Below are 192,292 nucleotides of genomic sequence, written 5' to 3'. Positions count from 1 at the left end.
GCGATCTCGCGCACGGTGGGCGCCACGCAGGTGGTGGACGAGATGCTGTTCTGCTTCACCCACACCACCGAAATCCCGTGGATGCTCCCGGGCGTCGCGCCCACGGGCAAGCGCGTCGAAGTGCCACTGCTCGCGGTCATCAAGTTCCGCGGCGACAAGCTCTATCACGAGCATATCTACTGGGACCAGGCCAGCGTGCTGGTGCAGGTGGGCCTGCTCGATGCGAAGCTGCTGCCCGTGGCGGGTGTCGAGACGGCGCGCAAGCTGCTGGACGAGACGCTGCCGTCGAACACCCTGATGTACTTGGGTAACAGAGGTGGGCAAGCGAGCCTGGAAATCTAAGCACAGACCACGTAAGCCCAGGTCGGGCATTCGAACACCGTCTTTGCGAACGCAGAGAGGCAACACCGCCTCATCGGCAGAAATGATGAATTAGATCAATAACTCCTCGATGCATATAAAAGTGCAACGGCTCCACCTGGGCGCTGGAACAGGAGAACTTGTGCGACTGTATGTTTCCCCGCTTCCTTTTGAAACCGCACTGAGCGGCTCGTTTCTCGGCACCAGCCATGCACGCAGCGCAGAACTCGACGAGGACATGGACCCCATGCGGGTCTTGCTCATCGACCATCAATCGACCCAGTGCAAGACCTTCAACGAAGGATTGGAGAGAAACGGTTTCACCGTGGACATCGTGAACAGCGAAAACGCAACCGCGAACCCGGTCATCGCACAGGACTACGCGCTCATCCTCCTGAACTCGATGCGACCTGGCCAGGACGGAGCCCATGCCGTTCGAACGATCCGGCGCAAGACGGATGCACCTCTCCTGGTTCTGACCGAACGCGACAGCGTTGCCGCTCGCATAGCGGGCCTGGAGCTTGGAGCAAACGACTATCTGGTCAAGCCGTTCCAGTTTTCCGAACTGCTTGCCCGCGTCAAGGCGCTGGCCCGCAGCACCGGTGCACGCCATCAACCAGTGCTTCGCCTGGCCGATCTGGAGCTCGACGAGCGGCGCGCAAAGTTCTCCCGCGATGGGACCGAACTCGAACTGACCAGGATGGAGTTCACGTTGCTGGTGGTGTTGCTTCGCAACCAGGGCAAGGTACTTTCACGGTCCCAACTCGCCAGGCGCGTCTGGGATATGGAATTCAATGCCAAGACCAACGTGGTCGACGTAGCCATCCTTCGCCTGCGCAGCAAGCTTGACGCCCCGTTCGAGTCGAAGTTGCTGCATACGGTGCGAGGCGAGGGGTACGTCCTCGAGGAACGTACCGAACCCTTGTAGAGCAAGTGGACAGGCGGGTTGAAGAGAGGGGCGAAAACGCACACTGCGTGTCGCGGTTTGCCTCAAGTCACAGGACGATTTGGAGAGGTTTGGGACTGGAAATTGGCCTGCCCGGAGGGGATCGAACCCCCGACAACCTGCTTAGAAGGCAGGTGCTCTATCCAACTGAGCTACGGGCAGATTTCAGGCTGGAGAGAAGCCAAGAAAATCAATGACTTAGGAGCTTTTTCTCTTAAGCAGCAGCGGCGGATTCTACCGAGTTCCGCGCCTTGACTCGCTGTGCTTGCTCGCGCTCTACGATCCAAAACGAAAAATGCACACAGCCCGCTGGTGACTGTGTGCATTTCATTTTTATGGTCGGGGCGAAAGGATTCGAACCTTCGACCCTCTGGTCCCAAACCAGATGCGCTACCAGGCTGCGCTACACCCCGACAAGCCTTCTATTCTAGCCCGGATATTGGCCGATCCCCAAAGTTTCTCAGTCAGCGTTTCTCGTACTGCGTTTTGCCGAAAAGAATCTCGCGTTCTTTATCGCCGGTGATCGGCTTGCGCAGGTCAGCCAGCACCTTCACGCCGCGCTGCACGGCTGGACGCGCTGCGATGCCATCGAACCATTCCTTCAGGTGCGGGAAGTCGGTGAGGGTGATGCCCTGGTTTTCCCAACTGCGCAGCCACGGGAAGATGGCAATGTCGGCAATCGAATAGCTCTTGCCCGCGATGAACTTGTTCTTCGACAACTGCTTGTCGATCACGCCGTAGAGGCGCTTGGCCTCGTTGCTGTAGCGGTCGATCGCATAGGCGACCTTCTCGGGCGCGTACAGCCGGAAGTGGTGCGCCTGGCCGAGCATCGGGCCGACGCCCCCCATCTGGAACATGAGCCACTGCAGCACGTCGTAGCGTTCACGGTCGCCGGTAGGCAGAAACTTGCCGGTCTTGCCCGCGAGGTAGACGAGGATGGCGCCTGATTCGAAGAGCGAGATCGGCTTGCCGTCCGGACCGTCGGGGTCGGTGATGGCGGGGATCTTGTTGTTGGGGCTGATCTGCAGGAAGTCGGGCGCGAACTGGTCGCCCTTGCCGATATTCACGGGGTGCGCGTGGTAGGGCAGGCCGCACTCCTCCAGCATGATGTGAATCTTGTGGCCGTTCGGCGTGGGCCACGAATAGACCTCGATGGGCGATGCAGGCATGTTGTCTGGCACTCCGGTGGATTTGATGCGAGCCCGGCAGCTTATACGTGCGAGTTCAAACGCGTGCAGGCGCGGGAATTCATTCGCAATCTGCCCGACGGGATCTCAGCCGACCTGTTTCTCGTGTGCGTTGCACCACATCCAGTCTTCGCCGGGCTCGAGCGACTGGATGACGGGGTGGCCTTCGGCGTGCGAATGCCTAGTTGCGTGGCGGTTCTTCGACGAATCGCAGCAACCCACGTGGCCGCAGTGCACGCACAGGCGAAGGTGGACCCAGGTGTCGCCGGTCTTCAGGCAGTCTTCGCAGCCGCGTTGGCCGTGCTGGTCATGGGGCTGCGCGATCTCGGCGGGCACGTGGTCACAGGGTTTGATGGGCAACGTCGGGCTCCTTTGTCTTGACGATGGATCGATTGGGGGCGCGCTTCAGGCGACGGCCGAGGCCTGCGACAGGTGCTGATGAATCAGCGCGACCGCGGCCGCGCCCTCACCGATGGCGCCGCCCACACGCTTGACCGAGCCCGAGCGCACGTCGCCCACGGCGAACACGCCCGATACGCTCGATTCGAGCGCCGTGGACGGCCGCGCCGGAAAGCCGCTGCTGGCGGCGGCACCTGTCAGCACGAAGCCGTGCTTGTCAACCGCCACCCCGCAGCCGTCGAGCCACGAAGTCTCAGGCTCTGCGCCGACGAACAGGAAGATGTTGCGCGCCGCGCAGTCATGTTCGTTGCCCGAGGTGTGACAACGCCATGTCGCGCCGGTGAGGCCTTCGTCGGAGCCGCCATGCAGGCGTACGAGCTCGGTGTGAGGCTGCAACGAGATGTTCGGCGTGGCCTCGATGCGGTCGATCAGGTAGCGCGACATGCTGGCCGCCAGCGACGGCCCGCGCACCAGCACGTTGACCTTGGCTGCGTGGCGCGACAGGAACACGGCGGCCTGGCCGGCCGAGTTGCCGCCGCCGACCAGCGCCACTTCTTGCTGCGAGCAGATCTTTGCCTCGATGGCCGAGGCCCAGTACCAGACGCCGCGGCCTTCGAATTCGGCGAGGCGTGGAACATCGGGGCGGCGGTAGCGTGCGCCGCTGGCGATGACCACCGTGCGCGCGTGGATCGTACGGCCGTCGGTCAGCGCAATGGCAAGGCTTTCAAGTGGGTTGTCGCGCGAGCAGTCGAGCGACACGACCTTGGCCGGAATCAGCATCTCGACACCGAACTTTTGCGCCTGCACGAACGCGCGCCCCGCCAGCGCCTGCCCCGAGATGCCGGTCGGAAAGCCCAGGTAGTTCTCAATGCGCGCGCTGGCGCCGGCCTGGCCGCCGAAGGCGCGGCAGTCGAGCACGATCACGCGCAGGCCTTCCGAGGCCGCGTAAACAGCGGTCGCCAGGCCGGCCGGCCCGGCGCCGACAACGGCCACGTCGAACAACTCGTTGCGCTCGGCGGTGTCGACCATGCCGAGGCAGCGCGCCAGCGCCTCGTCGGCCGGGTTGACCAGCACCGAGCCGTCAGGGCACACGGCCAGCAGTTTGCTGGCGCCGTACTGCGCGAGCAGCGCGGCCGCGTCGGGGTCTTCGGCGGCGTCGACCAGGTGATATGGATAGCCGTTGCGGCGAAGGAAGTTTTCCAGCCGTGCCATGTCGGGTGACTGGGGCTGGCCGATCAGCACCGGGCCGCTGGCGCCGGACTCGATCAGCGCCACGCGCCGCAGGATCAGCGCGCGGGTGATGCGCTCGCCCAAGTCGGCTTCGGCCACCAGCAGCGCACGCAGTTGCGCGGGCGATACGAGCAGCGCCTCGACGTCTTCGTCGGCATGGCCGTCGACCAGGGCAGGGCGGCCGCTCAGCTGGCCGACTTCGGCCAGGAATTCACCTGGCCCTTGCCGCACGATCGGCACCACATGACCAAGGCCGTCGCGTTGCGTGACGGCGACAACGCCTTTCAGCAGCACGAACATGCCGGGGCCGGTTTCGCCTGCTGTAAATAGTCTGGTGCCGCGTGCGAATTGCTGAACACTGCCAAAGCGCGCAATGCGCGCAATCTCAGTGTCACTGAGGACGGGGAAAGTCTGGTGAAGGCGGCTGCTGTCGGTGCCGGTTGCGTTGGTGGTGGCCATAGGTGGAGCTCCATTTCGCGAATCCACCGCATTAGACGACGAAGCGGCGCCAAGCGGTTTGCAGGCGTTTCACAGGCGGCTTTGGGCTGTAACAACGTCACGTGCCTGCAATGTTCCTGACATGCCCGCTTCATCGCAGGTGCGGAGACTCCCTCGGCAGAAAGGGTTCCCCATGAAAGAACTGCCCAACCCGACGTTTCCGCTTTCGCAGATCGGGCTGCGCGCGGCCTTGTGGCCCGCTCCTGCAACCGGTGTGTCTACCGCTGTTGCTGCTGCCCGCACATCGGTGCCTCAGGCGCCCGCTGTCATCCTGCCGCCGGCCGTCGAGTCCAAGCAGGGCATCACCGTGGGCTGGGCCCGCCACCTTGACGACGTGCGCGCTGCCCAACGCCTTCGCTACGACGTGTTCGTCGGCGAAATGGGCGCCCGGGTTTCGTCGCCGCTGGCCGGCCACGACATCGACCTGTTCGACGACTTCTGCGAACACCTGCTGGTGCGCGACGAACTGACCGGGCAGGTCATCGGCACCTATCGCGTGCTCACACCCGCCCAGGCCCGCCGCGTGGGCAGCACCTACAGCGATACTGAATTCGACCTCACCCGCCTGCGCGACCTGCGCGAGCGTATGGTCGAGTTGGGCCGCAGCTGCGTGCATCCCGACCACCGCCAGGGCGGCGTGATCCTCGCACTCTGGGGTGCGCTGGCTGGCTTCATGCACCGCAACAAACTGGACACGATGATCGGTTGCGCGAGCATTCCGATGTCACACAACGGTGTCACGAACGGTGACGCCGCGGCCAGCATCTGGCGCCAGGTGTCGGCCAAGCACATGGCACCGATCCAGTATCAGGTGCAGCCCCGCCTGCCGTTGCCGGTCGAGCGACTCGACAGCACGCTTGACGTGGAGCCGCCAGCGCTCATCAAGGGCTACCTGCGCCTGGGTGCGAAGGTGCTCGGCGCGCCCGCCTGGGATCCGGATTTCAACGCCGCCGACCTGCCGATGCTGATGCGCATCGACGATCTGCCGGCGCGCTACCGCAAGCACTTCCTGGGCGCATGAAGCCGGCGGCCGACCGGCCCGAAACCGGGCCGCCCGCTTCTACGCTTGGCGCTGCCAGCCAGCACGCGGCTGGCTCAGAGGCGTCACGGGATAGTCATGGAACTGTCACAAGAGGGGCTGACACTGTCATATTTCAGCCTACGTGTTCTCCTGTGCCGCTTGCTCCAGAATCAGTGCCCATGTCACCCGCCTCCGCAGATCCGTCGCTTGACGTTGCGGCACCCACGTTCACATTGCTGGACCGCGACCACAGCATTCTTTCGTTCAACGAGCGTGTGCTCGACTGGGCGCATCGCAAAGAGGTGCCGCTGATCGAGCGGCTGCGCTACCTGTGCATTGTTTCGTCGAATCTCGATGAATTCTTCGAGGTCCGCGCCGCGCCGCACCTGATCGCGGGCAGCGCTGGGGACCACAAGGGCACTTACACGGTCGAGTCGTTCGAACGGCTGGCCGAGGCGGCTCACAAGCTCGTGGCGCGCCAGTACGCGCTGTACAACGACGAGCTGATGCCGACGTTCGCGACGCACGGCATCCACATCATTTCGCATGGCGAGCGCAACCCGGCACAGCGCAAGTGGGTCAGCGAGTATTTCGAGCGCGAAGTACGCCCGTTGCTGATTCCAGTCGGTCTCGACCCGGCGCACCCGTTCCCGCAGGTGGCCAACAAGTCGCTCAACTTCATCGTGAGGCTGGGTGGCAAGGATGCTTTCGGGCGCGAAAACCCGATCCAGATCGTCAAGCTGCCGCGAGTTCTGCCACGTCTGATCAAGATGCCGGCCAAGGTGTCGGATGGCAAGACGCTGTTCGTGGCACTGTCTAGCGTGGTGCGCGCGCATCTCGCGAGCATGTTTCCGGGGCGCGAGGTGGGCGATTTCTCGCAGTTCCGCGTTACCCGGCATTCCGACCTTGCCGTGGACGAGGAAGACGTCAAGAACCTGCGCACCGCGTTGCGCCAGGGGCTGCAGCACAGGCACTATGGCCAGGCCGTGCGGCTGGAAGTGTCGGCGAGCTGCGCCGAGTCTCTCGCGAGTTTCCTGCTGGCGCAGTTCAACCTGCCGCCCGAGGCGCTGTACCGCGTGCATGGCCCGGTCAACCTGGCCCGGTTCACGCAACTGGCCGACCTGCTCGATGAGCCGCAACTGCGCTTTCCGCCGTATCCGGCTTCCTACCCCGTTGCTCTGTCGCCCGGGCAGTCATTCTTCGAGCAGCTGCAGCGCGGCGATGTGCTGATTCACCAGCCCTTCGAAAGCTTCGAGGGCGTGCTGGCCTTCCTGCGCGAAGCGGTGCTCGACCCGCAGGTGCTGGCGATCAAGCAGACCATCTACCGCACAGGCGCCGATTCAGAAATGATGGATCTGCTGCGCGAAGCCGTGCGCCGCGGCAAGGAAGTCACGGTAGTGGTGGAGCTGAAGGCGCGCTTCGACGAAGAGGCCAACATCAACTGGGCTGAAATGCTCGAATCGATCGGCGCGCAGGTGGTGTACGGCGTGGTCGGCCTGAAGACCCACGCCAAGATGCTGCTGGTGACGCGGCGCGAGGGCAAGCAATTGCGCCGCTACGGCCATCTGTCCACGGGCAACTACAACCCGCGCACTGCCAGGCTCTACACCGACATCAGCCACCTCACGGCCGATCCGATGCTGACGGCCGACATGGAAGCCGTGTTCGTGCATCTGGCGAGCCAGAGCCGCTTGCCCAAGCTCAACCGCATGTGGCTGGCGCCGTTCGACCTGCACAAGAACATCGTGGCGCAGATCGATGCGCTGGGCCTGGCCGCAGCGGCCGGCCAGTCGACGCGCATCGTCGCCAAGATGAACGCGCTGACCGACGACGAGATCATCGCCTCGCTCGTCCGCGCGGGGCAGAAGGGCGTGAAGATCGATCTGATCGTGCGCGGCGCATGCACGCTGCCCGCGCAGGTGCCGGGGCTCACCGACAACATCCGCGTGCGCTCGGTGATTGGCCGCTTCCTGGAGCATTCGCGGGTCTTCTATTTCCGCAATGGCGAGGATGAATCGCTGTACCTGTCGAGCGCCGACTGGATGAACCGGAACATGATGCGGCGCATCGAGCTTGCGTGGCCTGTAACGGACCCGGGACTGCGCCAGCGGCTGATCGACGAATGTCTGGTGGCTTACCTGCACGACGGGCGCGACGCCTGGGATCTGGGCGCGGACGGCATCTACACGCGCGTCGATGACGATACGCATTCGGGCGAGGCAGGCGCATCGCCCGTCGTCGAGGCCCACGGTGCGCAGGCCGCACTCATGAACCGCTACGCATCCAGAGGGCATCTCAGAGATGCATCCAGCAACTGAAGATCGAAAGACGATGACCATGGACTTGATCTTCTGGCGTCACGCCGAAGCCGAGGACTGGACCGAGGGTTGCGACGACATGCAGCGCTCCCTCACCGCGCGCGGCGAAAAGCAGGCCAAGCGGATGGCCACTTGGCTGGATCGTCAGTTGCCGGACGGCACGCGCATCATCTGCAGCCCCGCGCGGCGCTGCGAACAGACTGCGCTGGCGCTGGGTCGCAAGTACAAGCTGCGCTCAGAGCTCGCGCCCGACACGACGGCAGAGGCGCTGCTTGGCGCGGCCGGTTGGCCCAACGGCAAGTCGGTGGTGCTGATGATCGGCCACCAGCCATCGGTGGGGCAGGCTATCTCCCTGCTGCTGGGCCTCAAGCAGGACAGCTGCCCGGTTCGCAAGGGAGCGCTGTGGTGGATTCGCACGCGTGAGCGCGACGGCGACGTGCAGACCGTCGTTGTGACGGTGCAGTCGCCGGAACTGCTCTAACTAACTAATGGGGCGGCTGGCTCAGCAGCCGCTGAGCTCGACGCGCCAACTGCTGATCTTCTGCCAGGCCAGCACTTCTTCGCGCAGGAGGTGCGCCGATTGCGGAAACGCCTCGGCCCAGTCCGGGGCACAAACAATGGTGAAGGCCCGTGCGCCCAGCGCTGCGAGGTGCAGCGCTTGCGGATCAGGGTCGCGGCGCGCGTGGCACAGGATCACCGCGAGCCGAAGTGACAGCAACTGCATCACGAAGGTCTCATCGTCCAGCGATGCTTCGAGCTTGCGCAGCTTGCCGCGCTGGCCCAGCACCAACTGGCCGAGCGCGTGCATCTCGTTCACCGCAAAGCCGGGCGCGTCGGTGTTGTCGAGGATGTAGGCGCCGTGCTTGTGATAGTCGCTGTGTGAGATCAGCGTGCCGATCTCGTGCAACTGCGCCGCCCAGCCCAGCTTGCGCAGGGCCCGGCCAGCCCGGCTTGATGTACTGCCGCCGCGCGCGGCGGGGGAGAGCTGCACGAACAGCGCAGCGGCCGTTTCGCCCACGCGCTTGGCCTGTGCCGTGTCGACGGTGAAGCGATTGGCCAGCCGCGCCACCGTGGCGGTGCGCATGTCGGCCACGCTTTCGTCGCGTTCCAGCAATTCATAGAGCACGCCGTGGCGCAGGGCGCCCTGGGCGACTTTCATTTCCTGGATGCCGAGCAGGTCGAACACCGCGCGTAGCACGCTCACACCGCCGCCGATGACGGCCTTGCGGTCTTCCCGCATGCCGTCGATGCGCAGCTTGTCGGCGCTGCCGGCCTTGAGCAGGCGGTCGAGCAGCCAGTCGAGGCCTTCGCGCGTGACGAGGCCGGGCTCGCCACCCGCCGCGGCCAACACATCGCCGACGGCGCCGATGGTGCCGGACGCGCCGTAGGCCACGTCCCACTGGTCGCGGGTGTAAGTGGCGAGGGCGTCGTCGAGCACGGCCTTGGCAGCCACTTCGGCCGCGCGAAAGGCGCTGGCGGTAAACAGGCCTTCGCCGAAGTGTTTCATCGACCAGGCGACGCTGCCGACCCGGTACGACTCCATGCGGTCGGCCTCGAGGGCGTGGCCGATGATCATTTCGGTTGAGCGCCCGCCGATGTCGACCACCAGCCGGCGCTCGCTGTCGGAGGCGTCGGTGTGCGGCAGCATGTGCGCCACGCCCTGATATATGAGGCGGGCCTCCTCCCGGCCCGGGATCACGTCGATGCCGAAGCCCAGAATGGTGCGTGCGCGCAACAGGAATTCTTCGCGGTTGCGCGCTTCGCGCAGCGTTTGCGTGGCCACAGCCCGAACCTGCGAGCGTTTGAAGCCGGCCAGGCGTTCGCCGAAACGCGCGAGCGCGTCCCAGCCGCGCTGCATGGCCTCGGCCGTGAGGTTGCGTGCGCTGTCCAGGCCGTTGCCCTGGCGAACCGTCTCCTTGAGATATTCGGTGCGGTGGATCTGGCCGTGGTCGACCTGTCCGATTTCGAGCCTGAAGCTGTTCGAGCCCAGGTCGACTGCTGCGAGGCGGGTGCCGTTTTGCATGTGGTTCTGAAGAAGAAGGCGGTGTCTTTGTGTTTGATCGTAGCGCCGTGACAGGGCGCGCCACCTCTCGGATCGCGCAATGGCGAGGTTTGGAAGGCTAGGCGCGGCGCATGACGGTTATGTGACAGCGTCACACGAACCACCGGAGGAATAAAGGCATTTTCCCTCGACAGAGGGGTGTCACACCGATGTCACACAAGCTTTCTAGAGTCCGTCCAAGCCCGAAAAAGGGACTACTTCTTACTTCTAAAGGAAGCTTCATGAAAACGACGTTCAAATTTGCAACAGCCGGCCTGGTGGCCGCGGTGTTCTCCATTCCCGCCTTTGCACAAGACGTGACCGGCGCTGGTGCCAGCTTCCCGGCACCGCTGTACGCCAAGTGGGCCTCTGACTTCAACAAGGCCACCGGCGTCAAGATCAACTACCAGTCGGTTGGCTCGGGCGCCGGCATCAAGCAGATCGAAGCCAAGACCGTCGACTTCGGCGCTTCGGACGCTCCCCTGAAGGACGACGAACTGCAGGCCAAGGGCCTGATGCAGTTCCCCACCGTCATCGGTGGCGTGATTCCCGTGGTCAACATTCAGGGCATCAAGCCCGGCGAGCTGAAGCTCAACGGCCAGGTTCTGGGCGACATCTACCTCGGCAAGATCACCAAGTGGAACGACCCCGCCATCAAGGCACTGAACGGTTCGCTGGCCCTGCCTGACGCCGCCATCGCCCCGGTTCGCCGCGCCGACGGTTCGGGCACCAGCTTCCTGTTCACCAACTACCTGAGCAAGGTCAACGCCGAGTGGAAGACCAAGGTCGGCGAAGGCACGGCCGTGAACTGGCCCACCGGCGCGGGTGGCAAGGGCAATGAAGGCGTCGCCGCTTTCGTGAACCGCCTGCCCAACTCGATCGGCTACGTCGAGTACGCCTACGTGAAGCAGAACAAGATGACGTACGCCCAGCTGCAGAACGCCGCCGGCACCTTCGTGTCGCCCGACGACTCGGCATTCAAGGCCGCCGCCGCTGGTGCTGAATGGAGCAAGAGCTTCTACCAGGTGCTGACCAACCAGGCCGGCAAGGACGCATGGCCCATCACCGGCGCCACCTTCATCCTGATGCACAAGGTGCAGGACAAGCCCGCCAACGCGACTACCGTGCTCAAGTTCTTCGACTGGGCCTACAAGAGCGGCGACAAGACGGCCGACGATCTCGACTATGTGCCGATGCCTGACGCCGTCAAGGCCACCATCGCCAAGGCATGGGGTGATGTGAAGGATGCGTCGGGCAAGGCCGTCGCGTTCAAGTAAATCTACCTATCAGTCCAGGACGGCGCGCCCATGAGCAATTCCTCGCTCCAGGACGCGCCGCTTTCGTCTTTGCCGGAGCGACCAGTGTCATCCACCTTTCCCGCTGCCACAACCTCTCTCGACCTCGCGGCCGAGCGCGGTCGTGCTACTGCACCCCCGCCGCCCGTGAAGGCTCCGCGCTCCGGCCCGATGGCTGACCGGCTGTTCGGCTGGGCCGCCAAGGGCGCCGCGCTGCTGACGCTCGCGATGCTCATCGGCATCCTGTTGTCGCTGGTTGTCGGCGCCTGGCCCGCCATTTCGAAGTACGGCCTCGGCTTTCTCACGAGCAGCGTGTGGGATCCGGTCAAGGAGGAGTACGGCGGCCTGGTCATGATCTACGGCACGCTGGCCACTTCGATCATCGCGCTGGTGATCGCGGTGCCGGTGAGCTTCGGTATTGCGCTCTTCCTGACGGAACTCTCGCCCAACTGGCTCAAGCGCCCGCTGGGCACGGCCATTGAACTGCTGGCGGCGGTGCCTTCCATCGTGTACGGCATGTGGGGCCTGCTGGTGTTCGGCCCGATCCTTTCCACCTGGGTGCAGCAGCCGCTGCAGAAGCTGCTCAGCGGCGTGCCGTACCTCGGTGCGCTGGTGTCCGGCCCACCAGTGGGTATCGGTATCCTGTCGGCCGGCATCATCCTCGCGATCATGATCATTCCGTTCATCGCTTCGGTGATGCGCGACGTGTTCGAAGTGACGCCGCCGCTGCTGAAGGAGTCGGCCTACGGCCTCGGCTCCACCACCTGGGAAGTCGTTTCCAAGGTCGTGCTGCCTTACACCAAGGCCGGCGTGATCGGCGGCATCATGCTCGGCCTCGGCCGGGCGCTGGGTGAGACGATGGCGGTCACGTTCGTGATCGGCAACATGAACCAGCTCAACTCCCTTTCCGTGTTCGAGGCTGCCAACAGCATCACCTCGGCACTCGCCAACGAATTCGCCGAAGCCGGCGCGGGCCTGCATCAGGCCGCGCTGATGTACCTCGGCCTCGTGCTGTTCTTCATCACCTTCGTCGTGCTGTCGCTCTCCAAGATGCTGCTGGCCAAGATGAAGAAGAGCGAAGGAACCAAATCGTGAGCACCGCCCAGAATCTTCTCGCGGCCAAGGCATTGGCCGAAACGCGCCAGGCCAAGTTTGCCTCGCGCAACCGCGTCAACAAGATCGCGCTCACGCTGTCGCTCGCCGCGATGGCCTTCGGCGTGTTCTGGCTGGTCTGGATCCTTTGGGAAACGTTGCGTCAGGGCGTGGGCGGCCTCGCCCTCGCCACCTTCACCGAAATGACGCCGCCGCCAAACGAGGCGGGCGGTATCGCGAATGCGATCTTCGGCTCGTTCGTGATGGTGATGCTGGCCACCTGCGTGGGTACGCCCATCGGCATCATGGCCGGCATCTATCTGGCCGAATACAACCCCAAGGGCTGGCTCGCCTCGGTCACGCGCTTCGTCAACGACATCCTGTTGTCGGCGCCGTCGATCGTGATCGGCCTGTTCGTGTATGCCGTGGTGGTGGCCTATTTCAAGACCTTCTCGGGTCTGGCCGGTGCGATTGCACTGGCGCTGATCGTGATTCCGGTCGTGATCCGCACCACCGAGAACATGCTGCAGCTGGTGCCGCCTGGCCTGCGCGAAGCGGCCTACGCGCTCGGCACGCCGAAGTGGAAGGTCATCCTCAGCATCACGCTGCGCGCTGCCCGCGCCGGCGTGGTCACCGGTGTGCTGCTGGCCGTGGCTCGCATCGCCGGCGAAACCGCACCGCTGCTCTTCACCGCACTGAACAATCAGTTCTGGACCGCTGACGTGAGCCAGCCAATGGCCAGCCTGCCGGTCACGATCTTCAAGTTCGCGATGAGCCCGTACGAGAACTGGCAACAGCTGGCATGGGCCGGCGTGTTCCTGATCACCGTCGCCGTGCTCGCCCTCAACATCCTGGCGCGGGTCCTGACGCGCAACAAACACTGAACCCAGCAGAAGAAGACAACATGCCAAATACCGTTGCACAACCGTCGCGCTCGAAGATCTCGGTCAAGGACCTGAATTTCTACTACGGCAAGTTCCACGCGCTCAAGGGCATCAACCTCGAGATTCCCGAGAACAAGGTCACGGCCTTCATCGGCCCGTCGGGCTGCGGCAAGTCGACCCTGCTGCGCACCTTCAACCGCATGTTCGAGCTTTATCCGGAGCAGCGCGCCGAAGGCACCATCGCCCTCGATGGCGAGAACCTGCTCACCTCGAAGCAAGACGTGGCACTGATTCGCGCCAAGGTCGGCATGGTGTTCCAGAAGCCCACGCCGTTCCCGATGTCGATCTACGACAACATCGCCTTTGGCGTGAAGCTGTTCGAGAACCTCTCGGCCAGTGAAATGGACGACCGCGTTGAATGGGCCCTGAAGAAGGCCGCGCTGTGGACCGAAGTGCGCGACAAGCTGCAGCAAAGCGGCTCGGGCCTCTCCGGCGGCCAGCAGCAGCGCCTGTGCATTGCGCGCGGCATCGCGATCAAGCCCGAAGTGCTGCTGCTCGACGAACCCTGCTCGGCGCTCGACCCGATCTCGACCGCGAAGATCGAGGAGCTGATCGCCGAACTCAAGAATGAGTACACGGTGGTCATCGTGACGCATAACATGCAGCAGGCCGCCCGCTGCAGCGACTACACCGCCTACATGTACCTCGGCGATCTGATCGAGTTCGGCGCCACCGAGCAGATGTTCTTCAAGCCGCAGCGCAAGGAGACCGAGGACTACATCACCGGCCGCTTCGGTTGAAGTCAAAGGAGACAACATGACCGAGAAACACCTTTCCAGCCAGTTCGACAGCGAACTCAACGGCGTCTCGTCGCGCGTGATGGAGCTCGGCGGTATGGTCGAGTCGCAGATTCACCAGGCCGTGTACGCGCTGCTGCAGTTCGACGTCGAAGCGGCCGACCGCGTGATGGAGACCGAGCAGCGCGTCAACGCGATGGAAATCGACATCGACCGCGAGCTGTCTTCGATCATTGCGCGCCGCCAGCCCACGGCACGCGACCTGCGCCTGCTGATCGCCATCAGCAAGACCACCGCCAACCTCGAGCGCGTGGGTGACGAGGCCAACAAGATTGCGCGCATGGTCAAGTCGATCATCGAGAGCGGTTCGGCCCGGCAATTGCCCACGACCGAGCTGCGTATCGCGGCCGACCTGGCCTCGGGCCTGCTGCGCAAGGCGCTCGACGCATTCGCGCGGCTCGACACCTCCGCAGCGTTGTCCATCCTCAAGGACGACGACCTGATCGACAAGGAGTTCGACGGTTTCGTGCGCAAGCTGGTCACCTACATGATGGAAGACCCGCGCACGATCTCCGCCAGCCTGGACCTGCTGTTCCTGGCAAAGGCCATTGAACGCATTGGCGACCACGCCAAGAACATCGCCGAATTCATCATCTACATCGTCAAGGGCGCCGATGTGCGGCACACTTCGATGCAGGAAATCGAGTCCGCGCTGCAGTAACAACAGCGGCAAGACTCCCAAGAAAGCATGAAGAAACCCCGTGTCCTTATCGTCGAAGACGAGTCCTCGATCGCCGAGCTGATCGCCGTCAACCTGCGCCACAACGGCTTCGAGCCGATCTGGTCGGAAGATGGTGCTGCGGCCCAGCGTGAGATCGACGCCTTCCTGCCGGATCTGATCCTGCTCGACTGGATGCTGCCCGGCCAAAGCGGCCTGCAGCTCGCGCGCCAGTGGCGCAAGGACCCGCGCACCAAGGCCATCCCGATCCTGATGCTGACCGCGCGCGGCGACGAACCCGACAAGGTCGCCGGCCTCGATGCTGGTGCCGACGACTACATCACCAAGCCGTTCTCGACCCAGGAAATGCTGGCCCGCATCCGTGCGGTGCTGCGCCGCCGGGCACCGGAAGTGGTCACGGAGCGCGTCGAAATTGGCGAACTGGCGCTCGACACCTCCACGCACCGCGTGACCTGGCAGGGCGGTGCCCTGAAGGTCGGGCCGACTGAGTTCAAGCTGCTGGCCTATCTGATGCAGCATGCCGAGCGTGTGCACAGCCGTGCTCAGCTGCTCGACAAGGTATGGGGCGACCACGTCTACATCGAAGAGCGCACGGTCGACGTGCACGTCAAGCGCCTGCGCGAATCGCTGGGTGCGGCTGCGCCGATGGTCGAAACCGTCCGCGGAGCGGGCTACCGCCTGACCGCCCAAGTCACGGTTTGACCGCCGTGGCACCCTTTGGCCGCGGGCGCGGATAATCGCCCGCCATGCCTTTCCGAATTGCTACATTTTTAATAGCGTCCCTCTTAATAGGAGCGGGCGCTATCGTCATTTTTGGATGGAAGTTCGGGTGGCTGGGCGCCTGGCTGGGTGCGGTACTCTGGCTGGGGCTTGACGCCTGGCGCGCCGAGCGGCTGATGCGGGTGTTGCGCAACGATGCCGCCGGCCTGCCGTCGCGCGGGTCCGGCGTGTGGGGTGAGTTGTCCGAGCGCATCCGCAAGCTGCTGCGCGACCGCGAGCAGCAGACCCGGCAGGCCGAAGACCGGCTGCAGGAATTCCTGGCCGCCATCCAGGCGTCGCCCAATGGCGTGGTGTTGCTCGACGAGCAGGGCCGCATCGAATGGTGCAACCAGACGGCGGCCAGCCAGTTCGGTATCGACGCCGAACGCGATCTGGCACAGCACCTCGCCAACCTCGTGCGCGATCCGGCTTTCGTTGCCTACCTCGCGTCCTGGAACTACAGCCGCGACGTGGTCATCGACGCCTCCGGACTCGGCCATGGGCATCAGCGCGGTCACCCGGTGCGGTTGTCGGTGCAGGTGCATCCCTATGCCGGCAATCGCCGCATGCTGCTGACGCGTGACATCACGGCGCTGGAGCAGGCCGAGGCGATGCGGCGCGATTTCGTGGCCAACGTGTCGCATGAAATCCGCACGCCGCTTACGGTGCTGGCGGGCTTCGTCGAGACACTGCAGAACTTGCCGCTCGATGCGGAAGAGCGCACGCGCTATCTGTCGCTGATGGGGCAGCAATCGCACCGCATGGAGACGCTGGTGAACGACCTGCTGACGCTGTCGCGGCTGGAGGGCAGCGCGGCACCTTCGGGCAACCAGTGGATCCGCACTCGTGCGTTGCTCGCACAGTGCGAAGACGAGGGGCGAGGGCTGTCGGGGCGTCTGACGCCGCAGGGGCATCGACTGTCGTTCACGGTCGACGCGGAGTCCGAGCTGTCGGGCGCGCCGACCGAACTGCAGAGCGCGATGTCGAACCTGCTGAGCAACGCCATCCGCTACACGCCCGGCGGCGGCGAGGTGGCCGTGAGCTGGCGGACGCTGCCCGACGGGCGCGGCGAATACGCCGTGAAGGACACCGGCCCCGGCATCGCCGCCGAGCACATTCCGCGGCTGACCGAGCGCTTCTACCGCATCGACCGCAGCCGCTCGCGCGAGACTGGCGGCACGGGACTGGGACTGGCGATCGTCAAGCACATCGCCCAGCGGCACGGTGCCGAACTGCGTATCGAAAGCACGGTGGGCAAGGGCTCCCGCTTTGCTCTGTTGTTTCCGGCAGCGCGCGTGCGGGAAGCGCGAGTGCTGGCCAAGTAGGCGTGGCTTATCTCGCGCGCTGGCGCATCGTCCAGCGCAGCAGTGCACCGAACAGCAGGGCCGTCAGGGCCAGCGCGGCGGCGCTCATGATCCAGAACGCCAGCGGTGACTGCATGGCCGCCCAGGGGCCCAGACCGTGGTACGCCAGCAGATAGCTCCCGCCCAAACCCAGTCCCCACAGCATCGCGCAATAGATCACCAGCGGCGCCAGCGTGACCCGGTAGCACCGCAGCACGAACACGCAGAAGGTCTGCACCGCATCCGCGAAGTGATACAGGGCCACGGCCAGCAACAGCGCGCCCGCCATCGCGATCACGGCCGGGTTGTCGGAATACACGTTGGCGAGCTCGTAGCGCAGCACGGCCATGGCGGTGGCATAGAACAGTGCACACAGCGCCGTCAGTTCGAAGCCCAGGCGGCAAGCGTGGCGAGCCTTGGCTGCGTCCCCGGCGCCGAGCCAGAAGCTCACGCGCGCGCTGGTCGCGATGGCCAGCGACAGTGGGGTCATGTAGGCCACGGCCAGCAGGTTCGACGCGATCTGGTGCGCCGCCGCGGCTGCGGTGCCGAGGCGTGCGATGAACAAGGCCATCAGCGTGAACGAGGTCACTTCGACCAGCACCGCCAAGCCGCCTGGCACGCCGAGCCGCGCGAACTTGCGGATCTGCTGCCAGTCGGGCGCCTCGAGGCGCTTCCAGAGCCCGTAGTCGCGGTAGAACGGACGGTTGCGCAGCAGCCAGATGGCGCAGCCGAGCATCGCCCAGTTCACGCACAGCGTGGCCCAGCCGCAGCCCACGAGGCCCATGGCCGGCAGGCCCGCGCCGCCGAAAGTGAACCAGATCGACAAGGGCAGCTTCACGACCAGCGAACCGAGCTGCAGCCAGGTCACGAGTTGGGGCCTGCCCAGGCTCTGGTTGAGCGTGCTGAACAGGCGGAAGAGCAGAGCCGGCGCCAGCGCAAAGGCCAGCACCGCGAGATAGGCTTCGACTTCGCCGCGCATTTCCGGCGGCACCTGGGTCCATCGCAGGGCTGCGCCCGGCAGCAGCAGGATCGTCATGCCGACCACAACGGCAATCGCGGCGAGGTATAGCGATTGCCGCACCGAGCGGCCCACTTCACTGCCGCGGCCGCCGCCATGTAGTTCGGCCCAGACCGGCAGCAGAGCTTGCAGCACGCCCATCAGCGAGACGTATACGCTGACGAAGATGGCGGCGCCGACCGAGAGGGCGGCCAGCGCGTGCTCGGAGTAGCGGCCCGCGATGATGGTGTCGGTCACGCCGAAAGCCATCACGGCCAGCTGGCCCACGAGCACCGTGCCCGCGTGCCGCGCGATCAGAGCCCGTTCGCTCCTCACTGCGGCGTGATCTTCTGGTAGAGCAAGAGGTCGTCGGCCGCGCTGCTGGGGCGGCGCAGCGTGCCGGCAAAGCGCCACTGGTCAAAGGGAATGATGGTGTGCAGGCGTTCGATGGTTTCGGGGCTTGCGAGCAGCCACGGGCAGTCGGTGCCAAGCAGCAGCGGCTGCACGTTGAAGTTGCCGTGGTGGCGCAGCGCCGCAATGTGCGGACGGCTCAGCGCGAGCTCGGCGATGCAGCGCGGCTGGCCGACGCGTTCAGCCACGGCGCGCACTTGCGGCGCGAAGCTGCGTGCGTAGTCGATGGGCGGAAGCCACAGCGTCATCAGCAGCATCCAGCACAGTGCCGTGCCGCCGGCTGGCAGCACCAGAGTCTTCCAGAGCGCAGCGCGGTGCCGCCCCGTGCGCCAGCGCACCAGCCAGCACCAGGCGATGGTCGCAGCCACGGCGAGCGCCACGGCAATGGGAGAGAACTCGGGCACGAAGCCGGGCACCAGTCGCGTGACGCTGGCGGCTGGCTTGGGTGGAACGCCGGTCTGCATGGCGATCCAGTAGATCCAGCCCAGCACGGCGAGGCCGCTGAAGAACAGCACGTTGAACCAGTCGATCAGAGCTGCAGCGCTGCGCCGGAAGGTGGGCAGGGCGAACGCGGCGAGCGTGGCGAAGGCGGGCAGCGCCAGCAGCAGCGAACGGTCGGAGTAGTCGGTGGTCCAGGTGGCGGCCAGCGGCACCAGCGCGAACCAGAAGGGCAGTGCGACGTGGCGCGACGTGAGCTGGCGCCGCCAGCGCCACAGCGTCCAGATGGCGAGTGGCCAGACCGGCCAGGTGAACCACAGCAGCAGCTTTGCCTGGCTGCGCACGTCGCCGATCAGCGAACCGCCGACCACGGTGATCTTCCATGTCGGCAGCTTCAGGCTGAACACGAGCACCGCCGCCAGCACCGTGATGCCGATCATCGTGAGGAGTGCACCTCGTGTGTAGCCGGGGCCGTTGTCTTCGTTGTTGTCGGCGTTTTCGCGTTTGGACTGCGCGGCGAGCCGGCGTTCATACGCGATGTACAGCGCGCTGCCGATGGCCAGCGCGAGCCCGACGGTGGGCGCGCCGCTCAGCGTAATGCCGATGGTGCCCACGGTCAGCGCGATCACCGGGCCGGTGCGGCGGTAGGGCAGTGCGGCCACGCCATAGAACAGGTGCGAGGCGAAGAACAACTGCGCCAGTGCGGGGGTGGTCTCGTGGCCGAGCTGGGCCAGGCCGAGGCAGGCGATCAGCGCCAGCAGGCCGCCGTCGGCGATGGCGCGTGCGTAGTCGGTCGGCCGGGCCTCGCCGCCGAAGGCAAAAGCCACGGGCTGGGCGCGCGCCGTGCGGGCCAGGTAGTACACGGCGTACCAGGTGGCGGTGAAGGCGCCCCAGAGCAGGAACGCGAACGCAACGCGCACGGCCAGGTCGGGGTTCAGCCACGACGGGGCGATCTTGATGGCCAGGGCGCCGATCCAGTACGGGATCAAGGCGGGGGTTTCGGGGCGCAGGCCCAGCAGCATGGGATCAAACCAGCGTGCGATGCCTTCGGTGCTGCGAGCCAGTTCGGACATGTAGCCGAAGGCCGTGATGTCGGCGCTCTTCCAGGGACCTCGGCCAACCAGGCCCGGCAGCAGGTAGGCCGCGCACAGCAGAAGCAATGCGATGCGCGGCAGCCGGCGCACGGCGCTCTGGGCAACGATCGCGGGAGTGGGCAGGTTCAAGTGGCGGAAAAAGGCAGGATTCAGAAAGAAAAAGGGCAGCGCGGTAAACCGGGCTGCCCTCGACGCAAAAGCGCGTGCCTTACTTCGAAGCAGCGCCGGTGGTCTTGCCGAAGCGGTTGCGGAACTTCTCGACGCGGCCGCCCATGTTGTCGACCGACTTCTGAGTGCCGGTGTAGAACGGGTGCGATTCGCTCGTGGTGTCGAGCTTGAACAGCGGCAGTTCGCGACCGTCGTCGGTCTTGCCCATTTCCTTGGTGTTCGCGCACGAACGGGTCACGAACTTGAAGCCGTTCGACATGTCGACGAACAGAACTTCGCGGTAATTCGGGTGGATGCCTTCTTTTGCCATGGTCTTTCCTTTTGCGCTGTTGGAATCAATGCGCGGTCGATGCGAGAGCCACGTGCCGGACGAAGCTGCCCAGCCGCACTTTTCGCGGAGCCCATGATTATCGCATACTGCCCCATTTCCGAGCAAACCGGGCCTCCCCCATGACCTCTGCGCTTCTTCGTGTCGGCCTCGTTGGCTATGGTTTTGCCGGCCAGACCTTCCACGCGCCCGTGCTTTCGGCCGTTCCGGGGCTCGAATTGGCGGCTGTGGCTAGTTCGCAGCCGCACAGGGTGCACGCCGACTGGCCCGGTGTTGCCGTGGTGCCGGACGTAGCGGCGCTCGTGGCCCGCTCCGACATCGATCTGGTTGTGGTGGCCACGCCCAACGCCCAGCACTATCCGGTCGCCAGAGCGGCGCTGGAGGCCGGCAAGCACGTGGTAGTGGACAAGCCTTTCACGCTCGATGTGGCCGAAGCGAGGGGGCTTGAATTGTTGTCTAAGCGCAACAATCGTGTCCTGGCGGTCTACCAGAACCGGCGTTTCGATGCCGATTTCCTGACCCTCAAGGATGTTCTGGCGTCCGGTGAGCTGGGCCGCCCCGTGTACCTGGAGTCGCATTTCGACCGCTTCCGGCCCGAGGTAAAGGAGCGCTGGCGCGAGCAGGCCGTGCCGGGTTCGGGCCTTTGGGTGGACCTGGGTGCTCATCTGGTCGACCAGGCGGTGCAACTGTTCGGCCGGCCTGACACGGTTCAACTCGACACTGCGGTCCTGCGCGATCGCGCTGTAGTCGAGGACTACTTTCACGCCGTGCTGCGGTACGACAGTGGGCCGCACGCGCCGCTGCGCGTGGTGCTGCATTCGACGACGTTGGCAGCGCATGCGGCACCGCGCTACATCGTCCACGGCACGCGCGGCAGCTACGTCAAGTACGGCGTCGATACGCAGGAAGATGCGCTGCGCGCCGGGCAGCGGCCGCCGGCCGAAGGGTGGGGCGCAGATCTGCTCGATGGCGAGCTCACGCTGATTGGCAGTGATGGAGCATCCAGCAAGCGCAACATTCCCACCCGCGCCGGCAACTATGTCGACTACTACGTCGCAGTGCGCGATGCCATCCTCGGCCGCGGCTCGAACCCCGTGCCGCCCGAGCAGGCTGTCGCTCTGATGGAACTGCTTGACCTCGGCCGCCAGAGCGCCCTCGAAGGCCGCGCCCTGCATGCAGGGCGCCCATGAAAAAAGCGCGTTGACCCGTGAGGGCCAACGCGCTTTTGCGGGAGAGCGTGGTGCTCAGCCGCCGCGACGCATCATGTCGAAGAACTCGACATTGGTCTTGGTCGCCTTCATGTTCTTGAGCATCAGCTCCATCGACTCGATCTCGTCCATGTTGTACATGAGCTGACGCAGGATGCGGGTCTTCTGCAGGATCTCGGGTGCCAGCAGCAGTTCTTCGCGGCGGGTGCCGCTGCGATTGAGCTGGATCGAGGGGAACACGCGCTTTTCGTACAAGCGGCGGTCGAGGTGGATTTCGGAGTTGCCGGTGCCCTTGAACTCTTCGAAGATCACTTCGTCCATGCGGCTGCCGGTATCGATCAGCGCGGTGCCGATGATGGTCAGCGAGCCGCCTTCTTCCACGTTCCGCGCGGCGCCCAGGAAGCGCTTGGGGCGCTGCAGGGCGTTGGAATCGACACCGCCCGTCAGCACCTTGCCCGACGAGGGCACGACGTTGTTGTAGGCGCGGGCCAGGCGGGTGATCGAGTCGAGCAGGATCACCACGTCCTTCTTGAGTTCGACCAGGCGCTTGGCGCGCTCGATCACCATTTCGGCGACGTGCACATGGCGCGCAGCGGGCTCGTCGAAGGTCGAAGCAATGACTTCACCCTTCACCGTGCGCTGCATTTCGGTCACTTCTTCAGGGCGCTCGTCGACGAGCAGCACCATCATGTGAACGTCGGGGTAGTTGGCACTGATCGCGTGGGCGATGTGCTGCATCATCACCGTCTTGCCGCTCTTGGGCGGCGCCACGAGCAGGGCGCGCTGGCCTTTGCCGATGGGGGCGATGATGTCGATGATGCGGCCCGTGATGTTCTCTTCGCCCTTGACGCCGTCGCGCTCCAGCTTCATCTGCTCCTTGGGGAACAGCGGCGTCAGGTTTTCGAACATCACCTTGTGCTTGTTCTGCTCCGGCGGACCGTCGTTGACCTTGTCGAGCTTGGTCAGTGCGAAGTAGCGCTCGCCGTCCTTGGGCGTGCGCACTTCGCCTTCGATCATGTCGCCGGTGTGCAGGTTGAAGCGACGCACCTGGCTGGGCGAGATGTAGATGTCGTCCGTGCTGGCCGTGAAGCTGGTGTCGGGGCTGCGCAGGAAGCCGAAGCCGTCGGGCAGTATTTCGAGCACACCGTCGGCGAAGACCTGCTCGCCGGCTTTTGCGCGCTTCTTGATGATCGCGAACATCAGCTCCTGCTTGCGCATGCGGCCGACGTTTTCGATTTCAAGCGCTTCAGCCTGCTTGAGGACTTCAGACACGTGGAGTGCCTTGAGTTCGTTTAAGTGCATGGAATGACCCCTCGCGGGGTAATCGAACGGAAAACGGGGGGAGGTTGGGTGTGAAGCGAGAACTGCCTCACCAACCGGGGAACTCGAACCGGTTGCCTGAATGAAAGGGCCGGTGATCTGTGGGAGATTATGACAGGAAAAACGCGCCGGCCAACGCATTGCGCGCTGGCCGGTTGAAATGTCGCTTAAGCGAGTTGCTGGTCGATGAAGGCCGTGAGTTGCGCCTTGCTCATGGCGCCGACCTTGGTGGCGGCCAGCTGGCCGTCCTTGAACAGCATCAGCGTGGGGATGCCGCGAATGCCGAACTTGGCGGGGATGTCGCGGTTCTCGTCCACGTTCAGCTTGGCGATCTGCAGCTTGCCTTCGTAGGTGGCCGACACTTCGTCCAGGATGGGGGCGATCATCTTGCAGGGGCCGCACCATTCGGCCCAGTAGTCGACCAGCACGGGCTGGCTGGACTTGAGCACGTCGGCCTCGAAGGAGGAATCGGAGATGTGTTTGATGAGTTCGCTGGCCATGTGATGGATCCTTGTGCGCAGAGAGTTTCGGTGCAGCTAAAGTGCTGGTCATTGTGACAGAAACCAAGGGGTGGCGTGCCTTGCAGGGCCGCTATGGCGGCGATAGCCAAAGCCCTTGCGTGTCACGTCCACGCGCTCTCCAACCCCTCGATAGAACATGAACGAAGGCCACCCCGTCCAGGCCCTGTGGTGCGATCCCGCCGACGGCGTCGTCGCGCGGATCGTCCGCGCGCTCGCCGAGCGCCAGCTGCATGCCGCCCGTACCGTGGTGCTGGTGCCCTATGCGCAGCTGATGGGCGTGGCGCGCGCCATGTGGGCGCGATGTGGCAGCCCCGGCTTCGTGCCGCGCTTCGAAACCACCCACAACTGGGCCCGCAGCGCGGGCGGTTTCGTGCCGACCGGCTACGACATCGCGCACGACATGGCGCGCGATCTCGTCACGGCGCAGGCACTGCTGTCGCAGGCCGGTTTCAACGCCGAGCGTTTCGCCCTGGCCGGCCGCGTCGTCGAGCTGGCGTATCAACTGGCGCCCCTTGCCGCTGCCGTGACGCCTGAAGAGCGGGGCGGTGATTGGGCGCAGCGCGCGGCAGTCGTGGCCGAGGCGGGCAGCGAATCGGAGTGGTTCCGCATAGAAAGCGCGCTGATCCGCATCGCCGTCGCGTGGACCTCGACCTCGGGCTACGCAACCGACGTGCTCCAGCGCGACAGCACCCGCGCGCAGGTCGATGCGCTGATCGTGCTCGAGGGCTTCCAGACCGATCCGCTCACGCAATCTCTCTGCAAGCTGTGGGGCGACCATGCCCTTCATCTCTCGCTCGTGCCCTCCGGTGTGCTGGCGCAACCCTGTGCCTCGCACATCGCCCTCGACCCCGAAGACGAGGCCGAACTCGCCGCCGCCTGCGTGCTGCGCCACCTCGCCGAAGACCGCGCACCGGTCGCCCTGGTCGCGACCGACCGTGCCCTCACGCGCCGTATCAGCGCCCAGTTGAGCGCGCAAGGCGTCGTCACGCACGACGAAACCGGCTGGAAGCTCTCGACCACGCGCGCCGCCGCCACGCTGATGAGCGCGCTGCGCGCCTGCGCCCACGACGCCGCCAGCGACCAGGTGCTCGAATGGCTCAAGAGCGGCGTCGACGGTGACGCACCGACCGTACAGTTGCTCGAAGCACGTCTGCGCCGTGAAGGCCAGCGCGACTGGTCGGCGTGGTGTGCATTCATGGCACGCAGCGAGAAACCACAAGACGCCACGCTGCTGTCCTTCACCGAGGCCATCGAAGAACGCCGAGCGCCCATGACCCGCTCGCGCCCCTTGGCCGAATGGCTGCATGCGCTGCGCGAACTGCTGGAGGCCAGCGGCCAATGGGCGTTGCTCGACGAAGACCTCGCCGGCGGCAAAGTGATCGGCGCCCTGTGGCTCGATGCCGGCGCGCACGGCGACGACGACGAATTCCCCGGTGGCCGCCACACGCTGGCCGAATTCACCGCCTGGGTCCGCGACGTGCTGGAAGACGCGAGCTTTGTGCCCCCTGCCGGCGACCAGGCGCCTAAGGTCGTGGTGCTGCCGCTATACCAACTGCTGGGCCGCGCGTTCGGCGCGGTGGTCATTCCCGGCTGCGACGACCGCCGCCTGCCCGCATCGCCCGAGCCGCCCGGCAACTGGAGCGCGGCGCAGCGCCTCGAGCTGGGCCTGCCGTCGCGCGAAACGCTCGAAGCTGCACAGCGTGCGGCCTGGGCTGCGGCCTTGCACAACCCGTCGTGCGAGTTGATCTGGCGCCAATCTGATGCCAGCGGCGAGCCGGTGCGGCCCAGCCCGCTCGTACAGGCGCTGCAGCTCGACCACGCGCTGCAGCCCTCGGCCGACCCGCGCACACCGCGCGAGGTGGCAGTGCAGCCAACAAAGTATCCGACCCCCTCGGGCGCGCTCCTGCCGCTGGAGAACATCTCCACCAGCGTGTACGAAGACCTGCGGCGCTGCCCCTACCGTTTTTTCGCGCTGCGGCAACTGGGCCTGCGCAGCGCAGACGAACTCGACGCCGAGATCGACAAGCGCGACTTCGGCAACTGGTTGCATGCCGTGCTCGGCCACTTCCACGAGGCGCTGGCCGCAACCCCGACGCAGGATGCGCAGGAACGCACCGCCCTCATCGAAGAGGCGGCCCGGCGGTCGATGCACGAGCTCAGCCTCTCCGAGGCGGAGTTCCTGCCTTTCGCTGCGGCATGGCCCGCGGTGCGCGACGGCTATCTCGGCTGGCTCACCGGGCACGAGGCGGCCGGAGCCGTCTTCGCCGAAGCCGAGCCGTGGAAAGACCAGCCGCTGGGCAACCTGCGGTTGATCGGCCGGCTCGACCGCATCGACCGCATGCCCGACGGCCAAGCCTTCGTGATCGACTACAAGACCGAGTCGGCAGCCGTCAGCAAGGAGCGCGTGAAAGACCCGACCGAAGACACGCAGCTGGCCTTCTACGCCGCGCTGGTGGCCGACGACACCTTGCGCGCGGCCTACGTCAACGTGGGCGAAAAATCCTCCGGCACGCAGACCGTCGAGCAGCCTGCCGTCGTGGAAGCCAGGGACGCACTGGTGGCCGGCATCATCCATGACTTCACGCGCATCGCGCAGGGTGCAGCGCTACCGCCACTGGGGGAGGGCGCCGTCTGCGATTACTGCGCCGCAAGAGGCCTCTGCCGCAAGGACTTCTGGGAGGCGTCGAAATGAACGGCGCAGCCTACGAGCACAACGGCCAGCATGTCACGCGCGAGGCCTTCTACACCGTCGCATGCGACCCGCGCCGCTCGGTTGCCGTCGAGGCCTGTGCTGGCGCCGGCAAGACCTGGATGCTGGTGTCGCGCATCCTGCGTGCGTTGCTCGAAGAGGGCGAATCCGCCTGCGAGCCACACGAGATCCTGGCCATCACCTTCACGAAGAAGGCGGCCGGCGAAATGCGCGAGCGGCTCGACCAGTGGCTCGAAGACTTCGCCGAACGAACACCGGAAGAGCTGGTCGGCCAACTCCTGATGCGCGGCGTCGAGCCTGCAGCCGCGCTGGCTGCCGTGCCGCGCCTGAAAGGCCTCTACCGACGCCTGCTCGAAGGCGGCCGGCCGGTGCAGTTCCGCACCTTCCACGCCTGGTTCGCGGGCTTGCTGCGCAATGCGCCGCTGGCGGTGCTGCGCGAATTGGGCCTGCCTTCGAACTACGAACTGCTCGAAGACGACGCCGAGGCGCGCGGGCACACATGGCGGCCATTCTTCGAGGCCGTGACCGCCGACAGGAACGCGCTGGCCGACTACTACGCCGTCGTCGCCACGCACGGCCGCTCGCAGACGGCCAAGGCCTTGAGCGAGGCGCTGTCGAAGCGTGTCGAGTTCTCTCTGGCCGACGCGGAGAACGCCGTGCTGCATTTCAGCGTGTTCTATCCATCGCTCGAGGGCCTGGCTGACCCGACCGAGGCCTTGCGGGGCGAGCAGGTTCGCCAGCGTTGGCTCGACCGCGCCGCGGCGCTCGGCCGCGAGAGCAACAAGACGCCGCAGAAGGCGGCCGAAGCCATCATCGACGTGTTCGGCACGGGCGAACCCTCCGGCGATTCGCTGGCTGCCGCGCTCGCGCACCTGCGCAAGAACTTCTTCGTGGCGACCGAGGACCGCCTCAACAAGAATCTGCAGAAATTCCCTGCCGCGCAAGAGGCCGAGGCCGAGCTGCAGGTGCTGTGCGGCGCACAGGCCCAACACGCCGCATGGCTCTACCAGCAGCGCATGACGCGGCTCACGCGCATCCTGATCGCGGCTTTTGCCGATGTGAAGCGCGCCCACGGCTGGGTCGACATGAACGACGTCGAGCAGGCTGCGCAGTTGCTGCTCGGCCAGTCGGCCCTGTCGGGATGGGTCCAGGAGCGGCTCGATGCGCGCATCGCGCACCTGCTGATCGACGAGTTCCAGGACACCAACCCGCTGCAATGGCAGGCGCTCTACGGCTGGCTCAGCGCGTACACGGGCGCTCAGGGCCGCGCGCCGCGCGTGTTCATCGTGGGCGACCCGAAGCAGAGCATCTACCGCTTCCGTCGGGCCGAGCCGCAGGTTTTCATCGCTGCCAAGAAGTTCGTGCGCGAAGGGCTCGACGGCGAGCTGTTGAACTGCGACCACACCCACCGCAATGCGCGTTCCGTGGTCGGACTGGTCAACGCAGCGATGCTGGCCGCACAGGAGGCCGGCGAGTTCGACGGCTACCGCGCCCACACCACCGAGCGCGGCGACGAAGGCGAACTGCTCAAGCTGCCGGCCATCGACCGTGATGCGCTCGGCGATATGGCCGAAGCAGCGCCGGCCGACGACGGCATGCTGCACTGGCGCGACAGCCTCGTCACGCCGCGCGTGCTGCCCGAAGAGCAACTGCTGCAGAAAGAATGCGAACAGGCCGCGCAATGGGTCGCGCAGCGCATCGCCGACGGCACGCCCCCGCGGCAGATCATGGTGCTGGCGCGCAGGCGCAGCCGGCTCTCGGCCATGCAGGACGCGCTGCGCCAGCGCCACATCCCCGTGCAGCAGCCCGAGAAAAACGACCTGCACGACGCGCCCGAAGTGCAGGACGTGGTTGCGCTGATCGACGCGCTGGTGTCGCCCGCGCACGATCTTTCGCTGGCGCGGGCGCTGAAGTCGCCGGTGTTCGGCATCGACGACGAGGCGCTGGTGCAACTCGCGCTGCGCCAGCGCGAGCGCGGGGCGGTGAGCTGGTTCGCGTTGATCCAGAAGGACGAGAGCCTGCCGCCAACGTTGATCGAAGTGGGCCCGAAGCTCAAGAAATGGCAGCGCTGGCTGATGACTCTGCCGCCCCACGACGCGCTCGACGCGATCTTTCACGACGGCGACCTGCTCGCGAAATTCGGCGCCGCGGTTCCGGCCGCGATGCGCCAGAGCGCGCTGGCCAATCTGCGCGGCGTGTTGTCCGCGTCGCTCGACATCGATGGCGCGCGTTTCGCCACGCCGTATGCACTGGTGCGCGCGCTGCGTGCGGGCGGCGTTCGCGCCCCGACAGTAGCAGCGCCCGATGCGGTGCAATTGCTGACCGTGCACGGCGCGAAGGGGCTGGAAGCCGACACCGTGCTCATGCTCGATTGCGACGCGCCGCCACCGCGCGCCCAGACCATGGGCGTGCTCGTCGAATGGAAGGGCAGCGACAGCGCACCGACGCGCTTCGTGTTCCTCGCAAGCGAGAAGACGCCGCCGGCCTGCGCCGCAACGCTGCTCGAAGAAGAGCAACGCGCGCGCCACCGCGAAGAACTCAATGGCCTTTATGTGGCCACCACGCGGGCGCGCGAGCGGCTGGTGCTGTCGTCGGTGCGTCCGGCGCGTGCCAACGAAGGCAGCTGGTGGACGCGCCTGGAGCCCCTGTGCGAGCCCACCGAGGCCGACGAGCCGCTGGTCGCGCTTCCAACCGAGACCGGCGCGGCCAGCTTCTCGATGAAGCACATGCCGGTAGCGCCTGCACCCACCGAACAACCGTCTGCAAAGAAGGCTGCCAACACCACGATCGATGCGCGAGCCGCCGCTTTCGGCCAGGCCATGCACCGGCTGCTCGAATGGGCGGTGCCGGGCGAGCCGCTACCGGCCGCCCACGTGCGCGCCGCAGCCCGCGAATTCATGCTCGATGCCCAGCAGGCACGCGGTGCCGCCGCGCTGGCCCAGCGCATCCGCGCGGGCGAAGGGGCGTGGGTGTGGGACGATCGCAGGGTCGACTGGCATGGCAACGAAGTCACGCTGGTGCATGAAGGCGAAACCTTGCGCATCGACCGTCTGGTGCGCGAGCGCGACGGCGGCGCCTGGTGGATCCTCGATTACAAATCCGCGGCGCGCCCCGAACGGGACGCCGCGCTGATCGCACAGATGCAGCGCTACCGCGCGGCAGTGCAACATGCCTATCCCGGTGCCACGGTGCGCGTCGCGTTCCTCACCGGGCAGGGCGAACTGGTAAATCTCGAATGACTGTTTCCCCTACCGTCGCCGTCATCGGCGGCGGACCTGCTGGCCTGATGGCGGCTGAAGTCTTGAGCGCCTCCGGTGCGCAAGTGCACGTCTATGACGCGATGCCTTCGGTGGGCCGCAAGTTTTTGCTGGCCGGCCGCGGCGGGTTGAATCTCACGCACTCGGAGCCCTTCGATGTGTTCATGAGCCGCTTCGGCGAGCGCCGCGCGCAGCTGGAGCCGATGCTTGCGCAGTTCGGGCCGCAGCAGGTGCGCGAATGGGCGACCGGCCTTGGAATCGAGACCTTTGTCGGCACGTCGGGGCGTGTGTTTCCGACCGACATGAAAGCCGCGCCGTTGCTGCGTGCGTGGCTGCATCGGCTGCGTGCGGCGGGTGTGCAGTTTCATATGCGGCATCGCTGGGTGGGCGATGGGCCGTTCGATGCGGCGGCGTTGCGATTCGTCACTCCGGTTGGCGAGGTCACGGCGAAGGCCGACGCCGTGGTGCTGGCATTGGGCGGCGCAAGCTGGGCGCGCCTCGGCTCCGACGGCGCGTGGGCGCCATGGCTGCAGGCGCAGGGCGTGGAGGTGGCGCCGCTGCTGCCCGCTAACTCCGGCTTCGACGGTGCGGGCTGGAGCGAGCATTTCTCCAGCCGCTTCGCGGGGCAGCCCTTCAAGTCGGTCGCGACTTCCTTCACTGACAGTCAGGGACGGCACTTTGCACGCAAGGGCGAGTTCGTTGCGACGGCCACGGGTATCGAAGGCAGCCTGATCTATGCGGCATCGGCGCTGCTGCGCGACGAGATCGCTGCAAAAGGAAGTGCGACGCTGCTGCTGGACCTGCTGCCCGACCGCAGCGCCGAGCAGGTGCTGGCCGCAGTGACGCATCCGCGCGGCGCTCGCTCGCTCAGCAGCCACCTCAAGAGCCGGCTCGGGCTTGAAGGCATCAAGGCCGGCGTGCTGCACGAGGCATTGAGCCGCGAAGCGATGCAGGATGCGGCGCAACTGGCGGCGACGATCAAGGCCGTGCCTTTGAAGCTCGTCGCGACGCGGCCGGTCGACGAGGCAATCAGCACGGCAGGCGGCGTGCGCTTTGATGCGCTGGATGCGCAGTTGATGGCGAACGCACTGCCCGGCGTGTTCGCGGCAGGGGAGATGCTCGATTGGGAAGCGCCGACTGGTGGCTACCTGCTGACGGCGTCGATGGCCAGTGGCGCTGCGGCAGCACGCGGCGCGATCCAGCGGCTGGGCCTGTGAAGGCCTCGCGCCGTTGGAATTTCTGTCGCTGAGAGTTTTTGCAAGCCTCGTTTCATTTCGCACGGAATGAAACGAAGCCGCTGAAGAGGTTGACGAGCCTTACCCCTGGCACTGACTACGCAGTTAGGGCTGCTTGGTTCCCCACCTGACCCGGTTGGCCACTTCACCATGCAGGGAGGCCCGTCAGCACGCATTGTAACCCCCCAGGATGCGCGCACTTCGTGTCGCTTCTCCTTCCCCCTGCCGGGGGGCGATACCTGAGGCCCCGGTGAAGCCGGTTCCTCGGTGTCCCACGAAAAGGCAGGCCTTTTTGATTGCGGGGTAGGGCTGAGGGCCGGCGCCGTGCCTTTTAGAATGCCCGCAATGTCTTATCTCGTGCTCGCTCGCAAGTTCCGTCCGAAAACCTTCGGTGAGATGGTCGGTCAGGGGCATGTGGTTCAGGCGCTCGAGAACGCGTTGACCACGCAGCGCCTGCATCACGCCTATCTTTTCACCGGCACCCGGGGTGTCGGCAAGACCACGGTCTCGCGGATTCTGGCGAAGTCGCTCAACTGCCAGGGGCCGGACGGGCAGGGCGGCATCACGGCCACGCCGTGTGGCGTGTGCCAGGCCTGCCGCGACATCGACTCGGGCCGCTTCGTGGACTACACCGAGCTCGACGCGGCCTCGAACCGCGGTGTGGACGAGGTGCAGTCGTTGCTCGAACAGGCCGTCTACAAGCCGGTGCAGGGGCGCTTCAAGGTCTTCATGATCGACGAAGTGCACATGCTCACGAACACCGCGTTCAACGCGATGCTGAAGACGCTCGAGGAGCCGCCCGAGTACCTCAAGTTCGTGCTGGCCACGACCGATCCGCAGAAGGTGCCGGTCACGGTGCTGTCGCGCTGCCTGCAGTTCAACCTGCGGCCGATGGCGCCCGAGACGGTGCTCGAGCACCTCACCAGCGTGCTGCAGACCGAGAATGTCCCGGCCGAGCCGCAGGCGCTGCGCCTGCTGGCGCGCGCGGCGCGCGGCTCGATGCGCGACGCGCTCTCGCTCACCGACCAGGCCATCGCATTCGGCAACGGCGAGCTGGTCGAGGCCGGCGTGCGCCAGATGCTCGGCAGCGTCGATCGCGGCCATGTGTTCCGCCTGATCGAGGCGCTGGCGCAGGGCGATGGCAGGACGGTGGTCGAGACATCGGAGGCGCTGCGCGTCGACGGCATGTCCGCCGCTTCCACGCTCGAGGAAATGACGGCGGTGCTGCAGGCCATGGCCGTGCTGCAGGCCGTGCCCTCGCGGGCGGAGTCGGCCGATTCCGCCACCGACCCCGACGCGGCCGACACCGCTCGCCTCGCCGCGCTGATGCCGGCCGACGAGACGCAACTGCTGTACAGCCTGTGCCTGCATGGCCGCGGCGAGCTGGGCCTGGCCCCCGACGAGTACGCCGCCCTGACCATGGTGCTGTTGCGGCTATTGGCCTTCAAACCTTCCAGCGCGGCTGCTTCGACGGCCTCCCCGGAAAAAAAAACTCTGAATGAAGCTGCGGCCGTGGCGCCGGTAGCTCCGGCGCGCGCCGTGCCACCCGCTCCGGCCCCCGCGCCGGTGGTTCGCCCCCCGGTCGAATCGCCTGCTGCACCCGCGCCAGCGCCTGCCTACGCTGCCTCGGTTCCCGCCGGCCATCGCCTCGCCGTGGTCGACGAACCCCGGCAGGCCGAACCCCGCCCCGGCGCTGCCGCCGAAGCACCCGCCCGGGTTGTCGGCGTGCCCATCCGCGTGCAGCCTCCGCCCAGTGCCCGCGACACGCCACGCGCCGACGAGCCGCGCAGCACCTTCACCCCCATTCCGACCAGCGAAGACGGCGATTTCTGGTACGCCACGGTCTCCCAACTGATCGCGGCCGAGGCCATCGCCGCCTTGGCGCGTGAACTGGCGCTGCAGTCGCAGCTGGTGGGCCGCGACACTGACCAGTGGCTGCTGCGCATCGAGCGCGAAACGCTCAACCAGCCGTCCAGCCGCGAAAAGCTGACGGCTGCGCTGGGCAGCCTGGGCCACGACGTCAAGCTCGCCATCGAGATCGGCAGCGTGGTCGACAGCCCCGCGCGCCGCAACAAGCAGGCCGCCGACGAGCGGCAGCGCGTGGCCGAAGAGGCCATCCTCAGCGACCCCGAAGTGCAGGCGCTGATGCGCGACTTCGATGCGAAGATCGTCCCTGGCACGCTGAAACCAGCCTGAGCTTCCGTCTCTCTTATCCTTCACCCACTTTCCAACCAGACACAGGACCAACGATGTTCAACAAAGGACAACTGGCCGGCCTCATGAAGCAGGCGCAGGCAATGCAGGACAACCTCAAGAAGGCCCAGGAAGAGCTGGCCCACATCGAGGTCGAAGGCGAATCCGGCGCCGGCCTCGTCAAGGTCGTCATGACTTGCAAGCACGACGTCAAGCGCATCACCATCGACCCCAGCCTGCTGGCGGACGACAAGGACATGCTCGAAGACCTCGTGGCAGCCGCCTTCAACGCCGCCGTGCGCAAGGCCGAGGAAACCAGCGAGCAGAAGATGGGCAAGCTGACGGCCGGCATGCCAGGTCTGCCGCCCGGCATGAAGCTGCCGTTCTGAGCGAGCGATCGCAATAAATGGCAGACGCCAGTTCGCTCGACGCCTTGGTCGATGCGCTGCGCCGCCTGCCCGGTGTCGGCGTCAAGTCGGCCTCGCGCATGGCATTCCACCTGCTGCAGCACGACCGCGAGGGCGCACAGCTGCTCGCACGCGCACTGCAGCAGGCCGCAGGCCACGTGCGGCATTGCGAACGCTGCAACACCTTTACCGAGGCGCCGGTCTGCAACGTCTGCCTCGACACGCGGCGCGATGCGAGCAAGCTCTGCGTGGTCGAGACGCCGGCCGACCAGGCCGCGCTCGAACGCACCGGCGCGTTCCGCGGCTATTACTTCGTGCTGATGGGCAAGCTGAGTCCGCTCGACGGCATCGGGCCGAAGGACATCGGCCTGCAGAAGCTCTTCGACCGCGCGCGCGACGGCACGGTGAGCGAGGTCATCCTCGCCACGAACTTCACCGCTGAGGGCGAGGCCACCGCGCACGTGATCGGCGAAGCTCTGAAGCAGCATGGCCTGACCGTGACGCGCCTTGCACGCGGCGTGCCGGCAGGCAGCGAGCTCGAGTACGTCGATCTCGGCACCATCGCCCATGCCCTGGTAGACCGCAGGTAACACGAGCAACGCTGTCCGGGCACTCGCGTTTCCGCTCGATATCGCAATACTTTTTCCGGCGCGATGAAGCCTTGGCGAAGGCTTCTCGGAGAGGCCTTCGTGCTTACGTGAAAACCCGCACGGGATCACCCCGATGCAGCCGTGTGGTGCGGCCCCTAAGCTCGATTCAGTTCTTACGAGTCACAGAGCCAACGGGCAACGTTTCATGCTTCATCGCCGCACTCTCATTTCAGCTACTGCCGCCATTGCCGCTGCAACCATCGCGTTGCCGCGTGTCTTTGCACAGCAGGCGAAGCTGGAGAAGACGAAGATCTCCATCGCGGTCGGCGGCAAGGCGGCGTTCTACTACCTGCCGCTCACCATCTCGGAGCAGCTCGGCTACTTCAAGGCCGAAGGGCTCGATGTGGAGATTTCCGATTTCGCCGGCGGCGCACGTGCGCTGCAGGCGGTGGTCGGCGGTTCGGCCGATGTCTGCTCGGGCGCCTACGAACACACCATCAACCTGCAGGCCAAGAACCAGTTCTTCCAGGCCTTCGTGTTGCAGGGCCGTGCACCGCAGATCGCGGTGGGCGTGTCGACCAAGAACATGGCCGGCTACACCGGCATCCAGGATCTCAAGGGGAAGAAGATCGGCGTCTCCGCGCCGGGCTCGTCGACCAACATGGTGGCTAACCTCGTGCTCTCGCGCGGCGGGCTCAAGGCCAGTGACGTGAGCTTCATCGGCGTGGGCGTGGCGGCCGGTGCGCTCACCGCGCTGCGCTCGGGCCAGATCGACGCCATCAGCAACACCGACCCGGTGATGACGATGCTGGAGCAGAAGGGTGACGTGAAGATCATCAGCGACACGCGCACGCTCAAGGGCACGCTGCAGGTGTTCGGCGGCACGATGCCGGCGGCCTGCCTGTATGCGTCGAGCGAGTTCATCCAGAAGAATCCCAACACCTGCCAGGCGCTGGCGAATGCCATCGTGCACGGCCTGAAGTGGCTGCAGACGGCGGGGCCCGGCGACATCATCAAGACGGTGCCCGAGACTTATCTGCTCGGCGATCGCGCGCTGTATCTCGCGTCGTTCGACAAGGTGCGCGAATCGATCGCCACCGACGGCCTCGTGCCGGTCGACGGCCCCAAGACGGCGCTCACTGCGATCGCAAGCTTCGATACCACCGTGAAGGCCGACAAGATCGACCTTGCGAAAACCTACACCAACGATTTTGCTAGGCGCGCGAAAGACAGGTTCAAAGCCTGATTCCGAACGCCCCCGCGACCCGGCCTCGGCCGGGTTTTTTACGCCATGTCCGACTACGCACTCGAACTTCTCTCCATCAGCTGCACCTTCCATTCGAAGGACGATCCGGGCCAGCGCTACACGGCGGTGTCCGACACCACGCTGCGCATCAGGGCAGGGGAGTTCGTCTCGGTGGTCGGACCCACGGGCTGCGGCAAGTCGACACTGCTGAACGTGGGCGCGGGCCTGCTCGAGCCTTCTTCGGGCATCGTGAAGGTCTTCGGCCAGACGCTCGAGGGCATCAACACGCGCGCCGGCTACATGTTCCAGACCGAGGCGCTGATGCCCTGGCGCAGCGCCGTCGACAACGTGATGGTGGGCCTGCAATACCGCGGCGTGCCCGATGCCGAGGCGCGCGAGCAGGCCGAGGCCTGGCTCTCGCGCGTGGGCCTTACGGGTTTCGGCGACCGCTATCCGCACCAGCTTTCCGGCGGCATGCGCAAGCGCGTGGCGCTGGCGCAGACGCTGGTGCTCGACCCCGACATCATCCTCATGGACGAACCCTTCAGTGCGCTCGACGTCCAGACGCGCCAGTTGATGGAGAACGAGGTGCTCGACCTCTGGAGCGCAAAGAAGAAGGCCGTGCTGTTCATCACGCACGACCTCGACGAGGCCATTGCCATGAGCGACCGCGTGGTGGTGCTGTCGGCCGGCCCGGCGACGCACCCCATCGGCGAGTTCCCCATCGACCTTGCAAGGCCGCGCGACGTGGCCGAGGTGCGCACGCAGCCGCGCTTCGTCGAACTGCACACCCAGATCTGGGAGGTGCTACGCGACGAGGTGCTCAAGGGCTATGCGCAGCAACTGAGGAAGGCCGCCTGATGCCTCGCCTCGGACTCAATGAACGCAACGCGCGCTTCTGGCAGCTGGCACTGCTGGTGGTGATCCTGGTGGCGTGGCACATCGCCTCGCGCAACCAGCAGTTCGCCTTCTTCCTCGGCGAGCCGATCCAGGTGGCGGGCCGCATCTGGAGCTGGTTCCTGCCTTTTGAACTGCCGGCCAATGGGCTCTTTCCCGAAGGGCTGAAGGGCAACGCCGACATCTACCAGCACCTGGGCACCACGCTGCTGGAGACAGTGCTGGCCTTCGTCATCGGCACAGTGCTGGGCCTGGCCTGCGGGCTGTGGCTGGCGCTCGCGCCCACGGCGAGCCTGATCCTCGACCCCTACATCAAGGCCGCCAATTCGATGCCGCGCGTGATCCTCGCGCCCATCTTCGCGCTGTGGTTCGGGCTGGGCATCTGGAGCAAGGTGGCGCTGGCGGTCACGCTGGTGTTCTTCATCGTGTTCTTCAACGTCTACCAGGGCGTGCGCGAGGTGAGCCCGGTGGTGCTGGCCAACGCGAAGATGCTGGGCGCCAACCAGCGGCAGCTGCTGCGCACGGTGTACCTGCCGAGCGCGACCAGCTGGGTGTTTTCCAGCCTGCACACTTCGGTCGGCCTGGCCTTCGTGGGTGCGGTGGTGGGCGAGTACCTGGGCTCGGCGCGGGGCGTGGGTTATCTGATCCTGCAGGCGGAGGGCACCTTCGACGTCAACACGGTGTTCGCCGGCATTGTGGTGCTCACGGCCTTTGCGCTGGCGCTCGACGGGATCGTAGGGCTCATCGAAAAGCGCCTGATGAAGTGGCAGCCGAAGACCGGCGAGACCGAAAAGCTGTAGAGCCCTCATGCGATGATCCTGCGCGGCGCTGAGGAGTGCCGCAACGATCCACGGGGGTAAACGAACAATGAGCCACGACCACAAGCGGGCCACGACCTTGCGCTCGCGCGACCAGGCCGCCAAGGTTTCGAACGAAGAGCTGTTCTTCGACCTGGTCTACGCGTTTTCAGTCACGCAGCTTTCCCACTACCTGCTGGACCACCTCACGCTATTGGGTGCGCTGCAGACGCTGGTCATGTGGTTCGCCGTCTGGCTGGGCTGGCAGTACACGGCCTGGACCACCAACTGGTTCAACCCCAGCGCGCTGCGCATCCGCGGCGTACTGTTCGCAATCATGCTGCTGGCGATGGTGATGGCCTCGGCGCTGCCAGGGGCCTTTGCCGAGCGGGGACTGGCGTTCGCGCTGTGCTTTGTGGGCATCCAGGCGGGGCGCACGCTCTGCATGCTGATCGCCATCGGCCCGAACGATCCGCTCACGCCCAACTTCCGCCGTCTGCTGGCCTGGAACTGCGTGGCCGGGGTGTTCTGGATTGCCGGTGGCCTGGCCGATGGGCCGGCGCGCCTCGCACTCTGGTTCGGCGGCGTTTTGTGCGAGTACATCGCACCGATGATCGGCTTGCGCTTTCCGGGCCTGGGCCGTTCGCTGACCAGCGACTGGACCATCGACGGCGGCCACCTCGCCGAGCGCTGCCAGCTGTTCGTGATTGTTGCGCTGGGCGAGTCGGTGCTGGCCACCGGCATCGCCTTCGGGCACCACCCCGAATGGCATGGGAGCGATCTGTTCGCGCTGCTCGTGGGCTTCGCGGGCAGCCTGGCGATGTGGTGGATGTACTTCGACACCAGCGCCAAGGAGGCGACCCACGTCATCGAGCATGCGGCGGACCCGGGCGGCGTCGGCGCCAAGTTCCACTACACGCACGTCATTCTGGTGGCGGGCATCATCGTCTGCGCGGTGGCGGACGAGCTGACCATCGGAGAGGGCTCGCACCATGCCGAACTCAAGTACCTCGGTGCGCTGATCGGCGGACCGGCGCTCTATCTGTTCGGCAATGCGCTCTTCAAGCGCGTGGTGCGCGGCTTCCTGCCGCAATCGCATCTCTATGGGCTGGGCCTGCTGGCGGTGCTTGCGGTCTTCGCGTCGCACATGACGGTGATGGTGGTGGGCACGCTCACCACGGTCATCATGATCGCCGTGGCCGCGCTGGAGGCCGTGGTACGCCGCAGGGCGTGGGCCGCCAAGGCCCACTGAAGCGCGGCCAGCCTTAGCGCTTCTTCTTTGCCGGCGTGCCGCCGCGCTTCTCGCGCACGACCTGCTGCTTGCTGCTGGCAGGCACCTTGGCCACATTGGAGCCCCGCGGCGCGGCAGCCTTCGAGGACGCACCGCCACGGCGTGCGGGAGCGGCCGCGACGTGCGACGTCTGCACGGGCCGGATGCCGGTGCCCGCGCGGGTCGCAACCGTCGCGCGAACGGGCAGATACACCACCACGCTGTAGCCGCGCTTGAACGCGTGATTGGGCTTCACGTCGTTCCACTCGGCCACGTTGGCCGGCTTGAGGTTGTAGCGACGCGCGATGCTGGCAACGCTGTCGGCGCGCCCGGCCTTGACGGTCGTGCGGCGCGTGACGATCTCGGGCTGGAAGCTCAGGTGGCCGCCGTCGGCCACCACGGCCGCCACGTCTTCCTTCACGCGGGCGCCGCGCGGCACGATCAGCGTCGAGCCGGCCTTGATGAGCATGCGCGGCGGCACGTTGTTCATGGCGCGCAGGTCGGCTTCGCTCATGCCCGAGCGCTGGGCTGCGTCGGCCACCGTCATGGTGTTGGGCACGACCCAGGCGGTCCAGCTGGCGTACTGGCCCTGTGAATAGGCGTCGAAGTTGCGCTGGAACACGGCCGCGTTGTCCCACGGCAGCAGGATCTGCGGCGTGCCGGCGGCGATCAGCACCGGCTTGTGCGCTGCGGGGTTGAGCGCGCGGAAGTCGTCGAGCCGCACGTCGGCCAGCTTGGCGGCGAGCTCCACGTCGAGGTCGCGCGTGAGCGTGACCGTCTGGAAGTACGGGTGGTTGGCGATCAGCGGCAGTTCGGTGTTGAAGGCCTGCGGGTTCGCCACGATGTTCTTCACGGCCTGCAGCTTGGGCACGTACATGCGCGTTTCGGCGGGCATGGTGAGGTCGCTGTAGGTGGTGGGCAGGCCCAGGCGCTGGTTCTTGGCGATGGCGCGGCTCACGCTGCCTTCACCCCAGTTGTAGGCGGCCAGGGCCAGTTGCCAGTCGCCGAACATGCCGTAGAGCTTCTGCAGGTAGTCGAGCGCGGCGCGGGTGGAGGCCACCACGTCGCGGCGGTCGTCGCGGAAGATGTTCTGCTTCAGGTCGAAATCGGTACCGGTGGCCGGCATGAACTGCCACATGCCCGCGGCGCGCGCGCTGGAGATAGCCTGAGGGTTGAATGCACTCTCGATGTAGGGCAGCAGCGCGAGTTCGGTCGGCATGTTGCGCCGCTCGAGTTCCTCGACGATGTGGAAGATGTACTTGTTCGAGCGCTCCGTCATGCGCTGGATGTAGTCGGGCCGGCTGGCGTACCACTGCTCGCGGTCGCGCACCAGGTCGCTGTCGAGGTTGGGCATCTTGAAGCCGCGGCGGATGCGGTCCCACATGTCGACCGGCGGCGCGAGCGTGACCACGCTCTGCGAATGGGCCTGGCCGCTGGGGAGGGGGGAGAGCGAGTCGCGTGGGTAGATGGGGGCCGCGCTGCCGGCGACCTTGGAGCCGGTGCCGCCGGCCTGGGGTGACGATGAAGAAGAGGGGGAAGAGCTGTTGTTGTTCGTGCCCGCGCAGCCCGCGAGCACCAGTGAACCTGCAAGGCAGGTGGCAGCGATAAATTTCATCGGAAGTCGTTTTTCCATTGGCGCAGTGCGGCAAACACGTCGGCTTCGGCTGCATCGGCAGCAAGCTCGGCGTGGGCACGCACCGCTCTAAGGACAGTGGCTTCGCGGCTGCGAAGAAAGGGGTTGACCTGGCGTTCGATCGCCAGTTGTGACGGCAGCGTGGGCTGCCCCTTCGCGCGCAGGCTTTCGCAGCGCGCGTTGTAGTGACTCAGTTCGGCGTTGGCCGGTTCCACCGCCTGGGCGAAACGCAGGTTAGAAAGTGTGTACTCGTGAGCGCAGCAGACGCGCGTGTCGCCGGGCAAAGCGGCGAGCGCATCGAGCGAGGCCAGCATTTGCGCAGGCGTGCCCTCGAACAGCCGTCCGCAGCCACCGGAGAACAGCGTGTCGCCGCAGAACAGCAGCGGTGCGTCGTTGAGCGCGGTTTGCGCGGCGGGGAGGAAGTAGGCGATATGGCCGGCGGTATGGCCCGGCACGTCGATGACCTCGAAGCGCAGGCCGAGCACTTCCGCGATGTCGCCCTGCGCCAGCGGCGTGTACGGTTCGGGAATGCTCTCGCGTGCGGGCCCCCAGACCGGGGCGCCGGTGGCTGTATGCAGCGCAGCCACGCCCCCCGTGTGATCGGGGTGGTGGTGCGTGACTAGAATCGCGGCCAGCTGCAGCTTGTGGCGCGCCAGCGCGTCGAACACCGGTTGGGCATCGCCCGGATCCACCACGATGGCGTGGGACCCGTCGTGCAGCATCCAGATGTAGTTGTCAGCGAAGGCGGGCAGCGGAACAAGGGTCATGAGCGGTCAAATTATAGGTTTGCAGGATTGGTTCGCGACCCCCCCGGGGCGCTACCTTCTGGCTTGGGAGCAGGCCCAGTTCGATCAGGCGGTGGCCGATGTGTTCGGCTATCACGCGCTGCAGCTGGGCGCGGCAGAGGTCGACGGGCTGCGCGCCAACCGCATGCCGCACCGCTGGCTGGCGCTGGACGACCCCGCCCGCGCCAGCAAGGCAACGCTCCTGACCGACTTCGCGGCGCTGCCTTTTGCAGCCAACAGCCTCGACCTGGTGGTGATGCCGCACGCGCTCGAACTGAGTCCCGACCCGCACGCCACCCTGCGCGAGGTCGAGCGGGTGCTGGTGCCCGAAGGCCGCGTGGTGATCTGCGGGCTCAACCCGGCCAGCCTCTGGGGCATGCGGCAGCGCCGCGCGCACATCTACCGCCGGCTGGGCATCGGCGATCTTTACCTGCCCGAAGGCGGGGAGTTCATCGGCTATTGGCGTATGCGCGACTGGCTGCGCCTGCTGAGCTTCGAGGTGGAGTCGGGCCGCTTCGGCATCTACCGGCCGGCAGTGCGCAGCGAGGCCTGGCTGGAGCGCTCGCGCTGGATGGACGCCGCCGGCGAGCGCTGGTGGCCGATCTTTGGCGCAGCCTATTTTTTGGTCGCTGTGAAGCGGGTGCGCGGCATGCGCCTGCTGAGCGCCGACTGGCGGCGCGCAGGCGCCCGCGCCACCGCGCCCGTGCCCATTGCCGGCAAGGTGCATCGCAGCGAGCCGAACAAGAATTGAAATGATCGAAATCGAATGAAGAGGATCGAATGAAAGAGAAGGAAAAGTCAGTTTGAACGAAGTCGTGATCTACACCGATGGTGCGTGCAAGGGCAATCCCGGCCCCGGTGGCTGGGGCGCGTGGCTCAAGTCGGGCGCCACCGAAAAAGACCTGTTCGGCGGTGAACTCAACACCACCAACAACCGCATGGAGCTGACCGCCGTCATCGAGGGCCTGGCCGCGCTCAAGCGGCCCTGCAAGGTGCTGCTGTATCTCGACAGCCAGTACGTGCGCAAGGGCATCACCGAATGGATCCGCGGCTGGAAGGCCAAGGGCTGGCTCACCGCGAGCAAGCAGCCGGTAAAGAACGTCGAGCTCTGGCAGCGGCTCGACAAGCTGGTGAGCGAAGGCGGCCACCAGATCGAATGGCGCTGGGTCAAGGGCCACTCGGGCGATCCGGGCAACGAGCGCGCCGACATGCTGGCCAACAAGGGCGTGGACAAGGCGCTGGGGCGCCTCTGAGCCGGGCGGCCGCGGGCCGCTCTTTCTTTTACTGGCGGCTAGATCGCGCCGTCGAACATCATCACGTCGACTTCGTCGCCCGCCGCCACGCTGCCTTGATCGTGGTGCAGCACCACGAGCCCGTTGGCCTCGACCATCGAGCTGAGCACCCCGGAGCCCTGGTGGCTCGCGACGCACACTTCGGGCAACGCGCCCCGCACGTTCTTCACGAAGCCGCGCTGGTATTCGGTGCGGCCCGGCTTCTTGCGGATCGGGCTCGTGCTGCGCGCGCGCAGCAGCGGTGGCGGCGCGGCGGCTGCTTCATGGCAGCCCATCATGCGCAGCAGCGCCGGCCGCACGAAGGCCAGGAAGGTGACCATCACCGCCACCGGATTGCCCGGCAGGCCGAACAGCACGGCCGGCTGCGGTGACGCCTCGCGCGGAATCAACCCCACAGCGAGTGGACGGCCCGGGCGCATGGCCACGCGCCAGAACGCCATGTCGCCCAACTGCTGCATCACGTCGCGTGTGTGGTCAGCCGCGCCCGCGCTGACGCCGCCGCTGGTGACGATGGCATCGGCCTCGCGCGCGGCGCGCTGCAGCGTGGCGGCGAGCGTGGCCGGGTCGTCGCGCACCAGGCCGAGGTCGATCACCTCGCAGCCCAACCGCGTGAGCAGGCCGATCACGGTGTAGCGGTTGCTGTCGTACACGGCGCCTTCGCGCGGCGCGTCGCCGAGGCTCAGGATCTCGTCGCCGGTCGAAAAACAGGCCACCCGCAGCCGCCGCAGCGCGGGCACGCCCGGCAGGCCGAGGCTCGCGACCATGCCGAGCGCGGCGGGCGAGAGGCGTTCGCCCTTGTGCAGCGCGGGCTGGCCCTTCATCAGGTCTTCGCCCGCGAAGCGGCGGTTGTCGCCGCGGCGCAGCACCTTGGCCGGGAAGCACACGCGGTCGCCGTCGACCTTGCAGAACTCCTGCGGAATGACGGTGTCGAGGCCCGCCGGCATCATCGCGCCGGTCATGATGCGCACCGCATCGCCCGGGCCCAGCGCGCCGCGCCAGGCCGCGCCGGCCAGTGCCGTGCCCGCCACGCGCAGCGTGATGGAGGCGTCGATGGGTGCGTCCTTGGGCAGCACCGAGCCGTCGAAGGCGTAGCCGTCCATGGCGGAGTTGTCGTGCGGCGGCACGCTGATGGGCGAGACGATGTCTTCGGCCAGCACGCGGCCGAGGGCGTCGAGCAACGAAACGCTTTCGCGCTGCGTGACGACGGCCGTGGCCGTCAGTTGCGAAAGGAAGGCGTGGACGGCCTCGACGCTCAGGTCGGCGGCGTCGTCATAGCCCGTGAGGGTGGAAGCGATGTCTGCGATGCGGCTCATCGGTTTTCGAGTGCGTGCAGTTCGGCCAGGGTGTTGGCGTTGAAAAAGGCGTCGGGCGCGTCGCCGGGGCGGTCGAAGGGCACGTGCACCGTGCGGTGCTGCGCGGTCCATGCGTGGACCCTGCGGCCGCCGGCTTCGGTGTAGCGCTGCAGGCTGCCGCGCAGGTCGGCGCGCAGCAGGCAGAAGACGGGTTGGGGGCGCAGCACCACGTCGCCCTCGGCGGCTTCGGGCGCGGTGGCGATGGCGATTTCCGCATTGCCGGCAACGACCGCTTCGGCGAGCCGGGCGGCCAGGTCGGTCGGGAACAGGGGGGTGTCGCAAGGCACGGTCAGCAGCCAGGGCGTGGTGCAGTGCTCCAGCCCGGTCAGAAAGCCCGCGAGCGGCCCCGCATAGTCCGCGAGGCTGTCGGGCCACACTGGTACGCCGAAGGCTTCGTAGTCGGCGAGGTTGCGATTGGCATTGACCATCAGCCGGCCGACCTGCGGCCCCAGCCGCCGTATTGCATGCAGCGCCAGCGGTTCGCCGTTGAAAGGCTGCAGCCCCTTGTCGACACCGCCCATGCGCGAGCCGCGTCCGCCGGCCAGCAGCAGCCCCGTGATGTCGGCGGTTGCGATGGTGGCGTGCTCGGGCATGGCGGCCGCCTGCGTCATCCGCCGATGTAGCTCATCTCGACGCGGCGCGGGGCCTTGTCGCCGGCATCGCCGCTGTCGTCGTCCGGACCGTGCAGGGCGCGCAGCTCCGAGTAGCGGTCGGCGCGGCCCTGCCAGATGTGGCCGATGGCCGAGGAGATGTCGTCGTCGCTGGCGGTGCCGCGCAGCAGTGGGCGCAGGTCGTGGCCGGCGCTGGCGAAGAGGCAGAGGTAGAGCTTGCCTTCGGTCGACAGGCGCGCGCGGCTGCAGTCGTGGCAGAAGGCCTGGGTGACGCTGCTGATCACGCCGATTTCTCCGCCGCCGTCGGCATAGGCCCAGCGCTGGGCGGTTTCGCCGGGCGTGGCGGCTTCGAGCGGCACCAGCGGAAATTCGGCATGGATGCGCGCGATGACGTCGGCCGAGGGCAGCACTTCGTCCATGCGCCAGCCGTTGGTGGCGCCCACGTCCATGTACTCGATGAAGCGCAGCACCACCTTGCCGCCGTGGTGCGTGCGGAAGTAGCGGGCCATCGGCAAGATTTCTTGATCGTTGGCGCCGCGCTTGACCACCATGTTGACCTTGATGGGGCCGAGGCCAGCGGCGATTGCCGCGTCGATGCCGGCGAGCACGTCGGCCACAGGAAAGTCGACGTCGTTCATGTGGCGGAACACGGCGTCGTCGAGGCTGTCGAGGCTCACCGTCACGCGCTGCAGGCCGGCAGCCTTGAGCGCGCCGGCCTTGCGCGCGAGCAGCGAGCCGTTGGTGGTGAGCGTCAGCGCCAGCGGCTCGCCGGCGGGTGTGCGGATTTCGGCGAGCTGTTCGATGAGCCCTTCGATGTTCTTGCGCAGCAGCGGCTCGCCGCCGGTCAGCCGGATCTTGCGCACGCCGTGGGCGGCGAACAGGCGGGCCAGCCGCGTCATTTCCTCGAAGCTCAGCAGCGCGCTGTGCGGCAGGTACTTGTAGTCCTTGTCGAACACATCCTTCGGCATGCAGTAGCTGCAGCGGAAGTTGCAGCGGTCGGTCACGCTGATGCGCAGGTCGGTCATGGGCCGGCCCAGGCGGTCGAGCAGCAACCCCGTGGCGGGCACGGCAATCTCCGGTACGGCCACGGCGGGGCGTGCGCGGCCGATCGTGGAGATCGGGATGACGGTACTGCTGCTGTTCTTCATGGCTTCGTGGAAGGGGACTCCGATTTTGCGCCAGGCCCCAAGGGCCTGTGAATCGGAGGCTACTTGATCACCGCCGCATAAATCATGTCCCGGGTCAATGTTCTGTAATGTGTTCTGTACTTTGGCGACTGCAGCATGAGCAAGACGAACATCTCGTTCTTCGGGTCGACCCACATGTAGGTGCCGCCCGCGCCGCCCCAGTTGTATTCACCGCCGGCCGACGGGTAGGGCGCCTCGCCGTCGTTGCGGCGCACGGCAAAGCCCAGGCCGAAGCCGTAGCCCGGGCCCGGCAGGTAGAGCGGGCCGGGCACGATGCCGGCGCCCGCATTGGAATGGTCGGCGGTCATCAGCGCGATGGTGCGCGGGCCGAGGTAGCGCTTGCCGTCGAGCGAGCCGCCATTGAGCAGCATCTGCAGGAAGCGCGCGTAGTCGTTCGCTGTCGACACCAGCCCGCCGCCGCCCGACTCGTACTTGCGCACGACGCGCGGGTCGTTGAACTCGGCGCCCACGCCGAAGCTGCGGTCGCTGGCCAGCGGCTCGGCAATGCGCGGCTGGCGCGCCGGCTCTGGCACGTAGTAGCTGGTGTCCTTCATGCCCAGCGGGTCGAGCAGCCGGGTTTTCTCGAACTGGTAGAGCGACTGGCCCGACACCACCTCGATCACGCGGCCGAGGATGTCGGTCGACTGGCTGTACTCCCAGGTCGTGCCGGGCTGGTAGGCCAGCGGCAGCTTGGCAAGGCGCTGGGAGAACTCGGCCAGCGTCGGGTCGCCGGCGCCCAGGTCGGCGGCGTTGTAGGCCTGCTTCACGAGGCCCGGGCCGAAGAAGCCGTAGGTCAGGCCCGATGTGTGGCGCATCAGGTCCTGCACGGTGATCGGGCGGCGCGCGGGCACGGTGTCGAGCACCGGCTTGCCGTCGGCGTCGGGCTTCTCGACGCCCACCGTCATGGTGGCGAACTCGGGCAGGTACGTCGAGATCGGGTCGTCGAGCTTCAGGCGGCCGTCTTCCACCAGCATCATCGCGGCCACCGTGGTGATGGGCTTGCTCATCGAGTAGATGCGGAAGATGCCGTCGCGTGGCATTGGAGTGCTGGCCACAGGGGCGAGCTTGCCGACCGGTTCGAACCACGCGACCTTGCCCTGGCGCGCCACCAGCAGCACCGCGCCCGGGATCTTGCCGGCGGCCACGTCGGCCTTGAGCACGTCGGTGAGCATCTGCAGGCGCCTGGTCGAGAGACCGACCTGTTCGGGCCTGGCTGTCGGCAGCGATTGCGCCGCCGCCAGCAGGGGAAGGGCCAAGCCGAGCACGGCCGCGCGCAGGCTGCGCTTCAGGAATCTCATGGTGTTGTCTCCGTCTTGTTGTGAATGGAAAACCTGTGCCGCCTCTCGTGGGCGGCTGCGGGCTATCCGCGGCAGAGCTTCAGGTTCGTGCGGGTGGCGCGGACCACGGGCAGGAAGATCTCGGCGTCGGCCGGCGGGTAGTTGTCCTTGATGCCGTCATCGGTGCGATCGGCATCCTCGGCCAGCGGCTGCAGGGTCTTGAGGCAGGCGGCGCGGTCGTTGAGCTTGAACTGCGTGAGCGCGAGGTCGTTGCGCAGCCAGGCCTTGGTGATCCAGTCGAGGGTCTTGTCGCAGTCCGACAGTACGGGAGCGAGGGTGGTCTGCGCGGCAGCGTAGTCCTTCGCGTCGTACTGGCGCTTGAAGGTCTTGCGCGAGTTGGCGACGGCCTTGTCGGTGCAGGCGGGGGTGGGGCGGGTGTAGGTGCCTTCGAAGCCGGCGCGTGCGCCGCAGTTGTCGCGGCATTGATCCGCGCCGTTGGTCGTGACCTGCACCTTGTCGGCGTTGACCGCGAAGTTCACCACGCACGCCGAGTCGTCGAGCTTGGCCTTGCCGCGCACGATGGTGCCGTCGAGTGCGCAGGTGTGTGCGTTGGCGCCGATGGTGGTGATGTCGAAGTGCCCGTCGGGCTTGACGCGTAGCGAGCCGCTGCCCCGTTCGTAGATGTAGTCGCCGGCCGGCGGCGTGGCGGTTTGCGCAGCGGCGAGGCCGGCGCAGGCGAGCAGGGCGAAGGGAAGGATGCTCTTGAGCTTCATCGTTGGAAATCTCCCGGGAAACGTGCCGCAGCGCAGTGTATCTATCGTTGCCGAAAGCTTCCTGAAATGGCCGGTTTGCGTCATCTCTGCCGCAGATGTCTTGACGTGGACAATGAGAATTCCTACCATTTAGGTGCCTGAATACGCAACACGTCGACAACGCAAAGGGCTCTTCCAACCAAGGAGCTTTTCGACCGTGCCGTACACCCTGCCAGCCTTGCCCTATGCCTTCGATGCGCTCGAACCGCACATCGACGCGCAGACGATGGAAATCCACCACGGCAAGCACCACCAGACCTATGTGAACAACCTCAATGCGGCCCTGAAAGACACGCCGCACGAGGGAACGCCGGTCGAAGAACTGATCGCCAACGTCGAGCAGCTGCCCGAGGCGCTGCGCGCGCCGGTGCGCAACAACGGCGGCGGGCACGCCAACCACAGCCTGTTCTGGACCGTGATGGCGCCAGTCGGGCAGGGCGGTGGCGGCACGCCTACTGGGGCGCTCGCGGAAGCCATCGACACCGACCTGGGCGGTTTCGACGCCTTCAAGGAGGCCTTCACCAAGGCCGCCCTCACGCGCTTCGGCAGCGGCTGGGCGTGGCTGTCGGCAGGCCCCGGCGGCAAGCTCGCCGTGGAGAGCAGCGGCAACCAGGACAGCCCGCTGATGCGCGGTATCGGCTCTGGCAACACGCCGATCCTCGGGCTCGACGTATGGGAGCACGCCTACTACCTCAAGTACCAGAACCGCCGCCCCGAATACATCGCGGCCTTCTACAACGTCGTGAACTGGGCCGAGGTGGCCCGGCGTCACGCCGCCGCGACCGGCGGCTGAGGAGCAGGCCCATGAACGAGCCGCAGCAGCGCGCGATGGCAGGACGGCAACCCAGGCAGGCCCGCCCGATCCGCGAGTGGGTCGGCTTCGCCATCGTCGCGGCCGGCGTGCTGGTGGGCGTGTTGCAGTTCTGGCAGTTCGTGCGCGGCGATCCGCTGGTATGGAATGCCTTGCTAGGCGGCTCGGTAGCCGCGCTGGCGACCGCGCTCGGCACGCTGCCGGTGCTGTTCTCGCAGAAGCTCCCGGAGCGGCTGCAGGACACGCTGTTCGGCTTCGGCGCCGGCGTGATGCTGGCGGCCAGCGCCTTCTCGCTGATCATCCCGGGCCTGGAGGCCGCAAAGAATGTGGGCGTGTTCGGCGGCGGCAACTGGGCGGCGGGCGGGGTGATCGGCTCCGCCATCCTGCTCGGCGGCATCGTGCTGATGCTGATGGACCGCGTGCTGCCGCACGAACACTTCATCAAGGGCCGCGAAGGCCAGGCCGCCAGGCAGCTGCGCCGCACCTGGCTCTTCGTGTTTGCGATCGCGCTGCACAACGTGCCCGAAGGCCTGGCCATCGGCGTGGGCTATGCGGCCAACAACGGGCTGCGCGCCGACGCGCTGGCCACCGGCATCGCAATCCAGGACGTGCCCGAGGGCCTGGTGGTCGCGGTGGCGCTGCTGGCCGCCGGCTACAGCCGCATGTTCGCGGTGCTGATCGGCATGGCCTCGGGGCTGGTGGAGCCGCTGGGTGCGGTGCTGGGCGCGGCCGTGGTCGGCCATTCGGCGATGCTGCTGCCCTGGGGACTTGGCTTTGCGGCAGGCGCGATGCTGTTCGTGATCAGCCACGAGATCATTCCCGAGTCGCACCGCAAGGGGCACGAAGCCTTTGCCACGAGCGGGCTGATGATCGGCTTCGTGCTGATGATGCTGCTGGACACCGCGCTGGCCTGACCAGCCCCGCGCGGTCAGCCGTGCTTGACGGCGACGGTTTTCAGCGTGGTGAAACCGTACAGCGCCTCGAAGCCCTTCTCGCGCCCGTAGCCTGAAGACTTCACGCCGCCGAAGGGCAATTCGACGCCTCCACCCGCGCCGTAGTTGTTGATGAACACCTGGCCGCTGCGCACGCGCTTGGCCATGCGGAACTGGCGCGAACCGTCGGCGGTCCACACGCCCGCCACCAGGCCGAACTGCGTTGCATTGGCGAGCGCGACCGCTTCGTCTTCGTCGGTGAAGGACATCGCGGCCAGCACCGGGCCGAACACTTCTTCCTGCGCCAGTCGATGCCCGACCGGCACGTCGCGCAGCAGAGTGGGCGCCTGGTAGAAGCCGGTCTCGGGTGCTTCCTCGACCACGATGCCCTGCGCCACCATCGGGATGCCGGCATGCTGCGCGTCGCTCAGGAAGTCCCACACGCGCTGCTGCTGCGTCTGGCGGATCAGAGGGCCAACGTCGAGGTCCATGGCCGCGGGGCCGACGCGCAGGGCTTCGAAGGCATGGCCCAGGCGCTCGAGCAGCGGCTCGTAGATGCCGCGCTGGATCAGCACCCGCGAGCCGGCCGAGCAGGTCTGGCCGGCGTTCTGCACGATCGCGTTGATGACCACGGGAATGGCCGCGTCGAGGTCGGCGTCCGCAAAGATGATCTGCGGGCTCTTGCCGCCCAGCTCCAGCGTGACAGGGCAATGCCGCTCGGCTGCCACCTGCTGGATCAGCGTGCCGATCTTCGGGCTGCCGGTGAAGCTGATGTGGTCGATGCCTTCGTGCCGCGCGAGCGCGTCGCCCACTTCATGGCCGTAGCCCGTCACGATGTTGAGCGAGCCGGCCGGAAAGCCGACCTCGGCTGCCAGCTGCGCCACGCGGATCAGCGAGAGGCAGGCGTCTTCGGCCGGCTTCACCACGCACACGTTGCCCGCCGCCAGGGCGCCGCCCACGCTGCGCCCGAAGATCTGCATCGGGTAGTTCCACGGAATGATGTGGCCGGTAACGCCGTGCGGCTCGCGCCAGGTGAAGACGCTGTAGCCGTCCTGGTAGGGGATGGTCTCGCCGTGCAGCTTGTCGCAGGCGCCGGCGTAGAACTCGAAATAGCGCACCAGCGCCACCGCGTCGGCACGCGCCTGCTTGACGGGCTTGCCGCAGTCGCGCTGCTCGATCAGCGCCAGTTCGTCGACGTGCTCGGCGATCTTTTGCGAGAGCTTGTAGAGCAGGCGGCTGCGGTCGGCGGCGCTGACCTTGTGCCACACACCCTCGAAGCAGTCGCGCGCGGCGCGCACGGCGGAGTCGATGTCGGCGGCATTGCTGCGCTGGATTTCGTCGAAGGCCTGGCCGTCGGAAGGATCGATGACCGGCAGGGTGCGGCCGGATGAGGACGGGACGTCCGCGTTGGCGATGTAGTTGAGCTGCATGGGGCTGGATTTTGCGCGAAGCACGCGCAATCCGTGGCCGGGCGGCCCGGCGTCCCTCTGCTCGTGTCTACTTGGCGGCGGTGGCCTTCGGCAGCGCCTTCACGGCATTCAACATGCGCTCCACGTGCTTGTCCGGATTCAGGTTCTGGTAGTAGTAGGCGACCTTGCCGTCTGGTGAGATCACGTACGACAGGCGGTTGGCAAAGTCCGGCCGCGTCTGCATCAGCGCGTCGAAACCCTGGATCACGGTCTTGTTCTCGTCCGACGCCACCGGAAATCGGCTCTGGCACGACTTGACCGAGAACTTCGACAGGGTACCTATGTCGTCCGCCGAGACGCCGATCACGGTGGCGCCCAGCGCGGCGAACTGGTCGACGGCTTCGGCGAAGGCGTGGGCCTCGATCGAGCAGTCGTTGGAATCTGCCGCAGGAAAGAAGTACAACACCACCGGTCCCTTGGCGAGCGCATCAGCCAGCGAGTAGCGGAAGGTCTTGCCGCCCAGGGCGGCGTTGGCGGTGAACTTGGGCACGGGGTCGCCGATGTCCAGGGCGGCCCAGGCAGGGTGGGCAAGGGCTGCAAAAATCGTCATCCATGCGATGCGATGGAGGTGCGAACGAGCCATGATGTAACTCCGAGCGATGTGGAGCGAATTCTAGGCTTGAGCATCCCCTGAATGGGCCTTTGAAACCGGCGCGGGCTGGCCGGCGTATTGAACACAACAACCGAAAAACGGCGGGAAGCACCAAGCAATGGGCGAACCATCATGAACACCTGGCTCTCGTTTCTGCGCATCGCGCTCGCGGGCGTCCTGATAGCGGCACTCGGCGCCTGCGGCTCGCTGCCGCCGGCGCGGGAGCGGCCCGCCGAGTTCGCCGCCTCGGCCGACCCATCGACCACGCTGGCGAAGATCGTCGCCGCCTCCACGCCGCCCGACGAGCACTCGGGGTTCCGGCTGATGCCGCTGGGCGTGTACTCGCTCGATGCGCGAATCCAGCTGGCTCAGCGGGCCCAGCGCTCGCTGGTGGTGCAGTACTACCAGCTCGAGAACGACGCCGTTGGCCGCCTGCTGCTGCGCACGCTGCGCGAGGCCGCAGGCCGAGGCGTGAAGGTGAGGGTGCTGGTGGACGACCTGTACACAGTGAAGAGCCAGCAGTTGCTGCTGGCGCTGTCCGAGACGCCCAATGTCGACGTGCGCCTGTTCAACCCGTTCTGCTGCGGGCGCAACGGTTTCCTCTCGCGCTTTGCGGCGTCGCCGTGGGAGATTCCGCGACTCAACCACCGCATGCACAACAAGCTCTTCATTGCCGACGGCGTGATGGCGGTGGTGGGCGGGCGCAACATCGCCGACGAGTATTTCGTGCTGAGCGAGGCGCAGAACTTCATCGACATGGACGCGCTGGTGGTCGGCAAGGTGGTGCCGCAGCTCGAGTCGATCTTCGACGCCTACTGGAACAGCGAACAGGTCTGGCCCATTGCCGACATCGTGACGGGCGAGGGCGGCCGCAAGCCGACCGGCACCGACTTCGACGACTGGGTGGGCATGGCCGCGCCGCCGCCGAAGATCGTGCTGCCGCCGTCCGACATCCTCGGCTACGGCCCCATTGCCGAAGAGCTCGACGGCGGCCGCATGGGCCTGCTGTGGGGCGAGGCCCGTGCCATCGCCGACCCGCCCACCAAGCCCGCGACCATGACAGCCGACGAGGCGATCTCCACCAGCGTGACGATGAAGGTCTGGGCGCTGCTGCTCGACGCCAAGACCGAGGTCGACATGACCTCGCCGTACCTGGTGCCGGGCGAGCGCGGCATGGAGGCCTTCGAGGACCTGACCCGGCGCAAAGTCAAGCTCACGTTGCTGACCAATTCGCTGGCCGCCAACGACGAGCCGCTGGTGCACACCGGCTACGCGCGCTATCGCGAGCGGCTGTTGCAAGGCGGGGCCGACCTGTACGAGCTGAGCCCGCAGCGCACCAGCGCAGGCGAGCGCTTCGGCATGTTCGGCAAGTCGCTCGGGCGGCTGCATGCCAAGACCGCGGCCATCGACAAGACACGCATCTTCATCGGCTCGATGAACCTCGACCCGCGCTCGGCCAGCCAGAACACCGAGATGGGGCTGGTGGTCGACAGCCCGCAGCTGGCGCGCGAGATGATGCGCGTCATCAACATCAGCAAGCTGCAGAACTCCTACCGGCTGCGGCTGGCCAAGGACACCGGCACGCTGCAATGGCTGACGAACGACGGCGAGAAAGAAGTGATCCTGACCTCGGAGCCGGAGTCGAGCTTCTTCCAGCGCTTCTACAACATGCTCATAGCGCCGATCGTTCCCGAGATGCTGTTGTAGCCTCGGGGGATGGCGCAGACCTTCACTTCGTTGTCCGCCCCGCAGGTCATGCTGTGGGGCGTGCTTTTTTTCGGCGGTATCTATCTCGGCTTCGGCGGCATCACGTGGCTGCTGACGAAACGCGTGCTGCCGGCGCTGGGCATCGGGCGCGAACTCGATCCGCGGCCGCTGCAGCCGGGGCAACTGCGGCGCGAGCTGGGGCAGTCGGGCGTGTCGGTGCTGATCTTCGGGCTGGGCATGGTGTTTCCGTGGGGGCTGCTTCAGCTCGGCTGGGCGCGGCTCGACGGCGATGCGGGGTGGCGGCAGATCGCGGTCGAGATCCTCGGGCTCGCGTTCTGGAACGACGTGCATTTCTGGATCAACCACCGATTGCTGCACACGCGCTGGCTGCGGCGCTTTCACGGGCCGCATCACCGTTCGTTCGTGACCACGCCGTGGGCGACCTACAGCTTTCATCCCGTCGAGGCGCTGATGCTCGGCAACGTGATCCTGCTGCCGATGGTGGTGCACGACTTCAGCTTCTGGTCGCTGGCGGCGGTGCCGGTGTTCAGCCTGTTCTTCAACTGCATCGGGCATTCGAACTACGACTTCTTCACGGGCGTGTCGTACAGCCACTGGTTCGCGGCAAGCCGCCGCCACCATCTGCACCATGCCGTGCACAACGGCAATTACGGTTTCCAGTTCACGTTCATGGACCGGCTCTTCAGGACGCGCATTGCGGCCGATGCAGCCGAGCCGGTGCTTCAGGCTTTCCGAAAGAAGCATGGCGCGACCGCGGCCTGACGCGAGCCGTCGCCTGCCGGGGCTGCGCCACTGGCGCGACTGGCAGAGCCTTGCCTACCTCGCCGCCTTGCCTGCGCTGGCGGCGTGGCAATGGCTCCACGGTTTCAACGCGCTGCTGTATGGGCTGATGCTGTTCCTGACGCTCGGCGTCGGCGTGATCCATCACAACCACGTGCACCTGCGCATGTGGCGCGGGCGGCGCATGAACCGGCTGACGGATTTCTGGATCACGCTGCTGCAGGGCCACCCGACCTTCGTGTTCTGGCCCGCGCACGTGGCCAACCATCATCGCCACCGGCACGGGCCGAGGGACGTGGCGCGCACCTACCGCTTCGGTGGCGACACCAATCATCTGCGGGGCTATCTGCTGCATCCGTTCCAGGCCGTGTGGGTGCTGATTCCGGTGTTCTTCGCGTGGCTGGCGCGGCTGCAGAAGCATCGGCGCGGCGCATGGCGCTACTGCATGGCGCAGTACGTGCTGTGGCTGGTCAGCTGGACGGTGCTGCTGGCGCTCGATTGGCGCAAGGCTCTGCTGTTTGTGATCGTGCCGCAGCTGCATGGCCTGCACTGGCTGCTGGCGACCAACTACCTGCAGCACGCGCACGCCGACGGCCGAAAACCCGTGCGCAAGGAGGCGCCGAGCGATACCTCGGGTAGCCAGCTGAACTACGCCCGCAATTTCGAGGGGCTGGTGAACCCCTTGCTGTTCAACATCGGCCTGCACACCGCACACCACGAGAACCCGCATGCCCATTGGTCCGAGCTCACGCATCTGCATCGCACGCGTTACCGCGCGCGGGTGGATCCTGTGCTCAACGAGGGCGGGCTGGTGCCGTACATGGTGCGCGTGTTCGTGCTGGGGACCGTGTGGCCGCGTTTTCGCAGCCGCCCGCTGATGCCTCCCGATTCATCCATCACCTGAACCATGCCTGTCTCATTCCAACGCGTCTATCTCGAAAGCGCCGGTTACTTCATGCCGGGCGAGCCCATTCCCAACGACCGCATGGACGCGTACATCGCGCCGCTGAACCGCATGTCGGAGCGCATCAAGCGGCGCATCCTGGCGGAGAACGGCATCCTCACGCGGCACTACGCCATCGATGCGGAAGGCGTGACGCAACACACCAACGCGCAGCTGGCGGCCGGCGCGATCCGCGATTGCCTGCGGCGGGGCGGGGCGGAGCTGTCGCGCGTGTCGCTGCTGGCCAGCGGCTCCTCGGGTGGCGACACGCTGATGCCGGGATTCGCCAACATGATCCAGGGCGAACTGGCGGCGCAGCCGATGGAAACGCATTCGGTGCACGGCATCTGCGCGGCGGGCGTGTCGGCGATCCAGGCTGCCGCGCAGGGCATCGAGCTGGGCGCGCACCGCTCGGCGATGGCGGTGGCGAGCGAGATGCCGTCGCGCCTCTTCAAGCGTTCGCGCTTCGCGGCGCGCGGCTATGAAACCGACTTCGACTCGCACTTTCTACGCTGGATGCTGTCGGATGGCGCGGGCGCCTTGCTGCTGTCCGACGGCACGCCCGCACTGGCCGGCGCGCCTGGGTTGCGCCTGAAGCTGAAGTGGGTGCATCAACGTGCGTTCTCGGGCGACTACCCGGTCTGCATGCAGCTGGGCCTGACCGAAGACCGCGCGCGCGGCCACCTCGACTTCGGCTCCTGGGCCGAGGCCGAGGCGGCGGGCGCCTTGTCGCTGCGGCAGGACATACGCCTGCTGCCGCATCTGTTCGACATCGGCATCCACGAGTACGCGGGGCTGGTGCGCGACGGCTGGGTCGATCCGAAGCGGGTCGATCACTTCCTGTGCCATTACTCCTCGGAGAAATTCATTCCGGTGGTCGAGGACCTGATGGCGAAGGCCGACCTGTCGATTCCGCGCGAGCGCTGGTGGAGCAACCTCGCATGGCGCGGCAACACCGGGGCAGCGTCGATCCTCGTGATGCTGGCTGAGTTCCTGCACACCAAGACGCTGAAGCCCGGCGAGCAGATCTTCTGCTACGTGCCGGAATCGGGGCGCTTCATGGCGGCGTACATGCTGCTCGAAGTCGAGGCAGCCGATGCGGCGCCCGTGGTGGTGGCGCCCCGAGCGGCAGCGGTGCCCGACGACGACCTAGTGATCGCCCCGCCGCACGATCCGACCGCCGCACCCGAAGGACTCGGCGTCTTGCTCACCGAGCTGGCCGCCATCTGGCACGACTACCGCTCGCGCGTCTGGCGCACGCCGCTGGTCCGCCAGATCCGCGAGCGCCGTTTTGCCGTGCCCGACTACCTGAACTGGATGGAGCAATGGGTGCCGCAGGTGCGCGAGGGCAGCCTGTGGATGCGCGAAGGCGCCGCCTCGCTGAGCGAGCCGTACCAGGTGCTGGCCTCGCTGATCGGCGTGCACGCGGGCGAGGAGCAGAACGACTTCAACATCCTCTTCAGCGATTACCGCAAGGCGGGCGGCACGGTCGAGCGCATCGAGGACCTGCGCCGCAACCCGGGCGGCGAGGCGCTCAACGCCTATCTGCACGGCCTGGCCGCCACGCGCGACCCGATCGGCCTGCTGGGCGCGATCTACATCATCGAGGGCACGGGCCAGCGCATCGTGCCGGCGCTGTTGCCGCTGCTGAAGGCCAGCCTGAAGCTGCCGCCCGATGCCTTCCGTTTTCTCGAATACCACGGCCACAACGACGAGCACCACCTGAGCCGCTGGCTCACGGCGGTCGAAATGGTGATGGCCGTGGAAGGGCAGGCGCGCGCCGCCCGCCAGATCACAGACACCGCGCGCCACACGGCCGCGCTGTACCTGATGCAGTTCCAGCACATCACGGAGCGTATGCCCCATGGATCGAACACCTGATTTCCTGACGCAGGCGCACGACGAGCGCGACCCCAGCCCCTGGCTCGCGCTGTACCTCGACCAGAGCACGCCGCTGCCCGACAACGTCAAGGCGGCGTGGCTGGCCGATTCGAGTTCGGGCTCGCGGCAGTATCTGCTGCCGTTCCTGCGGCCGATCGCGCGGCTGACGATCATCCTGATCCAGATCGTGAAGGTGTTCGTGCCGCGCAACTGGTCGCATTCGATGCTGCTGCACCGGTTTCTGGCCTGGGGGCTGAAGCGCTTCGTGTCGCCGGAGGCCAACTGGCTCATCCTGCGGCACTTTCACCTGGGCTCGCAGGTGCTGGCCTTCATCGGGCGGAATTCGCCGGCTCCGGTGGCCACCAATCCGCTGGAGCCGGCCGACATAGACGCGCTGAAGGACGAGATGTTCCTGAAGCACGACCTGAACCTCTTCAACTTCGTGATCCGGCTGAACAAGGCGCTGCGCGACAAGGGCGTGGCGCTGTGCAAGGCGGAGAAGGTCGATTTCTCGATGATCAGGGAGCCAGGGCTGCGGCTGGAGGACATGCCCCAGGGCAAGCTCAATTTTCTCGACCTGCAGAGCGCCATCGAGCTGTTCACGCCGCTCTACCAGCTGATGCTCACGGACAACGATTTTTGGCGCGCGGCCAATTCCTTGCAGCTGGACGAAACCATCGGCATCTACACGGCGACGCTCCTGAACGCGCCCGAACACCTGATCCTGGTCAACAACAAGCATCCGCTGGTGCCCCTGTCGACCCTGCGGGCGGGGCACCGGCTGGTGATCCACGGGCTCTCGACCGAGATGCTGCACAGCCTGCTCCAGCGGATGCAGGCGGCGCAAAAGGCGGGGGAGCCGGAGACATCCCTATACGAGCAGCCACTTGCATAGGCGTATGCTGCCCCCAGATGGAAACCATGAACACGACCGATAATCCGTCTCCCAAGACCGATCTGGCAGTGACCCACGTGCTGGCGCAACTGCTGGAAAAGCTTGAGCACAGCCCTGTGCCCGTAGGCGCAGAGCAGTACCGCTCCGTGGTCGAGCACCTCGTGCATGAGTTCGAGGACGTCGAGCAGGGCGCCGAACTAGGCCGCCTGCTCGATGCCTATCCGGCCGCGGCCGAGGTGTACGAGAACCTCAATTACAAGCACGCCGGGCTTTGCCGCTCGGCGTTGGACGCTTCCCTGGCCGCTGAAATCAGCGCACGGGAAGCCATTGCACGCGCAATGCGCAGTGCATAACTGAACAGCAAGGACAAGACGCATGGCGAAGGGTGAAGTGAAGACGGCAGTGGTGGCGGATGGGCTGCGTTACAAGTCCAAGACGCCGGGTTCGCCGTTCCGCGCCTCGGCGTCGTTCAGCGGCGCGACCATGTCGTGCTTCATGTGCGGCAAGCACCGCGTGCGCTCGCAGCTGCGTACGCGCCAAGTGCTGGGCAAGTCCCAGACCGTGTGCGCGCCTTCCTGCAAGGCGCTCGACGAATCCCTCGAATAGGGGATTGACCCCGGCTGCTGGCAGTGCGCCTGCTAGCACATTGGGGAGGCATTTTGGAGACATTTCCTCGTGCATAAGTCACGGAATGGCCTTCCGCATTGCCGGCAATCGTTATACAGTTGGACACAAATGATGCATGTAATTGCATGTAATCTAAAGTTCTACTAGTAGCCGATTTCCAATGAATTGCAGCCACACCGTCGACGCCCCTCGCGGGACATGGAATTCAACGCTTGCAAAGGGGCCCTGCCATGGCTAAGTCGCGCCACGTGGTCATGCAGGTGGTCAAGCGCTCGTCCGGCAGCGCCACGCACCACGTCGAATTCCTGATGGACGACAACTTCGCCGAGCGCCTGCGGCAGTTGCGTTCGCTGGTGCCACCCCTGGGCAGCCTCAACAAGCAGCGCGACCTCGTGATCGACAAGGTGCGCGTGCGCCTGCCCAATGCCATCTGGCGCTCGGGCAACGAGATCGAGATGGACGGCGGGGTAGACGGCTCCTGCATCGTCATCGCCGCCGAAGGCTCGTTCAACTGCGGTGGCAAGGACCGCAAGACGCGCGAGAAGCTCGTGACGTACAACTTCTCGATCGCGCGCCTGATCGAGTTGCATGCCGAGCGCCCGGAGGGCGAGACCTTCTACATTCGCGACGGTGTGTTCGCCAACGACGAGCCGGCCGAATCGCCCGCAGGCCGCTGGGTTGCGTCGATGCACGAGCTCGAAGTGGTGATGCGCGTGCCGGATGCTCCGTCCGATTTCGACACCCTGCACGACCTGACGCTGCGCCCCGAGCAGCAACAGCAGGCCGGCAGCGGCGCGCCGCACCGCGCCAATTTCTACTGAATTTCTTGCCCGTCAGCCGGCAGCGGCCGCCTCAGGCGCCGAGCCCACTGGCGTGTACTGCGCACGGTTGTCCGCCAGCCAGCGCTCCGACAGGCTGCTGTCCTGCTGCATCGGATGGAAGTCCGCGCGCAGGTAGCTGCGCCAGCCGGCCAGGTTGCCGCGCAGCAGGCCGTCGCGGCTCAGCAGGATGCGCGCGGCGCTCTTCCAGGTCGACCATTTCCACAGTTGCTTTTCGTGGCGCAGGTTGTCGATGGTCTGGTGCATCAGGTCGCCCAGGAACATCATCGTCACGCGGCGGAACCAGCGCGTGCGCCATTCGTCGGAGCCACCCGCGGCCTGGTAGACGTCGAAGGCCACGCTCTTGTGCTCCAGCTCTTCCGCGCTGTGCCACAGCCACATGGTGCGCAGCCGGGGCTCGGCGCCGTCGAGGACCTGCGGGTGCGCCAGCAGCCACTCAGCGAACATCGCCGTGAAATGCTCGGTGGCCGCCGTCACCGCCAGCGCGTGGCGTGGGTCGGCTTCTTCCATCAGGGCCATGCGCTTGCTGGCGCGCGCCGTCCAGCCGTCGACCAGGCCCTGGCTTTCCAGATGGTTGTTGAAGAGCGAATGAATGCGCCGGTGCGTGGCTTCCTGCCCGATGAAGCCGCGCACGTCGGCCTTGTGTTTTTCCTGTATTTCGGCCGGCAGCGTGGCTACGGCGTCGCGCACCGCGTCGATGAAGAACTGCTCGCCGAAAGGGAAACTCATCGACAGGGCGTTGAAGAAAGCGGTCGAGAATGCATCGCCGCCGCACCAGTTGCGGGCAAAGGGCGGTTGCAGGTCGATCAGAAGGCGGCGGACAACGAGATCGGTCATGAAGCAAGCCTCGGGAAAAGCAGAGCTGCGTGGATGGATGGTTGGTACAAATCAGTACCGCATGCCGCCATGTTGCAATTGTGAATTGGTACTGTCAAGTACCGAGACGTAGGAAAATGTGCCGTTCATGAGCGAAACCATCGAAAAAGCAGCCCCTTCCAAGTCCGCCGAGGGCCCAGGGAGCGAGCACTACAAGCGTCTGCTGCAGGGCATGGCGCACGCCGTGGCAGCCAAGGGCTACGCCGAGACAACCATTGCCGACATCGTGCGCGAGGCCGCCGTGTCGCGCCGCACTTTCTACGAACACTTCAGCACCAAGACCGAGTGCCTGATCGCACTCTACGAAACCGCCAGCCGGCTCGCGCTGCAGGCGGTGAGCGAGGCCTTCGACCCGGTGCAGCCCTGGCATGCGCAGGTCGAGCAGGCCATGACCGCGTACTTCGATTACCTCGCGCAAGACCCGGTGCTGCTGCGCACGCTCTTCGTCGAGATCCTGGGGCTCGGCATGCCGGGCCTGGTGGTGCGGCGCCGGGTGAACGACGAGATCGCCAACTTCATCCAGGTGGCGATCAACAGCAGCGACAGCGCGGATGGCCCCGCCGTGCACCTGACGAGCGAGATGGCAATGACCGTGGTCGGCGGCATCAACGAACTGGTGTTGCAGGCCATCGAGCAGGACCGCGCGGGCGACCTGCGCGAACTGGTGGCGCCCGCCACGCGGCTGGTGCGCGCCGTGGCGGCCGAGAGCCAGCGCTAGACGCGCTTCGACCCGGCGGTGCGCTGGGTGGCCGCGAGCCACAGCGCCAGCAGCCCCGCAAGAGTCAGCGACAGCAGCATGCCGAGGTAGGGCAGCACGTCATGCAGCGGCGCGCCCATCTGGTTGAGCCGCAGCGAGGCCTGTATGCCCGCCGTGCTCGGGAAGAGCCAGCGCAGTGCCTGCAGCGGCCCCGGCAAGGCCTCCACTGGCCACGAGAAGCCCGAGAGAAAGGCCATCGGCAGGGCGGTGAACAGCAGCACCTGCAAGGCCCGCTCGCGGTCTCGGAACCAGCAGCCGAGCACCAAGCCCAGCGTGCAGATCGCCGGCACGTAGAACGCGAGCAACACCAGCGCGCCGAGCGGATTGCCACCGCGCGGGTAGTCCTGCAAGAAGAACACCCAGCCGAAATAAAAAAGCCCGCTCAGAAAGCCGAACGCCGAGAGCGCCCCCAGCCGGCCCAGCCAGGCTCCCATCGACGCCCGCAGCCGCCCCGCCTCGGCCCAGGTGCCAGCCAGCATCGCCACGCCCATCAGCAGCGTCTGCTGCAGGATCAGCAGTGCCACTGCCGGCACCACGTAGCTGCCATAGCCTTCGGTCGGGTTGAACAGCGCGACCAGCTGCGTGTTGAGCGGACTGCGGCTGCGCGCCGCCTGGATCGCGCTCTGGCCGCCAGCCTGCAGCTTGCGGATCTCGACCCCGGCCGACACCGTACCCACGGCCTCCGAGAAGCCATACAGCACCGCTTTGTTCAACAGCGCATAGGCGCCGTTGCCTTCGATGGTGACGACGGCCGAGGTGCCGCGCAGCACATCGCGCTTGAGGTCGGCCGGCAGCAGCGCATAGCCTTCGATGTCGCCGCGCCACAGCGCCTGCTGCGCCTCGTGCACATCTCCCGTGACCATGCGCACGTCGAGCCGCGGATTGGCCAGCGCGAAGCGCGCGATCTGCCGCGACAGCGCTGTGTGGTCCTGGTCGACCACTGCCACCGGCACGCGCGCCACGGCCTGCGTGCCATAGGGCCACGGGTAGAAGAAGCCGTAGATGATGGGCGCGAGCAGCATGATCAGCAGCACGCCCTTGTCGCGCAGCACGGCGAGCGCGGTGTCGCGCCATGCGGCGCCGAGGTGGAGCTGTTCGTCAGTCATCACCGTCCACCCCAACTGTCGGGCGCTCCGGCCGCGCGCACCAGCGCACCGGCGGACGCGGCAAGCAGCACGCCCGTGCCCAGCACCATCCACAGCGGCGTGGCGACCGAATACACCACCGGCGCGCCCATCTGCAACTGCTCCATCTGCACGCGGATGTAGTGCGTGTAGGGCAGCAGGCCGGCCCATATCTGCGCTAAGAAGGGCATCGCGACCAGCGGAAAACCCACGCCACCGAACGCGAAGGCCGGCGCCGTGATGAAGCCCGTAGCCGAAAGCGCAGTGCGCAGCGAACGCGTGAATGCCGCCGCGAAAGCCCCGAGCGCAATCGACAGCGCCAGGAACACAACCAGCGCAAACAGCGTCCACCCGAGCGAACCGACCGGATGCCACCCGCGACCCGCGGTGATCCACAGCATCGCCGCGATGGCCACCGCCGAAAGGCTCGCGAACGGCAGCGCCAGCTTGCCCGCCAGCGCTGCCAGCGCCTCGTGCCATCGTGGCGCGGCGCCCAGCCACTCGCCGATGCTGCGGTCGCGCAGCTCGCGCCCCACGGCCCAGGCGCCGGCCGTCATCGCAAGAATGTGCAGCAGCGCCGGAATCAGCGCCGCGCCGAGAAACTGCTCGTAGTCGGTCGAGGTGTTGAACAGCGCCACCATGCTCGCCTTGATCGGCTCCATGCTCACGCGCGCCGCCGTCATCGACTCGCCGCGCTTGTTGCGCACCGTGAGCTCGACCCCGCCCGAAACCGTGGCCACGGCAGTGCGCACGTCGCGCTGGATCAGGCTCGAATGCGTGCCGAGCTGCGCGTTGTGCAGCAGCACGACCTGCCCGACGCGGCCCTGCTTGACGTCACGGCTCAGGTCGCGCGGCAACTGCACCGCCGCGTCGACCGCGCCGCTGGTCAGGGCGCGCGCCATCTCGCCTTCGTCGCCGTACCGCTGCACCACGCGCAAGCCGGGCGTGGCGTCCAGAAAGCGCACCAGCTGGCGCGAGAGCGACGAGTGGTCCTGGTCGAGCACGCCGATTGGCAATCGCTCGGGCAGGCCGGCAGAGAAGATCCACCAGATCAGGAACACCGCCAGCAACGGCACCCACGAGACCATCGCCAGGTCCCAGGGGCGCGTGCGCAGCAGCGCGAACTCGCGCCGTGCGCTGGCTGCGGAAAAGCCGCGCAGGCTCATCGCGAACTCAGTCGACCAGCACGCTCATGCCGGGCCGAGCGCCGTCGATGGGCTTGAGCGGCCGCGCACGGACCTCGAAGGTGCGCACGTCGAAGCCGGTGCCGCCGCGCGTGGCGCGCCACGTCGCGAAGTCGGGCAGCACTGCGCTGTAGTAGACCTTGAAGCGGGCCGTGCGCCTGTCTTCCGGCAGCGCGGGCAGGCGCGCATCGAATTCGTTGCCGAGCGCGAAGCGGGCGAGCCGGTCTTCGCGCACGTTGAGCACCACCCACTGGTCGCTCAGGTCGACCACCGTGACCACGGCCACGCCCTGCGGCGACAGCTCGCCGACCTTGGCCAGCACCTTGGCCACCTCGCCCCCGACGGGGCTGCGTAGCTCGGTCTCGGCCTTGGCGGCTTCGGCCTCGGCTACCACGCCGGCGACCTGGCGCACCTGCGCGCTGGCGGCTGTCTTGTCTTCGGGGCGGGCGCCGATGCGTGCCATGTCGTACTGCGCCTTGGCGGCAATGGCGGCGTCGCGCGAGGCCTTCCAGTTGGCTTCGGCCTCGTCGCGTTTCTGGTCGGCCACCAGGCCTTCGCGCGCAAGTCCGTCGACACGGCGGTACGAGGTCTGCGCCAGCTGGGCCGCGGTTTCGGCGCGCTGCCACTGCATGCGCGCCATCTCGACCTCCTGCGGGCGCGCGCCGTTCTGCGCCTTGTCGGCGACGGCCTGCGCGGCCTGTTCGGCGGCAGTGGCCTGTGCGAGCTTGGCGCGCACTTCGGGGCTGTCCATGCGCACCAGCACCGCGCCGGCCTGTATGCGGTCGCCTTCCTTCACCGGCACTTCGGCGATACGCGCCGTCACCTTGCCGGCAACATCGGTCTCGCGCGCCTCCATCTGGCCCTGGAACACCTCGGGGGCGGGCTGCGAGGCGCGCCAGAAACCCCAGATGAGCACCGCCAGCACGAGCAGGGCGGCGAGTATCGCGATCAGTTTTCGGGTCTTGGCACTCATCATCAATTCACCTTCACGTCGGCACGCGCGATGTAGTCGGAAAACCTTTCGGAAAGGCCCGCGCTTTCGAGCAGCTGCGCAAGCGCTTGCACGTAGTCGTTGGCGGCCTGCGCGCGTTCGGTCAGCACCTTGGCCTGGTTGGTTTCGGCGTCGATCAGGTCGAGCGTGGTGCTCGTGCCTTCGCGCAAGCCCGAGGTGCGCAGCTTCACGACCTCTTGCGCCAGCTCCACCGAGGCCTTCATCTCGAGGTATTGGCGGCGCGCGTTCTCCAGCGCGCGCCAGTTGCGTTCGACCAGCAGCGAGATGTCGCTGCGCGCCTGAGCGTCGGTGCGCTCGGCCTGCTCGACCTGCTTGAGTGAAGCAGCCGACAGGGCGTCGCGGTCGACCGAGTCGTACAGCGTCCAGCGCACGCCGAGGCCGGCCACCCAGTCGGCGTTGCCGCCCTTGAGTTCGCGCGTGCCGAAGGCAATGACCTGCGGGCGGCGCAGCGCCTCTTCGCCTTCGTGCAATTGCTCGGCCTGCGACTTCTTGGCCGCGACCTTGCCCAGGCCCGGGTGCCGCGTAAGCGCCGAGTCGATGAAATAGCCGAGCGGTTCGATCGGCGTGCTGATGAGAAAGAGCGGCGTCTGCGGCGCCACGCTGCCGTCGGCGCGCACCGTGCGGGCCAGGGCCACGGCGGCGAGCGCCGCGTCGTTCTCGGCCTTGCGCGCATTGCGCCGCGCCTCTTCGTACGCTGCGCTGGCCTGCAGCCGCTCGACGCGCGAGATCACGCCGGCCGCGAGCATCTTCTGCGCCGCTGAATCATGTTGTGCGATCGTTCGCTCGGCCTGTGCGCGCAGCGTGGCCGCGCGCTGCGCGAGCTGGGCGCCGAAGTAGCGCTGCACCAGCAGGGTGTCGACCTCGTGGCCGGCCTGCTCGGCATCGGCCTGCGCTTCGCGCGTCTGCGCCGAGACGAAGCCGCGCACAGCATCGGTCGCGCCGCCGACGTAGAGCGGCCACACGGCCGAGATCGATGTGTTGGCGCCGGTGTCGTGGCGGTTGAGCGTGTAGCTGTTGGGCAGCTGCGGAATCGGCACGCGCGCGATCACGCTCTGGATGGACGACGGCAGCGCCGAGCCGATCTGCCCGAATTTCTGGTTGAGCGGATCGAGGTCGAGGTTCAGGTTCGCGTTGTACGCGTAGGCCAGCCCCGAGACGCTCACAGTCGGGCCGCCGAGCCCCTTGAGGCCCTGGCCCTGCAGTTCCTTCGACTCGACCGCCGCGCGAGCCGCGGCCAGCTTGTCGGAGCGATCGAGCATGCGGGCGCGGGCCGCTTCGAAGCTCAGCGACAGAGTGTCGTCGTTGCGGGCCTGGGCTTGCGCGAAAGCCGCGGTGCCCAGCACCAGCAGTGCCGGCAGCAGGTAGAGAGAAGGAGAAAGGGCTTGGCGGCAGCGTGTCATCGTTTCAAGGGGCTGTTCAGATCTGCACCGTTGGCCGGTAGTCCGCCAGCAGCACTTCCTTCCATTTGCCGAACAGCGCCATCAGCCCGACGGCCACTGCGCCCGACAGCACCACCACCCAGCATGCATGCGCCCATCCGTCGTCGAAGGCACCGAACATCACCGCGCGAAAGGCCTGCACTACCCAACTGAACGGCAGCCAGCTGTGCACAGTGCGGAAGAAGCCGGCCGAAAGCTCCACCGGCAGCACCCCGCCACCGGCCGACAGCTGCAGCGTGAGCAGCAGCACCGTAAGGATGCGGCCGAAGTCGCCGAACACATGCAGGATCGCGAACAGCACCACCAGGAAGACCAGTGAGGCCAGCGCCATCGTGAGCGCCAGGGCGGCCACGTGCGGCGCCTGCACCTGCAGCACGCCCAGCAGCGTGGCCAGCACCAGCGCCACCTGCAGCAGCACGATCAGCGCCGGCATGGTGATCTTGCCGAGCGTCTTGGCGAGCTTCGGGTAGTGGGTGTGGTCCGCCAGCACGATGCGGATGTTGAACAGGTAGCCGGCCATCACCGCGCCGATCCACAGCGCCACCGACACCATGTTCGGCACGAAGGCGCTGCCGTTGTTGTCCACCGGTGCCACCACCTCGACCTTGGGCTCGACCGAGTCGGCCAGCCCCGACGCGCTGCCCTGGATGCGGGTGATCGAGGCGGGCAGGGCGGCTTCGATGGTGCGCACGCCGGTCAGCAGGCGCTGCGCGCCTTGCGCAAGCTGAGCGCCACCCTGCACGAACTCGTCGAGCTTCTTGTCCGCCGGCAGCTTGCCGGCCATGGTGCGGATGCCGCCGGACAGCGCCCCCATGCCGTCGGTGAGCTTGCCCACGCCGCCGTCGAGCGCAGTGGCGCCGGCCGCGAGCTTGTGATTGCCGTCCTGTGCCTTGGCCATGGCCCCCTGCGCCTGATCGATGCCGCCGCGCAGCTTGTCGGCGCCGGCCGCGAGCTCGCCCGCTCCCTTGGCGATGCGCTCGCCCACGAAGGGGATGTCGGCGGAATCCTTCTGCATCTTGCGCGCGCCGTCGCCGAGCTGGCCGGCACCGGCTTCGAGCTGGCCGAGTCCGTCGCCGATCTGCGCGAGCCCGCTGCCGAGTTCGCGTTGGCCTGCCGCGAGTTGCTGCGAGCCGGCCTTCAGTGCACGCAGGTCAGCGTCGGCCGGCAGCTTCGATTCGATGGTGCGGATGCCGCCGTTCACCTGCTTGAACCCGCTGCTCACTTGCTGCGCGGCGGCGCTGTATTGGGCCGCGCCGTTGGCCAGCGTCTGGCTGCCGTCGCGCAGCTCCAGCAGGGCCTGCTTGAGCTTGTCGAGCCGCTGCTGTGAGCCGGAGGCCGCATTCAGCACCAGCCCCCAGCGCTGCTCGTTGAGCATCTCGTTGACCTGGTGCCCCAGCTCACCCGCGAAACGCCGCGCCAGGCCGGCCGAGCTGTAGTTGTTGCCTTCGGAGGTGTAGACCACCAGTTGCCCGGCGCCGCGCTGCGCACCCGGTACCGCGTTGGCGCTGAAGTCGGCTGGAATCAGCAGCGCAAAGGCCAGCGTGCCGCGCCGAACCTCGGCGCGCGCGGCTTCGGCGTCGGTCATCGCGCGGAAGCCGAAGGCGCGCTTGTCGAGCAGGGTGTGCGTGAGTTCGTCGCCGACATTGACGGTGCGCGACATGTAGGTCACGCCCTGGTCCTGGTTGACGATGGCGGCGGGCAGGTCGGCCGTGTGCCCGGCCGGGTCCCACACGCTCGTGAGGTAGATCAGCGCATAGAGCGCCGGCACCACGCCGACCGCCACCACGGCCAGCAGGATGCGCGGAAAGCGCCGCACGATCGCCAGCTCGGCCCGGGCGATGGCCCAGGTACCGGCGAACAGTGCGTGAAGGTATCGCATGGGGCTAGGAGGTCTGCAGCAGCGCCATGGCGGTGGGGTTTGCGCGCAGAAGCGGTCAGCCCGGCTTTTTCTGGGCGGGGTCGTAGAAGAATTGCTCTTCCGCGATGCGCTCGCCTTCCCAGCGCTGCCAGGCGATTTCTTCCATTCGCATCTTGCTGCCGCCCTTGAACGTGAACTCGAAGATCCAGTGGATCGCTACGTGGTCGCCGTTCACCAGCACCGGCCGCACGCAGGTGGAAACCACCGACTCGGTGCGGTCGAGCACGGCGCTTTCCTGCGCCACCAGCGTGCTGCGGCCGCGCCGCGGCTCGGCCTGGTTCTCGCGCATGGTGGCATCTTCGGTGTAGTAGTCCTCGATGGCCTTGGCATGCGCGCCGCCTTCGACGGCGGCAATGAATGATTCGAGTCGTTCGGGCGTGGGCATTTCAGGACTTTACTTTGACTTCAACGCGGCGCGCCTCGGCGGGCGGCCCATCGGCCTGCGATTGCTCGGGCTTGGCCAGCTCGATCTTGTCTTCAGGCGCACCAGCGGCCTTGAGCGCATCGCTCACGGCCATCGCGCGCTGCTTGGCGAGCTCGGCATTCTTGGCCGGGTCGCCGCTGGCATCGTGGTAGCCGCTCACGAGCACCGTGCTGCCGCTCTGCACGGCTTTGATGACGTCGGCCAGGGCTTCCTTGGCGTTGGGCGCTACTTCGGAGCTGGCGCTCGCGAAGTAGAACTTCACGACGCCGTTCTCGACCTTCACCGCTGCGGCTTCTGCGGCCGACACGGCGCCCGAAGCGACCACCGCAGCAGGCGTCGACGGAGCCATCGCGGCGGGCGCGGTCGCGGCCGGCGGCATCTCGACCTTCGCTGGCACGGCCGCCGCCGCATCGCCACCATGGAACTTCACCACCAGCGGCACGATGAGCAGCGCCACGATGTTGATGATCTTGATCAGCGGGTTCACGGCCGGGCCGGCGGTGTCCTTGTAGGGGTCGCCCACGGTATCGCCGGTGACGGCTGCCTTGTGCGTCTCGCTGCCCTTGCCGCCGAAGTGGCCGTCCTCGATGTACTTCTTGGCGTTGTCCCAGGCGCCACCGCCGGTGCACATGCTGATGGCGACGAACAGGCCCGTGACGATGGTGCCCATCAGCAGCCCGCCCAGCGCCTTCGGCCCCAGCACCAGGCCGACGACGATCGGCACCAGCACCGGCAGCAGCGAGGGGATCATCATTTCCTTGATGGCCGCGCCGGTCAGCATGCTCACGGCCTTGCCGTACTCGGGCTTGCCGGTGCCTTCCATGATGCCGGGGATGTCGCGGAATTGGCGCCGCACTTCTTCCACCACCGCGCCCGCCGCGCGGCCCACGGCCTCCATGGCCATCGCGCCGAACAGGTAGGGAATCAACCCGCCGATGAAGAGGCCGACGATCACCATCGGGTCGCTCAGGTTGAAGCTGATGTTCAGCCCGAAGCTCTCCAGCTTGTGCGTGTAGTCGGCGAAGAGCACCAGCGAGGCGAGGCCCGCAGAGCCGATGGCGTAGCCCTTGGTCACGGCCTTGGTGGTGTTGCCGACCGCGTCGAGCGGGTCGGTCACGGCGCGCACGCTGGCGGGCAGGTCGCTCATCTCGGCGATGCCGCCGGCGTTGTCGGTGATGGGGCCGTAGGCGTCCAGCGCCACCACGATGCCGGCCATGCTCAGCATCGACGTGGCAGCCACCGCAATGCCGAAGAGGCCTGCCAGCGAGTACGAAGCCAGGATGGCGATGCACACGAAGATCACCGGCCACGCCGTGGAGCGCATCGACACGCCCAGGCCCGCGATGATGTTGGTGCCGTGGCCCGTGGTCGAGGCCTGCGCGATGTGCTGCACGGGCTTGTACTGCGTGCCGGTATAGTACTCGGTGATCCACACGAGCGCGGCCGTCAATGCGAGGCCGACGAAGCAGGCGCCGAACAGCTTCAGCTGGCTGCCGCTCGGGGCGATCGCGTTGTCGGGAATCAGCCAGCTGGTGACGAACCAGAACGCGATCAGCGACAGGATGCCCGCCACCGCCAGGCCCTTGTAGAGCGCCGGCATCACGTTGACCATGCCCGGCGAGGCCTTCACGAAGAAGCAGCCGATGATCGACGCGATGATCGACACGCCGCCCAGCGCGAGCGGGTACAGCACCGCGTTGGTGGGCGCCGCGGTAACCATCAGCGCGCCCAGCACCATGGTGGCGATCAGCGTCACGGCGTAGGTTTCGAACAGGTCGGCGGCCATGCCGGCGCAGTCGCCGACGTTGTCGCCCACGTTGTCGGCAATCACGGCCGGATTGCGCGGGTCGTCTTCGGGGATGCCGGCCTCGACCTTGCCCACCAGGTCGGCGCCGACGTCGGCGCCCTTGGTGAAGATGCCGCCGCCCAGCCGCGCGAAGATCGAGATCAGCGAGGAGCCGAAGGCAAAGCCGATCAGCGGATTGAGGGTGGCCGCGAGGCTGTGGCCCGCCGCCGGCGTGCTGCTGCCGATCAAGACCCAGTAGAAGGCCGACACGCCCAGCAGGCCCAGGCCCACCACCAGCATGCCGGTGATGGCTCCGCCGCGGAACGCGACGTCGAGTGCCGGGCCGATGCCTTGAGTGGCCGCCTGCGCGGTGCGCACATTGGCGCGCACCGACACGTTCATGCCGATGAAGCCGCAGGCACCCGAGAGCACCGCGCCCACGATGAAGCCGACTGCCGTGGTCAGGTCCAGGAAGATGGCGATGAGGATGGCGAGCACCACGCCGACGATGGCGATGGTGCTGTACTGCTTGGCGAGGTAGGCGGAGGCGCCGGCCTGGATGGCCGCTGCAATTTCCTGCATGCGGGCATTGCCTGCGTCCTTCGCGAGAATCCAACTTCGAGCCCAGAAACCGTAGGCCACGGCCACCAGGCCGCAGACGATAGCCAGTATCAGGGGGGTGTTGCCGATCATGCTTTGCTTCTCCATTCGTTCGTTGCGACTTGTGGAGACGGACAGCATGGGCCCTGCGTGCAACGCGTACGGGACCATGTTTTCCGCCGCGTTGCTTCCTCGAAGCTCACTGCACCAAGGGTGAGGAGCCGATTGGCCAACGGTTGCAATTTACAGGCAAATACGAGTGCGCGTGCGACCGGTCGGTGACACGGAAAGTAAACTCCGGGTTTGTCCCCATCTCTCTCATACTTTTCCACTACTCGAAAAACGTCATGTCCTTCGACAAAGTTTCCCCCGGCAAGAACGTCCCCGATTCCTTCAATGTCGTGATCGAAATCCCGATGAACGCCGACCCGATCAAGTACGAAGTCGACAAGGAATCGGGCGCGATTTTTGTCGACCGCTTCATGACGACGGCCATGTACTACCCGGCCAACTACGGCTACGTGCCACAGACCCTGTCGGGCGACGGCGACCCGGTCGACGTGCTGGTGATCGCTCCGTATCCGCTGCTGCCGGGCGTGGTGGTGCCGTGCCGCCCCCTGGGCATCCTGATGATGGAAGACGAAGCCGGCGTCGACGGCAAGGTGCTGGCCGTGCCCACCGACAAGGTGCTGCCCATCTACAGCCACTGGAAGTCGGTCGACGACGTGAACCCGATGCGCCTGAAGGCCATCAGCCACTTCTTCGAGCACTACAAGGACCTGGAAGAAGGCAAGTGGGTCAAGGTGCTGGGCTGGGAAGGCATCGACGCGGCCAAGAAGGAAATCCTGGACGGCATCGCCAGCTACAAGAAGTAATTTATTCGTTCTCGAAGGGCGAGCGGCGCGGGTCGCGCGTGAAGCTGCCGGCCAGCGATGGCGCGCAGCCCGGCGTGTCCGAGACGGTGACGCGGTCGGTGTCGAACTGGAGTGTGCGGGTGCAACGCCCGCCTTCCTGCACCACGAGGCGCCGCTGCCCGTCGAGCACGTTCTTGCCCTGCAGCAGCATGTTGCCGCGCGGGTCGGGGCAAACGTAGATCTGGATGTCCAGCGTGCCGCCCAGTTCGGGCGTCACGTCGAGGAAGCGCCCGTCCTTCGGGCATTGGCCTTCCACATAGCGTCCCATCCAATGCAGCAGCGGGTGACTCAGGTAGGTGATGCGCCGCTCGTAGTCCTGCTTGAGGCATTCGGTCTTGCCGCGGCATTCGCGGTTGCGCACAGCTATCCAGTCACGCTGGTCGCGTTTCAGGAACGTCGCCCACTGGCCCGTGCCGGGCATTTCGACTTGCCGCTTGTAGAGGGCGGCCATGGCTTCGTCCTGCCGTGACAGGCCGGGGTCGGCGCAGATGGCTTTCTCGGTGGCGTTGCCGGCCTTGGCGCAGTCGAAGCTGGCGGCCGTGGCCAACTGGCTGGCCGCCATGAAGCAGAGTGCCACGAGGGCAGGGCGTGTGAAGGGCGGCATGCGGTTCTCTCTCCTCGATGCGGATGCTAGGAGAGGCGCCGCGCGCCGTCGATGTGCCGAATGGTCAAGGGCACTATGCCCTTGGACAGAGGAGACGCTTCAGGCGCGGACCGCGTCGCTGGCCAGCCGCATCCATTCGCGATTGACCGAACGCGCATGCGGTTCTCTCTCCTCGATGCGGATGCTAGGAGAGGCGCCGCGCGCCGTCGATGTGCCGAATGGTCAAGGGCACTATGCCCTTGGACAGAGGAGACGCTTCAGGCGCGGACCGCGTCGCTGGCCAGCCGCATCCATTCGCGATTGACCGAACGCGCATGCGAGTTCCAGTGGCGAGCGGCCTGCTGGAGTTCGTCCCACTGGCGCTGTGCACCGGTGGCATCGCCTTGCTGGGCAAGCCATGCGATGTAACGGGCGCGGGCCTCGACGGTGTTGTACTGGCTCAGCGCGGCCTCGAAGGCTTCGCGCGCTTCCGGCTGGCGTCCGTCGGCGGCGAGGGCGCGGGCGGTGAGCACGGCGACTTCGTCCTTGCGGTAGTCGTCGCGCGTGGCGCGCAGGGCCTGGAGCGCCTGCAATGCCTCGCGGCCGGCAGTCGCTCCACCCGCAGCCAACAGGGCGCTGGCCAGGCCGAACTGCAGTTCGGGATCGGAGGCCAGCGGGCCCTTCAGTGCGTCGCGGTAATGGCCGACGGCATCGGCGGCCTGCCCCTTGTCGAGCGCTGCCTTGGCAAGGCGCAGCTTGTTCTGGGCCGTGGGGGCGAGGTCGTAGGCCTCGGTGGCCGCGCGGTATTCGCGCTCGGGGTCGATGAAACCGATGGCCGCGCTGGCCACCTTGCCGGCGGTGCGCTGCATGCGCGAGGCGGGCAGGTACTCGACCACGAAGTACACGATGCTTCCCAGCAGCGGGAAGCTGAAAAGAATGAGGAGCCAGTACATCTGCTTGCCGTGGCGCATTGCGTGCACGGCGAAGAACAGCGCGATGAGGACGTGCAGCCCCAGTCCGACGAATGGCATCGAGTTCTCTCTGAGTTGTTGTGGATATCGGGCGCTTTTATAGCAGCCCCGCATGGCAAGAAAGGCTGGTCAAGCGGCCTTGAACGGGCTGCGCTCGCCCAGGTGGTCCATGTAGTTCTCGATGTCCGCGCCCTCGCGCTCCAGGAAGCGCTCGACCGCATCGGCAAACGCCGGATGCGCCAGCCAGTGGGCGCTGGTGGTTTTCACTGGCATCAGCGCGCGCGCCATCTTGTGCTCGCCCTGGGCGCCGCCCTCGAAGCGCTGGGCGCCGTGTTCGATGCACCAGGCCAGCGGCTGGTAGTAGCAAGCCTCGAAGTGCAGGCAGTCGACGCGCTCCAGCGCGCCCCAGTAGCGGCCGTAGGCAACGAGCGGTGCATCGCGCTGCGTCGAAAGGGCGATCAGGCTGGTGGCCATCGGTTTGCCATTGCGCTCGGCGACGAACAGCAGCCAGGCTTCGGGCATCGTGTCGGCCATGCGCCGGAAGAAGTCGCGCGTGAGGTAGGGCGGGTTGCCGTGCTCGCGGTAGGTGCGCTCGTAGCAGCGGTAGAAAAAGTCCCAGTCGGCCTTCGAGATGTCGGTGCCGCGCGACCAGCGGAAGCTAACGCCGGCGTCGGCCACCTTGCGGCGCTCCTGGCGGATCTTCTTGCGCTTGTCGTGCGAGAGGCTGGCGAGGAAGGAGTCGAAGTCGGGGTACTGGGCGTTGGTCCAGTGGAACTGCACCGTGTTGCGCAGCATCAGGCCTGCTTCGGTGCAGGCGGCGATGTCGGCATCGGCGCCGAACAGCAGGTGCAGCGACGACAGCTCCTCCTGTTTGCACAGCGCGACGAGTCCTTGCACCAGCAACGTGCGGCTTTGAGCGTCGCGCGCCAGCAGCCGCGTGCCGGGTACGGGCGTGAAGGGTACCGCGACCACGGCCTTCGGGTAGTACGCGAGCCCGTGCTGCTCGTAGGCATTGGCCCAGGCCCAGTCGAAGACGTACTCGCCGTAGGAATGGTCCTTGATGTAGAACGGGCACGCGGCCTGCAACTGCTCGCCTTGCCACAGTGTGACGAACTGCGGCATCCATCCGCTCTCCGGCGTGGCGCTGCGGCTGTCGTTCAGCGCCGCGAGGTATTCATGGCGCATGAAGGGCGATGGCTCGGCCTCGGCGGCCAGCAGCGCGTTCCATGCGTCCGGGCTCACGTCAGCCGGCGACGACAGAACCCGAATGACATAATCGTTCAAGCCTTTTTCTTCCTTCTGTATGACGCTCAAGCTCGCCATCGCGCAACTCAATTTTGTGGTGGGCGACCTCGCCGGCAACGCGAAAAAGATCGTCGACGCCGCGCGCGATGCCCATGCGCAGGGCGCGCGCCTCTTGTTGACGCCCGAACTCTCGATTGCCGGCTATGCGGCGGAGGACCTGTTCCTCCGTCCCGCCTTCACCGAAGCCTGTGATGATGCCGTGAAAGGCATTGCCGCTGCTCTGGCCGATCTCAAAGACATGGTGGTGGTGGTGGGGCATCCGACCGGCGGCAGCCTGCGCAGCCGCTCGGTGGCCGTACAGATGCGCCACAACGCGGCAAGCGTCATCAAGGAAGGCCGCATCCTCGAAACGTATGCCAAGCGCGAACTGCCCAACTACCAGGTGTTCGACGAGCGCCGCTACTTCACGCCGGGGCAGGGCACCTGCGTGTTCGAGGCGGGCGGTGTCTCGGTCGGCCTGCTGATCTGCGAGGACGCCTGGTTCGACCAGCCGGCCGAACTGGCACGCGAAGGCGGTGCTGAGGTGCTGGCGGTGATCAATGCGTCGCCGTACCACGTGGGCAAGGAAGGCGAGCGCGTCGCGCGCATGGCCGACCGGGCGCGCGCGGTCGGCCTGCCGCTGGTGTACGCGCACCTGGTCGGCGGGCAGGACGAGGTGGTGTTTGACGGCGCTTCGTTCGCGTTGCAGGCCGATGGCGCTGCGGCCATGCAGGCCGAGAGCTTCCGGGAAAAACTGGTCTTCGCGCAGTTGGAGCGCACGCCTCAAGGCGGCGTTGGCTTCGTAGCCGAGCCGGCGGCCATCGCACCGCCACGCGACGCTGAAGCCCAACTCTGGGACGCCCTGGTGCTCGGCGTGCGCGACTACGTCGGCAAGAACGGTTTTCCGGGCGCCATCCTGGGGCTTTCGGGCGGTATCGACTCCGCATTGGTGCTCGCCATCGCGGTCGATGCACTGGGCAAGGACAAAGTCCGTGCGGTGATGATGCCTTCGCCTTACACCGCCGACATCAGCTGGATCGATGCGCGCGACATGGCCGCCCGCCTGGGCGTGCGCTATGACGAGATTTCCATCAAGCACACCTTCGAGTCCTTCAAGGGCGCTCTGGCCGAGGAATTCAAGGGCCGGCCCGAGGACACGGCCGAGGAAAACATCCAGGCCCGCATTCGCGGCACGCTGCTGATGGGGCTTTCGAACAAGTTCGGCGCCATCGTGCTCACCACGGGCAACAAGAGCGAAATGGCCACCGGCTACTGCACGCTGTACGGCGACATGGCGGGCGGCTTCGCGGTCATCAAGGACCTGCTCAAGACAACCGTGTTCGCGCTGGCGCGCTGGCGAAATGCCCATGATCCGTACGGCACGGGCACCGAGCCGATTCCCGAGCGGATCATCACGCGGCCTCCCAGCGCCGAACTTCGGCCCGATCAGACCGATCAAGACAGCCTCCCGCCCTACGACATCCTCGACGGAATCCTGGCACGCTACATGCAGGACGACGAGGGCATCGACGAGATCATTGCCGCGGGTTACGACCGTGCGGTGGTCGAGCGGGTTGCGCGGCTCATCAGGATCAACGAATACAAGCGGCGCCAGGCGCCGGTAGGCATCCGGGTCACCCATCGAAGCTTCGGCAAGGATTGGCGTTACCCTATCACCAGCAAATTCAACGAAACCGCCGGAGCACGAAAACCATGAAGCAGATCACCGCCATCGTCAAACCCTTCAAGCTCGAGGACGTGCGCGAGGCCTTGGCCGAAGTGGGCGTCACCGGCCTGACCGTCACCGAAGTCAAGGGCTTCGGCCGCCAGAAGGGGCACACAGAGCTCTACCGCGGCGCCGAATACGTGGTCGACTTCCTGCCCAAGATGAAGGTCGAAGTGGTCGTCAACGAGGCCGATGTGGAGCGCTGCATCGAAGCCATCGTCAGTTCCGCGCGCACCGGGAAGATCGGCGACGGGAAGATTTTTGTCACCGGCGTGGAGCGCATCGTGCGTATCCGTACGGGTGAGGAAAACGAAAACGCTGTTTGAAGCAAGAAAGCCCCGGCGACGGGGCTTTCGACATGGTCGTCAGAGGTTTTCCGACAGCCTGTCTTCGCGTGGATGGAGCGGCACTTCGGCGCGCAATGCCGTGAGCAACTCGGGCACATCGGTGCCGGTGCGGATCAGGCTCATCTGCCATTCGCCCATGAAGCCCTCGCGCACGCTGTGCGCCAGGAAGCCAAGCAGGCCGTCGTAGTAGCCGGCGGTGTTGAGGATGCCGGTGGGCTTGTCGTGGTAGCCGAGTTGGCGCCAGGTCCAGATCTCGAACAGTTCCTCGAAGGTGCCGATGCCGCCCGCCAGGGCGACGAAGGCATCGGCGCGCTCACCCATCATGGCCTTGCGTTCGTGCATGGTGTCGACCACGTGCAGTTCGTCGCACAGCGGGTTGGCCAGTTCCTTGTCGACCAATGCCTTGGGGATGATGCCGACCACTCGGCCGCCGGCAAGGCGGGTGGCCTCGGCCACCGTGCCCATCAGGCCGGTGCGACCTCCGCCGTAGACAAGCTGGCCGCCGTGCTGGCCGATCCATTGGCCGACGGCTTGCGCGGCCTGGGAAAACTCGGGGCGCTCGCCGGGGCGCGAGCCGCAATACACACAGATCGAAAATTCAGGATTCATCCTGCCATCATGCCGCAGCCCGTGGGCCTTCTCATGACACGAAGCGTTGCCACAACGCTGCCGCCCAGATGCCGCCGCACAGCGTGAGTGACAGCAGCACGGCGGCGCTACCCATGTCCTTGGCGCGCTTGGAGAGGTCGTGCCACTCAGGGCCGATGCGGTCGATGGCGGCTTCCACCGCGGTGTTGAGCAGCTCGACGATCATCACCAGGATGGCGCTGCCCGCGAGCAGCGCCACCTCGACCCAGCTGCGCCCGAGCCAGAAGGAGGCCGGAATCATCACGATCGACATGATGGCTTCCTGGCGGAAGGCGGGCTCGCTCCAGCCGGCGTGCAGGCCGTGTAGCGAGATCAGCGTGGCGTGCCAGACGCGTTCGAAGCCCTTGCGGGCTTTTTGCGGATTGACGGCGGGATCGGGAAGCTTGGGCAAGGCACTCATTGGCGACTCATCGGTTTGGAGGTGATGAGCCGTGTACCGGCCCAGGCGTCGTGCCAGAACTGGCGCTCGGGGTGAAAACGCGCCAGCAGGGCCCAGACAGCGACCCAGCCGAAGATCAGGACGGTCGATTCGCCGCCCGACAGCTTGAAGGGCGCGATGGCGGCCAGCGGCGGCAGGAACCAGACCCAGCTCAGCAGGTAGCGCGCCAGCGCGCGGCGTTGGCTGATGGGCTGGCCGTGCACGTCGACGATGCGGATGTTCCAGGTTTTCATGGCGAGGGTCTGGCCTTTGGTCCAGAACCAGACGAAGTACACGCCGAACACCACGAAAAGAAAAGCCTGAAATAGATGGCGGCGCGAATCCATGGCGTCGCGCATCTGGCCCAACGTGCTGAAGAGCCAGCCCGAAACGAACACCACCGCAAACAGCAGCATGCCCTCGTAGAGCCAGCAGGCCATGCGGCGCCAGAGGCCGGGCACTATCGAAACAGGAGCGCTGGCTGCAGGAGAGATCGGCGAGGCGGGCTGATCGGAGCCCGAAGCCTCGGGAGAGCTGGAAACCATCGAAGCCTTGGGATCAGGGGGCGGGGGAGGATGGCTCGGCTGCCGACGACGGCGCGGGCACCTGGGCTTCGGCCGGAACCGGTGGAGAAGCGATGCTGGACGGGGCTGGCGCGGCGGGGAGGATGGAAACCGCCGGCGTCGTCGCTGCGGGCACGCGCTCCGGCGGCGATGCCACCATGATCGTGGCCGGCGTGGCAGCGGGGGCGGGCGGCGGGGCCAGCAAAATCCTGGGCGTGTGCTGTACGCCGGGGGTGACGGCCGGCACCGGCACGAGCTTCTGGGACGAGACCGGCCGCACGGGAATGGCGGCACCGCGTGGCTTGGGTGGGGCGCGTTCCGCGAGCTTGCGTTTTTCTTCCTCGCTCAAGGCCTGGTACTGCTCCCATTTGACCTTGCGCTCGTCAGGCGGAATGCGCTTGACCTCGGCGAAGTTCAGGCGGGCCTGGGCGCGCTGCTGATTGCTCAGGGCGGTCCATTCGATCATGCGGCTGTGAAGGGTGGCCTGTTCGTCCGCCGACATGCTCGCGAAGTTGCGCGACAGCGCCAGCCACTTTTTCTTTTGCCCGACGTTCAGCGTGTTCCAGTGAGCGTTCAGCGGCTTCAGGGCTTGCTGCTGCTCGGCCGTGAGTTCGCTCCAGAGCGGCTTGGTTGTTGAGATGGCCTTGGGGCTGGTGGCTGACGCGGAGCTCGCCGAAGCCGGGCCCGCTGCAGCCTTGGCGGCTGCTTCGGAGGGCGGCTGGGCGCAGGCGAGCGTCAGGCTGAAGGCTGCGACTGCAAGCGCACCTGCCCAAACGACTGCGCCCGCCGGGAGCGGGCGCAACGGGCGGGGGGTGTTTGCGCTGGGGGTGGAGCGGCGTCGCATTCGGTCGATGAAAAATCAGTCGGAGGCGCTGTCGGCCTTCAGGAATTGGGCAAAGCCGGGGTCGGTGTAGGCGGCGGGCGGCAGGTCGCCCGTCAGCAGCGCGGAATCCACTTCGGCCAGCTCGCTGGCGCGGTCGTCGTCCTGCATCACGCTGATGGTGATCAGGCCGGCCACGAGCGCAATCAACGGCACCACGGAGCCGATGCGGGTCCACCAGCTTCCACCCAGTGTGAGCGTGTGGCCCGACTGCACCACCACAGGCGCAGTCCGCAACTGCGGAGGCTGCTTGCGCGCGGAAACGGCCTGCGCTCGCGCCACGCGCAACCGCTCGCCGATGTCGTGCGGCAGCTCTCGATTGCCGGCCGAAAGGCGGGCAACCAGACGCTGGCCGAACTGGTCTTCGGCGGTGGTGGATGTTGAGGTTGGAACCTTAGTGTTCATAGCGATATTCCCTTGGCCTTGAGCGCCTTGCTCAGAGCGTGAACGGCTCGCGAGCAATGGGTTTTGACGCTGCCCTCGGAGCAGCCCATCGCAGCGGCCGTCTCTGCGACGTCCATTTCCTCCCAGTAACGCATCAGGAAAGCCTCGCGTTGACGGCCCGGCAGTGCTGCGATCTGTTCCTCGATCTCGTGGAAGACCTGGGCGCGGCGGGTCGTGTCTTCGGCGCTCTCCGATTCCCTAGAGTCGGTCGGTGAGACGAAGTTCTCCAGCAGGTCGAAATCTCCGTCGTCGTCGACCGAGTCGAAATCGCTGAGGTTGGAGAAAAGGGCGCGCCGGGTTTTCTGGCGGCGGAACCAGTCGAGCGTGCAGTTCGACAGGATGCGCTGGAACAGCATCGGCAGTTCGGCCGCGGGCTTGTCGCCATAGTGCTGCGCCAGCTTCATCATGCTGTCCTGCACGATATCGAGGGCCGCTTCTTCATCCCGCACGTGGTAGACCGAGCGCTTGAAAGCGCGTCGTTCAACGCTTTTCAGGAAGTCGGAGAGTTCTTGTTCAGTGGCCAAGCGAGAGGGGGCGCGCAGGGCGCGCCGCGTGGGGAAGAGGGTCTAGCGATCGCGTATGTTTACCGCCGCGGATTATGCCTTTGTAGCTTTACAAGGCAGCTGAAGCGAATCTGAACGCCCGGAAATGTCATAATCCCCTTTGCAAGTCAAAAGGCAAACGGGTCACGGTCCGGCGGAACATCAGTCCGCTCATGGCTTTGGCCTCAAGTCCTGGCGCGACCTCACAAGGGTTGGCAAGGGGCACCCAAGGTATTTCGTTCCCGAAATAAACAAAGGTTGATCATGGAAATCTCCAAGGCGGAAATCGTTTCCGCAGCAGCCGCGTCCTCAGGCGCCGGCAACCCGACGCAAGAACTCATGGGCGCTGAAGTGCTGGTCAAGGCACTGCAGGCCGAAGGCGTCCAGTACGTCTGGGGCTACCCCGGCGGCGCGGTTCTCTACATCTACGACGCGTTCTACAAGCAGGACACCATCCAGCACGTGCTGGTGCGCCACGAGCAGGCCGCCGTTCACGCGGCCGACGGCTATGCACGCGCCACCGGCGAAGTCGGCGTGGCACTGGTCACTTCCGGTCCCGGCCTGACCAATGCGGTCACCGGCATCGCGACGGCGTACATGGACTCCATCCCGATGGTGATCATCTCGGGCCAGGTGCCAACGGCTGCCATCGGCCTTGACGCCTTCCAGGAATGCGACACGGTCGGCATCACCCGCCCCATCGTCAAGCACAACTTCCTCGTCAAGGATCCGAAGGATCTGGCCATGACGATGAAGAAGGCCTTCCACATCGCACGCAGCGGCCGTCCGGGCCCCGTGGTGGTGGACGTGCCCAAGGACGTTTCGTTCAAGAAAGTCCCTTACACGGGCTATCCCGACAAGGTCGAGATGCGCTCGTACAACCCGGTGCGCAAGGGCCACGGCGGCCAGATCCGCAAGGCGCTGCAACTGCTGCTGGCGGCCAAGCGCCCCTACATCTACACCGGCGGCGGCGTGTTGCTGGGCAACGCCTGCAACGAACTGCGCACGCTGGTCGACATGCTCGGTTACCCGGTCACCAACACGCTGATGGGCCTGGGCGCCTATCCGGCGAGCGACCGCAAGTTCCTGGGCATGCTTGGCATGCACGGCACCATCGAAGCCAACAATGCGATGCAGAACTGCGACGTGCTGCTGGCCGTGGGGGCGCGCTTCGACGACCGCGTGATCGGCAATCCCAAGCACTTCGCGCAGAACGAACGCAAGATCATCCACATCGACATCGACCCGTCGAGCATCTCCAAGCGCGTGAAAGTCGACATCCCGATCGTCGGCGACGTGAAGGACGTGCTCACCGAGCTGATCTCGATGATCCGCGAGAGCCCCACCAAGCCCGATGCCGGCGCCCTGTCCGACTGGTGGAAGACCATCGAGGCCTGGCGCTCGCGCGACTGCCTGAAGTACGACCGCGGCAACAAGGACGTGATCAAGCCGCAGTACGTGGTCGAGACCCTCTGGAACATGACCAAGGACGCCGACGCATACATCACGTCGGACGTGGGTCAGCACCAGATGTGGGCTGCCCAGTACTACCGCTTCGACGAGCCACGCCGCTGGATCAATTCGGGCGGCCTGGGCACCATGGGCGTGGGCATTCCCTACGCCATGGGCATCAAGCTCGCGAAGCCCGATTCGGAAGTGTTCACCATCACCGGCGAAGGCTCGGTGCAGATGTGCATCCAGGAACTCTCCACCTGCCTGCAATACAACACGCCGATCAAGATCTGCTCGCTCAACAACCGCTACCTGGGCATGGTGCGCCAGTGGCAGGAGATCGAATACTCCGGCCGCTACAGCCACAGCTACATGGATGCACTGCCCAACTTCGTGAAGCTCGCCGAGGCCTATGGCCACGTCGGCATGCTGATCGAGCGTCCACAAGACGTGGAGCCCGCGCTGCGCGAAGCACGCAAGCTCAAGGACCGCACGGTGTTCATGGACTTCCGCACCGACCCCACCGAAAACGTGTTCCCGATGGTGAAGGCCGGCATGGGCATCACCGAAATGCTGTTGGGTTCCGAAGATCTCTGATCCGCGGAACATTCGCTCAACTCTTTACTGACGAATCTATTGCTCGCCGAGCCCGCGCATTACCGTGCGCGGGGGAGGGCGGCGAAAAGAGGAGTCACGCAAACATGAAACACATCATTGCAGTGCTGCTGGAAAACGAGCCGGGTGCTCTTTCCCGCGTGGTGGGCCTTTTCTCGGCCCGTGGCTACAACATCGAATCGCTCACGGTGGCGCCCACGGAGGACGCAAGCCTCTCGCGCATGACCATCGTCACCACCGGTTCCGACGACGTGATCGAGCAGATCACCAAGCACCTGAACCGCTTGATCGAAGTGGTGAAGGTCGTCGACCTGACCGAAGGCGCCTACACCGAACGCGAACTCATGATGGTGAAGGTGCGCGCGGTCGGCAAGGAGCGCGAGGAAATGATGCGCATGGCGGAAATCTTCCGCGGCCGCATCATCGACGTGACCGACAAGAGCTACACCATCGAACTCACCGGCGACCACGGCAAGAACGACGCTTTTCTTGAAGCGATCGAACGTAGCGCTATCCTCGAGACAGTCCGTACCGGTGCCAGCGGCATCGGGCGCGGCGAGCGCATCCTGCGCGTGTAGGAGGGTGAAAGCGCCCTCAGTTCATACGTTCATCCACACATGAGGCAAGAGTGATGCGAGGTCTGCTCGGTTTCGACAAGATGGTGACCCCGGCGATCGTCCGGGGGCTCTACTTTCTCGGCCTGCTGGGTGTGATCGTCCTGGCGGTGGCAGCGCTGTACCAGCGCCAGTACCTGCCGGCTTTCACGGTCCTGATCTTCGGCACCATCGGCGTTCGCATCTACAGTGAATTGCTCATCGTGCTGTTCCGCATCCACGACAGCCTCGTGTCCATCAACCAGCAAATGAAGGACCGGAATTCCTCCGGCCTCTGAGTGAAATGCATCCCGCTACGGATGCTCGAGATTTTTTAGGAGAGATACACATGAAGGTTTACTACGACAAAGACGCGGACCTGAGCCTCATCAAGGGCAAGACGGTGGCAATCATCGGTTATGGCTCGCAAGGCCATGCGCACGCGCAGAACCTGAACGACAGCGGCGTCAAGGTCGTGGTCGGCTTGCGCAAGGGTGGTGCTTCGTGGCCCAAGGTCGAGAAGGCCGGCCTGAAGGTTGCTGAAGTCGCCGACGCCGTGAAGGCCGCCGACGTCGTGATGATCCTGCTGCCCGACGAGCAGATCGCCAACGTCTACAAGAACGACGTCGCACCGAACATCAAGGAAGGCGCTTCGCTGGTCTTCGCACACGGCTTCAACGTGCACTACGGCTTCGTCCAGCCCCGCGCCGACCTCGACGTGTGGATGGTTGCTCCCAAGGCCCCTGGCCACACCGTGCGCAGCACGTACACCCAAGGCGGCGGCGTGCCCCACCTCGTGGCCGTGCACCAGGACAAGACCGGCAAGGCGCGTGACCTCGCGCTGAGCTACGCCACCGCCAACGGCGGCGGCAAGGCCGGCATCATCGAGACCAACTTCCGCGAAGAAACCGAGACCGACCTGTTCGGCGAACAAGCGGTTCTGTGCGGCGGCACGGTCGAGCTGATCAAGGCTGGTTTCGAAACGCTGGTGGAAGCCGGCTACGCGCCCGAAATGGCGTACTTCGAATGCCTGCACGAACTGAAGCTGATCGTCGACCTGATCTATGAAGGTGGCATCGCCAACATGAACTACTCGATCTCGAACAACGCCGAATACGGCGAGTACGTCACCGGCCCGCGCGTCGTGACCGAAGAGACCAAGAAGGTCATGAAGCAAGTGCTGAAGGACATCCAGACCGGCGAATACGCCAAGAGCTTCGTGCTGGAAAACGCTGCCGGCGCTCCGACGCTGATCAGCCGCCGCCGCCTGAACTCCGAGCACCAGATCGAAGTCGTCGGCGAAAAGCTGCGCGCGATGATGCCCTGGATCAAGAAGAACAAGCTGGTCGACCAGACCCGCAACTGATCTGCGGACCACGAGGGTGCTTCGGCACCCGTTTCCCAAGGGCCACCCGTTGCGGTGGCCCTTTTGTTTGACGGGGGCGACGCAGCCCCTGAACTACACTGCGAGCCATGCGATTCAAAGATCAAGATGCTATCGAATGGATAGCTGCTCGCGCAGTGCCCATGAGGGACGGAGGCAAATTCAATGCATGACGACACGCTCCCCGACGATGTGCAGCCGCGCAAACGCCGCAAAGGCATCTACATCCTGCCGAACCTGTTCACGCTGGCGGCGTTGTTCGGCGGCTTCTATTCGGTTGTGATGGCCATGAATGCGCGCTTCGACCTCGCGGCGCTCGGTGTGTTCGCCGCGATGGTGCTCGACAGCCTGGATGGGCGCGTGGCCCGCATGACGAATACACAGAGCGCGTTCGGCGAGCAGATGGATTCGCTGTCCGACATGGTGTCGTTCGGTGCGGCGCCCGCGCTCATCGCCTACGAATGGTCGCTCAAGGGCCTGGGCCGTTGGGGCTGGATTGCGGCCTTCGTGTACTGCGCCTGCGCGGCGCTGCGGCTCGCGCGCTTCAACGTCAACACCGGCGTGGTCGACAAGCGCTGGTTCCAGGGCCTGCCGTCGCCCGCGGCCGCTGCGCTCGTGGCTGGCTTCATCTGGCTCGTGAACGAATGGGGCAAGCGCGGCGGCGAGGTGCTGTATCTCTCGTGGACGCAGATCACCTGGGTGACTTTCGGGTTCACGCTGTACGCGGGCCTCACGATGGTCACCAACGCGCCGTTCTACAGCTTCAAGGATATCCAGATGAAGAAGAGCGTGCCTTTCGCGGTGATCGTGCTGATCGCGCTGGGCATTGCCGTCATCAACATCCATCCGCCGACTGTGCTGTTCAGCCTGTTCGTCATCTACGGCCTGAGCGGCTACGTGGTCTATGCGTGGCGCAAGGCCAAGGGTCAGCCGGTCAGTGTGATCAGCACCTCGACGGAAGAGCCCGACGAACGGGGTCTGCACAACTGACCCGGTGGCTTGTGCTACATTCGCAACCCTCATGACCAAGATTTCGCTGCTGGCCCTACTAGCCCTCCCTCACGGGCGGAGACGGTAGCGCACGCGCAAATCCCTCACCACGGCCCGTTCGCACCAGCAACGGGCCGTTTGTTTTTGGGGTTGCTGGTTGATCACCAACCATCTCAGAGAAATCGACATGCTCAAGCAACCTCAAAGCAAATACCGCGCATTCGCCCCGATCGGCCTCAAGGACCGCACCTGGCCCGATGCCGTGCTGACCAAGGCGCCGATCTGGCTGTCGACCGACCTGCGCGATGGCAACCAGGCGTTGGTCGAGCCCATGGACATCGCTCGCAAGATGCGCATGTTCGAGACCCTCGTGGCCATCGGCTTCAAGGAAATCGAAGTCGGCTTTCCCTCGGCTTCGCAGGTCGAATTCGACTTCGTGCGCAAGCTCATCGAGGAAGACCGCATTCCCGACGACGTGACGATCCAGGTGCTGACGCAGGCGCGCGACCACCTCATCGCCCGCACCTTCGAATCGCTGCAGGGTGCCCCGCGCGCCATCGTGCACCTCTACAACGCCGTCGCGCCCGTGATGCGCCGCGTGGTGCTCAACATGGACGAAGACCAGATCGTCGAACTCGCGAGCAGCCACGCGCGCATGTTCAATGAGTTCGCCGCCAAGCAGCCGAACACGCAGTGGACCTTCCAGTACTCGCCCGAAATGTTCTCGGGCACCGACGTCGTGTTCTCGAAGCGCGTGGTCGATGCGGTGACAGAAGTCTGGGCGCCTACGCCGCAGCGCAAGTGCATCGTCAACCTGCCAACCACGGTCGAGCATTCCACGCCGAACATCTTCGCGGACATGATCGAGTGGATGCACCGTAACCTCGCGCGCCGCGACTCCATCGTGCTTTGCGTGCATCCGCACAACGACCGCGGCACCGGCACCGCCGCCGGTGAACTGGCCTTGATGGCCGGCGCCGAGCGCATCGAAGGCTGCCTGTTCGGCAATGGCGAGCGCACCGGCAACCTCGATCTCGTGAATGTTGCGCTCAACCTCTACACGCAGGGCGTTTCGCCCGAGCTCGATTTTTCGAACATCGACGAGATCCGCGCCACGGTCGAGCATTGCAACCAGATCCCGGTACATCCGCGCCATCCGTATGTAGGTGACCTCGTCTACACCTCGTTCTCGGGCTCACACCAGGACGCGATCAAGAAGGCCTTCGCCGCGCGCAAGGAAGGCGACATCTGGGACATGCCCTACCTCCCCATCGACCCGAAGGACGTGGGCCGCAGCTATGAAGCCGTGATCCGCGTGAACAGCCAGTCCGGCAAGGGCGGCATGGCTTATCTGCTCGAGAGCGAATACGGCATCGAGATGCCGCGCCGCCTGCAGATGGAGTTCATGCAGACCGTGCAACGCGTGATGGACGTCGCCGGCAAGGAGCTTACGGCCGCTGACCTCTGGCAGCTGTTCGTGCGCGAGTACGGCATCGAAACCGCGCAGTCTTTGCAGAATCGCGTGATCGAGGAAGAAGGCGAGGGCGCCAACGCTTCCGTGGTTCTGCGCGGCGATCTGCCGTGGGATGCTGAAGTCCACGCCATCGAAGGCCGCGGCAATGGCCCCATCGACGCCTTCACGCAGGCCCTGAGCAAGGCCACCGGCCACACGGTGCGCGTGATGGACTACCACCAGCACGCCATCGGCGCAGGTGCCGACGCCAAGGCGGTGGCCTATCTGGAACTGCGCGTCGATGAAAGCCAGACGCTGTTCGGCGTGGGCATCGATGCGAACGTGATCACGGCGTCGCTGAAAGCGATTGTTTCGGGCGTGCAGCGTGCACGGACCCGGGGCGCGCACGGAGCACAATCAGCGGTTGAAGTCGCCTGACGCTGCCGCGCCGACCTTGGTCGGGTGCGCGTGGGGGGATGAACAACGGAGACCCACGATGACCGACCAACTTATTATTTTCGACACCACCCTGCGCGACGGCGAGCAATCGCCCGGCGCCTCGATGACGCGCGACGAGAAACTGCGTATTGCCAAGCTGCTGGAGCGGCTGAAGGTCGACGTCATCGAGGCTGGCTTTCCCGCCAGCTCGAACGGCGACTTCGAGGCCGTGAAGGCGATTGCCAACGCCATCAAGGACTCGACGGTGTGCGGCCTCTCGCGTGCCAACGACCGCGACATCGCGCGCGCGGCCGAAGCCCTGAAGGGCGCGGCCCGCGGGCGCATCCACACCTTCATCGCAACGTCGCCGCTTCACATGGAAAAGAAGCTGCGCATGTCGCCCGACGAGGTGCATGAACAGGCCAAGCTGGCCGTGCGCTTCGCGCGCAACCAGATGGCCGACGTGGAGTTCAGCCCAGAAGACGGCTATCGCAGCGATCCGGACTTCCTGTGCCGCGTGCTCGAAACCGTGATCAACGAGGGTGCCACCACCATCAACGTGCCCGACACCGTCGGCTACGCCATTCCCGAGCTCTACGGCAACTTCATCAAGATGCTGCGCGAGCGCATTCCCAACAGCGACAAGGCGATCTGGTCGGTGCATTGCCACAACGACCTCGGCATGGCCGTGGCCAACTCGCTGGCCGGCGTGAAGATCGGCGGCGCGCGCCAGGTCGAATGCACCATCAACGGCCTGGGCGAGCGTGCGGGCAACTGCTCTCTCGAAGAAGTCGTCATGGCGGTGAAGACCCGCAAGGACTACTTCGGGCTGGACCTCAGGATCGACACGCAGCACATCGTGGCCGCGAGCCGCATGGTCAGCCAGACCACCGGCTTCGTGGTGCAGCCCAACAAGGCGGTGGTGGGCGCCAATGCCTTCGCGCACGCCTCGGGCATTCACCAGGATGGCGTGCTCAAGGCGCGCGACACCTACGAGATCATGCGTGCCGAAGATGTGGGCTGGACGGCCAACAAGATCGTGCTGGGCAAGCTCAGCGGCCGCAATGCCTTCAAGCAGCGCCTGCAGGAACTGGGCGTGACCATGGCCAGCGAAGGCGACATCAACGCCGCGTTCCTGCGCTTCAAGGAGTTGGCCGACCGCAAGTCCGAAATTTTCGACGAGGACATCCTCGCGCTCGTCAGCGCGGAAGAGGTGTCGAACGTTGGTGAGCAGTTTGCTTTCGTCTCTCTCTCCCAGCACAGCGAAACCGGCGAGCGCCCCCAGGCGAAGGTCGTGTTCACCGTCCAGGGCAAGGAAGTCACCGGCGAATCCGACGGGAATGGCCCGGTTGATGCTTCCCTGAAGGCCATCGAGTCGCATGTCAAGAGCGGCGCCGAGATGGTTCTTTACTCTGTAAATGCCATCAGCGGCTCGACGGAAAGCCAAGGGGAAGTTACAGTCCGGTTACAAAACGCAGGGCGGGTGGTCAACGGTGTGGGTGCAGACCCGGACATCGTGGTTGCTTCGGCAAAGGCTTATTTGAGTGCGCTCAATAAGTTACAGAGCCAAGCTGAGAGAGTTGCGGCACAAGGTTAGGTTTTCAGGCGATCCTTGGTATTCGATTGAAGAAGAGGATGCAAGTAACTGATATTGCGTGCTTTTTTTGATTTGGATACACTGCGGTCCTCGTTTGTCGCCGCTGGAGATTTATTAATGCCCGAAGCCCGTCTACGCCGAGTTTCCAGCCAGCGGTTTCTACCCGCGTTCAAATTCATCGCCGTCGCGCTGTGCGCCACGGCGTTTTTGCTGCCTGGCGCCCAGGCAGCCAAGAAAGAAAAGCCCGCTGCCGCCAAGACCACAGTCGCCAAGAAGGCGAAGGGTCCGGTGCCGGTCGAGGTAAAGCGCAACGCCGCTTCGTCCAAAACCGCGCGCGGTCCTGTGCCCGTTGTCGTCGCCAAGCGCGGCGGCCGTGCCGAGAAGAGTGAGCGCGCCGAGAAGGTCGTTCGCGGTGGCCGCAATGTCGTAGCCACCATCCACAAGAGAAATGGCAAGACCGTGGTGGCCGTGCAGCGCCGCTCGGTGGTTCGCGTCGTCGAGGCGCCCCCGCGCCAATCCTTCGGCCAGATGGCCGGCCTGCATGGCACCGAAGACGTACTCGACCTGAAGTCGAGTGTCGCGCTGGTCATCGACCAGGACACGCACGAGGTGCTGTTCAGCAAGAACGACCACGCCGTGCTGCCGATCGCGTCGCTCACCAAGCTCATGACCGGCCTGCTCATCAGCGAAGCCCATCTGCCGAACGACGAGCTCATCACCATCACGCAGGACGACGTCGACACCGAAAAGCGCAGCAGCTCGCGCCTGACGGTCGGCACTACGCTGTCGCGCGGCGAACTGCTGCACCTTGCGCTGATGTCGAGCGAAAACCGCGCCGCGCATGCGCTGGGCCGCACCTACCCGGGTGGCCTGACGACCTTCGTGAGCATCATGAACGCCAAGGCCAAGATGCTCGGCATGAAGGACACGCGCTACGTCGAGCCCACCGGCCTGTCGAGCAGCAACCAGTCGAGTGCGCAAGACCTGGCGCTGCTGGTCAATGCCGCCTATTCCGATGCCACGGTACGTTCGCTGTCCACCTCGCCGGAATACCAGGTCGAAGTCGGCAACCGCGTGCTGCAGTTCAACACCACCAATCGCCTCGTGAAGAGCCCCGATTGGGAAATCGGCGTGCAGAAGACGGGCTACATCTCTGAGGCCGGCCAATGCCTTGTGATGCAGGCGAAGGTCGCCGGGCGCAAGCTGATCATGGTGTTCCTGGATTCGGCCGGCAAGTTCAGCCGCATTGCAGATGCCGAGCGGGTTCGCCGCTGGGTTGAGGCTACGCATTCCGTCGGTTCGCCGGCAGCTTCGTCGCGCAATGCTGCGTATCAGGTCGCGGGCTGATCGGTCAACCGCAGGCTGTAACGAAAACAGGCCCTTCACAGGGCCTGTTCGCTTTTGGGGATAGGCCCGGGTCAGGCGTCTGCTGGCGGCGTGCTGCCCGAAGGCGAAGGCGACGGCGTCGCAGCCGTGCCGTCCTTGAATCCCAGCGCGCCCGAGATTTCATTGGCGGTGGCCTGCAGCTTGGGTAGCCAGCCTTCGTCCAGCCGGTCAGCCGGTGCGGAGATCGACAGGCCCGCCACCAGCTTGCCCTGGTCGTCGTAGATGCCGGCGGCCATGCAGCGCACGCCCAGCTCCAGCTCCTCGTTATCGCGGGCAATGCCGTACTGGCGCGCCTTCGACAGTTCGCGCTCCAGTGCCGGCAACTGGGTGATGCTGTTGCGCGTATGGCCGGCCAGACCTGTGCGCGTGGCGTAGCTGCGCACGCGCTGCGGATCGTCCGCAGCCAGGAAGAGCTTGCCTGTCGAGGTGAGGTGCAGGGCGGCGCGGCCGCCGATGGCGCGCACCACCTGCATGCCCGAGCGCTCGCTGTAGGAGCGCTCGATGTACACGATCTCGTCGCCCTGGCGCATGCTCAGGTTGACGGGCTGCTGCGTCAGCTTGTGCAGCTCGCGCATCGGGCCCAGGGCGGCGTCGCGCACGTTGAGCCGGCCCTTGACCAGGTTGCCCAGTTCTAGCAGGCGCATGCCCAGCCGGTAGCTGCCGGCTTCGGGCCGATCGACAAAGCGACCAACCGCCAGGTCGTTCAGGATGCGGTGCGTGGTCGACGGATGGAGCCCGGTTTTTTCGCTGATCTCCTTCAGCGAAATGGCCTCCTCGCGGGATGCCAGGACATCGATCAGCGCGAACATGCGCTCGATCACCTGGATCACGGGGACGGCGGGAATGTCGGATTGGTTTTTTCTCATGGCGCTTTGCGGTGATGACCGGGCGCCATTTTACCTTGTGAAATTGCCCGGCGCCTGCCAATGTCCGTCTACCAACACTTCGTGCGGGGAGAAGCGCGCCTTGTAGTTCATCTTCGGGCTGTGCTCGATCCAGTACCCGAGGTAGACGTGCGGCAGGCCCAGCTTGCGGGCCTGTTCGATCTGCCACAGCACGCTGTAGGTGCCGTAGCCCGCGCTGGTCTCGGGTTCGTAGAAGGTGTAGACGGCCGAGATGCCGTCGTTCAGCACGTCGAGGATCGACACCATCTTGAGCGCGCCTGCGCTGCCGTCGGGCAGCGTTTCGCGGAACTCCACCAGCCGCGAGTTGACCCGGCTCTGCAGCAGGAACTGCGTGTACTGGTCGATGCTGTCGTGGTCCATGCCACCGCCTGCGTGGCGGCCGTTCTGGTAGCGCAGGTAGAGCTGGTAGTGCTCGGGCATGAAGCACAGCTTGAGCACGCGCGCCTGCAGGTCGGCATGCTGCTTCACCGCACGCCGCTGGCTTCGCGTGGGACGGAAGTCGTTGGCCAGCACGCGCAGCGGGATGCACGCGCGGCAGCCGTCGCAATAGGGACGGTAGGTGAACATGCCGCTGCGCCGGAACCCACTGAGCACCAGGTCGGAATAAGCGTCGTTGTGGATCAGGTGGCTGGGCGTGGCCACTTGCGAGCGGGCCTGCCGGTCCGGCAGATAGCTGCAGGGGTAGGGCGCCGTCGCGTAGAACTGCAGCGTGTGAAGCGGGAGGTCCTTGAGGTGCGTCACGTCGGGGAAAGAGGTCGCGCGGAAAGGAGTTCGGACCAGTATACGGGGTCGAATCGCCACCGTGGGCCCTCTTGTTGTCGCGCCCTGGCCACGTGCGCGACGAAGCGTTTGCGCGCCATCTCGTGGGCGCCGAGGCTTGCGAGGTGGGCGGTGTTCTGCTGGCAGTCGATCATCTGCACGCCGAAATGCCGGCACAGCGACACCAGCGCGGCCAGCGCGATCTTCGAAGCGTCCGGCCGGCGGGTGAACATCGACTCGCCGAACACCGCGCGGCCCAGCGAAACGCAGTAAAGCCCGCCCGCGAGTTCGCCGTCGATCCAGGTTTCGACACTGTGGGCATGGCCGGCGCGGTGCAAATTCGTATAGGCCTGCACCATGTCCGGCACGATCCACGTGCCTGACTGGCCCACGCGCGGAGAGCCCGAACAGGCCTTGATGACGGCCGCGAAATCGTGGTCGATGCGCACCTCGCAACCCGGCGTCTGTGCAAAGCGCGTCAGGGTCTTGCGAAGCGAGCGATGCAGCTTGAACTGCGCCACCTGCAGCACCATGCGAGGGTCCGGGCTCCACCAGAGGATCGGCTGGTCCTCGCTGAACCAAGGAAAGACGCAGTTGCCATAAGCCTGCATCAAAGTATCGACATCGAGTGCGCCACCGGCCGCCAGCAGGCCGGGTACGGGGTCGGCCATACCCCAGGCCGATGCAGGATCGGGCAGGGCATCTCCAGGTTCGAGCCAAGGCAGTTGTCGCATGGGCGTAGGTATACACGGCTTCGCAAATTCCACTCCAGTTGGGCGAAAATCGCACACAGCCGACACCGCCACAAGGGTTCGGCTCACACGCCACGGCACCACAAAACCCGCCGGAAACCCTATAGTGCGCAGCTTGCATTCGCAGACCCACGCAAATCAGGCAGGCCCGCACATACGCCGGGGATGAGCACAAGAGGACCACGTACGTTGACCACTGAACCCAATCCCACGCGCTTCGGCAGCGGCCAGGCGGTGCGCCGCCTCGAAGACGAAAGCCTGCTGTCAGGCGCCGGCCGCTACACCGACGACGTCACGCTCCCCGATCAGGCGCATCTCGTTTTCCTCCGATCCTCCTACCCGCACGCACGCATTGTCTCGATCGACACCAGTGCCGCCGCCGCCATGCCCGGCGTGCTGCGCGTGATCACGGGCGCGGAAATGGCCCAGGCCGGCGTCAAGCCCATGCCGGGCGCCGCGGGCTTCAAGCGCGCAGACGGCAGCGACAGCGCCAGCCCGCCGCGCTACGCCATCGCGCATGAGCGCACGCGCTTCGTCGGCGAGGCAGTGGCCGCCGTGGTGGCCGACACGGTGCAGCAGGCCCGCGATGCGGCCGAAGCCATCGTGGTCGACTACGAAGACCTGCCCATGGTGGTCGACCTCGCAAGCGCCACCGCCGACGGTGCCCCGCAGTTGTGCGAAGAAGCCTCCGGCAACGTAGCCGCCGAAATGCGCCACGGCAGCAGCGAGGCCGCGATCGCCGCCTTCGCCAAGGCCAGCCATGTGGTTGCGCTCGACGTGAACAACCAGCGCGTGGTCGCCCTCACGATCGAGCCGCGCTCCGTGCTCGCGGTGCGCGACGGCGAAACCGGCCGCCTCATGATCCGCATGAGCACGCAGATGCCCTCCGGCGTTCGCGATTCCGTCTGCGCCGCCATCGGCCTTGCCAAGGAAAAGGTGCGCGTGGTGGTGGGCGACGTCGGCGGAGGCTTCGGCATGAAGACCGGCGCCTATCCCGAAGACATCGCCGTCGCCTTCGCCGCGCTGCAAGTCAGCCGGCCGGTGAAGTGGGTGGCCGACCGCAGCGAGGAATTTCTCTCGAGCGCACACGGCCGCGACATCGAGGCGCGTGCCGAAATGGCACTCGACGCCAGCGGCAAGATCCTGGCCCTGCGCATCAAGACCCTTGCCAACGTGGGCGCGTACGCCACCGGCACCGGCGTCGCGATCCAGCTGCTGATCGGCCCCTGGGTGCAGACCAGCGTCTACGACATCCAGACCATCGACTTCCATTTCAAGGCGGTGCTCACCAACACCGCGCCCACCGGCGCCTACCGCGGCGCTGGCCGCCCTGAGGCCATCTTCACCATCGAGCGGCTGATGGACGAGGCCGCGCGCCAGACCGGCATCGACCGCATCGTGCTGCGCCGCCGCAACTTCATCCGCCCCGAGCAGATGCCGTACAAGAACCCGATGGCGCAGACCTACGACACCGGCAACTTCGAGTCGGTGATGGACCAGGCGCTGACGCTCGCCGACTGGCAGGGCTTCGAGACCCGCGCGGCCGAGTCGGCCAGCAAGGGAAAGCACCGCGGCCTGGGCATTGCCACGTTCCTCGAATGGACCGGCGGCAACGTGTTCGAAGAGCGCGTCACGGTCTCGGTGCAGGCAGATGGCGTGATCGAGGTGTTCTCCGCCGTCAATGCCATGGGGCAGGGCATTGCCACCTCGCTGGCCCAGTTGGCCGTCGATGCCTTCGGCGTGCCCATCGAGAAGGTGCGCGTGGTGCTTGGCGACACCGATCGAGGCGACGGCTTCGGCAGCGCCGGCTCGCGCTCGCTGTTCACCGGCGGCTCGGCCGTGCGCATCGGCGCCGAGCGCACCATCGACAAGGCGCGCGAACTGGCCGCGCAGGAGTTCGAAGCTTCCATCGACGACATCGTCTACAGCCGTGGCGTCTTCAACGTGGCTGGCACTGACCTCGAACTCGACCTCTTCGCGCTCGCCGCCAAGCAGCCCGAGCGCGAAATCTTCGTCGACTCCACCAGCACCGTGGCCGGCCCGACCTGGCCCAACGGCTGCCACATCTGCGAGATCGAGATCGATCCGCCCACCGGCGAAATCAGCGTGGTGGCCTACAGCTCGGTCAACGACGTGGGCCGCGTCATCAACCCGATGATCGTGCGCGGCCAGCTCGAAGGCGGTGCGGTACAGGGCATCGGGCAGGCGCTGTACGAGCAGGTGGTGTACGACCACGAAACCGGCCAGCCCGTCACCGGCAGCCTGATGGACTACGCGGCCCCGCGCGCCGACATCGTCGACACCATGTTCAACATGGAGATGGACGAATCGACGCCGTGCAAGAACAACCCGCTGGGCGTGAAGGGCGTGGGCGAGCTCGGCACCATCGGCGCCACACCGGCCATCGTGAATGCGGTGGCCGACGCCTTCGCGCGCAACGGCCTGGCCACGCGTGCTCCGCGCCTGCACATGCCGCTGAGCCCTGCACGCGTGTGGCAGGCCATGCAAACGGTCGATTGAGCAATCGTTTCCGTGGGACAGAAAGGCGCCGGCCATGCTCGTCACCACCGAACTGCAGACCGACCCGATCCGCGTCTCCAGCTACCGCTGCGACGCGGGCCCCGACGCGCAGCCCTTCACCGAGCTGCACGAGGGCTATTCGGTCTCGTATGTGCGCAAGGGCAGCTTCGGCTACCGCACGCGCGGCCATGCCTACGAGCTGGTCGCCGGTTCGGTGCTGGTCGGCTGTCCGGGCGATGAATATGTCTGCACGCACGATCACCATGTCTGCGGCGACGAGTGCCTGGCCTTTCACCTTTCGCCGGGTTTCGTCGACCTGATCGGCGGCGACCAGAAAACCTGGCGCACCGGCGGCCTGCCGCCCCTGGCCGAGCTCGTGGTCATCGGCGAACTCGCGCAGGCCGCGGCCGATGGGCAGAGCGACGTGGGCCTGGATGAACTGGGCATGTGGTTCGCGAGCCGTTTCGTCGAAGTCGTGTCCGATCAGACCAAGCCCAAGACCGCGCCCGTCGCTGTGGCACGCGACCGCCGCCGCGCGGTCGATGCCGCGATGTGGATCGACGCCCACTCGCAGCACGACATCGGCCTCGACGGCGCGGCTGCCGAGGCTGGCCTGAGCTCCTTCCATTTCCTGCGGTTGTTCTCGCAGGTGCTGGGCGTCACGCCGCACCAGTACCTCGTGCGCTCGCGCCTTCGGCATGCCGCGCGCCTGCTGGCCGACGACGACAGCCGGCCCGTGACCGAGGTCGCGCTCGACGTGGGCTTTGCCGACCTCAGCAATTTCGTGCGTACCTTTCACCGCGCCGCTGGTGTATCGCCGGGCAGCTTCCGCAAGGCGGCACAGGGCGACCGCAAGATTTTCCAAGACCGCATTGCCGCGCTCTTCCATGATGACCGCCTGATCCATCCATCGAGCAGGAAGCCATCATGTACGACCACATCGGACTGAAAGTCAAAGACCTCGCCGCGAGCCGCCGCTTCTACGAAGCCGCGCTCGCGCCGCTCGGCCATGTGCCGGGCCCGCATGACGACAGCTATGCGGGCATCGGCCCGGCTGACGAGCCCGCGCTGTGGCTCTACGCGGCCAAGAGCGCGAAAGGGCCCGGCACCCACATCGCCTTCCGCGCGCCGAACCACGAGGCCGTGGCCGCCTTTCACAAGGCTGGCCTGAAAGCAGGCGGCACCGACAACGGCGGCGCGGGCCCGCGGCCGGACTACAGCCCGACCTACTACGCGGCGTTTCTCATCGATCCCGACGGGAACAACGTCGAAGCTGTCTGCCCCTGAAGCGAGGTTTGCCATGGCCACGGTCTACAAGGAATTCATTGTCGAGGCGGATGCAGCCCATGTGTGGGACGCGCTGCGCGACTTCGGCGCGGTGCATACGCGGCTCGCGCCGAGTTTTCTCATCGGCTGCACGATCGACGCCGAGGGTGCCCGCATCCTCACCTTCGCCAACGGGCTTGTCGCGCGCGAGGTGCTGGTAGGCATCGACGACGCTCATCGCCGGTTGGCCTACACCGTCACCGGTGGACAGGCCGCGCATCACCACGCAACGGCGCAGGTGTTCGAGGAAGGTGCGGGTCGTTCACGCTTCGTCTGGATCACCGACGTGCTGCCCGACGCCATGGCGGCCTACATCGGGCCGATGATGGAGCAGGGCGGTGCGGCCATGAAGGCCACGCTCGAAGGGCGTACCGTTTCGGTGGCCGCCTAGAAATCTTCCAGCGGCAGGCCGACGTAGTTCTCCGCCAGCGCGGTGGAGGCAGCGGTCGAATGCACCAGGTAGTCGAGCTCGGCCTCCTGGATCTTCTGGCCGAAGGCGCCCGTTTCCGGAAATTGGTGCATCAGAGAGGTGAACCACCACGAGAAGCGCTCGGCCTTCCAGACGCGGCGCAGGCAGAGGTCGGAGTAGCGGTCCAGCGCCGAGGCTGATTTCTCGCTGTAGAAGATCTCGAAAGCGCGTGAGAGATAGCCCACGTCGGCAGTTGCCAGGTTCAGCCCCTTGGCGCCCGTCGGCGGCACGATGTGCGCTGCGTCACCCGCCAGGAACAGCGAACCGAAGCGCATCGGCTCGGCGACGAAGCTGCGCAGCGGTGCAATGCTTTTCTCGAGTGAAGGTCCCGTCACCAGCCGTTCGCGCGCTTCGGGGTCGAGGCGCGCGCGCAGTTCGTTCCAGAAGGCCTCGTCGCTCCAGTTCTCCACGCGCTCTTCGGTGGGCACCTGCACGTAGTAGCGGCTGCGCGTGGCGCTGCGCATGCTGCACAGCGCGAAGCCGCGTTCGGTATTCGCGTAGATCAGCTCGTGCGACACCGGCGGCACGTCGGCCAGCACGCCGAGCCAGCCGAAGGGGTAGACCTTCTCGTAGGTGTGGATTGCATCGGCCGGCACGCTCGCGCGGCTCACGCCGTGGTAGCCGTCGCAGCCGGCGATGAAGTCGCATTCGATCTCGTGCGTCTGGCCGTCTTTCTCGTAGCGCACGCGCGGCTTGCCCGAATCGAAGTCATGCAGGCTGACATTCGCCGCGCTGTAGATGGTGGTGAGCCCCTCGGCCGTGCGCGCTTCCATCAGGTCGCGCGTCACTTCGGTCTGGCCGTACACCGTGACCTGCTTGCCGCCCGTGAGGCCGTGCATGTCGATGCGGTGGCGTGCCCCCTTGAACAGCAGCTCGATGCCCTCGTGCGGCAACCCTTCGGCCTTGGCACGGGCGTCGACGCCGGCACGCGCCAGCAGGTCCATCGTGACCTGTTCCAGCACGCCGGCGCGGATGCGGCCCAGCACATAGTCGCCGCTCTGGCGCTCGACGATGACGTTGTCGATGCCAGCCTTGTGCAGAAGCTGCCCGAGCAGTAGGCCGGCGGGGCCGGCGCCGATGATCGCGACCTGGGTGCGCATGTTCGTGTCTCCGAGAGGGTTTCGTGGAGCGTAGGCCGCATGCGGGCGTCTGTGGCGGTGGCTCGCGAGGCTCTGTGCGATCATGCGAACGCGTGCGCGATGATCGCGCAACACTTCGACCGGACGACGAACCACCGACGCATGACCATCGCCAAAGCCGACTTCATCGAGGGCATCGCCAAGGGAATGGCGGTGCTCGAAAGCTTCGACACCGAGCGCCAGCGCCTCAATGCCACGCTGGCCGCCGAGCGCGCCGGCCTCACACGCGCCGCGGCCCGCCGGCATCTGCTGACGCTGGCCCACCTGGGCTACCTGGAAACCGACGGCAGCTATTTCTGGATGGCGCCGAAGGTGCTGCGCTTCTCGGGCAGCTATCTCGCATCGTCGCGCCTGCCGCGCGCGCTGCAGCCTACGCTGAACCGGCTCGCGGCGCAGACCGGCGAGTCGTTCTCGGCGGTGGTGCTCGACGGGGAAGAGGTGGTCATCGTCGCGCGCAGCGGCAGCTATGGCACGCCAACCCGCGTGCTGGCCTATGGCCTGCACCTCGGTGCACGGCTGCCTGCGCATGCCACCTCCACCGGCCGTGTCCTGCTGGCGGCGCTGGCGCCGACCCAGTTCACGCAATGGCTCAAGGGCCGTCATCTCGCGCGGCTCACGCCCAACACAGTGACGCAGGCGCGCGGCCTGCGGCAGCTGATTGCCCGCGCGCGCAAGGACGACTATTGTTTTGCCAGCGAGGAGCACGAGCTCGGCGTGCAGGCGCTGGCGGTGCCGCTGCGCGACATGCAGGGCCACACGGTGGCCGCGCTCAATGTGGTGCTGTCGGGCACGCGCTATCAGGAAGAGACCCTGCAGCGGGACATGCTGCCGCTGCTCTTCGAGGCCGCACGCGAAGTCCGTTCGTTGCTCTGATCTGAACTTTGGCCGTGGCCCGTGCCTCGAACCCCCGAAACGGACACAACCATGCGACTCCTCCTTCTAGAAGACGACGTGATGATCGGCGAGGCTGTACTCGACCTGCTGCGCGCCGAACAGTACGCGGTGGACTGGGTAAAAGACGGCGAAGCCGCCGAATCCGCCCTGCGCACCCAGCAATACGATCTCGTGATGCTCGACCTCGGCGTGCCGCGGCGCGACGGCCTCGAGGTGCTGCGCAACCTGCGCGCACGCAAGCAGCGGATGCCGGTGCTGATCGCCACCGCGCGCGACTCGGTGCAGCAGCGCATCGAAGGCCTCGATGCAGGCGCCGACGACTACGTGCTCAAGCCCTACGACCTCGACGAACTGCTGGCTCGCATCCGCGCCCTGTTGCGCCGCGCGGCCGGGCGCGCCGAGCCGGTGTACGAGCACATGGGCGTGAGCATCAATCCGGCCACGCGCGAGGTCACCGTGACCGGCCAGCCGGTGGTGCTGTCGGCCCGCGAATGGGCCGTGCTGGAGCCCCTGCTCGCGCGGCCCGGCATGGTGCTGTCGCGTGCCCAGCTCGAGGAAAAGCTCTACAGCTGGAAGGACGAGATCAGCAGCAACGCGGTCGAGGTCTATGTGCACGGCCTGCGCAAGAAGCTCGGCGCCGAATTGATCCGCAACGTGCGAGGCGTCGGCTACATGGTGCCGAAGGTATGAGGAGGGCGCTGACCGGATCGCTGCGTGCACGGCTGCTTTGGTTCCTGCTGGCGGCCATCGTGCTCGCCGCGGGGGCGCAGGCGCTGGTGGCCTACCGCACCGTGCTCGCCGAGGCCGACGACATCTTCGACTACCACATGCAGCAGATGGCGCTTTCGTTGCGCGCAGGCCTGCCGCCGAGTGCGGCGGTAGGCGGCATCGGCACCGGTGAACAGAATTTCGATTTCGTCGTGCAGGTGTGGACCGCCGAAGGCGTGCGCATCTTCGAATCCGCCGAAGAGGCCGCGCTGCCGCAGCTAGCGGTGCTGGGCTTTGCCGACGTGCACGCGCGCGGCACCACCTACCGCGTGTTCTCGATGCAGACGCGCGGGTTGGTGATCCAGGTGGCGCAGGACATGGCGGCGCGGCGCCACATGGCCGGCACGCTGGCCTTGCGCACCATTGCGCCGGTGGCGCTGATGGCGCCGCTGCTGATGCTGGTCGTGTGGTGGGTCGTGAGCCGGTCGCTTGCCCCCGTGGCGCGCGTGCGCAAGCAGGTAGCGTCGCGTCAGGCAGACGACCTGTCGCCGGTAAGCGAGGAGAACCTGCCCGAGGAGGTACGTCCGCTGGTGCAGGAGCTGAACCTGCTGTTCGACCGCGTGCGCCATGCCTTCGATGCGCAGAAGCACTTCGTCGCCGATGCCGCGCACGAACTGCGCTCACCGCTGGCTGCTTTGAAGCTGCAGGTGCAGGGCCTGCAGCGCGCGCCCGACGATGCGTCGCGAGACCTCGCCGTGAGCCGGCTGGTGGCGGGCATCGACCGCGCCACGCGGCTCGTCGAGCAGATGCTCGCACTGGCCCGGCACGAGGCCAGCATGGCGGCCGGTGCCAAGCCCGAGCCGGTCGACCTGTCCGAGGTTGCGCGGCTCGCGGTGTCCGATGCCGTGGCGGCAGCGCAGGCGCGTGGCATCGACATCGGCATCGCCCATGCCGATGCGGCCGTGGTCAACGGCCAGTCAGAGGCCTTGCGCATGCTGCTGCGCAACCTGCTCGAGAACGCGATCAAGTACACGCCCATCGAGGGCCGGGTCGACATCGGCATCACCCACCAGGGCGACGCGGCCGAGCTCACCGTGGACGACAGCGGGCCGGGCCTGCCGCCCGATGAACGCGAGCGCGTGCTCGACCGCTTCTATCGCTCGGGCGAAACGCAGGCGCCCGGCAGCGGCCTGGGCCTGGCCATCGTCAAGTCGATTGCCGACCTGCACGGGGCGACGGTGGCGCTCGACCAGTCGCCCAGCCTCGGCGGGCTGCGCGTGCTGGTGCGCTTTCCCGCGGGCCGGGGCGTTTAAGCGGCGCTTAAGTCAGACCGACGACATTCCTTTCATCGTTTTGGCGCCCAAGCGCCCTGAAAGGAACCGACAAATGAACTCCCGTCTGACTTCGCCCCGCGCCCTGGTGATTGCCCTGGCGAGCGCGGGCGTGATCGGTGCCGTTGGTGCCGGTGCCTACACCAGCGCCCGTGCCGTGGGCACGCCGACCACCAATGCCACCGCCGTGGCGCCCGCGGCCATGGTCACGCTGCCCGACTTCTCGACCATCACCTCGCGCGACGGCCCGGCCGTGGTCAACATCAGCGTGACCGGCACCATGAAGGCCTCCGACGACGAGGCAGCCGCCGAGATCCAGGGCATCGACCCCGATGACCCGATGTTCCAGTTCTTCCGCCGCTTCCAGGGCCAGATCAACCCGCGCGGCCAGCAACAGCAGCAGCGCGAAGTGCCGGTGCGTGCGCAGGGCTCGGGCTTCATCGTCGACCCCAGCGGCATCATCATCACCAATGCCCACGTCGTGAAGGACGCGAAGGAAGTCACCGTCAAGCTGACCGACCGCCGCGAATTCCGAGCGAAGGTGCTCGGCGCCGACGCCAAGACCGACATTGCGGTGCTGAAGATCGACGCCAAGAACCTGCCCGTGCTCGCGCTCGGCAACACCAAGGACCTGAAGGTCGGCGAATGGGTGCTGGCCATCGGCTCGCCCTTCGGCTTCGAGAACACCGTGACGGCCGGCGTGGTGAGCGCCAAGGGCCGCTCGCTGCCCGACGACAGCTACGTGCCCTTCATCCAGACCGACGTGGCCGTGAACCCCGGCAACTCCGGCGGGCCGCTGCTCAACACGCGTGGCGAAGTGGTCGGCATCAACTCGCAGATCTACAGCCGCAGCGGCGGCTACCAGGGCGTGTCGTTCGCCATTCCGATCGACGTGGCGATCCAGGTGAAAGACCAGATCGTCGCGACCGGCAAGGCCACGCACGGCCGGCTCGGCGTGGCGGTGCAGGAAGTGAACCAGGCCTTTGCCGACTCGTTCAAGCTCGACAAGCCCGAAGGCGCGCTGGTCTCGAACATCGAGAAGGGCGGCCCCGGCGACAAGGCGGGCCTGAAGGCGGGCGACGTGATCCGCAAGGTCGACGGCCAGGCCATCGTGTCCTCGGGCGACCTGCCCGCGGTGATCGGCCAGCAGGCGCCGGGCAAGAAGGTCACGCTCGAAGTGTGGCGCCAGGGCGAACGCCAGGAATTGCAGGCCAAGCTCGGCGATGCGAGCGAGAAGCCCGCCAAGGTCGCGAAGGCAGATGCCGACGTGGGGCAGGGCAAGCTGGGCCTGGCGCTGCGTCCGCTGCAGCCGCAGGAAAAGCGCGAGGCCGCTGTCGAGAACGGGCTGCTGATCGAAGACGCGGCCGGTCCCTCGGCGCAGGCCGGGGTGCAGGCGGGCGACGTGCTGCTGGCCATCAACGGCACGCCGGCACAGAGCGTGGAGCAGGTGCGCGAAGTGGTGGCCAAGGCCAGCAACAAGTCGGTGGCGCTCTTGATCCAGCGCGGCGAAGACAAGATCTTCGTGCCGGTTCGCATCGGCTGATCGAAGGGACGACGGCCCGATGAAGCCGCCAGGCAAGCTGCAGCTGGAGGTGATCCACGAACGCTCGCCGGCCGGCGGCCTCTCGGCGCACATCCTGCCCACGTCGGCCACCATGATCGGCGTGTGCATGACCGTGATGTCGATCGGGCACCTCGGGCCGCGCGACGACATGCGGCTACTGATCGATCGCCTGCTGGCCGTCGACGCGCTGGTCTTCCTGGCCAGCGCGTTGCTGTCTTTCATCTCGATGCGCGCCCGCAGATCGGGTGCGCGGCTCGAAGCCTGGGGCGAGATGGTCTTTATCGCCGGCCTTGGCCTGCTGGCGCTGGGGGCGGTGACGCTGGCGTTCGCGCTGCGCTGAAAGAAGCTCCTCAGGCCCGTGCGCAGGGCCAGTCGAGCTGCATGCGCGCCCCCCCGGTTGCGGGGTCCACCGTTTCGATCTGCAGCCGCGCGCCGATGGACTGGGCTCGCGCATGCATGTTCGCGATGCCGTGTCCCCTGTGCTCACCACCGGGGGGCGCCGTCGGCAGGCCGCGTCCGTTGTCCGTGAGCACGATGCGCACCTGCGACGGAGTCTCGTCGCCGTGCCAGCTCGCATGCATCACGATGCGCGTGGCCGCCGCGTGCTTCAGCACATTGGTGAAGGCTTCGAGCAGGATGCGCTGCAGCTGCAGGGCCGCCCGCGCGGCGAAGGGCTCCAGCGGCGGAATGACCTCCACGTCCCACACCAGTTCGATGCCGGCTGCGTCGAGCCGCGGCTGCAGGCGGTAGCGCAGGGTGGCCAGCACGGTCGGCAGGTCGTCGTGCGTGGGCTGCAGCGAATCGACGGCCATGCGCATCTCGTCGAGCGCGAGCTTCACGTGCTCCTCGATCACGGCGCGGTCCGGCTTGGCCTGTGTCACCACGTTGAGCAGGCCCACGAGCTGCGAGCCCACGCCGTCGTGGATCTCCCGCATGATGCGCTGGCGCTCCAGCAGCACGGCCTGTTCCTGATTCTGCTGGCGCACGGTTTCGAAGGCGCTGCGCAACTGATCTTCGCGCTCCGCCACGCGGGCCGCGAGGTTGGTGTTGAGCGCGCGGTAGTCGGCCACGGTGCGGCTGTAGCGCTCGACCACGAGGCCGGCCAGGATCATCACGAAGAAGAACATCGCGTGCGCCGTCAGAGTGAAGTCGGCGCCGCCGAAAAGGCCCATGCGCACCAGCAGCAGATCGTGCGCGCCGGCCAGGATGGCCAGCGTGCCCGCCGCCATCAGCACGCCCGCAATGCGCCGCCGATCCACCAGCGCGCCGTACACCACGTAGGGCAGGCAGACGATGCTGGTCAGCTGCAGGACGACCAGGCCGGCGGTCCACAACGAAGGCCGCGCAAAGGCGAAAGAGGCGCAGGCCAGCGTGACCGACAGCGCGAGTGCGGCGTGGATCGAGCGCACCAGCCACGGCGGATTGCGCTCGAGCACCAGCAGCACGAAGCGCGCGATCAGCCCGATGTGGCAGGCATAGCAGACCGCCACCACGGCACCCCACAGCGGCCAGGGAATCGGCACGTCGGGCCACACGCGGTCGAGGTTGCGCGCCACGCCCGAGAGCGCAGCCAGCGCGAAGCAGCCGTAGAGCGCATCGCGCTGGCGCAGCCACAGGCCGCCGGCGATGCCGCCCATCAGCAGCAGGCTGACGGCATACACGATGGCCGAGGTGTTGCGCCAGCTTTGCCGGTCGCGATAGAGCACCGCGAGCGAGGCCTCGGTGCCGTACTGGACGCTGGCCAGCCCCGCGCCGCGCTGGCGCTGGATGGTCGTGCGCACGACCAGCGACTGCGGCTGGCCCGTACGGTGCAGCACGGCCGGAACCGGGACCAGCAGGTTGCTCTTGGTCGCGTCGTGCTTCGGCACGCCCAGCGTGCCGAAGCTGGCCACCAGCGCGTCGTTGAACGAGATCGTCACCTGGTTGCCCGCGCCCGACATCAGCAGGGCCGCGGGTTCATCGCCCGGCACTGCGGCGGCAGGCAGGTCGATGCGGTAGGTCGCCTTGCCCCCGAGGCCGGGAAACTCGTGGTCCCAGCGAAAGGGCAACTGCACCCGGCGCTTCTGCGCCGGCAGGCCATCAGGTTCGAGCGTGGCCTCGGCCGAGCTTATGTCGATGGTGGAGCCGGGCGTCCCGGCGGCATGGGCGTGGACGCCCGCCAGCGCAAGCCACAGGCACAGCAGCGCCGCAAAGAGCTGGCGATGAATGCCGCCGGCCACACTAGGGAAGCCAACCGAGGTTGCGCGCCTCGAACACCGCTTCCGATTTGTTGTGCACATCCAGCTTGCCGTAGATATTGCGGATATGGGTTTGGACCGTCGACGCCGAGACTCCCATCTGCGTTCCGACTTCGACATAGGTGAAACCACGAGAGACCAGGTCGAGCACCTCGAACTCGCGTGGCGACAGGCGTTCGGGAGCGATCGTCGAAGCGCTCGGTGCGGTGCTGGCGGGCTTGGCGGCAGCGGGTTGCTGTTGCCGTGGCGCTCCGCCCGAATGAGCCTGCCAGCGCCGCAGCAGCTTGCGCGCGATCACCGGCGACATCGGCGAGCCGCCGGCGCGCAGGTGGCGGATGTGGGTGGCGAGGTCGGCCTCGGTGCCGTCTTTCAGCAGGTAGCCGCTGGCTCCGGCTTCGAAGGCCTGGACCATGTTGGCCTCGTCGCCGAAGATCGACAGCACCATTACCGCGCAGGCCGGCTGCATGTTGCGGCACTGGCTGATCACCTGCAGCCCGGGGCGGTCGGGCAGGCCGAGGTCGACCAGCAGCACGTCGATGGGGTTGTCGACCAGCCAGCCGAGGATGTCGGCGGCGTTGGAGGCGCTGTAGGCCAGGCTCAGCGACGGATCGGCATCGACCACGCGCGAGATGCGCTCGCGCATGCCGGTGTCGTCTTCGACGAGGGCAACCTGTGTTTCTGCGGTCATGCTCGCGCCGGCCCGGGGAGGCTGTATGCGCTCATGCAGGACGTGGGGGCGAGGCGCATGGAGAAGGCTCTGGGTTGCTGCTGGATGGCGCAAAGAGTAGAGGGCGGCCCACGTGCCGCCCATCCTATATACGGGGGAGGCGGCCCACCGCTTTCCGTGGCTTGCGCGCAGCCTTGCCGAGCCGCTCGGCCACGAGCGCCAGGTGCTCGACCAGTTCCTTCGGCGATTCGACCTCGAAGTCATGCGGCAGGCAGCCAAGCCAGACGGCCAGCGCGTCGAGCGAATTGGCGCCGGTGGCGATGCGCGTAGAGCCTTCGTCGATGGCCTGCGGCGTGCCGCTGACCCAGCCGAGGTACGGCTCGAGCGCCTTGGCAGATGCATGCACCACGACCTGCGCATGGTGCAGATAGGGCGACACCTGCAGCGCGTGTTCCATGTAGGCCGCAACGTCGCCGTGGGGCAGTCGGCGCGGCGTGAATCGCGCGCCGGTGGGCGTGGGTTCGACGATGCGGTCGAGGCGGAAGGTGCGCCAGTCCTGGCGCGTCGTGTCCCAGGCCAGCAGGTACCAGCGCTGCCCGGTCTGCACCACGCGGTGCGGCTCCACCGTGCGTTCGGTGACGGCGTCGTGGTGGTCGCGGTAGCCGAAGCGCAGTTCGAGCCGGTCGGTGCACGCCTCGGCAAGAAAGGACACGGCCTTCAGGCGCACCGGCGACTTGCCGCGCAGCACCGGCACCACCGACGCGCGCACGCTGTCGAGCCGGCGGCGCAGTCGCGGCGGCATCAACTGTTCGAGCTTGGCCAGCGCGCGCATCGAGGCGTTCTCGATGTCGCCCGCGGCGCCGACCGGGTTGCCCAGGCCGAGCGCGACGGCGATGGCTTCTTCGTCCTCCAGCAGCAGCGGGGGCAGGGCAGTGCCCGCGCCCAGCCGGTAGCCGCCTGCCACGCCGGAGGTGGAATCGACCGTGTAGCCGAGGCTGCGCAGGCGGTCCACGTCGCGGCGCAAGGTGCGCTCGGTGATTTCGAGCCGGGCGGCGAGTTCGGCGCCCGTCCAGGAGCGTTGTGCCTGGAACAACGAAAGAAGCCGGATCAGGCGTGCAGAGGCAGACAGCATGTGCGCATGATGCCCGCGATCGAGGACAGGATCTGTCCGCAATGGGTCGTAGCCTTGGCTTTCATCTCAACCCCGGGACACAGACCCATGAAGAAGACATACAACGGCAGCTGCCATTGCGGCAAGGTTCGCTTCCAGGCCCTGATCGATCTCGCCGAGGGCACGGGCAAATGCAATTGCTCGATCTGCACCAAGGCCCGCGCATGGGGCGCGATCGTGAAGCCGGAGGCCTTCACGCTGCTGTCGGGAGAAGAAGACTTGTCGCTGTACCAGTTCAACACGCACAGCACCGAGCACCTGTTCTGCAGGCACTGCGGCATCCGGTCGTTCGGGCGCGGCAATGTGCCCGAGATCGGTGGTGCCTACGTCAGCGTGAACGTGAGCTGCCTGGACGACGTCACGCCGCAAGAGCTGTCGGCGGCACCCGTCCGGTACATGGACGGGCGCAACAACAACTGGTTCGAGCCGCCGGCCGAAACGCGCTGCCTCTGAACGAGGCGGGCCGGCCGGCGATGTGCGCTACTGCGCCTGCTTGCTGCTGCGGCGCTGCTGCTTTGCTGCTCCCGGCGCCGAGGTTTGCGAGGGCGCCGCACCGCCGTCCACGCCCAGGCGGCCGCCACCGCCGAGGCCCTGGCCGCGCACCGTCTGCGCCTTGTAGTTGCGCAGCGAGCGGACCATCTGGTTGAACGCGTCCATGAAGGCCGCGGCAATCACCTTGCCCTGCGGCGTGCGCGTGTAGCCGCCAATGCCGCCCGCGGCGGAAAGGCCGCCCAGGCCCGCAAAGCCCGCGAAGTCGGTCTTGGAGGCGCTGCCTTCGGCGGCCGCAACCTGCACGCCAGAGCGGTTGTCGATCAGGGTCAGCAGCGCGCTGGCTTCCTTGGTCTGCATGCTCGCGCCCAGTTGGGCGATGGCGCGGCCGCGGCCGCCACCTACCAGGCCGCCGAGCGCGCCACCCAGGCCGCCGGCGTCGCTGTTGCTGAAGACGATCTCGGGCGACAGGCCGTAGTCGGAAGCCACCATCTGGCCGCGACCGAAGTTGCTGCCGCCGCGCATCTCGCCCGACTGCATCAGCGCGCGCTCGCGCGTCATGGCGTTCATGCCGGCTGCACCGCGCTCGACCACCACGAAGCAGTTCGATTGCTGCACCAGCAGGCGCAGCAGGTTGGCAGTGGGAGGCAGCTTGTATTCGCCGGTGAGGATGGTGTACCAGCCGGCATTGACGTTCTCGATCAGCGAGACCGTGCCGAGTGGCGAATCGCAGCGCTCGAGCTGGCTGCTTTCGCCGGAGGTTGCGCTGCCTGCGGCGCTGCCGGTGGCCACGGTCTTGGCCGATTGGCTGCCCATTTGCATGTCCATGGTCTGGCAGCCTGAAAGGGCCAGCAGGCCCGCGAGTGCACTTGCGAGAGAGAGTTTGGAAAAAGCCATGTCCGATCTGTCAGGTGAAAAGAATGAAATGCCCGGTGCGGACGTCGCTTGATCAAGACCGAAGATGGAATTGCCATGGCCTGTACGACCTCCCGATTCGACGCGCCGCCGGCGACCGCGCGAACATACATTCCGCGTGTCCGGTGCACCAGTGCCGAAAGTCATGGGCATGCGGGCGTGGCCCACCCGGCAGCTACAGTCGGGCCTTCACTCCGAGGAGCTTTCAGATGGCAACCAGGAAGAACGTCGTTGGAGAAGCGGCAGCGGAACTGACCCGCCAGCAGGTGCAGCAGGCCCTGGCCATCGCAGGGGCCTCGAACTTCGCCGGAGCCGCCGACCCGGCTTTCGTCGGCTCCATCCTGGTGGCCCTGGCCGTCAACACCAGCGCCGTGAGCGCGACCATCGACAGCGCAAGGGACCGCACCAGCGTCGTCATGAAGCACTGATCGACCGGCCTGGAGGCACGGGCATCGTCAACGCGTGTATTCGCCGTTGGCCTCGGGCTGGAACAGCACAGCGACCACGCGCGCCGCGCCTTCCGCGCCGTTGGGCATCTGCCAGCGTGCGAGCGTGCCCGTTCTCACGCCCAGCAGGCCGATGCCTACGGGCGACAGCACCGAGACGAAGCCCTCACCCGGCTGCGCGTCGCCGGGGTAGCAGAGGGTGATCTTCTGCCGCTGGTGCGTGGCAGGGTCTTCCACCTCCACTTGGGAATTCATCGTCACGATGTCCGGAGGGACCTCGCGCGAGGGCAGCACGTCCGCTGCGTCGAGAAGCTCGGTGAGCGCGGGAGGAAGCTGCTGGCCCGGCAGTTTGCCGAGACGGACGAAGTCGAGTTCGGTGAGCGTGCGCTCCCCGTGAATGGTTGCAAGCATGAAGCACTCCAGTTGAATGCGACCTCGCCCTGTGCAGGAGAGCGGGCGAAGTCGCTGCCGCGCGGCGCGTGCCCGGCGGTCAATGGTTCGCGCATCAGGAAGGAAGGTAGCGGACCGCCGGGCTCAGGAAAGTGCGGAGGTGTGTCGCAAGACCGCCGTAGTCGCCGCAGCGGCAACATCCGCACGACGGCCTGCCGCTGCCTGGGGCAGGGCTGCGCGTGCAGGGTGTTTGCGGAACACGGACGAGGGGGCCATCCGGACGAGTGTAGGGACGTGCTGCGAGGCCATCAAGCAATGGCCTCACGTGCCTTGCCGGTAAGCGCGGTGTGGTCCGAGGTGTTGCCTGAAGAAGGCCAGCACCTGTGCATTGAAGTCGGCATGGAAGGCGGCGCGGTCGAAATCCGGGCGATCGCGGCAGATCTGCGCCATTGCCTGCGCCATGGTCGGCGGGCAGGGGGCCACGAAGGCGAAGTGCGTGGCGCCTGGCACCATGTGCCATTCCGGCTTGACGGGCAGGTCGCGGCGAAGCCCTTCAACGTAGCGCGGGGCAACGCCATCGCCTCCGAAGGCCGAGGCCCACAGCTGTATCGGAAGCGTTACGCCCTTCAGGCCGCTGGCGTCGAAGGCAGTCAGGGGATCGACGATGACTGCGGCCTTGATGCGGTCGTCCCGCGGCGGCATTTGCGGCAGTTCGTTGCGGCGGATTTCTCCGCACAGCGGGACCGTGGAAGCTGGCGGGCACAGGTCTTCGCGCAACCGGAAGTCCGGAACGGCGCCTACCGAGACGAGGCCGGTGTAGCCGCCCGCCGAGAAGCCAAAGAAGCCGATCCGATTCGCATCGAGCGCGGCGCGTCCGGGCCAGGCGCCGAGCATGTAGTCGACCAGCCGCTTCATGTCAGCCGGCCGCGTGGCGTAGACCGACAGATGGGCCGCGCCGCTCATGTCCTGAAAGTTGTGGCCCGGGTGGTTGATGGCAGCCACGACGAAGCCCGCGTCGGCAAGCGTGGCTGCTGTGTCGTGGTGAAGGAGAGATGAGCCACCCTTGCTGTGCGAGACCACGACCAGCGGCAGTTGCGTGCCGGAGATCGGGCAGTTCCTGGTGCCCTCGATGACCAGCGGATCGACTGCGATCTTGCCTGCGGGTACATCGCAGGGTGTCCACACTGCACCGAGCAGCGCCGGGCCGTCTTTGCTGGCGGGCACTTCGATGAGGCCGAAACCCGCGGCGTGCGCCAGGCCGGCGCAAAGGCAGAGGGCGACGAGGAAGAGGCAGCGGCGCCACGAGCTCATGACGTGCTCGCGCGTCGGATGGGAATCAGCAGATCGGTGCGCAGTTCGGCCGGCGAGACCTTGCGGGACGAGTTCAGGTAGTGCTCCAGCGTGGGCCGGTCGTCCGGCTCGTAGCCGCTGGCCGGCAGCCACCGGACATAGAGGGCGCGCACGGCCGCGTTGATCTGGGAGTAGGGGCCGGCCAGGCGGTGCACGGCGTAGCAGCCACCGGGAATGTCGAGCATCTGGACCTCGGCGTCTTCCGGCCAAGGGTCGGGCGATGCGACGGCGGCGTAGTACCTGAAGCTGGCCGAGTCTTCGGGTTCGTTGAACGAGGCGCCCCACCGGTCCGAGATGACTCGCCCACCGGCCTGCAGGCGCAGCCGCCGATGGGTATGGGGAATGGTCGCGAATGACCCCTGGTGCCGCAGCGCGTGCAGCCGCTGCGCCGGGCACTCGACGATCCGCACGGCCGGTGCAGCGCCTTCGTTGTTCTCACCGGAACGCGGCAGCGCATCGACGTCGAGGATCGCCCGCGACATCTGCTGCTGGAATGCGCGCGGCGACTGTCCGGTGAACTGGCCGAAGGCGCGCGTGAAGGCTTGCGGGCTCTCGTAGCCCACGGCCAGCGCGACCTGCGTGACGCTCTGGGTACCGCCTTCCAGCAGGCGGGTGGCGAGCGCCAGCCGAACGCGGCGGACCGTGGCGGCCACCGTTTCGCCGGCCACGCTTGCGTAGACGCGGTGGAAGTGAAAGGGCGAGAAGTGCGCGAGCCGCGCGAGGTCTTCGAGCCGGTGATCGGCCATCGGGTCCGCGACGATGGCCGCGACTGCGCGCGCCACGCGGGCCCGGTAGTCCTGCTCGGTTCGACGGCTTTCCATGCGCGGGAGTTTGCATCCTTCGCCGGGCCGGTACTTAGCCGACTTTGCGCATATTCAAAAAGATGCCGGGGCTTGCTGATCTGCCCGAAGAAAGGCTCCAAACGCGGATTTGTTCACAATTGAATACATTGGTGCTAATCTAGAGTTGCGGTCTGTCACACCATCGTCATGGCGTGCATCTGGAGCCGTCTTTGAAGCACCCGCATTTCTTCGCCCTTGGTGTCCTTCCCCGCACATGCCTTTTCGGCGCGCTGCTGCTGTGGTCGGCGGGCGACGCGATGGCGGCCTGCACCAGCACTTCGGGCGTGAGACTGCAAGCCACGGCGGGCTCCGTGTGCAGCGCGGCCGGCAGCTACGGCAGCAGCGGCGTGCCCGGGGGGCAATCAGCACTGGGCGCATCGGGCGGCGGCATCGTCAATGCCGCGGGCCTCATCACCATGACGATGTCCCAGAGCGGCATCAACGGCGTGTACGCGACGGGCACCGGCTCGCAGATCAACCTGCTTGGTGGCCTGACGCTGGACCGCCCCGGCGCAAGCACGGGCATCCGCGGCCTGCGCGCGGCGAGCGGGGGCACCGTCACCGTGAACGGGCCGTTGTCGATCACGCTGTCCAACGGGGCCAGCAACTATGGCATTTACGCGGAGCTGGCGAACACTCGCGTCATCCTGAACGGCGACACCAGCATCACCATGGGAGCCGGGGCTTCGTACTCTCCCGGCATTCGCATGACTACGGGGGCGAGCCTCGTGTCGAACGGTGCGATGGTCATCAGCGCGGCTGGCGACTCGAGGTCCGATGCGATCGCGACCGATCTTGGCGGCACCGCGCAACTGAACGGCAGCCTGAACCTGAGCGTGAGCGGCCAGCAGGCCTCGGCGCTCAAGATCACCAGCGCCGGAACCATCACCTACACGGGCACGGCAAGCCTGAACAACTCGGGCCTCAACGGGTCGGGCATCCGTGCGGTCACGGGCGGCGTGGCAACGGCCGCCGCATCGTCGAGCACCACGATCCATTCGAGCGGCATCAACAGCATCGGCATCTCGGTGCGCGATGCCGGCTCGCAGGTGAACCTGGCGGGCCCCGTGGCGATCCAGGCCACCGGCGTCACTCAGGCGAACACGCCAAGCGGCACGCAGGAGTCGTACGCCGCGGGCCTGCTGGTCACCGGCGGCGGCGCGATCAACGCGACGGGCTCGCTCGCGATCACCACCACCGACGCCAGCAGCTACGGCGCCGCGATGCTCGCCAGCAGCCCTTCGATCAGCGCCACCGGCACCGGCTCCATCACCGCCGCTGGCAGTGCGCTGGGCTTTCTCTCGGGCTCAGGCCAGACGGCAAGCTTCGACGGCTTTGCAATCACAAGCGCATCGGGCGACCTCGTGCGCGTCGATGCAGCCACTGGCGCGGTGCTCACATTGAAGAACACGAGCGCCACCGCCAGCAGCTCCGGCAACCTGCTGCAGGCACTAAACGGCAGCAGCCTCACTTTCACCGCCGATCGCAGCACGCTGAGCGGCAACGTCGTGACGGACACCACCAGCGTCGTCGACATGCGCCTGTTGAACGGTTCCAGCCTTGCGGGCAGCATCGATCCGGTGGACCTCACCGTCGATGCCACGAGCCGCTGGACGATGACGGGCAGCTCGTCGCTGAGCAGCGTGACGCTCGCGGGGCGAATCGACTTCCAGCCGCCGGGCTCTGCGGGCTCAGGCTTCGTGCCGCAGACGCTCACCGTCAACGGCAACTGGGTGGGGCAGGGCGGCATCGTGGGCATGCGCACTGCCCTCGGGGACTCCGGCTCACTGACTGATCGCATCGTCATCAACGCAGGCACCGTGAGTGGCACCACCACGCTGCAAGTGAGCAATGCAGGCGGCCTCGGCGCATTGACGACGGGCGACGGCATCATGCTCGTGAGCGCCATCAATGGAGCGACGACCACGGCGCAGACCACGAAGAATGGCTTCTCCCTGGCTGGCGGCCATGTGGACGCCGGCGCCTACGAGTACCGCCTCTACAGCGCGGACGCCTCAGGGGCCGGCGAGAACTGGTACCTGCGCTCGACCGCGCCGGCGACCGCGAGTCCGACAGGCCCGGCCACCGCGACCTTGCCAACCTACCGCGCCGAGGTTCCCCTGTTCGCCGCGCTGCCGTCGCAACTTCGGCGGGCCGATCTGGCGATGCTGGGCAACCTGCACCGGCGCATGGGCGATGGCGATGGTGTCGCGTCGAATGAAAGTGCGCCGCAGGGCCAGCGTGCCGCATGGGGCCGGCTGGTGTACGCCGACATCGACCTGCGCCAGCAGGGCGCGGTCGCGCCCTCAAGCGACGGGCGCCTGCGCGGCTTCCAGACCGGTGTGGACCTGTATGCGCCAACGGGCTCGGCATGGCGCGCCGGTGTGTACGTCGGCCAGCTCGAAGGCCGCGTCGGCGTGCAAGGCTTTGCGCGTGGCGTGCAGGGCACTGTGGGCAGCAACGACCTGCGCTCGCGCTACCTGGCGGCCTACGCCACGTGGAAGGACGATGAGAACAATCGCTATGCCGACGCCGTCCTGCAGGGCGGCAGCCACCGCTACGGCGTTGAAGCGACGGGCAACCAGGCCAGCTGGGGCAAGGGCCGCAGCCTGCTGGCGTCGCTGGAGGTCGGACAGGCCTTCGGGCTCGCTCCGGGCTGGCGCATCGAGCCGCAGGCCCAGGTCGTCTATCAGAAGCTGAAGCTCGACGACGCAGTTCTCTCCGGTGCCAATGTGTCGCAGCAAACCGGTGGCGGTTGGCTAGGCCGCCTTGGCGTACGCGTGCGCGGTGAAGTTGCAACGGCCGCCGGCCTGCTGCAGCCCTATGCACGCCTGAACCTCTACAGCGCCAGCGCGGGCACCGACGTCGCGCAGTTCATCAACGCGGCGGCCGTCACGCGCATCGCCAGTGCCACCGGCTACCGCAGCGTGGAGCTGACCGGTGGATTTACCTTGCCGCTTTCGCGAGCCGCCAGTGTCTATGGCGAGATCGGTCGCCTCTATGCGATGGGCGGTGACACGCGGGCACGGTCGTCGTTGCAAGGGTCTGCTGGCGTGCGCGCGCGCTGGTAGCGTTGTGAAGCGAAGAAAAAGAAAAAGCCCGCTGTCCATAAAAGACAGCGGGCTTTCCAGAGGCCTTGCGGCTTGTATTGGCTCCTCGACCTGGGCTCGAACCAGGGACCTACGGATTAACAGTCCGGCGCTCTACCGACTGAGCTATCGAGGAACAGCCTCAAATTATATGCAATGGATTTGTCGATCCTGGCCGGCCGGCTGCATTTTTTGCGTCGGTGCGATGACTGCCCGCAACACCTTCGCCACAGCGCAATTGAAAATGCCCCGCTACCTTTTGAGTAGCGGGGCATTCAGAGGCCTTGCGGCTTTGTAGTGGCTCCTCGACCTGGGCTCGAACCAGGGACCTACGGATTAACAGTCCGGCGCTCTACCAACTGAGCTATCGAGGAACAAGCCTTAGATTATAGCGTGCTTTTTTACGGCTTCTCAAGAGTGCGTTCAAAGCGCAACGCTCAGGCCCAGACGCAGCGTGCGCGGCGCACCCGGGAACAGATACACGTGGCTGAACTGGTAGGGCGATTCCTTCCAGTAGCGGCGGTCGAACAAGTTGTCGACGGCCAGCGTCCAGCTCGTGTTCACGCCGCGCAGCTTGGTGTCGTAGCGCAGCACCGCATCGACGCGTGTCCACGAAGGCAGCGTGATCGAACCATCGGGCAGCACGTTGCGCCGGCCTTCATACGAAAGCTGCCCCGCGATTTCAAGCCCCGGCACCGATGCGACGCGGTACGCAGCCTGCGCACGCAGCACTTCCTTGGGCACGTTGGTCGGCGATTGCCCATTGAGCGCCGGATTCGCAGTGCTGCCGCGCCGCTTGGCATCGATCACCGCGACGCTGCCACCGATGCGCCACGGCCCCTGGCTCCATTGCGCACCGGCCTCCAGGCCGCGATGCACCGCGCGCCCGTCGTTGCGCACTTCGCAATAGGCGCCGCACAGGTCGATGTTGGTCATCGGCCGCGAGATGTCGAACCATGCCACTTGCCAGTTGAAGGCCTCGCTGCCGCCCTTCAGGCCCAGTTCCCATTGGCGCGAGGTGAGCGCGGGCAGTGCCTGCCCCGCGTTGCTGTACTGCGAGACCCTGTTCGGCACGACCTGCGACTCGACACCCTTGCCCCAGCTTGCATAGGCCAGCAGCCCCGGCTGGATGGTGTAGCTCGCCGCGATCCACGGCGTGGTCACGTCCTGCTTGTACCCGGTCGGGCTCGAGCCGTCGTTGCCGATGCTGCTGCGGTCGAGCCGCGTGTGGCGCACGCCGAGCCAGGTGGTGAAGCGGTCATTCCAGCGGATCGCGTCCTGCACCGACAGTTCGGTCGAGCGCTCGTCGCGGTTGGTCTGCGGCGTGGTGGCGTCCGGGCTCGCCGGCACCACGGCTGTGCCCCAGATGTTGCCGGTGCCCGCGTAGTTGTAGGCCTGGTTGTCGAAGCGGTTGCGCACGCGGCTTTGCAGCAGCCCGAAGCCGAGCTCGTGCCGCACGCTGCCCGTCATCACATTGCCCTTGAGGTTGAGGCTGCCCGCCGTCTGCGTGCGGCGCTCGTTGTCGCTGCGGAAGTCGTAGACGTCGAAGGTGCCGTCCGAGCAATACCGGTCGTAGTTGCCTTCGGCGCTGCAGCCGAAGGCGTAGGCCAGCCGGTCGTCGCTCTTCAGCCGCTGCTGGCCGATCTGCGCGCTCCAGCGCCAGTCGGCATTCAGAGCCTGGCTGAAGCGCACCGTGCCCGTCAGCGCCTTGAACACCGAGGGCTGCGACCACGGCTGGTTGTTGAGGTTGATGCGCGGGTCGACTGGCGCCGGCAGCACGTTGCCCAGCAGGCTGTAGCCATTCTGGCTCGGCTGCGTCTTGCGGCTTTGCTCGATCTCGAACTCCAGCACCGAGTCGCGCGTGATGCGCCAGTCGGCCGCGAGCGAGAACAGGTTGCGGTTGCCGTCGAGGTTGTGCGTCAGCGGCTTGAGGTTTTCGCTCGCCACGTTGAGTCGGTAGCCGAACTGGCGGTCTTCACCGAAGCGCCCGCCGAGGTCGAGCGCACCGAGCACGCTGCCACGACTCGTGGTCTCGATGCGCACCGTGCGCAGGTCCTGCTCGGTGGGCCGCTTCACGACGTAGTTGACCAGCCCGCCCGGCGCGCTGGTGCCAGCCTGGATGCCGCTGGTGCCGCGCAAGATTTCGACGCGCTCCTTGTTGTCGAGCGGAATCGATGTCTCGGCGCTGATCGGCAGGCCTTCGCGCCGGTAGTTGAAGCGGTTGTCCAGCACGAAGCCGCGCACCGTGAGGTAGTCCCAGTAGCCCGCGGAGTTGTAGGCGTCGGTGACCGCGGCGTCGAACTGCGTGAGGTCGGCGAGCCGGCGTGCGCCGCTGTCGCGCAGCTGCTTGCTGTCGATCACCGTGGCCGAGATCGGCAGCTCGCGCAGTGGCACGTCGCCGAAGCCGCTCACGTCGGCTTGCGGCGCCGCGGCCGCATCGTTGACGGTGACTTCAGGCAGCGCGGCCTGTTGCGCGTTGGCGCTCCAGGCCGTGGCAAGAAGGGTGGCGGCGATGGCGCACGAGAGAGGCGAGAGGGTGTGTTGCTTCATTCTGTTCAGTTGCTGACCGCAGCGGTGCTCATGGCTGCCATCCATTGCGCGGCCGTGGCCTCGGGGTCTTCGGCCGCGACCAGCGCGCGCACCACGGCGACGGAGCCGACGCCGGTGACCAGCACCTCGGGCAGCCGCACGGCATCGATGCCGCCGATGCCTACCTGCGGATAGCCGCGCAGCAGGCGTGCATAGGCGCCGAGCCGGGCCGCGCCCTGCGGCGCGGTCGCCATCTTCTTGAGCGTGGTCGGGTACACCGCGCCCATCGCGATGTAGCTCGGGCTCACCTTGTCGGCGCGCACCATCTCGGCATAGCCGTGCGTGCTGACGCCCAGCCGCAGGCCGGAAGCGCGCAGTTGCGCCAGTTCGTTCGGCGAGAGTGCGTCCAGGTCTTCCTGGCCGAGGTGAATGCCGTAGGCGCCGGCCGCGATGGCAACCTGCCAGTGGTCGTTGATGAAGAGCAGCGCGCCGGTGCCTTGCACCGCTTCAACGGCCGCCTGCACTTCGCGCTCGATGGCCGAGGCGTCGTCGGACTTGAAGCGCAGCTGCACCGTCGGTACTCCTGCACGCGCCATGCGGCCGACCCATTGCGCGTCGGGCAGCACGGCGTACAGGCCGAGTCGTTCGGGGCAGAGCGGAAATGCATCGTCGCGCGCAGTGGGTGGAAACGGCCGCATGCCGAAGTCTTCGGGCGCGTCGGGCCACAGCGCGGCGTCGAAGCTGCTCAGGCGTTGTGTCTTCACGCGCCAGGCATGGGCCAGGCATTCGGCATCGATCTCGATGAAGCCGAGGGCCGTGCAGGCCTGCTTGGCGCCGCGGTAGACCGGATCGTCCGAAGAGAAGTTCGGTGCACTGATGGGCGTGGATGTGATGGCACCAAAGCGCAGCCCGTGGGCCGCGACGATGGCGTGCGCGATGGCGCGGGCGTCGTTCGCGGTGCTCATGGTGCGTGATGCCAGAAGGGCGTGCCGAGTACGGGCGTGCTCGGCTGGGCGGCGTCTTGCGCTGCCATGGCGCCGGCGCGATATGCGGTGCGGCCGGCCTGCACCGCGTCGGCGAAAGCGCCCGCCATCGCGACCGGGTCTTGCGCCAGCGCAACGGCTGTGTTGAGCAGCACGCCGTCGTAGCCCCATTCCATCACCTGGCAAGCATGCGACGGCAGCCCCAGGCCCGCGTCGACCAGCATCGGCACCTTCAGCCGATCGCGCAGCACCTGCAGCGCATAGGGGTTGACCGGCCCGCGGCCGGTGCCGATGGGTGCGGCCCATGGCATCACCGCCTGGCAGCCGACATCGACCAGTCGCTGGCACAGCACCAGGTCTTCGGTGCAATAGGGCAGCACCTTGAAGCCGTCGCGGATCAGCTGCGAGGCCGCATCGACGAGGTTCAGCGTGTCGGGCTGCAGCGTGTAGTCGTCGCCGATCAGCTCGAGCTTGATCCACGGCGTGTCGAACAGCTCGCGCGCCATCTGCGCGGTGGCGATCACTTCCTGCACGCTGTGGCAGCCGGCGGTGTTGGGCAGCACCGACACGTCGAGCTTGCGCAGCAACTCCCAGAAGCCGTTGCCGAGGTCGCTGTTGCCAGAGCCCTGGCTCGCCGTCTGGCGGCGCAGCGAGGCGGTCAACATCGCTGGCTTTGCGCGCTTCACCGCGGCTTCGAGCAAGTCGGGCGAGGGGTAGCGTGCGGTGCCGAGCAGCAGGCGGCTCTGGAAGGTTTCGCCGTAGAGCACCAGTGGGTCGTTCGTGGTCGTCATGTTCTTTGTCTCCATCATTCAGCCGCCCGTCACGGGGCGGATCACTTCGATGCGGTCGTCGGACTGCAGTGCGCGCGCGGCATACGCCGAACGCGGCACGAACTCCCGGTTCACTGCCACCGCGAAAGGCGGCGTGGCGTTCAGTGCGGCCAGCGCGTCGGTGAGCGTGGCGTGGTCGGGCAGCACGAAAGGCTTGTCGTTGATCAGGATGTTCATGTGTCGGAGGTCTCCATGCCGAAGCTCCTTGCGAGGGCCGAGTGGCCGTGCGCGAGCAGCTCCATCGCGGCGTCGAGCAGCGCGGGCGCGATCATGAAACCGTGGCGGTACAGGCCGTTGATCTGCAGCACGCGCGGCTGCGGCTGGCGGATGGCGGGCAGGTTGTCGGGCAGCGTGGGGCGGCACTGCGTGGCGATCTCGACGATGCGCGCTTCGGCGAAGCCGCTGTGCACGGCATAGGCGGCGCTCAGCAGTTCGAGCGTTGAGCGCACGCTGGCGGGCGACATGTCTTCGGACTCGATCTCGGTCGCGCCGATCACGAACAGGTTGCCGGGCTTGGGCGCGATGTAGAGCGGGTAGCGCGGATGCACGAGGCGGGTGGGGCGCTGCAGGCTCACTTCGGGCGCATGCACGCGGATTACTTCGCCGCGCACGCCGCGCAGTGCGTTCCATTGGGGCTTGGCGCCGAGGCCGCGGCAGTCGATCACCCAGTCGGGCTGGCCTGTCGTGCCGGGTGAAAAATCAGACGGTGCGCGTGGCGATTGCCAGTGCAGCGTGACACGAGGGTTGTCTTGCAGCGTCGCAAGAAGCGAAGCCAACAGCGCACGGTTGTCGAGCTGGCCTTCGCCCGGCAGGAACAGGCCCCGCGCGAAGCGCTGGCCCAGCGAAGGCTCCAGCGCTGTGATGGCCGGGCCGTCGAGCGTCTGTATCGGCGCGAGTTCGGGCACCTGCGCGCCGGTGCGGGCGAGCACGCGCGCAAGCCGCGCGGCTTCGGCGCTGTCCTGCCGGTGCCAGAGCACCAGCGTGCCTTCGCGCTGGAAGAAAACGGGCTGCGCCAGCGAGGCCAGCAGTTCGGGCCAGCGCGAGAGCGCGTGCTGCCCCATGCGCACGACCGACACCGGCGCCACGGCCGATTCGGCAAGCGGCGCAAGCATTGCCGCTGCCACGCGCGCGGCAGCGCCTTCGGCATCGGGACTGCCAGCTTCGAACAGATCGACCTTGCAGCCAGCCTGCGCGAGCGTCACCGCCAGCAGGCGGCCCATGAGGCCCGCGCCGAGGATGGCGGCCGATTGAAAAGGAAGGCTCACAGCCGTGCTCCTTCGCATTGCCGATACCGCCGATAATTTTCGGCATGACCCAAGGACCCACCCAGCGCTACGCACGCGTGCTTTCCATCGCCGGCTCCGACAGCGGCGGCGGCGCCGGCATCCAGGCCGATCTCAAGACCTTCGCGGCCCTCGGCTGCTACGGCATGACGGCCATCACCGCGCTCACCGCGCAGAACACGCTCGGCGTATCGGGCATCCACGGTGTGCCGCCCGATTTCCTCAAGGCGCAGATCCAGGCCGTGGTGGAAGACATTGGCGTCGATGCCGTCAAGCTCGGCATGCTGCATGCGCCCGAGGTGGTCGAGGTGGTGGCCTGGGCCATCGACCGCTACCAGCTGAAGAACGTGGTGCTCGACCCCGTGATGGTCGCCACCAGCGGCGACCGCCTGATCGCCGCCGAGACGGTGCAGGTGCTGGTGCGCGAACTGTTCCCGCGCGCCGTGGTCGTCACGCCCAATCTCGACGAGGCGGCCTTGCTGATAGGCCATGCCATCGATGGCGTCGATGCGCTCGATGACGCGGCAAGCGAGTTGCTCGCGCTCGGCGCGAAGGCCGTGCTGCTCAAGGGCGGCCATCTGCCGGGCGATGGGGTGGTCGACGTGCTGCTGCAATCCGGCGGTGAGCGCAGGCGCCTGGCTTCCAAGCGCATTGCCAGCCGCAACCTGCACGGCACGGGATGCACGCTGTCGTCCGCCATTGCCGCGCACCTTGCGTTGGGTGCGGCGCTGCCCGAGGCGGTCGAACGGGCGCGCACCTACATCCTCGGCGCGATGGCTGCCGGTGCGGATGTGAAGATCGGCGCGGGTCATGGCCCCCTCAACCACGGCTTTGCGCCAGTTCCGACGCACCGCCTGCCGTTGTCAGCTTCGGCCGGCTGAGCCAGGCCAGCACGAAGGTCGCCGCCAGCGTCGGCAGGGCAGAGCCGAACTGCGGCGCCCACTTGGCCAGCGCGTGATACGCCGCGATGCCCGCGATCCAGATCAGCGCCGCGCCGAAGTCGATCTGGCGCGTACCGGCCAGTGATACCGACTGGCCGCTGCCCAGCCGCCCGATGATCACGCCGTACAGCGGCACGAACACCGAGCTCAACAGCAGCAGGAAAGGCTCCAGCGTGTGCATCGGCAGCACCAGCGCCAGTGCGATGCACAGCGCGGCCAGCAGCAGGCCCCAGCGCTTCACGCTCCATCGCGGCAGCAGGCTGTGCGTGGAGACCGAGCCCGAATAGACATCGCCGTACGCGTTGTCGAGTTCGTCGATCAGGATCAGGCCCAGCGCCACCAGTCCGCCCTGCGCCAGCAGCAGCGCTGTGACGAGGCTCGCGCCGGGCTCGGCCACGCTCACCACCATCACGCCCAATGCGTAGCACCAGATGTTCGCCAGCGCATAGCCGATCCAGGTGCCGCTGAACGCGCTGCCCAGCCCTCCGGCATTACGTTTGCCGTGTCGCGCGTAGTCGGCCACCAGCGGCAGCCACGACACCGGCATCGCGATCACGAGGTCGAGCGCGCTGAACATGCCCATCGTGCCGTCGCCCGGACGTGCCCAGAAGGCGTCCAGGCCCTTGGCCTGAAGCTGCGTCGCGAATTGCCATGTGAGCCAGAGCAGCGACAGCACCACCAGCGGCAAGCCGAAGCGGCTCACGAAGCGCCTCACCAGCTTGACCATCGAGCCCGAGAGCAGCGCCAGCAGCACCGCACCCCACAGCAGCGTGGTCAGCACGCCGCCCCAGGCGGTGCCCAGCGAGGGGCCGATCACCGACTGGCCGATGGCTTGCGTACCTTCCCGCATGATGACCAGTTCGAAGGTGGTCCAGCCCACCAGCTGAACGATGTTGAGCAGCACCGGCAGCCGCGCGAAGGCACTGCCGTAGGTGGCGTGCATCAGGCCGGCGCTCGCCAGGCCGCTCTCGCAGCCCAGCCGCGCGGTCCAGGCCAGCAGGCCGGCGCCGACGCAGGAGCCGAGCACGATGGCAATGACTGCATCGCGCGTGCCCACGGCCGGCACCAGGTAGGCGCCGATCTGCATCACCAGCAGGCCCACGCCGAGGCTGAACCAGAGCGAAGCATGGTCGTGCCAGCCGAACACGCGCTGGGACGCGGGCAGCGGCGTCAGCGCCTCGTTCGAGACGGTCGCGTCGTTGTTGTCGTTTGCCATCCATTTGCTCCAGTGCAAAAGGTTTGGCAGGTGGGCGGGGCCCCAGTGGCGCGGCCATCACGCGAGAGAACGTGAGAGGCCACCGGACCAGCTTCCCTGCGCGAGGATTACCTCAATCAGGTTCAAAGGGACTTTCTCAGCCGGACGGCAAGCCGCCCAACACCCCTAGCAAGTACGCCGCGAGGAACCCACGGCGCGGGGCGGAGTTTATCCCCTGCGGGGAAGCCGCAACAGCATGCGTGCCTTTGCGAGGCAGGGAAAACCCGCAGAGCGTGCACAGGCCACGAGAGAATCGGCGTCCAAAGAAGAACTGCCAATCAAAGAAACGGGAGCGCGCGCCGATAAGCGAGCAGGAACAAGAAATGAAGAAGGACTTGCATGGCAGATAGGGATTTCGCTGGCACCGGCCTACGGCGCTTCAGGGTCGACGTAGGCACCATCATCTGCGCCGTCGCGCTGTTGCAGTCGCTGCTGCTGGTGGCATTCGGCTACTGGGCCGCTGAGAAGCTGGTGTCCAGGGTGGGCACGGCCTCGCACAAGATCAACCATGACCGGGTCGAGGACAACGTGCTCGCCTTCCTCGCCAAGACCGAGGGAGTCATTCGCTCGATTGCCGACTCTCCCAGCGTGCACGCCACCGGCGAGGATGGCGAACAGACCGCCGAGATGCTCTGGACCATGCTCGAGCAGACCCCCGAGCTCGACAGCATCAACGTGGCCACCGACGACGGCCACGTCTTGATGGCTGTGCGCTACCCGACCCCGGCCATCCGGCAGGTGTTGCGCGGCCCCGACTTCAGCACCGAAACCTGGCAGTACAAGCGCTCGCCCGACGCCGAGGGCGGCGACGCGAAGCAGCGCTTTGCTACGACGGCCATCACGGCCTATCGCAGCGACTTCGACCCCGAGAAGCGCACCTGGTACCGGGAGGCCATGAAGGCGCATGGACCCGTGTGGACCCAGCCTTTCCTGATGAGCGACTCACAGGAGCTTGCAATCGGCCATTCATTGCCCAGCGCACGTGTCGACGACGAGGGGCACACACGCCGGCTCGTGATCGACGGCAACGTGTCGCTGGGGCATCTGTCGAAGCTCGTGCGCATCTTCGGCGCGCTGGGGACCGGCGAGAGCGCCTTGCTGAGCGCCGACCATCACGTGATTGCGCGCAGCGACCACCCCGACCCGGTGCGCGAACTGGAGTCGCCAGACACCGGTGTGCTAGGCGCCTTGCATGCGCACATGCTTGCCGCGGGCAAGGCGGGTGGCGCTGACGACATGGCTTTTTCCATCGAGCATGAAGGGCGCAAATACCTCGTGCAGACCTCGCACATCCCGCACACCCGGTGGCAACTCGTCAGCTGGGAGCCCGAAGACCTGTTGCTCGGCGGCCTGCATCGCTCGGTGCTCTGGGCGCTGCTGCTGACGCTGAGTTTTCTCGGCATCGCGCTGTTCATCTCGCTGCGGCTGTCGAAGCTCGTGACCCAGCCGATCGAAAACCTCGCGCTTGTCGCGCGCCGCATCGGGCGGCTGGAGCTAGACAACCTGCCGCTCGAGCCGAGCCGGGTTCTGGAGATCCAGCATCTGAACCAGGCGCTGGACGAATCGGCGCGCAGCCTGCAGGCCTTTCGCAAGTTCGTGCCGGTGGACATCATCCGCCAGCTCGTCGCCGAGGGCCACGCGCTCGCGCCCAGCGGCTCGCCGCGCCGCATCACCGCGATGTTCACCGACGTGGAGGGCTTCACCACCATCTCCGAATCGATGGAAGCCGACGTGCTCGTGAGGCAGCTGACCGAGTACTTCAACCTGGCGGCCGGTATCTTTGCGCGGCATGGCGGCGTGGTCGACAAGTTCATGGGCGACGGCATCATGGTGTTGTGGGGCGCGCCGTCCGACCTGGAAGATGCGGAATACCGGGCCTGCGTCGCGGCGCTCGAACTGCATGCCGAAATGGACGTGCTCAACGACAAATGGCGGGGCGAAGGCCTGCACGAGTTCCGCACGCGCGTAGGCATCCACACCGGCCACGTGATCGCGGGCGTGCTCGGGTCGAGCAACCGGCTGTCTTACACCGCCATCGGCGACGCGATCAATGCGGCAAGCCGCATCGAGGGCGCCAACAAGGAACTGGGCACGCGCACGCTGATCTCGCAGACGACCTTCGAGGGGCTGGGTGAGCGGCTCGCCACGCGCCGCATCGAGGAGATGGCTGAGTTGCGCGGCCGGCAGACGCGCATGGTGCTCTACGAACTGCTGGGGCCTACGCAGCCCTGACCCTGCGCGCGAACGCCTCCAGCCCGTCGATGGTGATCTGGATGTGCCGCTCGAAGCTGCTGTCGAGCGGCACGGTGGTGCCGTTGTCCCAACGCAGGATGAAGGCTTTGTTGGCCAGTTGCGCCAGGTTGCGCGTGAGCACCGGGTGGTCGAGTGGGCGAATCGTGTGCACGCGCTCGCGCAGCTCCTCGGCCCAGGCCTGGGTGTTGTCCACGGGCAGGGGCGAGAATTCCATCGTCAGGAAGCCCAGCATCGCGGCGACCACGCAGTTGTAGGCCTCCAGCAGCGGCTCGCCCTCGAAGCCGGCTTCGGTCAGCGCCGCCAGCACGCCCTCGACCAGCTCGATCGGCAGGCTGCCGTTCGACACCAGCTGCGCGCCCAGCAGCTGCGCCACGTTCGGGTGGCGCCGCACCGCGGTGCGGCAGCGGCGGAACAGTTCGGTGATCCATGCCTGCCAGTCGAGCTTGCCGGGCGGCGGCGTGACTTCGGCCATGACGGCGGCGGCCACTTCGGCCAGCAGTGCCTCGCGCGTGCTCACGTGCCAGTGCACGGTGGCCGGATAAACATCGAGCCGCGCCGCGACCTCGCGCATGCTGAAGGCGCCCAGGCCAAATTCGTCGATCTGCGCCAGTGCGACTTCGGCGATGCGTTGTTTCGTCAGGCCGCCACCGCCGGCGGGGCGGCCGGCCGTACGGGGCTTGGGAGGCGATTTCTTCGTCATGGTTGCGGCCATTGTGCGGCAGCCGGGTTGACTGTATAAACAATATTAATTGAGCACTGACCAATAAACTGCGCTGCGAGCGACGATCGCATCACCACCCGAAGGACATCCGCCATGACCCATGCCGCCATCGACCAGGCTCTTGCCGGCGCATACCAGCGCTTCACCGAGAGCAACCCCGCCAGCCGCCATCAGTTCGAGGAGCAGGCGCGCTACATGCCCGGCGCCAACAGCCGTTCGGTGCTGTTCTACGCGCCGTTTCCGCTGACCATCGCCAAGGGGGAGGGGGCCGCGCTGTGGGATGCCGACGGCCACCGCTATGCCGACTTCATCGCCGAGTACACGGCCGGCGTCTACGGCCACACCGCACCCGAGATCCGTGAAGCCGTCACCGAGGCGATGCAAAGCGGCATCAACCTCACGGGCCACAACCTGCTCGAAGGCCGGCTGGCAAGGCTTATCTGCGAGCGTTTTCCGCAGATCGAGCAGTTGCGCTTCACCAACTCGGGCACCGAGGCGAACCTGATGGCGCTGACTGCCGCGCTGCACTTCACGGGGCGCCGCAAGATCGTGGTGTTTGCGGGCGGCTACCACGGTGGCGTGCTGGGTTTCGGCGCAAAGCCGCTGCCGACGACGGTGCCGTTCGATTTCCTGGTGCTGCCCTACAACGATGCGCAGACGGCGCGCGAGCAGATCGAAAGGCACGGCGCCGAGATCGCCGCCGTTCTGGTCGAGCCGATGCAGGGGGCGAGCGGCTGCATTCCGGGGAGCCTCGACTTCCTGGAGGCGCTGCGCGAATCGGCCACGCGCGTCGGTGCGCTGCTGGTTTTCGACGAGGTGATGACCTCCCGCCTGGCGCCGCACGGGCTGGCGAACAAGCTGGGCATTCGGTCAGACCTCACCACACTGGGCAAGTACATCGGCGGCGGCATGTCCTTCGGCGCTTTCGGCGGGCGTGCCGACGTGATGGCGCTGTTCGACCCGCGCACCGGGTCGCTGGCCCACTCGGGCACCTTCAACAACAACGTGCTGACGATGGCCGCCGGTTATGCAGGCCTCACCAAGCTGTTCACGCCCGAGGCGGCCGGCGCGCTGGCGGAGCGGGGCGAGGCGATGCGGGCGAGGCTCAATGCGCTGTGCGTGAAAGAGGGCGTTGCGATGCAGTTCACCGGGCTGGGCTCGCTGATGAACGCGCATTTCGTGGGCGGCGAGGTGCGCAGCGTCGACGATCTGGCACCAGTCGATGGCCGCCTGCGCCAGCTGCTTTTTTTCCACCTGCTGAGCGAGGGCATCTACACCTCGCCGCGCGGCTTCGTCGTGCTGTCGCTGCCATTGGCGGATGCGGATATCGACCGCTACGTCGCCGCCATCTGCAGCTTCATCGGCGAATACCGGGCGCTGCTGCCTGGCGCGCGTTAACGGGAGCCGGAAACGCCCAGCAGCTCGTGCAGACGCGTGCTGGTGGTCGTGTACTGCAGCGGCACGGCCTTGCCTGGGAACACGATGGCCGTGGCGCCCCAGGCGGCCAGCGTGGCCTCGTGGAAGCCGCAGACGATGAGCTTCTTCTTGCCCGGGTAGGTGTTGATGTCGCCCACCGCGAACACACCGCGCTCGCGGGTTTCGTATTTCTCGGTGTCGACAGGCACCTGTTTGCGCTCCAACTCCAGGCCCCAGTCGGCGATGGGGCCGAGGCGCGGCGAGATGCCCAGGCAGGCGATCAGCGCGTCGAGCGGAAGATCGACCGTGGTGGCGTCAGGCGTGGTGATCTGCAGTTGCTTGCCGTCGAAGGCAGTGGGCTGGCCGACCTTGAAGGCCAGCTTGCCCGCGGCCACGAGGGCGCGCATAGCTGAGATGTTGGCCTCGTCAGCCTGGAAGCCGTCGCGCCTGTGCACCAGCGTGACCTGCTTGGCCGCGGCCGTGAGCGCAATGGCGGTTTCGAGCGCGATGTCGTCGCCGCCATTCACCACCACTGTCTGCCCGGCGAAGCGGTCCAGCGAATCGGGGTGATAGAAGAGCGAGCTGCCTTCGAACTGCGCGATGCCCTCGATGGTGATGCGCTTGGGTACGAAGGCCCCGACGCCGGCCGCGATGAACACCGTCTTCGCCAGGAAGGCCGTGCCGACCGAAGTCGTCAGCAGCAACCGGTCGTCAGCCTGGCGCTCCAGCGTGGCAACCTGCTCGCCGAAATGAAACTGCGGCTTGAACGGCGCCACCTGCTGCAACAGCGACTGCGCCAGACCGCGCCCGCTGGTCATCGGCGTGCCGGGAATGTCGTAGATCGGCTTGTCGCCATACAGCGCCACGCACTGGCCGCCCGCGGCGGGCAGTGCATCGACGATATGACAGGAGATTTCGAGCAGGCCCAGCTGGAAGGCCTGGAACAGCCCCACGGGGCCGGCACCGACGATCAGGGCGTCGGTTTCGATGGGGGTAGCCAAGGTGCTCAGCGCACCAGCTCCCCGATCTTGTCCGTCTTGTCTTTCCACTCTTCGGCGTCAGGCAGGGCGGGCTTGCGCTTGGTGATGCTCTTCCAGCCGTCAGCCAGGGCCAGCTCGGCGTTGATCTTGATGAAGGCGATCTGGTTGGCCGGCAGGTCTTCCTCGGCGTAGATCGCGTTGACCGGGCATTCGGGGATGCAGACTGCGCAGTCGATGCATTCGTCCGGGTCGATCACCAACATGTTGGGACCTTCGCGGAAGCAGTCGACGGGGCAAACGTCCACGCAGTCGGTGTATTTGCAACGGATGCAGGCTTCGGAGACGACGTGAGTCATTTGTCTTTTAACGTCAGTGTGAGATCGGGGGAAACCCGAGATTTTAGGCCTTTGCGGCGGCGGGCTGCACAAGCACGGCAGCGGCGGTCTTGTGGGAGGCCGTATCGACCAGCACCAGGGAGCCCAATGCACGCGATTGCGTGAAGGGAAGCACGGCCAGCGGCTGCTGCAATGCCAGCACCACGTCGCCGATGGCATTGGCTTCCAGCTGCGTTGCCGGCTCCGATTCGAGCGTCGTGATGTTCACGCGATCGACGATGCGCGCCACCTTGGCCTTGACCCAGCGGTGGCCCTGCAGCGCCCAGTACACGCGGCCCGCGACCAGCGGCTCGTCGTCGAGCCAGGCCACGGTGGCGGTGATCTCGCGCACCGGCTCGAAGGCGCCGGGCGCCAGCAGCCAGTCGCCGCGCGACACATCGACCTCGCGGTCGAGCACGATGCCGGCGCTGTGGCCTGCATGCACCGCCTTCGGCTGGCGCGTGTGGCTCAGCACCTGCGCGACCGTGGCGGTCTGGTTGCTCGGCAGCACGGTCACGCGCTGGCCGGGTTCCACGTGGCCCGAGGCGACGCGGCCCCAGAACACGCGGCGGCCCTGCGAGGTGTCGGCGGAAGAAGAGAACTTCTCGACCCACTGCACCGGGAATGCGAAGGGCACGTCCTCGTCCTGCGCCGTGACGGGCAGCTCCTCGAGCAGCTCGAGCAGGCCCGGGCCTTCGTAGCCGACCCAGTCGGCATGGCGCGTGGCCACGTTCCAGCCCTTGAGCGCCGAGATCGGCACGATGCCCGCCACCTGCACGCCAGCCGCTTCGGCAAAGGCGTTCAGCGCGGTCGAGATGCGTTCGAAGGCGAGGCCGGCGTCGTCGATGGCGTCGAGCTTGTTCACCGCGAACACGATCGACTGCACGCGCAGCAGATGGCACAGCAGCGTGTGGCGGCGCGTCTGCGGGAGCAGTTCGCGCTTGACCACGGTGCCGTCTTCCACTTCGGCGGCCCAGGCCAGCTTGGTTGCGTCGACCAGCACAACGGCGGCGTCGGCGGCCGAAGCGGCCGTGACCATGTTGCGCGTGTATTGCTCATGGCCCGGCGCGTCGCCGATGATGAACTTGCGCTTGGCGGTCGAGAAGTAGCGGTAGGCCACGTCGATCGTGATGCCTTGCTCGCGCTCGGCCGAGAGGCCGTCGGTCAGCAGGGCGAGGTCGGTTTCGCCGCCGCGTTGCACGCCGGCGAGCTGGTCTTGCAGCACGGTCTTGCTGTCGACCAGCAGGCGGCCGATGAGCGTGCTCTTGCCGTCGTCGACCGAGCCGCAGGTGATGAAGCGCAGCGCGGTGCCGGTGTCGCCGTGGACGTCGGTGTTCACAGGGGTAGCAGTCGTCGTCGCGCTCATCAGAAGTAACCGTCTTTCTTGCGTTTTTCCATGGATGCTTCGGACGTCATGTCGTCCATGCGCGTGGCGCCGCGCTCGCTGACGTCGACCGACAGCGTCTCCAGCACCACGTCGCCCGCGTCGGCCGCGAGGCTCTCGACCGGGCAGGTGGTCGTGATGTCGCCCACGGTGCGAAAGCGCACGTCGCGCACCTGTACCGTTTCGCCGTCGCGCGGCGGGGTGAGCTCGGTCACCGGCACCAGCAGGCCGCGGCGCTCCACCACTTCGCGCTTGTGCGTGTAGTAGATGGACGGCAGGCCGACATGCTCGCGCTCGATGTATTGCCACACGTCGAGTTCAGTCCAGTTCGAGATCGGGAACACGCGGAAGTGTTCGCCCGGAGCCAGGCGGGTGTTGAACAGCGTCCACAGCTCGGGGCGCTGGTCCTTGGGCTGCCATTGGCCGAAGCTGTCGCGGTGCGAAAAGATGCGTTCCTTGGCGCGGGCCTTTTCCTCGTCGCGGCGGGCGCCGCCGATCAGCGCGTCGAAGCGGAATTCTTCGATCGCTTCGAGCAGCGTCACCGACTGATGCGCGTTGCGCGACTCGCCCGGATGGGCCAGGCGCACGGTGCCGCGCTTCATCGAATCTTCGACGCTGCGCACGATCAGCTCGGCGCCCAGTTCCTTCGCGCGCTGGTCACGATAGGCCGTCACTTCAGGGAAGTTGTGGCCGGTGTCGATCATCAGCAGCGGGTAGGGAATGCGGCCCACGCCGAAGGCCTTTTCCGCGCACTTCAGCAGCACCAGCGAATCTTTCCCGCCCGAGAACAGCAGGGTGGGGCGCTCGAAGGCGGCCGCGACCTCGCGCAGGATGAAGATGGTTTCTTCTTCCAGCGCATCGAGGTGCGTGTTGGAGAGGTGCGCTGGCGACAGCAGCAGTTCGGTTTCGGTACGGGCGTTCATCGGATGGGGTGCTGGATGCAGAGGATCGGTGAGCCGTTGGCTCTCAGTGCGCGAGATGCAATCCGCACTCGCGGTTGTCTTCGCCCTTGGTCGGGTCCACGTAGTCGAAGTTGTTCGGCAGGCCGTGCGCCTCGCAGTACTCGTACAACTCCTTGGACGACCAGTGCAGTAGCGGCGCGACCTTGATCAGGCCGTCCGGATTGACGCTGACCGGGTCCATCTGCGCGCGCACGGCCGTGTCGGTGGCCCGAAGTGCGGTGAACCAGACCTTCGGTGCCGTCTCGCGCAGCGCGCGGGCAAAGGGCTCCAGCTTCACTTCTTCCGTGAAGGCGGCATGGCGCGGATCGTCGAGCGCCGGGGTCGGGCCCTCGACCGCTTCGCGATGCGCACGCGAGCGGCGCGGCAGGTAGATGTGCAGGTCCAGGCCCAGTTGCTTGGTCACCTCGTCGGCAAAGCGGTAGGTGGCCTCGGTGTTGTAGCCGTTGTCCATCCAGACCACGGGAACATCGCGCTTTGCGCGCGTGACCATGTGCAGGATCACCGCCTCGAAAGGGCGGAAGTTGGTGGTGATGATCGCGGGCTGGCCCAGGCCGATCGCCCAGTCCACCAGGCCCTCGGCGTTGCGGCCGAGTTCGGTGTTGATGCGTGCGAAGTCGATGTCCGTGGCAATGCTCATGTCGAAGGTTCCCATTCGCTCTCAGTTGCCGGCCGCGAAGTGCGGCGCGGTCTGCACCGCGTCGCCCTGGTAGAAGGCGGCGAAGCGGTCGAACTGGCGCTGCGCGTCGGAGGCGTCCACGCCTTCCTTGAGCACGGCGCTGGAGAAGCCGGTGCGTTCCATCTGCACCAGCTGGTCGATCAGCACGTCGCCCGTGGCGCGGATGTCGCCCTGGAAGCCCAGGCGGCGGCGCAGCAGGAAGGCCTGGCTGTAGGCGCGGCCGTCGGTGAACTTCGGAAAGTTCAGGTCGATGCGCTCGATGTCGGCCAGGCACACCTCGATGGCGAGCGGGTCGGCGTCGTTGGCCAGTTGCAGAACCTTCGGATCGCCGTCGTCGATGTGTTCTTCTGCCGAGAGGATGTTGAGTTTCTTGTTCATGCTGCTTCCTCCACCTTGAAGCGTGCACCGTTGGCGGCGGCCTTGAACGGGTCCGGGCCTACGCGGCGCAGCGTGTCGATGAAGTTCTCGCCGCTCTCGCGGGTGTCGCGGTAGGTGGTGAGCACGGCCTCGATCACGCCCGGCACTTCGGCCGCCGAGAACGAGGGGCCGACAGCCTTGCCGGCCTGCGGCGCGCCGCTGAGCTCGGAGCCGTCGGAGCCGCCGAGGGTGACCTGGTACCACTCCTTGCCGTCCTTGTCGACGCCCAGGATGCCGATGTGGCCGCTGTGGTGGTGGCCGCACGAGTTGATGCAGCCGCTGATGTGCAGGTCGATCTCGCCCAGGTCGTCGAGCTCGTCGAGATCTTGATAACGCTCGGTGATGGCTTCGGCGATGGGAATGGAGCGCGCATTGGCCAGCGCGCAGAAGTCGCCGCCGGGGCAGGCGATCATGTCCGTCAGCAGGTGCACGTTGGCGCTGGCGAGGCCGGCGGCGCGGGCGGCGAGCCACAGCGCGTGCAGGTCTTCGGCATGCACCCAGGGCAGCACCACGTTCTGGTCGTGCGTCACGCGGGCCTCGCCGGCCGAGAAGCGGTCGGCCAGTTGCGCGAGCGTGTCGAGCTGGTCGGCCGATGCGTCGCCGGGCGCCTGCTTCAGGCGCTTGAATGACAGCGTGACGGCGCGCAGCGCGGGGTTCTTGTGCGGCGCCACGTTGCGGGCGAGCCAGCGGGCGAACTGCACGTCGTCTGCGGCGTGGGCGCGCAGTTCGGCGTCGGTCTTCTCGGCGCTTTGCAGCACGCGGGTGGCGAGCGTCGGCGGCACGAAGGAGGCGGCCACGCGGTCGTACTCCTCCTGCGTGATGGTGTGCGGCGCACCGTCATGCTCGAGGATCTGCTTGTACTCGGCGTCGACGTCGTCGATGTAGCGCTGGCCTTCGGCCTTCACCAGAATCTTGATGCGCGCCTTGTAGATGTTGTCGCGGCGGCCATAGCGGTTGTAGACCCGGATCACCGCTTCGAGGTAATTCATGATCTGCTGCCACGGCAGGAACTCGCGCAGCACAGTGCCGATGATGGGGGTGCGGCCCATGCCGCCGCCCACCTGCACGCGAAAACCGATTTCGCCCGCTTCGTTCTTCACCACGTGCAGGCCCACGTCGTGCCAGCCGGTGGCGGCACGGTCTTCAGTGGCGCCCGTGATGGCGATCTTGAACTTGCGCGGCAAGAACGCGAACTCGGGGTGCAGCGTGCTCCACTGGCGCATGATTTCCGCGAACGGGCGCGGGTCGGCGATTTCGTCGACGGCAATGCCGGCGCGCTCATCGCTCGTGATGTTGCGGATGCAATTGCCGCTGGTCTGAATGCCGTGCATGTCGACCGAAGCCAGCAGGTCCATCACGTCGGCCGACTTGGCGAGCGGAATCCAGTTGTACTGGACGTTCTGGCGCGTCGAGAAATGGGCGTAGTGGGTCGGGAGCTTGTGGCTGCCGAGCAGGCCTTGCGTCTCGATGGCCTTCTTGTAGACCTCGGCTTCGGGCTCGTCATATTCGCGGGCGATGCGGGCCAGCACGCGGATCTGGCGGCTCGAGAGCTCGCCGTAAGGCACGGCCACGCGCAGCATCGGCGCGTAGCGCTGCACGTACCAGCCGTTTTGCAGCCGCAGGGGGCGGAACTCGTCTTCGGCGAGCTTGCCCTTTTGCCAGCGCTCCAGCTGGTCGCGGAATTGGGCAGCCCGCTGGTGGACGAACTGGCGATCGAATTCTGTGTATTGGTACATCGTGCGTGCGTATGTCTTGAAGTGCGGTGCGTCCAGCGCCCCAGCAAGAAGCCGAGATTCTGAAAGCCGGCCTTATGGAAACAAACTATTTTTTGGTTCGCGCTTTATGCGGATAAGCTTATTCGCCAGCATCCATGCGGGTTGCGGGACGGTTTGATGCTTATTCCGGATAAGGCGAGATGGCCGGAAAAGAGTTGCCGGACCCGGGAATTCTAGGAACCGGACAAGGCCCGGATGGGCGAGCGGGTTCCTGGCCGCGCGGCCATCCGCTTCGCCATGCAGGCCTGAAGAGGGGCTGGCGCCTCAGCGCAGCATCGAAGACATTGCCGAACAGCAGTTCAGCATGCGCACCGCCGCTTCAACCGTATCGGCCGTGAAGCGCAGCGTGACGCCGTCGACGCGCTCGAAGGCCGGCCACTGGCAGAACAGGTCGGCCAGCGCGGTTGACTGGGTGCGCAGCGTCACGGTCTGCGGGCCCTTGAAAACGAGCGGTTTCGCGTTCGAACGCGCGGCCAGCGCTTCTTCCACCCCCGCACGAATCGCCCGGCGCGACTGCTCGGGCGACAGCGAAATGCCGCTGGTGCAGCCCGTCGCCTTCTTGGTCTCGACGAATGTCGCGTGCGGAAAGAGCGGGCGGTTCTCGGCGATGAACACGTCGTCGCCGCTGCCCATCACCACGGGCGCGCCGTATTCGCCGGCCAGCGCGCCATAGAGCCCGGCCTCGCCCAGTTCCTGCCCGCCGAGCGAGATGCCGGCAAACGCAAAGCTGTTGATCGTGTGCGCCAGGATGCCGCGCCCCTGCGCGCGCGAGTGGTAGCCGACCATGCAGACGGCGTCCACGCCTTCTTCCACGCCCGCCACCATGCTCAGGTAGCGCGGCTTGCCCTGCACGACGCGGGCGCGCGCATCGAGCACATCGGGCGGCATGTTGCGAAAGCCGCCGTGCGAGTCGTTCACCAGCACTTCGGTGGCGCCTGCGTCGAAGGCGCCGGCAATCGCTGCGTTGGCTTCCTGCGTCATCAGCAGGCGCGCGCGCTCGAACTCGGGGTTGCCCGGGCGCACCTGCTCGGAGTGATAGACGCCGGCGACGCCTTCGATGTCTGTGGAGATCAGGACTTTCATGGAGCGGCTCGCAGTCAGGCGTGGGTAGAAAGAAGGGCGGAGGCGGGCAGCACGTCGCCCAGCGCGACGCGGTGGTTGCCCTCGCGACCGGTCACGGGCGTTGCGCGCCACAGGGCATGGATGATCGCTTGCTCGGTGCTGTCTGCCGCGGCCTGGAACAGCCCGTCGAGCAGCCCGTCGTGCAGCATCGCCACGGCTGGCATCGGCCGTTCGACACGGTCGGGCATGGTGTAGGCGGTGGAAAAGGCCAGCACGATGTCGCCGCTGCCGTGCCCGAAGACCGAGCCCGTGCGGGCCAGTCCGGCGCCCGCGCGCAGCGCCAGGCGGCGCAACTGGCGAGCGTCGAGCGGCGCGTCGGTGGCGACGATGATGATGATCGAACCCTTCTCGGCCTCGTCCACCGCCGGCAGGCTGCGCGCGGCCTGAAGCTTCGCCAGCCGGTCGCCCACCGAATGCCCGGCCAGCACCAGTTGCGGCTGGCGTCCATAGTTCGCCAGCACCAGCGCGCCTACGGTATGGCAGCCGCCTTCGCGCGCCGACACCCGCCGTGATGCGCTACCGATGCCGCCTTTGAGCTGGAAGCTCGACATGCCGCGCCCTGCGCCGACCGAGCCCTGCGCAAAGTCGACGCCGGCATCAGCCAGCGCCTGCAGGTAGTCGGCCTCGGTCACGGCCATGCGCTGGATGTCGTTCAGAAAGCCGTCGTTGCACTCGAACACCAGCGGGTTGACCGTGGGCAGCATGCGTCCGCTCTCGGGGTTGTCGGCCACGCAGTGGCGGATCTGCGCTGTGGCCACGGTGCCGACCGAAAACGTGTTGGTCAGCGCAATCGGCGTTTCGAGCACGCCGAGCTCAGCCACCTGCACCAGGCCCACGCTCTTGCCGAAGCCGTTGAGCACTACTGCAGCGGCCGGCACCTTGTCGCGGAACGGGTCGCCGGCGTGAGGGCGAATCACCGTCACGCCCGTCTGCACGGGGCCATCGCTGAGCGTCTGGTGGCCTACGGTGACGCCCGCGACGTCGGTGATGGCGTTGCGTTCGCCCTGGAGCAGGTTGCCGATGAAGGGGAGAGGGGCTTGCTGCTTGCTGGAAGACATGAAGAAGAACGGAAATTACTGGCGGTCGATCTTCGGATCGAGCGCGTCGCGCAGTGCATCGCCCAGCAGGTTGAAGGCGAGCACGGTGAAGAAGATGGCCAGGCTGGGGAACAGCGCCACGTGCGGCGAGGTCACCATGTCGGCGCGGGCTTCGCTGAGCATCGCGCCCCATTCGGGCGTCGGCGGCTGCGCGCCCATGCCCAGGAACGACAGGCTGGCGGCAGTGATGATCGAGGTGCCCACGCGCATCGAGAAATACACCACGATCGACGAGATGGTGCCCGGCAGGATGTGCCGCACGATGATGGTCCAGTCTGAAGCGCCGATGCTGCGCTCGGCCTCGATGTAGGTCTGCTGCTTGAGCACCAGCGTGTTGCCGCGCACGAGCCGCGCGAACGCCGGCACGCTGAACACCGACACAGCCACCACCACGTTGGTCATGCTGCTGCCCAGGATGGCCACCACGCCCAGCGCCAGCAGGATGCCGGGGAAGGCGAACAGCACGTCCGAGACGCGCATCACGATGCGGTCCCACCAGCCTTCGTAGTAGCCCGCCAGCAGGCCGAAGGCCGTGCCCACGAAGCCGCCCACCAGCACCGAAAGAAAGCCCGCCATCAGCGAGATGCGCGCACCCATCAGGATGCGGCTGAAGATGTCGCGGCCCAGCGGATCGACGCCGAACCAGTGCGTGGCCGAAGGCCCCGTGTTCAGCATGTCGTAGTCGAAGAAGTTCTCCGCATCGAAGGGCACGATCCACGGCGCGAACACCGCGACGAACACCAGCAGCAGCACGAAGAGCGCGGCGACGATGCCCACCGGCTGCTTCTTGAAGCGGCGCCAGCATTCGCCCCAGGGCGTGCGGACCTTGCCAGCGATCTGGACGGCCGCGACAGGTGTCGTTGGAATGAGGGTTTCGGCAGGCACGCCGGAAGCTTGCGTCATGGCTGCTTGCTCACTTGTAGCGAATGGTCGGGTTGATGTAGCCGTACAGCACATCCACCACCAGGTTGATCAGAATGAATTCGAGCGAGAACAGCAGCACCAGCGTCTGGATGACGGGGTAGTCGCGCATCTGCACGGCATCGACCAGCAGGCGGCCGAGGCCGGGCCAGTTGAACACCGCCTCCACGAGGATGGAGCCGCCCAGCAGGAAGCCGAACTGCAGGCCCATCATGGTGACCACCGGAATCAGCGCATTGCGCAGCGTGTGCTTGAACACCACGCTGGATTCGCGCACGCCCTTGGCGCGTGCAGTGCGCACGAAGTCTTCCTGGATCACCTCGACGAACGAGGCCCGCGTGAAGCGCGCCATCACGGCCGCCACGGCCGCGCCCAGCGTGATCGAGGGCAGGATGTAGTGTTTCCAGCTGCTGGCCCCCACCGTGGGCAGCCAGCCGAGCTGGACCGAGAAGATCTGCATCAGCAGCATGCCGAGTGCAAATGCGGGAAAAGAGATGCCCGACACGGCGAGCGTCATGCCCAGCCGGTCCGGCCATTTGTTGCGGTACACCGCCGAGACGATGCCGATGCCCATGCCGAAGATCACTGCCCACACCATGCTGGTGATGGTCAGCATCACCGTCGGGAAGAAGCGCTCGCCGATTTCCACCGACACCGGCCGCCGCGTGCGAATGGAAGTGCCGAAGTCGCCTTGCAGCATGTGGGTGAAGAAGCTCACGAACTGCTGCGGCAGCGGCTTGTCGAGCCCGAGCTCCGCGCGCACCATGGCCACGGTCTGCTCGTCGGCCTCTTGGCCGGCGGCAAGGCGCGCCGGGTCGCCGGGCAGCATGTGGACGAACAGGAACACCAGCACCGCCACGATGAGCAGCGTGGGGATCAGGCCCAACAGTCGTTTGAGAAAGTAATTCAGCATGGGGTGCAGGCGGTCAACCCCTCACCCTGACGGGTGAGGGGGCGAGGCTTAGTTCGCTACGGAGATTGCGTCGATGTTGATGTTGCCGTCAGGCATCACAAACACGCCGGAGAGGCGCTTGGCATGCGCCGACAGGTTCTGCTCCGTGACCATCGGCACGCGCGGCAGGTCCTTGCGGATCTCGTCCTGCGCGGTCTTATAGAGGGCGGTACGTTCCTTTTCGTCGACCGTCACCAGCGCCTTGGCCAGCGCGTTGTCGACCACCTCGCTCTTGTAGAACGACATGTTGTTCAGCTTGGGCGCCCACGCTTCCGAGGCGAACAGCGGGCGCAGGCCCCAGTCGGCTTCACCGGTCGACGACGACCAGCCCGTGTAGTACATGCGAACCTTCGCCGTCTTCGGATCGGGCCATGCATCCACCTGCTCGGTGCGCTGGCCCACTTCGAGCGCCTGCACCTGCAGCTTGATGCCGATCTGCGCGAGCTGCTGCTGCACGAACTGGATCGTCTTCTGGCTGGTCGTGTTGTTGTAGGCGCTCCACAGCACCGACTCGAAGCCGTCGGGGTAGCCGGCTTCCTTCATCAGCTCCTTGGCCTTCTTCAGGTCGTAGGGAATGGGAGCCATCTTCTCGGCGTACTTCACGCCCTGCGGCACGATGCCCTGCGCGGGGAAGGCATAGCCGCCGAATGCGACCTTGGCCAGCGCTTCCTTGTTGATGGCGTAGCCGATGGCTTCGCGCACCTTGGCGTTGTCGTAGGGCTTCTGCAGCATGTTGAATGCCAGGAAGCGCGTGATGATCGACGGCGTGGCCACCACTTCGAGCTTGTCGCTCTTTTTCAGCAGGTCGGCCTGCTCATAGGGAATGGGATACGCGAAGTCGGCTTCGCCGGTCTGCAGCATCGCGGCGCGCGTGTTGTTCTCGAGCACAGGCTTCCATGAGACCGTGTCGATCTTCGGGTAGCCCTTCTTCCAGTAGCCGTCGAACTTCTTGGCCTTGACGGCTTCGGTCTGCTTCCACTCGACGAATTCGAAGGGGCCCGTGCCCACGGGGTGGAAGGCGATGTCCTTGTTGCCCCACTTCTTCAGCGCGGTGGGCGAAATCATGGCGGCCGAGGCGTGGGCCAGCGAGTTGATGAAGGGGCCGAAGGGCTCCTTCAGCGTGATGCGCACGGTCGTCGGGTTCAGCGCCTCGACCTTGCCGACGCGGTTGAACTGGTTGTAGCGCAGCAGCTTGTTGTCCTGGTTCAGCACGCGGTCGAGCGTGAACTTCACGGCCTCGGCGTTGAAGTCGGTGCCGTCGTGGAACTTCACGCCGGTGCGCAGCTTGATGGTGTAGACCAGGCCGTCCTTCGACACGTCGTAGCTCTCGGCGAGCACGTTCTGCACCTTCAGGTCCTTGTCGAACTGGAACAGGCCTTCATAGAAGGTCTTGGTCACTGCCGTGGTGATGGTGGTGTTGGTGTTGTACGGGTCCAGCGTTTCCGGCTGGTAGCCGATCGAGAGCACCACGTCTTTCGCGGCCAGTGCCGTGCCCGAAGCGGCCAGCGCGGCCAGGCCCAGCAGTGCGGAAGCCCATCGCAGGGAGGAAGAAGATTGCGTCATGGAAGAACTCCAGTCGGTTCGTGGAAAAAAGCAGGAGGGCCTGCGGGTTGAAAAAATAGGTTGATCGATCGGAAAGGATCAGAAAGCGCCGCCAATGGCGTGCCGTGCAACGAAGTGGCCGGGCGCAACCTGCACCAGCGGCGGCACGTCGGGCTCGTCGCCCACCGCGCGGATGGGGCTGGGAATCTCGCCTTCGAGCAGCGCGCGCGGCTTGTGGCGGCGCGACGGGTCGGCCACTGGCACAGCTGCCATCAGCTTGCGGGTGTAGGCGTGCTGCGGCGCTTCGAACACCGCGCGGCGCGGGCCGATCTCGACGATCTGGCCTAGGTACATCACGGCCACGCGGTGGCTGATGCGCTCCACCACTGCCATGTCGTGCGAGATGAACAGGAAGGCCACGCCCAGCTCGCGCTGCAGATCGAGCATCAGGTTGACGATCTGCGCCTGAATGGACACGTCGAGCGCCGACACCGATTCATCGGCCACCACAACCTTCGGGTTGAGCGCCAGTGCACGCGCAATGGCAATGCGCTGCCGCTGGCCGCCCGAGAACTCGTGCGGATAGCGCTGCGCCACCTCGGGCGGCAGGCCGACCTTCTGCAGCAGCCAGTCAACGCGCTGCTGCGCCTCGGCGCCCTTGGCGATGTTGTGGATGAGCAGCGGTTCCATGATCGAGAAGCCCACCGTCACGCGCGGATCGAGCGAGGCGAACGGATCCTGAAAAATGAACTGAATGTTCCGGCGCAGCGCCTGCAGCTCGCGCGTGGGCAGCTCGCGGATGTTCTTGCCGCCGAACTCGATGGCGCCGCTCTGGCTTTCGACTAGGCGCAGCAGCGAGCGGCCGGTAGTCGACTTGCCGCAGCCCGATTCGCCGACCAGCGCCAGCGTTTCGCCGGGGTACAGGTCGAAGCTGATTTTTTCCACCGCATGCACGCGGCGCTTCACGCGACCGAAGAGGCCGCTGCGCACGTCGAAGCGCGTGACGAGGTCGCGCACGCGAAGAATGGGGCCGGTGTCCTGGCGCACCGTGTCTTGCCGCGTGGGCGTTTCGACGGGCTGGGCGTCGGCACTGGCCTCGGTGCGCAGCAACTCGAACTTGGCCGGCAGGTCGGTGCCCTGCATCGCGCCGAGCTTGGGCACGGCCGACAGCAGCGCCTTGGTGTAGGGGTGCTGCGGTGCCGCGAACACGGTGTCGGAGCTGCCTGCTTCGACCTTGTCGCCGCGGTACATCACGAGCACGCGGTCGGCGATTTCGGCGACCACGCCCATGTCGTGCGTGATGAAGAGCACGCCCATGTGCATCTCTTTCTGCAGCTCGCGGATGAGCTGGAGGATCTGCGCCTGGATGGTCACGTCGAGCGCGGTGGTCGGCTCGTCGGCAATCAGCAGCTGCGGCTTGCACGACAGCGCCATAGCGATCATCACCCGCTGGCGCATGCCGCCCGAGAGTTGATGCGGAAAGCGGTCGAGCACGTTGCGCGCTTCAGGAATGCGCACCAGCTCCAGCATGCGCAGCGCTTCGGCGCGCGCGGCCGAGTCGCTCTTGCCCTGGTGGATGCGGATGGCCTCGGAGATCTGCTCGCCGGCAGTGAACACCGGGTTCAGCGATGTCATCGGCTCCTGGAAGATCATCGCGATGTCCGCGCCGCGGATGTTGCGCATTGCGCTGTCGCGTGCCTGCGCGAGGTCGAGCACTTCGCCGTTGCGGCGGCGGAACGCCATGCTCCCGCCGAGGATGCGGCCACCGCCGTGCTCCACGAGCCGCATCAGCGCGAGCGAGGTCACCGACTTGCCCGAACCCGATTCGCCCACCACCGCAAGCGTTTCGCCATGGTCGACGTGGAAGGACAGCTTCTTCACGGCATCGACCGTGCGCTCGGAAGTCGAGAAGCGAACGGTGAGGTCGTCGACGGCGAGAACGCGGCCGTCCGGCAGGGCGAGGGCAGGGGTGGACATGGGAGTGCGAAGAAAAATGGGGCGTGCGGCGATGCGTTGTCAGGCGAAGATGGCCGTATGGGGCGCTTCGTCGCCGCGCGCGTGGCCGCGGTACATGCCTTCGGTGTTGAAGGCGAGGCTCAGATTGCCGTGGCAGTCGACGGCGATCAGCCCGCCGGTGCCGCCGATGGCCGGCAGCGACTGCTGCACCACCGCGTGCGTGGCGGCTTCGAGCGTGGCGCCGCCGTAGGCCATGCGGGCGCACACGTCGTACGCAGCCGCCACGCGGATGAACATCTCACCGCTGCCGGTGCACGACACGGCGGCCGTGCGGTCGTCGGCATAGGTGCCGGCGCCGATCAGCGGCGAATCGCCGACGCGGCCGACGCGCTTGTTGGTCATGCCGCCGGTGGAGGTGGCGGCGGCCAGGTGGCCGTGCATGTCGAGCGCGACCGCACCGACGGTGCCGAACTTCTTGTCTTCGTCGAGCGGCGGCGTTGCTGCCGCCATCGACGCGCCTTCGTGGTCGACCACCACGCGGCCGGTGTCGCGCACGCGGTAGAGCTGCTGGCGGCGCGCCTCGGTGGAGAAGAACGAGGGCTCGACCATCTCCAGCCCGCGTTCGCGTGCAAAGGACTCGGCGCCCGCGCCGGCCAGCAGCACGTGCGCGCCGTCTTCGAGCACGGCGCGCGCGGCGCGCACCGGGCGGCGGACATGGCACACGCCGGCAATGGCGCCGGCGGCGAGCGTGGCGCCGTCCATCACGGCGGCGTCGAGCTCATGGGTTTCGTCGTGCGTGAACACTGCGCCGCGGCCCGCGTTGAAGAGCGGGCAATCTTCGAGCATCTCGACCGCGAGGCAGGCGGCGTCGAGCGCGGATGCGCCCTTGAGCAGCGCTGCCTGAGCGGCGGCCACGATGCTTTTCAGCGCGTCGTGATAGGCCTGCGCCTGTTCGGCGCTGGTCGTGGCGGCGCTGATGGTGCCGGCGCCGCCGTGGATGGCGATCACGGGCACATGAGTCTGGGTCATCGGGAAGCTTTCTTCTTCTTGCTGCCGGCGCCGCTGGGGGCAGGGGCATCGGATGTATGGGGCAGAGCGGCAGCACCGTTGCCTGTGCCGTTGATGCGCGGCAGGCCGTTGGCACCGTGCAGCCAGGGCCGCACTGCCTGCAGGATGCGGCCGGCCGACTGCACGGGGTCGGGCGCGCGCAGCGAAACCGCGCTGGTCAGCGCCTCGATCAGCGCGAGGACGCTGGTCTCGCAGTTCGGGCGGTAGCTGGTTTCGGTCTGGCAATAGAGCGCCACGTCGGCCAGCGGTGCCAGCGGCGAGCTGGGGCGGTCGGTCAGCGCGATCACCGAGCAGCCCTGGCTGCGCGCGATCTGCGCGAGCGAAATGGTGTCCGTCAGGTAGCGCGGAAAGGTCAGGCCGATGAACACGTCCTGCGGACCCGCGTGCATCAGCGTGCGCGCGGCATGGGTGACACCGCTCACGCCCGAGAGCAGGCGCACGTCGTTGCAGCTGCCGTCCAGCCCGTGCTGCAGCAGGCCGGCGAGCCATGCGCTGGCGCCGAAGCCGCCGATGTAGATCGAACGCGCCTTGCCGATGCGCTCCACCGCGGCTTCGCAGGCGGCGTAGTCCAGCGACTGCCGCGTAGCTTCGATGTTGCGGCGGCTCTCGTCGAGCGCGGTGGCGAACACCTCGGACACGGTGCTCGGGCGCTCCAGGTTGCCTCGCATGCGTTCCACCGGCGCCACCAGCGGCTCGAAGCCGCGCACCAGTTCCGCACGGAAGGTGGCGTAGCCATCGAACTCCAGCGCGCGCGCAAAACGGTTGGCCGTGGCGACCGACACCCCCACCGCGGCGGCGAGCTCGTCGATGGGCAGCGTGGCGACCTGCAGCGGGTGCTCCAGCACGTAGTCGGCCACCTGCCGGTGCGAGCGCGACAGCCGCGGCAGCGCCTGCGCAATGCGCTGGGCCACGGTGGTGCCTGGGGTGTCGACGAGGATGCTCATGAAGGGTGCAACGTGCCCGAAAGTGTGCGTTTTTTGAAAACCAGTTTACAAATATAAGTCAGATAAGAAAATTTTCTGTCATTTTTGATCGAGTTTGCAAGTAACGGGCCAGGGGAAGAGGGGCGTTGAAGAGGCGATGCGCGACGCGTTTCGCTCGTGGAGGGGCTGCCCGAGCGGGTTGCGGACGGGCGTCTAGGGATTTCCCCTGATGTCGCGGATGCGCGCCGTACCTCCGGCGGCACCGACGGTCACTGGAGCGAGTGGCGCGGCAGTGAGATCGTGAAGACGCAACCGGTGCCGGGCACGTCCCGCACGGTCAATGTGCCGAAGTCCGCCTCGACGCTCTGGCGGGCGATGGAAAGCCCCAGGCCCAGGCCCGACCGGTCATGACTGTGCTGGTTGAAGGGGGCGAACATCTTGGCGGCGATTCCCGGCGGCAGCCCTCCGCAGTGATCTTCGACTTCGATCAGGACGTGCTCGCCAAGCTCATAGGCCTTCAAGGCGATGTCGGTGTGCGGGTGCGTGAACTTGAATGCGTTCTGCAGCAGGTTCGCCAATGCAGCAAGCAGCAGCTCCCGGTTTCCCCGGATGGCCAGCAGGGAGTCGACGGGTGACACCTCGAAGGCGCAACCCGCGGCGCTGGCAACGAGCTGGGCCGCGGTTTCGGCATCCTTGATGAGCAGGGCCACGGAAAATGTCTGCCGCAGTTCCGGCGCGCCGCTGCGAACTTCGGCGAGTGCCCCGCTGATCAAACTGGTCATCGAAGACAGGCTGCGCTTCAGCACGCTCCCGGTGGCGCCGCCCACTGTCATGTTGCCGAGTTCGAGGGCGTGAATCGCAAGGGTTGCCGTCCCCAGAGCATTGCGCAGCTCGTGAACCAGGAAGCCGAAACGCTCCGTCGCATCCAGGCTCTGCTGACGGGCGATTTGCGTATCGCGCTGAAAGCTGAATTCGGTGACCGCGTCGGCAATGGCGTTGTCCAGACACCGGTTCAGCGTCCGGAATTCCCCGATAGCGAACGGGGCGTTGCGCTCGAAGGCCAGGTCCGTGATCGCCTGGCAAAGGTCGCCATAGTCGTGAACGACCTGGTCGACCGTGTACCCCAGCTTCAGCAGCTCCTTGCCATGTGCAGTGGCGGTCATCCCCATCTCCGACAACGCCAGCGAGTCTCCGCCCGATGGTCCCGAGATCCTGACGCTCTCGGCAGGTTTGTCGTCTTCTTCGGCCGCAAGGGTTCTTATCAGTTGCTCGAGGAACAACGGAATGCCGTTCGCCAGCTGATGTTCGGTGGCGGCCCGCCGGGGCCTCAGTGCAACCTTCGACTTGCACCGTGAAACCAGCTCTTCCCGGTTGTTGGTGAGAAAGTTGCGCATGTTGCGGGACCTCGATGGCTTTCGCCTGGTTCATTCAATGAATGCCGCCTGCTTCTGCTTCCGCTTGAAAGGCGTACCGCCCCATCGTTAGCCGCCCACGGGCGAATTGTCTGTGCGGCATCGCACATACGCGGAGTGCCGGCACGCGCACCCCTGTGTGCGCAAGCGCACAGACGCCGGGGCATCGGCCGCAAAATGATGGGCACTTTGGAACCTCCTTCTCCCATGGCACCGTCCCCACCCCCGTCTTCTTCGCTCGCAGCCGTGGCGCGCAACAGCCTCCTGGAGGTGATGCCGCCGGAGGTGCTGACGGGCCTGATGCCGCTCCTTGAGCTGGTGCCGCTCAAGCTGGGGCAGGTGCTCTACGAATCGGGCGTGGTCCAGCAGTACGTGTATTTCCCGGTCGATTGCATCGTCTCGCTGCTGTACGTGCTGGAAAACGGGCAGTCGGCCGAGATCGCCGTCGTGGGGTTCGAGGGAATGGTGGGCGTGTCGCTGCTGATGGGCGGGGGCAGCACGCCCAACCGCGCCGTGGTGCAGAGCGCGGGGAATGCATTTCGCCTGAGCGCCGGGCACATCAAGCAGTTGACCGACAACGGCGGGCCGCTGCTGCATCTGCTGCTGCGCTACACCCAGTCGCTCATTACGCAGATGTCGCAGACGGCCGTCTGCAACCGGCACCACTCGCTGGAACAGCAGCTGTGTCGCTGGCTGCTGCTGAGCCTCGACAGGCTCCCGGGCAACGAGCTGGTGATGACGCAGGAGCTGATCGCCAACATGCTCGGCGTGCGGCGCGAAGGCGTGACCGAGGCTGCTGGCAAGCTGCAGCGCCTTAATCTCATCAAGTATTCGCGCGGGCACATCACGGTGCTGGACCGCCCGGGTCTGGAGAAGCAGGTGTGCGAGTGCTATGAGGTCGTGAAGCGTGAGACGGATCGCCTGCTGCCTCGCCAACCCGCGACCTGAGCCCGGCGGCGGCCGGGCCGCATTTGGTGCGCCTGCGCACAGACGCGAGAGGGCCCCTCGGCAACAATGCGCCCGGTTGCGCATTTCCGCGCTGATTGACTCTTCCCAACAGGCGGTTCCGTGACATCAGCCCCGACCCGCCCCGTTCTCAATCGCCTGCTCGAGGCGCTGCCGCTCGCAGACCGTGCGCACCTGCTCGAGCGCTGCGACAGCGTGCAGCTGGCCACGGCGCAGATCCTCTACGAGCCGGGCGATGTCATTCATCACATCCACTTCCCGACGAGCGCGTTCGTCTCGCTGGTGTCGACTGCGGACGGCCATGACGGCCTGCAGACGGGCATGGTGGGCAACGAGGGCGCCCTGGGCTACGAGCTGTCGCTGGACGTGCAGAGCGCGCCGCTGCGGGCGCTGGTGCAGGGCGCGGGCATGGCGTGGCGGCTGACCGCGCAATCGTTCGCGCAGGAGCTGGAGCAGAACTCGAAGCTCAAGCGCATCCTCAATCGCTACGTTTGCGTGCTCTTGATGGAGTTCGGCCGTTCGGGCCTGTGCAACCGCTTCCACCTGATCGAGGAGCGCCTGGCGCGCTGGCTCTTGACCACGCAGGACTGCGCGCATTCCACGCACCTTGCGCTTACGCATGAAGTGCTGGGCCGCATGCTGGGTGTGCGCCGGGTCGGCATCACCAACGCCGCGACGGCGCTGCACACGCGGCGGCTGATCGACTATCGGCGGGGGGTCATCACGATCACCGATCGCGAAGGTCTGGAGAACGCGGCGTGCGACTGCTACCGGGCCAACCGGCGCAGCTATGCGCATCTGATCGCATAGCTGCTGGCTGGTGTGTTTGTCAGTGCATCAGCGTGCGGCCGGAACCACGACAACGGTTCCGCTGCCGGTGCCAGTGCTGCCGGTGTTGCCTCTGGCGCCCGTTGCGCCGGTATTGCCCGTGTTGCCGGTATTTCCCTGATTGCCGGTTTCCCCTGTGGCGCCGGTGTTGCCAGTACTACCGGTGTCGCCTGTGGCGCCCGTGTTCCCGGTGTTGCCGGTATTTCCCCTCGCGCCCGTGGCGCCTGTGTAGCCGGTGCTTCCGGTGTTGCCCGTGTTGCCTTGAGGGCCCATGGGGCCGGTGCAGGCAGATGCAGCAAGCAGGGCGAGCAACAGGATGGGCGGGAGTAGATATTTCTTCATGGAGGTTCCTTGTGGTGTTGGAGTGCGCGCAGCTCGAATAGAGGCTACGCCGGCCACAATGACTGCCAGCGCGTATTGCGTCTGTTCGGCACCGCGCATAGGTGCGAATCGCCCGGCAGCCCAGCCGTCAAAATCCCCGGCGCACAAGGGAGTCGCGATGAACGGACTGTTGTCGTTCGGTGCGCGCCTGGCCTGCATCCTTTTGCATGAACACGCTCAGCGGATCGTCGGGGTAGCTCCCAAACCGATCGCGCCGCGCGTAGCCCGCCCGCGCATAGAACGACAACGCCTCGGGTTGGCTCACGCCGGTCTCCAGCCTGAACATCGCGCAGCCACGCGCCATTGCTTCGCTTTCAAGAAAGCCCAGTACTTTCGCCGCGATGCCTTGCCCCCGGTTCTCGGGCCGCACATACATGCGCTTGAGTTCGCCGAATCCGGGTTCCATCACGATGGCTCCGCAACCGATGGCCTTGCCCTCGTCATCACGTGCGACAGCAAATAGCACGTTCGCCGCGGACAGTGCCGCGATGTCGATGCCGTAGTGGCTCTCGGGCGGATACAGCGGCTTCTGATACGCATCGAGGTCGTCGATGAGCTGGATGACGTCGGGTTGATCGGGGTGCTCGAGGGAGATCTGCATCGGGCGATGTTATCCAGCCAAGCTGTCGGCGAATCGAGAGGGCGGGTCGAACGAAAACCCGCCGAGGCGGGTTGGGCGGAGGGAGTCGGTCAGCGGTTGGTTCGCAGGGCTTTCAGCCGACGCTCCGCCTCGCCAGGGGGAATCTTTCCTTCTGTCTCCAGCTTCTTGAGCCGTCGTTCATCTGCACGGTACAGAGCGTCCTTCAGGAGTTTCATCTTGCGTTCCCTGCAAGGGTCGCATTCGTAGAAGCCCGGAGGACTCGCCGTGGAGTTCATCTTCGAGTCGAGTTCCCCGGTGCTGATCCGCCCGGTTGGCTCGATGCCCATGGCGAGAATCCGTTCATTCTTGAACGTAACCAGCGCGCTGCCCTTGCATCCGGTGGTGTCCGTGTTGTCCGGCGCATAGGCGTTCCATGAAACCCTGCGCATGTGCAGCAAGGCATAACGAACGTCTTCCTCCGTCAGTACGACGTCGTCGCAATCCAGAAAATCCTTGTCCTCCCAGGCCGTTCGGCGCGAAGGTTCCGTGATCTCCACCTTTTGCACATAAGCGACGGGGTATCTCCGGTCTGCCGCCTGTGCTGAGGATGTTCCTGCCGCCGCGATCAGGGTCGTAGCCACGAGAGCGTTGAATTTGTTCATGGCTTCGGTGAAGGCAGATTCCAGTTCGCGCCTTGGGCTTCGGTCTTGTTCTTGCTGCTGACCACGGGATGGCGGAATACCTCGCCCCGAGGCACCTGAATCGAATCTTCAAGCACGCTGACAAGCCAAGAGAGTGCTTGATTCTGCGCAGCAGTCGGCGTATCGAATATGCCGTACTCGCCTCGCAATCTGTCGAGGGACCAGTTTTGTTCTTCGCGGATCGGCTTGAATCCTGCCGGCAGTCTCGCCCTGCCAACCATCTCGATCCCTATGGACTCCATGTTGTCCGGATAGCGATCACCGGAAGTCTTTTGCATCTCGATCCGATGTATCGCCATCGCTCCTGCCTTCCTGGGAAAGTCTTGCGGCTTGCACGTTTTCATCACCAGGCATCGCGCCTTCAACGGCCCCACATGATTCGTCCGCTGATAGATCGCCGCCGTCTGATAGATCGTCCCATCCTTGTCGATGAGAAAGTGCGCTCCGTTCGCCTTGGGGTTCTTGTAGCTGTTCAATGAGGATGCCCGCGTATCGGCATCGGTCTGATGCACGACGATGCCGGTGATTGCGCCACTCCGTTTTCCTCGTTCGATCTGCGGGCTGCGAGCATGCCTGACCCTTGCGTGATTGATCATTCCGTGTTTGTCGACTTCGACAAGCATGTGGTTTCTCCCTGAAGCTTTTTGATTGGTTGCTGACTCTTCGCGAGGCGTGTCCGCGCATCTGTGCACGACATGGATCACAACCTCGCGGCGCATGCTACTGACCGATAAAGAGAGTTTTGTGGCGGCTTTGTCAACCACTTGTGGCCGGCTTCAGCAAAGCCCGCTCGCCCACATGGTTCAACGCTCCGTCCAACAATGGCCGCGCGGCAGGCTGTTCGGCTTGCCGGTTTTCTTTTTCCCGAATCCGCAAACACCAAGGAGTACCACTTTGGAATACCGTCATCTAGGCAAATCAGGCCTCAAGGTCCCCGTGTTGAGTTTTGGCACCGGCACTTTCGGCGGCAAGGGCGAGTTCTTCAGCGCGTGGGGCAGCACCGACGTGGCCGAGGCGCGCAAGCTCATCGACATCTGCCTCGAGGCAGGCGTCAACATGTTCGACAGCGCCGACATCTATTCGGCTGGTGCAGCCGAGTCGGTGCTCGGCGAGGCGATCAAGGGCCGCCCGCGCGACGGGCTGCTGATCTCGACCAAGGCCACCTTCCGCAGCGGCGAGGGGCCGAACGACGTGGGCTCGTCGCGCCATCACCTCGTGCAGGCCGTCAATGGCGCGCTCAAGCGACTGGGCACCGACTACATCGACCTGTTCCAGCTGCACGGCTTCGATGCGAGCACGCCGGTGGAAGAGACGCTTGGCACGCTCGACGATCTCGTGCGCGCGGGCAAGCTGCGCTACATCGGTGTGTCGAATTTCTCGGGCTGGCACCTGATGAAGTCGCTGGCCGTTTCAGAGCGCTACGGCTTGGCGCGCTACGTCGCCAATCAGGCCTACTACTCGCTGGTCGGCCGCGACTACGAATGGGAGCTGATGCCGCTGGCGCAAGACCAGGGCGTGGGCGCGGTGGTGTGGAGCCCGCTGGGCTGGGGCCGGCTTACGGGCAAGATCCGCCGCGGCCAGCCGCTGCCTGCCAATAGCCGCCTGCACGTCACTGCCGACATGGGCCCGCCGGTGCCCGACGAACTGCTGTATCGCGTGGTCGACGCGCTGGAAAAAGTCGGCGCCGAAGTCGGCAAGACGGTGCCGCAGGTCGCGCTGAACTGGCTGCTGCAGCGCCCGACAGTGTCGAGCGTGGTGGTCGGTGCGCGCGACGAGGCACAGCTGCGGCAGAACCTCGGCGCGGTGGGCTGGAACCTCACGCCCGCGCAGGTCGCCGAGCTCGATGCGGCCAGCACGACGACGCGGGCCTATCCCTACTGGCATCAGCAGGGCTTTCTCGAACGCAACCCCAATCCGGTCTAGGCCGGCGTCAGCCCGAGCACCCACCGCTTGAAGTGCTCCAGCGCCCCGGAGGCCGGCCGGCCTTCGGGGTACGCGAAGTAGTAGCCCTGGCGCACGTCGAGGTGCCGGTCCACCGGAATCACGAGTTCGCCTGCGCGCAGCTCGTGTTCGATCAGGATGCGCGGCGCCAGGCCCACGCCCATGCCGGCGGCCGTGGCCGCGACGACCATGGTGAAAAGCTCATAGCGCGGTCCGCGCGACGCGTGCACCGTGTACTCCCAGCCCTGCTGCGCATACCAGTCGCGCCAGGCATGGGCGCGTGTGCTCAGGTGCACATGGCGGCATTGCTCGAAGCCGGCTTCGTCCCATGGCCCGTGCGCATCGCGGAACGCGGGGCTGCAGATAGGCACCATCTCGCCCTCGGCAAAGATCAGCCCGCCGCGCGTGTTCGGCCAGAACTGGTCGCCGAAGTAGATGGCCGCGTCGTACGCGTTCTCCTGAAAAGAGAAGGGCTGCGAGCGCGCCGACAGGTTCACCGTGATGTTCGGATGCAGCAGGCTGAACTCCGGCAGCCGCGGTATCAGCCACTGCGTGGCAAAGGTGGGCACCACCGCCAGTTCCAGCACGAAGCCCATCTCGTGGCCGGCGCTGATCTCCAGCGTGTCGCGGCGGATCTGGTCGAGGTGGCGCCTGATGCGCGCCGCATATTCGCGGCCCACGTCGGTCAGCGTGAGCCGACGCCGCACGCGCGAGAACAGCGGCACGCCGAGCCGCTGTTCGAGCATGGCCACCTGCCGGCCGACGGCGCTTTGCGTCAGCGCCAGCTCGGTTGCCGCGCGGGTGAAGCTGCCCAGCCGCGCCGAGGCCTCGAAGGCCTGCAGCGCGCCAAGGTTGGGAATGTCTTTTCTCATCGATTGCCAGCGGTTGTCTCAGTCGTTCAGCCAAAGCACCGGTCGTGCCCGGGGGGCGGTGTCCTTCCCGGCGTGCACAACGTTGTGCGTTTTTAGCGTTTGTTCGGCTTGCGCCCACGACTCTATTCTGCGTGCCGACCCCATGCCAACGATACGAGGAGACTTCCGATGATTGTTTTGCGCACCCGTTGCACTGCCCTGGGCATTGCACTGGTTTCCGTTCTGGGCCTGCCCGTCGCCGCGTTCGCGCAGGCCGAGCAGACCGTCACCATCGGCCACGCCGGCCCGCTCACCGGGGGCGCCGCCCACTGGGGCAAGGACAACGACAACGGCGCGCGGCTCGCGGTCGAAGACCTGAACAGGCAGGGCCTTGTCATCGGCGGCAAGAAGATCAAGTTCGTGCTGCAGTCCGAAGACGACCAGGCCGATCCCAAGCAGGCCATGGTGGTCGCCAACAAGCTGGCCGACATGGGCGTGAAGGGCATGCTGGGCCACTTCAACTCGGGCGCAGCCATTCCGGCCTCGGCCGTCTACAGCCGCGCGGGCCTGCCCGACGTGTCCACCGCCACCAACCCGACCTTCACGAAGCAGGGCTACAGCAACGTCTTCCGCATCCTGGCCAGCGACGACGACGTGGGCATGGCCATCGCCAACTACACGGTGAAAGACCTGAAGGCGAAGAACATCGCCGTGATCGACGACCGCACTGCCTACGGCCAGGGCGCCGCCGAGGTGTTCACGCGCGGCGTGAAGGCGCTGGGCGGCAACGTGGTGGCGCAGGAGTACGGCAGCGACAAGGCCACCGACTTCATGGCCATCCTCACCACCATCAAGAGCAAGCAGCCTGACGTGGTGTTCTACGGCGGCATGGACGCGCAGGGCGGGCTCATCGCACGGCAGATGAAGCAGCTCGGCATCACGGCCAAGCTGCTCGGCACCGACGGACTGTGCACCGACGAGGTCGCCAAGATCAGCAGCGGCGCGGTCGACGGGCTGCTCTACTGCACGCGCGGCGGCAAGGAACTCGAAAAGACATCGAAGGGCGCCGATTTCGAGCAGCGCTACAAGGCCCGCTATGGCGTCGACGTGCTGACCTACGCGCCGTACCTCTACGACGCCATGATGGCGCTGGCCGCCGGCATGCGCGCGGCCAACTCGGTCGAGCCCGAGGCTTACCTGCCGGCAATGCGCAAGGTGAAGTTCGACGGCGTCACCGGCACCATCAGCTTCGACGCCAAGGGCAACCTGCAGAAGCCGGATTTCACCGTCTTCACCTACAAGGACGGCAAGCGCGTGCGCGTGGCCGGCTCCTGAGGCCGCATGCGGACACTGAACGCCGAGGAAACCGCCGCAGCCTTGCCCTGGGGCGCTCTGGTCGAGGCGCTGCTGCAGATGTTCGAGCGCGAACGTCTCGGCGAGGCGCATGCGTTGCCGCGTACCTCGGTACCGCTCGCGGCCGGCGGCGTCATGCTGCTGATGCCGGCGGCCGACCAGCACTTCGCCGCGCTGAAGACGGTGACCGTGCACGCCGGCAATGCGGAACAGGGCCTGCCGGTGGTGCAGGGCGACGTGACGCTGATGGATGCCGCCACCGGCACGCGGCTGCTCGCGATGGATGGCAATGTGCTGACGGCGCGACGCACGGCGGCGTTGTCGCTGGCGGGCGCCATGAGGGCAGGGCGTGGCGGCGCCGAGCGCATGCTGCTGATTGGCGCGGGTGTGCAGGCTCGCGCGCACGCCGAGGCCTTTGCCGAGGTGTGGGGCGTGCGGCATCTGAAGATCCATGCGCGAACGCAGGCCCATGCGGAAGCACTGGCGCAGCACATGCGCTCGCGCGGCGTCGACGCCAGTGCAATCGCTGACCCGACCGCCGCCGCGGAAGAAGCCGACGTGATCGTCGCCGCGACCAACTCGCAAGAACCGGTCGTCCCGTCGCGGGTGCGGCCGGATGCCACCGTGATCGCCGTCGGCGCCTACCGCGCTGACATGGCCGAGGTGCCGCCCGAACTGGTGCGGCGCTGCGCCGTGTTTGTGGATACGCTGGAGGGCGCGCGCAGCGAGGCGGGCGACCTGATCCGGGCGGGTGTCGATTGGTCCACCGTTCAGGCTTTCAGCAGCGCACAGCCGGTACAACAAGGTCGCCTGGTACTCGTCAAGACCGTAGGCCACGCGCTGTGGGACCTGGCGGCGGCGCGGCTGGCGTATGTGAATCAACAACAGCAGTGATGACGAGCGGCAAGAAGAAGGGCATTTCATGCGTCGTGTGGTGATCATCGGCGGCGGAGCCATCGGCTCCGCCATCGCCTACTTCCTGACCCGCAGCCCCGAAGAGGAGCCCTTCGAGGTCACGGTGGTCGAGCGCGATTTCTCGTACAAGCAGGCGTCGTCGGCACTGTCGGCCAGTTCGATCCGCCAGCAGTTCTCCACCGCCATCAACATCGAGATGTCGCTGTACGGCATCGACTTTTTCCGCAATCTCGGCGAGACGCTGCGCGTGGGCGACGACGTGCCCGACATCGGCCTGGTCGAGCCCGGCTACCTGTACCTCGCTTCGCCGGCCGGTGTCGATGTGCTGCGCGAGAACCACGCGATGCAGAAGGCGCACGCGGTGGACGTTGCGCTGATGACGCCCGATGAGCTGAAGGCGCGCTTTCCGTGGATCTCGACCGAAGGGGTTGCGCTTGCCTCGCTGGGCCTCTCGGGCGAGGGCTGGTACGACGGTTACAGCCTGCTGCAGGCCTTTCGCAAGAAGGCCGCCTCGCAGGGTGTGCGCTATGTGCAGGCGCATGTGACGGGCTTGCGCCGCAACGGGCGCACCGTGACCGGTGTGCAGCTCGACAGCGGCCAGACGTTGGAGGCAGATGTGGTCGTCAACGCCGCGGGCGCATGGGCTGCGAAGGTGGCGCAGTGGGCCGGCATCGATCTGCCCGTGCGCGGCCGCCGCCGCAGCGTGTTCAGCTTCTCGTGCCCCGACACGCTGCCCGGATGCCCGCTGGTGATCGACACCTCCGGCATCTGGCTGCGCCCCGAGGGCCGCCAGTTCATCTGCGGCTTCGCGCCACCCGAAGACCAGGATCATGACGACGTGCCGCTCGAGGTCGAGTACGAAGCCTTCGACAGCTTCATCTGGCCATCACTGGCCGAGCGCGTGCCGGCCTTCGAAGCCATCCGCATGACAGGCGCATGGGCGGGCTACTACGAGATGAACGTGTTCGACCACAACGCCATCCTCGGCCTGCACCCGGACTGCGAGAACCTCTACTTCGCCAATGGCTTCTCGGGCCACGGCCTGCAGCAGTGCCCGGCGGCTGGGCGCGGAGTGGCGGAGCTGATCCGCTTCGGGGAATACCGCAGCCTCGACCTTTCGCCGGTGTCGTTCGCGCGCATTCTGGAGAACAGGCCGCTGCTGGAGAAGAACGTGATCTAGGCGGGGCCAAGGGGAGGGCGTACGATCTTCGCCAGAGAGGTGCACCTACCCATGACCGCACAGACACTGATCGATACCGCCCGCGCGCTCGTCGCAGGCGACAAGGGCTTGCTCGCGATGGACGAGAGCAACGCCACCTGCAACAAGCGCTTCGCCACGCTGGGCATTCCGCAGACCGAGGCGGCGCGGCGCGACTGGCGTGAGCTGATCGTCACCGCGCCGGGGCTGGGCGACAGCATCAGCGGCGCCATCCTGTTCGACGAGACCATCCGCCAGAAGACCAACGCGGGTCAGCCCTTTGCCAAGGCGCTTGAGGGCGTGGGCATCATTCCCGGCATCAAGGTCGACACGGGCGCTAAGCCGCTGGCCGGACATCCCGGCGAGACCGTCACCGAAGGGCTTGACGGTCTGCGCGAGCGCCTTGCCGAATATGCCGGCATGGGCGCGCGCTTTGCCAAGTGGCGCGGCGTGATCGCCATCGGCGACGGCCTGCCGACGCGCGCTTGCATTCGCGTCAATGCCCACGCGCTAGCTCGCTACGCCGCGCTGTGCCAGGAAGCAGGCCTGGTGCCCATCGTCGAACCCGAGGTGCTGATGGACGGCAATCATTCGCTCGCGCGGTGCGCCGAAGTTACCGAAGAAGTGCTGCACAAGACTTTCGCCGAACTGCGCGCACAGGGCGTGCTGCTCGAAGGCATGCTGCTGAAGCCGAACATGGTGTTGCCGGGGCAGAAGGCCTCCACGCAGGATTCTGTCGAGGCGGTCGCGGAGGCCACGGTCAACTGCCTGCTGCGCACCGTGCCTGCAGCAGTGCCCGGTGTGGCGTTTCTCTCGGGCGGCCAGTCGGCGCAGCTGGCTTCCGCACGGCTGAACGAAATGAACATCCGGTTCAAGTCGCGCATGCCGTGGGCGCTGGCCTTCTCGTTCTCCCGCGCGGTGCAGCAGCCCGCGCTCGATGCATGGAAGGGCGATGCCGCCAACGTGTCTGTTGCCCAACAAGCGCTGGTGCTCCGCACCCGGGCCAATCAGGCCGCGCGTCGCGGCGACTACAAAGAGGCATAGAGCCACGCATGACGACCCCTCAGGACCTGTACAACCAGAAGCTGGCATCTCCCGCCGACGCCGTGCGCCAGGTGCGCAACGGCGACATGATCATCGTGCCGACAGGAGTCGGCGAGCCGCCCACGCTGCTCACGGCGCTGTCGGAGCAGCGCCGCGATTTCCACGACGTGAAGGTCGCGCAGATTCTTGCGATGCGCAAGTACGCCTACATCGACCCCGAGACCGTCGAGCACGTGCGCCACGTCGCGTTGTTCTTCGGTGGGGCCTCCCGCGCGGGCGGGCAGGAGGGCTGGATCGACTTTCTGCCGAACTACTTCTCGGAGATTCCCGCGCAGATCGAGCGCGGGCAGATGCCGGCCGACGTGGTCTTCAGCATGGCCTCGCCCATGGATGCGCACGGCTACTTTGCCCTGAGCCTGGGCGCCGACTACACGATGGCCGCCGTTGCCAGGGCGCGTGCCGTGGTGCTCGAGGTGAACCCGAACGTGCCCTTTGCCTGTGGCGCCTGCCATGTGCACATTTCGCAGGTGGCCGCGCTCGTGGAAAACGAGGCGCCGGTCATGGAAGTCGGCCTGCCGAAGATCGGTGTGGTGCAGGAGGCCATCGGCAAATACGTGGCCGACCTGATCGACGACGGCTCGACGCTGCAGATCGGCTATGGCGGTATTCCCGACGCGGTGGTGATGCAGCTAACGCACAAGCACGACCTGGGCATCCACACCGAGATGATCGGCGACGGCATTCTCACGCTGGTGGAGAGCGGGGCCGTGACCAATCGGCGCAAGAACTACCTGCCGGGCAAGTCGATCGCCACCTTCGCGCTGGGGTCGAGCAAGCTCTACCGCTTCATGGACCGCAACCCGGCGCTGGAGATGCACCCGGTGAACTTCACCAACGACCCGGCGCTGGCAGGGCTCAACGACAACCTCATCGCAATCAACGCGACGATGCAGATCGACCTGCTGGGCCAGTGCGGCTCTGAGAGCCTGGGCCACGCGCCGTACTCGGGCACGGGCGGGCAGTCGGACTTCGTGCGTGCCGCCAATCGTTCGCGCGGCGGCAAGGCCTTCATCGTGCTGCCTTCCACGGCCAAGGGCGACACCATCTCGCGCATCGTGCCCTCGCTGTCGCCGGGCACGCATGTGAGCACGAGCAAGAACGACATCAACTACGTGGTCACCGAATACGGCGTGGCCCAGTTGCGAGGCAAGTCGGCGAAGCAGCGGGCGCGCGAACTCATCGGCATCGCGCATCCGGCCTTCCGGGCGGAGCTGACCGAGCAGGCCAGGCGGCTGAAGCTGCTGTAGGCCTGCGGGTTGGCTATCAGCCGGCCTTGGCCGCCTTCACCAGCGAAGGCGTTGCCTTGTAGCTCTCCGGGAACAGCTTTTTCAGGTCGTCGATCTTCGGCATGTCGTTGATCGCGATGTAGGGCTGGCTCGGGTGCAGCGTCAGGTAGTCCTGGTGATAGTCCTCGGCCGCATAGAAGGGCTTGGACATCTCGACCGTGGTGGCCAGCTGCTTGCCGAAGGTCTTGGCCTGGTTCAGCTGTGCGATGTAGGCGGTGGCGATGCGCGCCTGCTCGGCGTTCTCGGCGAACACGGTGGAGCGGTATTGCGTGCCGGTGTCCGGGCCCTGGCGGTTGAGTTCGGTCGGGTCGTGCGCCACCGAGAAGTAGATCTGCAGCAGCTTGCCGTAGCTGACCTGCTGCGGGTCGTAGGTGATGCGCACCGATTCGGCATGGCCCGTGCGGCCCGAGCCGACTTCGTCGTAGCGTGCCGTCTTGGCGTCGCCGCCGGCGTAGCCCGATACGGCATTGCTCACGCCCTTGACGCGCTGGAACACGCCCTGAACGCCCCAGAAGCAACCGCCGGCGAACACGGCGGTTTCGGTCTTTGCGGCCGGCGGTGCCACGAGGTCTGCCGTGGGCGCGGGCACCCGGCGGGCGGTTTCGGCGAACGAAGGCACTGCGTGCCAGACCAGCGCGGCGGCAGCCAGCGTGCCGGCGGTGAGTGCGAGGGATTTCATGAGGGCTCCTTGAGGGCGAGTTTCGGTGGCTGGATAGCCGGTTGGCGCGACATTGACGCCGAATCTGCCGGGCGTCAATGGCGTTTGCGGGTTGCTCTGCTTACTTCTTCATCTCGTCCTTGCCCATGCTGTCCTTCTTCATGGCGTCCTTGGACATCGAGTCTTTGGCCATCGAGTCCTTCTTCATGGCGTCCTTCGACATGGAGTCCTTCGCCATCGAGTCTTTCTTCATGCCGTCCTTGGACATCGAGTCCTTGGCCATGCCGTCTTTCGCCATTTCGTCTGCGGCGAAAGCCGAGGCGCCGGCGAAGGCCATGCAGGTTGCGAGCAGGGTTGCGGTGAGCTTGTTCATTGGAGTCTTCCTGGGTTGAGTTTGGATTTCGTTTCAAAGATCGGCCTGGTTACAGTGAACTGGGCCTTGCGCTTTCTTCGGCAGTCGAGCGGCTGTGTCGGCCCCTCAGCTCCCTCCGAACCAGTTGTAGCCCTGGTCTTCCCAGTAGCCACCTGTGTAGGTGTTGGTGACGAACATCGCCTTGATGTGCTTCGGGTTCTTGTAGCCAAGCTTGGTCGGCATGCGCAGCTTCATCGGAAAGCCGTACTTGGGCGGCAGCGGCTGGCCGTCGTAGGTCAGCGTCAGCAGCGTCTGCGGATGCAGCGCGGTGGGCATGTCGATGCTGGTGTAGTAGTCGTCCGCGCACTTGAAGCCGACGTACTTGGCCGTCAGGTCGGCGCCGATGTGGCGCAGGAAGTCGGCAAAACGCACGCCGCCCCATTTGCCGATGGCGCTCCAGCCTTCCACGCAGATGTGGCGTGTGATCTGGTCGTGCTGCGGCATGGCACGCAACTCGGCCAGCGTCCAGGCATGCTTGTCGGCGACCATGCCGGTCACTTCGAGCTTGTAGCTGGCTTCGTCTACTTCGCGCACCTCGTCTTCGCCGTAGTAGGCGTTGAACGGAAAGGGGCGCGTGATCTCGGCTTCGGTGTAGGTTGGGGCAAGCTGCGTCGGGCTGAAGATCAGGCCCTGCACCTTGTCGTTGAAGCGCGAGATCTTCGTGAGCGCCGCTTCCACCTGCGCGTTGTCGCTGATGCTGCAGCCCGTGAGCAGCGAGAGGCCGCCGAGCGTGAGCGAGCGTTGCAGGAAGGCGCGACGCGAAGGCTGGTCGAGCTTCTTCGCAATCAGCGTGCGGGCTTCATGCAGCACGGCGTCGCCGTCAATGCCGCTCAGGGTTGGGGCTTTGAAGATTTTCATCAGGCTTTTGGCGCACGGCCGCGGATCATGGTGAGGAGGGTGCGGGGCACCAAGGCCACCATCACCAGATGCACGACGATGAAGGCGACGATGGCCGCCATCGCAAAGAAGTGGATGCGGCGCGCAAACTCGTAGCCGCCCAGCAGGTCGCGAAGCACGGCGAACTGCACCGACTTCCACAGCACCAGGCCCGACAGCACGATCACGATCAGGTCGAGCATCACGAACAGGTAGGCCAGCTTCTGCACGCTGTTGTAGTGGCGCGGGTCGGCGTGCGAGAGCTTGCCCTTCAGCGCGGCCAGCGCGTCGTGCCAGATGCCGGAGGGCGTCACCGGAAAGAACTTGGTGGCAAGCCGGCCGCTGGCGATGTTCATGGCCAGGTACACGAAGCCGTTGAACACCAGCAGCCACATGGCCGCAAAGTGCCACTGCAGTGCGCCGCCGAGCCAGCCGCCGAGCGTGATGATGGTCGGGATGGTGAAAGGGAAGAACGGCGCCGCGTCATAGATGCGCCAGCCGCTCGTCACCAGGATCACCACGGCCAACGCGTTGAGCCAGTGCGTGATGCGCATCCACAGCGGATGGATGGGACGGCGATCGACCTCGGGGGGCGGCTCGGCGAGTGGGGCGATGGCTGTGCTGTTCATGGGGCGGATTGTTGGGCGCACCCCATGGCCGATTCATCACGCAAAGTTCAATTAATCGTGATAACTCCGCAAGCCGTATCGCAGGACAATGGCGCCCTATGGACACCTCCAAGCGCGTGCTGATCGTCGAAGACGACGCCCACATTGCCGGACTCCTGCGCATGCACTTGCGCGACGAAGGCTATGCGGTCGAGCACGCCGCCGACGGCCACGCCGGCCTGCGCGAGCTGGAGCGCGGCAACTGGGACGCGCTGGTGCTCGACCTGATGCTGCCCGGCATCGACGGCCTCGAAATCTGCCGCCGCGCCCGCGCCATGACGCGCTATACGCCGATCATCATCATCAGTGCCCGCTCGAGCGAGGTGCACCGCATCCTCGGGCTGGAGCTGGGCGCTGACGACTACCTGGCCAAGCCCTTCTCGGTGCTGGAACTGGTGGCGCGCGTGAAGGCGCTGCTGCGGCGCACCGATGCGCTGGCGCGCAATGCGCGCATGGAGTCGGGCAGCCTCACGCTCGGCAATCTCGACATCGAGCCGCTGGCGCGCGAGGTGCGCGTGGACGGCAAGCTCATCGAACTCACGCCGCGCGAGTTCGACCTGCTTTACTTCTTCGCTCGGAACCCCGGCAAGGTGTTCTCGCGGCTCGACCTGCTCAACCAGGTCTGGGGCTACCAGCACGACGGCTACGAGCACACGGTCAACACGCACATCAACCGGCTGCGCACCAAGGTCGAGGCCGATCCGGCGGAGCCCCGGCGCATCCTCACGGTGTGGGGGCGGGGCTACAAGCTGTCGGCCACCGCGACCGGGGAGGACTCTGCGTGATGGCGTGGGCCACGCTGTCGCGGCGGCTGTCGGCCGTGTTCGCGGTGCTGCTGCTGGTGTGCTGCGGGGCATCGGCGTGGCTGCAGATGCGCTCCAACGGCATGCACGAACAGGAGGTCATCCAGCGCCTGTCGCTCGGGCTCGCGGCGCACATCGCCGAGAACTCCGAGCTCATGAAGCCTGGCGGACTCAACCAGGAGGCGGTGAAGGATCTTTTCGACAAGCTCATGGCCGTCAACCCGAGCGTGGAGGTCTATCTGCTGGGGCTGGACGGCCGCATCAAGGCGCAGGCCGCACCGCTCGGGCACCTGAAGCGCGACAAGGTCGAGCTGGGGCCGATCCGCAAGCTGCTGTCGGGTGCGCCGCTGCCCATCGGCGGCGACGATCCGCGAAGTCTTGCCGCGTCCAAGGTGTTCAGCGCCGCGCCGCTGCGCATGGACGGGCGCGACGTGGGATACGTCTACGTGGTGCTGCAGGGCGAAGACCACGACGCGCTGGTCGCCAATGCGGCGACCGACAACGTGCTGCGCACCACGCTGTGGTCGATGGGGCTGGTGGCGCTGCTCGGGCTGCTTGCGGGCCTTGCGGCTTTCCGCCTCATCACGCGGCCGCTGCGCGAGCTGACCTCGGCCGTCAAGCGCTTCGAGACAGAAGGCATCGCCTCGCTCGAAAGCGAGGCTCCCACGCTGGAGCGCCTCTCCCACGGCAGCGACGAAATCGCGCAGCTGGGCCAGGCCTTCGCGCAGATGACGCGCCGCATCGCCGAGCAATGGCGCGAGCTGACCCTGCAAGACCAGCAGCGCCGCGAGCTGTTCGCCAACATCTCGCACGACCTGCGCACGCCGCTCACTTCGCTGCACGGGTATCTCGAAACGCTGCTGCTCAAGGCCGGCTCGCTCAGCGAGGAAGAGCGCCGGCGCTATCTGGAAATCGCACTGGGCCAGAGCCGCAAGGTCGGTCGCCTCGCGCAGGAAGTGTTCGAACTGGCACGCCTCGAATACGGCGTGGTCAAGCCCGAGAAGGAAAACTTCGCACTCGCCGATCTCGTGCAGGACGTGTTCCAGAAGTTCGAGCTGGCTGCCGAGGCGAGGCATCAACGCCTCAAGCCCGACATCGCGCCGGGCCTGCCGGTGGTGTCGGCCGACCTCGGCATGATCGAGCGCGTGCTGACCAACCTGCTCGACAACGCCATCCGCCACACGCCCGAGGGCGGCGAAATCGTGGTGCAGCTGCGTGCCGAGAACGCAGGCGTGACGGTTCAGGTGAGCGACACGGGCCCCGGCATTCCGGGCGAACTGCAGCCGGCCCTGTTCATGCGCCCCGTGTTCATGAGCGGATCGCGCACCGACAGCGCGAGCAGCGGCGGGCTGGGCCTGGTGATCGTGAAGCGCATCTTGCAGCTGCACGGCAGCGACATACGGCTGGTGCAGCAGCCGGACAAGGGCGCGGTGTTCCGCTTTCAGCTGGGTGGTGCGGCAAGCGCCTGAAAGGCTTGCAGGTTTGCCTGCGCGTGGGTGACGATGCTGCAAGAGCAGCACAACCCTTACGCAAGGAGACAAGCCAGATGCCAGCCTTCGAAACCGTCCTGATCGACAAGGACCCTCAGCACCCGCGCATCGCGCGCCTCGTACTCAACCGGCCCGACAAGCTCAACGCCATCGGTGAGACCACGCCTTCGGAGATTCGACGCGCGGTCGAATGGGCCGAAGCCGATGACGAAGTGCATGTGATCGTGGTCGAAGGCGCAGGCCGCGCCTTCTGCGCTGGCTACGACCTCGGCGACTATGCCGAAGGCCACGGGCGTGAAGGGCAGGGCGACCACCCTTGCCGGCAAGAGAAAACGCCATGGGACCCGATGCTCGACTACGCCGCCATGAAGCGCAACACCGACGACTTCATGGCCCTGTGGCGCAGCCGCAAGCCCACCATCGCCAAGGTGCACGGCTACGCGGTGGCGGGCGGCAGCGACATCGCGCTGTGCTGCGACCTGCTGACCATGGCCGACGATGCGCGCATCGGCTACATGCCCACGCGCGTGTGGGGCTGCCCGACCACCGCGATGTGGACCTATCGCCTCGGTGCCATGCGCGCCAAGCAGCTCATGTTCACGGGCGACACCATTGCCGGCACGCAGGCGGCCGATTGGGGTCTCGCCAATTTCTCGGTGCCCGCCGATCAGCTCGACGACGCCACGCTGAAGCTCGCACTGCGCATCGCGGGCGTGCCGCGTTCGCACTTGATGATGCACAAGCTGGTCGTCAACCAGGTCTGGCACTCGATGGGGCTGGAGCAGAGCCAGATGTTCGCGACCGTGTTCGACGGCATCACGCGGCACAACCCAGAGGGGATGTGGTTCAGGCGCCAGGCGGAGGCCGAAGGCTTCAAGAGCGCGGTGCAGTGGCGCGACAGCGGCCGGCAGATTCCCGAGGGCGACGAAGCCCGCGCACGCATTGCCGAGCTCGAAGCGAAGCTGGCAGCGCGCGGCTGATCCGGCACGGGCAGGCGCCGGTGCGCGCCGATGGCCCTTTGTCGCGTGGTGCATGTCACGCGACCGACACCTCCCCCTTCGATGATCCGGCGCGCCTGCCGCCAACCTTCTTGGCAGCAAAAGGCAGGCGTATTTACATCGATAGAAACAAATAGGGGGAATTTCAATGCAGTTGTTAACTTTTTCCAGGACCGCCCTGGCGGCTTGTGCCTGCGCGTTCATGGCGGCATGCGGTGGTGGCAGTGGCGGCGGCATGCCCGCGCTACCCGATGCGCCGGCGTCACCGCCGGCGGCGCCTCCTGCGCCGGCCCCGGCTCCAGCGCCAGTGGAGGCGGCACCCGTGCTCGTCATCGGTCATCGCGGCGCTTCGGCGCAGCGGCCTGAACACACGCTGGCCTCGTACCAGCAGGCCATCGACGACGGAGCTGACTTCATCGAACCCGACCTGGTGCCCACCAAGGACGGCGAACTGGTCGCCCGCCACGAGAACGCCATTGCCATCGTCGACGCAGCCGGCACCGTGATCGAGGCCACCACCAACGTGGCCGACGTGCCGAAGTTCGCTGGCCGCAAGGCCACCAAGGTCATCGACGGCATCTCGATCACAGGCTGGTTCACCGAGGACTTCACGCTGGCCGAACTCAAGGAGCTGAAGGCCCGCGAGCGCATTCCGAAGCTGCGCCCGGCCAACGTGTCGTACAACGACCAGTTCCAGGTGCCCACGCTCGACGAAGTGATCCAGCTCGCCAAGGCGCAGTCGGTGGCCAAGGGTCGCGTGATCGGCATCTACCCCGAGACCAAGCACCCGACCTACTTCCGCTCGATAGGCCTGCCGCTGGAGAAGAAGCTGCTCGACACGCTGCAGAAGCACGACCTGAACAAGGCTGATGCGCCGGTGTTCGTGCAGTCTTTCGAGACCGGCAACCTGAAGGACATCCGCCTGAAGAGCACGGTGAAGATAGTCCAGCTCATCGACGGGCAGGGGGCGCCTTACGACTTCGTGGCCCTGAGCGACAAGCGTACGTATGCCGATCTTGTGAAGCCCGAGGGCCTGGCCGAGATCGCAGCTTATGCGCAGGGCGTCGGCACGGCCAAGGCACGCGTGATCCCGGTGGTCGACGGCAAGCTCGGCACGCCCACCACGCTCGTGAAGGACGCGCACGACAAGAAGCTGCTGGTCCACGTCTGGACGATCCGCCCCGAGAACAACTTCCTGCCGGACAGCCTCAAGAGAGCGCCGAAGGCCGACCCGATCATGCAAGGCGACACCGCCGGGGAAATCAAGGCGTTCCTCGACGCCGGCATCGACGGCCTCTTCGCCGACAGCCCCGTCACGGCGGTGCCGGTGGTCAAGGCGTATCGGGCGGCGCGGTCGAGGTAGGAGCGCGCAAGAGGCGGTGGTTGGCGCTCAGTCCTTGCGGCGGGTGACGACCACCGTCGCTTCGAGTCCCTCGTAGGCCTCGGCGTCGCCGTACCAACTGCCCGAGATGGGCGCTGCCTGCGCCGGGTCGCGCGTGACGCCGACACGGATCAACTGGCCGCTGCCCATCAGGTTGTTGGTCGGATCGAAGGCCAGCCAGCCGATGCCCGGCAGATAGGCCTGCAGCCAGGCGTGCGTGGTGCCGGCGCCGGTCATCGATTCGCCCTTGGTCTGGGCGGCGTTGTCGAGCGCGGCGTCGTAGAGATAGCCGGAGACGAAGCGAGTGGCAATGCCCAGGCGCCGCGCGGCTTCCATCATCAGCAGGGCGTAGTCGCGGCAGCTGCCGCTGCCGAGCGCCAGCGTGACGAGCGGCGTTTGCGTGCCTTCCTCGTCGCGCGCCTTGTACTCGAGGCTCTGGCCGATGTGCGCGTTCATGCGCGTGAGCACCTCTCGCGTGCTGTTGGGCTTGTCGGTATGCAGGAACTGGTGGGCCCAGCGGATCAACGTGCCCTGGTTGTCGTCGTCGTGGTGCGGGCGCAGGTAGTGCTCGAGGTCGAGGCGCTCCTGCACCGAATAGGCGAAGGGCAAGAATTCGGCAGCGGGGTCGAGCGCCAGCTGGTCTTGCTGCGCCGGCACGTGCTCGATGGTGAAAGAGCACACGATGCGCAGCTCGGTCGCCTCGCCCATGGGCTGCACCAGCGCCACGGAATTGGAATGCGGGTCTTGAATGAGCCGGGTGAAGGCCTGCGGGCTCACCTGCAGGTCGGTGGCCAGCACGCGCAGGTCGTGGCTGTCGCGCGGACGGAACATCACGCGGTGCAAGCCGAAGGTGACCGGCTTGTTGTAGCGATAGACGGTGGTGTGCTTGATGTCGTACTGGATGGCCATGCGGTGCATTCTCAGCGTTCGCGTGGCAAAACGGTGGATTGGCGTGAGCACATGCCGCAGAATCGGCGCCCGTCCGGGCTCTGCCCGGGTCCATTCGGGTTCATTCACCCAGGAGATTCCGGCTCGCCATGTACTCCGCCACCTTCATCTTCGCCAAGAAGCAATTCGACGACGAATTCCACCGTCTCGACCAGACCATCGCCGCGGCAGCGAAGTCGCTGCCCGGCTACCTGGGCGAGGAAACATGGGAGAACACGGGCAACGGGCTGGTGTCGAACGTCTACTACTGGGACTCGCTCGACAGCCTGCAGGCGTTGATCCGCCACCCCGTGCACCAGCAGGCCAAGGCGGCGCAGGCGAACTGGCTCGACGGGTACAAGGTGGTGATCTCCGAGGTGCTGCGCACCTATGGGGACAGCCGTATCGATCACCTGCTGGCGCCTTCGGGGCAGGGCGCCGCTTAGCCCATGCCCGAATCGTTCGGTCTCGTTCAAGTGCTGGGCGGGCTGGCGATCGGCATCTTTTCGGGTGCGATGGCCGGCCTGCTCGGTGTGAGCCCCGGCGGGGCGCTGGTGCCCGCGCTGGCGTTGATGCCCGGGCTGGGGCAGCATGATGCGCAGGCCATTTCGCTCGCAGCGCAGCTGGTGCCGACCAGCCTGGCGGGGTTTCTGCGCTACCGGGTGTCGGGGCATGGGGCCGCGTGGCGCACGGTGGTCTGGATCTCGCTCGGGTTTCTGGCTGGGGCTTATGCGGGCGCGCGTGGGGCGAGCCATGTCGCCGATGCGGCGCTGCGGTGGATGTTCGTGGGGTATCTGCTGGTGCTGGCGACGCTGGTCGTGCTGAAGTCGCCTGCGAAGACTGCGGGCGTCGATGCGGCGCAGGCCGATGAGCCACGCGGAGCAGTCGTCGCGCTGGTGGTCGTTGGCATGGTCGCGGGTGCATCGTCGGGGTTGCTGGGCATCGGCGGCGGGCTGGCCATCACGGCGCTGCTGACGGTGGCGCTGCATTACTCGCAGCACCGGGCGCAAGCGGTGAGCCTGGCGATCAACGCGCTGCCGCTGGCGTTGCCGGCAGTGCTTGTCTACGCCAGCGTCGCCAGCGGGCTGCCCTGGGTGCTGCTGGGCTTTGTCGTGCTGGGGCTGTGGATCGGCACGGCGGCCGGGGCGCGGCTGGCGACCCGGCTGGAGGAGCAGGCGCTGCGCAAGTACTTCTTCGTGCTGGTGATCTGCATGGCGCTGCTGATGGCCTGGCGGGCATCGGGCGCGGGCTGATATTCAGAGCCGCCGCGTGCTGAGTGCCTTGGCCAGCGTGGCGGGCAGGGGCAGCGGCTCGGCGTGCCACTGCGCGGCCAGCAGTTCTGCGCACAGCGCGGCAAAGCTCAGGCCGCGCGAGCCCAGCGCGGTGCAGACCCAGAGGCCGCCTGCATCGGCGTCGAGCGGGCCGATCAGCGGGCGCCGGTCGCCCGAGGCGCAGCGGATGCCGACCCAGGCGTTGACCTGGCCGTGCGCGAACGAAGGGGCCAGCGCGGAGGCCGCGGCGGGGTGCAGCCGCGCAAGGCGCTCGCGGTTGGCTTCGCTGTCCGTCTCGGCGGGGGCGAGGTCCGTGCTGTCGCGGTCGAAGGTCGCGCCGGCCAGCCAGATCGGGGTGCCCTCGGCGTCGGGCACGTGAGCGACCAGATGGCCGTCGCCGTTGAGGGGCGTGGCGGGCAGTTCGAGGCCGTCGGCCATGTGGCCCCAGGCGACTTGGCCGCGCACCGGCTGAAGAGGGAGCCTGGGGGCGAATCGGTCTGATTCGAAGCCTGCGGCTATTACCACGCGGTCGACGTCGATCAGCAACTGGCCGGCCGGGTCGAACAGTTGCCAGCCGCTCGCGTGCCGCTCCAGGCGCTCCACCTTGCACCCACCACGAAACTCGACACCCGGCTGCCGCAGCCACGCGGCGATCAGCCGGTGCGGCCGCACCCAGGCGGCGCGTGCGTGCCAAAGGGCGGGCGCATCGCTCGGCAGTCCAAGAGCCGCCAGTTGCCCGGCGCTCGCGGGCCACGATTCGTTGGGGCCGCTTTCGCTCCAGCCAGCCGGCACGCGCGTGTCGCCATCGGGCCGGCGCTCCAGCACGCCGCTGGCGCGCCAGTCGCGGCCTTCTTCCAGCAATCGTGTCAGTTCGGCCCACGTGGCGCGGATGCCGGCTCGCGTGAGCCGCGACAGCAGCGCATCATCGGGCGACACATGTGGCGCGAGCATGCCCACCGGCAGCCCCGACGCACCGGAGGCGGGCCAGTCCGCGGCATCCAGCACGGTGACCTGCCATCCGCGCCGCGCAAGGCTCGCTGCCACGGCCGCGCCCGCAAGCCCGGCGCCGATGACGGCGCAGCGGCCCGGCGTGTCGATGCGCTCGGGCACGGGGCCGCGGCGGCGCACCGTCCAGGCGGGCGCGAACACGCCGCGCAGGCAATCGCGCTTGGGTGGCAGGCCCTGGTCTTTTTCGACCGAGAACCCGAACTGCTTGAGCGCGTCGCGCACCGTCCGCGCGATCGTCCAGGTCGCGATGCGCGTGCCTTGCCGCGCAAAGCGCGACACGGCCTTGAGCGTGTCTTCCGACCACATGGCAGGGTTCTGCTGCGGGCTGAAGCCATCGAGAAAGATGCTGTCGGCATCGAAGCGCTGGGCGCGCAGCATCGGCTGCACGTCGCCGATGCAGAGGGTGAGCAGTACGCGGCCTTCGTCGAAGGCCAGGCGGTGGAAGCCCGGCAGCAGCCCGTGCCACTGCGCGGCCAGTTCGCGGGCGAGGGAGGCCAGTTCGGGATACGCCCCGGCCGCACGCAGCAGGTCTTCAGCCGAAACCGGGTGCGCCTCGATAGAGACGAAGTGCAGCATCCGTGGCCGCCCGGCGTCCGCGCGCCAGGCCTGCCAGGTTGTCAGGAAATTGAGGCCCAGGCCAAAACCGGTTTCGAGAATCAGCCATTGCGGCTGTCCGATCCAGGCCTCAGGCAGCCCGCAGCCACCCAGAAACACATGGCGCGACTGCGCCAGCGCTCCGGTTTCCGTGTGATAGATGTCGTCGAAGCGCTCGCTGCGGGGGACGCCGTCGGCGCGCCATGTAACAGGCTCACCCCCAGGCTTCGCGCACTTCGTGTCGCTTCGCCAACCCCCTTCGAGGGGGCAACACCTGCAGCCCGGCAAAGCCGGTTCTGCGGTGTTCCCCGAAGAAGAGGTAGGCGGCAATCGCGGTGGCGACCGTTAGGAGGCCGAGGGGGGGACGTAGCCCTGGGCCACGTCGGCGCCTTCGCCGAAGAAGTGCTTTTCCATCTGCCGCGCCAGGTACTGGCGGGCGCGGAGATCGGCCAGATTCAGCCGGTTTTCATTGACCAGCATGGTCTGCTGCTTGAGCCAGGCGGCCCAGGCTTCCTTGCTGACGTTTTCCCAGAGGCGCTTGCCCAGCTCGCCTGGGTAGGGCGGGAAGTCGAGCCCTTCGGCCTCTTTGCCGAGCTTGATGCACTGAACCATGCGTGCCATTTCGATTGCCTTTGAACGGGAAAAGTGGGGAAAGCGGTTGCTTAGTTGATTTGGCTATTTAGAACTGAAAACTTGGTCGTTCCAGTTTCTATATGTCGTATTGAGAATACGCAGCTTCATTGATATGCCTTTTCAGAGCAAGACACCATGAGCCTCCGCCGCGACTTTATCAAGCTTTCCCTGGGTGCCGGCGTGGCCGGTGCCATGGCCCTGTCGGCGTTGCCGACGTTTGCCCAGGGCGGCGCAGCCCCGGTGACGCTGCTGAACGTGTCCTATGACCCGACGCGCGAGCTGTACGTTGACTACAACCAGGCCTTCGCCAAGTACTGGAAGGCCAAGACCGGCCAGGACGTGACGGTCAAGCAGTCGCATGGCGGCTCGGGCAAGCAGGCCCGCTCGATCATCGACGGCATCGACGCCGACGTAGCCACGCTGGCGCTGGGCGGTGACGTCGATGCGCTCGTCACGCACGGTGGCCTCGTCAAGGCCGACTGGCAGAAGCGCCTGCCGCACAACTCCGCTCCCTACACCTCGACCATCGTGTTCCTGGTGAAGAAGGGCAACCCCAAGGGCCTGAAGGACTGGGACGACCTGATCAAGCCCGGCGTGCAGGTGATCACCCCCAACCCCAAGACCTCGGGCGGCGCCCGCTGGAACTACCTGGCCGCGTGGGAATTCGCCAAGCGCAAGTACGGCGGCGATGCCAAGGCCAAGGAATACATCGGCAACCTGTTCAAGAACGTGCCCGTGCTCGACACCGGCGCGCGCGGCTCGACCATCACCTTCGTGCAACGCGGCGTGGGCGACGTGCTGCTGGCCTGGGAGAACGAAGCTTTCCTGGCGCTGAAGGAATTCGGCCCCGAGAAGTTCGAGATCGTGGTGCCTTCGATCTCCATCCTGGCCGAGCCCAGCGTGGCTGTGGTCGACAAGGTCGTCGACAAGAAGGGTACGCGCGCCGTGGCCGAGGAATACCTGAAGTACCTGTACTCGGACGAAGGCCAGGACATTGCGGGCCGCAACTTCTATCGCCCGACGTCTGACAAGGCCAAGGCCAAGTATGACAAGCAGTTCCCCAAGCTGACGCTGGTGACCATCGACCAGGCCTTCGGCGGCTGGGCGAAGGCCGACAAGGAGCACTTTGCCGACGGCGGCTCCTTCGATCAGATCTACACGACAAAGCAGAAGTAACTCGACCCGCGACCGAGCCGGTCCCGCATGGCGCCCGTTCCGTGAGCGTCATGACCCGGCTCGCCTCGACATCTCCGAAGAAAACAGAAAGTCTCCCGTGTCCGTTCTCCTGATTGCCGGCAGCCCCACGGCCCCGTCCCGCTCCACCGCCTTGCTCGACTCGGTGGGCGAGCGGCTGGCCCAGCGCCATGCGCGGATCGAGCGGCTTGCCATCCGCGAGCTGCCGGCGCAGGCGCTGCTGCTGGCCGAATGGAACAACCCGGCCATCGAGCGTGCCATTGCCCAGGTGGCGGCGGCTCGCGTGATCGTGGTGGCCACGCCGGTCTACAAGGCGGCCTACAGCGGCCTGCTCAAGGTCTTTCTGGACCTGCTCTCGCAGAACGCGCTCAAGGGCAAGACGGTGCTGCCGCTGGCCACCGGCGGCAGCCCGCACCACATGCTCGCGCTCGACTACGCATTGCGCCCCGTGCTGCAGTCGCTGTCGGCGCGCCACATCCTGCCGGGCGTGTACGCCAGCGAATCGCAGATTGCGCTGACGCCCGAGAACGCCTACCAGGTGCACAACGACCTGGCCGAGCGACTCAACGAGGCCGTCGAGGTGCTGGCCACCGAAGGCCTGAAGCTGCCTGCAACCCACGGCTTCGAGCCGGTGCCGTTTTCTCGCGTGCGATGTAGCGTCTGAAAGCACGGGCTCGTCGCGAGCCCGGCTTGTCCAGACCTCATCTCCCTCATTCCCGTTCTTGAAAGCCGCCTGCGCGCGGTGCGGGACAGCTTTTGCCTGAAGTTTTTGCAGACCAAGGAATCCACGCATGACCCCCGTTGCCACCGAAGACTCCGTGCTCGACACCTCGCCGCGCTCCCTCTGGCACGCGCTGGGCGATCTTGCCGTGAGCGTCATCGTCGTCAGCGCCATTGCGCTGATCGTGAGTTTCATTGCCGCCGCCTGACCGCGCGGCACATCCATACCCAAGCATTGCCATGACATTGATTTCCGCACCCCGACGTCGCCTGATCCAGGGCGTTGCTGCCGCCATTGCGCTGCCTTCTTTTGCTGCGCTGGCACAGGCGCCCGCACGCCAGCTTCGCATCGGCAACCAGAAGGGGCCGCTGAGCGTCCTCAAGGGCCGCGGCACGCTCGAGAAGCGACTCGCACCACTCGGCGTGACCGTGAAGTGGACCGAGTTCACCGCCGGCCCCGTGCAGCTCGAAGCACTGAACGTCGGCTCCATCGACTTCGGCGACGTGGGCGAGGCGCCGCCCATCTTCGCGCAGGCAGCCGGTGCGCCGCTGGCCTATGTGGCCGCGACGGTGCCGCGTCCGCGGGCGGAAGCGGTGATCGTGCCCAAGGGTTCGGCCATCAAGACCGTGGCCGATCTGAAGGGCAAGAAGATCGCGCTCAACAAGGGCTCGAACGTCCATTACCTCATCGTCAAGCTGGCCGAAAAGCACGGCCTGCCGTACACCGACCTGAACCTGGTCTACCTGCCTCCGGCCGACGCGCGCGCCGCCTTCGAGAAGGGCTCGGTCGACGCCTGGGTCATCTGGGACCCGTTCCTCGCCGCAGCCGAGAAGTCGCTCGAAGCGCGCGTGCTGGCCGACGCCACCGGCGTGGTCGGCAACCGTGGCTACTACTTCTCGTCGCTCGACTACGTGGCGAAGAACGCCGACGTGCTGGCCATCGCGGTCGAGGAGATCAACAAGATCGACGTCTGGGGCGCAGCCAACAAGGGTGACTACGCGGCCGAGCTGGCCACGCTCTGGGGCCTGCCGAAGCCGGTGGCCGATTTGTCGGTGGGCCGGGTGGACTATGGAACCACACCCATCACCAAGGCCATCCTGGCGGAGCAGCAACAGATTGCCGACACCTTCTTCGCACTGAAGCTGATCCCGAAAAAGATCAACCTGCTCGAAGCCGCCGGCGCGGGGATTGCGTGATGCAGATCTTCTGGTTCCTCCCCACGCACGGCGACAGCCGCTACCTCGGCACGAGCGAGGGCGCACGCCCCATCGACCTGGCTTACCTGCAGCAGATTGCCGGCGCGGCCGACAACCTCGGCTACGAAGGCGTGCTCATTCCAACGGGCCGCTCGTGCGAAGACCCGTGGGTCATCGCTTCGAGCCTGATCGGTGCGACGAAGAAGCTCAAGTTCCTGGTGGCGGTGCGCCCCGGCCTGCATCAGCCCAGCCTAGCCGCGCGCATGGCCGCGACCTTCGACCGGCTCTCCGGCGGGCGCCTGCTCGTGAATCTCGTGACCGGCGGCGACCAGGCCGAGCTCGAAGGCGACGGCGTGTACCTCGACCATGCGTCGCGCTACGAACAGTCGGCAGAGTTCATCCGCATCTGGCGCGAGATCATCGCGCGCAGCCACGACGGGCAGGCTTTCGACTTCGAAGGCAAGCACCTGAGCGTGAAGGGTGCGAAGCTGCTTTACCCGTCGGTGCAGAAGCCGTATCCGCCCGTGTGGTTCGGCGGCTCGTCGGCTGCTGCGCACGACCTCGCCGCGGAGCAGGTCGATGCGTACCTCACCTGGGGCGAGCCGCCCGCGGAAGTCGCGAAGAAGATCGCCGACGTGCGCGCCCGCGCCGAGCGGCAGGGCCGCAAGGTCGAGTTCGGCATTCGCCTGCATGTGATCGTGCGCGAGACCGAAGACGCCGCGTGGAAGGCCGCCGAAGAACTGATCAGCCGCGTGGACGACGAGACCGTCATCCGCGCGCAGGCTGCGTTTGCGCGCATGGATTCCGAAGGCCAGCGCCGCATGGCCGCGCTGCATGCTGGCGGCGCCAAGCGCTCGCGCGCCGAGCTTGAGATTGCGCCGAACCTCTGGGCTGGTGTGGGCCTGGTGCGTGGCGGTGCTGGCACTGCGCTGGTGGGCGACCCGAAGACCGTCGCTGCGCGCATCGAGGAATACGCAGCACTCGGCCTCGACAAATTCATTCTCTCGGGCTACCCGCATCTCGAAGAGGCCTACCGCTTCGCCGAGCTGGTGTTCCCGCTGCTCTCGCGCAAGGCGCAGACGCGCCTGGCAGGCGGTTCGCTGAGCGGGCCCTTCGGCGAGGTCGTCGCCAATCTCGACGCGCCTTCGCGCCTCGTCTCCCAAAGCTGAAGGACCGTCATGACCGAACAAGTTCAGGAGCTGCCGGCCGTGGCACCCACCGAGAACACCGGCAACGCATTCAAGAGCTTCGCTGCCAACGTCGCCGGGCGACTGGTGCCGTGGCTCGTGCCGGTCGGGCTCATCGTCTTCTGGCAGATCGCATCGTCGCTGGGCTGGCTCAGCACGCGCGTGCTGCCGGCGCCTGTCGACGTGGTCAAGGCTGCGTGGAACCTCACGGTGTCAGGCGAGCTGTGGACGCACGTGAAGGTCAGCGCGGGTCGTGCGCTCGCGGGGCTGGCCATCGGCGGTGGGGCGGGGCTTGCGCTCGGCCTGCTCACGGGCTCGGTGAAGTTCGCCGAGACGCTGCTCGACTCCACCATCCAGATGGTGCGCAACATTCCGGCGCTGGCGCTGATTCCGCTGGTGATCCTGTGGTTCGGCATCGACGAATCGGCCAAGCTGTTCTTGATTTCGGTGTCGGTGTTCTTCCCGATCTACCTGAACACCTTCCACGGCATCCGCAACGTCGATCCGCAACTGATCGAGATGGGGCGCACCTACGGCCTGTCGCGCTGGCAGCTGTACCGCGAGGTGATCCTGCCGGGCGCGCTGTCGTCGATCCTCGTGGGCCTGCGCTTCTCGCTGGGCCTGATGTGGGTGATCCTGATCGTGGCGGAGACCATCTCGGCGCAGGCCGGCATTGGCTACCTCACGATGAACGCCCGCGAGTTCCTGCAGACCGACATCGTGCTCGTGGGCATCCTGCTGTACGCGCTGCTCGGCAAGCTGGCCGACCTGTTCGCGCGCGGGCTGGAGCAATGGTGGCTGCGGTGGCATCCGGGCTACCAGAAGAAGGCGAAGTGAGGGCAGGGGCATGACGCAATTCCATGTTTCCCGTCGCACCGTCATCGCCACGCTGGGTGCGTTCGGCGCCGGTGCGGTGCTTGCACAGGGCGTGGCCGCCCGGCCCGCGACCGTGCGGCTCGGCTACCAGAAGTCGTCGACGCTGATCGCCGTGCTCAAGGCGCAGGGCGCGCTCGAAAAGCAGCTCGCGCCGCTCAACGTCACGCTGAGCTGGCACGAGTTCACCAGCGGCCTGCCGCTGCTGGAGGCGCTGAACCTCGACAACCTGGACATCAGCGCCGACGTGGCCGACACCGTACCGGTGTTCGCGCAAGCTGCCGGAGCAGACTTGACCTTCATTGCGCAGGAGGCACCGTCGCCCGCTGCACAGGCCATCGTGGTGCGCGAAGACTCGCCGATCAAGACGGTGGCCGATCTGAAGGGCAAGAAGATCGGCTTCGCGAAAGCTGCTGGCGCGCACTACCTGCTGATCGCCGCGCTCGACAAGGCCGGCCTGTCGTTCAAGGACATCGAGCCCGCCTACCTCACGCCCGCCGATGGCCGCGCCGCCTTCGAGAAGGGCGCCATCGACGCATGGGTGGTGTGGGACCCGTTCCTTGCTGCCGCGCAGCGCCAGTCGAAGGTGCGCGTGCTGGCGGATGGTGCGGGCATCGCCTCGTACCAGCGCTACTACCTTGCGAGCACCAAGTTCGCGAAGGCGCGGCCCGACGTGCTGCGCGCGGTCTACGCCGAGCTCGAGAAGACCGGCAAGTGGGTCAAGCAGAACCCGAAGGACGCGGCAGCGCTGCTGTCGCCCGTGTGGGGCCTGGACGCCGCAACCATCGAGCAGGCCAACAGCCGCCGCAGCTATGCCGTGCGTCCGGTGGTGGCCGAGGCCCTGACCGAGCAGCAGCGCATCGCCGATGCCTTCTTCACGGAAAAGCTGCTCCCCCGAAAAATCGATGCGCTGAACGTGGCGCTGTTCAAACCCGGAGCCTGAAGCTCATGAGTGCCGTCCTGAAAGACATCCAACCCCAGGCCATCGCCGGCGGCGTGCGCCTCGAAGCGCGCGGCCTGCACAAGCGCTACGGTGCGCGCGAAGTGCTGCGCAACACGCGCCTGACCATCGAGCCGGGCCAGTTCATCGCCATCGTCGGGCGCAGCGGCTGCGGCAAGAGCACGCTGCTGCGGCTCATCGCGGGGCTGGAGGAGCCGAGCGCCGGTGGCCTCTACACCGACGGCAAGGCCGTGCATGGCCTGCACGACGACACCCGCATCATGTTCCAGGAGGCGCGCCTGCTGCCGTGGCGCCGCGTGCTCGACAACGTGACGCTGGGCCTGCCCAACGACGCCAAGGCGCGTGGCAAGGAAGTGCTGGCGCAAGTCGGCCTGGCCGACCGCGAGAACGAATGGCCGGCGCGCCTGTCGGGCGGGCAGCGGCAGCGCGTGGCACTGGCCCGCGCGCTGGTGCATCACCCGCGCCTGCTGCTGCTCGACGAGCCGCTGGGGGCGCTGGATGCGCTGACGCGCATCGAGATGCACCGCCTCATCGAGAACCTGTGGCAGCGCCACCGCTTCACCGCGCTGCTGGTGACGCATGACGTGCAGGAGGCCGTGGCGCTGGCCGACCGCGTGATCCTCATCGAAGACGGCCGCATCGCGCTCGACGAGAACATCGCGCTGGCCCGCCCGCGTTCGCAGGGCGACCCGGCCTTCGCGGCCATTGAAAAACGAATCCTCGACAGGGTGCTGCAGAAGCCGGAAGACACCGCGCCAGAGAGCACCGACGCAAGCTGGCTCAGCACCCCCGCGCATGCATTGCGCTGGGCGATCTGAGCTTCTTTCATCCATCCGCCCCCTTGAAAGGCAGTCGCATGTCGCAGAACTGGAAATTCGAAACCCTGTCGGTGCACGCCGGCTACTCGCCCGAACCGACCACCCGCGCAGTGGCGCCGCCGATCTACCAGACGGTGGCCTATGCCTTCGACAGCGCGCAGCACGGCGCGGACCTGTTCGACCTGAAGGTGCCGGGCAACATCTACACCCGTATCAACAACCCCACGCAGGATGTGCTGGAGCAGCGCGTGGCCGCGCTTGAAGGCGGCATTGCGGCGCTGGCGCTGGCGCTGGCCTCGGGCCAGGCGGCCGTGACCTACGCGATCCAGACCATCGCCGAGGCCGGCGACAACATCATCAGCAGCACCGCGCTGTATGGCGGCACCTACAACCTGTTCGCCCACACGCTGCCGCAGTTCGGCATCACCACGCGCTTCGCGGACCACCGCGATCCGACAAGCTTCGAGAAGCTGTTCGACGAGAAGACCAAGGCGGTGTTCGTCGAATCGCTGGGCAACCCGGCGGGCAACGTGACCGACATCGCGGCCATTGCCGAGATCGCGCATCGCCATGGCGTGCCGCTGATCGTCGACAACACAGTGCCTTCGCCGTACCTGAGCCGGCCTATCGAACACGGCGCCGACATCGTGGTGCACTCGCTCACCAAGTACCTGGGCGGCCACGGCACCAGCATCGGCGGTGCCATCGTCGATTCGGGCAAGTTCCCGTGGGCCGAGCACAAGCAGCGCTTCAGGCGCCTGAACGAGCCTGACGTGAGCTACCACGGCGTGGTCTACACCGAGGCGCTGGGCCCGGCCGCCTACATCGGCCGCGCGCGCGTGGTGCCGCTGCGCAATACCGGTGCAGCCATCTCGCCGTTCAACGCCTTCCTGATCCTGCAGGGCATCGAGACGCTGGCACTGCGCATGGACCGCATCAGCAGCAACGCACTCGCGGTGGCGCAGCATCTGAAGCAAAGCAAGGCCGTGAATTGGGTGAACTACGCGGCGCTCGAAGACCACCCCGACTACCCGCTGGCCAAGAAGTACTTCGGCGGCCGCTCCAGCGGTGTGCTGACCTTCGGAATCGGTGCGGGTCGCGAGGGTGGGGCGAGGTTCCTCGATGCGCTGAAGCTCTTCACGCGCCTCGTGAACATCGGCGACGTGCGCTCGCTGGCCACGCACCCCGCCTCGACCACGCACCGGCAGCTGTCACCCGAGGAGCTGGCCAAGGCCGGCGTGACCGAAGACACCGTGCGCCTGTCGGTCGGCATCGAGCACATCGACGACCTGATCGCCGACCTCGACCAAGCGCTCGCAGCAGCGTCGAACTGAAACACCTTTTTGAAGACATGACCACACTGCAATCCATTCCCGAAGCCGCGCTGGACCAGCTGTTCCGCAAGGCCCGCACCGTGCACGCCTTCAAGCCCGTGCCCGTGACCGACGAACTGATCCACAAGCTCTACGACCTGCTGAAGTGGGGCCCGACCGCCTACAACGCCCAGCCGGCGCGCTACGTGTTCGTGCGCAGCGAAGAAGCCAAGGCGAAGCTGAAGCCAGCCGTGTCCGCGGGCAACACTGCGCAGACGCTGGCGGCCGGTGTCACGGTGATCGTGGCGCACGACACGCGCTTCTACGAGCACCTGCCCACGCAGTTCCCGGCCTACGACGCCAAGCCCTTCTTCGAGAAGAGCGCCGAAGCCGCACAGGCCACGGCCTTCCGCAACAGCAGCCTGCAGGGCGCCTACCTGATCCTGGCGGCGCGCTCCCTCGGGCTCGACGCGGGGCCGCAGTCGGGCTTCAACGCCGACCTGGTCGACAAAGCCTTCTTCCCCGACGGGCGCTACCGCGCCAACTTCCTCGTCAACCTCGGCGTGGCCGACCACGCCGGCACTTTCGAGCGCGGGCCGCGGCTGGCGTTCGACGACGTGGCCGAGATCGTCTGACGACACGGCCCATTCATCCATTCATTCCCGCTTCAACCTGAAAGAGAAACCATCATGTCCATCCAAGCCATCAACGTGCGCAACCAGTTCAAGGGCAAGGTCCGCGAGATCATCCGCGGCGACGTCGTCTCCGAAGTCGATGTCGAAACCGCCTGGGGCATCGTCACCTCGGTCATCACCACGCGCTCGGTCGACGAGCTGCAACTGAAGGTGGGCTCCGACGTGGTCGCGCTCGTGAAGTCGACTGAGGTTTCGATCGCGAAGCTCTGACGGACCCTCGGGCATCTGCGACAACCCGGCGCTGTCATGGCGCCGGGTTTTTTCGTTTCTGGGCTTCGTGTTTGCAGGGGTTTACAGGGTGTGGATTCATCGACCGTGCTGAATTTCTGGAATCCATCGAATCTTTCAAGACCCTGAATTTTCTTTGAAGACATCGCCATAGCATCCGCGCCGCGAGGTGCGATCCGTGTCGTGTGTCGATGCTGGGAAACGCCTCGTGAAGAGTCGTCAACCAATCAAAGATATTCAGGGAGGAACCCCATGCTCGTTGAAATTGACGAACACGGAATGCTCAGTCACGCGCGAGTTAGACATGCTCGCAGCCCGCAGATCGAGCGAGGGAAAAGAGCCGGAGCAATCACCGGCATCGTCGTGCACCAGACCGACGCCGATACTTCGGCGTCTTCATTGAACAGCTACAAGCGGCCTAAGGCGAATGGAGCACACTTTCTCATCGACAAGGATGGGACCATCTACCAGACGGCGGCGATTTATCAGCGTACGAATCATGTGGGGCCGTTGAAGGCGCGATGCCTGATCGCGGGGAAATGCCGCCCAGGCGATTTCAAGAACGTGGGGGCGGAGGGAATGCATCGCATCGAGATGCGCAAGCCACCAGGTGAGCGCTACCCGGGCAACATGGAAGCGATCGGCATCGAGATGGTCGGCAGGGCTAGGATGCCCGTGGGGTTCAAACCATCTGGCAAGGAGCTCGAGTGGTCACTCGAAAGAATACGAGGTGAACACGGCATATTCGACACGCCGACCGCGGCTCAGAATCAATCTCTCTCGTGGCTTGTCAGCGTACTCGCAGATTCGATAAAGATCGGTCCGACTGAAGTCTTTCGTCATCCTGTGGTCAGCAGCAAGAACATAACGGAGGCGCAAGGCGCGAATTGGAAACTGTCCATACCGACACCATGAACAAGATAAACATTCTCATGACTGCTGCGGCGCTGGTCGTGGTGGCCGCGGCATTTCCAGCACAAGCAGCCGATAGGCGATATCCGATTGCCTATGTGCAGAAAGTAGAGGTCACAGAACCTTCACGTCGAAACGTTGCTTGGGAGAACAAGGACTTCCTGAACTGCGACGACGTCGTTTTGACGGAGGAGGATGTCCGCTATGCCTTGTTGCATATGCGGAGAGTTTCGTGGAAAGGCTACGACCCGGAAAAGGTGGACGCCACGGGATGTGAGGGGGAGGCGCTTGTTACGTTCAAGAATGGACGAATCCTCGCCATGGGAATCGAGCCCACGGGGCGAATCGGTACAGCGGAGTTCGACGCAAGGATGAAGGTTGTCGCGGGCTCCACGAGTTTCTACGAATGCAGCCCTTGCCGGGAGCGCAAGATGGCTCTCCTGAAAGATGCACTGAACCGCGCGGATGAGCGAAGGCTCAAGAGGCTGGTGGCGGAAGGGCAGCTCTCTGCCAGCGAAGCGGAGTTTCGGTTGAAGTGGGTGCGAGCTGAACGCGACAAGCCCTGACATACCAACCAAGGCGTTCTCCCGCTGATTACCCGCTACGGCGGGTTATCTTTTGGCTATCTCCAAACGGCAATCACCCTTAGTCGCGGGGCGCATTAGAAAGCGCGAACAGCTTCCTTCCGCCTCGCGCATCCGCCTCGCAGAATCTTCTGGATTCATCGAAGCCAAGGTTGCCGCTCATGCTCAAACGTTCGTTTCTTCGTCACGCTGCTGCGTGGCCTTTGATCGCCGCCGCACCGCGCCTGCTGGCGGCCAACACCGAAACGCCGGCCACCATTCGCATTGGCGTGGCCACCGGCGGCGTGGGCAACCCGGTGCGCTTCGGCGGGTCGTCTGCGGCGCTGCTGCATGCCTTCGGCGGGCTCGAGGAAGAGTTCAAGGCTGACGGTACGAAGATCGAGTGGGTGTTCTTCAAGGGCGCGGGCCCGGCGGTGAACGAGGCACTGGTCAACAAGCAGCTCGACCTGGCCTGGCAGGGCGACCTGCCTTCCATCGTGCACCGCGCGGGCGGAGTCAAGACTCGGATCATCGCGGGCTCGGGCGTGCGCAACGGCCTCTACCTCGCGGTGCCGCCGGATTCGCCGGTCAAGCGCATCGAGGACCTGCGCGGCAAGCGCATCGCGCTCTACAAGGGCACGAACCTGCATCTCGCGGCCGTGCGCGCGCTGGCCGCGCACGGGCTGAAGGAAAGCGACGTCCGCCTCATCAACCTCGACCTGCCGGGCGCACAGGCTGCGCTGGCCACCAGGGACATCGACGGCGCGTTCGGCTATGTCGAACTGTTCGTGCTGCGCGACAAGGGCGCGGCGAAGGTGATCTATTCGGCTTCCGAGGATTCATTCAAGTACACGCGGCAAACCGTGCTGCTGGCCTCGGACGATTTCGCGCGGAGCTATCCCAAGGCCACGCAGCGCATCGTCAAGTCGCTGGTGACGGTGGCGCGGCGCTACTCCGACGAATCGCAGCGCGACGAAGTGTTCAGGCAATGGGGCAAGGCCGAGGTGGCCGAGAAATACTGGCGCGAGGACTTCATCGGCCAGCCGCTGCGCGTGCGCCTGTCGCCGCTGCTCGATCCGTTCCTGGTGCAGCGCTACAAGGATTCGGCCGAACAGGCACTGGCGCTCAAGTTGGTGCGCGGCAAGGCAGAGATCGACAACTGGTTCGATCGCAGCTTTCTCGATGCAGCGCTGCGCGAGCTGAAGCTGGAGAACTACTGGCCTGTGTACGAGGCCAATGGCGAAGTCAGCGGCAAGCAAGTGGCGGTGGCGCGATGAGCAGCAGCAAGCGGCAGATCAAGCTCAATGCCTTCCTGATGGCGACCGGCCATCATGTGGCGGCGTGGCGCCACCCCGATGTGCCGCTGCAGGCCGGGCTCGGTTTCGCGCACTACAAGGCGCTGGCGCAGACGGCGGAGCGCGCGAAGTTCGATGCGGTGTTCCTGGCCGACAGCGTGGGCATTCGAGATGCCTCGGCGTCGCGCACCCTGCATCGCAGCGCACGGGTCTCTGGCTTCGAGCCGTTGACGTTGCTGTCGGCGCTCGCGGCCGTGACCGAGCGGCTGGGCCTGATTGCCACGGTGTCGACCACCTACAACGAGCCGTATCACGTGGCGCGCAAGTTCGCCTCGCTCGATCACCTGAGCGGCGGACGTTCGGGCTGGAACGTCGTCACCTCGTCCAACGAGGCCGAGGCGCTGAACTTCAATCTCGACCGGCATCCCGAGCACGCGCTGCGCTACGAGCGCGCGCGGGAGTTCGTCGATGTGGTGACAGGGCTGTGGGATTCGTGGGATGACGATGCCTTCACGCACGACAAGGCGGCCGGCGAATACTTCGACCCCAGTCGGCTGCATGTGCTGGCGCACCAGGGAAAGCACTTTCGCGTGCGCGGCCCGCTCAACGTCGCGCGGCCGCCGCAGGGGCACCCGGTGGTGGTGCAGGCCGGTGCTTCGGAGGCGGGGCAGGCGCTGGCCGCTGCGACGGCGGAGGTGATCTTCACCGCGCAGCAGTCGCTGGCGGGCGCGCAGGCTTTCTATCGCGGCCTCAAGGCGCAGCTGGCGCACCATGGCCGCGACCCCGAGGGGCTCAAGATTTTGCCGGGCGTGTTCCCCGTGGTGGGGCAGAGCGAGCAGCATGCGAAGGAAAAGCTCGAGGAGCTGCAATCACTGATTCCGCCCGACGTGGGCGTGGCGCTGCTGTCGACGGTGATCGGTGGCATCGACCTGACGGGCTACCCGGTCGATGGCCCGCTGCCCGGCAACTTGCCAGAGCCGAACGGGCCCAAGAGCCGCTTCCGGCTCGTGACCGAACTGGCGCGCACCGAGGGCCTGAGCATCCGCCAGCTCTACCAGCGCGTGGGCACGGCGCGCGGTCACTGGTCGATTCACGGCACGGCCTCGCAGATCGCCGACCAGCTGCAGCAGTGGTTCGAAGAAGAGGCGGCCGACGGCTTCAACGTCATGCCGCCGACCTTGCCCGGCGGGCTGGATGACTTCGTGACGCAGGTGGTGCCAGAGCTTCGGCGCCGCGGCCTGTTCCGCCATGAGTACGAAGGCCGCACGCTGCGCGAGAACCTGGGGCTGGCGCGGCCCGCGAACCGGCATCTGCTGGCGCGTGATCTCAAGGCCGCCGCATGAGTGCGGTGCTGCCTCCGGAGCTGTCGCTCCCGGTCGTCGGGCGAGCATCGCCCCTTGCGGCATGGCGCCGATGGCTGCCAGGCTCGGCACGCCTGTTGCTGGCCTGGCCGGTGCCGCTGGCCGTGCTGCTGCTGTGGCACATCGCGGCGCGCAACGAATGGATCGCGCCGCAGGTGCTGCCGTCGCCGGAAGCAGTGGCAGCGACTTTCGCCGATGCGCTGAGCAGCGGCGAGCTGCTCGACAACCTGCGCATCAGCCTCTGGCGTGTGTTCGCCGGCTTCGGCGTCGGGCTGGTGGGCGGGTTGCTGATCGGCACTGCGATGGGGTTGTCGCCGACCTTCAAGGACTACGTCTATCCGCTGTTCAAGGCCTTCGCGCAGGTGCCGGTGCTCGGCTGGCTGCCGCTGCTGATGCTGCTGGTGGGCATCGACGAGGCGCTCAAGATCATCCTGATCGCCAAGGCTTCGCTGGTGCCCATTGCGCTCAACACCTACAAGGGCATCCAGAACGTTCCCACGCGCTACATCGAAGTGGCGCGCGTGTTCCGGTTCAGCCGCTGGCAGTTGCTGTCGCGCGTGGTGTTCCCGGCCGCGGCAGCGCCCATCTGGAACGGCGTGCGCTACGGCTTCACGCACGCCTGGCTCGCGCTGGTGGTGGTCGAGTTGCTGGCGTCGAGCGAAGGGCTTGGCTACATGATCGTGTTCGGGCGGCAGCTGTTCCAGCTCGACGTGGTGCTGGCGGCGGTGGTGATGGTGGGCCTGGTCGGCTTCGTGCTCGACAAGCTGCTCGCGCTGATCGATACGTGGTTGCTGCGCTGGCGGCGGGCGGGGTTCTGATGAGTGCCGGGAACCTCTTTCGCCGCGTGCCGAAACCCCTGCGCGGCTGGGTGCTGCCTGCATTGCTGGTGGCGCTCTGGTGGGCAGCCTTCCGCTTCGGCTGGTCGAGTTCGCCGCTGCTGGTGTCTATCGACAGCGTCTGGCAACAGGCGGTGGAGCAGGCCACGAGCGGGGAGCTGTGGGTAGGGCTCTCCGCCAGCCTGTGGCGCGACCTGGCTGGCTTCGCCATCGGCGCGAGCGCGGGGCTGCTGTTCGGCGCGGCGCTGGGCCTGTCGCGGCTGTTCGAGAACCTGGTGGGGCCGGGCTTCCACACGCTCAAGCAGATCTCGCTGTTCGCATGGATTCCGCTGCTGTCCGTGTGGTTCGGGCTGGGTGACGCGGCCAAGGTGGCCTTTCTGTCGCTCGCGGCTTTCTTTCCGGTGGTGCTCAACACCTTCGAGGGCATTCGCAGCGTGCCGGGCGACCTGGTCGAGGTGGCGCGGGTGCTGCGCTTCAACCGCTGGCAGTTGTTCATGCGCGTGGTGCTGCCGAGCGCGTCGCCGTCGATCTTCGCGGGCATTCACCTGGCGCTGATCTACGCATGGCTTGCCACGCTCGGGGCGGAGTACCTGCTGGTCTCGGGCAAGGGCATCGGCAACACCATGATCGATGGGCGCGACCACTTCCGCATGGACTTGGTGATCTTCGGCGTGATCGTGGTCGGGCTCGTGGGCTTCACGCTCAACTGGATCGCCACGCGCATCGAGAACCGCCTGCTGGCCTGGCGCGGACGTTCCGTGGCCGGCTTCTGAACAAGAGAAAGAACAACGCAATGGCACACGCCGCCACGCTGGAAATACGCCAGCTCAGCAAGCAATACGAGGTCGAGGGCGCACCGTTGAAGGTGCTCGACGACATCAGCCTGACCATCACGCCGGGTGAGTTCGTCAGCATCGTGGGCTCCAGCGGATGCGGCAAGTCGACGCTGCTGCGGCTGGTCGTCGGCCTCGAAGCGGACTACCGCGGCGAGGTACTCATCGACGGGAATCGCATCGTCGGCACCAGCCTCGATCGCGGCATCGTGTTCCAGGAGCACCGGCTGTTCCCGTGGCTCACGGTGCGGGACAACATCGCGCTGGGCCTGCTCAATGCCGGGCTCGGTGCACAGCAGAAGCGCAAGGAGGTGCAGGCGCACATCGAGCTGGTCGGGCTCAAGGGTTTCGAGAGTGCCTATCCGCATCAGCTGTCGGGTGGCATGTCGCAGCGCGTGGCGATTGCGCGGGCGCTGGTGAACCGGCCCGAGATATTGCTGCTCGATGAGCCTTTCGGTGCGCTCGACGCGATGACGCGCGCGCATCTGCAGCAGGAGCTGCACCGCATCTGGCAGGCCGAGGGCATCACCATGATCCTCGTCACGCACGACGTGGAGGAGGCCGTCTACCTTGGCGACAAGGTGGTGGTGATGGAGCCGCGACCCGGGCGCATCCGCCGCATCGTGCCGGTGGAGCTTGCACATCCGCGCAACCGCGTGGACCTTGCCTTCACCCACGTCAAGGAAGAGGTGCTGCGCGAGTTCGCGGGCACGCCGCCACCGGCCGAAGCGCCGCTGTATCCGGTGGGTGGTCTGCCTGCCGGCCTGCGCTTTGCCTATTGCGCCTTTGTTTCTTTCCTTTCTTCCATCAACCAAAGAGGACCTTCGATGAGCGCCATTCTTTCTTCCCCGGTCGTTGCGCAGGACAACGAACTCGACATCGTCCGGCAGGCCGGCCACATCGGCGCGGAGGTGCGCGGCGTGCGTCTTTCGGGCGCGCTGCAACCCGAGGTGTTCGGTGCCATCAAGGCCGCGCTGCTCAAGCACAAGGTGCTGTTCTTCCGCGGCCAGCAGCACCTGGACGATGCGCAGCAGGAAGCCTTCGGGCGCCTGTGGGGCGAACTGGTGCCGCACCCGACCGTGCCCTCGAAGGACGGCACGCGGCTGCTGGAGCTCGACTCACGCCACGGCGGCCGCGCTAATTCGTGGCACACCGACGTGACCTTCGAGGTCGCCTATCCGCAGGTGTCGATCCTGCGCGCGGTGGTGATCCCGGCCTATGGCGGCGACACCGTCTGGGCCAACACGGTGGCGGCCTACGAGAGCCTGCCCGATGACCTCAAGGCGTTGGCCGACCGGCTGCGCGCCATTCACGGCAACGACTACGACTACGCCGCCGCGCGCCTGCCGGTCGACCTGGACGACGAGGGCGCCCGTCGCTACAAGGAAGTGTTCACGCGCCGCCTGCTCGAAGCCGAGCACCCGGTGGTGCGCGTGCACCCCGAAACCGGCGAGCGCAGCCTGGTGCTGGGCCATTTCGTGAAGAGGCTGGCCGGCCATTCGACGCACGACTCGGGCCATCTGCTGAGCGTGCTGCAGAGCCATGTGCACCGCCTGGAGAACACGGTGCGCTGGCGCTGGACGCAGGGCGACGTGGCGATCTGGGACAACCGCGCCACGCAGCACTACGCAATCAATGACTACGGCGACCAGCACCGCGTGGTGCGGCGGGTGACTATCGCGGGCGACGTGCCCTATGGCGTGGATGGCGCGACGAGCGTGGACCGGACGGCCCCGGCCGTGCGCGCTGCCGAAGCTGCGGAAGCGGCTGCCTGAGCCTGTTTCTATAGATCGGATGGTTGTTAGGAATCGACTTTTCAGTTGTTTGAGCTTCGGCGTGCGGCTCCTACAGTGGTGGTTATCGCCATCAAGGCGTATCCAACGCACAACAGGAGCCGCACAGCATGTCAGTGGAAGTTGAAGAACTCGTCTTGCCCGAAGCACTGGAACAGGCGCGCGCCAAGGCCGCCGAAAGCAATTGGCCCTATGCCGGCGGCGTGACGCCACCGGTGGCCTGGGAACTGGTGCAGAACGGCCATGCCGTTCTGGTCGATGTGCGTTCGGGCGAAGAGCGCAAGTTTGTCGGCCACGTGCCCGACAGCCTGCATGTGGCCTGGGCCACGGGCACGGCGCTCACGCGCAACCCGCGCTTCGTGCGCGAACTCGAGGCCAAGCTGGCGAAAGACGGCGGCAAGGACGCCGTGGTGCTGCTGCTGTGCCGCAGCGGCAAGCGCTCCGCACTGGCCGCCGAGGCGGCTGCCAAGGCCGGTTTCACGAACGTCTTCAACGTGCTCGAAGGTTTCGAGGGCGAGATCGACGCGCACCAGCACCGTGGCGGTGCAGACGGCTGGCGTTTCCACAAGCTGCCGTGGGTGCAGGACTGAAATCTCCAACACAAGACGTTCCCCGGGAGAAAAACACATGGCCCATTTCGAGGTAAGCGACATCGTGCGTGCGCTGCATGGCGTGCGCGACGAGTGGCGCGATTCGCAGCGTCGATCGCGGGAGCCCGGTGCGCGCGAGTTTCCGTCGCGCGACGCGCTCGCGCAGATCGTCGAGTCGCTGAAAGGTGCGCTCTTTCCGATGCGGCTCGGCCCGCCGGACCTGCGCCACGAGAGCGAAGACTTCTATGTCGGCCACACGCTCGACGCAGCCCTGCAGGCGCTGCTCGTGCAGGCCCGGTTGGAACTGAACTTCAACGCGCGCCATGAGCCACGCCCCGCGAGCGAGATCGACGACACGGCCACCGAGGCCGTGCGCCGGTTCGCGAACGCGCTGCCCGGCCTGCGCCGCCTGCTCGACAGCGACGTGCTCGCGGCCTACCAGGGCGACCCCGCCGCGCGCAGCGTCGACGAGGTGCTGCTGTGCTACCCCGGCGTGCTCGCGATGATTCATCACCGCTTGGCGCATGAGCTCTACAAGCTCGGCCTGCCGCTGCTGGCGCGCATCGTGGCCGAGCTCTCGCATGGGCAGACGGGCATCGACATCCACCCGGGCGCGCAGATCGATGCGGGCTTCTTCATCGACCACGGCACGGGCGTCGTCATCGGCGAGACGGCCGTCATCGGCAAGCGCGTGCGGCTCTACCAGGCCGTCACGCTCGGCGCCAAGCGCTTTCCGACCGACACCGAAGGCAACCTGCAGAAGGGCCTGCCGCGGCATCCGGTGGTGGAAGACGACGTGGTCATCTACGCGGGCGCGACGATCCTCGGACGGGTCACGCTGGGCAAGGGCGCCGTCATTGGCGGCAATGTCTGGATTACCGACGACGTGCCGCCAGGCGCGAGCGTCACGCAGGCCAGCCTGCAGAACGCACCGAAAGCGGGTGGGGCAGCATGAAAGCATTTGTAGAAGACTTCGGCGTGACTATCCGCCAGCTGCGTGAGGGCAAGGGCTGGTCGCAGGAGGAGCTGGCTGAGCGCTCCGATCTGAACCGCTCCTACGTGGGCGAGATCGAACGCGGCCGTGTCATTCCATCGATCGTCACCGCGCAAAAACTCGCGACCGCGCTGGGCATCAACATGGTCGGCCTGCTCATGCGCTGCGAGCAACTGGAGCAATCGCGCCTTGCAAGAAGGATCAACTTGGCGGCTATAGCCTGTTGAGGGAAAACCCGTGGCCGCCGGACACTGGCGGCCACTTTTTCCTTAACACCCGGAGCCCTGATCCATGAGCGCAACAGTTGGTGGTACGACCGCCCTTGGCGACAACGCCGCAAGACAGCTAGCCAATGCCACCAAGACAGTCCCCCAGCTCGAGACCATCAGCCCCCGCTGGCTGACGCACCTGCTGCAATGGGTGCCGGTGGAGGCGGGCATCTACCGCGTCAACAAGGTCAAGAACCCCGAGTCGATCAAGGTCACCTGCACCTCGCGCGAAGAAGAAAACCAGCTGCCGCGCACCTTCGTGGACTACGAAGAGAACCCGCGCGAGCACTACCTCAATGCCGTGAGCACCGTGCTCGACGTGCACACCCGCATCTCCGATCTCTACAGCAGCCCGCACGACCAGATCAAGGAGCAGCTGCGCCTGACGATCGAGACGATCAAGGAGAACCAGGAGAGCGAGCTCATCAACAACCCTGACTACGGCCTGCTGGCCCAGGTGGCGGAAGAGCAGCGCATCTTTCCGCTGACCGGCGCACCCACGCCCGACGATTTGGACGAGCTGCTGACCAAGGTGTGGAAGGAGCCCGCGTTCTTCCTTACGCACCCGCTGGCCATTGCCGCCTTCGGCCGCGAAGCCACGCGTCGCGGCACGCCGCCGCCGACCGTGAGCCTGTTCGGCTCGCAGTTCATCACCTGGCGCGGCATTCCGCTGATTCCGTCGAACAAGGTGCCGGTGGCCGACGGCAAGAGCAAGATCCTGCTGCTGCGCGTGGGCGACAAGCGCCAGGGCGTGGTGGGGCTGTTCCAGCCCGGTCTGTCGGGCGAGCAGGGTCCGGGGCTGTCGGTGCGCTTCATGGGCATCAACAACCATGCGATCGCGTCGTACCTGATCTCGCTGTACTGCTCGCTCGCGGTGTTGACCACTGATGCGCTGGCGGTGCTCGACGACGTCGAGATCGGCAAGTACCACGACTACACCGACACCTACAAGTAAGCCGCGGTGAGCAGCACTCCATCGATTCCGGGCGAGGCGCCGTTCGATCCGGCCATCCTCGCGCGCATGGCGAGCGCCATGTTCGCTGCACTGCCGGGCACGCCGCCAAGCTCGCTGCCCGGTGTGGCGAGCGGGCTGGTGCCGGGCGCGCAGTTTCCCGCCAACATTGCGCCGCCGGGTTCGCCGCTGGCGAGCCCTGCCGGCTTCGGGCCGAGCGTGCCGGGCACGCCGATTCCGCAAGGGCAGATTCCCGGCGCCAACGTGCTGCCGGCATCGCCCACGCAACTGCCTTCGCTTGCGAACCGCGCGCCGGCCTTGCTGCCGCATGCGGTGGCGGGCAATGGCGTGCCGGACACGGTGCTGTCTGTGGCGCCGGCTTTCGAGCCGCGCTCGGGTGGCACGGTGCAAGGCGTGCCACAGGTGAATGCGCCCGCGACGCCGCAGGCCGCGGCCTCGCCGTTCTACTTCGTGGGCAACAGCTACGGCCATCCGTCGGCGGGTGCGACCGATGGCATTGCGATCCACGATCCGTTCGCGGGTCTTGCGTTGCCGCCAACGGCCGCGCCCGTCTCGCCACCGAGCTCGCCATCGGCGCCGGGCGGCCGCGATGCGCAGTTCTACTTCGTCGATGCGGTGCGCCTGCCCAACGGCTTCGTCACGCCGGCCAAGCCCGATCCGCGCGGTCCCGATGCCGTGCCGCTGGCCGGCAGCGGCCAGCATCCGCCGTTCGACGTCAACGCCGTGCGGCGCGACTTCCCGATCCTGCAGGAGCGGGTGAACGGCAGGCAGCTGGTGTGGTTCGACAACGCGGCCACCACGCACAAGCCGCAGTCGGTCATCGACCGCATCGCGTACTTCTACGAGCACGAGAACTCGAACATCCACCGTGCGGCGCACGAGCTGGCCGCGCGCGCGACCGACGCCTACGAAGGCGCGCGCGAACGCGTTCGCAAGTTCATCAACGCGCCGGAAGTCGAAGAGGTGATCTTCGTGCGCGGCACCACCGAGGCCATCAACCTTGTGGCCAAGAGCTGGGGCGGGCAGCACGTGGGCGAGGGCGACGAGATCATCGTGTCGAACCTCGAGCACCACGCCAACATCGTGCCGTGGCAGCAGCTCGCCGCCGCCAAGGGCGCGAAGCTGCGCGTGATTCCGGTGGACGATTCGGGCCAGGTGCTGCTGGACGACTACCGCAAGCTGCTCAATGACCGCACGAAGATCGTCGCAGTCACGCAGGTCTCGAACGCGCTGGGCACCGTGGTGCCGGTGAAGGAGATTGTCGAGCTGGCGCACCGTGCGGGCGCGAAGGCGCTGGTCGACGGCGCGCAGTCGGTCTCGCACATGCGGGTGGACGTGCAGGACATCGGCGCCGATTTCTTCGTGTTCTCCGGCCACAAGGTGTTCGGCCCCACCGGCATCGGCGTGGTGTGGGGCAAGCGCGAAGTGCTCGAAGACATGCCCCCGTGGCAGGGCGGCGGCAACATGATTGCCGACGTGACCTTCGAGAAGACGGTGTTCCAGCCGATCCCGAACAAGTTCGAGGCCGGCACCGGCAACATCGCCGACGCCGTGGGGCTGGGCGCCGCTATCGACTACGTCAACAAGATCGGCATTGAGAACATCGCGCGCTACGAGCATGACCTGCTGGTGTATGGCATGCGGCAGCTCGGCGCGATTCCGGGTGTGCGGCTGATCGGCACGGCGGCCGACAAAGCCAGCGTGATGTCCTTCGTGCTCGACGGCTACACCACCGAGGAGGTGGGGCATGCGCTGAACGACGAGGGCATTGCGGTGCGCACAGGGCACCATTGTGCGCAGCCGATCCTGCGGCGCTTCGGTGTCGAGACGACGGTGCGGCCCTCGCTGGCGTTCTACAACACCTTCGACGAGGTTGATCGGCTGGTGGCTGTGGTGCGGCGGCTGTCGTCGCAGCGGCGTGCGGGCTAGGGCTTTGGCGCCAGGTGCTGCCTGAAGAAGGCAAGCACCTCGGCGTTGAGCCCGGCATGGAACGCCACGCGGTCGAAGCCCGGCCCGTCGCGGCAGATCTCGGGCAGTGCGCTGGCCATGGCAGGTGAGCACGGCGCGAGGAAAGCGAAGTGCGCGGCGCCGGTTGCCACATGCCATTCGGGCGGCGCAGGCAGGTTGCGGCGAACCGCGGCCACGTTCTCGGGCGTGACGCCATCGCCGCCGTACTCGGAAGCCCAGAGCTGGATCGGTATCGTCACATTCTTCAGGCTGTCGGCATCGAAGACCATGCTGAGCGGGTCGGCGATCACGGCGGCCTTGATGCGGGTGTCATGGGTCAGCGGCGAGGCGAGCAGTTCCTGGAATCTCTGCCGCATCAGCGCGCACGCCGGGCCTTCCGGGGTCGATGCGCAGGGGGACGACGGCAAGGGCGGGAGCCGCTCGAAGTTCGGACGTGCACCGCTGAGCACAAGGCCCGTATAGCCGCCCCTTGAAAACCCATAGAAGCCGATCTGCCCGGCGGCGAGCCTGTCATGCGCGGGCCACTGCTGGAGCATGTGGTCGATCAGCCGCGCGATGTCGGTCGTGCGCGTTGCGAGTGCCGAAATCTTGTCGCCCGGGCCGCCCCGGATCTGGGAGTTGTCGTCCGAATGGCTGATGGCGGCGACCACGAAGCCCGCGTCGGCCAGCGCCTGTGCCGTGTCGTAGTGGCCGAGGAATGAGCCTCCATACCCATGCGACAGCACGATCAACGGCAGCCGGCTGCCGTCGATCGGGCAATCACGTACGCCAGAGATGGTGGAGCGGCCGAGCCTGATTTCGCCAGCTGGCGCGGCGCAGGGCGTCCACACGGCGCCGTGCAGCGCCGGGCCTTTCTGGTCGGCAGGTATCTCGATGGTGGTGAAGCCCGAGGCCTGGGCAAGCGTCGCCGAAAGCCAGAAGACGGCGAGGAAGAGGAAGCGAAGAATGGGCATGGCGAGTCGGTCCTGCATGAGGATGGGAGTCGGCCTGCAGTGTGCTGCTGCCCGGCGGGCGCCGCTTAGCCGACTTTGCTATCTTTCTTCGAGCGGCCGGCGCGCTATGCTTGACCTTTGTTAACAATGTCGCTTGTCCACGCATGTCCTTGCCCCAAGCTTCTTCCTCCGCCCCCCAGATGGCCGATGAATCCTGCGACGTGATGGTTGTGGGCGGTGGTCCCGCCGGCTCGACCATCGCCGCGCTGCTGGCCCAGCAGGGCCGCAAGGTGGTGCTGCTCGAAAAGGCGCATCACCCGCGCTTTCACATCGGCGAATCGCTGTTGCCCGGGAACGTCGAGTTGTTCGAGAGGCTTGGCGTGCGCGACCAGGTCGACAAGATCGGCATGCCGAAGTTCGGCATCGAGTTCGTCTCGCCCGAACACGAGCACCGCAGCTATGTGGAATTTGCCGAGGGCATGGACAAGTCGCTCGACTCCGCCTGGCAGGTGCGCCGCTCCGAACTTGACGAGCTGCTGTTCCGCAATGCGGCCACGCGCGGCGCGCAGACCATCGAAGGCTGCAAGGTGCGCGACGTGGCCTTCGATGCCGACGGCGCCACGGTGCAGGCCGAAATGGACGACGGCGCGCGCCGCAGCTGGCGCGCCCGCTTCGTGGTCGACGCCACCGGCCGCGACACGCTGCTGGCCAACAAATTCCGTTGCAAGGAAAAGAACCCCGACCACAACAGCACCGCGCTGTTCGGCCACTTCACGAATGCCGAACGGCTCGAAGGCAAGAAGGAAGGAAACATCAGCATCTGCTGGTTTCCGCATGGCTGGTTCTGGTTCATTCCGCTGGCCGACGGCACCACCAGCGTGGGCGCGGTCTGCTGGCCGTACTACCTGAAGACGCGCGACAAGCCGCTGAAGGAGTTCTTCTACGACACCATCGCCACCTGCCCGGTGCTGGTGGAACGCCTGAAGAACGCCACGCTGGTCGACGACGCGGTGCACGCCACCGGCAACTTCTCGTACTCGAGCACGCACGCCACGGGCGACCGCTACCTGTTGCTGGGCGACGCCTTCACCTTCATCGACCCGATGTTTTCCTCGGGCGTGTACCTCGCGATGCACAGTGCCTTCGACGGCGCCGAACTGGTGGCGAAGGCGCTCGACCGGCCGGCCGAACTGGCGGCCGCACGCAAGGACTTCGAGGCCATGATGCGCAAGGGCCCGCGCGAGTACTCGTGGTTCATCTACCGCGTGACCAACCCGACCATCCGCGACATGTTCATGCACCCGGGCAATCCGTTCCGCGTGAAGGAGGGGCTGATGTCGCTGCTGGCCGGCGACATCTACCGCGGCACGCCGACGCGCGGGCCACTCGGCATGTTCAAGTTTCTGTACTACTTCATCTCCGTCACGCACATGCGGCGTACCTGGGAGGGGTGGAAGCGGCACCGCTTCAACATCCGGGACATGGGGATGCTGAAGGGGGAGACGATCCTCAAGTCAGACTAGCGCCAGCGCCACGGCGTGCCGGGCACCCAGCGCGGGGCTGCTGAGCACGTCGATGCCGAGGTCCGCGAGCAGGGCGGCCGCGGGGGCCATCGAGGCCTGGGCCAGCACTACGACGTCGGCCCCACCTGCCGCAGCGCGGATCGCGCGGGCCAGGGTTTCGATGTAGCGAGCGTTGTCGCCTGTTTCGAAATGGGGCCACGCTTCTTCGACCAGCAACGTGCTCGGCTGCACCGCGATGCCTGCGTTTGCCGCGGCGGAACGCACCAGTTTCATCGTTGGCCCGAGCGTGCTTTCGACCGCTGCCACAACCAGCACGCGCGGCCCTGTGCGTACCGCGCGGTCGGCCATGGCGTGATCGATGCGCAGGGCCTTGAAGGTATCGCCTGTGGGCATTTGTTCGGCGATGGCACCGATGGTCGAGCAGGTGCACACCACGACTTTCGCGCCGCTGGAGGCGGCTTCGTGCATGGCGTGGTGAACGCGGGCGATCAGGTCTGTGTCGTCGGTGCCCACGACACGCGCGTCGGCCAGCAGGTCCGCTTGCACGAGATGTCGCACACGCAGGCCAGGCGCCATCTCGGCCACCAGCTGCTCGAAGGTCGGCACATGCACCTGTGCCGTGTGCAGGAACGCCAGCGCGTCGCGCATGACGCTCAGGCTGCCGTACGGGCGTGCTGCGCTTCGTAGGCTTTCAGGTGGACGTAGGCCGTGCGCAGCACCGACGGCACTGGCAGGTTGCTCGGCGCCGCGCGGCCCAGCAGATCGCCGACGATGTGGTCGGCCTCGACCGCCGCGCCGCGCACCATGTCCTTGTACATCGACGCGGTCATCGGCGAGCCGGCGGTCGTCATGATGGCGCGACCACGCTGCACGGCTGCGGCCCGCGGCGCGAAGCCGTTGTGCGTGGCGATGGCGCAGCATTCGTCGAAGATCGACAGCGCCACGTCCTGTCCGCCAGCGGCCACGATGTCGCCGATGGACGCGCGCATCAGGCTGGTGAGGCCCGCCGCCGAGGCGATGAAGACCCACTTTTCCCACATGTCCTGCATGATGTTTTCGCTGGCCGTGGCGTCGAACTTCGCGCCCGCGAACTGGGCTGCGATTGCATCGACGCGGGCCGAGCGGCCGCCGGCGCGTTCGCCATAGCTCAGGCCGTGCATGTCGTTCAGATGCAGCACGCGGCCCTCGTCGTCGAGCGTGGCGGAGATCATGCAAAGGCCACCCAGCACGCGCTCGCTGCCGAAGCGTTCAGCCAGCCGGTCGATGTGCTTCATGCCGTTGAGCAGCGGGAGGATCACGGTGTCGGGGCCGACTGCCGGCGCGAACGAGTCCATCGTCGAGTCGAGGTCGTAGGCCTTGCTGCCGACCACGACCACGTCATACGGGCCATCGATGCCGTCGGCCAGCACGTGCTTCGGGGCAGGCAGCTGCAGGTTGCCGAAGGGGCTCTGCACCACCAGCCCGGTCTTCGCCAGTTGCGCCGCGCGGCGAGGGCGCAGCAGGAAGGTGACGTCGCGTCCCGCCTCCAGCAGACGGCCGCCAAAGTAACCACCGAGTGCGCCGGCACCCACCACCAGAAATCTCATCGCGCTTCGCTCCTGAGTCAGACAGACAGACAAAAAAGATCGAAGGCGATGATGCCCGGGATCGCCCGGGCCTGCTTCAGGCTGGCGCTTTCTCCAGCAGGCGTTGGCGGGCAAAGGGCCGCAGGTCGAGCTCGCTCGGGCGGTCCAGCACGTGGTCGGCGATGGCTTCGCCAAGCCCGGCCGAGTGCTTGAAGCCGTGGCCCGAGCAGGCCGAGGCGATGAGCACGCGGGGCAGGTCGTCGAGCGCGTCGATCACGAAGCGGCGATCGGGCGTCACGGTGTACATGCAGGCGCGCGCCTTGAGGGCACGGCCGCCGATCTGCGGAAAGC

General features: G+C 66.4%; 184 protein-coding genes, 4 tRNA genes, 1 other RNA gene, 2 pseudogenes and 1 riboswitch (1 of these 192 only partly in view). Of the genes and pseudogenes, 101 read left to right on the top strand and 90 right to left on the bottom strand.

All coding sequences use genetic code 11. The features are described 5' to 3' along the window. Positions 1 to 342: pseudogene (locus BLW48_RS09110) on the top strand (ester cyclase); the annotation flags it as partial. 160 nt (positions 343 to 502) lie between these two features. Continuing rightward, entirely contained in the window at positions 503 to 1,288 is a 786-nt protein-coding gene (locus BLW48_RS09105; RefSeq protein WP_256330736.1) for a winged helix-turn-helix domain-containing protein, read from the top strand. Positions 1,289 to 1,391: 103 nt separating this feature from the next. On the opposite strand, the gene BLW48_RS09100 is transcribed toward BLW48_RS09105, so the two are convergent. The 5 genes from BLW48_RS09100 to BLW48_RS09080 all read right to left on the bottom strand — a co-directional run bounded on the left by BLW48_RS09100 (position 1,392) and on the right by BLW48_RS09080 (position 4,581). Further along, a tRNA-Arg gene (locus BLW48_RS09100) sits at positions 1,392 to 1,468 on the bottom strand. A gap of 174 nt (positions 1,469 to 1,642) precedes the next feature. Next, positions 1,643 to 1,719 (bottom strand) — tRNA-Pro (locus BLW48_RS09095). 51 nt (positions 1,720 to 1,770) lie between these two features. Beyond that, the gene (locus BLW48_RS09090) at positions 1,771 to 2,475 is read right to left on the bottom strand and encodes a glutathione binding-like protein (protein WP_093054305.1); all 705 of its coding nucleotides are present in this window, start codon (positions 2,473 to 2,475) and stop codon (positions 1,771 to 1,773) included. A gap of 105 nt (positions 2,476 to 2,580) precedes the next feature. Then, the gene (locus tag BLW48_RS09085; protein WP_256216674.1) at positions 2,581 to 2,853 is read right to left on the bottom strand and encodes a UBP-type zinc finger domain-containing protein; all 273 of its coding nucleotides are present in this window, start codon (positions 2,851 to 2,853) and stop codon (positions 2,581 to 2,583) included. Between the two features lie 45 nt (positions 2,854 to 2,898). Beyond that, on the bottom strand, positions 2,899 to 4,581 hold the full coding sequence (locus tag BLW48_RS09080) for an FAD-dependent oxidoreductase (protein WP_093174125.1): 1,683 nt from the start codon (positions 4,579 to 4,581) through the stop codon (positions 2,899 to 2,901). A gap of 172 nt (positions 4,582 to 4,753) precedes the next feature. On the opposite strand from BLW48_RS09080, the gene BLW48_RS09075 reads away from it, so the two are divergent. Genes BLW48_RS09075 through BLW48_RS09065 form a run of 3 tightly spaced genes read left to right on the top strand, consistent with a single transcriptional unit; the run spans position 4,754 to position 8,440 of the window. Next, positions 4,754 to 5,641 carry a GNAT family N-acetyltransferase gene (locus tag BLW48_RS09075; RefSeq protein ID WP_093174123.1) on the top strand — a complete coding sequence of 296 codons (888 nt, stop codon included), beginning with the start codon at positions 4,754 to 4,756 and terminating at the stop codon, positions 5,639 to 5,641. Next, positions 5,638 to 7,959 carry a polyphosphate kinase 1 gene (ppk1, locus tag BLW48_RS09070; RefSeq protein WP_093174121.1) on the top strand — a complete coding sequence of 774 codons (2,322 nt, stop codon included), beginning with the start codon at positions 5,638 to 5,640 and terminating at the stop codon, positions 7,957 to 7,959. The genes BLW48_RS09075 and ppk1 overlap by 4 nt, the downstream gene beginning before the upstream one ends. A gap of 19 nt (positions 7,960 to 7,978) precedes the next feature. Continuing rightward, positions 7,979 to 8,440, top strand: coding sequence for a SixA phosphatase family protein (locus BLW48_RS09065; protein ID WP_176928784.1), 462 nt, complete (start codon positions 7,979 to 7,981; stop codon positions 8,438 to 8,440). A gap of 21 nt (positions 8,441 to 8,461) precedes the next feature. On the opposite strand, the gene BLW48_RS09060 is transcribed toward BLW48_RS09065, so the two are convergent. Further along, positions 8,462 to 9,982 (bottom strand): Ppx/GppA phosphatase family protein, encoded by a 1,521-nt coding sequence (locus BLW48_RS09060; protein WP_093054313.1) that lies wholly within the window; start codon positions 9,980 to 9,982, stop codon positions 8,462 to 8,464. A 260-nt stretch (positions 9,983 to 10,242) separates the two neighbouring features. Here BLW48_RS09060 and pstS point away from each other — a divergent pair, with 260 nt between their 5' ends. Genes pstS through phoR form a run of 7 tightly spaced genes read left to right on the top strand, consistent with a single transcriptional unit; the run spans position 10,243 to position 16,891 of the window. Continuing rightward, positions 10,243 to 11,277 (top strand): phosphate ABC transporter substrate-binding protein PstS, encoded by a 1,035-nt coding sequence (gene pstS / locus BLW48_RS09055; protein ID WP_093054315.1) that lies wholly within the window; start codon positions 10,243 to 10,245, stop codon positions 11,275 to 11,277. 30 nt (positions 11,278 to 11,307) lie between these two features. Next, positions 11,308 to 12,390 carry a phosphate ABC transporter permease subunit PstC gene (gene pstC / locus BLW48_RS09050; RefSeq protein ID WP_093054317.1) on the top strand — a complete coding sequence of 361 codons (1,083 nt, stop codon included), beginning with the start codon at positions 11,308 to 11,310 and terminating at the stop codon, positions 12,388 to 12,390. Beyond that, complete coding sequence (gene pstA / locus BLW48_RS09045) at positions 12,387 to 13,271, top strand: phosphate ABC transporter permease PstA (RefSeq protein WP_093075052.1); 885 nt, start codon at positions 12,387 to 12,389, stop codon at positions 13,269 to 13,271. Before pstC ends, pstA begins: the two co-directional genes overlap by 4 nt. A gap of 20 nt (positions 13,272 to 13,291) precedes the next feature. Further along, positions 13,292 to 14,071, top strand: a complete 780-nt coding sequence (gene pstB, locus BLW48_RS09040; protein ID WP_021007056.1) for a phosphate ABC transporter ATP-binding protein PstB — start codon at positions 13,292 to 13,294, stop codon at positions 14,069 to 14,071. Between the two features lie 16 nt (positions 14,072 to 14,087). Next, the gene (gene phoU, locus BLW48_RS09035) at positions 14,088 to 14,789 is read left to right on the top strand and encodes a phosphate signaling complex protein PhoU (RefSeq protein WP_093054321.1); all 702 of its coding nucleotides are present in this window, start codon (positions 14,088 to 14,090) and stop codon (positions 14,787 to 14,789) included. 27 nt (positions 14,790 to 14,816) lie between these two features. Then, a complete protein-coding gene (gene phoB, locus BLW48_RS09030; RefSeq protein WP_007836652.1) occupies positions 14,817 to 15,509 on the top strand; it encodes a phosphate regulon transcriptional regulator PhoB in 693 nt (230 codons plus the stop codon). 44 nt (positions 15,510 to 15,553) lie between these two features. Beyond that, entirely contained in the window at positions 15,554 to 16,891 is a 1,338-nt protein-coding gene (gene phoR, locus BLW48_RS09025; RefSeq protein ID WP_176928775.1) for a phosphate regulon sensor histidine kinase PhoR, read from the top strand. 7 nt (positions 16,892 to 16,898) lie between these two features. On the opposite strand, the gene BLW48_RS09020 is transcribed toward phoR, so the two are convergent. The 3 genes from BLW48_RS09020 to BLW48_RS09010 all read right to left on the bottom strand — a co-directional run bounded on the left by BLW48_RS09020 (position 16,899) and on the right by BLW48_RS09010 (position 20,327). Beyond that, positions 16,899 to 18,242: an MATE family efflux transporter gene (locus BLW48_RS09020; protein WP_093174119.1), complete on the bottom strand. Its 1,344-nt coding sequence runs from the start codon at positions 18,240 to 18,242 to the stop codon at positions 16,899 to 16,901. After that, the gene (locus BLW48_RS09015) at positions 18,239 to 19,978 is read right to left on the bottom strand and encodes a hypothetical protein (protein ID WP_093174117.1); all 1,740 of its coding nucleotides are present in this window, start codon (positions 19,976 to 19,978) and stop codon (positions 18,239 to 18,241) included. Before BLW48_RS09015 ends, BLW48_RS09020 begins: the two co-directional genes overlap by 4 nt. 79 nt (positions 19,979 to 20,057) lie before the next feature. Further along, positions 20,058 to 20,327, bottom strand: a complete 270-nt coding sequence (locus BLW48_RS09010) for a type B 50S ribosomal protein L31 (RefSeq protein ID WP_019653042.1) — start codon at positions 20,325 to 20,327, stop codon at positions 20,058 to 20,060. Between the two features lie 140 nt (positions 20,328 to 20,467). Between BLW48_RS09010 and BLW48_RS09005 the strand changes: the two genes are divergently transcribed. After that, on the top strand, positions 20,468 to 21,535 hold the full coding sequence (locus tag BLW48_RS09005; protein WP_093174115.1) for an oxidoreductase: 1,068 nt from the start codon (positions 20,468 to 20,470) through the stop codon (positions 21,533 to 21,535). 54 nt (positions 21,536 to 21,589) lie between these two features. Here the strand turns inward: BLW48_RS09005 and rho are convergent, their stop codons facing one another. Beyond that, entirely contained in the window at positions 21,590 to 22,855 is a 1,266-nt protein-coding gene (rho, locus tag BLW48_RS09000; protein ID WP_013540932.1) for a transcription termination factor Rho, read from the bottom strand. A gap of 185 nt (positions 22,856 to 23,040) precedes the next feature. Continuing rightward, positions 23,041 to 23,373, bottom strand: coding sequence for a thioredoxin TrxA (gene trxA, locus BLW48_RS08995; RefSeq protein ID WP_042578306.1), 333 nt, complete (start codon positions 23,371 to 23,373; stop codon positions 23,041 to 23,043). A 157-nt stretch (positions 23,374 to 23,530) separates the two neighbouring features. On the opposite strand from trxA, the gene BLW48_RS08990 reads away from it, so the two are divergent. Genes BLW48_RS08990 through BLW48_RS08980 form a run of 3 tightly spaced genes read left to right on the top strand, consistent with a single transcriptional unit; the run spans position 23,531 to position 30,578 of the window. Continuing rightward, positions 23,531 to 26,086: a PD-(D/E)XK nuclease family protein gene (locus tag BLW48_RS08990; protein ID WP_093174113.1), complete on the top strand. Its 2,556-nt coding sequence runs from the start codon at positions 23,531 to 23,533 to the stop codon at positions 26,084 to 26,086. Next, positions 26,083 to 29,343: a UvrD-helicase domain-containing protein gene (locus BLW48_RS08985; protein ID WP_093174111.1), complete on the top strand. Its 3,261-nt coding sequence runs from the start codon at positions 26,083 to 26,085 to the stop codon at positions 29,341 to 29,343. Before BLW48_RS08990 ends, BLW48_RS08985 begins: the two co-directional genes overlap by 4 nt. Then, positions 29,340 to 30,578, top strand: a complete 1,239-nt coding sequence (locus BLW48_RS08980; RefSeq protein WP_093174109.1) for a TIGR03862 family flavoprotein — start codon at positions 29,340 to 29,342, stop codon at positions 30,576 to 30,578. The genes BLW48_RS08985 and BLW48_RS08980 overlap by 4 nt, the downstream gene beginning before the upstream one ends. A gap of 88 nt (positions 30,579 to 30,666) precedes the next feature. On the opposite strand, the gene ffs is transcribed toward BLW48_RS08980, so the two are convergent. Then, positions 30,667 to 30,763, bottom strand: an RNA gene (gene ffs, locus BLW48_RS08975) — signal recognition particle sRNA small type. Positions 30,764 to 30,941: 178 nt separating this feature from the next. On the opposite strand from ffs, the gene dnaX reads away from it, so the two are divergent. The 7 genes from dnaX to BLW48_RS08940 all read left to right on the top strand — a co-directional run bounded on the left by dnaX (position 30,942) and on the right by BLW48_RS08940 (position 37,978). Next, the gene (dnaX, locus tag BLW48_RS08970) at positions 30,942 to 32,792 is read left to right on the top strand and encodes a DNA polymerase III subunit gamma/tau (RefSeq protein WP_093174107.1); all 1,851 of its coding nucleotides are present in this window, start codon (positions 30,942 to 30,944) and stop codon (positions 32,790 to 32,792) included. Positions 32,793 to 32,845: 53 nt separating this feature from the next. Then, positions 32,846 to 33,178: a YbaB/EbfC family nucleoid-associated protein gene (locus tag BLW48_RS08965; protein WP_007836669.1), complete on the top strand. Its 333-nt coding sequence runs from the start codon at positions 32,846 to 32,848 to the stop codon at positions 33,176 to 33,178. A 17-nt stretch (positions 33,179 to 33,195) separates the two neighbouring features. After that, positions 33,196 to 33,786 (top strand): recombination mediator RecR, encoded by a 591-nt coding sequence (gene recR / locus BLW48_RS08960; RefSeq protein WP_093054337.1) that lies wholly within the window; start codon positions 33,196 to 33,198, stop codon positions 33,784 to 33,786. A 205-nt stretch (positions 33,787 to 33,991) separates the two neighbouring features. Continuing rightward, positions 33,992 to 35,032 carry an ABC transporter substrate-binding protein gene (locus tag BLW48_RS08955; protein WP_093054339.1) on the top strand — a complete coding sequence of 347 codons (1,041 nt, stop codon included), beginning with the start codon at positions 33,992 to 33,994 and terminating at the stop codon, positions 35,030 to 35,032. 45 nt (positions 35,033 to 35,077) lie between these two features. Further along, positions 35,078 to 35,893 (top strand): ABC transporter ATP-binding protein, encoded by an 816-nt coding sequence (locus tag BLW48_RS08950; RefSeq protein ID WP_093174105.1) that lies wholly within the window; start codon positions 35,078 to 35,080, stop codon positions 35,891 to 35,893. After that, positions 35,893 to 36,729 (top strand): ABC transporter permease, encoded by an 837-nt coding sequence (locus BLW48_RS08945; RefSeq protein ID WP_093174103.1) that lies wholly within the window; start codon positions 35,893 to 35,895, stop codon positions 36,727 to 36,729. Before BLW48_RS08950 ends, BLW48_RS08945 begins: the two co-directional genes overlap by 1 nt. A 67-nt stretch (positions 36,730 to 36,796) precedes the next feature. Beyond that, the gene (locus BLW48_RS08940) at positions 36,797 to 37,978 is read left to right on the top strand and encodes a low temperature requirement protein A (RefSeq protein WP_093174101.1); all 1,182 of its coding nucleotides are present in this window, start codon (positions 36,797 to 36,799) and stop codon (positions 37,976 to 37,978) included. Between the two features lie 13 nt (positions 37,979 to 37,991). Here the strand turns inward: BLW48_RS08940 and BLW48_RS08935 are convergent, their stop codons facing one another. Both BLW48_RS08935 and gloB read right to left on the bottom strand, forming a co-directional pair. Next, a complete protein-coding gene (locus BLW48_RS08935; RefSeq protein WP_093054347.1) occupies positions 37,992 to 39,611 on the bottom strand; it encodes a transglycosylase SLT domain-containing protein in 1,620 nt (539 codons plus the stop codon). Beyond that, positions 39,608 to 40,396, bottom strand: coding sequence for a hydroxyacylglutathione hydrolase (gene gloB / locus BLW48_RS08930; protein WP_093174099.1), 789 nt, complete (start codon positions 40,394 to 40,396; stop codon positions 39,608 to 39,610). Before gloB ends, BLW48_RS08935 begins: the two co-directional genes overlap by 4 nt. Here gloB and BLW48_RS08925 point away from each other — a divergent pair. Further along, positions 40,395 to 41,165, top strand: coding sequence for a class I SAM-dependent methyltransferase (locus BLW48_RS08925; protein WP_256216672.1), 771 nt, complete (start codon positions 40,395 to 40,397; stop codon positions 41,163 to 41,165). The two genes, gloB and BLW48_RS08925, sit on opposite strands and share 2 nt — an antisense overlap. Before the next feature lie 52 nt (positions 41,166 to 41,217). After that, complete coding sequence (rnhA, locus tag BLW48_RS08920; protein ID WP_093054353.1) at positions 41,218 to 41,667, top strand: ribonuclease HI; 450 nt, start codon at positions 41,218 to 41,220, stop codon at positions 41,665 to 41,667. A gap of 38 nt (positions 41,668 to 41,705) precedes the next feature. Here the strand turns inward: rnhA and glp are convergent, their stop codons facing one another. The 5 genes from glp to BLW48_RS36015 form a co-directional block, all read right to left on the bottom strand. Further along, a complete protein-coding gene (gene glp / locus BLW48_RS08915) occupies positions 41,706 to 43,019 on the bottom strand; it encodes a molybdopterin molybdotransferase MoeA (protein WP_093174097.1) in 1,314 nt (437 codons plus the stop codon). Then, positions 43,016 to 43,669, bottom strand: a complete 654-nt coding sequence (gene mobA, locus BLW48_RS08910; RefSeq protein ID WP_093174095.1) for a molybdenum cofactor guanylyltransferase MobA — start codon at positions 43,667 to 43,669, stop codon at positions 43,016 to 43,018. Before mobA ends, glp begins: the two co-directional genes overlap by 4 nt. After that, positions 43,666 to 44,817, bottom strand: a complete 1,152-nt coding sequence (gene moaA, locus BLW48_RS08905) for a GTP 3',8-cyclase MoaA (RefSeq protein ID WP_093174093.1) — start codon at positions 44,815 to 44,817, stop codon at positions 43,666 to 43,668. The genes mobA and moaA overlap by 4 nt, the downstream gene beginning before the upstream one ends. Positions 44,818 to 44,876: 59 nt before the next feature. Beyond that, complete coding sequence (locus BLW48_RS08900; protein WP_093174091.1) at positions 44,877 to 46,154, bottom strand: serine hydrolase domain-containing protein; 1,278 nt, start codon at positions 46,152 to 46,154, stop codon at positions 44,877 to 44,879. Positions 46,155 to 46,216: 62 nt separating this feature from the next. Then, on the bottom strand, positions 46,217 to 46,906 hold the full coding sequence (locus tag BLW48_RS36015; protein WP_093174090.1) for a hypothetical protein: 690 nt from the start codon (positions 46,904 to 46,906) through the stop codon (positions 46,217 to 46,219). A gap of 196 nt (positions 46,907 to 47,102) precedes the next feature. Here BLW48_RS36015 and BLW48_RS08890 point away from each other — a divergent pair, with 196 nt between their 5' ends. Together BLW48_RS08890 and BLW48_RS08885 are read left to right on the top strand one after the other, a co-directional pair. Continuing rightward, entirely contained in the window at positions 47,103 to 47,738 is a 636-nt protein-coding gene (locus BLW48_RS08890) for a superoxide dismutase (protein ID WP_093174088.1), read from the top strand. An 11-nt stretch (positions 47,739 to 47,749) separates the two neighbouring features. Then, positions 47,750 to 48,670, top strand: a complete 921-nt coding sequence (locus tag BLW48_RS08885; protein ID WP_177142301.1) for a ZIP family metal transporter — start codon at positions 47,750 to 47,752, stop codon at positions 48,668 to 48,670. Positions 48,671 to 48,684: 14 nt separating this feature from the next. Here the strand turns inward: BLW48_RS08885 and BLW48_RS08880 are convergent, their stop codons facing one another. Together BLW48_RS08880 and BLW48_RS08875 are read right to left on the bottom strand one after the other, a co-directional pair. Then, a complete protein-coding gene (locus BLW48_RS08880) occupies positions 48,685 to 50,118 on the bottom strand; it encodes an aldehyde dehydrogenase family protein (protein WP_093174086.1) in 1,434 nt (477 codons plus the stop codon). Positions 50,119 to 50,185: 67 nt separating this feature from the next. Further along, positions 50,186 to 50,740, bottom strand: coding sequence for a peroxiredoxin (locus BLW48_RS08875; RefSeq protein WP_093054369.1), 555 nt, complete (start codon positions 50,738 to 50,740; stop codon positions 50,186 to 50,188). Positions 50,741 to 50,881: 141 nt separating this feature from the next. Here BLW48_RS08875 and BLW48_RS08870 point away from each other — a divergent pair, with 141 nt between their 5' ends. The 8 genes from BLW48_RS08870 to BLW48_RS08835 all read left to right on the top strand — a co-directional run bounded on the left by BLW48_RS08870 (position 50,882) and on the right by BLW48_RS08835 (position 58,424). Beyond that, on the top strand, positions 50,882 to 52,456 hold the full coding sequence (locus tag BLW48_RS08870; RefSeq protein ID WP_093174085.1) for a phospholipase D family protein: 1,575 nt from the start codon (positions 50,882 to 50,884) through the stop codon (positions 52,454 to 52,456). 9 nt (positions 52,457 to 52,465) lie between these two features. Further along, positions 52,466 to 53,239, top strand: coding sequence for a sterol desaturase family protein (locus tag BLW48_RS08865; protein ID WP_093054373.1), 774 nt, complete (start codon positions 52,466 to 52,468; stop codon positions 53,237 to 53,239). Then, positions 53,220 to 54,161, top strand: coding sequence for a fatty acid desaturase (locus tag BLW48_RS08860; protein WP_093174083.1), 942 nt, complete (start codon positions 53,220 to 53,222; stop codon positions 54,159 to 54,161). The genes BLW48_RS08865 and BLW48_RS08860 overlap by 20 nt, the downstream gene beginning before the upstream one ends. Positions 54,162 to 54,164: 3 nt before the next feature. Continuing rightward, the gene (locus BLW48_RS08855) at positions 54,165 to 56,081 is read left to right on the top strand and encodes a StlD/DarB family beta-ketosynthase (protein ID WP_093174080.1); all 1,917 of its coding nucleotides are present in this window, start codon (positions 54,165 to 54,167) and stop codon (positions 56,079 to 56,081) included. Further along, positions 56,065 to 56,976: a DUF6999 family protein gene (locus tag BLW48_RS08850; protein WP_093054379.1), complete on the top strand. Its 912-nt coding sequence runs from the start codon at positions 56,065 to 56,067 to the stop codon at positions 56,974 to 56,976. Before BLW48_RS08855 ends, BLW48_RS08850 begins: the two co-directional genes overlap by 17 nt. Positions 56,977 to 56,993: 17 nt before the next feature. Beyond that, positions 56,994 to 57,329 (top strand): hypothetical protein, encoded by a 336-nt coding sequence (locus BLW48_RS08845; protein WP_093054381.1) that lies wholly within the window; start codon positions 56,994 to 56,996, stop codon positions 57,327 to 57,329. A 22-nt stretch (positions 57,330 to 57,351) separates the two neighbouring features. Next, the gene (locus BLW48_RS08840; protein WP_007836713.1) at positions 57,352 to 57,582 is read left to right on the top strand and encodes a hypothetical protein; all 231 of its coding nucleotides are present in this window, start codon (positions 57,352 to 57,354) and stop codon (positions 57,580 to 57,582) included. A 251-nt stretch (positions 57,583 to 57,833) separates the two neighbouring features. Beyond that, positions 57,834 to 58,424, top strand: coding sequence for a hypothetical protein (locus BLW48_RS08835; RefSeq protein WP_093054383.1), 591 nt, complete (start codon positions 57,834 to 57,836; stop codon positions 58,422 to 58,424). Positions 58,425 to 58,436: 12 nt separating this feature from the next. Here the strand turns inward: BLW48_RS08835 and BLW48_RS08830 are convergent, their stop codons facing one another. Next, positions 58,437 to 59,279 (bottom strand): metal-dependent hydrolase, encoded by an 843-nt coding sequence (locus BLW48_RS08830; protein WP_093174078.1) that lies wholly within the window; start codon positions 59,277 to 59,279, stop codon positions 58,437 to 58,439. 127 nt (positions 59,280 to 59,406) lie between these two features. On the opposite strand from BLW48_RS08830, the gene BLW48_RS08825 reads away from it, so the two are divergent. Further along, positions 59,407 to 60,036, top strand: a complete 630-nt coding sequence (locus tag BLW48_RS08825; protein ID WP_093074921.1) for a TetR/AcrR family transcriptional regulator — start codon at positions 59,407 to 59,409, stop codon at positions 60,034 to 60,036. Here the strand turns inward: BLW48_RS08825 and BLW48_RS08820 are convergent. Genes BLW48_RS08820 through BLW48_RS08790 form a run of 7 tightly spaced genes read right to left on the bottom strand, consistent with a single transcriptional unit; the run spans position 60,033 to position 69,655 of the window. Beyond that, positions 60,033 to 61,181 carry an ABC transporter permease gene (locus BLW48_RS08820; protein WP_093174076.1) on the bottom strand — a complete coding sequence of 383 codons (1,149 nt, stop codon included), beginning with the start codon at positions 61,179 to 61,181 and terminating at the stop codon, positions 60,033 to 60,035. The genes BLW48_RS08825 and BLW48_RS08820 overlap by 4 nt on opposite strands. Next, the gene (locus BLW48_RS08815) at positions 61,181 to 62,365 is read right to left on the bottom strand and encodes an ABC transporter permease (RefSeq protein ID WP_093174074.1); all 1,185 of its coding nucleotides are present in this window, start codon (positions 62,363 to 62,365) and stop codon (positions 61,181 to 61,183) included. The genes BLW48_RS08820 and BLW48_RS08815 overlap by 1 nt, the downstream gene beginning before the upstream one ends. A 7-nt stretch (positions 62,366 to 62,372) precedes the next feature. Continuing rightward, a complete protein-coding gene (locus BLW48_RS08810; RefSeq protein ID WP_093174072.1) occupies positions 62,373 to 63,359 on the bottom strand; it encodes an HlyD family secretion protein in 987 nt (328 codons plus the stop codon). Then, positions 63,359 to 64,795: a TolC family protein gene (locus BLW48_RS08805; RefSeq protein WP_093174070.1), complete on the bottom strand. Its 1,437-nt coding sequence runs from the start codon at positions 64,793 to 64,795 to the stop codon at positions 63,359 to 63,361. The genes BLW48_RS08810 and BLW48_RS08805 overlap by 1 nt, the downstream gene beginning before the upstream one ends. A gap of 16 nt (positions 64,796 to 64,811) precedes the next feature. Then, positions 64,812 to 66,713 (bottom strand): YhgE/Pip domain-containing protein, encoded by a 1,902-nt coding sequence (locus BLW48_RS08800; protein WP_093074906.1) that lies wholly within the window; start codon positions 66,711 to 66,713, stop codon positions 64,812 to 64,814. 55 nt (positions 66,714 to 66,768) lie between these two features. Next, a complete protein-coding gene (locus BLW48_RS08795; protein ID WP_093054397.1) occupies positions 66,769 to 67,137 on the bottom strand; it encodes a nuclear transport factor 2 family protein in 369 nt (122 codons plus the stop codon). Between the two features lies 1 nt (position 67,138). After that, a complete protein-coding gene (locus BLW48_RS08790) occupies positions 67,139 to 69,655 on the bottom strand; it encodes a sodium-translocating pyrophosphatase (protein ID WP_093174184.1) in 2,517 nt (838 codons plus the stop codon). Between the two features lie 254 nt (positions 69,656 to 69,909). On the opposite strand from BLW48_RS08790, the gene ppa reads away from it, so the two are divergent. Continuing rightward, positions 69,910 to 70,437 (top strand): inorganic diphosphatase, encoded by a 528-nt coding sequence (gene ppa, locus BLW48_RS08785; RefSeq protein ID WP_093054399.1) that lies wholly within the window; start codon positions 69,910 to 69,912, stop codon positions 70,435 to 70,437. A gap of 1 nt (position 70,438) precedes the next feature. Here the strand turns inward: ppa and BLW48_RS08780 are convergent, their stop codons facing one another. The 3 genes from BLW48_RS08780 to BLW48_RS08770 all read right to left on the bottom strand — a co-directional run bounded on the left by BLW48_RS08780 (position 70,439) and on the right by BLW48_RS08770 (position 73,314). Further along, the gene (locus BLW48_RS08780; protein WP_093054401.1) at positions 70,439 to 71,080 is read right to left on the bottom strand and encodes a lysozyme inhibitor LprI family protein; all 642 of its coding nucleotides are present in this window, start codon (positions 71,078 to 71,080) and stop codon (positions 70,439 to 70,441) included. Positions 71,081 to 71,337: 257 nt separating this feature from the next. After that, positions 71,338 to 72,090, bottom strand: coding sequence for a hypothetical protein (locus BLW48_RS08775; protein WP_093174068.1), 753 nt, complete (start codon positions 72,088 to 72,090; stop codon positions 71,338 to 71,340). Positions 72,091 to 72,159: 69 nt separating this feature from the next. Then, positions 72,160 to 73,314, bottom strand: a complete 1,155-nt coding sequence (locus tag BLW48_RS08770) for a GNAT family N-acetyltransferase (protein WP_093174066.1) — start codon at positions 73,312 to 73,314, stop codon at positions 72,160 to 72,162. 19 nt (positions 73,315 to 73,333) lie between these two features. Between BLW48_RS08770 and BLW48_RS08765 the strand changes: the two genes are divergently transcribed. Together BLW48_RS08765 and BLW48_RS08760 are read left to right on the top strand one after the other, a co-directional pair. Continuing rightward, positions 73,334 to 75,031, top strand: coding sequence for an NAD+ synthase (locus BLW48_RS08765; protein WP_093174064.1), 1,698 nt, complete (start codon positions 73,334 to 73,336; stop codon positions 75,029 to 75,031). After that, entirely contained in the window at positions 75,028 to 75,366 is a 339-nt protein-coding gene (locus BLW48_RS08760; protein ID WP_093054409.1) for a P-II family nitrogen regulator, read from the top strand. The genes BLW48_RS08765 and BLW48_RS08760 overlap by 4 nt, the downstream gene beginning before the upstream one ends. Positions 75,367 to 75,405: 39 nt before the next feature. On the opposite strand, the gene BLW48_RS08755 is transcribed toward BLW48_RS08760, so the two are convergent. Genes BLW48_RS08755 through BLW48_RS08730 form a run of 6 tightly spaced genes read right to left on the bottom strand, consistent with a single transcriptional unit; the run spans position 75,406 to position 78,864 of the window. Beyond that, positions 75,406 to 75,996, bottom strand: coding sequence for an LOG family protein (locus BLW48_RS08755; RefSeq protein ID WP_093054411.1), 591 nt, complete (start codon positions 75,994 to 75,996; stop codon positions 75,406 to 75,408). A gap of 31 nt (positions 75,997 to 76,027) precedes the next feature. After that, positions 76,028 to 76,435, bottom strand: coding sequence for a diacylglycerol kinase (locus tag BLW48_RS08750; protein WP_093054413.1), 408 nt, complete (start codon positions 76,433 to 76,435; stop codon positions 76,028 to 76,030). Continuing rightward, positions 76,432 to 76,998 carry an RDD family protein gene (locus BLW48_RS08745; protein WP_093054415.1) on the bottom strand — a complete coding sequence of 189 codons (567 nt, stop codon included), beginning with the start codon at positions 76,996 to 76,998 and terminating at the stop codon, positions 76,432 to 76,434. The genes BLW48_RS08750 and BLW48_RS08745 overlap by 4 nt, the downstream gene beginning before the upstream one ends. Before the next feature lie 13 nt (positions 76,999 to 77,011). After that, positions 77,012 to 77,860, bottom strand: a complete 849-nt coding sequence (locus BLW48_RS08740; RefSeq protein ID WP_093174062.1) for a DUF3106 domain-containing protein — start codon at positions 77,858 to 77,860, stop codon at positions 77,012 to 77,014. A 15-nt stretch (positions 77,861 to 77,875) separates the two neighbouring features. Further along, positions 77,876 to 78,301 carry a DUF3619 family protein gene (locus BLW48_RS08735; protein ID WP_093054419.1) on the bottom strand — a complete coding sequence of 142 codons (426 nt, stop codon included), beginning with the start codon at positions 78,299 to 78,301 and terminating at the stop codon, positions 77,876 to 77,878. Next, positions 78,298 to 78,864 carry an RNA polymerase sigma factor gene (locus tag BLW48_RS08730; RefSeq protein ID WP_093054421.1) on the bottom strand — a complete coding sequence of 189 codons (567 nt, stop codon included), beginning with the start codon at positions 78,862 to 78,864 and terminating at the stop codon, positions 78,298 to 78,300. Before BLW48_RS08730 ends, BLW48_RS08735 begins: the two co-directional genes overlap by 4 nt. A 282-nt stretch (positions 78,865 to 79,146) precedes the next feature. Here BLW48_RS08730 and BLW48_RS08725 point away from each other — a divergent pair, with 282 nt between their 5' ends. The 8 genes from BLW48_RS08725 (at position 79,147) to BLW48_RS08690 (ending at position 88,751) form a co-directional block, all read left to right on the top strand. Continuing rightward, positions 79,147 to 80,931, top strand: a complete 1,785-nt coding sequence (locus tag BLW48_RS08725; protein WP_093174060.1) for an acetolactate synthase 3 catalytic subunit — start codon at positions 79,147 to 79,149, stop codon at positions 80,929 to 80,931. 104 nt (positions 80,932 to 81,035) lie between these two features. Next, entirely contained in the window at positions 81,036 to 81,527 is a 492-nt protein-coding gene (gene ilvN, locus BLW48_RS08720; protein ID WP_007834236.1) for an acetolactate synthase small subunit, read from the top strand. A 53-nt stretch (positions 81,528 to 81,580) separates the two neighbouring features. Beyond that, positions 81,581 to 81,841, top strand: a complete 261-nt coding sequence (locus tag BLW48_RS08715) for a DUF4282 domain-containing protein (RefSeq protein ID WP_093054426.1) — start codon at positions 81,581 to 81,583, stop codon at positions 81,839 to 81,841. A gap of 50 nt (positions 81,842 to 81,891) precedes the next feature. Continuing rightward, positions 81,892 to 82,908 (top strand): ketol-acid reductoisomerase, encoded by a 1,017-nt coding sequence (ilvC, locus tag BLW48_RS08710; protein WP_093054428.1) that lies wholly within the window; start codon positions 81,892 to 81,894, stop codon positions 82,906 to 82,908. Between the two features lie 183 nt (positions 82,909 to 83,091). Continuing rightward, positions 83,092 to 83,916, top strand: a complete 825-nt coding sequence (gene pssA, locus BLW48_RS08705; RefSeq protein ID WP_093054430.1) for a CDP-diacylglycerol--serine O-phosphatidyltransferase — start codon at positions 83,092 to 83,094, stop codon at positions 83,914 to 83,916. A 187-nt stretch (positions 83,917 to 84,103) separates the two neighbouring features. Further along, positions 84,104 to 85,807, top strand: a complete 1,704-nt coding sequence (gene leuA / locus BLW48_RS08700; RefSeq protein WP_093054924.1) for a 2-isopropylmalate synthase — start codon at positions 84,104 to 84,106, stop codon at positions 85,805 to 85,807. A gap of 58 nt (positions 85,808 to 85,865) precedes the next feature. Beyond that, positions 85,866 to 87,404, top strand: a complete 1,539-nt coding sequence (locus BLW48_RS08695; protein ID WP_093054432.1) for a 2-isopropylmalate synthase — start codon at positions 85,866 to 85,868, stop codon at positions 87,402 to 87,404. 117 nt (positions 87,405 to 87,521) lie between these two features. Then, on the top strand, positions 87,522 to 88,751 hold the full coding sequence (locus tag BLW48_RS08690; protein WP_093054434.1) for a serine hydrolase: 1,230 nt from the start codon (positions 87,522 to 87,524) through the stop codon (positions 88,749 to 88,751). Positions 88,752 to 88,822: 71 nt separating this feature from the next. On the opposite strand, the gene BLW48_RS08685 is transcribed toward BLW48_RS08690, so the two are convergent. Genes BLW48_RS08685 through aat form a run of 3 tightly spaced genes read right to left on the bottom strand, consistent with a single transcriptional unit; the run spans position 88,823 to position 91,188 of the window. Further along, the gene (locus tag BLW48_RS08685; RefSeq protein WP_093174058.1) at positions 88,823 to 89,656 is read right to left on the bottom strand and encodes an IclR family transcriptional regulator; all 834 of its coding nucleotides are present in this window, start codon (positions 89,654 to 89,656) and stop codon (positions 88,823 to 88,825) included. Positions 89,657 to 89,686: 30 nt separating this feature from the next. Continuing rightward, complete coding sequence (locus BLW48_RS08680; protein WP_093074879.1) at positions 89,687 to 90,436, bottom strand: arginyltransferase; 750 nt, start codon at positions 90,434 to 90,436, stop codon at positions 89,687 to 89,689. Continuing rightward, positions 90,433 to 91,188: a leucyl/phenylalanyl-tRNA--protein transferase gene (aat, locus tag BLW48_RS08675; protein WP_093174056.1), complete on the bottom strand. Its 756-nt coding sequence runs from the start codon at positions 91,186 to 91,188 to the stop codon at positions 90,433 to 90,435. The genes BLW48_RS08680 and aat overlap by 4 nt, the downstream gene beginning before the upstream one ends. Before the next feature lie 207 nt (positions 91,189 to 91,395). Between aat and BLW48_RS08670 the strand changes: the two genes are divergently transcribed. From BLW48_RS08670 to BLW48_RS08655, 4 genes are read left to right on the top strand one after another with little or no spacing between them, the layout of a single operon-like run. Further along, the gene (locus BLW48_RS08670; protein ID WP_093054442.1) at positions 91,396 to 93,726 is read left to right on the top strand and encodes a xanthine dehydrogenase family protein molybdopterin-binding subunit; all 2,331 of its coding nucleotides are present in this window, start codon (positions 91,396 to 91,398) and stop codon (positions 93,724 to 93,726) included. 34 nt (positions 93,727 to 93,760) lie between these two features. Then, positions 93,761 to 94,675, top strand: coding sequence for a helix-turn-helix domain-containing protein (locus tag BLW48_RS08665; RefSeq protein ID WP_093174054.1), 915 nt, complete (start codon positions 93,761 to 93,763; stop codon positions 94,673 to 94,675). Next, on the top strand, positions 94,654 to 95,013 hold the full coding sequence (locus tag BLW48_RS08660; protein WP_093174052.1) for a VOC family protein: 360 nt from the start codon (positions 94,654 to 94,656) through the stop codon (positions 95,011 to 95,013). Before BLW48_RS08665 ends, BLW48_RS08660 begins: the two co-directional genes overlap by 22 nt. Positions 95,014 to 95,026: 13 nt before the next feature. Then, positions 95,027 to 95,443 (top strand): SRPBCC family protein, encoded by a 417-nt coding sequence (locus BLW48_RS08655; RefSeq protein WP_093174050.1) that lies wholly within the window; start codon positions 95,027 to 95,029, stop codon positions 95,441 to 95,443. Here BLW48_RS08655 and pobA read toward each other — a convergent pair. Beyond that, positions 95,440 to 96,621, bottom strand: a complete 1,182-nt coding sequence (gene pobA, locus BLW48_RS08650) for a 4-hydroxybenzoate 3-monooxygenase (RefSeq protein WP_093174049.1) — start codon at positions 96,619 to 96,621, stop codon at positions 95,440 to 95,442. The two genes, BLW48_RS08655 and pobA, sit on opposite strands and share 4 nt — an antisense overlap. Positions 96,622 to 96,762: 141 nt before the next feature. Here pobA and BLW48_RS08645 point away from each other — a divergent pair, with 141 nt between their 5' ends. The 5 genes from BLW48_RS08645 (at position 96,763) to BLW48_RS08625 (ending at position 101,497) form a co-directional block, all read left to right on the top strand. After that, the gene (locus BLW48_RS08645; protein WP_093054457.1) at positions 96,763 to 97,533 is read left to right on the top strand and encodes an IclR family transcriptional regulator domain-containing protein; all 771 of its coding nucleotides are present in this window, start codon (positions 96,763 to 96,765) and stop codon (positions 97,531 to 97,533) included. A gap of 51 nt (positions 97,534 to 97,584) precedes the next feature. Beyond that, a complete protein-coding gene (locus tag BLW48_RS08640) occupies positions 97,585 to 98,244 on the top strand; it encodes a response regulator (RefSeq protein ID WP_093174047.1) in 660 nt (219 codons plus the stop codon). Continuing rightward, positions 98,241 to 99,575, top strand: a complete 1,335-nt coding sequence (locus BLW48_RS08635; protein WP_093174045.1) for an ATP-binding protein — start codon at positions 98,241 to 98,243, stop codon at positions 99,573 to 99,575. The genes BLW48_RS08640 and BLW48_RS08635 overlap by 4 nt, the downstream gene beginning before the upstream one ends. Positions 99,576 to 99,648: 73 nt before the next feature. After that, entirely contained in the window at positions 99,649 to 101,136 is a 1,488-nt protein-coding gene (locus BLW48_RS08630) for a DegQ family serine endoprotease (RefSeq protein ID WP_093074861.1), read from the top strand. Between the two features lie 19 nt (positions 101,137 to 101,155). After that, a complete protein-coding gene (locus BLW48_RS08625) occupies positions 101,156 to 101,497 on the top strand; it encodes a hypothetical protein (protein ID WP_093054465.1) in 342 nt (113 codons plus the stop codon). A 10-nt stretch (positions 101,498 to 101,507) separates the two neighbouring features. Here the strand turns inward: BLW48_RS08625 and BLW48_RS08620 are convergent, their stop codons facing one another. The 3 genes from BLW48_RS08620 to BLW48_RS08610 form a co-directional block, all read right to left on the bottom strand. Then, positions 101,508 to 103,376, bottom strand: a complete 1,869-nt coding sequence (locus tag BLW48_RS08620; protein ID WP_256330734.1) for a sensor histidine kinase — start codon at positions 103,374 to 103,376, stop codon at positions 101,508 to 101,510. Position 103,377: 1 nt separating this feature from the next. Continuing rightward, the gene (locus BLW48_RS08615) at positions 103,378 to 104,082 is read right to left on the bottom strand and encodes a response regulator transcription factor (protein ID WP_093054469.1); all 705 of its coding nucleotides are present in this window, start codon (positions 104,080 to 104,082) and stop codon (positions 103,378 to 103,380) included. 124 nt (positions 104,083 to 104,206) lie between these two features. Beyond that, positions 104,207 to 105,193, bottom strand: coding sequence for a helix-turn-helix transcriptional regulator (locus BLW48_RS08610; protein WP_093174040.1), 987 nt, complete (start codon positions 105,191 to 105,193; stop codon positions 104,207 to 104,209). A gap of 87 nt (positions 105,194 to 105,280) precedes the next feature. Here BLW48_RS08610 and BLW48_RS08605 point away from each other — a divergent pair, with 87 nt between their 5' ends. Continuing rightward, positions 105,281 to 105,685 carry a GFA family protein gene (locus tag BLW48_RS08605; protein WP_093174038.1) on the top strand — a complete coding sequence of 135 codons (405 nt, stop codon included), beginning with the start codon at positions 105,281 to 105,283 and terminating at the stop codon, positions 105,683 to 105,685. Between the two features lie 27 nt (positions 105,686 to 105,712). On the opposite strand, the gene BLW48_RS08600 is transcribed toward BLW48_RS08605, so the two are convergent. Further along, a complete protein-coding gene (locus BLW48_RS08600) occupies positions 105,713 to 106,618 on the bottom strand; it encodes a CsgG/HfaB family protein (protein ID WP_093054475.1) in 906 nt (301 codons plus the stop codon). 227 nt (positions 106,619 to 106,845) lie between these two features. Here BLW48_RS08600 and BLW48_RS08595 point away from each other — a divergent pair, with 227 nt between their 5' ends. After that, on the top strand, positions 106,846 to 107,064 hold the full coding sequence (locus BLW48_RS08595; protein ID WP_093174036.1) for a hypothetical protein: 219 nt from the start codon (positions 106,846 to 106,848) through the stop codon (positions 107,062 to 107,064). A 27-nt stretch (positions 107,065 to 107,091) separates the two neighbouring features. Here the strand turns inward: BLW48_RS08595 and BLW48_RS08590 are convergent, their stop codons facing one another. From BLW48_RS08590 to BLW48_RS08580, 3 genes are all read right to left on the bottom strand, one after another. Then, on the bottom strand, positions 107,092 to 107,493 hold the full coding sequence (locus BLW48_RS08590) for a GreA/GreB family elongation factor (protein WP_093054479.1): 402 nt from the start codon (positions 107,491 to 107,493) through the stop codon (positions 107,092 to 107,094). A gap of 300 nt (positions 107,494 to 107,793) precedes the next feature. Continuing rightward, a complete protein-coding gene (locus tag BLW48_RS08585; protein ID WP_093174034.1) occupies positions 107,794 to 108,783 on the bottom strand; it encodes an alpha/beta hydrolase family protein in 990 nt (329 codons plus the stop codon). Beyond that, the gene (locus BLW48_RS08580; RefSeq protein ID WP_093174032.1) at positions 108,780 to 109,643 is read right to left on the bottom strand and encodes an AraC family transcriptional regulator; all 864 of its coding nucleotides are present in this window, start codon (positions 109,641 to 109,643) and stop codon (positions 108,780 to 108,782) included. The genes BLW48_RS08585 and BLW48_RS08580 overlap by 4 nt, the downstream gene beginning before the upstream one ends. Positions 109,644 to 109,834: 191 nt before the next feature. On the opposite strand from BLW48_RS08580, the gene BLW48_RS08575 reads away from it, so the two are divergent. After that, positions 109,835 to 112,735, top strand: coding sequence for an autotransporter family protein (locus tag BLW48_RS08575; protein ID WP_093174030.1), 2,901 nt, complete (start codon positions 109,835 to 109,837; stop codon positions 112,733 to 112,735). A gap of 78 nt (positions 112,736 to 112,813) precedes the next feature. Here BLW48_RS08575 and BLW48_RS08570 read toward each other — a convergent pair. The 7 genes from BLW48_RS08570 to BLW48_RS08540 all read right to left on the bottom strand — a co-directional run bounded on the left by BLW48_RS08570 (position 112,814) and on the right by BLW48_RS08540 (position 118,360). Further along, positions 112,814 to 112,889 (bottom strand) — tRNA-Asn (locus BLW48_RS08570). 162 nt (positions 112,890 to 113,051) lie between these two features. Next, positions 113,052 to 113,127, bottom strand: a tRNA-Asn gene (locus tag BLW48_RS08565). Positions 113,128 to 113,176: 49 nt separating this feature from the next. Beyond that, a complete protein-coding gene (locus BLW48_RS08560) occupies positions 113,177 to 115,303 on the bottom strand; it encodes a TonB-dependent siderophore receptor (protein ID WP_093174027.1) in 2,127 nt (708 codons plus the stop codon). A gap of 5 nt (positions 115,304 to 115,308) precedes the next feature. Then, positions 115,309 to 116,247 carry a thiamine phosphate synthase gene (locus BLW48_RS08555; RefSeq protein WP_093174025.1) on the bottom strand — a complete coding sequence of 313 codons (939 nt, stop codon included), beginning with the start codon at positions 116,245 to 116,247 and terminating at the stop codon, positions 115,309 to 115,311. Continuing rightward, entirely contained in the window at positions 116,244 to 117,056 is an 813-nt protein-coding gene (locus tag BLW48_RS08550) for a thiazole synthase (RefSeq protein ID WP_093174182.1), read from the bottom strand. The genes BLW48_RS08555 and BLW48_RS08550 overlap by 4 nt, the downstream gene beginning before the upstream one ends. Before the next feature lie 18 nt (positions 117,057 to 117,074). Next, positions 117,075 to 117,272 carry a sulfur carrier protein ThiS gene (gene thiS / locus BLW48_RS08545; RefSeq protein WP_093074833.1) on the bottom strand — a complete coding sequence of 66 codons (198 nt, stop codon included), beginning with the start codon at positions 117,270 to 117,272 and terminating at the stop codon, positions 117,075 to 117,077. Next, positions 117,269 to 118,360, bottom strand: coding sequence for an FAD-dependent oxidoreductase (locus BLW48_RS08540; RefSeq protein ID WP_177142300.1), 1,092 nt, complete (start codon positions 118,358 to 118,360; stop codon positions 117,269 to 117,271). Before BLW48_RS08540 ends, thiS begins: the two co-directional genes overlap by 4 nt. Before the next feature lie 44 nt (positions 118,361 to 118,404). Here BLW48_RS08540 and thiD point away from each other — a divergent pair, with 44 nt between their 5' ends. Continuing rightward, positions 118,405 to 119,259: a bifunctional hydroxymethylpyrimidine kinase/phosphomethylpyrimidine kinase gene (gene thiD, locus BLW48_RS08535; protein WP_093174180.1), complete on the top strand. Its 855-nt coding sequence runs from the start codon at positions 118,405 to 118,407 to the stop codon at positions 119,257 to 119,259. Here the strand turns inward: thiD and BLW48_RS08530 are convergent. Continuing rightward, entirely contained in the window at positions 119,198 to 120,535 is a 1,338-nt protein-coding gene (locus BLW48_RS08530; protein WP_093174021.1) for a purine-cytosine permease family protein, read from the bottom strand. The two genes, thiD and BLW48_RS08530, sit on opposite strands and share 62 nt — an antisense overlap. A gap of 76 nt (positions 120,536 to 120,611) precedes the next feature. After that, positions 120,612 to 120,712, bottom strand: a riboswitch (TPP riboswitch). Between the two features lie 201 nt (positions 120,713 to 120,913). Here BLW48_RS08530 and BLW48_RS08525 point away from each other — a divergent pair. Then, positions 120,914 to 122,806: an adenylate/guanylate cyclase domain-containing protein gene (locus tag BLW48_RS08525; RefSeq protein ID WP_093174019.1), complete on the top strand. Its 1,893-nt coding sequence runs from the start codon at positions 120,914 to 120,916 to the stop codon at positions 122,804 to 122,806. Here BLW48_RS08525 and BLW48_RS08520 read toward each other — a convergent pair. Continuing rightward, positions 122,793 to 123,527, bottom strand: coding sequence for a TetR/AcrR family transcriptional regulator C-terminal domain-containing protein (locus BLW48_RS08520; protein ID WP_093174178.1), 735 nt, complete (start codon positions 123,525 to 123,527; stop codon positions 122,793 to 122,795). The genes BLW48_RS08525 and BLW48_RS08520 overlap by 14 nt on opposite strands. Positions 123,528 to 123,641: 114 nt before the next feature. Here BLW48_RS08520 and BLW48_RS08515 point away from each other — a divergent pair, with 114 nt between their 5' ends. Next, a complete protein-coding gene (locus BLW48_RS08515; RefSeq protein ID WP_093174017.1) occupies positions 123,642 to 124,946 on the top strand; it encodes an aspartate aminotransferase family protein in 1,305 nt (434 codons plus the stop codon). Here the strand turns inward: BLW48_RS08515 and BLW48_RS08510 are convergent. The 16 genes from BLW48_RS08510 to BLW48_RS08435 all read right to left on the bottom strand — a co-directional run bounded on the left by BLW48_RS08510 (position 124,943) and on the right by BLW48_RS08435 (position 142,507). After that, a complete protein-coding gene (locus BLW48_RS08510; protein ID WP_093174015.1) occupies positions 124,943 to 126,013 on the bottom strand; it encodes an NAD(P)/FAD-dependent oxidoreductase in 1,071 nt (356 codons plus the stop codon). The genes BLW48_RS08515 and BLW48_RS08510 overlap by 4 nt on opposite strands. Beyond that, positions 125,971 to 126,300 carry a ferredoxin FdxA gene (gene fdxA, locus BLW48_RS08505; RefSeq protein ID WP_056599092.1) on the bottom strand — a complete coding sequence of 110 codons (330 nt, stop codon included), beginning with the start codon at positions 126,298 to 126,300 and terminating at the stop codon, positions 125,971 to 125,973. Before fdxA ends, BLW48_RS08510 begins: the two co-directional genes overlap by 43 nt. 43 nt (positions 126,301 to 126,343) lie before the next feature. Next, positions 126,344 to 127,684 (bottom strand): sulfate adenylyltransferase subunit 1, encoded by a 1,341-nt coding sequence (locus BLW48_RS08500; protein ID WP_093174013.1) that lies wholly within the window; start codon positions 127,682 to 127,684, stop codon positions 126,344 to 126,346. After that, positions 127,684 to 128,625 carry a sulfate adenylyltransferase subunit CysD gene (cysD, locus tag BLW48_RS08495; protein WP_093054501.1) on the bottom strand — a complete coding sequence of 314 codons (942 nt, stop codon included), beginning with the start codon at positions 128,623 to 128,625 and terminating at the stop codon, positions 127,684 to 127,686. Before cysD ends, BLW48_RS08500 begins: the two co-directional genes overlap by 1 nt. A gap of 43 nt (positions 128,626 to 128,668) precedes the next feature. Then, positions 128,669 to 129,301, bottom strand: coding sequence for a phosphoadenosine phosphosulfate reductase domain-containing protein (locus tag BLW48_RS08490; RefSeq protein ID WP_093174176.1), 633 nt, complete (start codon positions 129,299 to 129,301; stop codon positions 128,669 to 128,671). A 21-nt stretch (positions 129,302 to 129,322) separates the two neighbouring features. Then, positions 129,323 to 129,718, bottom strand: a complete 396-nt coding sequence (locus BLW48_RS08485; protein WP_093054503.1) for a DUF934 domain-containing protein — start codon at positions 129,716 to 129,718, stop codon at positions 129,323 to 129,325. Beyond that, positions 129,715 to 131,493, bottom strand: coding sequence for a nitrite/sulfite reductase (locus BLW48_RS08480; protein ID WP_093054505.1), 1,779 nt, complete (start codon positions 131,491 to 131,493; stop codon positions 129,715 to 129,717). Before BLW48_RS08480 ends, BLW48_RS08485 begins: the two co-directional genes overlap by 4 nt. Before the next feature lie 303 nt (positions 131,494 to 131,796). Continuing rightward, positions 131,797 to 132,615: a M55 family metallopeptidase gene (locus BLW48_RS08475; RefSeq protein ID WP_093174011.1), complete on the bottom strand. Its 819-nt coding sequence runs from the start codon at positions 132,613 to 132,615 to the stop codon at positions 131,797 to 131,799. Positions 132,616 to 132,629: 14 nt separating this feature from the next. After that, positions 132,630 to 133,712: a P1 family peptidase gene (locus BLW48_RS08470; protein ID WP_093174009.1), complete on the bottom strand. Its 1,083-nt coding sequence runs from the start codon at positions 133,710 to 133,712 to the stop codon at positions 132,630 to 132,632. Between the two features lie 15 nt (positions 133,713 to 133,727). Next, the gene (gene gsiD / locus BLW48_RS08465; protein WP_093054511.1) at positions 133,728 to 134,654 is read right to left on the bottom strand and encodes a glutathione ABC transporter permease GsiD; all 927 of its coding nucleotides are present in this window, start codon (positions 134,652 to 134,654) and stop codon (positions 133,728 to 133,730) included. Positions 134,655 to 134,664: 10 nt separating this feature from the next. Then, positions 134,665 to 135,585 (bottom strand): glutathione ABC transporter permease GsiC, encoded by a 921-nt coding sequence (gene gsiC / locus BLW48_RS08460; protein WP_093054513.1) that lies wholly within the window; start codon positions 135,583 to 135,585, stop codon positions 134,665 to 134,667. Positions 135,586 to 135,633: 48 nt separating this feature from the next. Continuing rightward, positions 135,634 to 137,187 (bottom strand): glutathione ABC transporter substrate-binding protein GsiB, encoded by a 1,554-nt coding sequence (gsiB, locus tag BLW48_RS08455; protein ID WP_093054515.1) that lies wholly within the window; start codon positions 137,185 to 137,187, stop codon positions 135,634 to 135,636. 78 nt (positions 137,188 to 137,265) lie between these two features. Beyond that, positions 137,266 to 139,143, bottom strand: coding sequence for a dipeptide ABC transporter ATP-binding protein (locus tag BLW48_RS08450; protein ID WP_093174007.1), 1,878 nt, complete (start codon positions 139,141 to 139,143; stop codon positions 137,266 to 137,268). 39 nt (positions 139,144 to 139,182) lie between these two features. Next, positions 139,183 to 140,151, bottom strand: coding sequence for an isoaspartyl peptidase/L-asparaginase family protein (locus BLW48_RS08445; RefSeq protein ID WP_093174005.1), 969 nt, complete (start codon positions 140,149 to 140,151; stop codon positions 139,183 to 139,185). Continuing rightward, positions 140,148 to 141,134, bottom strand: coding sequence for a MurR/RpiR family transcriptional regulator (locus BLW48_RS08440; RefSeq protein WP_093174004.1), 987 nt, complete (start codon positions 141,132 to 141,134; stop codon positions 140,148 to 140,150). The genes BLW48_RS08445 and BLW48_RS08440 overlap by 4 nt, the downstream gene beginning before the upstream one ends. A gap of 248 nt (positions 141,135 to 141,382) precedes the next feature. Further along, positions 141,383 to 142,507: a sensor histidine kinase gene (locus BLW48_RS08435; RefSeq protein WP_093174002.1), complete on the bottom strand. Its 1,125-nt coding sequence runs from the start codon at positions 142,505 to 142,507 to the stop codon at positions 141,383 to 141,385. Positions 142,508 to 142,732: 225 nt separating this feature from the next. On the opposite strand from BLW48_RS08435, the gene BLW48_RS08430 reads away from it, so the two are divergent. Further along, positions 142,733 to 143,473: a Crp/Fnr family transcriptional regulator gene (locus BLW48_RS08430; protein ID WP_093074798.1), complete on the top strand. Its 741-nt coding sequence runs from the start codon at positions 142,733 to 142,735 to the stop codon at positions 143,471 to 143,473. A 120-nt stretch (positions 143,474 to 143,593) separates the two neighbouring features. Further along, a complete protein-coding gene (locus tag BLW48_RS08425; protein WP_093074795.1) occupies positions 143,594 to 144,301 on the top strand; it encodes a Crp/Fnr family transcriptional regulator in 708 nt (235 codons plus the stop codon). Positions 144,302 to 144,328: 27 nt separating this feature from the next. Here the strand turns inward: BLW48_RS08425 and BLW48_RS08420 are convergent, their stop codons facing one another. The 4 genes from BLW48_RS08420 to BLW48_RS08405 form a co-directional block, all read right to left on the bottom strand. Then, complete coding sequence (locus tag BLW48_RS08420) at positions 144,329 to 144,661, bottom strand: hypothetical protein (RefSeq protein ID WP_093074793.1); 333 nt, start codon at positions 144,659 to 144,661, stop codon at positions 144,329 to 144,331. Between the two features lie 127 nt (positions 144,662 to 144,788). Continuing rightward, positions 144,789 to 145,301, bottom strand: a complete 513-nt coding sequence (locus BLW48_RS08415; protein ID WP_093174000.1) for a GNAT family N-acetyltransferase — start codon at positions 145,299 to 145,301, stop codon at positions 144,789 to 144,791. An 89-nt stretch (positions 145,302 to 145,390) separates the two neighbouring features. Next, positions 145,391 to 145,942 carry a hypothetical protein gene (locus BLW48_RS08410; protein ID WP_093173998.1) on the bottom strand — a complete coding sequence of 184 codons (552 nt, stop codon included), beginning with the start codon at positions 145,940 to 145,942 and terminating at the stop codon, positions 145,391 to 145,393. Then, positions 145,939 to 146,604 carry a peptidoglycan recognition protein family protein gene (locus tag BLW48_RS08405; protein WP_093173996.1) on the bottom strand — a complete coding sequence of 222 codons (666 nt, stop codon included), beginning with the start codon at positions 146,602 to 146,604 and terminating at the stop codon, positions 145,939 to 145,941. Before BLW48_RS08405 ends, BLW48_RS08410 begins: the two co-directional genes overlap by 4 nt. A 271-nt stretch (positions 146,605 to 146,875) precedes the next feature. Here BLW48_RS08405 and BLW48_RS08400 point away from each other — a divergent pair, with 271 nt between their 5' ends. Beyond that, positions 146,876 to 147,904 carry an aldo/keto reductase gene (locus tag BLW48_RS08400; protein ID WP_093074781.1) on the top strand — a complete coding sequence of 343 codons (1,029 nt, stop codon included), beginning with the start codon at positions 146,876 to 146,878 and terminating at the stop codon, positions 147,902 to 147,904. On the opposite strand, the gene BLW48_RS08395 is transcribed toward BLW48_RS08400, so the two are convergent. Further along, entirely contained in the window at positions 147,901 to 148,794 is an 894-nt protein-coding gene (locus BLW48_RS08395; RefSeq protein ID WP_093054533.1) for a LysR substrate-binding domain-containing protein, read from the bottom strand. The two genes, BLW48_RS08400 and BLW48_RS08395, sit on opposite strands and share 4 nt — an antisense overlap. Positions 148,795 to 148,962: 168 nt before the next feature. On the opposite strand from BLW48_RS08395, the gene BLW48_RS08390 reads away from it, so the two are divergent. The 5 genes from BLW48_RS08390 to BLW48_RS08370 are packed head-to-tail and all read left to right on the top strand — an operon-like array spanning position 148,963 to position 154,590. Continuing rightward, positions 148,963 to 150,108 (top strand): branched-chain amino acid ABC transporter substrate-binding protein, encoded by a 1,146-nt coding sequence (locus BLW48_RS08390; protein ID WP_093054535.1) that lies wholly within the window; start codon positions 148,963 to 148,965, stop codon positions 150,106 to 150,108. A 6-nt stretch (positions 150,109 to 150,114) separates the two neighbouring features. Further along, entirely contained in the window at positions 150,115 to 151,020 is a 906-nt protein-coding gene (locus BLW48_RS08385) for a delta(1)-pyrroline-2-carboxylate reductase family protein (protein WP_093173994.1), read from the top strand. A 28-nt stretch (positions 151,021 to 151,048) separates the two neighbouring features. Then, the gene (locus BLW48_RS08380; RefSeq protein WP_093173992.1) at positions 151,049 to 152,221 is read left to right on the top strand and encodes an NAD(P)/FAD-dependent oxidoreductase; all 1,173 of its coding nucleotides are present in this window, start codon (positions 151,049 to 151,051) and stop codon (positions 152,219 to 152,221) included. Between the two features lie 51 nt (positions 152,222 to 152,272). Next, positions 152,273 to 153,283, top strand: coding sequence for a class I fructose-bisphosphate aldolase (locus BLW48_RS08375; protein ID WP_093173990.1), 1,011 nt, complete (start codon positions 152,273 to 152,275; stop codon positions 153,281 to 153,283). An 8-nt stretch (positions 153,284 to 153,291) separates the two neighbouring features. Further along, complete coding sequence (locus tag BLW48_RS08370) at positions 153,292 to 154,590, top strand: acetyl-CoA hydrolase/transferase family protein (protein WP_093173988.1); 1,299 nt, start codon at positions 153,292 to 153,294, stop codon at positions 154,588 to 154,590. Positions 154,591 to 154,606: 16 nt separating this feature from the next. On the opposite strand, the gene msrA is transcribed toward BLW48_RS08370, so the two are convergent. The 4 genes from msrA to BLW48_RS08350 all read right to left on the bottom strand — a co-directional run bounded on the left by msrA (position 154,607) and on the right by BLW48_RS08350 (position 157,204). Beyond that, positions 154,607 to 155,308 (bottom strand): peptide-methionine (S)-S-oxide reductase MsrA, encoded by a 702-nt coding sequence (gene msrA / locus BLW48_RS08365; RefSeq protein ID WP_093054545.1) that lies wholly within the window; start codon positions 155,306 to 155,308, stop codon positions 154,607 to 154,609. A gap of 100 nt (positions 155,309 to 155,408) precedes the next feature. Continuing rightward, positions 155,409 to 155,660, bottom strand: a complete 252-nt coding sequence (locus BLW48_RS08360) for a pentapeptide MXKDX repeat protein (protein ID WP_093173986.1) — start codon at positions 155,658 to 155,660, stop codon at positions 155,409 to 155,411. Between the two features lie 105 nt (positions 155,661 to 155,765). Continuing rightward, positions 155,766 to 156,557, bottom strand: a complete 792-nt coding sequence (locus tag BLW48_RS08355) for a molybdopterin-binding protein (RefSeq protein WP_093173984.1) — start codon at positions 156,555 to 156,557, stop codon at positions 155,766 to 155,768. After that, positions 156,557 to 157,204, bottom strand: coding sequence for a cytochrome b/b6 domain-containing protein (locus BLW48_RS08350; protein ID WP_093173982.1), 648 nt, complete (start codon positions 157,202 to 157,204; stop codon positions 156,557 to 156,559). The genes BLW48_RS08355 and BLW48_RS08350 overlap by 1 nt, the downstream gene beginning before the upstream one ends. A gap of 98 nt (positions 157,205 to 157,302) precedes the next feature. Between BLW48_RS08350 and BLW48_RS08345 the strand changes: the two genes are divergently transcribed. The 4 genes from BLW48_RS08345 (at position 157,303) to BLW48_RS08330 (ending at position 161,897) form a co-directional block, all read left to right on the top strand. After that, positions 157,303 to 158,028, top strand: a complete 726-nt coding sequence (locus BLW48_RS08345) for a response regulator transcription factor (RefSeq protein WP_093173981.1) — start codon at positions 157,303 to 157,305, stop codon at positions 158,026 to 158,028. Beyond that, positions 158,028 to 159,515, top strand: a complete 1,488-nt coding sequence (locus BLW48_RS08340) for a sensor histidine kinase (RefSeq protein WP_093173979.1) — start codon at positions 158,028 to 158,030, stop codon at positions 159,513 to 159,515. Before BLW48_RS08345 ends, BLW48_RS08340 begins: the two co-directional genes overlap by 1 nt. A 77-nt stretch (positions 159,516 to 159,592) precedes the next feature. After that, entirely contained in the window at positions 159,593 to 160,516 is a 924-nt protein-coding gene (locus BLW48_RS08335; RefSeq protein ID WP_093173977.1) for a crotonase/enoyl-CoA hydratase family protein, read from the top strand. A 166-nt stretch (positions 160,517 to 160,682) separates the two neighbouring features. After that, a complete protein-coding gene (locus BLW48_RS08330; protein ID WP_177142299.1) occupies positions 160,683 to 161,897 on the top strand; it encodes a glycerophosphodiester phosphodiesterase in 1,215 nt (404 codons plus the stop codon). Positions 161,898 to 161,924: 27 nt separating this feature from the next. Here BLW48_RS08330 and BLW48_RS08325 read toward each other — a convergent pair whose 3' ends face one another. After that, positions 161,925 to 162,824: a transglutaminase family protein gene (locus BLW48_RS08325; RefSeq protein WP_256216665.1), complete on the bottom strand. Its 900-nt coding sequence runs from the start codon at positions 162,822 to 162,824 to the stop codon at positions 161,925 to 161,927. Between the two features lie 128 nt (positions 162,825 to 162,952). On the opposite strand from BLW48_RS08325, the gene BLW48_RS08320 reads away from it, so the two are divergent. Further along, positions 162,953 to 163,288: an antibiotic biosynthesis monooxygenase family protein gene (locus BLW48_RS08320; protein ID WP_093054564.1), complete on the top strand. Its 336-nt coding sequence runs from the start codon at positions 162,953 to 162,955 to the stop codon at positions 163,286 to 163,288. 3 nt (positions 163,289 to 163,291) lie between these two features. After that, positions 163,292 to 164,095 carry a sulfite exporter TauE/SafE family protein gene (locus BLW48_RS08315; RefSeq protein WP_093173975.1) on the top strand — a complete coding sequence of 268 codons (804 nt, stop codon included), beginning with the start codon at positions 163,292 to 163,294 and terminating at the stop codon, positions 164,093 to 164,095. Positions 164,096 to 164,098: 3 nt separating this feature from the next. On the opposite strand, the gene mnmC is transcribed toward BLW48_RS08315, so the two are convergent. Continuing rightward, entirely contained in the window at positions 164,099 to 166,045 is a 1,947-nt protein-coding gene (gene mnmC / locus BLW48_RS08310) for a bifunctional tRNA (5-methylaminomethyl-2-thiouridine)(34)-methyltransferase MnmC2/FAD-dependent 5-carboxymethylaminomethyl-2-thiouridine(34) oxidoreductase MnmC1 (RefSeq protein WP_177142298.1), read from the bottom strand. A 15-nt stretch (positions 166,046 to 166,060) separates the two neighbouring features. Continuing rightward, complete coding sequence (locus BLW48_RS08305; protein WP_093173971.1) at positions 166,061 to 166,336, bottom strand: oxidative damage protection protein; 276 nt, start codon at positions 166,334 to 166,336, stop codon at positions 166,061 to 166,063. A 147-nt stretch (positions 166,337 to 166,483) separates the two neighbouring features. Between BLW48_RS08305 and BLW48_RS08300 the strand changes: the two genes are divergently transcribed. The 24 genes and pseudogenes from BLW48_RS08300 to BLW48_RS08190 all read left to right on the top strand — a co-directional run bounded on the left by BLW48_RS08300 (position 166,484) and on the right by BLW48_RS08190 (position 187,882). After that, on the top strand, positions 166,484 to 167,524 hold the full coding sequence (locus BLW48_RS08300) for a sulfate ABC transporter substrate-binding protein (protein ID WP_093173969.1): 1,041 nt from the start codon (positions 166,484 to 166,486) through the stop codon (positions 167,522 to 167,524). A gap of 97 nt (positions 167,525 to 167,621) precedes the next feature. Beyond that, positions 167,622 to 168,206, top strand: coding sequence for an NADPH-dependent FMN reductase (gene ssuE, locus BLW48_RS08295; RefSeq protein WP_093054572.1), 585 nt, complete (start codon positions 167,622 to 167,624; stop codon positions 168,204 to 168,206). A gap of 127 nt (positions 168,207 to 168,333) precedes the next feature. Beyond that, positions 168,334 to 168,471: a hypothetical protein gene (locus BLW48_RS35370; RefSeq protein ID WP_177142297.1), complete on the top strand. Its 138-nt coding sequence runs from the start codon at positions 168,334 to 168,336 to the stop codon at positions 168,469 to 168,471. A gap of 31 nt (positions 168,472 to 168,502) precedes the next feature. After that, on the top strand, positions 168,503 to 169,459 hold the full coding sequence (locus BLW48_RS08290; RefSeq protein ID WP_093173967.1) for a sulfonate ABC transporter substrate-binding protein: 957 nt from the start codon (positions 168,503 to 168,505) through the stop codon (positions 169,457 to 169,459). Further along, entirely contained in the window at positions 169,459 to 170,628 is a 1,170-nt protein-coding gene (ssuD, locus tag BLW48_RS08285) for an FMNH2-dependent alkanesulfonate monooxygenase (protein WP_093173965.1), read from the top strand. Before BLW48_RS08290 ends, ssuD begins: the two co-directional genes overlap by 1 nt. Before the next feature lie 9 nt (positions 170,629 to 170,637). Next, on the top strand, positions 170,638 to 171,483 hold the full coding sequence (gene ssuC / locus BLW48_RS08280) for an aliphatic sulfonate ABC transporter permease SsuC (protein ID WP_093173963.1): 846 nt from the start codon (positions 170,638 to 170,640) through the stop codon (positions 171,481 to 171,483). Between the two features lie 10 nt (positions 171,484 to 171,493). Next, positions 171,494 to 172,462, top strand: coding sequence for an aliphatic sulfonate ABC transporter substrate-binding protein (locus tag BLW48_RS08275; RefSeq protein WP_093173961.1), 969 nt, complete (start codon positions 171,494 to 171,496; stop codon positions 172,460 to 172,462). 5 nt (positions 172,463 to 172,467) lie between these two features. Next, positions 172,468 to 173,298: an ATP-binding cassette domain-containing protein gene (locus BLW48_RS08270; RefSeq protein ID WP_093074723.1), complete on the top strand. Its 831-nt coding sequence runs from the start codon at positions 172,468 to 172,470 to the stop codon at positions 173,296 to 173,298. Between the two features lie 38 nt (positions 173,299 to 173,336). Then, positions 173,337 to 174,632 (top strand): O-acetylhomoserine aminocarboxypropyltransferase/cysteine synthase family protein, encoded by a 1,296-nt coding sequence (locus tag BLW48_RS08265; RefSeq protein ID WP_093173959.1) that lies wholly within the window; start codon positions 173,337 to 173,339, stop codon positions 174,630 to 174,632. A 17-nt stretch (positions 174,633 to 174,649) separates the two neighbouring features. Beyond that, positions 174,650 to 175,246, top strand: a complete 597-nt coding sequence (locus BLW48_RS08260) for a malonic semialdehyde reductase (RefSeq protein WP_093054585.1) — start codon at positions 174,650 to 174,652, stop codon at positions 175,244 to 175,246. Between the two features lie 54 nt (positions 175,247 to 175,300). Continuing rightward, complete coding sequence (locus BLW48_RS08255) at positions 175,301 to 175,516, top strand: TOBE domain-containing protein (RefSeq protein ID WP_007829250.1); 216 nt, start codon at positions 175,301 to 175,303, stop codon at positions 175,514 to 175,516. Between the two features lie 270 nt (positions 175,517 to 175,786). Then, complete coding sequence (locus tag BLW48_RS08250; protein WP_093173957.1) at positions 175,787 to 176,449, top strand: peptidoglycan recognition protein family protein; 663 nt, start codon at positions 175,787 to 175,789, stop codon at positions 176,447 to 176,449. After that, entirely contained in the window at positions 176,446 to 177,012 is a 567-nt protein-coding gene (locus BLW48_RS08245; protein WP_093173955.1) for a hypothetical protein, read from the top strand. Before BLW48_RS08250 ends, BLW48_RS08245 begins: the two co-directional genes overlap by 4 nt. Before the next feature lie 179 nt (positions 177,013 to 177,191). Continuing rightward, complete coding sequence (locus BLW48_RS08240; protein WP_093174173.1) at positions 177,192 to 178,286, top strand: ABC transporter substrate-binding protein; 1,095 nt, start codon at positions 177,192 to 177,194, stop codon at positions 178,284 to 178,286. Further along, entirely contained in the window at positions 178,283 to 179,647 is a 1,365-nt protein-coding gene (locus tag BLW48_RS08235) for an LLM class flavin-dependent oxidoreductase (RefSeq protein ID WP_093173953.1), read from the top strand. The genes BLW48_RS08240 and BLW48_RS08235 overlap by 4 nt, the downstream gene beginning before the upstream one ends. Beyond that, on the top strand, positions 179,644 to 180,483 hold the full coding sequence (locus tag BLW48_RS08230; protein WP_093173951.1) for an ABC transporter permease: 840 nt from the start codon (positions 179,644 to 179,646) through the stop codon (positions 180,481 to 180,483). Before BLW48_RS08235 ends, BLW48_RS08230 begins: the two co-directional genes overlap by 4 nt. Continuing rightward, positions 180,483 to 181,274 (top strand): ABC transporter permease, encoded by a 792-nt coding sequence (locus tag BLW48_RS08225; protein ID WP_093054599.1) that lies wholly within the window; start codon positions 180,483 to 180,485, stop codon positions 181,272 to 181,274. The genes BLW48_RS08230 and BLW48_RS08225 overlap by 1 nt, the downstream gene beginning before the upstream one ends. A gap of 20 nt (positions 181,275 to 181,294) precedes the next feature. Continuing rightward, positions 181,295 to 182,071 (top strand): annotated as a pseudogene (locus BLW48_RS08220) (ABC transporter ATP-binding protein); the annotation flags it as partial. Positions 182,072 to 182,161: 90 nt separating this feature from the next. Next, on the top strand, positions 182,162 to 183,109 hold the full coding sequence (locus BLW48_RS08215) for a TauD/TfdA dioxygenase family protein (protein WP_093174171.1): 948 nt from the start codon (positions 182,162 to 182,164) through the stop codon (positions 183,107 to 183,109). 128 nt (positions 183,110 to 183,237) lie between these two features. Next, positions 183,238 to 183,717, top strand: a complete 480-nt coding sequence (locus BLW48_RS08210; protein WP_093173949.1) for a rhodanese-like domain-containing protein — start codon at positions 183,238 to 183,240, stop codon at positions 183,715 to 183,717. 37 nt (positions 183,718 to 183,754) lie between these two features. Beyond that, on the top strand, positions 183,755 to 184,672 hold the full coding sequence (gene epsC / locus BLW48_RS08205; protein ID WP_093054607.1) for a serine O-acetyltransferase EpsC: 918 nt from the start codon (positions 183,755 to 183,757) through the stop codon (positions 184,670 to 184,672). Next, positions 184,669 to 184,938 (top strand): helix-turn-helix domain-containing protein, encoded by a 270-nt coding sequence (locus BLW48_RS08200; RefSeq protein ID WP_081269389.1) that lies wholly within the window; start codon positions 184,669 to 184,671, stop codon positions 184,936 to 184,938. Before epsC ends, BLW48_RS08200 begins: the two co-directional genes overlap by 4 nt. 64 nt (positions 184,939 to 185,002) lie before the next feature. After that, a complete protein-coding gene (locus tag BLW48_RS08195) occupies positions 185,003 to 185,935 on the top strand; it encodes a family 2A encapsulin nanocompartment shell protein (RefSeq protein WP_093173947.1) in 933 nt (310 codons plus the stop codon). Positions 185,936 to 186,001: 66 nt separating this feature from the next. Further along, a complete protein-coding gene (locus tag BLW48_RS08190) occupies positions 186,002 to 187,882 on the top strand; it encodes a family 2A encapsulin nanocompartment cargo protein cysteine desulfurase (protein ID WP_256330740.1) in 1,881 nt (626 codons plus the stop codon). Here the strand turns inward: BLW48_RS08190 and BLW48_RS08185 are convergent. Further along, a complete protein-coding gene (locus tag BLW48_RS08185; RefSeq protein WP_093174167.1) occupies positions 187,879 to 188,874 on the bottom strand; it encodes an alpha/beta hydrolase family protein in 996 nt (331 codons plus the stop codon). The two genes, BLW48_RS08190 and BLW48_RS08185, sit on opposite strands and share 4 nt — an antisense overlap. A gap of 143 nt (positions 188,875 to 189,017) precedes the next feature. On the opposite strand from BLW48_RS08185, the gene BLW48_RS08180 reads away from it, so the two are divergent. Next, entirely contained in the window at positions 189,018 to 190,376 is a 1,359-nt protein-coding gene (locus BLW48_RS08180) for an NAD(P)/FAD-dependent oxidoreductase (protein ID WP_093173945.1), read from the top strand. On the opposite strand, the gene BLW48_RS08175 is transcribed toward BLW48_RS08180, so the two are convergent. The 3 genes from BLW48_RS08175 to solA form a co-directional block, all read right to left on the bottom strand. After that, complete coding sequence (locus BLW48_RS08175) at positions 190,368 to 191,024, bottom strand: aspartate/glutamate racemase family protein (RefSeq protein ID WP_093173943.1); 657 nt, start codon at positions 191,022 to 191,024, stop codon at positions 190,368 to 190,370. The two genes, BLW48_RS08180 and BLW48_RS08175, sit on opposite strands and share 9 nt — an antisense overlap. Before the next feature lie 5 nt (positions 191,025 to 191,029). Continuing rightward, positions 191,030 to 191,962, bottom strand: a complete 933-nt coding sequence (panE, locus tag BLW48_RS08170) for a 2-dehydropantoate 2-reductase (RefSeq protein WP_093173941.1) — start codon at positions 191,960 to 191,962, stop codon at positions 191,030 to 191,032. A gap of 76 nt (positions 191,963 to 192,038) precedes the next feature. Further along, positions 192,039 to 192,292 carry the 3' portion of an N-methyl-L-tryptophan oxidase gene (solA, locus tag BLW48_RS08165; RefSeq protein WP_093173940.1) on the bottom strand. The gene runs 985 nt beyond the window's last position, so 254 of the gene's 1,239 nt are visible here — the last part of the coding sequence; its start codon lies beyond the right edge, outside the window; the stop codon is at positions 192,039 to 192,041.

It is taken from the genome of Variovorax sp. YR266, from assembly GCF_900107295.1.
In the GTDB taxonomy this organism is placed as follows: Bacteria; Pseudomonadota; Gammaproteobacteria; order Burkholderiales; family Burkholderiaceae_C; genus Variovorax.
This window is presented reverse-complemented; position numbering and strand designations above follow the sequence as displayed.

What these genes read in the sequence shown, in the direction of transcription:
- ssuD (WP_093173965.1), top strand. Translation starts at nt 169,459, where the DNA reads ATGCAGATCTTCTGGTTCCTCCCCACGCACGGCGACAGCCGCTACCTC.
- BLW48_RS08865 (WP_093054373.1), top strand. Translation starts at nt 52,466, where the DNA reads ATGGCGCAGACCTTCACTTCGTTGTCCGCCCCGCAGGTCATGCTGTGG.
- BLW48_RS08515 (WP_093174017.1), top strand. Translation starts at nt 123,642, where the DNA reads ATGACCCATGCCGCCATCGACCAGGCTCTTGCCGGCGCATACCAGCGC.
- BLW48_RS08200 (WP_081269389.1), top strand. Translation starts at nt 184,669, where the DNA reads ATGAAAGCATTTGTAGAAGACTTCGGCGTGACTATCCGCCAGCTGCGT.
- BLW48_RS08370 (WP_093173988.1), top strand. Translation starts at nt 153,292, where the DNA reads ATGACGACCCCTCAGGACCTGTACAACCAGAAGCTGGCATCTCCCGCC.
- BLW48_RS08870 (WP_093174085.1), top strand. Translation starts at nt 50,882, where the DNA reads ATGAACACCTGGCTCTCGTTTCTGCGCATCGCGCTCGCGGGCGTCCTG.
- BLW48_RS08270 (WP_093074723.1), top strand. Translation starts at nt 172,468, where the DNA reads ATGAGTGCCGTCCTGAAAGACATCCAACCCCAGGCCATCGCCGGCGGC.
- BLW48_RS08660 (WP_093174052.1), top strand. Translation starts at nt 94,654, where the DNA reads ATGTACGACCACATCGGACTGAAAGTCAAAGACCTCGCCGCGAGCCGC.
- BLW48_RS08230 (WP_093173951.1), top strand. Translation starts at nt 179,644, where the DNA reads ATGAGTGCGGTGCTGCCTCCGGAGCTGTCGCTCCCGGTCGTCGGGCGA.
- BLW48_RS08330 (WP_177142299.1), top strand. Translation starts at nt 160,683, where the DNA reads ATGCAGTTGTTAACTTTTTCCAGGACCGCCCTGGCGGCTTGTGCCTGC.
- BLW48_RS08775 (WP_093174068.1), bottom strand. Translation starts at nt 72,090, where the DNA reads ATGCCATTCGTCGGACTGGGGCTGCACGTCCTCATCGCGCTGTTCTTC.
- BLW48_RS08955 (WP_093054339.1), top strand. Translation starts at nt 33,992, where the DNA reads ATGCTTCATCGCCGCACTCTCATTTCAGCTACTGCCGCCATTGCCGCT.
- BLW48_RS08805 (WP_093174070.1), bottom strand. Translation starts at nt 64,795, where the DNA reads ATGACACGCTGCCGCCAAGCCCTTTCTCCTTCTCTCTACCTGCTGCCG.
- BLW48_RS08185 (WP_093174167.1), bottom strand. Translation starts at nt 188,874, where the DNA reads ATGCCCATTCTTCGCTTCCTCTTCCTCGCCGTCTTCTGGCTTTCGGCG.
- gsiD (WP_093054511.1), bottom strand. Translation starts at nt 134,654, where the DNA reads ATGACGCAAGCTTCCGGCGTGCCTGCCGAAACCCTCATTCCAACGACA.
- BLW48_RS35370 (WP_177142297.1), top strand. Translation starts at nt 168,334, where the DNA reads ATGACCCCCGTTGCCACCGAAGACTCCGTGCTCGACACCTCGCCGCGC.
- BLW48_RS08250 (WP_093173957.1), top strand. Translation starts at nt 175,787, where the DNA reads ATGCTCGTTGAAATTGACGAACACGGAATGCTCAGTCACGCGCGAGTT.
- BLW48_RS08440 (WP_093174004.1), bottom strand. Translation starts at nt 141,134, where the DNA reads ATGAGCATCCTCGTCGACACCCCAGGCACCACCGTGGCCCAGCGCATT.
- BLW48_RS08635 (WP_093174045.1), top strand. Translation starts at nt 98,241, where the DNA reads ATGAGGAGGGCGCTGACCGGATCGCTGCGTGCACGGCTGCTTTGGTTC.
- panE (WP_093173941.1), bottom strand. Translation starts at nt 191,962, where the DNA reads ATGAGATTTCTGGTGGTGGGTGCCGGCGCACTCGGTGGTTACTTTGGC.
- recR (WP_093054337.1), top strand. Translation starts at nt 33,196, where the DNA reads ATGGCAGACGCCAGTTCGCTCGACGCCTTGGTCGATGCGCTGCGCCGC.
- fdxA (WP_056599092.1), bottom strand. Translation starts at nt 126,300, where the DNA reads ATGACTCACGTCGTCTCCGAAGCCTGCATCCGTTGCAAATACACCGAC.
- pstC (WP_093054317.1), top strand. Translation starts at nt 11,308, where the DNA reads ATGAGCAATTCCTCGCTCCAGGACGCGCCGCTTTCGTCTTTGCCGGAG.
- BLW48_RS08945 (WP_093174103.1), top strand. Translation starts at nt 35,893, where the DNA reads ATGCCTCGCCTCGGACTCAATGAACGCAACGCGCGCTTCTGGCAGCTG.
- BLW48_RS08780 (WP_093054401.1), bottom strand. Translation starts at nt 71,080, where the DNA reads ATGCCGCCCTTCACACGCCCTGCCCTCGTGGCACTCTGCTTCATGGCG.
- BLW48_RS08475 (WP_093174011.1), bottom strand. Translation starts at nt 132,615, where the DNA reads ATGAAAGTCCTGATCTCCACAGACATCGAAGGCGTCGCCGGCGTCTAT.
- BLW48_RS08395 (WP_093054533.1), bottom strand. Translation starts at nt 148,794, where the DNA reads ATGAGAAAAGACATTCCCAACCTTGGCGCGCTGCAGGCCTTCGAGGCC.
- BLW48_RS08800 (WP_093074906.1), bottom strand. Translation starts at nt 66,713, where the DNA reads ATGCGATACCTTCACGCACTGTTCGCCGGTACCTGGGCCATCGCCCGG.
- cysD (WP_093054501.1), bottom strand. Translation starts at nt 128,625, where the DNA reads ATGAACGCCCGTACCGAAACCGAACTGCTGCTGTCGCCAGCGCACCTC.
- BLW48_RS08640 (WP_093174047.1), top strand. Translation starts at nt 97,585, where the DNA reads ATGCGACTCCTCCTTCTAGAAGACGACGTGATGATCGGCGAGGCTGTA.
- BLW48_RS08950 (WP_093174105.1), top strand. Translation starts at nt 35,078, where the DNA reads ATGTCCGACTACGCACTCGAACTTCTCTCCATCAGCTGCACCTTCCAT.
- BLW48_RS08490 (WP_093174176.1), bottom strand. Translation starts at nt 129,301, where the DNA reads ATGAGCATTGCCACGGACATCGACTTCGCACGCATCAACACCGAACTC.
- BLW48_RS08595 (WP_093174036.1), top strand. Translation starts at nt 106,846, where the DNA reads ATGGCAACCAGGAAGAACGTCGTTGGAGAAGCGGCAGCGGAACTGACC.
- BLW48_RS08180 (WP_093173945.1), top strand. Translation starts at nt 189,018, where the DNA reads ATGTCCTTGCCCCAAGCTTCTTCCTCCGCCCCCCAGATGGCCGATGAA.
- moaA (WP_093174093.1), bottom strand. Translation starts at nt 44,817, where the DNA reads ATGAAGAACAGCAGCAGTACCGTCATCCCGATCTCCACGATCGGCCGC.
- BLW48_RS08985 (WP_093174111.1), top strand. Translation starts at nt 26,083, where the DNA reads ATGAACGGCGCAGCCTACGAGCACAACGGCCAGCATGTCACGCGCGAG.
- pssA (WP_093054430.1), top strand. Translation starts at nt 83,092, where the DNA reads ATGCATGACGACACGCTCCCCGACGATGTGCAGCCGCGCAAACGCCGC.
- mobA (WP_093174095.1), bottom strand. Translation starts at nt 43,669, where the DNA reads ATGACGCAGGCGGCCGCCATGCCCGAGCACGCCACCATCGCAACCGCC.
- BLW48_RS08555 (WP_093174025.1), bottom strand. Translation starts at nt 116,247, where the DNA reads ATGAGCACCGCGAACGACGCCCGCGCCATCGCGCACGCCATCGTCGCG.
- BLW48_RS08750 (WP_093054413.1), bottom strand. Translation starts at nt 76,435, where the DNA reads ATGAGTGCCTTGCCCAAGCTTCCCGATCCCGCCGTCAATCCGCAAAAA.
- BLW48_RS08715 (WP_093054426.1), top strand. Translation starts at nt 81,581, where the DNA reads ATGCGAGGTCTGCTCGGTTTCGACAAGATGGTGACCCCGGCGATCGTC.
- gsiC (WP_093054513.1), bottom strand. Translation starts at nt 135,585, where the DNA reads ATGCTGAATTACTTTCTCAAACGACTGTTGGGCCTGATCCCCACGCTG.
- BLW48_RS08300 (WP_093173969.1), top strand. Translation starts at nt 166,484, where the DNA reads ATGAGCCTCCGCCGCGACTTTATCAAGCTTTCCCTGGGTGCCGGCGTG.
- BLW48_RS08790 (WP_093174184.1), bottom strand. Translation starts at nt 69,655, where the DNA reads ATGATCGGCAACACCCCCCTGATACTGGCTATCGTCTGCGGCCTGGTG.
- BLW48_RS08850 (WP_093054379.1), top strand. Translation starts at nt 56,065, where the DNA reads ATGGATCGAACACCTGATTTCCTGACGCAGGCGCACGACGAGCGCGAC.
- BLW48_RS08655 (WP_093174050.1), top strand. Translation starts at nt 95,027, where the DNA reads ATGGCCACGGTCTACAAGGAATTCATTGTCGAGGCGGATGCAGCCCAT.
- BLW48_RS08740 (WP_093174062.1), bottom strand. Translation starts at nt 77,860, where the DNA reads ATGCGACGCCGCTCCACCCCCAGCGCAAACACCCCCCGCCCGTTGCGC.
- BLW48_RS08990 (WP_093174113.1), top strand. Translation starts at nt 23,531, where the DNA reads ATGAACGAAGGCCACCCCGTCCAGGCCCTGTGGTGCGATCCCGCCGAC.
- BLW48_RS08685 (WP_093174058.1), bottom strand. Translation starts at nt 89,656, where the DNA reads ATGAGAAAAAACCAATCCGACATTCCCGCCGTCCCCGTGATCCAGGTG.
- BLW48_RS08940 (WP_093174101.1), top strand. Translation starts at nt 36,797, where the DNA reads ATGAGCCACGACCACAAGCGGGCCACGACCTTGCGCTCGCGCGACCAG.
- BLW48_RS08695 (WP_093054432.1), top strand. Translation starts at nt 85,866, where the DNA reads ATGACCGACCAACTTATTATTTTCGACACCACCCTGCGCGACGGCGAG.
- BLW48_RS09060 (WP_093054313.1), bottom strand. Translation starts at nt 9,982, where the DNA reads ATGCAAAACGGCACCCGCCTCGCAGCAGTCGACCTGGGCTCGAACAGC.
- BLW48_RS08360 (WP_093173986.1), bottom strand. Translation starts at nt 155,660, where the DNA reads ATGAACAAGCTCACCGCAACCCTGCTCGCAACCTGCATGGCCTTCGCC.
- ppk1 (WP_093174121.1), top strand. Translation starts at nt 5,638, where the DNA reads ATGAAGCCGGCGGCCGACCGGCCCGAAACCGGGCCGCCCGCTTCTACG.
- BLW48_RS08265 (WP_093173959.1), top strand. Translation starts at nt 173,337, where the DNA reads ATGTCGCAGAACTGGAAATTCGAAACCCTGTCGGTGCACGCCGGCTAC.
- BLW48_RS08335 (WP_093173977.1), top strand. Translation starts at nt 159,593, where the DNA reads ATGCCAGCCTTCGAAACCGTCCTGATCGACAAGGACCCTCAGCACCCG.
- BLW48_RS08845 (WP_093054381.1), top strand. Translation starts at nt 56,994, where the DNA reads ATGGAAACCATGAACACGACCGATAATCCGTCTCCCAAGACCGATCTG.
- BLW48_RS08355 (WP_093173984.1), bottom strand. Translation starts at nt 156,557, where the DNA reads ATGAAAATCTTCAAAGCCCCAACCCTGAGCGGCATTGACGGCGACGCC.
- BLW48_RS09065 (WP_176928784.1), top strand. Translation starts at nt 7,979, where the DNA reads ATGGACTTGATCTTCTGGCGTCACGCCGAAGCCGAGGACTGGACCGAG.
- BLW48_RS08240 (WP_093174173.1), top strand. Translation starts at nt 177,192, where the DNA reads ATGCTCAAACGTTCGTTTCTTCGTCACGCTGCTGCGTGGCCTTTGATC.
- BLW48_RS08315 (WP_093173975.1), top strand. Translation starts at nt 163,292, where the DNA reads ATGCCCGAATCGTTCGGTCTCGTTCAAGTGCTGGGCGGGCTGGCGATC.
- BLW48_RS08255 (WP_007829250.1), top strand. Translation starts at nt 175,301, where the DNA reads ATGTCCATCCAAGCCATCAACGTGCGCAACCAGTTCAAGGGCAAGGTC.
- BLW48_RS36015 (WP_093174090.1), bottom strand. Translation starts at nt 46,906, where the DNA reads ATGAAGCTCAAGAGCATCCTTCCCTTCGCCCTGCTCGCCTGCGCCGGC.
- BLW48_RS08350 (WP_093173982.1), bottom strand. Translation starts at nt 157,204, where the DNA reads ATGAACAGCACAGCCATCGCCCCACTCGCCGAGCCGCCCCCCGAGGTC.
- BLW48_RS08765 (WP_093174064.1), top strand. Translation starts at nt 73,334, where the DNA reads ATGACGCTCAAGCTCGCCATCGCGCAACTCAATTTTGTGGTGGGCGAC.
- rho (WP_013540932.1), bottom strand. Translation starts at nt 22,855, where the DNA reads ATGCACTTAAACGAACTCAAGGCACTCCACGTGTCTGAAGTCCTCAAG.
- pobA (WP_093174049.1), bottom strand. Translation starts at nt 96,621, where the DNA reads ATGCGCACCCAGGTCGCGATCATCGGCGCCGGCCCCGCCGGCCTACTG.
- pstB (WP_021007056.1), top strand. Translation starts at nt 13,292, where the DNA reads ATGCCAAATACCGTTGCACAACCGTCGCGCTCGAAGATCTCGGTCAAG.
- BLW48_RS08235 (WP_093173953.1), top strand. Translation starts at nt 178,283, where the DNA reads ATGAGCAGCAGCAAGCGGCAGATCAAGCTCAATGCCTTCCTGATGGCG.
- BLW48_RS08260 (WP_093054585.1), top strand. Translation starts at nt 174,650, where the DNA reads ATGACCACACTGCAATCCATTCCCGAAGCCGCGCTGGACCAGCTGTTC.
- BLW48_RS08500 (WP_093174013.1), bottom strand. Translation starts at nt 127,684, where the DNA reads ATGAGCGCGACGACGACTGCTACCCCTGTGAACACCGACGTCCACGGC.
- BLW48_RS08840 (WP_007836713.1), top strand. Translation starts at nt 57,352, where the DNA reads ATGGCGAAGGGTGAAGTGAAGACGGCAGTGGTGGCGGATGGGCTGCGT.
- BLW48_RS08745 (WP_093054415.1), bottom strand. Translation starts at nt 76,998, where the DNA reads ATGGTTTCCAGCTCTCCCGAGGCTTCGGGCTCCGATCAGCCCGCCTCG.
- BLW48_RS08855 (WP_093174080.1), top strand. Translation starts at nt 54,165, where the DNA reads ATGCCTGTCTCATTCCAACGCGTCTATCTCGAAAGCGCCGGTTACTTC.
- BLW48_RS09010 (WP_019653042.1), bottom strand. Translation starts at nt 20,327, where the DNA reads ATGGCAAAAGAAGGCATCCACCCGAATTACCGCGAAGTTCTGTTCGTC.
- BLW48_RS08965 (WP_007836669.1), top strand. Translation starts at nt 32,846, where the DNA reads ATGTTCAACAAAGGACAACTGGCCGGCCTCATGAAGCAGGCGCAGGCA.
- BLW48_RS08835 (WP_093054383.1), top strand. Translation starts at nt 57,834, where the DNA reads ATGGCTAAGTCGCGCCACGTGGTCATGCAGGTGGTCAAGCGCTCGTCC.
- BLW48_RS08560 (WP_093174027.1), bottom strand. Translation starts at nt 115,303, where the DNA reads ATGAAGCAACACACCCTCTCGCCTCTCTCGTGCGCCATCGCCGCCACC.
- BLW48_RS08210 (WP_093173949.1), top strand. Translation starts at nt 183,238, where the DNA reads ATGTCAGTGGAAGTTGAAGAACTCGTCTTGCCCGAAGCACTGGAACAG.
- BLW48_RS08375 (WP_093173990.1), top strand. Translation starts at nt 152,273, where the DNA reads ATGACCGCACAGACACTGATCGATACCGCCCGCGCGCTCGTCGCAGGC.
- BLW48_RS09080 (WP_093174125.1), bottom strand. Translation starts at nt 4,581, where the DNA reads ATGGCCACCACCAACGCAACCGGCACCGACAGCAGCCGCCTTCACCAG.
- BLW48_RS08735 (WP_093054419.1), bottom strand. Translation starts at nt 78,301, where the DNA reads ATGAACACTAAGGTTCCAACCTCAACATCCACCACCGCCGAAGACCAG.
- BLW48_RS08390 (WP_093054535.1), top strand. Translation starts at nt 148,963, where the DNA reads ATGATTGTTTTGCGCACCCGTTGCACTGCCCTGGGCATTGCACTGGTT.
- BLW48_RS08690 (WP_093054434.1), top strand. Translation starts at nt 87,522, where the DNA reads ATGCCCGAAGCCCGTCTACGCCGAGTTTCCAGCCAGCGGTTTCTACCC.
- BLW48_RS08935 (WP_093054347.1), bottom strand. Translation starts at nt 39,611, where the DNA reads ATGAAATTTATCGCTGCCACCTGCCTTGCAGGTTCACTGGTGCTCGCG.
- BLW48_RS08795 (WP_093054397.1), bottom strand. Translation starts at nt 67,137, where the DNA reads ATGCCCACGCCCGAACGACTCGAATCATTCATTGCCGCCGTCGAAGGC.
- BLW48_RS08225 (WP_093054599.1), top strand. Translation starts at nt 180,483, where the DNA reads ATGAGTGCCGGGAACCTCTTTCGCCGCGTGCCGAAACCCCTGCGCGGC.
- glp (WP_093174097.1), bottom strand. Translation starts at nt 43,019, where the DNA reads ATGAGCCGCATCGCAGACATCGCTTCCACCCTCACGGGCTATGACGAC.
- BLW48_RS08925 (WP_256216672.1), top strand. Translation starts at nt 40,395, where the DNA reads ATGAGCGGTCAAATTATAGGTTTGCAGGATTGGTTCGCGACCCCCCCG.
- dnaX (WP_093174107.1), top strand. Translation starts at nt 30,942, where the DNA reads ATGTCTTATCTCGTGCTCGCTCGCAAGTTCCGTCCGAAAACCTTCGGT.
- BLW48_RS08320 (WP_093054564.1), top strand. Translation starts at nt 162,953, where the DNA reads ATGTACTCCGCCACCTTCATCTTCGCCAAGAAGCAATTCGACGACGAA.
- BLW48_RS08605 (WP_093174038.1), top strand. Translation starts at nt 105,281, where the DNA reads ATGAAGAAGACATACAACGGCAGCTGCCATTGCGGCAAGGTTCGCTTC.
- BLW48_RS08630 (WP_093074861.1), top strand. Translation starts at nt 99,649, where the DNA reads ATGAACTCCCGTCTGACTTCGCCCCGCGCCCTGGTGATTGCCCTGGCG.
- BLW48_RS08340 (WP_093173979.1), top strand. Translation starts at nt 158,028, where the DNA reads ATGGCGTGGGCCACGCTGTCGCGGCGGCTGTCGGCCGTGTTCGCGGTG.
- phoU (WP_093054321.1), top strand. Translation starts at nt 14,088, where the DNA reads ATGACCGAGAAACACCTTTCCAGCCAGTTCGACAGCGAACTCAACGGC.
- phoB (WP_007836652.1), top strand. Translation starts at nt 14,817, where the DNA reads ATGAAGAAACCCCGTGTCCTTATCGTCGAAGACGAGTCCTCGATCGCC.
- BLW48_RS08175 (WP_093173943.1), bottom strand. Translation starts at nt 191,024, where the DNA reads ATGCGCGACGCGCTGGCGTTCCTGCACACGGCACAGGTGCATGTGCCG.
- BLW48_RS08665 (WP_093174054.1), top strand. Translation starts at nt 93,761, where the DNA reads ATGCTCGTCACCACCGAACTGCAGACCGACCCGATCCGCGTCTCCAGC.
- BLW48_RS08305 (WP_093173971.1), bottom strand. Translation starts at nt 166,336, where the DNA reads ATGGCACGCATGGTTCAGTGCATCAAGCTCGGCAAAGAGGCCGAAGGG.
- BLW48_RS08415 (WP_093174000.1), bottom strand. Translation starts at nt 145,301, where the DNA reads ATGCAGATCTCCCTCGAGCACCCCGATCAACCCGACGTCATCCAGCTC.
- BLW48_RS08810 (WP_093174072.1), bottom strand. Translation starts at nt 63,359, where the DNA reads ATGATGAGTGCCAAGACCCGAAAACTGATCGCGATACTCGCCGCCCTG.
- thiS (WP_093074833.1), bottom strand. Translation starts at nt 117,272, where the DNA reads ATGAACATCCTGATCAACGACAAGCCTTTCGTGCTGCCCGACCACGCC.
- pstS (WP_093054315.1), top strand. Translation starts at nt 10,243, where the DNA reads ATGAAAACGACGTTCAAATTTGCAACAGCCGGCCTGGTGGCCGCGGTG.
- BLW48_RS08520 (WP_093174178.1), bottom strand. Translation starts at nt 123,527, where the DNA reads ATGACGAAGAAATCGCCTCCCAAGCCCCGTACGGCCGGCCGCCCCGCC.
- BLW48_RS08470 (WP_093174009.1), bottom strand. Translation starts at nt 133,712, where the DNA reads ATGTCTTCCAGCAAGCAGCAAGCCCCTCTCCCCTTCATCGGCAACCTG.
- BLW48_RS08980 (WP_093174109.1), top strand. Translation starts at nt 29,340, where the DNA reads ATGACTGTTTCCCCTACCGTCGCCGTCATCGGCGGCGGACCTGCTGGC.
- BLW48_RS08590 (WP_093054479.1), bottom strand. Translation starts at nt 107,493, where the DNA reads ATGCTTGCAACCATTCACGGGGAGCGCACGCTCACCGAACTCGACTTC.
- ilvN (WP_007834236.1), top strand. Translation starts at nt 81,036, where the DNA reads ATGAAACACATCATTGCAGTGCTGCTGGAAAACGAGCCGGGTGCTCTT.
- BLW48_RS08450 (WP_093174007.1), bottom strand. Translation starts at nt 139,143, where the DNA reads ATGTCCACCCCTGCCCTCGCCCTGCCGGACGGCCGCGTTCTCGCCGTC.
- BLW48_RS08615 (WP_093054469.1), bottom strand. Translation starts at nt 104,082, where the DNA reads ATGACCGCAGAAACACAGGTTGCCCTCGTCGAAGACGACACCGGCATG.
- BLW48_RS08820 (WP_093174076.1), bottom strand. Translation starts at nt 61,181, where the DNA reads ATGACTGACGAACAGCTCCACCTCGGCGCCGCATGGCGCGACACCGCG.
- ppa (WP_093054399.1), top strand. Translation starts at nt 69,910, where the DNA reads ATGTCCTTCGACAAAGTTTCCCCCGGCAAGAACGTCCCCGATTCCTTC.
- BLW48_RS08195 (WP_093173947.1), top strand. Translation starts at nt 185,003, where the DNA reads ATGAGCGCAACAGTTGGTGGTACGACCGCCCTTGGCGACAACGCCGCA.
- BLW48_RS08645 (WP_093054457.1), top strand. Translation starts at nt 96,763, where the DNA reads ATGACCATCGCCAAAGCCGACTTCATCGAGGGCATCGCCAAGGGAATG.
- BLW48_RS08485 (WP_093054503.1), bottom strand. Translation starts at nt 129,718, where the DNA reads ATGAACAAGAAACTCAACATCCTCTCGGCAGAAGAACACATCGACGAC.
- BLW48_RS08345 (WP_093173981.1), top strand. Translation starts at nt 157,303, where the DNA reads ATGGACACCTCCAAGCGCGTGCTGATCGTCGAAGACGACGCCCACATT.
- BLW48_RS08435 (WP_093174002.1), bottom strand. Translation starts at nt 142,507, where the DNA reads ATGCGCAACTTTCTCACCAACAACCGGGAAGAGCTGGTTTCACGGTGC.
- BLW48_RS08430 (WP_093074798.1), top strand. Translation starts at nt 142,733, where the DNA reads ATGGCACCGTCCCCACCCCCGTCTTCTTCGCTCGCAGCCGTGGCGCGC.
- BLW48_RS08725 (WP_093174060.1), top strand. Translation starts at nt 79,147, where the DNA reads ATGGAAATCTCCAAGGCGGAAATCGTTTCCGCAGCAGCCGCGTCCTCA.
- BLW48_RS08900 (WP_093174091.1), bottom strand. Translation starts at nt 46,154, where the DNA reads ATGAGATTCCTGAAGCGCAGCCTGCGCGCGGCCGTGCTCGGCTTGGCC.
- BLW48_RS08325 (WP_256216665.1), bottom strand. Translation starts at nt 162,824, where the DNA reads ATGGCCATCCAGTACGACATCAAGCACACCACCGTCTATCGCTACAAC.
- gsiB (WP_093054515.1), bottom strand. Translation starts at nt 137,187, where the DNA reads ATGACGCAATCTTCTTCCTCCCTGCGATGGGCTTCCGCACTGCTGGGC.
- BLW48_RS08875 (WP_093054369.1), bottom strand. Translation starts at nt 50,740, where the DNA reads ATGGCTCGTTCGCACCTCCATCGCATCGCATGGATGACGATTTTTGCA.
- msrA (WP_093054545.1), bottom strand. Translation starts at nt 155,308, where the DNA reads ATGAAATCCCTCGCACTCACCGCCGGCACGCTGGCTGCCGCCGCGCTG.
- BLW48_RS08480 (WP_093054505.1), bottom strand. Translation starts at nt 131,493, where the DNA reads ATGTACCAATACACAGAATTCGATCGCCAGTTCGTCCACCAGCGGGCT.
- phoR (WP_176928775.1), top strand. Translation starts at nt 15,554, where the DNA reads ATGCCTTTCCGAATTGCTACATTTTTAATAGCGTCCCTCTTAATAGGA.
- BLW48_RS08385 (WP_093173994.1), top strand. Translation starts at nt 150,115, where the DNA reads ATGCGGACACTGAACGCCGAGGAAACCGCCGCAGCCTTGCCCTGGGGC.
- epsC (WP_093054607.1), top strand. Translation starts at nt 183,755, where the DNA reads ATGGCCCATTTCGAGGTAAGCGACATCGTGCGTGCGCTGCATGGCGTG.
- BLW48_RS09075 (WP_093174123.1), top strand. Translation starts at nt 4,754, where the DNA reads ATGAAAGAACTGCCCAACCCGACGTTTCCGCTTTCGCAGATCGGGCTG.
- BLW48_RS08380 (WP_093173992.1), top strand. Translation starts at nt 151,049, where the DNA reads ATGCGTCGTGTGGTGATCATCGGCGGCGGAGCCATCGGCTCCGCCATC.
- BLW48_RS08860 (WP_093174083.1), top strand. Translation starts at nt 53,220, where the DNA reads ATGGCGCGACCGCGGCCTGACGCGAGCCGTCGCCTGCCGGGGCTGCGC.
- thiD (WP_093174180.1), top strand. Translation starts at nt 118,405, where the DNA reads ATGACCCAAGGACCCACCCAGCGCTACGCACGCGTGCTTTCCATCGCC.
- BLW48_RS08815 (WP_093174074.1), bottom strand. Translation starts at nt 62,365, where the DNA reads ATGAGCCTGCGCGGCTTTTCCGCAGCCAGCGCACGGCGCGAGTTCGCG.
- BLW48_RS08550 (WP_093174182.1), bottom strand. Translation starts at nt 117,056, where the DNA reads ATGACGACCACGAACGACCCACTGGTGCTCTACGGCGAAACCTTCCAG.
- BLW48_RS08215 (WP_093174171.1), top strand. Translation starts at nt 182,162, where the DNA reads ATGAGCGCCATTCTTTCTTCCCCGGTCGTTGCGCAGGACAACGAACTC.
- BLW48_RS08760 (WP_093054409.1), top strand. Translation starts at nt 75,028, where the DNA reads ATGAAGCAGATCACCGCCATCGTCAAACCCTTCAAGCTCGAGGACGTG.
- BLW48_RS08825 (WP_093074921.1), top strand. Translation starts at nt 59,407, where the DNA reads ATGAGCGAAACCATCGAAAAAGCAGCCCCTTCCAAGTCCGCCGAGGGC.
- BLW48_RS08290 (WP_093173967.1), top strand. Translation starts at nt 168,503, where the DNA reads ATGACATTGATTTCCGCACCCCGACGTCGCCTGATCCAGGGCGTTGCT.
- BLW48_RS09005 (WP_093174115.1), top strand. Translation starts at nt 20,468, where the DNA reads ATGACCTCTGCGCTTCTTCGTGTCGGCCTCGTTGGCTATGGTTTTGCC.
- BLW48_RS08600 (WP_093054475.1), bottom strand. Translation starts at nt 106,618, where the DNA reads ATGGCTTTTTCCAAACTCTCTCTCGCAAGTGCACTCGCGGGCCTGCTG.
- BLW48_RS09090 (WP_093054305.1), bottom strand. Translation starts at nt 2,475, where the DNA reads ATGCCTGCATCGCCCATCGAGGTCTATTCGTGGCCCACGCCGAACGGC.
- gloB (WP_093174099.1), bottom strand. Translation starts at nt 40,396, where the DNA reads ATGACCCTTGTTCCGCTGCCCGCCTTCGCTGACAACTACATCTGGATG.
- trxA (WP_042578306.1), bottom strand. Translation starts at nt 23,373, where the DNA reads ATGGCCAGCGAACTCATCAAACACATCTCCGATTCCTCCTTCGAGGCC.
- BLW48_RS08625 (WP_093054465.1), top strand. Translation starts at nt 101,156, where the DNA reads ATGAAGCCGCCAGGCAAGCTGCAGCTGGAGGTGATCCACGAACGCTCG.
- BLW48_RS08190 (WP_256330740.1), top strand. Translation starts at nt 186,002, where the DNA reads ATGGCGAGCGCCATGTTCGCTGCACTGCCGGGCACGCCGCCAAGCTCG.
- BLW48_RS08880 (WP_093174086.1), bottom strand. Translation starts at nt 50,118, where the DNA reads ATGCAGCTCAACTACATCGCCAACGCGGACGTCCCGTCCTCATCCGGC.
- ilvC (WP_093054428.1), top strand. Translation starts at nt 81,892, where the DNA reads ATGAAGGTTTACTACGACAAAGACGCGGACCTGAGCCTCATCAAGGGC.
- BLW48_RS08530 (WP_093174021.1), bottom strand. Translation starts at nt 120,535, where the DNA reads ATGGCAAACGACAACAACGACGCGACCGTCTCGAACGAGGCGCTGACG.
- BLW48_RS08275 (WP_093173961.1), top strand. Translation starts at nt 171,494, where the DNA reads ATGACGCAATTCCATGTTTCCCGTCGCACCGTCATCGCCACGCTGGGT.
- BLW48_RS08445 (WP_093174005.1), bottom strand. Translation starts at nt 140,151, where the DNA reads ATGACCCAGACTCATGTGCCCGTGATCGCCATCCACGGCGGCGCCGGC.
- BLW48_RS08755 (WP_093054411.1), bottom strand. Translation starts at nt 75,996, where the DNA reads ATGAATCCTGAATTTTCGATCTGTGTGTATTGCGGCTCGCGCCCCGGC.
- BLW48_RS08405 (WP_093173996.1), bottom strand. Translation starts at nt 146,604, where the DNA reads ATGCTTGTCGAAGTCGACAAACACGGAATGATCAATCACGCAAGGGTC.
- BLW48_RS08885 (WP_177142301.1), top strand. Translation starts at nt 47,750, where the DNA reads ATGAACGAGCCGCAGCAGCGCGCGATGGCAGGACGGCAACCCAGGCAG.
- leuA (WP_093054924.1), top strand. Translation starts at nt 84,104, where the DNA reads ATGCTCAAGCAACCTCAAAGCAAATACCGCGCATTCGCCCCGATCGGC.
- ssuC (WP_093173963.1), top strand. Translation starts at nt 170,638, where the DNA reads ATGACCGAACAAGTTCAGGAGCTGCCGGCCGTGGCACCCACCGAGAAC.
- BLW48_RS08420 (WP_093074793.1), bottom strand. Translation starts at nt 144,661, where the DNA reads ATGAAGAAATATCTACTCCCGCCCATCCTGTTGCTCGCCCTGCTTGCT.
- BLW48_RS08245 (WP_093173955.1), top strand. Translation starts at nt 176,446, where the DNA reads ATGAACAAGATAAACATTCTCATGACTGCTGCGGCGCTGGTCGTGGTG.
- BLW48_RS08525 (WP_093174019.1), top strand. Translation starts at nt 120,914, where the DNA reads ATGGCAGATAGGGATTTCGCTGGCACCGGCCTACGGCGCTTCAGGGTC.
- aat (WP_093174056.1), bottom strand. Translation starts at nt 91,188, where the DNA reads ATGCGACAACTGCCTTGGCTCGAACCTGGAGATGCCCTGCCCGATCCT.
- BLW48_RS08830 (WP_093174078.1), bottom strand. Translation starts at nt 59,279, where the DNA reads ATGACCGATCTCGTTGTCCGCCGCCTTCTGATCGACCTGCAACCGCCC.
- BLW48_RS08410 (WP_093173998.1), bottom strand. Translation starts at nt 145,942, where the DNA reads ATGAACAAATTCAACGCTCTCGTGGCTACGACCCTGATCGCGGCGGCA.
- BLW48_RS08585 (WP_093174034.1), bottom strand. Translation starts at nt 108,783, where the DNA reads ATGAGCTCGTGGCGCCGCTGCCTCTTCCTCGTCGCCCTCTGCCTTTGC.
- BLW48_RS08580 (WP_093174032.1), bottom strand. Translation starts at nt 109,643, where the DNA reads ATGGAAAGCCGTCGAACCGAGCAGGACTACCGGGCCCGCGTGGCGCGC.
- BLW48_RS08610 (WP_093174040.1), bottom strand. Translation starts at nt 105,193, where the DNA reads ATGCTGTCTGCCTCTGCACGCCTGATCCGGCTTCTTTCGTTGTTCCAG.